This window comes from Hydrogenophaga sp. H7 (assembly GCF_002025745.1).
Lineage (GTDB): Bacteria > Pseudomonadota > Gammaproteobacteria > Burkholderiales > Burkholderiaceae_C > Hydrogenophaga > Hydrogenophaga pseudoflava.
In genome coordinates this window covers 277,064-505,620 of record NZ_MCIC01000001.1, presented here as the reverse complement: position 1 = coordinate 505,620, position 228,557 = coordinate 277,064, and the positions used below count along the sequence as shown (strand labels likewise).

Annotated in this window: 204 protein-coding genes, 2 tRNA genes and 1 other RNA gene (2 of these 207 running past the window's edge); 83 read left to right on the top strand and 124 right to left on the bottom strand. The window is 68.4% G+C overall.

Annotated elements, in window-relative coordinates; all coding sequences use genetic code 11:
* From BC358_RS02410 to BC358_RS02395, 4 genes are all read left to right on the top strand, one after another.
* Positions 1-969, top strand: the 3' portion of a protein-coding gene (locus tag BC358_RS02410; RefSeq protein WP_079364512.1) for a VWA domain-containing protein. The gene continues 219 nt to the left of window position 1, outside the view; the window shows 969 of its 1,188 coding nt (coding positions 220-1,188); the start codon falls outside the window, past its left edge; the stop codon is at positions 967-969.
* A 6-nt stretch (positions 970-975) separates the two neighbouring features.
* Entirely contained in the window at positions 976-2,904 is a 1,929-nt protein-coding gene (locus tag BC358_RS02405) for an autotransporter assembly complex family protein (protein ID WP_079364511.1), read from the top strand.
* Positions 2,904-6,797, top strand: coding sequence for a translocation/assembly module TamB domain-containing protein (locus BC358_RS02400; protein WP_079364510.1), 3,894 nt, complete (start codon positions 2,904-2,906; stop codon positions 6,795-6,797). Before BC358_RS02405 ends, BC358_RS02400 begins: the two co-directional genes overlap by 1 nt.
* Before the next feature lie 41 nt (positions 6,798-6,838).
* Positions 6,839-6,913 (top strand) — tRNA-Arg (locus tag BC358_RS02395).
* 1 nt (position 6,914) lies between these two features.
* Here the strand turns inward: BC358_RS02395 and BC358_RS02390 are convergent.
* Positions 6,915-8,525, bottom strand: coding sequence for an iron ABC transporter permease (locus tag BC358_RS02390; RefSeq protein WP_066158660.1), 1,611 nt, complete (start codon positions 8,523-8,525; stop codon positions 6,915-6,917).
* 34 nt (positions 8,526-8,559) lie between these two features.
* Here BC358_RS02390 and BC358_RS02385 point away from each other — a divergent pair, with 34 nt between their 5' ends.
* Complete coding sequence (locus BC358_RS02385) at positions 8,560-9,666, top strand: ABC transporter ATP-binding protein (protein WP_066158666.1); 1,107 nt, start codon at positions 8,560-8,562, stop codon at positions 9,664-9,666.
* A gap of 7 nt (positions 9,667-9,673) precedes the next feature.
* On the top strand, positions 9,674-10,342 hold the full coding sequence (gene pcp, locus BC358_RS02380; protein ID WP_079364508.1) for a pyroglutamyl-peptidase I: 669 nt from the start codon (positions 9,674-9,676) through the stop codon (positions 10,340-10,342).
* 12 nt (positions 10,343-10,354) lie between these two features.
* Here the strand turns inward: pcp and BC358_RS02375 are convergent, their stop codons facing one another.
* From BC358_RS02375 to BC358_RS02350, 6 genes are all read right to left on the bottom strand, one after another.
* The gene (locus tag BC358_RS02375) at positions 10,355-11,740 is read right to left on the bottom strand and encodes a PepSY domain-containing protein (RefSeq protein WP_079364507.1); all 1,386 of its coding nucleotides are present in this window, start codon (positions 11,738-11,740) and stop codon (positions 10,355-10,357) included.
* Positions 11,741-11,756: 16 nt separating this feature from the next.
* Entirely contained in the window at positions 11,757-12,392 is a 636-nt protein-coding gene (locus BC358_RS02370; RefSeq protein ID WP_079364506.1) for a cyclic nucleotide-binding domain-containing protein, read from the bottom strand.
* 81 nt (positions 12,393-12,473) lie between these two features.
* Entirely contained in the window at positions 12,474-12,881 is a 408-nt protein-coding gene (locus BC358_RS02365; RefSeq protein WP_079364505.1) for a DUF2946 family protein, read from the bottom strand.
* 20 nt (positions 12,882-12,901) lie between these two features.
* Positions 12,902-13,381 carry a copper chaperone PCu(A)C gene (locus BC358_RS02360; RefSeq protein ID WP_079364504.1) on the bottom strand — a complete coding sequence of 160 codons (480 nt, stop codon included), beginning with the start codon at positions 13,379-13,381 and terminating at the stop codon, positions 12,902-12,904.
* Positions 13,382-13,424: 43 nt separating this feature from the next.
* Positions 13,425-14,081: an SCO family protein gene (locus BC358_RS02355; protein WP_079364503.1), complete on the bottom strand. Its 657-nt coding sequence runs from the start codon at positions 14,079-14,081 to the stop codon at positions 13,425-13,427.
* A 63-nt stretch (positions 14,082-14,144) separates the two neighbouring features.
* Positions 14,145-14,540 (bottom strand): DUF2946 domain-containing protein, encoded by a 396-nt coding sequence (locus BC358_RS02350; protein WP_079364502.1) that lies wholly within the window; start codon positions 14,538-14,540, stop codon positions 14,145-14,147.
* 97 nt (positions 14,541-14,637) lie between these two features.
* On the opposite strand from BC358_RS02350, the gene BC358_RS02345 reads away from it, so the two are divergent.
* Positions 14,638-15,285 (top strand): glutathione S-transferase family protein, encoded by a 648-nt coding sequence (locus tag BC358_RS02345; RefSeq protein WP_079364501.1) that lies wholly within the window; start codon positions 14,638-14,640, stop codon positions 15,283-15,285.
* Positions 15,286-15,291: 6 nt separating this feature from the next.
* Here BC358_RS02345 and BC358_RS02340 read toward each other — a convergent pair whose 3' ends face one another.
* Genes BC358_RS02340 through BC358_RS02310 form a run of 7 tightly spaced genes read right to left on the bottom strand, consistent with a single transcriptional unit; the run spans position 15,292 to position 20,965 of the window.
* Positions 15,292-16,044, bottom strand: coding sequence for a 1-acyl-sn-glycerol-3-phosphate acyltransferase (locus BC358_RS02340; RefSeq protein WP_079364500.1), 753 nt, complete (start codon positions 16,042-16,044; stop codon positions 15,292-15,294).
* On the bottom strand, positions 16,041-17,378 hold the full coding sequence (locus BC358_RS02335; protein ID WP_079364499.1) for a dihydroorotase: 1,338 nt from the start codon (positions 17,376-17,378) through the stop codon (positions 16,041-16,043). The genes BC358_RS02340 and BC358_RS02335 overlap by 4 nt, the downstream gene beginning before the upstream one ends.
* Positions 17,375-18,505: a histidinol-phosphate transaminase gene (hisC, locus tag BC358_RS02330; protein ID WP_079364498.1), complete on the bottom strand. Its 1,131-nt coding sequence runs from the start codon at positions 18,503-18,505 to the stop codon at positions 17,375-17,377. Before hisC ends, BC358_RS02335 begins: the two co-directional genes overlap by 4 nt.
* Entirely contained in the window at positions 18,502-19,458 is a 957-nt protein-coding gene (locus BC358_RS02325) for an aspartate carbamoyltransferase catalytic subunit (RefSeq protein ID WP_079364497.1), read from the bottom strand. The genes hisC and BC358_RS02325 overlap by 4 nt, the downstream gene beginning before the upstream one ends.
* A gap of 1 nt (position 19,459) precedes the next feature.
* Entirely contained in the window at positions 19,460-19,972 is a 513-nt protein-coding gene (pyrR, locus tag BC358_RS02320) for a bifunctional pyr operon transcriptional regulator/uracil phosphoribosyltransferase PyrR (RefSeq protein WP_079364754.1), read from the bottom strand.
* A complete protein-coding gene (ruvX, locus tag BC358_RS02315) occupies positions 19,972-20,391 on the bottom strand; it encodes a Holliday junction resolvase RuvX (RefSeq protein ID WP_066158714.1) in 420 nt (139 codons plus the stop codon). The genes pyrR and ruvX overlap by 1 nt, the downstream gene beginning before the upstream one ends.
* Positions 20,375-20,965, bottom strand: a complete 591-nt coding sequence (locus BC358_RS02310; protein WP_066158717.1) for a YqgE/AlgH family protein — start codon at positions 20,963-20,965, stop codon at positions 20,375-20,377. The genes ruvX and BC358_RS02310 overlap by 17 nt, the downstream gene beginning before the upstream one ends.
* A 55-nt stretch (positions 20,966-21,020) precedes the next feature.
* Here BC358_RS02310 and BC358_RS02305 point away from each other — a divergent pair, with 55 nt between their 5' ends.
* Positions 21,021-22,490 carry a deoxyribodipyrimidine photo-lyase gene (locus BC358_RS02305; protein WP_079364496.1) on the top strand — a complete coding sequence of 490 codons (1,470 nt, stop codon included), beginning with the start codon at positions 21,021-21,023 and terminating at the stop codon, positions 22,488-22,490.
* A 32-nt stretch (positions 22,491-22,522) separates the two neighbouring features.
* On the opposite strand, the gene BC358_RS02300 is transcribed toward BC358_RS02305, so the two are convergent.
* The 6 genes from BC358_RS02300 to BC358_RS02275 form a co-directional block, all read right to left on the bottom strand.
* Complete coding sequence (locus BC358_RS02300; RefSeq protein WP_079364495.1) at positions 22,523-28,642, bottom strand: Hpt domain-containing protein; 6,120 nt, start codon at positions 28,640-28,642, stop codon at positions 22,523-22,525.
* A 23-nt stretch (positions 28,643-28,665) separates the two neighbouring features.
* The gene (locus tag BC358_RS02295) at positions 28,666-30,921 is read right to left on the bottom strand and encodes a methyl-accepting chemotaxis protein (RefSeq protein WP_066158725.1); all 2,256 of its coding nucleotides are present in this window, start codon (positions 30,919-30,921) and stop codon (positions 28,666-28,668) included.
* Positions 30,922-31,017: 96 nt separating this feature from the next.
* Positions 31,018-31,557, bottom strand: coding sequence for a chemotaxis protein CheW (locus tag BC358_RS02290; protein ID WP_066158728.1), 540 nt, complete (start codon positions 31,555-31,557; stop codon positions 31,018-31,020).
* 28 nt (positions 31,558-31,585) lie between these two features.
* Entirely contained in the window at positions 31,586-31,951 is a 366-nt protein-coding gene (locus tag BC358_RS02285) for a PleD family two-component system response regulator (RefSeq protein ID WP_066158730.1), read from the bottom strand.
* Positions 31,951-32,403 (bottom strand): PleD family two-component system response regulator, encoded by a 453-nt coding sequence (locus BC358_RS02280; protein ID WP_373270126.1) that lies wholly within the window; start codon positions 32,401-32,403, stop codon positions 31,951-31,953. Before BC358_RS02280 ends, BC358_RS02285 begins: the two co-directional genes overlap by 1 nt.
* Positions 32,404-32,422: 19 nt before the next feature.
* Entirely contained in the window at positions 32,423-32,596 is a 174-nt protein-coding gene (locus tag BC358_RS02275) for a rubredoxin (protein WP_066158881.1), read from the bottom strand.
* Between the two features lie 127 nt (positions 32,597-32,723).
* Here BC358_RS02275 and BC358_RS02270 point away from each other — a divergent pair, with 127 nt between their 5' ends.
* Both BC358_RS02270 and hemL read left to right on the top strand, forming a co-directional pair.
* Positions 32,724-33,674 carry a bifunctional hydroxymethylpyrimidine kinase/phosphomethylpyrimidine kinase gene (locus BC358_RS02270; protein WP_079364494.1) on the top strand — a complete coding sequence of 317 codons (951 nt, stop codon included), beginning with the start codon at positions 32,724-32,726 and terminating at the stop codon, positions 33,672-33,674.
* Positions 33,675-33,681: 7 nt separating this feature from the next.
* Positions 33,682-34,980, top strand: coding sequence for a glutamate-1-semialdehyde 2,1-aminomutase (gene hemL, locus BC358_RS02265; protein WP_066158738.1), 1,299 nt, complete (start codon positions 33,682-33,684; stop codon positions 34,978-34,980).
* Positions 34,981-35,008: 28 nt separating this feature from the next.
* Here the strand turns inward: hemL and BC358_RS02260 are convergent, their stop codons facing one another.
* From BC358_RS02260 to dusB, 7 genes are all read right to left on the bottom strand, one after another.
* Positions 35,009-36,028: a GDSL-type esterase/lipase family protein gene (locus tag BC358_RS02260; RefSeq protein ID WP_079364493.1), complete on the bottom strand. Its 1,020-nt coding sequence runs from the start codon at positions 36,026-36,028 to the stop codon at positions 35,009-35,011.
* A complete protein-coding gene (locus tag BC358_RS02255; protein WP_079364492.1) occupies positions 36,009-37,844 on the bottom strand; it encodes a carbamoyltransferase in 1,836 nt (611 codons plus the stop codon). The genes BC358_RS02260 and BC358_RS02255 overlap by 20 nt, the downstream gene beginning before the upstream one ends.
* Positions 37,845-37,847: 3 nt before the next feature.
* Positions 37,848-38,000 (bottom strand): DUF5989 family protein, encoded by a 153-nt coding sequence (locus BC358_RS22055; protein ID WP_165961648.1) that lies wholly within the window; start codon positions 37,998-38,000, stop codon positions 37,848-37,850.
* Between the two features lie 8 nt (positions 38,001-38,008).
* Positions 38,009-38,425 (bottom strand): SxtJ family membrane protein, encoded by a 417-nt coding sequence (locus tag BC358_RS02250; RefSeq protein WP_133155864.1) that lies wholly within the window; start codon positions 38,423-38,425, stop codon positions 38,009-38,011.
* Positions 38,426-38,576: 151 nt separating this feature from the next.
* The gene (gene purH / locus BC358_RS02245) at positions 38,577-40,175 is read right to left on the bottom strand and encodes a bifunctional phosphoribosylaminoimidazolecarboxamide formyltransferase/IMP cyclohydrolase (protein WP_079364491.1); all 1,599 of its coding nucleotides are present in this window, start codon (positions 40,173-40,175) and stop codon (positions 38,577-38,579) included.
* A gap of 36 nt (positions 40,176-40,211) precedes the next feature.
* The gene (locus tag BC358_RS02240) at positions 40,212-40,448 is read right to left on the bottom strand and encodes a helix-turn-helix domain-containing protein (RefSeq protein ID WP_066158749.1); all 237 of its coding nucleotides are present in this window, start codon (positions 40,446-40,448) and stop codon (positions 40,212-40,214) included.
* Complete coding sequence (gene dusB / locus BC358_RS02235) at positions 40,445-41,485, bottom strand: tRNA dihydrouridine synthase DusB (RefSeq protein ID WP_079364490.1); 1,041 nt, start codon at positions 41,483-41,485, stop codon at positions 40,445-40,447. The genes BC358_RS02240 and dusB overlap by 4 nt, the downstream gene beginning before the upstream one ends.
* 143 nt (positions 41,486-41,628) lie before the next feature.
* On the opposite strand from dusB, the gene BC358_RS02230 reads away from it, so the two are divergent.
* Positions 41,629-42,111, top strand: coding sequence for a YqaA family protein (locus BC358_RS02230; protein ID WP_066158753.1), 483 nt, complete (start codon positions 41,629-41,631; stop codon positions 42,109-42,111).
* Between the two features lie 33 nt (positions 42,112-42,144).
* Positions 42,145-43,329, top strand: a complete 1,185-nt coding sequence (locus tag BC358_RS02225; RefSeq protein ID WP_079364489.1) for an MFS transporter — start codon at positions 42,145-42,147, stop codon at positions 43,327-43,329.
* Here the strand turns inward: BC358_RS02225 and BC358_RS02220 are convergent.
* A complete protein-coding gene (locus tag BC358_RS02220; RefSeq protein WP_079364488.1) occupies positions 43,302-44,075 on the bottom strand; it encodes an RNA pseudouridine synthase in 774 nt (257 codons plus the stop codon). The two genes, BC358_RS02225 and BC358_RS02220, sit on opposite strands and share 28 nt — an antisense overlap.
* An 8-nt stretch (positions 44,076-44,083) precedes the next feature.
* The gene (ychF, locus tag BC358_RS02215; RefSeq protein WP_066158763.1) at positions 44,084-45,175 is read right to left on the bottom strand and encodes a redox-regulated ATPase YchF; all 1,092 of its coding nucleotides are present in this window, start codon (positions 45,173-45,175) and stop codon (positions 44,084-44,086) included.
* Between the two features lie 66 nt (positions 45,176-45,241).
* Here ychF and BC358_RS02210 point away from each other — a divergent pair, with 66 nt between their 5' ends.
* From BC358_RS02210 to BC358_RS21695, 4 genes are all read left to right on the top strand, one after another.
* Positions 45,242-45,955 (top strand): NTP transferase domain-containing protein, encoded by a 714-nt coding sequence (locus BC358_RS02210; protein ID WP_066158766.1) that lies wholly within the window; start codon positions 45,242-45,244, stop codon positions 45,953-45,955.
* 135 nt (positions 45,956-46,090) lie between these two features.
* Positions 46,091-46,561: a (2Fe-2S)-binding protein gene (locus BC358_RS02205; RefSeq protein ID WP_079364487.1), complete on the top strand. Its 471-nt coding sequence runs from the start codon at positions 46,091-46,093 to the stop codon at positions 46,559-46,561.
* Positions 46,558-48,621 (top strand): xanthine dehydrogenase family protein molybdopterin-binding subunit, encoded by a 2,064-nt coding sequence (locus tag BC358_RS02200; protein ID WP_079364486.1) that lies wholly within the window; start codon positions 46,558-46,560, stop codon positions 48,619-48,621. Before BC358_RS02205 ends, BC358_RS02200 begins: the two co-directional genes overlap by 4 nt.
* A complete protein-coding gene (locus BC358_RS21695; RefSeq protein ID WP_143434139.1) occupies positions 48,618-49,541 on the top strand; it encodes an AraC family transcriptional regulator in 924 nt (307 codons plus the stop codon). Before BC358_RS02200 ends, BC358_RS21695 begins: the two co-directional genes overlap by 4 nt.
* A gap of 17 nt (positions 49,542-49,558) precedes the next feature.
* Here BC358_RS21695 and BC358_RS02190 read toward each other — a convergent pair whose 3' ends face one another.
* Positions 49,559-50,464 (bottom strand): MOSC domain-containing protein, encoded by a 906-nt coding sequence (locus tag BC358_RS02190; RefSeq protein WP_079364484.1) that lies wholly within the window; start codon positions 50,462-50,464, stop codon positions 49,559-49,561.
* A 33-nt stretch (positions 50,465-50,497) separates the two neighbouring features.
* Between BC358_RS02190 and BC358_RS02185 the strand changes: the two genes are divergently transcribed.
* From BC358_RS02185 to BC358_RS02170, 4 genes are read left to right on the top strand one after another with little or no spacing between them, the layout of a single operon-like run.
* Positions 50,498-51,658: an FAD-dependent monooxygenase gene (locus BC358_RS02185; RefSeq protein ID WP_079364483.1), complete on the top strand. Its 1,161-nt coding sequence runs from the start codon at positions 50,498-50,500 to the stop codon at positions 51,656-51,658.
* A gap of 44 nt (positions 51,659-51,702) precedes the next feature.
* On the top strand, positions 51,703-52,416 hold the full coding sequence (locus BC358_RS02180) for a DsbC family protein (protein WP_079364482.1): 714 nt from the start codon (positions 51,703-51,705) through the stop codon (positions 52,414-52,416).
* Positions 52,417-52,445: 29 nt separating this feature from the next.
* Positions 52,446-52,919, top strand: a complete 474-nt coding sequence (locus BC358_RS02175) for a DUF3429 domain-containing protein (RefSeq protein WP_066158786.1) — start codon at positions 52,446-52,448, stop codon at positions 52,917-52,919.
* Positions 52,916-54,727 carry a M61 family metallopeptidase gene (locus BC358_RS02170; RefSeq protein WP_079364481.1) on the top strand — a complete coding sequence of 604 codons (1,812 nt, stop codon included), beginning with the start codon at positions 52,916-52,918 and terminating at the stop codon, positions 54,725-54,727. The genes BC358_RS02175 and BC358_RS02170 overlap by 4 nt, the downstream gene beginning before the upstream one ends.
* Before the next feature lie 16 nt (positions 54,728-54,743).
* Here the strand turns inward: BC358_RS02170 and BC358_RS02165 are convergent, their stop codons facing one another.
* The 4 genes from BC358_RS02165 to BC358_RS02150 all read right to left on the bottom strand — a co-directional run bounded on the left by BC358_RS02165 (position 54,744) and on the right by BC358_RS02150 (position 57,982).
* Positions 54,744-55,316, bottom strand: coding sequence for a hypothetical protein (locus BC358_RS02165; RefSeq protein ID WP_079364480.1), 573 nt, complete (start codon positions 55,314-55,316; stop codon positions 54,744-54,746).
* A 124-nt stretch (positions 55,317-55,440) separates the two neighbouring features.
* On the bottom strand, positions 55,441-56,736 hold the full coding sequence (gene paaK, locus BC358_RS02160; protein WP_079364479.1) for a phenylacetate--CoA ligase PaaK: 1,296 nt from the start codon (positions 56,734-56,736) through the stop codon (positions 55,441-55,443).
* Positions 56,733-57,173 (bottom strand): hydroxyphenylacetyl-CoA thioesterase PaaI, encoded by a 441-nt coding sequence (paaI, locus tag BC358_RS02155; protein ID WP_079364478.1) that lies wholly within the window; start codon positions 57,171-57,173, stop codon positions 56,733-56,735. The genes paaK and paaI overlap by 4 nt, the downstream gene beginning before the upstream one ends.
* A 2-nt stretch (positions 57,174-57,175) precedes the next feature.
* Positions 57,176-57,982: an enoyl-CoA hydratase-related protein gene (locus tag BC358_RS02150; RefSeq protein WP_079364477.1), complete on the bottom strand. Its 807-nt coding sequence runs from the start codon at positions 57,980-57,982 to the stop codon at positions 57,176-57,178.
* Between the two features lie 152 nt (positions 57,983-58,134).
* Here BC358_RS02150 and BC358_RS02145 point away from each other — a divergent pair, with 152 nt between their 5' ends.
* From BC358_RS02145 to mdoH, 11 genes are all read left to right on the top strand, one after another.
* Complete coding sequence (locus tag BC358_RS02145) at positions 58,135-58,923, top strand: enoyl-CoA hydratase (protein WP_066158806.1); 789 nt, start codon at positions 58,135-58,137, stop codon at positions 58,921-58,923.
* Between the two features lie 76 nt (positions 58,924-58,999).
* Positions 59,000-60,418: a VWA domain-containing protein gene (locus BC358_RS02140; protein ID WP_079364476.1), complete on the top strand. Its 1,419-nt coding sequence runs from the start codon at positions 59,000-59,002 to the stop codon at positions 60,416-60,418.
* Positions 60,419-60,454: 36 nt separating this feature from the next.
* Positions 60,455-60,531: transfer RNA gene (locus tag BC358_RS02135), tRNA-Met, on the top strand.
* Positions 60,532-60,606: 75 nt separating this feature from the next.
* Entirely contained in the window at positions 60,607-61,167 is a 561-nt protein-coding gene (locus BC358_RS02130) for a YaeQ family protein (RefSeq protein ID WP_079364475.1), read from the top strand.
* Positions 61,168-61,261: 94 nt separating this feature from the next.
* A complete protein-coding gene (locus BC358_RS02125) occupies positions 61,262-61,609 on the top strand; it encodes a hypothetical protein (protein ID WP_079364474.1) in 348 nt (115 codons plus the stop codon).
* 119 nt (positions 61,610-61,728) lie between these two features.
* Positions 61,729-63,072: a tRNA (N6-isopentenyl adenosine(37)-C2)-methylthiotransferase MiaB gene (miaB, locus tag BC358_RS02120; RefSeq protein ID WP_079364473.1), complete on the top strand. Its 1,344-nt coding sequence runs from the start codon at positions 61,729-61,731 to the stop codon at positions 63,070-63,072.
* Positions 63,073-63,076: 4 nt separating this feature from the next.
* Positions 63,077-64,495 (top strand): ATP-binding protein, encoded by a 1,419-nt coding sequence (locus BC358_RS02115; protein WP_079364472.1) that lies wholly within the window; start codon positions 63,077-63,079, stop codon positions 64,493-64,495.
* Complete coding sequence (locus BC358_RS02110) at positions 64,485-65,174, top strand: hypothetical protein (protein ID WP_079364471.1); 690 nt, start codon at positions 64,485-64,487, stop codon at positions 65,172-65,174. The genes BC358_RS02115 and BC358_RS02110 overlap by 11 nt, the downstream gene beginning before the upstream one ends.
* Entirely contained in the window at positions 65,171-66,568 is a 1,398-nt protein-coding gene (locus tag BC358_RS02105) for a sigma 54-interacting transcriptional regulator (RefSeq protein ID WP_079364470.1), read from the top strand. Before BC358_RS02110 ends, BC358_RS02105 begins: the two co-directional genes overlap by 4 nt.
* Positions 66,569-66,757: 189 nt before the next feature.
* On the top strand, positions 66,758-68,326 hold the full coding sequence (locus tag BC358_RS02100; protein WP_079364469.1) for a glucan biosynthesis protein G: 1,569 nt from the start codon (positions 66,758-66,760) through the stop codon (positions 68,324-68,326).
* Entirely contained in the window at positions 68,299-70,281 is a 1,983-nt protein-coding gene (mdoH, locus tag BC358_RS02095) for a glucans biosynthesis glucosyltransferase MdoH (RefSeq protein WP_079364468.1), read from the top strand. The genes BC358_RS02100 and mdoH overlap by 28 nt, the downstream gene beginning before the upstream one ends.
* A 49-nt stretch (positions 70,282-70,330) precedes the next feature.
* Here mdoH and BC358_RS02090 read toward each other — a convergent pair whose 3' ends face one another.
* Together BC358_RS02090 and ffh are read right to left on the bottom strand one after the other, a co-directional pair.
* Positions 70,331-70,957, bottom strand: coding sequence for a hypothetical protein (locus BC358_RS02090; protein WP_079364467.1), 627 nt, complete (start codon positions 70,955-70,957; stop codon positions 70,331-70,333).
* 46 nt (positions 70,958-71,003) lie between these two features.
* On the bottom strand, positions 71,004-72,374 hold the full coding sequence (gene ffh, locus BC358_RS02085) for a signal recognition particle protein (protein ID WP_066158836.1): 1,371 nt from the start codon (positions 72,372-72,374) through the stop codon (positions 71,004-71,006).
* A gap of 148 nt (positions 72,375-72,522) precedes the next feature.
* Between ffh and BC358_RS02080 the strand changes: the two genes are divergently transcribed.
* From BC358_RS02080 to BC358_RS02045, 8 genes are all read left to right on the top strand, one after another.
* The gene (locus BC358_RS02080) at positions 72,523-73,326 is read left to right on the top strand and encodes an inner membrane protein YpjD (RefSeq protein WP_079364466.1); all 804 of its coding nucleotides are present in this window, start codon (positions 72,523-72,525) and stop codon (positions 73,324-73,326) included.
* Between the two features lie 4 nt (positions 73,327-73,330).
* Positions 73,331-73,567, top strand: coding sequence for a PP0621 family protein (locus tag BC358_RS02075; protein ID WP_079364465.1), 237 nt, complete (start codon positions 73,331-73,333; stop codon positions 73,565-73,567).
* 27 nt (positions 73,568-73,594) lie between these two features.
* Positions 73,595-75,388, top strand: coding sequence for a PAS domain-containing sensor histidine kinase (locus tag BC358_RS02070; RefSeq protein WP_079364464.1), 1,794 nt, complete (start codon positions 73,595-73,597; stop codon positions 75,386-75,388).
* 6 nt (positions 75,389-75,394) lie between these two features.
* Entirely contained in the window at positions 75,395-76,876 is a 1,482-nt protein-coding gene (locus tag BC358_RS02065; RefSeq protein WP_079364463.1) for a sigma-54 dependent transcriptional regulator, read from the top strand.
* The gene (ampD, locus tag BC358_RS02060) at positions 76,857-77,477 is read left to right on the top strand and encodes a 1,6-anhydro-N-acetylmuramyl-L-alanine amidase AmpD (protein ID WP_079364462.1); all 621 of its coding nucleotides are present in this window, start codon (positions 76,857-76,859) and stop codon (positions 77,475-77,477) included. The genes BC358_RS02065 and ampD overlap by 20 nt, the downstream gene beginning before the upstream one ends.
* Before the next feature lie 326 nt (positions 77,478-77,803).
* On the top strand, positions 77,804-80,650 hold the full coding sequence (locus BC358_RS02055; RefSeq protein WP_256861400.1) for a ribonucleoside-diphosphate reductase subunit alpha: 2,847 nt from the start codon (positions 77,804-77,806) through the stop codon (positions 80,648-80,650).
* A gap of 141 nt (positions 80,651-80,791) precedes the next feature.
* Positions 80,792-81,940 (top strand): ribonucleotide-diphosphate reductase subunit beta, encoded by a 1,149-nt coding sequence (locus BC358_RS02050; protein WP_079364460.1) that lies wholly within the window; start codon positions 80,792-80,794, stop codon positions 81,938-81,940.
* A 103-nt stretch (positions 81,941-82,043) separates the two neighbouring features.
* Complete coding sequence (locus tag BC358_RS02045; RefSeq protein WP_373270125.1) at positions 82,044-82,688, top strand: histone H1; 645 nt, start codon at positions 82,044-82,046, stop codon at positions 82,686-82,688.
* A 66-nt stretch (positions 82,689-82,754) separates the two neighbouring features.
* Here BC358_RS02045 and BC358_RS02040 read toward each other — a convergent pair whose 3' ends face one another.
* The 7 genes from BC358_RS02040 to BC358_RS02010 all read right to left on the bottom strand — a co-directional run bounded on the left by BC358_RS02040 (position 82,755) and on the right by BC358_RS02010 (position 88,867).
* Entirely contained in the window at positions 82,755-83,636 is an 882-nt protein-coding gene (locus tag BC358_RS02040) for a carbohydrate kinase family protein (protein WP_066153445.1), read from the bottom strand.
* 18 nt (positions 83,637-83,654) lie between these two features.
* On the bottom strand, positions 83,655-84,692 hold the full coding sequence (locus BC358_RS22050; protein ID WP_079364458.1) for a zinc-ribbon and DUF3426 domain-containing protein: 1,038 nt from the start codon (positions 84,690-84,692) through the stop codon (positions 83,655-83,657).
* A 48-nt stretch (positions 84,693-84,740) separates the two neighbouring features.
* A complete protein-coding gene (gene prmA / locus BC358_RS02030) occupies positions 84,741-85,625 on the bottom strand; it encodes a 50S ribosomal protein L11 methyltransferase (RefSeq protein WP_079364753.1) in 885 nt (294 codons plus the stop codon).
* Between the two features lie 16 nt (positions 85,626-85,641).
* Positions 85,642-86,991, bottom strand: coding sequence for an acetyl-CoA carboxylase biotin carboxylase subunit (accC, locus tag BC358_RS02025; protein ID WP_066153451.1), 1,350 nt, complete (start codon positions 86,989-86,991; stop codon positions 85,642-85,644).
* 15 nt (positions 86,992-87,006) lie between these two features.
* On the bottom strand, positions 87,007-87,471 hold the full coding sequence (gene accB / locus BC358_RS02020; RefSeq protein WP_079364457.1) for an acetyl-CoA carboxylase biotin carboxyl carrier protein: 465 nt from the start codon (positions 87,469-87,471) through the stop codon (positions 87,007-87,009).
* Positions 87,472-87,719: 248 nt separating this feature from the next.
* Positions 87,720-88,241, bottom strand: a complete 522-nt coding sequence (locus BC358_RS02015) for a TlpA disulfide reductase family protein (RefSeq protein ID WP_079364456.1) — start codon at positions 88,239-88,241, stop codon at positions 87,720-87,722.
* Positions 88,238-88,867 (bottom strand): hypothetical protein, encoded by a 630-nt coding sequence (locus BC358_RS02010; RefSeq protein ID WP_079364455.1) that lies wholly within the window; start codon positions 88,865-88,867, stop codon positions 88,238-88,240. The genes BC358_RS02015 and BC358_RS02010 overlap by 4 nt, the downstream gene beginning before the upstream one ends.
* 39 nt (positions 88,868-88,906) lie before the next feature.
* Between BC358_RS02010 and mpl the strand changes: the two genes are divergently transcribed.
* Positions 88,907-90,301 carry a UDP-N-acetylmuramate:L-alanyl-gamma-D-glutamyl-meso-diaminopimelate ligase gene (mpl, locus tag BC358_RS02005; RefSeq protein ID WP_079364454.1) on the top strand — a complete coding sequence of 465 codons (1,395 nt, stop codon included), beginning with the start codon at positions 88,907-88,909 and terminating at the stop codon, positions 90,299-90,301.
* Here mpl and BC358_RS02000 read toward each other — a convergent pair.
* The 6 genes from BC358_RS02000 to rodA all read right to left on the bottom strand — a co-directional run bounded on the left by BC358_RS02000 (position 90,295) and on the right by rodA (position 96,760).
* Positions 90,295-90,615 (bottom strand): hypothetical protein, encoded by a 321-nt coding sequence (locus BC358_RS02000; RefSeq protein WP_079364453.1) that lies wholly within the window; start codon positions 90,613-90,615, stop codon positions 90,295-90,297. The two genes, mpl and BC358_RS02000, sit on opposite strands and share 7 nt — an antisense overlap.
* A 65-nt stretch (positions 90,616-90,680) precedes the next feature.
* Complete coding sequence (locus BC358_RS01995; RefSeq protein WP_143434138.1) at positions 90,681-91,712, bottom strand: hypothetical protein; 1,032 nt, start codon at positions 91,710-91,712, stop codon at positions 90,681-90,683.
* A gap of 119 nt (positions 91,713-91,831) precedes the next feature.
* On the bottom strand, positions 91,832-92,959 hold the full coding sequence (locus tag BC358_RS01990) for a 3-deoxy-7-phosphoheptulonate synthase (protein WP_066153470.1): 1,128 nt from the start codon (positions 92,957-92,959) through the stop codon (positions 91,832-91,834).
* Positions 92,960-93,182: 223 nt separating this feature from the next.
* Entirely contained in the window at positions 93,183-94,643 is a 1,461-nt protein-coding gene (gene tldD, locus BC358_RS01985) for a metalloprotease TldD (protein WP_066153473.1), read from the bottom strand.
* A gap of 60 nt (positions 94,644-94,703) precedes the next feature.
* Complete coding sequence (locus BC358_RS01980) at positions 94,704-95,606, bottom strand: NAD(P)-dependent oxidoreductase (RefSeq protein WP_079364451.1); 903 nt, start codon at positions 95,604-95,606, stop codon at positions 94,704-94,706.
* Positions 95,606-96,760 carry a rod shape-determining protein RodA gene (gene rodA, locus BC358_RS01975; RefSeq protein ID WP_079364450.1) on the bottom strand — a complete coding sequence of 385 codons (1,155 nt, stop codon included), beginning with the start codon at positions 96,758-96,760 and terminating at the stop codon, positions 95,606-95,608. Before rodA ends, BC358_RS01980 begins: the two co-directional genes overlap by 1 nt.
* A 23-nt stretch (positions 96,761-96,783) precedes the next feature.
* Between rodA and BC358_RS01970 the strand changes: the two genes are divergently transcribed.
* From BC358_RS01970 to ruvC, 7 genes are read left to right on the top strand one after another with little or no spacing between them, the layout of a single operon-like run.
* Positions 96,784-97,410 (top strand): YqiA/YcfP family alpha/beta fold hydrolase, encoded by a 627-nt coding sequence (locus BC358_RS01970; protein WP_079364449.1) that lies wholly within the window; start codon positions 96,784-96,786, stop codon positions 97,408-97,410.
* Between the two features lie 39 nt (positions 97,411-97,449).
* Complete coding sequence (locus BC358_RS01965) at positions 97,450-99,495, top strand: ribonuclease catalytic domain-containing protein (RefSeq protein WP_079364448.1); 2,046 nt, start codon at positions 97,450-97,452, stop codon at positions 99,493-99,495.
* Between the two features lie 22 nt (positions 99,496-99,517).
* A complete protein-coding gene (locus BC358_RS01960; RefSeq protein WP_256861399.1) occupies positions 99,518-100,384 on the top strand; it encodes an energy transducer TonB in 867 nt (288 codons plus the stop codon).
* Between the two features lie 13 nt (positions 100,385-100,397).
* Positions 100,398-101,186: a transglycosylase domain-containing protein gene (locus tag BC358_RS01955; protein WP_079364447.1), complete on the top strand. Its 789-nt coding sequence runs from the start codon at positions 100,398-100,400 to the stop codon at positions 101,184-101,186.
* Complete coding sequence (locus BC358_RS01950) at positions 101,183-101,800, top strand: lysophospholipid acyltransferase family protein (protein WP_079364446.1); 618 nt, start codon at positions 101,183-101,185, stop codon at positions 101,798-101,800. Before BC358_RS01955 ends, BC358_RS01950 begins: the two co-directional genes overlap by 4 nt.
* A 7-nt stretch (positions 101,801-101,807) precedes the next feature.
* A complete protein-coding gene (locus BC358_RS01945) occupies positions 101,808-102,794 on the top strand; it encodes a phosphatidate cytidylyltransferase (protein ID WP_079364445.1) in 987 nt (328 codons plus the stop codon).
* Positions 102,795-102,804: 10 nt separating this feature from the next.
* On the top strand, positions 102,805-103,353 hold the full coding sequence (ruvC, locus tag BC358_RS01940) for a crossover junction endodeoxyribonuclease RuvC (protein WP_066153495.1): 549 nt from the start codon (positions 102,805-102,807) through the stop codon (positions 103,351-103,353).
* A 9-nt stretch (positions 103,354-103,362) separates the two neighbouring features.
* On the opposite strand, the gene BC358_RS22045 is transcribed toward ruvC, so the two are convergent.
* From BC358_RS22045 to mraZ, 17 genes are all read right to left on the bottom strand, one after another.
* Entirely contained in the window at positions 103,363-103,539 is a 177-nt protein-coding gene (locus tag BC358_RS22045) for a hypothetical protein (protein WP_179129992.1), read from the bottom strand.
* 22 nt (positions 103,540-103,561) lie between these two features.
* Complete coding sequence (gene lpxC / locus BC358_RS01935) at positions 103,562-104,485, bottom strand: UDP-3-O-acyl-N-acetylglucosamine deacetylase (RefSeq protein ID WP_066153498.1); 924 nt, start codon at positions 104,483-104,485, stop codon at positions 103,562-103,564.
* Between the two features lie 164 nt (positions 104,486-104,649).
* On the bottom strand, positions 104,650-105,858 hold the full coding sequence (ftsZ, locus tag BC358_RS01930; RefSeq protein ID WP_066153500.1) for a cell division protein FtsZ: 1,209 nt from the start codon (positions 105,856-105,858) through the stop codon (positions 104,650-104,652).
* 159 nt (positions 105,859-106,017) lie between these two features.
* Entirely contained in the window at positions 106,018-107,247 is a 1,230-nt protein-coding gene (gene ftsA, locus BC358_RS01925; protein ID WP_066153502.1) for a cell division protein FtsA, read from the bottom strand.
* 13 nt (positions 107,248-107,260) lie between these two features.
* A complete protein-coding gene (locus BC358_RS01920) occupies positions 107,261-108,052 on the bottom strand; it encodes a cell division protein FtsQ/DivIB (RefSeq protein ID WP_066153507.1) in 792 nt (263 codons plus the stop codon).
* A 10-nt stretch (positions 108,053-108,062) separates the two neighbouring features.
* Positions 108,063-109,016 (bottom strand): D-alanine--D-alanine ligase, encoded by a 954-nt coding sequence (locus tag BC358_RS01915; protein ID WP_241559697.1) that lies wholly within the window; start codon positions 109,014-109,016, stop codon positions 108,063-108,065.
* A gap of 14 nt (positions 109,017-109,030) precedes the next feature.
* Positions 109,031-110,434 (bottom strand): UDP-N-acetylmuramate--L-alanine ligase, encoded by a 1,404-nt coding sequence (murC, locus tag BC358_RS01910; protein WP_079364444.1) that lies wholly within the window; start codon positions 110,432-110,434, stop codon positions 109,031-109,033.
* A complete protein-coding gene (murG, locus tag BC358_RS01905) occupies positions 110,431-111,522 on the bottom strand; it encodes an undecaprenyldiphospho-muramoylpentapeptide beta-N-acetylglucosaminyltransferase (protein ID WP_079364443.1) in 1,092 nt (363 codons plus the stop codon). Before murG ends, murC begins: the two co-directional genes overlap by 4 nt.
* On the bottom strand, positions 111,519-112,754 hold the full coding sequence (ftsW, locus tag BC358_RS01900; protein ID WP_079364751.1) for a putative lipid II flippase FtsW: 1,236 nt from the start codon (positions 112,752-112,754) through the stop codon (positions 111,519-111,521). The genes murG and ftsW overlap by 4 nt, the downstream gene beginning before the upstream one ends.
* A gap of 53 nt (positions 112,755-112,807) precedes the next feature.
* Positions 112,808-114,586 (bottom strand): UDP-N-acetylmuramoyl-L-alanine--D-glutamate ligase, encoded by a 1,779-nt coding sequence (gene murD / locus BC358_RS01895; RefSeq protein ID WP_079364442.1) that lies wholly within the window; start codon positions 114,584-114,586, stop codon positions 112,808-112,810.
* 7 nt (positions 114,587-114,593) lie between these two features.
* Entirely contained in the window at positions 114,594-115,772 is a 1,179-nt protein-coding gene (gene mraY, locus BC358_RS01890) for a phospho-N-acetylmuramoyl-pentapeptide-transferase (RefSeq protein ID WP_066153521.1), read from the bottom strand.
* Complete coding sequence (murF, locus tag BC358_RS01885) at positions 115,762-117,201, bottom strand: UDP-N-acetylmuramoyl-tripeptide--D-alanyl-D-alanine ligase (protein ID WP_079364441.1); 1,440 nt, start codon at positions 117,199-117,201, stop codon at positions 115,762-115,764. Before murF ends, mraY begins: the two co-directional genes overlap by 11 nt.
* Complete coding sequence (locus BC358_RS01880) at positions 117,198-118,727, bottom strand: UDP-N-acetylmuramoyl-L-alanyl-D-glutamate--2,6-diaminopimelate ligase (RefSeq protein WP_079364440.1); 1,530 nt, start codon at positions 118,725-118,727, stop codon at positions 117,198-117,200. The genes murF and BC358_RS01880 overlap by 4 nt, the downstream gene beginning before the upstream one ends.
* Positions 118,727-120,472 carry a penicillin-binding protein 2 gene (locus tag BC358_RS01875; RefSeq protein WP_079364439.1) on the bottom strand — a complete coding sequence of 582 codons (1,746 nt, stop codon included), beginning with the start codon at positions 120,470-120,472 and terminating at the stop codon, positions 118,727-118,729. The genes BC358_RS01880 and BC358_RS01875 overlap by 1 nt, the downstream gene beginning before the upstream one ends.
* Positions 120,469-120,771, bottom strand: a complete 303-nt coding sequence (ftsL, locus tag BC358_RS01870; RefSeq protein ID WP_066153528.1) for a cell division protein FtsL — start codon at positions 120,769-120,771, stop codon at positions 120,469-120,471. Before ftsL ends, BC358_RS01875 begins: the two co-directional genes overlap by 4 nt.
* Positions 120,768-121,691: a 16S rRNA (cytosine(1402)-N(4))-methyltransferase RsmH gene (gene rsmH / locus BC358_RS01865; RefSeq protein WP_066153532.1), complete on the bottom strand. Its 924-nt coding sequence runs from the start codon at positions 121,689-121,691 to the stop codon at positions 120,768-120,770. Before rsmH ends, ftsL begins: the two co-directional genes overlap by 4 nt.
* 8 nt (positions 121,692-121,699) lie before the next feature.
* Entirely contained in the window at positions 121,700-122,125 is a 426-nt protein-coding gene (gene mraZ, locus BC358_RS01860) for a division/cell wall cluster transcriptional repressor MraZ (protein WP_066153535.1), read from the bottom strand.
* Between mraZ and BC358_RS22040 the strand changes: the two genes are divergently transcribed.
* The gene (locus BC358_RS22040) at positions 122,073-122,327 is read left to right on the top strand and encodes a hypothetical protein (protein ID WP_164868307.1); all 255 of its coding nucleotides are present in this window, start codon (positions 122,073-122,075) and stop codon (positions 122,325-122,327) included. The genes mraZ and BC358_RS22040 overlap by 53 nt on opposite strands.
* A 121-nt stretch (positions 122,328-122,448) precedes the next feature.
* Here the strand turns inward: BC358_RS22040 and hslU are convergent, their stop codons facing one another.
* The 10 genes from hslU to dapF form a co-directional block, all read right to left on the bottom strand.
* Entirely contained in the window at positions 122,449-123,777 is a 1,329-nt protein-coding gene (gene hslU, locus BC358_RS01855) for an ATP-dependent protease ATPase subunit HslU (RefSeq protein WP_079364438.1), read from the bottom strand.
* Positions 123,778-123,779: 2 nt separating this feature from the next.
* Positions 123,780-124,325 carry an ATP-dependent protease subunit HslV gene (gene hslV / locus BC358_RS01850; protein WP_066153541.1) on the bottom strand — a complete coding sequence of 182 codons (546 nt, stop codon included), beginning with the start codon at positions 124,323-124,325 and terminating at the stop codon, positions 123,780-123,782.
* A 147-nt stretch (positions 124,326-124,472) separates the two neighbouring features.
* A complete protein-coding gene (locus BC358_RS01845; RefSeq protein WP_079364437.1) occupies positions 124,473-126,356 on the bottom strand; it encodes a FimV family protein in 1,884 nt (627 codons plus the stop codon).
* Positions 126,357-126,395: 39 nt separating this feature from the next.
* Positions 126,396-127,400: an RNA polymerase-binding protein DksA gene (gene dksA / locus BC358_RS01840; RefSeq protein ID WP_256861398.1), complete on the bottom strand. Its 1,005-nt coding sequence runs from the start codon at positions 127,398-127,400 to the stop codon at positions 126,396-126,398.
* A gap of 324 nt (positions 127,401-127,724) precedes the next feature.
* Positions 127,725-128,792: a GTP-binding protein gene (locus BC358_RS01835; RefSeq protein WP_079364436.1), complete on the bottom strand. Its 1,068-nt coding sequence runs from the start codon at positions 128,790-128,792 to the stop codon at positions 127,725-127,727.
* Positions 128,793-128,852: 60 nt separating this feature from the next.
* Positions 128,853-130,037: a class I SAM-dependent rRNA methyltransferase gene (locus tag BC358_RS01830; protein ID WP_079364435.1), complete on the bottom strand. Its 1,185-nt coding sequence runs from the start codon at positions 130,035-130,037 to the stop codon at positions 128,853-128,855.
* A gap of 217 nt (positions 130,038-130,254) precedes the next feature.
* Positions 130,255-130,692 (bottom strand): DsrE family protein, encoded by a 438-nt coding sequence (locus BC358_RS01825; RefSeq protein ID WP_079364434.1) that lies wholly within the window; start codon positions 130,690-130,692, stop codon positions 130,255-130,257.
* 132 nt (positions 130,693-130,824) lie between these two features.
* Positions 130,825-131,766 (bottom strand): tyrosine recombinase XerC, encoded by a 942-nt coding sequence (locus BC358_RS01820; protein WP_079364433.1) that lies wholly within the window; start codon positions 131,764-131,766, stop codon positions 130,825-130,827.
* A gap of 34 nt (positions 131,767-131,800) precedes the next feature.
* Positions 131,801-132,481, bottom strand: a complete 681-nt coding sequence (locus BC358_RS01815; RefSeq protein ID WP_066153560.1) for a DUF484 family protein — start codon at positions 132,479-132,481, stop codon at positions 131,801-131,803.
* Between the two features lie 22 nt (positions 132,482-132,503).
* Entirely contained in the window at positions 132,504-133,379 is an 876-nt protein-coding gene (gene dapF, locus BC358_RS01810) for a diaminopimelate epimerase (RefSeq protein WP_079364432.1), read from the bottom strand.
* A gap of 170 nt (positions 133,380-133,549) precedes the next feature.
* On the opposite strand from dapF, the gene BC358_RS01805 reads away from it, so the two are divergent.
* The 7 genes from BC358_RS01805 to BC358_RS01775 are packed head-to-tail and all read left to right on the top strand — an operon-like array spanning position 133,550 to position 140,892.
* Positions 133,550-134,557, top strand: a complete 1,008-nt coding sequence (locus BC358_RS01805) for an ABC transporter ATP-binding protein (RefSeq protein WP_079364431.1) — start codon at positions 133,550-133,552, stop codon at positions 134,555-134,557.
* Between the two features lie 52 nt (positions 134,558-134,609).
* Positions 134,610-135,887: a PotD/PotF family extracellular solute-binding protein gene (locus BC358_RS01800; protein WP_079364430.1), complete on the top strand. Its 1,278-nt coding sequence runs from the start codon at positions 134,610-134,612 to the stop codon at positions 135,885-135,887.
* 21 nt (positions 135,888-135,908) lie between these two features.
* Entirely contained in the window at positions 135,909-136,829 is a 921-nt protein-coding gene (locus BC358_RS01795) for an ABC transporter permease (RefSeq protein ID WP_079364429.1), read from the top strand.
* Between the two features lie 2 nt (positions 136,830-136,831).
* Complete coding sequence (locus BC358_RS01790; protein ID WP_079364428.1) at positions 136,832-137,707, top strand: ABC transporter permease; 876 nt, start codon at positions 136,832-136,834, stop codon at positions 137,705-137,707.
* Positions 137,704-138,405: a GntR family transcriptional regulator gene (locus BC358_RS01785; RefSeq protein WP_079364427.1), complete on the top strand. Its 702-nt coding sequence runs from the start codon at positions 137,704-137,706 to the stop codon at positions 138,403-138,405. The genes BC358_RS01790 and BC358_RS01785 overlap by 4 nt, the downstream gene beginning before the upstream one ends.
* On the top strand, positions 138,402-139,139 hold the full coding sequence (locus BC358_RS01780) for an aspartate/glutamate racemase family protein (RefSeq protein ID WP_066153580.1): 738 nt from the start codon (positions 138,402-138,404) through the stop codon (positions 139,137-139,139). The genes BC358_RS01785 and BC358_RS01780 overlap by 4 nt, the downstream gene beginning before the upstream one ends.
* A gap of 52 nt (positions 139,140-139,191) precedes the next feature.
* Positions 139,192-140,892: an MBL fold metallo-hydrolase gene (locus BC358_RS01775; protein ID WP_079364426.1), complete on the top strand. Its 1,701-nt coding sequence runs from the start codon at positions 139,192-139,194 to the stop codon at positions 140,890-140,892.
* Positions 140,893-140,897: 5 nt separating this feature from the next.
* Here the strand turns inward: BC358_RS01775 and rnpB are convergent.
* Together rnpB and BC358_RS01765 are read right to left on the bottom strand one after the other, a co-directional pair.
* An RNA gene (rnpB, locus tag BC358_RS01770) (RNase P RNA component class A) lies at positions 140,898-141,253 on the bottom strand.
* 32 nt (positions 141,254-141,285) lie between these two features.
* The gene (locus tag BC358_RS01765) at positions 141,286-142,662 is read right to left on the bottom strand and encodes an MATE family efflux transporter (RefSeq protein WP_079364425.1); all 1,377 of its coding nucleotides are present in this window, start codon (positions 142,660-142,662) and stop codon (positions 141,286-141,288) included.
* A 119-nt stretch (positions 142,663-142,781) separates the two neighbouring features.
* On the opposite strand from BC358_RS01765, the gene BC358_RS01760 reads away from it, so the two are divergent.
* Together BC358_RS01760 and BC358_RS01755 are read left to right on the top strand one after the other, a co-directional pair.
* On the top strand, positions 142,782-144,605 hold the full coding sequence (locus BC358_RS01760; protein ID WP_079364424.1) for an NAD(P)/FAD-dependent oxidoreductase: 1,824 nt from the start codon (positions 142,782-142,784) through the stop codon (positions 144,603-144,605).
* A gap of 101 nt (positions 144,606-144,706) precedes the next feature.
* Positions 144,707-145,342 (top strand): glycine zipper 2TM domain-containing protein, encoded by a 636-nt coding sequence (locus BC358_RS01755; RefSeq protein ID WP_079364423.1) that lies wholly within the window; start codon positions 144,707-144,709, stop codon positions 145,340-145,342.
* A gap of 17 nt (positions 145,343-145,359) precedes the next feature.
* Here the strand turns inward: BC358_RS01755 and BC358_RS01750 are convergent, their stop codons facing one another.
* The 10 genes from BC358_RS01750 to BC358_RS01705 form a co-directional block, all read right to left on the bottom strand.
* A complete protein-coding gene (locus BC358_RS01750; RefSeq protein ID WP_079364422.1) occupies positions 145,360-147,456 on the bottom strand; it encodes a site-2 protease family protein in 2,097 nt (698 codons plus the stop codon).
* Positions 147,456-148,799: an efflux RND transporter periplasmic adaptor subunit gene (locus tag BC358_RS01745; protein ID WP_079364421.1), complete on the bottom strand. Its 1,344-nt coding sequence runs from the start codon at positions 148,797-148,799 to the stop codon at positions 147,456-147,458. The genes BC358_RS01750 and BC358_RS01745 overlap by 1 nt, the downstream gene beginning before the upstream one ends.
* A gap of 94 nt (positions 148,800-148,893) precedes the next feature.
* Positions 148,894-149,715, bottom strand: coding sequence for an efflux RND transporter periplasmic adaptor subunit (locus tag BC358_RS01740; RefSeq protein WP_241559703.1), 822 nt, complete (start codon positions 149,713-149,715; stop codon positions 148,894-148,896).
* A gap of 21 nt (positions 149,716-149,736) precedes the next feature.
* Positions 149,737-151,284: a TolC family protein gene (locus BC358_RS01735; protein WP_079364420.1), complete on the bottom strand. Its 1,548-nt coding sequence runs from the start codon at positions 151,282-151,284 to the stop codon at positions 149,737-149,739.
* A gap of 26 nt (positions 151,285-151,310) precedes the next feature.
* Complete coding sequence (locus tag BC358_RS01730; protein WP_179129991.1) at positions 151,311-160,772, bottom strand: DUF4347 domain-containing protein; 9,462 nt, start codon at positions 160,770-160,772, stop codon at positions 151,311-151,313.
* 471 nt (positions 160,773-161,243) lie between these two features.
* Positions 161,244-162,113 carry a protease HtpX gene (gene htpX / locus BC358_RS01725; protein WP_079364418.1) on the bottom strand — a complete coding sequence of 290 codons (870 nt, stop codon included), beginning with the start codon at positions 162,111-162,113 and terminating at the stop codon, positions 161,244-161,246.
* A gap of 65 nt (positions 162,114-162,178) precedes the next feature.
* Positions 162,179-163,564, bottom strand: a complete 1,386-nt coding sequence (locus BC358_RS01720; RefSeq protein WP_218669460.1) for a glutamine synthetase family protein — start codon at positions 163,562-163,564, stop codon at positions 162,179-162,181.
* Complete coding sequence (locus BC358_RS01715) at positions 163,561-164,349, bottom strand: DUF3025 domain-containing protein (RefSeq protein ID WP_079364417.1); 789 nt, start codon at positions 164,347-164,349, stop codon at positions 163,561-163,563. Before BC358_RS01715 ends, BC358_RS01720 begins: the two co-directional genes overlap by 4 nt.
* Positions 164,350-164,355: 6 nt before the next feature.
* Entirely contained in the window at positions 164,356-165,399 is a 1,044-nt protein-coding gene (gene pyrC / locus BC358_RS01710; protein WP_079364416.1) for a dihydroorotase, read from the bottom strand.
* Positions 165,400-165,425: 26 nt separating this feature from the next.
* Positions 165,426-166,349: a LysR substrate-binding domain-containing protein gene (locus tag BC358_RS01705; protein ID WP_066253063.1), complete on the bottom strand. Its 924-nt coding sequence runs from the start codon at positions 166,347-166,349 to the stop codon at positions 165,426-165,428.
* Positions 166,350-166,468: 119 nt separating this feature from the next.
* Between BC358_RS01705 and BC358_RS01700 the strand changes: the two genes are divergently transcribed.
* A complete protein-coding gene (locus tag BC358_RS01700; RefSeq protein WP_079364415.1) occupies positions 166,469-168,016 on the top strand; it encodes an acetyl-CoA hydrolase/transferase family protein in 1,548 nt (515 codons plus the stop codon).
* Here the strand turns inward: BC358_RS01700 and BC358_RS01695 are convergent.
* Positions 168,013-169,866, bottom strand: coding sequence for an ABC transporter ATP-binding protein/permease (locus tag BC358_RS01695; RefSeq protein WP_079364414.1), 1,854 nt, complete (start codon positions 169,864-169,866; stop codon positions 168,013-168,015). The two genes, BC358_RS01700 and BC358_RS01695, sit on opposite strands and share 4 nt — an antisense overlap.
* Positions 169,867-169,903: 37 nt before the next feature.
* Between BC358_RS01695 and BC358_RS01690 the strand changes: the two genes are divergently transcribed.
* The gene (locus BC358_RS01690) at positions 169,904-170,338 is read left to right on the top strand and encodes an acyl-CoA thioesterase (RefSeq protein ID WP_066153612.1); all 435 of its coding nucleotides are present in this window, start codon (positions 169,904-169,906) and stop codon (positions 170,336-170,338) included.
* Positions 170,339-170,351: 13 nt separating this feature from the next.
* Here BC358_RS01690 and BC358_RS01685 read toward each other — a convergent pair whose 3' ends face one another.
* Genes BC358_RS01685 through BC358_RS01670 form a run of 4 tightly spaced genes read right to left on the bottom strand, consistent with a single transcriptional unit; the run spans position 170,352 to position 173,713 of the window.
* Positions 170,352-171,089 carry a type 1 glutamine amidotransferase gene (locus BC358_RS01685; RefSeq protein WP_079364747.1) on the bottom strand — a complete coding sequence of 246 codons (738 nt, stop codon included), beginning with the start codon at positions 171,087-171,089 and terminating at the stop codon, positions 170,352-170,354.
* A gap of 52 nt (positions 171,090-171,141) precedes the next feature.
* On the bottom strand, positions 171,142-171,936 hold the full coding sequence (locus tag BC358_RS01680) for a crotonase/enoyl-CoA hydratase family protein (protein ID WP_079364413.1): 795 nt from the start codon (positions 171,934-171,936) through the stop codon (positions 171,142-171,144).
* Positions 171,933-172,316: a hypothetical protein gene (locus BC358_RS01675; protein ID WP_079364412.1), complete on the bottom strand. Its 384-nt coding sequence runs from the start codon at positions 172,314-172,316 to the stop codon at positions 171,933-171,935. Before BC358_RS01675 ends, BC358_RS01680 begins: the two co-directional genes overlap by 4 nt.
* Positions 172,313-173,713 (bottom strand): acyclic terpene utilization AtuA family protein, encoded by a 1,401-nt coding sequence (locus BC358_RS01670; RefSeq protein ID WP_079364411.1) that lies wholly within the window; start codon positions 173,711-173,713, stop codon positions 172,313-172,315. The genes BC358_RS01675 and BC358_RS01670 overlap by 4 nt, the downstream gene beginning before the upstream one ends.
* Before the next feature lie 207 nt (positions 173,714-173,920).
* Between BC358_RS01670 and BC358_RS01665 the strand changes: the two genes are divergently transcribed.
* The 17 genes from BC358_RS01665 to BC358_RS01585 all read left to right on the top strand — a co-directional run bounded on the left by BC358_RS01665 (position 173,921) and on the right by BC358_RS01585 (position 189,589).
* Complete coding sequence (locus tag BC358_RS01665) at positions 173,921-174,796, top strand: branched-chain amino acid ABC transporter permease (RefSeq protein ID WP_066153624.1); 876 nt, start codon at positions 173,921-173,923, stop codon at positions 174,794-174,796.
* A gap of 4 nt (positions 174,797-174,800) precedes the next feature.
* On the top strand, positions 174,801-175,877 hold the full coding sequence (locus tag BC358_RS01660) for a branched-chain amino acid ABC transporter permease (protein ID WP_079364410.1): 1,077 nt from the start codon (positions 174,801-174,803) through the stop codon (positions 175,875-175,877).
* Between the two features lie 5 nt (positions 175,878-175,882).
* Entirely contained in the window at positions 175,883-176,713 is an 831-nt protein-coding gene (locus BC358_RS01655) for an ABC transporter ATP-binding protein (RefSeq protein ID WP_079364409.1), read from the top strand.
* Entirely contained in the window at positions 176,710-177,498 is a 789-nt protein-coding gene (locus BC358_RS01650; RefSeq protein WP_079364408.1) for an ABC transporter ATP-binding protein, read from the top strand. The genes BC358_RS01655 and BC358_RS01650 overlap by 4 nt, the downstream gene beginning before the upstream one ends.
* Positions 177,499-177,502: 4 nt before the next feature.
* Complete coding sequence (locus BC358_RS01645; protein WP_079364407.1) at positions 177,503-179,359, top strand: long-chain fatty acid--CoA ligase; 1,857 nt, start codon at positions 177,503-177,505, stop codon at positions 179,357-179,359.
* 41 nt (positions 179,360-179,400) lie between these two features.
* Positions 179,401-180,564, top strand: a complete 1,164-nt coding sequence (locus BC358_RS01640; protein ID WP_079364406.1) for an ABC transporter substrate-binding protein — start codon at positions 179,401-179,403, stop codon at positions 180,562-180,564.
* A 196-nt stretch (positions 180,565-180,760) separates the two neighbouring features.
* On the top strand, positions 180,761-180,979 hold the full coding sequence (locus tag BC358_RS01635; RefSeq protein WP_066153642.1) for a hypothetical protein: 219 nt from the start codon (positions 180,761-180,763) through the stop codon (positions 180,977-180,979).
* 116 nt (positions 180,980-181,095) lie between these two features.
* Positions 181,096-184,017, top strand: coding sequence for a monovalent cation/H+ antiporter subunit A (locus tag BC358_RS01630; protein WP_079364405.1), 2,922 nt, complete (start codon positions 181,096-181,098; stop codon positions 184,015-184,017).
* Positions 184,005-184,349, top strand: a complete 345-nt coding sequence (locus tag BC358_RS01625; protein WP_066153648.1) for a Na+/H+ antiporter subunit C — start codon at positions 184,005-184,007, stop codon at positions 184,347-184,349. Before BC358_RS01630 ends, BC358_RS01625 begins: the two co-directional genes overlap by 13 nt.
* Before the next feature lie 62 nt (positions 184,350-184,411).
* Entirely contained in the window at positions 184,412-185,989 is a 1,578-nt protein-coding gene (locus BC358_RS01620) for a monovalent cation/H+ antiporter subunit D (protein ID WP_256861410.1), read from the top strand.
* Positions 185,986-186,474 carry a Na+/H+ antiporter subunit E gene (locus BC358_RS01615; RefSeq protein WP_066153650.1) on the top strand — a complete coding sequence of 163 codons (489 nt, stop codon included), beginning with the start codon at positions 185,986-185,988 and terminating at the stop codon, positions 186,472-186,474. Before BC358_RS01620 ends, BC358_RS01615 begins: the two co-directional genes overlap by 4 nt.
* Entirely contained in the window at positions 186,471-186,746 is a 276-nt protein-coding gene (locus tag BC358_RS01610) for a K+/H+ antiporter subunit F (protein WP_066153653.1), read from the top strand. Before BC358_RS01615 ends, BC358_RS01610 begins: the two co-directional genes overlap by 4 nt.
* Positions 186,747-186,748: 2 nt before the next feature.
* Positions 186,749-187,084 (top strand): monovalent cation/H(+) antiporter subunit G, encoded by a 336-nt coding sequence (gene mnhG, locus BC358_RS01605; protein ID WP_066153657.1) that lies wholly within the window; start codon positions 186,749-186,751, stop codon positions 187,082-187,084.
* Positions 187,085-187,128: 44 nt separating this feature from the next.
* A complete protein-coding gene (locus BC358_RS01600; RefSeq protein ID WP_079364403.1) occupies positions 187,129-187,749 on the top strand; it encodes a YdeI family protein in 621 nt (206 codons plus the stop codon).
* Between the two features lie 41 nt (positions 187,750-187,790).
* A complete protein-coding gene (locus BC358_RS01595; protein ID WP_079364402.1) occupies positions 187,791-188,186 on the top strand; it encodes a DUF2784 domain-containing protein in 396 nt (131 codons plus the stop codon).
* Positions 188,187-188,440: 254 nt separating this feature from the next.
* Entirely contained in the window at positions 188,441-188,761 is a 321-nt protein-coding gene (locus tag BC358_RS01590) for a hypothetical protein (protein WP_255284182.1), read from the top strand.
* Between the two features lie 180 nt (positions 188,762-188,941).
* Positions 188,942-189,589: a nitroreductase family protein gene (locus BC358_RS01585; RefSeq protein WP_079364401.1), complete on the top strand. Its 648-nt coding sequence runs from the start codon at positions 188,942-188,944 to the stop codon at positions 189,587-189,589.
* Between the two features lie 89 nt (positions 189,590-189,678).
* On the opposite strand, the gene BC358_RS01580 is transcribed toward BC358_RS01585, so the two are convergent.
* From BC358_RS01580 to BC358_RS01540, 9 genes are read right to left on the bottom strand one after another with little or no spacing between them, the layout of a single operon-like run.
* Entirely contained in the window at positions 189,679-190,089 is a 411-nt protein-coding gene (locus tag BC358_RS01580) for a hypothetical protein (RefSeq protein ID WP_079364400.1), read from the bottom strand.
* Between the two features lie 4 nt (positions 190,090-190,093).
* A complete protein-coding gene (locus tag BC358_RS01575) occupies positions 190,094-190,579 on the bottom strand; it encodes a thioesterase family protein (RefSeq protein ID WP_079364399.1) in 486 nt (161 codons plus the stop codon).
* Positions 190,576-191,742 carry an acyl-CoA dehydrogenase family protein gene (locus tag BC358_RS01570; protein WP_079364398.1) on the bottom strand — a complete coding sequence of 389 codons (1,167 nt, stop codon included), beginning with the start codon at positions 191,740-191,742 and terminating at the stop codon, positions 190,576-190,578. Before BC358_RS01570 ends, BC358_RS01575 begins: the two co-directional genes overlap by 4 nt.
* Positions 191,739-193,661 (bottom strand): biotin carboxylase N-terminal domain-containing protein, encoded by a 1,923-nt coding sequence (locus BC358_RS01565; RefSeq protein WP_079364397.1) that lies wholly within the window; start codon positions 193,659-193,661, stop codon positions 191,739-191,741. Before BC358_RS01565 ends, BC358_RS01570 begins: the two co-directional genes overlap by 4 nt.
* Entirely contained in the window at positions 193,658-194,455 is a 798-nt protein-coding gene (locus BC358_RS01560; protein WP_079364396.1) for an enoyl-CoA hydratase/isomerase family protein, read from the bottom strand. The genes BC358_RS01565 and BC358_RS01560 overlap by 4 nt, the downstream gene beginning before the upstream one ends.
* A gap of 11 nt (positions 194,456-194,466) precedes the next feature.
* Positions 194,467-195,639, bottom strand: coding sequence for an acyl-CoA dehydrogenase family protein (locus tag BC358_RS01555; RefSeq protein WP_079364395.1), 1,173 nt, complete (start codon positions 195,637-195,639; stop codon positions 194,467-194,469).
* A gap of 34 nt (positions 195,640-195,673) precedes the next feature.
* Positions 195,674-197,293 carry an acyl-CoA carboxylase subunit beta gene (locus BC358_RS01550; protein WP_079364394.1) on the bottom strand — a complete coding sequence of 540 codons (1,620 nt, stop codon included), beginning with the start codon at positions 197,291-197,293 and terminating at the stop codon, positions 195,674-195,676.
* Positions 197,290-198,180, bottom strand: a complete 891-nt coding sequence (locus tag BC358_RS01545) for an SDR family oxidoreductase (protein WP_079364393.1) — start codon at positions 198,178-198,180, stop codon at positions 197,290-197,292. Before BC358_RS01545 ends, BC358_RS01550 begins: the two co-directional genes overlap by 4 nt.
* A complete protein-coding gene (locus BC358_RS01540; protein ID WP_079364392.1) occupies positions 198,177-198,848 on the bottom strand; it encodes a TetR/AcrR family transcriptional regulator in 672 nt (223 codons plus the stop codon). The genes BC358_RS01545 and BC358_RS01540 overlap by 4 nt, the downstream gene beginning before the upstream one ends.
* Before the next feature lie 187 nt (positions 198,849-199,035).
* On the opposite strand from BC358_RS01540, the gene BC358_RS01535 reads away from it, so the two are divergent.
* Positions 199,036-200,622, top strand: coding sequence for a Na/Pi cotransporter family protein (locus BC358_RS01535; RefSeq protein ID WP_079364391.1), 1,587 nt, complete (start codon positions 199,036-199,038; stop codon positions 200,620-200,622).
* Between the two features lie 115 nt (positions 200,623-200,737).
* The gene (locus BC358_RS01530; protein ID WP_079364390.1) at positions 200,738-201,628 is read left to right on the top strand and encodes a Tim44 domain-containing protein; all 891 of its coding nucleotides are present in this window, start codon (positions 200,738-200,740) and stop codon (positions 201,626-201,628) included.
* A 64-nt stretch (positions 201,629-201,692) separates the two neighbouring features.
* Here BC358_RS01530 and BC358_RS01525 read toward each other — a convergent pair whose 3' ends face one another.
* The gene (locus tag BC358_RS01525) at positions 201,693-203,234 is read right to left on the bottom strand and encodes a sigma 54-interacting transcriptional regulator (RefSeq protein ID WP_079364389.1); all 1,542 of its coding nucleotides are present in this window, start codon (positions 203,232-203,234) and stop codon (positions 201,693-201,695) included.
* A gap of 211 nt (positions 203,235-203,445) precedes the next feature.
* Here BC358_RS01525 and BC358_RS01520 point away from each other — a divergent pair, with 211 nt between their 5' ends.
* Positions 203,446-204,699 carry a D-amino acid dehydrogenase gene (locus BC358_RS01520; RefSeq protein WP_079364388.1) on the top strand — a complete coding sequence of 418 codons (1,254 nt, stop codon included), beginning with the start codon at positions 203,446-203,448 and terminating at the stop codon, positions 204,697-204,699.
* A 9-nt stretch (positions 204,700-204,708) separates the two neighbouring features.
* Here the strand turns inward: BC358_RS01520 and BC358_RS01515 are convergent, their stop codons facing one another.
* From BC358_RS01515 to BC358_RS01505, 3 genes are all read right to left on the bottom strand, one after another.
* Positions 204,709-205,302 (bottom strand): HD domain-containing protein, encoded by a 594-nt coding sequence (locus BC358_RS01515; protein ID WP_079364387.1) that lies wholly within the window; start codon positions 205,300-205,302, stop codon positions 204,709-204,711.
* Between the two features lie 138 nt (positions 205,303-205,440).
* A complete protein-coding gene (locus BC358_RS01510) occupies positions 205,441-206,718 on the bottom strand; it encodes a glycerophosphodiester phosphodiesterase family protein (protein ID WP_079364746.1) in 1,278 nt (425 codons plus the stop codon).
* A gap of 141 nt (positions 206,719-206,859) precedes the next feature.
* Positions 206,860-207,789 (bottom strand): S9 family peptidase, encoded by a 930-nt coding sequence (locus tag BC358_RS01505; RefSeq protein ID WP_143434137.1) that lies wholly within the window; start codon positions 207,787-207,789, stop codon positions 206,860-206,862.
* A 177-nt stretch (positions 207,790-207,966) separates the two neighbouring features.
* On the opposite strand from BC358_RS01505, the gene BC358_RS01500 reads away from it, so the two are divergent.
* Both BC358_RS01500 and BC358_RS01495 read left to right on the top strand, forming a co-directional pair.
* Positions 207,967-208,359, top strand: a complete 393-nt coding sequence (locus tag BC358_RS01500; RefSeq protein ID WP_066153716.1) for a DUF6152 family protein — start codon at positions 207,967-207,969, stop codon at positions 208,357-208,359.
* Positions 208,359-208,841: a hypothetical protein gene (locus BC358_RS01495; RefSeq protein WP_241559710.1), complete on the top strand. Its 483-nt coding sequence runs from the start codon at positions 208,359-208,361 to the stop codon at positions 208,839-208,841. Before BC358_RS01500 ends, BC358_RS01495 begins: the two co-directional genes overlap by 1 nt.
* Here the strand turns inward: BC358_RS01495 and BC358_RS01490 are convergent.
* From BC358_RS01490 to BC358_RS01465, 6 genes are all read right to left on the bottom strand, one after another.
* On the bottom strand, positions 208,810-210,111 hold the full coding sequence (locus BC358_RS01490; protein WP_079364386.1) for an RNA polymerase sigma factor: 1,302 nt from the start codon (positions 210,109-210,111) through the stop codon (positions 208,810-208,812). The genes BC358_RS01495 and BC358_RS01490 overlap by 32 nt on opposite strands.
* Positions 210,112-210,134: 23 nt before the next feature.
* Positions 210,135-210,545 carry a VOC family protein gene (locus BC358_RS01485; protein ID WP_066153723.1) on the bottom strand — a complete coding sequence of 137 codons (411 nt, stop codon included), beginning with the start codon at positions 210,543-210,545 and terminating at the stop codon, positions 210,135-210,137.
* 12 nt (positions 210,546-210,557) lie between these two features.
* On the bottom strand, positions 210,558-210,986 hold the full coding sequence (locus BC358_RS01480) for a YciI family protein (RefSeq protein ID WP_079364385.1): 429 nt from the start codon (positions 210,984-210,986) through the stop codon (positions 210,558-210,560).
* 106 nt (positions 210,987-211,092) lie between these two features.
* The gene (locus BC358_RS01475; protein ID WP_206610778.1) at positions 211,093-211,533 is read right to left on the bottom strand and encodes a VOC family protein; all 441 of its coding nucleotides are present in this window, start codon (positions 211,531-211,533) and stop codon (positions 211,093-211,095) included.
* Between the two features lie 10 nt (positions 211,534-211,543).
* Entirely contained in the window at positions 211,544-211,987 is a 444-nt protein-coding gene (locus BC358_RS01470; RefSeq protein ID WP_079364384.1) for an SRPBCC domain-containing protein, read from the bottom strand.
* An 82-nt stretch (positions 211,988-212,069) separates the two neighbouring features.
* On the bottom strand, positions 212,070-212,435 hold the full coding sequence (locus BC358_RS01465; protein ID WP_079364383.1) for a YciI family protein: 366 nt from the start codon (positions 212,433-212,435) through the stop codon (positions 212,070-212,072).
* 131 nt (positions 212,436-212,566) lie between these two features.
* Here BC358_RS01465 and BC358_RS01460 point away from each other — a divergent pair, with 131 nt between their 5' ends.
* Complete coding sequence (locus BC358_RS01460; protein ID WP_079364382.1) at positions 212,567-212,842, top strand: cupin domain-containing protein; 276 nt, start codon at positions 212,567-212,569, stop codon at positions 212,840-212,842.
* Between the two features lie 85 nt (positions 212,843-212,927).
* On the opposite strand, the gene BC358_RS01455 is transcribed toward BC358_RS01460, so the two are convergent.
* A complete protein-coding gene (locus BC358_RS01455; protein ID WP_079364381.1) occupies positions 212,928-213,692 on the bottom strand; it encodes an enoyl-CoA hydratase in 765 nt (254 codons plus the stop codon).
* A gap of 145 nt (positions 213,693-213,837) precedes the next feature.
* On the opposite strand from BC358_RS01455, the gene BC358_RS01450 reads away from it, so the two are divergent.
* Positions 213,838-216,132, top strand: a complete 2,295-nt coding sequence (locus tag BC358_RS01450; protein WP_079364380.1) for a patatin-like phospholipase family protein — start codon at positions 213,838-213,840, stop codon at positions 216,130-216,132.
* 25 nt (positions 216,133-216,157) lie between these two features.
* Here the strand turns inward: BC358_RS01450 and BC358_RS01445 are convergent, their stop codons facing one another.
* From BC358_RS01445 to BC358_RS01395, 11 genes are all read right to left on the bottom strand, one after another.
* Positions 216,158-216,979, bottom strand: a complete 822-nt coding sequence (locus BC358_RS01445; protein ID WP_079364379.1) for an acyl-CoA thioesterase II — start codon at positions 216,977-216,979, stop codon at positions 216,158-216,160.
* A 102-nt stretch (positions 216,980-217,081) separates the two neighbouring features.
* Entirely contained in the window at positions 217,082-218,287 is a 1,206-nt protein-coding gene (locus BC358_RS01440; protein ID WP_079364378.1) for an acetyl-CoA C-acyltransferase, read from the bottom strand.
* 9 nt (positions 218,288-218,296) lie between these two features.
* Positions 218,297-220,696 (bottom strand): 3-hydroxyacyl-CoA dehydrogenase/enoyl-CoA hydratase family protein, encoded by a 2,400-nt coding sequence (locus BC358_RS01435; RefSeq protein WP_079364377.1) that lies wholly within the window; start codon positions 220,694-220,696, stop codon positions 218,297-218,299.
* 29 nt (positions 220,697-220,725) lie between these two features.
* Positions 220,726-221,163, bottom strand: a complete 438-nt coding sequence (locus tag BC358_RS01430) for a DUF2147 domain-containing protein (protein ID WP_079364376.1) — start codon at positions 221,161-221,163, stop codon at positions 220,726-220,728.
* A 31-nt stretch (positions 221,164-221,194) separates the two neighbouring features.
* Positions 221,195-222,991, bottom strand: a complete 1,797-nt coding sequence (locus BC358_RS01425) for an acyl-CoA dehydrogenase C-terminal domain-containing protein (RefSeq protein WP_079364375.1) — start codon at positions 222,989-222,991, stop codon at positions 221,195-221,197.
* Between the two features lie 39 nt (positions 222,992-223,030).
* Positions 223,031-223,732 (bottom strand): TetR/AcrR family transcriptional regulator, encoded by a 702-nt coding sequence (locus BC358_RS01420; RefSeq protein ID WP_079364743.1) that lies wholly within the window; start codon positions 223,730-223,732, stop codon positions 223,031-223,033.
* Positions 223,733-223,912: 180 nt separating this feature from the next.
* Entirely contained in the window at positions 223,913-224,590 is a 678-nt protein-coding gene (slmA, locus tag BC358_RS01415; protein ID WP_066153750.1) for a nucleoid occlusion factor SlmA, read from the bottom strand.
* Between the two features lie 61 nt (positions 224,591-224,651).
* Positions 224,652-226,145, bottom strand: a complete 1,494-nt coding sequence (locus BC358_RS01410) for an ATP-binding protein (RefSeq protein ID WP_079364374.1) — start codon at positions 226,143-226,145, stop codon at positions 224,652-224,654.
* Entirely contained in the window at positions 226,129-226,821 is a 693-nt protein-coding gene (locus BC358_RS01405; protein WP_066153755.1) for a response regulator transcription factor, read from the bottom strand. Before BC358_RS01405 ends, BC358_RS01410 begins: the two co-directional genes overlap by 17 nt.
* A gap of 2 nt (positions 226,822-226,823) precedes the next feature.
* On the bottom strand, positions 226,824-227,735 hold the full coding sequence (gene argB, locus BC358_RS01400; protein ID WP_079364373.1) for an acetylglutamate kinase: 912 nt from the start codon (positions 227,733-227,735) through the stop codon (positions 226,824-226,826).
* A gap of 64 nt (positions 227,736-227,799) precedes the next feature.
* Positions 227,800-228,557 carry the 3' end of an SDR family oxidoreductase gene (locus BC358_RS01395; protein ID WP_079364372.1) on the bottom strand. It continues 1,228 nt past the right edge of the window, so 758 of the gene's 1,986 nt are visible here — the last part of the coding sequence; its start codon lies off the right edge, out of view — the gene reads right to left on this strand; it ends in the stop codon at positions 227,800-227,802.

The window sequence follows — 228,557 nt, the reverse complement described above, 5'->3', positions numbered from 1 at the left end:
GGCGTGGAGATGATCGCGGACTTCAGCAAGCCGATTCCCGCCGACTGGCTGCGCCAGGAGATGGAACGCCTCCTCTCCGACGAGCAGATCGCCAACGCGCCCAAAATGGACTGGGACGAGCTGATGGAGACGCTGAAGAAGCGCCTCGAAGAGCAGAAGGAGCGGCACGAGGGCGGCAACAAGTGGATTGGCACGGGCGGCACCTCGCCGTTCGGCCACGGCGGCAAGAACCCGCAGGGCATCCGCATCGGTGGCAAGGGCGGCAACAAGTCGGCGGTGAAGGTGTGGGACCAGCGCGCCTACCGCGACTACGACGACACGCAGGAACTGGGCACGCGCAACATCAAGGTCGCCCTGCGCCGCCTGCGCAAGTTCGCGCGCGAAGGCCACGAGCTCGAACTGGACCTGCCCGACACCATCCGCGCCACCGCCGCCAACGCCGGCTGGCTGGACATCAAGATGATTCCGGAGCGGCACAACAACGTGAAGGTTCTGCTGCTGATGGACGTGGGCGGCACCATGGACGAGCACATCCAGCGCGTCGAGGAGCTGTTTTCCGCCGTCAAGGCCGAGTTCAAGCACCTGGAGTTCTATTACTTCCACAACTGCGTCTACGACTTCATGTGGAAGAACAACAAGCGCCGCTACGCCGAGAAGTTCGCGACCTGGGACATCATCCGCAAGTACAACAAGGACTACAAACTGATCTTCGTGGGCGACGCCACCATGAGCCCCTACGAGATCCTGCAGCCCGGCGGCAGCGTGGAATACAACAACGAGGAAGCGGGTGCGGAGTGGTTACAACGGCTCACACACGCGTTCCCGAAATTTGCCTGGATCAACCCGGAACCTCAGGGCGTGTGGCAGTATCGACAGAGCATCAGCATCGTCCAGCAACTTGTGGGGCAGCGCATGTTCCCGCTGACCCTCAAGGGGCTGGAGGACACGATGAGAATGCTCTCGAAATAAGCCTGCATGACCCTCACCTCCCGGCGCCGTGTGGCTTCCACACGGCTTTTTTGTCTGTTGTCGCTGCTGTTCCTGGGCATGCCGCTGCAGGCGGCGGAGCCCGGACCGGGCAGCGTCCCCGAAGCCAGCGACACAAGCGCCGCGCCCGAGCGTTTTGCGATCACGCTGCAGGCGCCTGGCGATCTGCAGGCCTTCCTCCTGCGCCACATCGAGCTGCAGCGCTACCGCCACCTGCCGGACCTGGACAGCGGTGAACTCGACCGGCTGCTGATCGCTGCGCCTGACAACCTGCGGCAGCTGCTGGGCACGCAGGGCTTCTTTTCGCCAGAGGTGACCGTCACCCGCCAACCGGGCGGCCCGGCGCTGGGCGAGGTGCTGATCCGCATCGAGCCCGGCCCGGCCACCCAGGTGGCGTCCTCGGCGGTCTATTTCAGCGGCGACATCGCCCGCCACGCCGCGGCCGAGGAACAGCGCGAGGCCGTGCGCCGGCGCAGCCAGCAGGCGGTGGGCCAGCCCTTCTCGCAGGCGGCCTGGGACCGCACCAAATCCGACACCCTGCGCCTGCTCACTGCCGAGCGCTACCCGCGCGCGCGCATTGCCAACAGCCTGAGCGACATCGACGCCACCGGCCACGCCGCGCACTGGCACATCGAGCTCGACTCGGGCGCGCCGGTGCGGATCGGCGAGGTGCGGGTGGACGGCGCCGAGCGCTACGACCCGCGCACGGTCGAGCGCCTGGTGCGGCTGGCCGGTCTGCGGCCGGGCGCCGACTACAGCCTGTCGCGGCTGCAGGACGCGCAGCAGCACATCGCCGACACCGGCTACTACAGCTCGGTGTTCGCCTACGTGGACCTGGACGCTGCCGGTGAGGCCGACGCCCCGGCGCCGGTGGTGGTGCAGGTGCGCGAAGCGCCGCTCAAGAAGGTGGTGCTGGGCATCGGCGGCAGCACCAACAACGGCCCGCGCCTCTCGGCCGAACACCAGCACCTGCGCATGCCCTTCCTGGGCTGGCAGGCGCGCAGCAAGCTGCAGCTGGAGCGCCACGACCAGCTGCTGTCCACCGACTGGAGCGCGCCGGTGGAGGACGATGGCTGGCACTGGCTGACGGGCGGACGCCTGGCGCGGCAGACCGATGGCGACAACACCGTCTCCAGCCTGCGGCTGAGCCTGGGCAAGGCGCAAAACAGCCCGCGCATGGACCGGCGCTACTTCGTGCAATACGACCGCGCGCGAACCGTGAACACCGCGCTCGCCAGCCTCTCGTCCGACGGCAACGAGGCCGCCGTCTCGGTCAATTACGGCTGGACCTGGCGCCGCTTCGACCAGCTGCCCTTTCCCCAGAGCGGCTACGGCCTGGGCCTGACGCTGGGCGCCGGCACCACGCTTGGCAGTGAGCGCAAACCGTTCCTGAGCACGCAGGCGCGCTGGCTGGGCTACTGGCCGCTGGACCGCGGGCTCGGAGCCTGGACCGCCACCGCTGAAACGCGCGAGCCCACCACCGCCCCGCCGCCCAGCCGCCTCGGTCGGCTGGCCCTTCGGCTGCAGGGTGGCGCACTGCTGGCCGACAGCACCGCCCGCATTCCCGACACGCAGCTGTTCCTCACCGGGGGCGACAACACGGTGCGCGGCTACGGCCTGCGCGACATCGGTGTGCCCCAGGCCGATGGCAGCGTCGCGCCGGGGCGCTACATGGCGGTGGCCAGCTTCGAATGGCAGCGCCCGATCTGGCGCGGCGGCGTGCGCACCGACTGGGAAAGCGTGCTGTTTGCCGACGCCGGCATCGTGACCAACCAGCCCTCGCACACCAGCCCCAAGGTGGGCGTGGGCGCCGGGCTGCGATACAACAGCCCGGTGGGCCCGCTGCAGCTGGACCTGGCCTATGGCCTGGGGCCCAAGCGCCTGCGCGTCCACCTCAACGTGGGGTTCAGTTTCTGATGCGCGCGCTTCGGACCGGGCTGTGGCTGGCGGGCGGCGCGCTGGGTCTGCTGCTCGCGGCGGTGGTCGCGCTCTGGCTATGGGCCGGCACGCCCGGTTCGCTCGCGCAGGCCCTGGCCTGGGCCGGACGCTGGACCCAGGAGGCGGACGCTTCGCCGGGCCGCCTGCAGACCGACAACGTCGAAGGCAGCCTGCGCGGCGGCGGACGCATCGGCAGCCTGCGCTGGTCGCAGGAAGGCCTCACGGTGCAGGCCGAGGACGTGGCGCTGCAATGGGGCGACGCGCTCTGGACCGACGCGCTGCAAGGCCGGGGCCTGCACATCCCGTCGCTGACCATCCGCAGCCTGCGGGTGGACGACCAGCGCCTTCCCACACCGAGCGAGCCGCTGGCGGACCTGAGCCTGCCCCTGCCGCTGAGCCTGGGCTTTTCGCTGGAACGTTTCGAGCTCACGGGCCGGCAGACGCTCAGCGCCGCGGACATCGCCGGCCACTACCGCTACGCCGCACTGTCCACGCCCACGGACGAACCCGCCCTGCCCGACACGCCGGGCGTGAGCGCCGCGCACCGCCTGCGCCTCGATTCGCTGCAGTGGGCCGACGGGCGCTACCGCGGGCAGCTCAACCTGGGCGCACAGGCGCCGCTGCCCCTGGCGCTGGCGCTTCAGGGCGAGGTGCGCGGCCGCGTGCCCGACGGCCCTTCCCTGCAACTGCAGGCCCAGGCCCGGGTGAACGGCACGCTGGCTGGTGCCGGCGCCGCGCTCGACATCAGTGCCCAGGCCCACCCCGCGGACGGCGCCACCGGCCCGGACGCCACCACCCTGTCGCTCACCGCCCGCGTGCTGCCCTGGGCCGACCAGCCCCTGCGCAGCGCCGACGTGAACGCGCGCGCCCTCAACCTCGCCATGCTCTGGCCGACCGCGCCGGTGACCGCGCTGAGCGGGCAGTTGCAGGCGCAGCCCGAAGGCGACGGCTGGCGCGCCCGGGTGCAGCTGACCAACGCCCGCGAGCAGCCCGCCGACCAGCAAGGCCTGCCGCTGCAGCAACTGCAGGCCGAGGTGCAACAGCGCGGCGAGCGCTGGACCGTGCGCGGACTGCAGGCGCGGCTGGGCGGTGGCACGTTGCAAGGGCAGACCTCGTTTGCACTGGGCACCGGCGGCCCGGGCGCACCGGCCGTCACCGACTGGCAGGGCGAACTCCAGGTCCAGGGCGTGCAGTCCACGCGGCTCTGGAGCACGCTGCCGCCCGGCGTGCTTGATGGCAAGGCCAGCGCGCGCGCCGCGCCTTCACCCGCACCGGCCGGCGCCATCGACCTGCAGGCGCAGCTGGGCGCGGTGGGCGCGCGGCTGCAGGGCCTGGGCCGGCTGGAGCCGGCGCAGCGCAGCCTGCAGGGCCGCTGGGGCCTGGACTTGCCCGGGGCGCGGCTGGACTGGGACGGCCAGGCCGCCCACGCCAGCGGACAAGGCGACCTGCGCGCGCGGCTGGACAACACGCCCCGCCTGCTCGACTGGGTGCGTGGCCTGCGCAGCCTGCCGGTGTGGAGCGCATCGGCGCGCGACGCACTGGCCTCGCTCGACCGGCTGCGCGCCGACAACGGCGGCAGCGCCCGGGTGCAGTGGTCGGGCGGGCTGGCCGCGCTGGGCTGGCCAGCGCCGGCAGCGGCGCCCGGTTCCCCATCAGCACCTGCGAACCCGGTGGCACCGCCCCGGCTGCAGGCCACGCTGAACCTGCCCGGCCTCGGCTGGCAGGGCGGTGACGGCGCCGCGCCGCTGCGCATCGACGACGTGGCGCTCAGCGCCGCCGGCCCGCTGGACGCCCTCGCACTCACCGCGTCCGGCAGCGCCACCACCGCCGGCTGGCGGCTGGGCCTGGACGCGAGGGGGCAACTGGGCGTGGCCACCACGGGCGGCCGGCTCGACCTGGCCCGCCTGCAGCTGCGGCTGAGCCCCGAGACGGCGTCGGCCCGCACGCCCGGCTGGCGGCTGGACAGCACCACGCCGCTGCGGCTGGGGTGGACCATCGACCCGGCCAACGGCCTGGCGCTGGACGCGGGCACCGGCGCGCTGGCGCTCAGTCCCCTGCCCGGCACCGCGGCCGCCCCCCAGACCCCGCTCACCCTGGACTGGCAGCGCCTGGTCTGGCAGGCCCAGACGCTGGACACCCGGGGCCGGCTGCAGGGCCTGTCGCTGCCCTGGCTGGAGTCGTTCGCGGCCCTGGGGCCCGCGCCGTCCCCGCTGGCCTCGAACGGCCTGGCCGGCGACCTCGTTCTCGATGGCGACTGGGACCTGCGCCTGCCCACGAACCCGTCCGCCCCGTTCACCCTGGCGGCCAGCCTGCAGCGGCGCAGCGGCGACCTGCGCTGGAACGGCGGCAACGGCGGTCCCGAGACCCCCCTGTCGGCCGGTGTGCGGGACGCGCGCCTGAGCCTGACAGTGCAGGACCGGCGGCTGCAGGCGCTGCTGCGCTGGGACACCGAGCGCCTGGGCCAGGCCAGCGCCGATCTGGCCAGCACGCTCGGCAGCGGCACTGGCGACGGCACCGACCCGCTCGAACGCTGGTGGCCCGCCAGCGCGCCGCTCAGCGGCTCGGCCCAGGTGCGGCTGCCGCAGGTCGGTGTGTGGTCGCTGCTGGCGCCACCCGGCTGGCGCATGCAGGGCACGCTCAGCGCGGACGCCCGCCTGAGCGGCACGCGCGGATCGCCGGCGTGGAACGGCAGCCTGCAGGCCGACGAGCTGGCCCTGCGCTCCGTCGTCGATGGCATCGCCTTCACCAACGGGCAGCTGCGCGCCACCCTCGCAGGCGAGCGCATCCGTGTCGACCGCTTCAGCCTGCAGGGCCCGGGCGGCGCAGCCAGCGGCGGTACGCTGGAAGCCAGCGGCCAGGCCGAGTGGCGCAGCGTGCCGGGCAGCCTGCTGCGCCAGCCCTTCATCGAACTGAAGGCCCAGGCGCAGCGCCTGCGCATCTCCAGCCGACCCGACCGCCGCCTCACGCTGTCGGGCGACGCCAATGCCACGCTGGACGGCCGCCTGCTGCAGCTGCGCGGCCAGCTCAAGGCCGACTCGGCGCTGTTCATCCTGCCCGACGAAAGCACACCCAGCCTGGGCGACGACGTGGTGGTGCGCAGCACGCGCGACCTGCCCGTGCCCGAAGGCACCGGCCAGCGCGTGTTGCCGGACGTCTCGGTCGCGCTGGACCTGGGGCCGCAGTTCGAGGTGCGTGGCCAGGGTCTGGACGCGCGTCTGGAGGGGCAGCTCAGCCTGCGCGCCACGCCCGCCCTGCCGACGCCGCGCGTGCTGGGCGAGGTGCGCACCGTCAACGGCACCTTCCGCGCCTACGACCAGAATCTGCGCATCGAGTCGGGCGTGCTGCGCTTCACCGGCCCCTACGACGACCCGGCGCTGGACATCCGCGCCGTGCGCGTGCTGCCCGAAAACACCAACCAGCGCGTAGGGGTGCAACTCAGCGGCAACGCCCAGGCCCCGCGCGTGGCCCTGTTCGCCGACCCGGACCTGCCCGACGGCGACAAGCTGGCTTGGCTGGTGCTCGGCCGTCCGGCCTCGGCCGCGGGTGCCCAGGCCTTCGTGCTGCAGCAGGCGGCGCGGCGCCTGCTCTCCAGCGGTGGCGAGCCGCTGGACGGTGCGCTGGCGCGCACGCTGGGCATCGACGAGATCGGCTTCTCCGGCTCGGGCACCAGCGCCGACGGCACCACCACCGGGGCGGCGCTCACGCTGGGCAAGCGCCTCTCCAGCGACCTCTACCTGAGCTACGAACAGAGCCTGGCCGGCGCCATGAGCACGGTCTCGATCCTGTACGACCTCTCGCGCCGCCTGACCCTGCGCGCACGCGCCGGCACCGAGAACGCGATCGACCTGATCTTCACCCACCGCTACGACTGAAAACCCCCCGGGCGCCGCACATACAATGCGGGCTCTCTCAAGCCGCCATAGTTCAATGGATAGAACGAGCGCCTCCTAAGCGCTAGATACAGGTTCGATTCCTGTTGGTGGTACCACTCAGCGCTGGCGCAGCGTGCGCGAAAGCATGATCACCGGCACCAGGCCCACCAGCACCAGCGTGAGGGCCGGCAAGGCCGCTTCCCCCAGGCGCTCGTCGCGCGCCAGCTGGTAGGCCACCACCGCCAGGGTGTCGCTGTTGAAGGGCCGCAGCACCAGGGTGGCCGGCAGTTCCTTCATCACGTCCACAAACACCAGCAGCGCCGCCGCCGCCGTCGTGCGCCGCAGCAGCGGCCAGTGCACGCGGGCGGCCAGCGCGGCACCGGTGGTGCCGAGCATGCGGGCCGAGTCGTCCAGGCTGGCCGGGATGCGCGCATAGCCGCTCTGCGCCGATTGCAGGGCCACCGCCGTGAAGCGAACCAGGTAGGCCCAGACGATGCCCATCACGGTGGCGGTCACCCAGTAGCCGATGCTGCCATCGGGAAAGGCCTTCTGCGCCCAGCCCACCGGCAGCAGCAGGCCGACCACGATCACCGCGCCCGGCACCGCATAGCCCAGCCCCGCCAGTTGCACCACACCCCGTGTCAGCGGACCGGGCCGGGTGCGCACGGCAAACGCCAGCACCAGGGCCAGCACCGTGGCCGCCGCCGCGCTGATGGCGGCCAGGCGCACGCTGTTGCCGGCCCACTGCACGAACGAGGTCCAGGGCAGTTCTTCCCAGCCGCCGATCAGCGGGCGCAGCATGAACAGCACCGGCAGCACGAAACCAAACAGAATGGGCAGCGCGCAGGCCAGCCAGGCCAGCGCGGACCGCCCGCCCGACAGCGGCACCGGCTGCGCGTCGGCGCTGCCGGCGCGCTGGCCGCGCAGCGAGGCAAAGCGCATGCGCTGCTGCGCGCGCCGCTCCAGCCACAGCAGCAGCGCCACCAGCGCCAGCAGCATGGTGGCCAGCTGCGCCGCCGCCAGCGGCATGTCCATGGACAGCCAGGCCTTGTAGATGCCGGCGGTGAAGGTCTGGATGCCGAAGTAGCTGGCCACGCCGAAGTCGGCCAGCGTCTCCATCAGTGCCAGCGCCACACCGGCCGCCACCGCCGGCCGCGCCAGCGGCAGCGCCACCTCGCGGATGCGGCGCGACAGCGGCGCACCCAGCAGGCGGGCAGCCTCCATCAGCTGCGCCGCGCGCTCGGTCAGTGCCGTGCGCGCCAGCAGGTAGACATAGGGATAGAGCGAGAAGGTGAAGACCCAGACCGCGCCGGGCGTGTTGCGGATCTCGGGGAACACCCGCCCGCGCAGGCCGAAGCTCTCGCGCATCCAGACCTGGAGCGGACCGCTGAACTGCAGGAAGTCGGTGTAGGCGTAGGCCACCACATAGGCCGGCATGGCCAGCGGCAGCAGCAGCGCCCACTCGAACACGCGCCGCCCGGGGAAGTCGAACAGGGTGACGGCGCTGGCGGTGGCCATGCCCACCACCGCGACACCCAGCGCCACGCTCAGGCACAGCACCACCGACGTGACGGTGTAGTCCGGCAGCACGGTGCGCGACATTTCCGCGAGCACCTCGCGCGCCGCGGCGTCGAACTGGGACCAGGACGCCAGCAGCGCCAGCACCGGCAGGGTCAGCGCCAGGGCCAGCAGCAGCAGACCAACGGTGGAGGAAATGCGGGACAACACAAATGAGAATTGTAGTTATCTACAATGGACCACCATGTTCCTCCAGGTCAGCCAGCTCAGCGTCAAGTACTCCGGCTCGTCCCACCCCGCAGTGGACGGCGTGTCGCTCGGCCTTCGTGCGGGCGACATCGGCGTGCTGATCGGGCCCTCGGGCTGCGGCAAGACCACGCTGCTGCGCGCGGTCGCCGGACTGGAACGTGCGCACGCCGGCAGCATCACGCTGGAGCGCGAAACCGTCAGCGACGGCTCGCTGCACGTGCCCGCCGAGCGGAGGCGCATCGGCATGGTGTTCCAGGACTACGCGCTGTTCCCACACCTCGACGTCGGCCGCAACGTGGCCTTCGGCATCGCCAAACTGCCGCGCGCCGAACGCGAGCAGCGCGTGGCCGAGGTGCTGGCGCTGGTCGGGCTGGACGGCATGCAGGCGCGCTACCCGCACGAGCTCTCCGGCGGCCAGCAGCAGCGCGTGGCCCTGGCCCGCGCCCTGGCACCGCACCCCCGGCTGCTGCTGCTGGATGAACCATTCTCCAACCTCGACGTCGACCTGCGCGAGCGGCTGGCGCACGAGGTGCGCGGCATCCTCAAGGCCGCCGGCGCCACCGCCCTCTTCGTCACCCACGACCAGCTGGAAGCCTTCGCCATCGGCGACCTGATCGGCGTCATGCACCAGGGTCACCTGCACCAGTGGGACGACGCCTACGCGCTCTACCACCGGCCCGCCACGCGCTTCGTGGCCGAGTTCATCGGCCACGGCGTGTTCGCGCCGGCACAGATCCAGCAGGTGGCCGGCGAGGTGATCGTGCAGACGCCCATGGGCGCGCTGCTGGATGTCGAGGAATGTCCGCTGCCCTCGGCCTACGAGGCCGGGCTGTGCGACGTGCTGCTGCGCGCCGACGACATCGTGCACGACGACGAGGCGCCGGTGAAGGCGCAGATCGTGCGCAAGGCCTTCCGCGGCTCTGAGTTCCTCTACACACTGCGCCTGTCCAGCGGTGAGACGCTGATGACGCACGTGCCCTCGCACCACAACCACGCGGTGGGCGAGTGGATCGGCATCCGGGCCGAGGTCGACCACGTGGTCACCTTCGAGCGCGGCGCCACGGCGACCACGCCGCCCGCGCCGGGCGTGCACCTGCGCTGAGGCCCCGGTGGCGGGTGCCCGGACCACGCCGTCCATCCTGCTCACCGGCTTCGAGCCGTTCGGTGGCGAACGCCTCAACCCCAGCGCGCTCGTCGCGCAGGCCCTGCACGGCCAGCACATCGGCGGCCGGCCGGTGACCTCTCTGGTGCTGCCCTGTGTGTTCGGTGACGCCATCGCCGCACTGGAGCAGGAGCTGGCGGCTCAGCGACCCGCCCTGGTGCTCTGCCTCGGACAGGCCGGCGGACGCGAAGGCGTGACGGTGGAGCGCATCGCCGTCAACCGGGACGACGCGCGCATCCCGGACAACGCGGGCGCGCAGCCGCTGGACCGTGCGGTGCTGCCAGGCGCACCGGCGGCCTACTTCAGCCGCCTGCCGGTCAAGGCCCTGGTGGCGGCGCTGCAGGCCAAGGACGTGCCGGCGGCCGAGTCACTGAGCGCCGGCAGCTTCGTCTGCAACCACCTGTTCTATGGCCTGATGCACGCCCTGCGGCGCCGCCGCAGCGTGCAGGCCGGCTTCGTGCACCTGCCCTGGCTGCCCGAGCAGGTCGCGGAGCGCCCCAGGGCCTTCGCGCTCCCGCTGGACACCCAGGTGCGCGCCGTGCAGCACCTGCTGGCCACAGCGCTGCAGCGGCGAGGCCGGGGCGATCTGCAGCGCGTGGGCGGCGCGCTGGACTGATCCCGCTCCGCTTCAGTTCAGGCGCTGCTTGAGCGCCGGGATGCGCGAAATCAGCAAGCCGTCCAGCAGCAGCACCGCCACCAGCACCGCGCCCGAGAGCGGGAACGCCAGCGCCACCGCCAGCATCACCACCGCACCGGTTTTCCAGAGCGCGGCGTCGGCGGGTGCGCGCGGCGCCACCAGACGACCGGCGTTCGCGGGCCGGCGCTTCCACCACATCACGATGCCGCTGACGCACAGGAAGAGCACCGCCAGGCAGAACAGCACGTTGGCCCAGGCGCTCCACAGGCCCATGTCGCCCTGGTGCAGCGCGATGCCCACGGCCATGAGCTTGGCCATGGGCGAGTAGTCGGCGAATGCAGCTTCGGCCAGCACGCGGCCGGTGTACTGGTCCAGGTGCACGAAGCGGTCGCCGGTCGGGTCGCTCAGGTCGCCGCTAATGCTGTCTGCGCTGATGCTGAAGACGCCGGTGTCGTCCTGAGGAACGGCGATGTGGAACTGGCCGCCAAAGCCGATGGAGCGCGCGTAGGCGTCAACCGTGTCGAGGTTGACCGGCTGGCCGTCTGGGATGCCCGGCCGGCCAGCGCTGGAGCCGGAGGCCGGCATCGGCGTCTGCTCCAGCCCCCAGGGCACTTCCTTCAGGCCCGGGGTGGCGAGCGCCGCGTGCGTCGCGTCGGACCTCGGCACGTCGTCCCACTTGGCGGCGGGGAAGCTGCCCCAGGGCTGCACGAAATGGCCACCCCAGATGCCCGCCCAGGCCAGCCCCGTCAGAAGGAACAAGGCCAGCACCAGGCCGCCCCAGAAGGCCACGCTCACGTGCAGCGATTTCCAGGCGCTGCGCCCCCTGGCCGAGAGGTCGGGCATCAGCACCCGGGCCCAGCCCTGCCCGCCGCGCGGCCAGGCCATGTAGGCGCCGGTGACGATGAGCACGATGCCCAGGCCGGCGGCGATCTCGATCAGCCGGTCGCCCAGTTCACCGAGCAGCAGCGTGCCGTGGATCTTCTCGGCCCAGGCGAACACGGTGCGCTCCTTGTCCACGGTGCGCAGCAGCTCGCCGGTGTAGGGGTTGGCGGCCACGGCCTCGTCGCGCCCGTCCGCTGTCACCACGAACCAGGCCGGCCGCGTGTCGGACTTCGGCGCCACGTACTCCTTGAGCTGTGCGCCGGGCCGCTGGGCCAGCACCGCCTGCGCCATGGCGCCGACCGGGACGGAGGTCGCCTGCGGCTGCACGTCGATGTTCAGGCCCAGGCGGTGCTGGAAGCCGGTGAAGAACACCATCACCAGGCCGGTGACGGCCAGCATGGTGAGGAAGGGCACGACGTAGAGGCCGGCGTAGAAGTGCCAGCGCCAGGCCAGCATGTGGAACTTGCCCAGCGTCGGGGGGGTGGTGGGTGGCATGGGGGTTTCTGAAGGTTCATGACAGGGCGCCGATGGCCATGGACGGCGACACCCAAGGCGCGAGCCCTGTCGGCGCGACCGGGGGCAGCGGGTGGACACGGGCCGGTCCGCTCTTGCGGCGGCGCGGAGGCAGCAGCTGGGCCAGGCCGCGGCAGACGGTTTCGGCCTTGGCGTCCACCATCTGGGCCAGCTCGCGCAGGGCAGGCAGGGCCGAGCGCAGCGCGTCCGCACGCGCCTCGTCGGCCGCCTGTGCGCCCTGCCAGGGCAGGCCGAGCAGCTGGAGCAGGCAGGCCAGCCGCGACAGCACGTTGCCGGTGCGCAGCGTGGCCATGTCCTGGGTGCGCATCTGCTGCTGGAACAGGGCCTCGCGCAGCAGGGCCTCGCGCTCGGTCTCGGTGGTCACCGGCACCAGGGCCAGCCGGCAGTCGGTGAAGGCAATGGCGGTGAACTGGTAGGGCTGGTCACACAGCGACTCGATGCCCACCAGATCGCCCGGCAGGGCGATCAGCACCGGCAGACGGGACGGGCCGCTCTCGCGGTCCAGGCGCACCGTGCCGTCGAGCACGCGCCACAGGCCACCGGTGGCACCGGCCTTGAAAAGGGGGTCTTGACCGGCGCACAGGCGCACCGGTTCTTTCACAGGGTTCGACATGGCAACTCCAGAAACGGACTTCACGAGGCCGAGTGCATCGGTGCACCGCGGCCGACGAGGCGGGACAGGCCCGCCGGTGAATCAGCCCTGGAGCGGCGGGCCGCGCGCGGCGGCGCGGGGCGCCTCGGCGGACCGGAGGTCGGTGGAGAAGAAGAACGGGGTGGGCCAGCTCGCCACCACCGCGGGCAGCGCGGGCCAGTTCGGAAGCAGGGGCGCAAACCGCTCGGCTGCGAGCGTGCAGTGGCCGCACAGGTCCAGCGCGCCCGTACGCTCACCGTCGGGGCCTGCGGCCGAGTCGCCGCTTAGCTCGCTCGCCAGCACCCACTGCATGCCCTGCGCGGTGCAGAGCTCGACCCAGTCCTGCCCGTCCTGCGGCGGCCCGGCCGCGAGCGCGCGCGAGACCGCGGGCGCCAGCGTGGCCAGCAGCAGGGCGGCGAGCAGCCCGCCCGACAGGCGTCGGGACAGGCGGTGCCAGGACAGCAGGGTCATCGGGCGCGCGGCTCAGGGCCTCAGTGCTTGTGCTCGGCGGCCGGTACGGGCTTGTTGGCCATGGCGGGCATGGTAGCCAGCGGCTTGGCCGGGGCCTTGACCTCGACGGTTTCGCGCTTGCCATCCTTGCCTTCGAACACCAGCGTCACCGGCACCACGTCGCCCTCCTTCACCTGGGCTTTCAAGTCCAGCAGCATCACGTGGTAGCCGCCAGGCTTGAGCTCGACCGCCTTGCCGGCCGGCAGCGCCAGGCCGGGGATCTGGCGCATCTTCATCACGTTGTTGTCCATCGCCATCTCGTGGATCTCGACCACGCCGGCCACCGGCGACTGGACCTCGACCAGCTTGCTGTCGGCCTTGGCGGTGAGCTGCATGAAGGCGCCGGTGGCCTTCTGCTGGGCCACGGTCGCGCGGACCCAGGGGTCCTTGATCTCGACCGAGGACTGTGCAAAGGCGCTGGCCGACGCGGCGATGAGGGCAATGCTGATGAGGTGTTTCATGGGGACTCCTTGGGGTTGAAAAAACGGGGTTGGGGAAAAGGGATCAGGGCACTGGCGCATCCAGCAGCGCCAGGACGTCGGCGATGTAGTCGTCGGCGGTCTGTTCGTGCCGCAGCGCCACGCGGATGCGGCCCTGGCGGTCGAACAGGTAGCTCAGCGCCGTGTGGTCCATGGTGTAGCTGCTGCCGGTGGGCACCTTCTTGTAGAAAGCGCGGAAGTCCTTCGCGGTCTGCGCGATCTGCTCGGCATTGCCGGTCAGGGCCAGGAAGCTGGGGTGGAAGGCGGCCATGTACTCGCGCAGCAGCTCAGGCGTGTCGCGCTCCGGGTCCACGGTCACGAAGACCACCTGCAGATCGCCGGCCCGGGGGCCCAGCCGCTCCATCACCGCCGCGGCGCGCGTGAGCGCCGTCGGACAGACATCGGGGCACTGCACGAAGCCGAAGTACAGCATCACGACCCGGCCCTGGAAGTCGGCCAGGGTGCGGGTCTGCCCGTTGAAGTCGGTCAGCGAAAAACCGCGGGCGTAGTCGGCCCCGGTGATGTCGATGCCCTTGAACGAGGGCGTCGCCGGTTGGCCACCAGGGGACAGCCGGTCACAGCCCGACAGCAGCCCGGCGGCACCGGCCGCCAGCCACAGCAGGCACTGCCGACGCCCTGTGGCGCGATGAGACAGCGAAGAGGAAACGGGGACGAGAGGCATGGCACCTCCGAAAAACGGACAACACAGGCGCACTCCCGCAGGAGCGCGCCACGGCGCGGGTTTTCAGAGGCTCAGCGGAGGCGCCCGGGAACGGGCGGTCGCCCAGACCGTATCGGTCAGGGGGGCGCGGTAGAACGCCGGAGGCTGCTCGGCCAGCGGAGCCGGCAGCGCGGCCACGGCCTCCACCGGGGGCAGGCCGCTGGCGCCACCGTGCAGGGTGCACCAGGGGCAGTGCGGGCTGGCATCGGAGCCAGCGGGCTGGCCATCGATCTTCTGCGCCAGTTCGCCGGTGTCGGCCTGGACCCAGACCATGCCGGTGGTGGTGCAGATTTCCAGCCAGTCGGCGCGGTCGCTGCCGCCCATCCGGGCCTGCGCGATGGTCGGCGCGAGCGCGCCCAGCAGCATGGCCACAAGGGCCAGCCAGGCGGCAAAACGGCGACGCAGGCGCAGGAAAGACATCGCGCGATGTTAACAGCGCGGTCCTGTGGGCGACGCATCCCGGAACCCGCGGCCCCTACGATGCCGCTGTTCGCCCAACCTCCAGGAGACACACCCCATGCTCACCCTCTGCGGCTTCTCGGCCAGCAACTACTACAACAAGGTCAAGCTCGCCCTGCTCGAAAAAGACGTCCCTTTCCAGGAAGAACTGGTCTGGGTCGGCCAGGCCGACCGGGCGGCCAGCCCGCTGGGCAAGGTGCCCTACCTGAAGACCGACGAAGGCCCGCTGTGCGAGTCGACCGTGATCCTCGAATACCTGGAGGCGAAGTACCCGCAGCACCCGCTGCTGCCGGCCGACCCTTTTGCGGCGGCCAAGGCGCGCGAGCTGCTGCGCTTCATCGAGCTGCACCTGGAACTGGTGGCGCGCAACCTCTATCCCGAGGCCTTCTTCGGCGGCAAGATCAGCGACGCGGCCAAGGAGAAGACGGCCCAGCAGCTGGAGAAGAACGTGGCCGCGTTCGCCACCCTGGCGAGCTTCCCGTCCTTCATCGGCAGCGCCGAATTCACGCTGGCCGACGTGGGCGCCGCGGTGCACCTGCCCCTGGTCAGCAGCGCCAGCAAGATCATCTATGGCAAGGACGTGCTGGCGGACCTGCCGGTGCGCGACTACCTCAGGCGCATCGGCGAGCGCCCCGCGGTGCAGAAGGTCAACGCCGACCGCAAGGCCAACACCGAACTGATGCTGACGCGCGCGAAGGCGCAGTAAGAAAAATCAGCCCTCGCGCAGTGCGGTCACCGCATCGCGCAGGTTCTGCGCCCAGCTGCGTCGGTCGCGGCCCTGGGAGCGCTGCGGCTCGCCGTAGTGCACCACCGCCACCACGTCGGTGGCGCGCAGCGTGTTCCACAGCGACTGCAGCAGCGTGGTGTCGCCGATGAACAGCGGCGCGTCGTGGCGCTGCCCATGCACCGGGTCGATGTAGCTCAGTCCCACCGGCAGCACCGGCGCTTCGGCCGCGATCGCGGCCTGGATCAGGTTGGCGTGGAAGGGCAGCAGGGTCTGGCCATCGCCGGTGGTGCCCTCGGGAAACACCGCCAGGATGTCGCCCCCGCGCAGGTGTTCGGCCATTTTGTGCACCACGCGCATCGCGTCGCGCCGGTTCTCGCGCTCGATGTAGAGCGTGCCCGCACCGGTCACCAGCGCACCGATCACCGGCCAGGCCTTGACGTCGGCCTTGGACACGAAGTGCGACGGCCGCGCCGCGTTCATGACCAGGATGTCGAGCCAGGAGATGTGGTTGGCCACCACCAGCAGCGGGCCGTGCGCCGGCGGTGTGCCGCGCACCTGCAGCGTGACGCCGAGGATGCCCAGCATCTGGCGGGTCCACTCGCGCACCAGCAGGTCGGTCGCCTCGGGCGTGAGCTGGCCGAACTCGCTGCGGATGATCCACAGGCCGCGCAGCACATGGCCCAGGGCGCGCAGGATGCGCCACCCCGCGGCCAGGGCCGAACGCCGCCGGCCGCTCACGCCGCGGCCCGGGCCGCCTCGTAGGCCACCTGGCCGGCCACCAGCGTGGCGCGCACGCGCACCGGCATCTCGTGGCCTTCGAACGGGGTGTGCTTGCCCTGGCTGCGCAAGGCGGCCGGGTCCACCGCCCAGCTGGCGTTGGGGTCGAACAGGCAGAGGTCGGCCGCGCCGCCCACGCTGATCTGGCCCACGCTGTGCTGCAGCGTGCCCAGCGCACTGCCCAGCACGGCCTGCGGGCCACCGGTGAGCACAGCCAGCGCCTGCATCAGGCCCAGGCCGTCCTGCTGCGCCCACTTGGCGGCCAGCCCCAGCAGCAGCTCCACCGCGGTGGCGCCGGGCTCGGCTTCGGCAAAGGGCAGCACCTTGGCGTCGGCATCCACCGGGTTGTGGTCGGACACCAGGGCGTCGATGGTGCCGTCGGCCAGCCCTGCGCGCAAAGCCTCGCGGTCGCGCTGCTGGCGCAGCGGCGGCTGCAGGCGCATGCGGCTGTCGTAGAAGCCGATGTCCACATCGGTCAGGTGCAGGTTGTGCACGCTGACATCGCAACTCACCGGCAGGCCCTCGGCCTTGGCCTGGCGCACCAGGGCCAGGCCAGCGGCGCTGCTGATGCGGCACAGGTGCACGTGCACGCCCTTCTCGCCCGCCGACTGGCTGCTCTTGTGCACGCCGCGCAGCAGCTCGAACAAGGTGTGCAGCGCGATGGTTTCGGCCGCGGCCGGCACGCCGGCCAGGCCCATGCGCGTGGCCAGCGGGCCGCTGGCGGCCACGCCCTTGCCGAGCCAGAAGTCCTGCGGGCGCAGCCACACGGTGTAGCCGAAGGTGGCGGCGTACTGCAGCGCGCGCTGCAGCACCTGCGCGTTGACGATGGGCACCTCGGCCTGGCCGAAGCCGATGCAGCCGGACTCGGTCAGCTCGGCCATCTCGGTCAGCACCTCGCCCTTGAGGCCGCGCGTGAGCGCACCCAGCGGGAACACGCGCGACTGGTGCAGCTTCTCGGCGCGGAACTTGAGCATGTCCACCAGGCCCGGTTCGTCCAGCACCGGGTCGGTGTCGGGCGGGCAGACCAGCGACGTGACGCCGCCGGCGACGGCCGCGGCCATCTCGCTCTCCAGCATGGCGGCATGTTCCTGGCCGGGCTCGCGCAGGCGCACGGCCAGATCGACCAGGCCGGGCGCGACCACCAGGCCCGAGGCGTCGATGCTGCGGTTGGGGTGGAAGTCGGGCGCCACCTTGCCGATGGCGATGATGCGGCCGGCCGCAATCGCGATGTCGGCCAGCTCGTCGCGGCCGCTGGCCGGGTCCATGACGCGGCCGTTCTGGATCAGGATCTTCATGGTGTGCCTATCGGTGCGGAGATCGATGCCCCGGCGGAAGAGGACGTGGACAGGATGTGCCGCAGCGCATCGACCAGGGCCTCGCACTCGGCCTGGGTGCCGATGGTGATGCGCAGGTGGTTGTCGATGCGGGGCTGCTTGAAGTGGCGCACGAGGATGCGGCGCTCGCGCAGGGCGCTGAACAGGTCGGCCGCGCGCGCGCTGGTGTGGCGCACGAACAGGAAGTTGGCGCTCGACGGCAGGCAGTCGAAACCCAGGCCGTCGAGCTGCTGTTCCAGCCACTGGCGGCTGGCGGTGATGCGCGCCGACAGCGCCTGCAGGTGCCCGTCGTCCTCGATGGCCGCCTGCGCGCCGGCCAGCGCCAGCCGGTCCAGCGGGTAGGAGTTGAAGCTGTCCTTGACCACGTGCAGCGCCTCGATCAGCGAGGTGTGGCCCATGGCAAAACCGACGCGCAGCCCGGCCAGAGCGGCCGACTTCGACAGCGTGCGCACCACCAGCAGCTGCGGGAAACGATTGATCAGCGCCACGGCGCTCTCCGCGCCGAAGTCCACATAGGCTTCGTCGATGACCACCACCGAGCCCGGGTTGCTTTCGAGCAGCTGGGTCAGTTCGGACAGAGAGAGAGCGATGCCCGTCGGGGCGTTCGGGTTGGGCAGCACGATGCCGCCGTTGCCGCGCCGGTAGTCGGCCACGCGCACGCGGAAGGCATCGTCCAGAGGGATCGGCTGCGGCTCGATGCCGTAGAGCGCGCAGTACACCGGGTAGAACGAGTAGCTGACGTCCGGGAACAGCACAGGCCGGCCGTGGCGCAGCAGGGCGCAGAACGCGTGGGCCAGCACCTCGTCGGAGCCGTTGCCGACGAACACCTGCTCGGGCGTCAGCCCGAAGCGCTTCGCAATGGTCTGGCGCAGCGCCAGCGCGGTGGGGTCGGGGTAGAGGCGCAGGCGTTCGTCGGCCGCGCCCTGCACCGCTTCGAGCACGCGCGGCGATGGCGGGTACGGGCACTCGTTGGTGTTGAGTTTGATCCAGCCCGTGCCCTGCGGTTGTTCGCCGGGCACGTAGGCGTGCAGCCCGCGCACCGCGGGGCTCCAGAGAGCGCGCGCAGCAGCCTCTTTCCTTGAGCTCATGCCTCGTTCCCGGCCACAATGCCCAGCACGGCCATGCGCACGGCGATGCCGAACGTGACCTGCGGCAGGATCACGCTCTGCGGTCCATCGACCACGGCGGACTCGATCTCGACGCCGCGGTTGATCGGCCCCGGGTGCATGACGATGGCGTCCGGCTTGGCCCAGCGCAGGCGCTCGGTGGTCAGACCGAAGCTCTTGAAGTACTCCTGGCTCGATGGCAGCAGGGCGCCGCTCATGCGCTCGTTCTGCAACCGCAGGGTGATCACCACGTCGCAGTCCTTGATGCCTTCTTCCAGCGTGTGGCAAACCCGCACACCCAGATGCGAGAGGTCGCTGGGCACCAGGGTGCGCGGGCCGACCACGCGCACGTCGGGGCAGCCCAGCGTGGTGAGCGCGTGGATGTCTGAGCGCGCCACGCGCGAGTGCAGCACGTCGCCGACGATGGCCACCGAGAGCTTGGTGAAGTCCTTCTTGTAGTGCCGGATGGTGTACATGTCCAGCAGGCCCTGCGTGGGGTGCGCGTGGCGGCCGTCGCCGGCATTGACCACGTGCACGTGCGGGGCCACATGCTGGGCGATGAGATAGGGCGCTCCCGATTCGCTGTGGCGCACCACGAAGATGTCGGCCGCCATGGCCGACAGGTTGGCGATGGTGTCCAGCAGCGACTCGCCCTTGGCGGTGGAGCTGCGCGCGATGTCCAGCGTGTAGACGTCGGCCGACAGGCGCGTGGCCGCGATGTCGAAGGTGGTGCGGGTGCGGGTGCTGTTCTCGAAGAACAGGTTGAACACGCTCTTGCCGCGCAGCAGCGGCACCTTCTTGACCTCGCGGTCGCTCACGCTCACGAAGCTCGACGCGGTGTCGAGGATATGGGTGAGGATGTCGCGCGAGAGGCCTTCGGTGGAGAGCAGGTGGATCAGCTCGCCGTTCTTGTTCAGCTGGGGGTTGCGTGGCACGTCAGTTTTCCTTGGTTTCCAGCACGAATCGGAAGCGCCCCTCGCTGTCGCGCGCCAGCTCCAGCAACTGGTTGGCGGGCAGGGTCAGGGTGGCGGCGCAGATATTGGCCTGGATGGGCAGCTCGCGACCGCCGCGGTCGACCAGCACCGCCAGTTGCACGCTCGCGGGACGGCCGTAGTCGAACAGCTCGTTGATCACGGCGCGCAGGGTGCGGCCGGTGTAGAGCACGTCGTCGATCAGCACCACGTTCGCACCGTCCACTTCATAGGGCAGCACGGTCTGGGCCGAGATCGACAGGCCGCGCTGCGCGAAGTCGTCGCGGTGCATGGACGAGGAGATCACACCGGCGTCGCCGGGCAGGCCCAGGTCGCGCTGCAGGCGCTCGGCCAGCCAGGCACCGCCCGAGGTGATGCCGGCCAGCACCACCGGTTGCGGGGTGGCGGCAATCAGCGCCTGGACGCCTTCGCGAAGTTCGGCATAGAGCAGCTCGGCGTCGAGCTGGATGTTTTGGATCACGGCAGGCTCCTCAGAAACTGTTCCAGGATGATGCAGGCGCTGGCCGCATCGGCGTCCTTGGCCCCCAGTGCGTGGGCCTCGGTGGTCGAGTAGCGTTCGTCGACCTCGTACACCGGCAGGCCGTGGCGGCCGCGCAGCCGGCGTGCGAACTTCTGTGCGCGCAAGGTGTTCTCGTGGGGGGCGCCGTCGGGGTGGAACGGCACGCCGACGACGAGGGCGTCGGGCTGCCACTCCTTGATGCGCTCGGCGAGCTTCGCGAAGCGCGCGTCGCCTTCGGCGGCGATGGTGGCCTGCGGCGTGGCTGTGCGGGTCAGGCGGTTGCCGCTGGCCACACCGGTGCGCTTGAGTCCGAAGTCAAAGGCCAGAAAGGTCTGGCAGGCGGCCGGCACGTCCATGGCGTCAGGCGTGTCCGGCATCGGGGGACAGCATCCAGGGCGCCAGACCCAGCAGGCCCATCGCCTTCTCATAGCGTTGCGACACCGGCGTGTCGAAAATCAGCGCTGGGTCGGCGGCCACCGTGAGCCAGCTGTTTTCGGTGATCTCGGATTCGAGCTGTCCCTCTCCCCAGGACGCGTAGCCCAGCGAGACAAACACCTTGCGTGGACCCGCGCCCGAGGCGATGGCTTCGAGCACATCGCGCGAGGTCGTCATCTCCAGCCCGCCGGGAATGGACAGCGTGGAGGCGTAGACCGACTCGCCTTCACCCGCGTCGATGGCTTCGTGAAGCACGAAACCGCGCTCGGTCTGCACGGGACCGCCCTGGAACACGGGCTGATCGCGCAGATCGTCGCGCCCCAGCACCAGGTCGACCTTGGCGAACAGTCCGGGCAGCAGGATGTCGGAAGGCTTGTTGATCACGAGTCCGAGCGCGCCGCGCTCGCTGTGTTCGCACATGAACACCACGCTGCGGCCGAACAGCTCGTCGTTCAGCCCGGGCATTGCAATCAGGAAGTGATTGGTGAGATTGATCGGGGCAGAATCCGCAGTCATGGCGCAATTTTAAGCGGCGGCCCGTGCCCGCCCCGCCCTCACCTGGCAGCACCCGATGACACGCTACGACAGAGGACTGATGTGGTTCCGGCGCGACCTGCGGGTGCAGGACAATGCCGCGCTTCACCATGCGCTCAAGCACTGCCGCCAGGTCTGGTGCGTGTTTGTGTTCGACACCGAGATCCTCGACCCGCTGCCGCGGTCCGACCGGCGGGTGGAGTTCATCCACGCCAGCGTGCTCGAACTCGATGCCGAGCTGCGCGCCCTGGGCGCCCGCCACGGCCGCGAGCGCACCGGCCTCATCGTGCGGCACGCCGCGGCGCGCGAAGACATTCCCCGGCTGGCCCGGCAGCTGCACGTGCAGGCGGTGTTCACCAACCACGACGACGAGCCCTCGGCGCTGGCCCGCGATGCCCAGGTGCTGGGTGCGCTGGCGCACGCCGGCGTCATGCTGCACAGCCACAAGGACCATGTGATCTTCGAGCGTCGCGAGGTGCTGACCCAGGCCGGCCAACCCTTCGGCGTGTTCACCCCTTACAAGAACGCCTGGCTGCGCAAGATCGAGCCGTTTTTCCTCAAGGCCTACCCGACCGACAAGTACGCAACAGCCCTCGCGCCGCTGCCCGAGGCGATGGACGGGCCTCTGCCCCGACTTTCCGATCTGGACTTCGAAACCACCAACCTGTCGAAGCTGCCCATGCCCACCGGCGCCAGCGGTGCCCAGACCCTGCTGGCGGACTTCATGGAGCGCATCGAGCGCTACGACACCGCGCGCGACTTTCCGGCGGTCAAGGGCCCCAGCTACCTGAGCGTGCACCTGCGCTTCGGCACGGCGTCGGTCCGCCAGCTGGCCTCGCTGGCCTGGCAGATGCACCTGCAGGGCATGAAGGGGGCCAGCACCTGGCTGTCGGAGCTGATCTGGCGCGATTTCTACCACCAGATCCTGGCCAACTTTCCGCACGTGGTGAGCAAGGCATTCCGCCCCGAGTACGACAAGGTGCGCTTCGAACATGGCAAACACGCGCAGGCGCTGTTCGCGGCCTGGTGCGAGGGCCGCACCGGCTACCCGCTGGTGGACGCGGCCATGGCCCAGATCAACCAGACCGGCTACATGCACAACCGGCTGCGCATGGTGGTGGCCAGCTTCCTGGTGAAGGACCTGGGCATCGACTGGCGCTGGGGCGAGCGCTACTTCGCCGAGAAGCTGATCGACTTCGACCTGGCCGCCAACAACGGCGGCTGGCAGTGGGCGGCCTCGACCGGCTGCGACGCCCAGCCCTGGTTCCGCATCTTCAACCCGGTGACGCAGAGCGAGAAGTTCGACCCCCAGGGCAAGTTCATCCGCCGCTACCTGCCACAGCTGGCAGGGTTGTCCGACGCGGCGATCCACGCTCCCTGGAAGGCGCCCGAACTGGAACTGGTGGCGGCGGATGTGCGCCTGGGCCAGACCTACCCGAACCCGATCGTCGACCACGCCATCGCCCGCGAGCGCACGCTGGAACGCTACGCGGTGGTCAAGCGCTGACCCTGATCAGCCGGCCGCCAGGCGACCAGTGGTCAGGCGTTGGCTGCGGCCTGCGCGTAGTTCGCCACCAGGGCCAGCAGCTCGTCTTCCGAGTAAGGCTTGCCCAGGTAGTGGTCCACGCCCAGCTCGCGGGCGTGCTCGCGGTGCTTCTCCGCGATGCGCGACGTGATCATGATCACCGGCAGGTCGGACAGGCGCGGATCGTTGCGGATGTTGCGCACCAGGTCGAAACCGTCCATGCGCGGCATCTCGATGTCCGACAGCACCACGGTCGGGCGCTCCTGCTGCAGACGCTCCAGCGCCTGCAGGCCATCGGCCGCCAGCGTCACGCGGTAGCCTTCACGCTGCAGCAGGCGCTGCGTCACGCGGCGCACCGTGATCGAGTCGTCGACCACCAGCACCAGCGGTACGGCACTGACCGCCGCCTCGACCGGCAGCTCGGGAGCGCCCTCGGACGACGCCGCGTCGCGGTGCAGCCGGCCCTCGATCCAGGGTTGCACCTGGTCGCCGTACACCGTGGCCAGCGCCACCGGGTTGTAGATCAGCGCCACCGCGCCAGAGGCCAGGACCGACATGCCGGCCAGACCGGGCAGACGCGAGAGCTGCGGACCGAGGTTCTTCACCACGACTTCCTGGTTGCCCAGCACCTCGTCCACGTGCATCGCCACGCGCTGCGCCGCACTTCGGAAGATCACCACCGGCAGCGTGCGGGTCTGTGTTTCCTGCGATTGCGGTGTCGACTGGAGCAGAGCCCCTGCCCAGTAGAACGGCACCTCCTCGCCGCCGACCATGAGCGTCTTTCTGGCGTACGCCTGCGCCAGCTCGTCGGCGCTGACACGGCGAACCAGTTCGACCTGCGTCGACGGCACACCGACCGTCAGTTCACCCGCACGCAGCATCACCACCTGCGTGACGGCGGTGGTCAGCGGCAGCACCAGCTTGAAGCTGCTGCCCTGCCCCGCGTGGGTGTGGGTCTCGATGCGGCCACCGAGCGCCACCACGTCGTTGCGGACCACGTCCATGCCAACACCGCGCCCCGCCAGCGAGGACACCTCGGCAGCCGTGCTCAGGCCAGGGGTGTAGATCAGCTGCGCAGCTTCGTCGTCGGACAACACCGCGTCGGCGGGCACCAGCCCCTGGGCCAGGGCTTTTTCGCGCAGACGCGCCAGATCGATGCCCGCGCCGTCGTCCTCGAACGTCACCGAGACGTCGTTGAGCTCCTGCGCCAGCCGGATCTCGATGTGACCCTCGGCGGGCTTGCCCTTTTTAAGCCGGCGCTCGGGCGATTCGATGCCATGCACGACGCTGTTGCGCAGCAGGTGTTCGAACGCCGCCGTCATCCGGTCCAGCACGCCGCGGTCCATTTCAATGTGACCGGCCGTGATGTCCAGCCGCACCTGCTTGCCCGTCTCCTTCGAGGCCTGGCGCACCACGCGGTACAGGCGCTCGGAAATGCCTTCGAACTCCACCATGCGGGTGCGCAGCAGGTCGCGTTGCAACTCGCGGGTCTGGCGCCCCTGCGCGACCAGCCCGTCCTCGGTCGCTTCGACCGCACGCTGCAGATTGCGCTGCACCGTGGCCACGTCGTTGACCGACTCGGCCATCATGCGGGTCAGTTCCTGTACGCGCGTGAAACGGTCGAATTCCAGCGGGTCGAACGCGAGTTCGGCATCGCGCGCCTGCGCCAGGCGCGACTGCATCTGCGTTTCGGCCTGCAGTTCGATGTCGCGCAGCTGATGGCGCAAACGGTCGAGGTTGCCCGTCAGGTCCTTGAGCGAGCCGCGCAGGGTCACCAGCTGGGACTCCATGCGCGAGCGGGTGATCATGACCTCACCGGTCTGGTTCATCAGGCGGTCCAGCAACTCCGGACGGACCCGGACGGCGGCTCCTGCACGTTGTGGCACCGGCACCGGCGCCTGCTGAAGAGACAGGCCACTCAGTCCGGCACCCTGAGGCACCGCCACCGAAGCAGCGGCTTCCGACGAGACCACAGCCTCCCCGGAACCCACCACAACCTCGTCCTCGACCGTGATCGACAGTGGTGGCTCGGCGGCTTGCTCCGGCGCGGTCTGCACCACGCCATGAGAGGCGGGATCGGTGCTGCGGAGCAGGTCGAAGCGGGCGCACAGGGCGTCGTAGGCGGACTGCAGGGGCTCCAGCTCCCCGGTCTGCGGGGTGTCGGTGCCCAGGCGTTCAACCGAGGTTTCCATCCGGTGCGCCATTTCGCCCAGACGCAACGCGCCTGCGAGCCGGGCGCTGCCTTTGAGCGTGTGCAGGTTGCGAAGCACCTCGGCGCGTGCACTGCCGTTGTCCGGTCGCGCGATCCACTGGCGCAGGGCACCACCCAGCAGAGGCAGCAACTCCTGTGCTTCGTCGGAGAAGATCGGGAACAGGTCCACATCGATCGTGTCCATCGCATCGATGTCGTCGTCGATGTCCTGGACAGGCCCCCTGGGTTCGTCCATTTCTGATAAGGGCGACAGCGTCGTGTCGTCGTCCGCCAGTACAAGCGACTCGGCGTCGAGGACCTCGGGTGCCACGTGCAGCGGCTCTTCGTCCACCACCATGACAGGCTCCACGCTGTCGACCGGCGTCCCGGTGTCGATGGACGACGCATCCCATTGCGTGTTCAGTTCGTTGTCCAGCGATGGCTCATCGGTCGTAGACTCACTGACTGCGTCCGACTCGGTTGGCGTGGGCAGGTGCAGCAACGCCTCCAGACCCGCCAGCAGTTCGGGATTGGGCTCCTTGTAGAAACCCGCCGCAAACTGGTGCAGCAGGCGGCGGATGTCCTCGGCGGCGGCCACGAAAAGCTGTGCCTGCGCATCGGTCGCCGGCTGGCCCGCGCGCTGGTGCGAACCGACCAGCGCCAATGCGTGCTCCAACGCCCGTGCAATATCCGACAGGGGCTGGAAGCCCACCGTCGCCGAGCTTCCTGCCAGCGAATGTGCCAGCGCCTCGGCCTGCTCGGGCAGGCGTTCGTGCTGCTCCAGCGACCACTCGGACAGCGCCACACCCAGCCGACGCGACCATTCATCCGCCTCGTTGAGATAGACGTTGTAGAGACGGATGCCGATGCGCAGCGGCCCGATGGCGCGGGTCTGCTCGTCGAGCATCTCGTCCGCCACGGCATCGGAAGGCACGGCGATGTCTGCGGCTTCCTCACCCACGTCGACGTCCGGTGCCTCATCGTCCTCAGCAGGTCCCGAGGCGCTCATGGGCTCTTCCACCAGCACCGGCTCTGGCGTCGGCATCGCCACTGCGTCGAGCTCAATCACCTGCACGCTGTCGGGCTCGGCCGGATTGAACAGCGCAGCAGGCATGGAATCCTGCAAGTCCTGCGCCTGTGGAAGCTCCGCCTCCAGATCGAGAGAGATCTCGTCGAAGATGGATGGATTCTCGTCTGCGGGGTCCACCTGCGCGGGAGATTCCGCATCCTCACCACCCGCTCCGGACTCGACCGGATCAACGAGCGATGCATGCTCCGACGGCACAGGCTCGGGAAGATCAAGCTCCATCACCAGGGCGTCGCCAGACTCCTGTGCGCCCACGCCCAGGTCCACCGCAGACGCGTCATCCGTTTCGACCTCGATCGACACCACCGGTTCTTCGGCCGCCGGCTCGGTCAGTTCAACAACCTCGACAGCTTCCACCGCCGACTCTGGCAGGGTACCCTCCAGCGGCAGGTGTTCCCGCCGATCGCGCCAAGCCTGGGCGCTGTTGCGGAAGGGCTGGGCCTTCCAGTGCGCGTCCTGGTTCTGGTCGATGTCCTCCACCCAGCGGCCCAGCTCGGTCATGGCTTCCTGCGCCAGCGACAGCAGCGCCGGCTCGGCGGGCCGCTGCTCGGCCAACACCGAGTTGAGAACCTGTTCCATCGCCCAGGCGGCTTCACCAAACTCACCCAGCCCCACCATCCGGGAGCTGCCCTTGAGGGTGTGGAACGCACGGCGCAGAATCGTGAGCTGCTCCAGCTGACCGGGTTCGTGGCGCAGCGCCTTGAGCGCGGCCAGTCCGTTGCCCACCACTTCACGACCTTCCTCCAGGAAGATGTCGCGCAGATCGTCTTCGCCATCGTCATCGGGCGGCGTGCTGACCGGGGCCACCTGCGCCACAGGCACCGCCGGAACGCCCGACTGGGCCAATCCCACCAGTGCCTGGGCACCGGCCACGGCGTCGCTGCCGACCACGGCCTGGGCCGCCTCGCGCGCGGCGCGTGCCACCCCCTCCTGTTCGGCCAGCGATGCCTGGTCGGCCAGGGAGTCAAGCTGTTCGCTCAGTTCGGCCAGGTCCACATTGTTCTGGGCGCCTTCGACCACGCGCTGGACGTCCTGGCTCAGCGTTGCAGCTGCGTGCTGCGAAGGAAGGGACACCGGCACTTCCGGAGCCATCCGCCCCATGAGCGGCCGGAGCTCGCCCGCCTGGTCGTCGAACACGAACAGCTTCTTCGCCAGCGCTGGCTGGTAGTTGAGCATGTCCACGAGGAAACTCAGGGCGCTGAGGTTGTTGCCCAGCTGCTGGAAGGTTCCGGCCTCTCGGGCCATGTCCTCGTCGATTTCGGTGTCCAGGATTTGCTCGACCGTCGCGCGCATGCGGGAGACGGTCTGCACCGCCTGTTCAAGGCCCAGCACAGAGAGCACGCCGCGCATCTGCACCAGCTGGGACACTGCCACGTGCAGCCCCGCCTTTTCCTTCGGCGCCCGGAAGAACTGGTCCAGCGACTTCTCCGCCTCGCCCAGCGCCACCTTCAGTTCGCCGACCACGCTGCCCAGCGTCTGGCGATCGCTGACGCGGCGGTAGAGCTGCTCCATCCACGGTTCGAGGGGCTGGGCAGACTCGCCCGCCAGCACCCTCTCCAGACGCTCGGCCAGCAACTGGGTGCGGTCGGTCAGTGTTGCATCGTTGGGATCAAAATCGTCGAACGCCGCTTCCAGGTACAGGGTGGTGGTCGCGACCTCCATTGACAACTCGGGCTTGACGTTCCCGGGTGAGCGCGCCACGTGCTCGGCCGCCTTGACGAGCGAGCGGGCCAGTCCGGTGCTGGCCGGATGCAGCTTGAGCAGCGACTCGCCGATCAGGGTGTACTGGTCGAGCACCGACCGCGCACGACTTAGGTCGCCACCCGCCAGCAGCGACCACGACTCCTTGCCCGCATTGATCCGCTTGCGGGCCTGCACCAACAACGCGGGGTCGAAACGCCCCAACGTGGCCTGGCTGTAGTCCACCGGCGCGGCATCGCTGAGACCGAACGCCGCGCGCACCGCTTCGAGATGAGGCGCCGGTGTGCCCGGCATAGGACGCGCCTGGGCACAGAAGAACAGGAGGTCGTGCAACAGCGTCTCGGACACATCGGCGCGCGCACCACCTTGCACCAGACCGGCCAGCTGCAGCAGGATGCGGGAGGCCGCCCTCTTTGCATAGACATCTGGCACGAGAAGGTTCTGCGACAAACCCTCGAAATAGGCCGCGGCTGTTCGCCAGAACGTGACCGCACGGGGTTGCTGCGCACCAGCGGCCAGGCTGGCACACATGCGCGAGAGTTGCGTCGAGGCAGCACGGCTGTTGGTCTTGACCACCAGCAGCACGAGCCGATCGAACAGCGAGCGCACCTGTGGATCCACCTTCATCGGCGGCACCCCGGCAGGCGCTGGCGCCTCCACCCCCCGCCGGTCAAACGACCACAGGTCGGCCGGATGGACGCGCTCGGCACCCGCCAGCTCCTGCACCTCGCGGTACTGGCTGAACAGCGCCACCGGCGGCACCGGCTTGCCGTTCAGCACCGCCTCGAGGTACTCGATCAGGGCGAAGCTCGCGCGCTCGACCTTGCCCGCCGCCTCATCGGTGCAACTGAGCGGGCGCTGCACGAACCGCTGGACTGCCGCCTCCATGCCCCGCAGCACCTGCGCCGGGGCCGCGAGACCGACCACCTCGAGCGCACCCACCGCCTGGTGAAGCTGCTGCCGGGCCACACGCAAGGCCCCGGGGTCGACCGCTTCCAGGTCGCTGTGGCGCGCCTGCTCGGACTCCCGGATGAACCGCCGGATGGCCTTGTTGGCACCCTCCAGCGACTTGCGCAACTCCTCAAACACCCAGGCCAGCGGCCCCAGGTCGTTGAGAGGCGTATCGGTCGGGGCGTGGTCTTGGGTATCGAGCATGTTGGGTCAGGCCTGACGGCCGATCAGGCGATCTTGAATCGGGCCACCGACTGCCTCAGTTCCTCGGCCATGGAGGACAGCTCACGCACCTGCGCGGCGGTCGAACGCGTACCTTCACCGGTCTGCTCGGTCACCGCGAAAATGTGCTGGATGTTGCCGGCCACTTCGTTGGCAGACTCGGCTTCGCGTAGCGTGGCGCTGGAGATCTGCTCGATCAGCTCGGCCAGACGGCGCGACACGCGGTCGATCTCGGACAGGGCGGTACCGGCGTTGTCGGACAGCTTGGCCCCTTCCACCACACCCTGCGTGGAGCGCTCCATGGCGGCCACCGCGTCCTGCGTGTCGGTCTGAATCGCCTTCACCAGCGCAGCAATCTGGCGTGTGGCATCTGCGGAGCGTTCGGCCAGGCGCTGCACTTCTTCCGCCACCACCGAGAAGCCGCGACCGGCTTCACCGGCGGACGCGGCCTGGATGGCGGCGTTCAGGGCCAGCACGTTGGTCTGTTCGGTAATGTCGGAAATCAGCTCGGTGATTTCACCAATCTCCTGCGACGACTCGCCCAGCCGCTTGATGCGCTTGGAGGTTTCCTGGATCTGGTCGCGGATGGCGTTCATACCACCGATGGCGTCCTGCACAGCCTGCAGACCGGACTCTGCGGCTTGCAGAGACGAGCGGGCCACACGAGCCGATTCCTGCGCTTGTCCGGAGACGTCGTTGATGCGCTGCGCCATGTCCAGCACCGACTGGCCGGTTTCGCGGATTTCGCGCAGCTGTTCCGTGGACGCGGCCAGCAGTTCGGTCGAGGTGCTCTCCACCGCCGACGTCGTCTGGGCCACCCGTGTTGCCGTGGCTTGCACGTTGCCCACCAGCGATCGCAGTTCTTCCACCGTGTAGTTCACCGAGTCGGCAATGGCACCGGTGATGTCTTCCGTCACCGTGGCTTCCTGCGTTAGATCGCCTTCGGCCACCGTCTGCAGTTCGTTCATCAGCCGCAGAATGGCGGCCTGGTTGGCATCATTGACGCGCTTGGCGTCCTGCTGTTGCGCTTCGGCCGCCACACGCTGGCTTTCTGCGATCAGCTGACGCTGGCGGCTTTCGAGCAACTGGACATACGCCAGCGCCGCGCCACAGGCCAGCGCAAACAGCGCCGACGCCACCATGGCGAACAGCTCACCCCCGCCCAGACCGGAGGCGGCAGACAGCTGGCTCTGAAGGCTCTCGAGACCCGTCCGCAACGGCTCGCTGTCGCCGATCACGCCGGCCTGCGCCTCGCGGGCCGCCACCAGACCTTGCAGGTTGCCCAGAATGGCACCAGCGTCGGTGCGGGTTTGCTCGTACAGCTTCAGCAGGGCTTCCAGCCGCTCGCGGATCTGAGGATCGGTGGTGGACTTCAGGCGCAGCTCGGCGCTGCCGTTGAGCAGGCCTTCAGCGATTTCCTTGAAGGTGTTCAGGTCCTTGCCCAGCAGGAACACGGCCTCGGGGCTCACGCCTTCCATGGTCAGGAACTCGTTCGCCGATTTGCCGATGCGCTGCGTCAGCATCACCAACTGGCCTGCCGCCGAGATCTCGGTCGGGGGAGCGCCAAGTTGCAGCTTCAGAGAAGAGACTGTTTCAGCGATTTCCAGGAGGTCGGACGACTGGCGGTTGATGGAGCGAAGCGCGTCACCCACCTGGGTCAGGATCTTTTGCTGAGACAGCACCACGCCGGCATTGCGCTCGGCGGAATCCACCTTGGGCAGCAACTCGCCCAGCAACCCCTCAAACTCGGGGCCCAGAGGGCTCAGTCCCAGTGCATCATCACCCTGCTTGAAGCCACGCACGTTGCGAGACAGCACGTCGGCACTGTCCTTCACTTCAGCGAAGGCAGCCGGGTTGCCAATCAGGGCCTGGGACACACTCTTGGCCAGCCGCTGCGACTGCATCAGTGCCTGACCGCTGGCAGCCACTTGCTGACCCACTTTCTCGGTCTTGTTCAGCACGAAGAACACCACCGCCGTCAACAGCACCACCGCAAACAACAGCAAGGTGCCCAGGGTACGACGATGCTGCTCCGCGCTCCGCCGACCAAGCACCGGCAGGCTGAGCACCCCAAGCTCCAGGTCGGCTGGCTCCGGACCATCGGAGCTCAGGCGACTCTCCGCAAAATCTGCATCGTTGCGCGACTCATCTAGCCGCTCGGCAGCGATGCGGGCCACGTCCTGTTCGGCGAGGTCGCTCAGATCGGGATCGTCGGCCCCGTTCTTGCGGAACATCCCCTGGATTCGATCAAGCATGGCCATGAAACAACCTTCCAACAGAAAAGACGGGATCCATCGGGATCCGCTCACACGTTATTGATGACGACCTGCCACCCGTGCACCGCATGGCGATGCACATCAGGCCGCGATGGCGAGAAACTCCGGGTCATGGGACAGCGCCTGAAGGTTCAGCTCCTGCCACTCCTGACCATCCTTGTCGGTGAAACGGCGGGCGTACCAAGCGGGCGCCTGTGCATCCCGTTCCATCACAGACGCAAACATGGAGGGGTTGCGCAGCCCCAGCAGGCGGTCGATCCACAGAACGGCGTTCACACCCAGCGCGGAGTGCAGACTCACCAGTCGCGACTCTGATGTCACACGGTCAGACACCCTGGCGGCGGAAGCCGCTGCGAGCCGCCCGGACAGCAGAGCCAGATCGACCACGCCGTGCAGACCACCCCGGAGACTGGCCACCCCGGCGTACCACCGCTTGGTGTACGGCACTGTCTGCAGGCTGGTCCACGGAAAGATTTCGCCCGACTGAACCAGCGGTACCAGGAAACGCCCGCCGCCGGCCTCCAAAGCAAGCCAGGATGCCGAGGCCCCCTCGGTTCTGGCTGCGGTCAGGCGCTCCGCGAGGCGCACCTGAAGGTCTTTGAGGGATTGACGGTTGGCCATGCGTTCAGTCGTTCGCCCGGTTGCCGCGTCAACCGAGAGCCCGGATCTTGGAGATCAGTTCTTCTGCGTTGACTGGCTTGGTCACGTAGTCGCGTGCACCCTGGCGCATTCCCCAGACGCGGTCCGTCTCTTGGTTCTTGCTGGTGCACATGATGATGGGAATATCAGAGTATTGGGGGTCGCGGGTGATGGCCCGCGTCAGCTGAAATCCATTCTGACCGGGCATCACCACGTCCATCAGAATCAGTTCCGGCTTTTCCTCCCCGAGCCGACGAAAGGCCTCTTCCGCATTCTCAGCGGTTCGCACCTTGTAGCCATTTTTCACCAACAGATCGGACAGAACCATGAGCTCGGTCTTGGAATCGTCCACAACGAGAATCTTCTGAATCGGCATCATGCGGCTCCGGTGAGGTGGGCGCCAAACTGCTGCACGGCCTGCAGCAGCTGGTCTTTGGTAAACGGTTTGGTGAGGTATTCCTGCGAGCCGACCATGCGGCCCCGCGCCTTGTCGAACACGCCATCTTTGGACGACAGCATCACGACCGGAATGTTGGCGAATCGGGCGTTGCGCTTGATGATCGCGCAGGTCTGGTACCCGTCCAGCCGCGGCATCAGGATGTCGCAGAACACGATGTCGGGCAGGTAGTCGTTGATTTTGGCCAGCGCATCAAAACCATCCTCTGCCAGCAGCACCTCGTGCCCGCCCTGCTTGAGAAAGATTTCTGCACTGCGACGGATGGTGTTGCTGTCGTCGACCACCAGAACTTTGAATGTGGGCGTCGGATTCACTGCTGGTCGCTCCTGTATGGTGTGGAGGGAGGGTGACGGGATGCCAGCCTGCAGCATACGCCGAGGCGCAGGCTCGTCAGATCTGGACCATCTCGAAGTCTTCCTTGCGGGCGCCACACTCGGGGCATGTCCAGTTCATCGGAACATCCGCCCACGCGGTTCCCGGTGCGATACCGTGCTCGGGTGAGCCTGCGGCCTCGTCGTAAATCCACCCGCATATCAGGCACATCCAAGTCTTGGTTTCGGTCATGTCAGCGAAGGCATTGTCATAGAATCCGGTCATTGTATCGAGCCACGGAGGGCCGCCGCTGAGCTCGCGCTGGTGGAAATCCCCAAGGCGCCAGATACCGATTTACGCGTAACACGCTGCGTTCACAATGCCCCAAAACTCCGCCCCTCCCCTGCCCGCCAACGCAGTGGAGCCTGGTGAAACTTCGCTGCCATGCGTCATGGTTTTCAACGCCAACGACCCCAGCGGAGCCGGTGGACTGGCGGCGGACCTCACAGCCATGTCCAGCGCCTCTGCCCATGTGCTGGCGGTGGTGACGGGCTCCTACATCCGGGACACCTCCGAAATCCACGACCACATCGCTTTTGACGAAGAAGCCGTCGCCGACCAGGCCCGCTGTGCGCTCGAAGACATGCCGGTCAAGGCCTTCAAGGTCGGTTTCGTCGGCAACCCGGAAAATCTCAGCGCGATCGCCGGCATCACCACCGACTACGCCGATGTCCCGGTGGTCACCTACATGCCCGACCTCTCGTGGTGGGACGAACTCGCCATCGAGACCTATCTCGACGCCTGTGTCGAGCTGCTGCTGCCACAGACCACCGTGCTGGTCGGCAACCACAGCACCCTTTGCCGCTGGCTTCTGCCCGAGTGGGAGGGCGACCGTCCTCCCAACGCCCGCGAGGTGGCCCGGGCGGCGGCGGTGCATGGCGTGCCCTACACCCTGGTGACAGGCTTCAACGCCGCCGACCAGTACCTTGAGAGCCACCTGGCCAGCCCGGAGGCCGTGCTGGCCACCGCTCGCTACGAGCGCTTTGAGGCGACCTTCGGCGGCGCGGGCGACACGCTGTCCGCCGCGCTGTGCGCCCTGATCGCCGCCGGCGCCGACCTGCAATCGGCCTGCGCAGAGGCACTGACCTATCTGGACCAGTGTCTGGACGCCGGGTTCCAGCCCGGCATGGGTCATGCCGTTCCCGACCGGCTGTTCTGGGCGCACGAAGACGAGGGCGACGAGGCCCCCGAAGGCGCCGCCGGCGAAACGCCTTCGCCGGACAGCCAGCTGGACGCCGACGACTTTCCCCTGGACACCACCAAGCACTGAACCATCCATGAGCGACCGCAACCTTGATCTCTTCGAACGCGCCAAGCAGCTGATCCCCGGCGGCGTGAACTCCCCGGTGCGCGCCTTCCGCGCGGTCGGCGGCACGCCGCGCTTCGTGCAGCGCGCACAGGGCGCCTATTTCTGGGACGCCAACGGCCAGCGGTACATCGACTACATCGGCTCCTGGGGCCCGATGATCCTGGGCCATGGCCACCCTGCCGTGCTCGAAGCGGTGCAGAAGGCGGCCACAGAAGGTTTCTCCTTCGGCGCACCCACCGAGCGCGAAGTCGAACTGGCCGAAGAGATCGTCAAGCTGGTGCCCAGCCTTGAGATGGTGCGCCTGGTGAGCTCCGGCACCGAGGCCGGCATGAGCACCATCCGGCTGGCCCGCGGCGCCACCGGGCGCAAGACCATCATCAAGTTCGAAGGCTGCTACCACGGCCACGCCGACGCCCTGCTGGTCAAGGCCGGCTCGGGCCTGGCCACTTTCGGCAACCCCACCAGCGCCGGCGTGCCGCCCGAGGTGGTGCAGCACACCCTGGTGCTCGAATACAACAACGTGGCACAGATCGAGGCCGCGTTTGCCGAGCATGGCGCCGACATCGCCTGCGTGATCATCGAGCCGATCGCGGGCAACATGAACTTCGTGCGCGCCAGTGTGCCGTTCGTCAAGCGCATTCGCGAGCTGTGCACCCAGCACAGCGCACTGTTCGTGTTCGATGAGGTGATGACGGGCTTCCGCGTCGGTCTGGGCAGCGCGCAAGGCCACTACGCGTCGCTGATTCCCGGCTTTGAACCCGACATGACAGTGATGGGCAAGGTGATCGGTGGCGGCATGCCGCTGGCGGCCTTCGGTGGCAAACGCGCGGTAATGGAACACCTCGCTCCGCTGGGTGGTGTCTACCAGGCAGGCACGCTGTCGGGCAACCCCGTGGCCACGGCCTGCGGTCTGGCCACGCTGAAAGAAATCCAGAAGCCCGGTTTCTTCGAAGCCCTGTCGGCCACCACCCGCTCGCTGGTGGATGGTCTGAAGGCCGCGGCTGATGCCGAAGGTGTTCCGTTCAGCGTGGACTGCCAGGGCGGCATGTTCGGCTTCTTCCTGATGCCCGAATTGCCGCAGAACTACGCCACCGTGATGAAGACCGAGGGCGCGAAGTTCAACGCCCTGTTCCACGGTCTGCTGGACCGGGGCGTGTACATCGCGCCCGCCCTGTACGAAGCAGGCTTTGTGAGCGCGGCGCACACCGCGGACGACATCGCGGCCACAGTCGCGGCGGCGCGCGAAGTGTTCGCCTCACTCCGGTAAATGGTCTCGCTGTTCCCCCGCGGTTGCGTCAGGGCGCGGGGGACTTGAGGCCGTCGGTGATCAGGGGCGAGAGGATCTGCGCCAGGTGCTCGTGCCCCTGGGGGTTGAGGTGGTCGTCGATGCGGTAGTAGTCCGAGCGCTTCAGCAGGGCCTGGCTGTCCAGCACCACCACGTCCAGACCGGGCGCATGCTGTGACAGGGCCGCTTCGAATGTGCTCTTGAAGCCGGGGTGGTTGAAGCCGTAGCCACTGGACTCGAACACGATGAGCTTCTTGCCTTCGAGCACCGGGCGGTAGCGCGCGACGATCTTGGCGAAGTTGTCCGCCTCCCAGGGCATGTTGCGCGCCAGGCTGCGCGCCTCGAACCGGGCCCGGCTCTTGTAGTCACCCTTGTAGATCGCATGCGCCAAGTCCAGCACCGGAGCGATGGGGCCGCGCGCTTTGTTGTCGTGGTAGCGGGCCTGCATGTGCAGCCAGCGCGAGTGGACCTGCCGCAGGAACTCCTCCCGCGTGCTCTCCACCGCCCGCTTGTTCTCGTCGGCGTCGTTGTTGCAGTACTGGAGGACCACCACCTTCGCTCCACCCGAATAGGCCTTGAGCGACTCCAGCTCGCGCAGGGTGGCGTAAGAGGAAATGCCGAGATTCCTGGTCCGGAGGTGGTAGCGGCTTCGGAGGACCTCCGGGAACGACTCGGCGTCCTTGACGCCGAAGCCCTGGGTGTGCGAGTCCCCGATCAGCACCACATCGGAAGGCGCCCGGGTGTCGGCGTTGCGAAAGCCTTCTTCGTCGAACGTCATCACCGTCTGGTATTCCAGATTGTTCAGAACGCAGGGCCCGGGCTTGGCCTTGTAGCCGTACCCTTCGTCGGTCCACCGCATGCAGGGCGTTTCCAGGTTGCGCCACGAGGCCAGGTACACCTCCCGGACCAGGGACGTGCCCAGCAAGAGGTACAGACCACCGCCCACGAGGGCCAGCAAAGGGCTCAGCAGCACCAGGTAGAACACCAGGCGCTTGCCGGCAGACAGGGATTCAGTCGAGTTCGTAGGCATTGCGGTAGTCCCTCAGCAGCGCGGGGTTCTGGTCTTCCTTGCGCATCACGCAGTTGCCCACAGCCAGAAACTCGATGCCGGTGCCCATGAGGCAATGGAAGGCGTCTTCGGGCGTGCAGACGATCGGCTCGCCGCGGACGTTGAACGAGGTGTTGACCAGCACCGGGCAGCCTGTCAAATCCTTGAACCGAGAGATCAGCCGGTGGTAGCGCGGATTCGTGTCGGCGTGGACCGTCTGGATGCGCGCCGAATAGTCCACGTGCGTGATCGCGGGAATCGACGAGCGCGGAACATTGAGCTTGTCGATGCCGAAGAGCTTCTGCTGTTCTTCGGTCATTGGCGACTGCCGGGCCTTGGCCACGTCGGCCACCATCAGCATGTAGGGGCTGTCCACGTCGATGTCGAACCAGTCCTGCACGTCCTCGCGCAGCACGCTGGGCGCAAACGGCCGGAAGGACTCGCGGTACTTGACCTTCAGATTCAGCTGCTTCTGGACCGAGGGTGAGCGGGGATCGGCCAGGATGGATCGGCCGCCCAGCGCGCGCGGGCCGAACTCCATGCGGCCCTGGTGCCAGCCCACGGCGCAGCCGCGGGCCAGCGCGTCGGCGGTGGCGTCGATCAGGGCGTCGTCGTCCAGTGTGGTGAAGACCGCTCCGGCCCGGCGCAGGCGGGCCTCGATGTCGTCCTGCGCGAAGGCCGGGCCCAGGTACGAGCCGCTCATGGTGTCGCCAGGTCCCACGGACCTGGGCTGGCCCAGCAGGATGTGGTGGGCGCCCAGCGCCGCGCCGATCGCGCCACCCGCATCGCCCGATGCGGGCTGCACCCAGATGTGGTCGAAGACCCGCTCGCGGAGCAGCTTGCCGTTGGCCACGCAGTTGAGCGCCACGCCGCCGGCCAGGCACAGGTTGCGCTGCCCGGTGCTCTTGCGAATGCCCTTCGCCAGCTTGATCACCACCTCTTCGGTGACAGCCTGGACCGAGGCCGCTAGGTCCATCTCGCGCTGAGTGAGCTGGGCCTCGGCCTTGCGTGCCGGCCCGCCGAACAGCTCGTCGAACCGGCTGTTGGTCATGGTCAGGCCGGTGCAGTAGTCGAAATAGGCCATGTTCAGCCGGAACGAGCCGTCTTCGCGCAGGTCGATCAGGTGTTCCTTGATCTTGTCGGCGAAGCGCGGCTCGCCATAGGGCGCCAGGCCCATGACCTTGTATTCGCCGGAGTTGACCTTGAAGCCCGTGTAGTGGGTGAAGGCCGAGTACAGCAGACCCAGGGAATGAGGAAAGTGGATCTCCCGGTGGATGTCCAGGCTGTTGCCCCGACCGATCGCCAGCGAGGTAGTGGTCCACTCACCCACGCCGTCCATCGTCAGCACCGCGGCCTCTTCAAACGGCGAAGGGAAAAACGCCGACGCCGCGTGGCTGTGGTGGTGTTCTGAAAACAGCAGCCTCGACGACCAGTCGACCCCCTGGTCCAACTGCTCCTGAAGCTCGCGCACCAGGACACTCTTCTGGAACAGCTTGTCCTTGATCCACACCGGCAGCGAGGTGGCAAAGCTCTGAAACCCGCGGGGCGCAAACGCCAGGTAGGTTTCCAGCAGGCGCTCGAACTTCAGGAAGGGCTTGTCGTAGAACACCACGTGATCGATGTCCGCCGCCCCGAGCGAGGCTTCGGCCAGGCAGTACCGGATCGCCTGCAAAGGAAAGCCGGCGTCGTGCTTTTTGCGGGTGAACCGCTCTTCCTGGGCCGCTGCCACGATGCGTCCGTCCTGCACCAGACAGGCCGCCGAGTCGTGGTAGTAGGCGGAGATACCGATGATGTTCATCGTTCAGAACAGCGTGTAGATCAGGGGCGCGATGACCGAGGTCTCTGCGGCGATCAGCAGCAGGCCCAGCAGCACCACGATGACGATGATGGGCGCGAGCCACACCTTTTTGCGCGTGCGCAGGAACGCCCACAACTCCTTGACGATCTCCAGCATGTCCGACCTCAGAACTGATGTTTGAACGACTCGGGGCGGGGACCCGGCGGTTGCCGGTCCACCCAGTACGAGCGCGCGGAGGCGTCCAGACGCAGCTTCAGTGCGTCCCGCCCCCGCAGGCGCATCACCCATGCAACAGGGGTGATGAGAACGAAGAACATGAGGCCGAACACGAGCGGATTCACCACCCGGCCCATCAGTCTGCCCAGTCCCATCCAGGCCTTGCTGAGTGGAGTCAGCTTGCGCGGTGCCCACAGGGCCAGAGCCCCCATGCACAAGGCGCCGACCACCGCGGCCACGCTCCAGCCGATGACCGCGTGACGGGTCTGCGCAATCACGGCACCAGCCACACACACCGCCATGACCAGGAGGCCGAACGAGCGGTTAAACGAATCGGAAGGGGCGAAGGACGAAGCAGAGCGCATGGCAGGACTTGTGGATCACGGGGCCGGGCCGGTCTGGCGCTCAACACCCCGTCACGACGGGTGCTGCGTTTGTATCTGCTGCGACTTATCTTGCTCTTAACAACGCAAAAGGGCTCCGAAGAGCCCTTTTGCGTTCAGTCGGGACCGCGCCTCAGTGGCGGAAGTGGCGCACCCCCGTGAACACCATCGCCACACCGCGCTCATTCGCCGCATCAATGACCTCCTGATCGCGCATCGAACCGCCCGGCTGAGCCACGCAGGTCGCGCCCGCGTCCACCACCACGTCCAGACCGTCGCGGAACGGGAAGAAGGCGTCGCTCGCGACGACCGTGCCTTGCAGGCTCAGCTTCGCAGCCTCTGCCTTGATGCTGGCGATGCGGGCGGAATCGAGGCGGCTCATCTGGCCCGCGCCCACGCCCATGGTCATGCCGTTCTTGCAGAACACGATGGCATTGGACTTCACGTACTTCGCCACCTTCCAGGCGAACAGCAGGTCCTGCAGCTCTTCGGACGTGGGCTGCTTGACTGTGACCACCTTGAGGTCGCCCAGCGCCAGCTCGTGGTTGTCCGCGGTCTGCAGCAGCAGGCCCGAACCCACGCGCTTGGCGTCCATGGCGTTGCGGCCCTGGTCCCAGGCGCTGGCGCCGCCCTTGGGCATGGCGATCTTCATCAGGCGCACATTGACCTTGGGCTTGAAGATCTCCAGCGCTTCGGCCGTGAAGTCGGGTGCCATCAGCACCTCGACGAACTGCTTGACCACAGCCTCGGCCGCGGCCTTGTCCACCGTGCGGTTGAAGGCGATGATGCCGCCGAAGGCGCTGGTCGGGTCGGTCTGGAAGGCCTTGGCGTAGGCCTCGTGCGCATCCTTGCCGACGGCCACGCCGCAGGGGTTGGCGTGCTTGACGATCACGCAGGCCGGTGCCTCGAAGCTCTTGACGCACTCCCAGGCGGCGTCGGCATCGGCGATGTTGTTGTAGGACAGTTCCTTGCCCTGCAATTGAACGCCGGTGACCAGCGAGCCGGGGGCCGGGTACAGGTCGCGGTACAGCGCGGCCTGCTGGTGGCTGTTCTCGCCGTAGCGCAGGTCCTGCAGCTTGATGAACTGGCCGTTGGACTGGCCGGGGAACAGGTTGCGCGCCGGCACATAGCTTTCGGCCAGCTTCTCTTCTTCAAACGTCACCGACGACAGGTAGTCGCTGATGGCGCCGTCGTACTGCGCAATGCGGTTGAAAGCCGCGACCGACAGCGCGAAGCGCAGCTTGTCGGAGAGCTTGCCAGCCGCCTTGAGTTCGGCGATCACGGCCTCGTACTGGCCGGCGTCGGTGACCACGCCCACGTCCTTCCAGTTCTTGGCGGCGCTGCGCACCATGGCCGGGCCGCCGATGTCGATGTTCTCGATCGCGTCGGCCAGGGTGCAGCCGGCCTTGGCTACCGTGGCCTCGAACGGGTAGAGGTTGACCACCAGCAGATCGATGGTCTCGATGCCGTGCTCCTTCAGTGCGGCCATGTGCTCGGGCAGCTCACGCCGGGCCAGCAGGCCGCCGTGCACCTTGGGGTGCAGGGTCTTGACGCGGCCGTCGAGCATCTCGGGGAAGTTCGTGACCTCGGCCACCTCGGTGACGGGCAGGCCCTTGTCGGCCAGCAGCTTGGCGGTGCCGCCGGTGGAGAGAAGGGTCACGCCGAGGCCGTGCAGGGCCTGGGCGAATTCGACGATGCCGGTCTTGTCGGAGACGGAGAGAAGTGCGCGCATGGGATAGGTCGGGAGGTTTGAAAAACGGGGGATCGTTCAGTCGATCAGCTTGTGTTCGAGCAGCTTCTTGCGCAGCGTGTTGCGATTGAGCCCCAGCCATTGCGCGGCGCGCGACTGGTTGTTCTGCGACTGCTGCATCACGACTTCGAGCAAGGGCTTCTCGACCGCCTTGACCAGCATGTCGTGCAGGCCGGCCGGGTCGGTGCCGTCGAGGTCGCGGAAATAGCTTTCGATGCTGGCACGCACACAGTCGTGCAGGTTGTGGTTGCTCATGCTGCCAGTTTCCAGTCTTCTCGGGTGTGGTTGTCTTCTTGCTGGCCGGCCGCGGCCCAGGCGTCCAGGCTGTCGCGCACGCAATCCAGTTGCGCCTGGGCGGTCGTGAGCGCGTTGACGCGCTGGCGGAACGTCGCGGCTTCGCCCGCGGGCAGGGGCAGCGCCTGGGCGTACCAGCCCAGGTGCTTGCGCGCGCTGCGCACGCCGGTGTACTCGCCGTACAGGCTGTAGTGATCTTCCAGGTGATCGAGCAGCCAGGCCTTGACTTCCATCAGGTCGGGCGCCGGCAGATCCTGGCCGGTCGCCAGGAAGTGCGCGATCTCGCGGAAGATCCAGGGCCGGCCCTGGGCCGCGCGGCCGATCATGATCGCGTCGGCGCCGGTGTGGCGCAGCACCTCGGCCGCCTTGTGCGGGCTGTCGATGTCGCCGTTGGCGACCACGGGAATGCGCACCGTGCGCTTGATCGCGGCCACGGTGTCGTGTTCGGCCAGGCCACGATAGCCCTGCTCGCGTGTGCGGCCGTGCACCGTCAGCATCTGCACGCCCGCGGCTTCGGCGGCCTTCGCGATCACCGGCGCGTTCTTCACGTCGGCGCACCAGCCGGTGCGCATCTTGAGCGTGACCGGCACGCCGTGCGGCGCGGCCGCGTCGACCACCGCCTCGACGATCTGCAGCGCCAGCGCCTCGTCCTGCATCAGGGCCGAACCGGCCCACTTGTTGCAGACCTTCTTGGCCGGGCAGCCCATGTTGATGTCGATGATCTGCGCGCCGCGGTCGATGTTGTAGCGCGCGGCGTCGGCCATCATCTGCGCGTCGGTGCCGGCGATCTGCACCGCGATGGGGCCGGGCTCGCCGCTGTGGTCGGCGCGGCGCGAGGTCTTGAGACTGTCCTGCAGATCGGGCCGGCTGGTGACCATCTCGCTGACTGCATACCCTGCACCCAGCCGCTTGCACAGTTTGCGGAACGGCCGGTCCGTCACCCCCGCCATGGGCGCAACGAACAGGGCATTCGGCAGGGTGTACGGACCCAGTTGCATGGCGATGGGAGAATGGTCTGGAGGGTGGGTGTCGCGGCGAAGGCGGCGTCGCCCGCGCGAAGGGGATGCGCATTGTATCTGCCTGTTTTTTCAGCAGACGATATCCCGACCACCGGTTGCACCTTGATACCCACACCCCGCACATGTCCGACTGGCTGAGTTCCCTGTTGCACTGGCTGGCCATGCCCGAGGCCGGCCTGGGCGCCCTGCTGGTGGTGTCCTTCGTGTCGGCCACGCTGCTGCCGGTCGGTTCGGAAGCCGCCTTGTTCGGCCTGCTCAAGCTCAACCCGGAGCTGTTCTGGCCGGCCATCGCGGTGGCCACCGTGGGCAACACCGCGGGCGGCGCGCTCAACTGGTTCATCGGCGCCGGCGCCCACCGGGTGGTCGACCGGGCGCGCCACAAGTCCACCGAACTGCACGCGCTGGACTGGCTGCAGCGCTTCGGCCCCAAGGCCTGCGTGATGGCCTGGCTGCCAGTGATCGGCGACCCGCTGTGCGCGGTGGCGGGCTGGCTGCGCTTTCCGTTCTGGCCTTGTGTCGCGTGGATGGCCGTGGGCAAGCTGCTGCGCTACATCGTGCTCACGGCCTTGCTGCTGTGGGTGTTCCCGGGGGGACTGTCGTTCTGACCGACAGCCCCACCCGCCCGCGATACTGCACCGATGTCCACCCCGTCTCACCATGCGCGCCCGCCGTCCGCCCTCTGGGCGCTGATGACCGGCAACTTCGTGATCGGCACCGGCGTGATGGCGGTGCCGGGCACCCTGACCGACATCAGCCAGTCGCTGAACGTGTCGATCCCTCAGGCCGGCCAGCTGATCACCGCGGCGGCCATCATGATGGGCCTGGGCGCACCGCTGTTCGCCACCCTGGTCGCCGGCTGGGACCGGCGCCGCCTGCTCACCCTGACCCTGCTCTGGTACGCGCTGCTGATGGGACTGAGCGCCCTCGCTCCCAGCTACCTCTCGCTGCTGCCGCTGCGCGTGCTGGCGGTGGTGGCGCCAGCCGTCTTCACCCCGCAGGCGGCCGCCTGCATCGGCCTGCTGGTGCCCGAGGCGCAGCGCGGGCGCGCCATTTCCTTCGTGTTCCTGGGATGGTCGGTGGCCTCGGTGCTGGGCATGCCGCTGTCGGCCTGGATCGGCGGCGTGCTGGGCTGGCGCTGGGCATTCGCGCTGGTCGCGGTGCTGGCCGTCGGCAGCGCCGCCTGGGTCTGGCGCGCCATGCCCGACGGCGTGCGGCCGGCGGCCCTGTCACGGGCCGCCTGGGGCCAGACGCTGGGGTCGGCGCCGCTGGTGCTGGCGCTGGGTGTCACCCTGCTGTCCGCGTTCGGACAGTTCATCCTGTTCGCGTACTTCGCGCCCTATCTGCAGCAGACGCTGTCGGCCAGCGCTGCGGTGCTCTCGATGCTGTTCCTGTGGTTCGGTGCCTTCGGCCTGTTCGGCAACATCGCGCTCACCCGCTGGGTCGACCGGCTGGGCGCTCCGCGTGCCGTCCAGATTTCCCTGCTGCTGATGGCCACCAGCCTCATGTTCTGGCCCCTCGGTCATGCGGGGCTGGTGGCGCAGGCCCTGGTGATGGTGCCCTGGGCGCTGGGCTGCTTCGCCAGCAACTCGGCCCAGCAGGCGCGCCTGGTGCACTTGTCTCCAGTGCTGGCGCCGGCGTCCGTGGCGCTCAACACCTCGGCGATATACGCCGGCCAGGGACTGGGCGCCGCGCTGGGCGGCGCGCTGATTGCGCAAGGCCACATGTTGCGGCTGCACTGGGTCGGGCTGGCGCTGATGCTGCTGGCCATGGGCCTGAGCGCTCGCGCCTCGAAGGCTCAGAAGCGTTCGTATGGCATCAGGTAGCGCCACTGCCCCACCGGCAGCCCGGCCAGGGCGATGCGGCCCAGCCGCAGACGCCGCAAGCCGGTGAGCTGCAGCCCGGCGCGTTCGCACAGATGTGGGACCTGGCCAGGCCGGTTGCCCTTGATCGCCAGCCGCAGCCGAAACTCGCTCTGCCAGCTGGCGCGCGCCGTCGGCACCGCCCAGCCATCGAAGAACGCGGGCTTGCCCAGTGACCTGAGCACCTCATCGCGCCGCGCATCGTCTTCCAGCGCCGGATCGGCCGCCACCTCGGCCAGCCATTCGTGCTCCAGCTGGGTGGCGTCGTCGGTCATCTTGCGCGCCACGCCCGGGTTCTGGGTGAACACCATCAGGCCGCTGGCCAGCTCGCCCAGTGGCGCCACCGCCAGCAGCTTGTAGCGGTGCGCCTTGAGCGGGCGCACGCCCGAACGGTCGCCGGCAAAGCGCAGCTCCGGGGTGAACCAGCGCGCAGCGATGTCGTCGGGGAGAAGCGGTGCCTCGGGCAGGACATGCCCCGCCGGCTTGTGCCAGATCAGCGTCACAGAGGCCAGCGATTCGAGCTTGGCTTTCGGATCGAGGCTCACCACCTGATCGTCGTGCACCCGTTCCATGGGTTCCTCGACGACCTTGCCATCCACCCGCACCCAGCCGCCGGCGATGTACCGCTCGGCGTCGCCGCGCGAGCAGGGCAGCTGCGCGGCCAGGCGTTTGGCCAGGCGTTGCGGTTCGGGCCGGCCAGTGTCGGACATGTCAGCGCTTAGGACGAGAACAGGAAGTTCATCACGTCGCCGTCCTTGACGACGTAGTCCTTGCCCTCGGCGCGCATCTTGCCGGCATCCTTCGCGCCCTGCTCGCCCTTGTAGGCGATGAAGTCATCGAAGGCAATGGTCTGGGCGCGGATGTAGCCCTTCTCGAAGTCGGTGTGGATCACCCCGGCCGCCTGCGGGCCGGTGTCGCCGACGTGGATGGTCCAGGCGCGCACTTCCTTCACGCCGGCGGTGAAGTAGGTCTGCAGGCCCAGCAGCTTGTAGGCGGCGCGGATCAGGCGGTTCAGGCCCGGCTCGTCCTGACCCAGTTCCTTGAGGAATTCCAGCCGGTCGGCGTCGTCCATCTCGGAGAGTTCGGCCTCGATCTTGGCGCAGATGGCGACCACGGGCGCGTTCTGCTTCTCGGCGAAGGCCTTGAGGCGGTCAAGGAAGGGGTTGTTCTCGAAACCGTCCTCCGACACGTTGGCCACGAACATGGCCGGCTTGGCGGTGATCAGGAAGAACTGCTTGAGCTGGGCGCGCTCTTCCTTGCTGAAGTCGATGGTGCGCACCGGCTGGGTGTCGTTCAGCGCGGTCTGGCACTTCTCAAGGATGGCCAGCTGCTTGATGGCCTCCTTGTCGCCCGCGCGCGCCACCTTGCTGATGCGGTGGATGGCTTTCTCCACCGAAGCCAGGTCGGCCAGGCAGAGCTCGGTCTGGATGACTTCGATGTCGGCGATCGGGTCGACCTTGTTGGCGACGTGGATCACGTTCGGGTCTTCGAAGCAGCGCACCACGTTGACGATGGCGTCGGTCTCGCGGATGTGGGCCAGGAATTTGTTGCCCAGGCCTTCGCCGGTGCTGGCACCGGCCACCAGGCCGGCGATGTCCACGAACTCCACGATGGCCGGCACCACGCGCTCGGGCTGGACGATCTCCGCCAGCTGGGCCAGGCGCGGATCGGGCACTTCCACCACGCCGGTGTTGGGCTCGATGGTGCAGAAGGGGTAGTTTTCAGCGGCGATGCCGGCCTTGGTCAGGGCGTTGAAAAGGGTGGACTTGCCGACGTTGGGCAGGCCGACGATGCCGCATTGGAGACTCATGGAATACCTCGAAAAATCAACCCGAAAGTGTAAGCGACGGGCCTGAAACGGTTAATCTGGACGCCCATGGCCATCCCCGCAACGTCCCCCTTGCCACACCACCCGCCACCCCCGCGCATCGGCGCGGTGCTGCTGGCGGCTGGGTCGGCCTCGCGCATGGGCCACCAACCCAAGTGCCTGCTGGAACTGGACGGGGTGCCGCTGATCCGGCGCCTGCTGACCGCGCTTTCGGGCGCGGGTGCGGACGAGCTGGTGGTGGTGCTGGGCCACTACGCCGACCGCATCGAACCGGTGGTACGCGACTTCCCGGTCACGCTGGCGCACAACCCCGACCCGGACGCAGGCCAGATCTCGTCGCTGCGGCTGGGCCTGCAGGCGCTGCCCGGCCAGATCGACGCCGTGCTGGTGGCCCTGGCCGACCAGCCCCTGATCCATTCGCAGGACATCCGCGACCTGATCGGCGCCTACCGGATGCGGCCCGCCGACACCGAGGTCGTGCAGCCCACGGTGGACGGCCTGCCCGGCAACCCGGTGGTGTTCAGCCAGACAGTGCGCGAACAGATCCTGGCCAGCGAGGCGCGCGTGGGCTGCAGGCAATGGCAGCAGGCCCACCCGCAGGCCGTGCACCGCTGGGCCACCACCAACACGCGCTACCGGACCGACGTGGACAGCCCGGACGACATCGAGTCGCTGGCCGCGCGCACCGGCCAGCGACTGCGCTGGCCAGCCGGTCCGCTGGTCGAAGCACCGTTGCCAACCCGGCACCCCACCGCCTCATAGGCAGCCTCGGCATCCATGTGATCCGCTCCGCCCTGGAGCGGCCTTCTGCGTCGGCGCGGGCGTGGCGCGATTGTTCAAGACCGCACCGGCCTGTGTGCGGCACATTGCACGCGTGTTCACCACGCGGAGGCCCTCATGCAGATCCAGGTCAACCACAGCGTCCGGGAGGTCCCTCCCGATTGGCGGGACGAAAGTTTGCTGGTGGTGCTGCGCGAGGCGCTGGGCCTCACCGGCACCCGATTCGGCTGCGGCGCGGGCCAGTGCGGCGCCTGCACGGTGCTGATCGACGGCCAGCCGCGACGCGCCTGCCTCACGCCGGTGGTGGCGGTGGGTGCCTCCCGCGTGGAGACCATCGAAGGCCTGGCAGCCCCGGACGGTGACCTGCACCCGGTGCAGCAGGCCTGGCTGGACCAGGCCACGCCGCAGTGCGGCTACTGCCAGTCGGGGCAGATCATGGCCACGGTGGCGCTGCTGCGGCAGCGCCCTTCGCCGAACGCGGCGGACATCGACGCGGCCCTGTCCGGCAACCTCTGCCGCTGCGGCACCCAGCAGCGCATCCGGGCCTCGGTGCTGCGCGCCGCGCAGGCCACCGGGAGCGGGCAATGAAGCGGCGGCACTTCCTGCAGGCGGGCGGTGTGCTGGCCGTGGGCTTTGTCGCCGGCTGCGCCATCCCGGTGATCCCCAAGCGCCCGGCGGCGGCCTACGAGGATGCCCTGGGCTGGGTCCGCCACGCCAACGGCCGCTACGAGCTGCTGCTGCCGCGAGCCGAGATGGGCCAGAACATCGCCACCGCGCTCAAGCAGGTGGCCTGCGACGAACTCGGTGTGGACTGGGACCGCGTCACCCTGCGGCTGCCGCACACCCAGGACATACCCCGCGTGCGCGCCACCGTGGGCAGCGAATCGGTCAAGGACTTCGCGCTGCCGCTCGCGCAGGCCTGCGCCACGCTGCGCGACGCACTCGCGGCCGGCCACACCACGGGCGTGCGCAGCGCCGAGCCCCGACCGATGAACGAGCTGCGCGCGTTCCGGTCCGGCGCCCGCCTCGTGGGCCGGCGCGTGCCGCTGGAACAGGGGCGCGCCATCGTCACCGGCGCCCCGCTGTACGCGGCCGACGTGCGCCTGCCCGGCATGGTGTTCGGCCGGGTGCTGCGCGCCCCGGTTTCCGCCGACCGGCCGTCGCGGCTGGCGGGCTGGAACGAGGCCGCGGCGCGCGCCGTGCCGGGGTTCGTGGCCCTCGTGCAGGACGAGCGTCTGATGCAGCGGCTCAGTCCGGGGCTGGGCATCGTGGCGCGCACCCCCGGGACGCTGGACCGGATCGAGGCCGCGCTGGCACCCCGCTGGCAGCACGACGACGCCTTCGAGCAGGCCGACATCGACCGGCTGATCGACATCGACCGGCACCTGGCCGGCGGCAGGCTGGGGAACCAGATCCACGACGACGCCATCGACCGCAGCGCTGCCTGGGACCTGGACCTGCGCATCGACACGCCGCTGGCGGCGCACAACGCCATCGAGCCGCGCGCCGCGGTGGCCGCGGAGGGCGCGGACGGCGTGCTGGAGGTCTGGGCCGGCACACAGGACGCGTTCTATGTGCGCGATGTGATCGCGCACAGCCTCGGGCTGGACGACGCGGCCTTGCGCGTGCAGGCATGCCGGGTGGGCGGCGCGTTCGGCGGGCGCACCCTGTGCACGGTGGAGCTGGAGGCCGCCGTGCTGGCCCACGCCATCGGCGCGCCCGTCAAGGTCCAGTGGACGCGCGCCCAGGAGTACCGGCAGGGCTTCCACCGCCCGCCGTCGAGCCACCGCATCCGCGCCCGTGTGCGCAACGGAGAGCTGGTCGACTGGTGGCACGCGTTCTCCAGCAGCCACATCCTGTTCACCAACGCCGGCATGCCGGTCTGGATGCAGCGGCTGGCCGACCTGGTGGGCGACCGCGGCGTGGCGCGCGGCGCCGACCTGCCCTACCGCGCCCTGCGGCGCCGCACCGAGTTCGCGGTGACGCGGCTGCCGGTGTTCACCGGCCCCTGGCGCGGCCTGGGCGCCGGCCCCAACGCGCTGGCCATCGAGTCGGCCATCGACGAGTGCGCCCGCCTGGCCGGCGCCGACCCGGTGGCGTTCCGGCTGCGCCACATCGGCGAGCCGCGCTTGGCCCGGGTGCTGCGCACCGTGGTCGACGGCGTGCCGGCGCCGACACCCGCCGCCGGGAGCGACCGCGTCGGACGCGGCGTGGCCTGCGGCACCTACAAGGCCAGCAGCCACGCCGCCGTGCTCGCGGAGGTGCGCGTGGCGCCCGACGGCACGGTGGTGGTGACCCGGCTGCGCTGCGCCCACGACTGCGGCACCGTGATCAACCCCGACCAGGTGCGTGCGCAGTGCGAAGGCAACCTGGTCTGGGGCCTGGGCATGGTGCTGCATGACGGTCTGACGGCGGCCGGCTCGCGCATCGCCGCCGGCAGCCTGGGCGAGGCGCCGGTGCCGAGCCTGCGCGACACTCCGCCCATGGACATCGTGCTGATCGACGACGACGGCCCGCCCGCCGGGGCCGGTGAAACCGCCATCGTGGCCGCGGCCGGCGCCATCGCCAACGCCATCCGCGGTGCGACCGGCGTGCGCCTCACCCGCTTTCCCCTGCAACCCTCGCTGCTGGCCAGGCGCGGCCCATGAACGACTTCGCCTCGGCCGCAATGCTCCGGCTGGTGGCCCACGGCCTGCGGCGCCAGGGCCTACGCCCGCCGCCGCCCGTGGCGGCGCAGCAGGGGCGTGTGGCGCTGGACGACAAGCGCGCCCTGCTGGCCGGGCTGTGGCCGTCGATCGGACCGGCGGGCCTGGCGCGCATCGGCGACGCGATCCGGGAGCTGCCCGAAGAACCCACGCTGCGGGCGCTGGTGCTTGCGACGGACCCCTGGGACCTGCTGGCGCGGTGGCAGCGGCTGGAGCGCTTCGTCCATTCCCGACACCGCACCCGCGTGGAGGCCGAAGGCCCCGGTCGCGTGCGGCTGCAGCACGTCTCACAGTCGCCCGGCCAGCAACCCACGGCGGCCGAGGACGTGCTGGTATTCGGCCTGCTGGTCGCCCTGTGTGAGCGGGTGGCGGGGCGGCCGGTGCAGGCCCGCCCGGCGGGCGGCCGGCACTGGCTGCGGCGGGACAGCCAATGGCGCGACGGCCCCTGGCCCGAATCCCTGCACACCTGGGAGCTGCGCTGGGACGCCGCGCATGTGGCTGGGGACCCGCACCCACCCGTGGCCCACCCGGCGTCCGGCGACCGCTGGCTGGAGGCCTTGCACGCCGCCCTGCGTGCCGACCCCGGACGTCCATGGCGGGTGGACGACCTGGCCCGCAGCTGTGCGCTGTCGGCCCGCAGCCTGCAGCGCCACCTGGCCCGGCGGCAGCTGAGCTTCTCCGGCCTGCTGACCGCCACCCGGGTGCAGTGTGCGGCGGACTTGCTCACCAGCAGCGGGCTGTCGGTGGCCGAGGTGGGCTACCACTGCGGCTTCGCCGACCAGCCGCACTTTTCGCGACAGTTCCGGCAATCCACCGCCATGACACCGGCCCGCTACCGGGCGCAGTTCGCCCGCGCCGGCTGAGCGGCGCCGGGCCGCCGTCAGTCGAACTGCCAGTCGGCGCCCACGGCCTGCCCGACCTTCAGCACCAGCCCGTCGCCCTCCAGCACGATGGCGTTCATGCCGAAGGTGATGGAACCGTTCAGGCGCGGGTCCTGCCGGTAGGCCTGCAGGGCGTCGCTGACCGCCGGGGTCGAGGTGGCGGTGGCCGGGTCGATGTTCGGGATTGGGCAGCGCGCGCAGGGCTTGACGTTTTCCAGCGCGGCCACGCCGCCCTCGGTCTGCACGCGCCAGCCGGCGATGCGGTCCTCATCGTGCGGTTCCACGTCCGACAGCACGATGTTCGGCCGGAAGCGCCGCAGGTCCACCGGCGCCTCGCCCGCGGTCGCCAGCCGCGCATTCAGTTCGTCCAGCGAGGCGGTGCTGGCCACCAGCACGCCGAAACCGTCGGCGAACTGCGTCACCGACTCGCGGCCGCCGGTCCATTTCAGGCTGCAGAGGCGCTTCACCTCGGGGTCGAAGCGCACCAGGCGCAGCTTCCTGAGGTCCTCGGGCGCGTCGGGCCCGAGGAAATCAGAGAACCACTGCGCCGCCAGATCGCCCATGTCCCAGGCGTCGACCTCGTCGTCCCAGACCCGCACACGGCGCGGCGACTCGACGCCGTCCAGCGACAGGTGCAGCGCCAGCATGCCCGGCGCGCGCAGCACCAGCTGGTCGAGCTTGAACGCGGGCTGGATCAGCGCCATGCGCGGCAGCTCGCGCTGGGTCACGAATTCGCCCTGCTGGTCCACCACCATCCAGGCCCGGTCCCATTCGAGGCCGGTCAGCGTGAGCACCGCCTGCTCCAGCGGAACGCCAGCGCAGGACTTGACGGGGTAGACCCAGAGCTGGGCGATGCGGGCCTGGAGGTCTGCGGCGGCCACAGGGGACTCGGTGAGGGTGTTCATGCCCGGATTGTGGCCTGCTCCTAAAATCCCCGGATGGCTCTCCCCTCCCCGTCTCCGGCCGCACCGCGGCGTTTTGATGTGTGCATCCGTGGCGCCGGCGTGGTCGGGCAGACCCTGGCCCTGCTGCTGGCGCGCGAGCGCCTGAAGGTGGCGCTGGTGGCGTCTCCCCGCCCCCCTGCCGCCGCCCCCGACGTCCGGGCCTATGCCCTCAACACCAGCGCCCGCGCCCTGCTGCAGTCGCTGCGGGCCTGGCCCGAGGACGGCAACGCCGGGCCCGCGGCGGTGACGCCGGTCAGCCGCATGGAGGTGCACGGCGACGACGGCGGCGACCTGCACTTCTCGGCCGCCGACCAGGGCGTGGAGGCGCTGACCTGGATCGTGGACGTGCCGGCGCTGGAAAAGCGCCTGGCCGACGCCATCGGCTTCCAGGGTGGCATCGAGCGTGTGAACGAACCCGTGCCGGCGGCGCTGACCGTGGTCTGCGAAGGCAAGCGCAGCGTCACCCGCGAGGAACTGGGCCTGGAATTCGACGTCCGGCCCTACCCCCACAAGGCGGTGGCGGCCCGCCTGACCACCGAGCAGCCCCATGGCGGCGTCGCGCGCCAGTGGTTTGCGCGTGGAGAAATCCTCGCCCTGCTGCCGCTGGACGGTGCGCAGGGGAACTCCGTGGCGCTGGTCTGGTCTGTCCCTGCTCAGCAATCCGAAGAATGGCTGGCCGCCGATCCCCAGGCGCTGGCGCAGGCGGTGCAGGAACGCTGCGGTTCGGCGCTGGGCGGCATGCAGCTGCAGGGTCCGGCCCAGGCCTGGCCACTGGAGCTGTCCCGCGCCCGGCGCTGGATCGCGCAGACGGCCCAGGGCAGCGTGGCGCTGGCCGGTGACGCGGCCCACGCCATGCACCCGCTGGCCGGGCAGGGCCTGAACGTCGGCCTGGCCGACGCCGCGGAACTGGCGCGCGTGGTCCACGAGCGCGAGTTCTGGCGCGAACTGGGCGACCTCAAGCTGCTGCGCCGCTACGAGCGCGCGCGGCAGGCCGAGGTGGGCGCCATGGGCTGGCTGACCGATGGCCTGTTCGGGCTGTTCGGCCAGACCGACAGCCGCGTGCAGGCGCTGCGCAACTGGGGCATGAGCGGCGTCGACCGTCTCGGACCGCTGAAACACTGGCTGGCCCGCAAGGCCATGGGCCAGACGGCCTGAACCGCTGTCGGCCCCCGATCAACCTTCACGCCACAGGCGAACCCATGAAATTCCTCACCACTTCCGCCATTGCGCTCGCCCTGGCCCTCGCCAGCCTGGGTGCCTTCGCGCAGGAAGCCACCATCCGCAAGAACCTGACCGAGCGCCTGCCCAAGCTGCCGCCCATCGACGAGATCAGCAAGACCCCGATGGAAGGCCTGTACGAGGTGCGCGTCAACCAGAGCGAGATCTTCTACACCGACGCGCAGGGCAACTTCCTGATCCAGGGCAACCTGATCGACGTGCGTGCCCAGGAAGACCTGACCGAGAAGCGCCAGGCCAAGCTGACCGAGATCGACTTCAAGGACCTGCCGATCAAGGACGCCTTCACCATCGTGCGCGGCAACGGCAAGCGCAAGGTGGCCGTGTTCGAAGACCCGAACTGCGGCTACTGCAAGCGCTTCGAGCGCGACCTGACCAAGATCGACAACGTCACCGTGCACGTCTTCCTCTACCCGATCCTGAGCCAGGATTCGGTCGACAAGTCGCGCAACATCTGGTGCGCCAAGGACAAGGGCAAGGCCTTCCTCGACTGGATGGTCAAGGACGTGACGCCGGCGGCCGCCAACTGCGACACCGCCGCCCTGGCCCGCAACCTGGAGTTCGGCAAGAAGAACCGCATCACCGGCACGCCGACCCTGATCTTCGCCAACGGCACCCGCGTGCCGGGCGCCATCGGCGCCGACCGTGTCGAGAAGCTGCTGGCCGAAGCCAAGTAAAACGCCCTCAAGAAAACGCCGCCTCGCCGATGACCCTGCCTTTGCACGACCCCGACGACGCGGCGCTGGCCCGCACCCTGGGCCAGGCCGGTCTGATCCCCTTCGTCATGCTGGCGGCGCTGCTGTGGCTGGTGGACGTGGCCCTGCAGCCCTGGGTGGCGATCGCGCTGACCGGCTACGCGGCGCTGATCATCTCGTTCCTCGGCGGCATTCACTGGGGCATCGGCTGGCTCGGTGGCCGCCATGAACGTGGGCTGCCGCACGCCCCGCACCACCAGCGCAACCACTTCCTCTGGGGCATCGTGCCCTCGCTGCTGGCCTGGCCCGGGCTGCTGATGCCCGCCTTCGCGGGTCTGGCCTGGCTGGGCTTCGTGCTGATCATCTGCTACCTGGCCGACCGCACGCTTTACCGCCGCGCCGGCCTGGAGGCCTGGCTCACGCTGCGCTTCCGACTTTCCTCCATCGCAGCGCTGAGCTGCTTCATCGGCGCGGGAGCCCTGTGAGCCGCAACAAAACCACGACCCCTGGCCTGCGCTACCGCGTCGAGCCGCTGAGCCACCGCGCCCACCTGTTCGCCGTCACGCTGGACATCGACCGCCCGGCCAGGTCTCAGAAGCTCACGCTGCCGGTCTGGATTCCGGGCAGCTACCTGGTGCGCGAGTTTTCGCAGCACCTGCAGCACCTGAGCGCGACGCAGGGCGGCGAGGCGCTGGCGGTGAAACAGCTCGACAAGCACCGCTGGCAGGTGGACAACGACGGCCAGCGCACGCTCAGCCTGCGCTGGGAGGTCTACGCCTTCGACGCCTCGGTGCGCACCGCCTTCCTGGACGCCACGCGCGGCTTCTTCAACGCCACCAGCCTGTGCCTGATGGTGGCCGGCCGCGAGGACGAGCCGCACGCCATCGAGATCCAGCCGGGTGATGCGCCCGCCGGCTGGCAGGTCGCCACCGGCCTGAGCCCGGTGAAGGCCAACGAGCAGGGCTTCGGCACCTACCTGGCCCAGAACTACGACGAACTCGCCGACTGCCCGGTGGAGATGGGCACGTTCTGGAGCGGCGAGTTCAGCGCCTGCGGCGTGCCGCACCGCTTTGTGGTCAGCGGCGCGGGCGGCTGGTTCGACGGCCAGCGCCTGCTGGACGACACGCGCCGCATCTGCGAGGCGCAGATCCGCTTCTGGCACGGCGACGGCCAACCGCCCTACGAGCGCTACGTCTTCATGCTGCACGCCAGCGGCGAGGGCTACGGCGGGCTGGAACACCGCAACTCGACCGCGCTCATCGCGCAGCGCACCGACCTGCCCAAGATCAGCGCCAAGGACGCCAAGCCCGCCGCCCTCAAGGCCACCGACGGCTACACCACGTTGCTGGGCCTGATCAGCCACGAGTACTTCCACACCTGGAACGTCAAGCGCCTGCGGCCGGCCGAGTTCAAGCGCTACGACTACACGCGCGAGAACCACACCGAGCTGCTGTGGTTCTTCGAAGGTTTCACCAGCTACTACGACGACCTGTTCCTGCGCCGCGCCGGCCTGATCGACGACGCCACCTACCTGCAGCTGGTGACCAAGACCATCAACCAGGTGCAGCAGAGCCCGGGCCAGCGCGTGCAGAGCGTGGCCCAGGCCAGCTTCGACGCCTGGACCCGCTACTACCGCGTGGGCGAGAACACGCCCAACGCCACCATCAGCTACTACACCAAAGGTGCGCTGGTGGCGATGTGTCTGGACCTGACGCTGCGTGCCGAAGGCCGCGGTTCACTGGACGAGGTGATGCGCGCACTCTGGCACCGCACGCAGGGTGGGCCGATGCGCGAGTCCGACCTGTCCACGGTGCTGCGCCAGCTCGGCAAGCGCAGTTTCGCCGCCGAACTGGCCCAGTGGGTGCACGGCACGGCCGACCTGCCGGTGCTGGACCTGCTGGCGGCGGCCGGCGCCAAGGTGCACCGCGACAAGGCGCCGCTGGCGCAATCGCTGGGCCTGCGCGTTGCAGCCGACAGCAGTGGCCTGACGGTCAAGAACGTGCTGCGCGGCGGCGCGGGCGAGGCGGCCGGCCTGGCGGCGGGCGACGAGTGGCTGGGCGTGGAATTCGCCCCCGCGCGGCGCGGCCTGCCGGCCGAGGCCTGGCGCGTGCGCAAGCTCGACGAAGTGGCGGCCCTGCGCGGCACCCGCAGCGCGCTCACGGCCCTGGTTTCGCGCGACGGGCGGTTGCTGCGCTGCCCGCTGACCTGGCCCGCCGACGACACCGCCGTGCGGCTGACGGTCGAGGACGCTGCCCGCCTGGGCGACTGGCTGACCCGCAGCTCCACCGGCTGAGCAGCGCCCGGCCGCCTCAGTGGCGCGGCAGTTGCGGCACGATCTCCTGGTCGAAGCGCTGCACCGTGGCCGCGCCACGGTAGTTCTGCAGTGCTTCGCGCACGCGGGGCAGCTGGGCCTGCAACTCGGGCGCCGTCTTGCAGGACTCGACCTTGATCGCCGTCAGCTCGCCCATGGGTCCGGCGGCGTCGTTGATGAAACGGACCACCAGACGCCGGGCGTCCACAAAGGGCAGCACCGACCCCGCAAGCGGCTGGGAAGCGACAGGCGCTGGTTGCAGGGCGGGAATGCCGGCCTCGGCAGCAGCTGGCACTGGTGCCACGGGGAGCTGGCCATTGACCAGCGGTGCCGCGTACTGGACCGAGGGTCCATGGGAATCATGAGGCGCGATCCAGTCGTGGGCCAGCAGCTGCTCCAGCAACGCGGCTGCGCCCCCCAGTCCCGCCCCGAGCTTGTCGAGTTCGGCAGCGTTGCGCTTGCCGTCCACCAGAATCAGCATGGACCGCAGGCGGGGACCGAGCTCGGGCACCCGGCGCGCCATTGCGTCCCGGCCCTTCTCGGTCTTGACGAACAAAGTGTTCTTGTCCATGAAACCTCAACAGATGGCAATCAATTTAGCCACCGTGCTCCCAATCGGATAGCGGGGTTTAACCCGCAGTCCAAAGAACTACACAAAGCAGCCTGGCCACACATCCGCAAGTGCCCGGCAGAACTCACTTCGGCCGTCGGTCGACCACCCGTTTGGCCTTGCCCTGGCTGCGCTCCACACCGCCTTCGGGCTGGAGCGACACCTCGACGCTGGAGCCGACGTAGACCTTGATCTCGTGCCGCAGCAGCTCGGCCGCCGCGCGCGCCTCGATGCTGTCCGGTGACAGCCCCGGCCGCGTCTCCACCGCCACCGTCAGGCAGTCCATGTGGTTCTCGCGCGTGAGCACGCACTGGTAATGCGCGGTCAGCTCGGGGCGCTTGAGGATCAGCTCCTCGATCTGGGTCGGGAACACGTTGACGCCGCGCACGATCATCATGTCGTCGCTGCGGCCGGTGATTTTTTCCATGCGGCGCATGGTGCGCGCGGTGCCGGGCAGCAGCCGTGTGAGGTCGCGCGTGCGGTAGCGGATGATGGGCAGCGCCTCCTTGGTCAGGCTGGTGAACACCAGCTCGCCCATCTCGCCGTCGGCCACCGGCTCGCCGGTCTCGGGGTTGATGATCTCGGGGTAGAAGTGGTCCTCCCAGATGGTCGGACCGTCCTTGGTCTCGACGCACTCGTTGGCCACGCCCGGCCCCATCACCTCCGACAGGCCGTAGATGTCCACGGCGTCGATGCGCATGCGGTGTTCGATCGCCAGCCGCATGTCGTTGGTCCACGGCTCGGCGCCGAAGATGCCGATGCGCAGGCTGCTCTCGCGCGGGTCGATGCCCTGGCGCTGGAACTCGTCGGCAATCGCCAGCATGTAGCTGGGCGTGACCATGATGATGTCGGGCCGGAAGTCCTGGATCAGCTGCACCTGGCGCTCGGTCTGGCCGCCGCCGAAGGGCACCACGGTCAGGCCCAGCTTCTCGGCGCCGTAGTGCGCGCCCAGGCCGCCGGTGAACAGGCCGTAGCCGTAGCTCACGTGCACCAGGTCGCCGGGCCGTGCGCCGCTGGCGCGGATGCTGCGCGCCACCACCGTCGCCCAGGTGTCGATGTCCTTGAGCGTGTAGCCGACCACGGTCGGCTTGCCGGTGGTGCCGCTGCTGGCGTGGATGCGCGCGCACTTCTCGCGCGGCACCGCGAACATGCCGAAGGGGTAGCTGTCGCGCAGGTCCTTCTTGGTGGTGAACGGAAACTTCGCGAGGTCGCTCAGGCTTTTGCAGTCGTCCGGGTGAACGCCGGCCTCGTCGAACTTGCGGCGGTAGACCGGCGAGTTCTGGTAGGCGTGGCGCAGCGTGGCCTGCAGGCGCTTGAGCTGCAGCGCGCGCAGCTCATCGACACTGGCCTTCTCGATCGGTTCGAGCGGAAAGTGGTTCATGCGCCTGCCTCCTCCGGAAACACCTGGCCGGGAATCACCGCGCTCTTGCCGCGGAACATGGCCACGACTTCGCCCTTCTGGTTGGTGACCTTCATGTCGTAGATGCCGTGCCGGCCCTGCAGGGTCTGCTCGACGCCTTCGCAGGTCAGCACATCGCCGGCGTGCGCCGGTTTGAGGAACTCGATGCTGCAGCCGGCGGCCACCGCGTTCTTGTTGTGGCTGTTGCAGGCGAAGGCGAAGGTCGAGTCGGCCAGGGTGAAGATGAAGCCGCCGTGGCAGATCTGGTGGCCGTTGAGGTGCAGCGGCTGCACGGCCATGCGGATCACCGCCCGGCCAGGCTCGACCGTCAGCAGCTCCATGCCCATGGTGTCCTTGCTCGCGACATCCACCGCAAACATGGTTTCGCCCACCTTGGTCGCTCGTTCTTGCGGCGTCATCCTCATTCCCCCTTGAACTGAGGCGCGCGCTTCTGACGGAACGCCATCACGCCTTCGATGTAATCGTGCGTCCTGCCCAAGGCCGACTGCGTGTCGCGCTCGGCGTCCAACTGCTCATCGAGCGTGCGGGTGGACGCGTCGCGCAGCAGCGCGCGGGTGGCGACCAGGGCCTTGGTGGGCATGGCCGCCAGCTTGCCGGCCAGCGCCAGCGCGGCTTCCAGCGGGTCGTCCTGCACGTCCCAGATCATTCCCCACTCCTTGGCCTGCGCGGCGGGGAGTTTGTCGCCCGTCATCGCCAGCGCCATGGCGCGCGCCAGGCCCAGCCGCTCCACCAGGAACCAGCTGCCGCCAGCGTCGGGGATCAGGCCGATCTTGCTGAAGGCCTGGATGAAGCTCGCGCCGGGCGCCGCGATGGCGATGTCGCAGGTCATGGCCAGTGAGGCGCCCGCGCCCGCCGCCACACCGTTGACCGCCGCGATCACCGGCATGCGCAGCGACTGGATTCGCCGCGCGGTCGGGTTGAAGGCCTGGTCGATCACCGGGCCGGGATCGGCGCGCTGCACCAGGTCCGGCCCGGGCTCGAAGTCGAACTCCGACAGGTCGGCGCCGGCGCAGAAGCCGCGCCCGGCCCCTGTGATGACCAGCGCCCGCACCGCCGGGTTGGCCTCGGCGCGGTCCAGCGCGGCCCACAGGTCGCGGTGCATCTGGCGCGTGAAGCTGTTGAGGGCGTCGGGCCGGTTGAGCGTGACCTGCGCCACGGCACCGTGTTCCATATAGAGAACGCTGCTGTCTTCTGGGGCGGCACTCATGAAAAGCTGTCTCCTGTCGTTCTTGAACGGGCCATTCTGTCATTAACCGACCCATCGGTCGGTTAATGTTTTCCCTTGGGTGCTGCACCCGAAAACGGGGCGGCTATAGTTGACGTTCACGTCAATCATCCCCCACCACCCGAGGACACACCATGAGCGAAAACGCCACCCCCGAACTGATCACCGTGCGCACCGAGGGCCGTGTCGGCATCGTGACGCTCAACCGCCCCAAGCAGCTCAACGCGCTGAACGACCAGCTGATGAACGAGCTGGGCGCCGCGCTCAAGGCCTTCGACAACGACGAGGGCATCGGCTGCATGATCGTCACCGGCAGCGAGAAGGCGTTTGCGGCCGGCGCCGACATCGGCGCGATGGCGAAATACAGTTTCGCCGACGTTTACAAGGGCGACTACATCACCCGCAACTGGGAAACCATCCGCAGCGTGCGCAAGCCGGTCATCGCGGCCGTCAGCGGCTTCGCCCTGGGCGGTGGCTGCGAGCTGGCCATGATGTGCGACTTCATCATCGCCGCCGACAACGCGAAGTTCGGCCAGCCCGAGATCAAGCTGGGCATCATCCCCGGCGCCGGCGGCACGCAGCGTCTGCCGCGCGCGGTCGGCAAGTCCAAGGCCATGGACATGGCCCTAACGGGCCGCATGATGGACGCCACCGAAGCCGAGCGCGCCGGTCTGGTCAGCCGCGTGGTGCCGCTGGACAAGCTGATGGACGAAGCCCTGGGCGCCGCGCTGCAGATCTGCGAGTTCTCGCTGCCCAGCGTGATGGCGGCCAAGGAATGCGTCAACCGCGCCTTCGAGGGCGGTCTGGCCGACGGCGTGATGTTCGAGCGCCGCATGTTCCACGCCCTGTTCGCCACCGAGGACCAGAAGGAAGGCATGGACGCGTTCGTGAACAAGCGCAAGGCGGTGTTCAAGCACGGCTGATTTTTTTCGCGGGGTTTAACCCCGTCCGGCCTGCCGGTTCGTTTCAGTGGCATCACCCACCTCCACGGAGTTCACGATGCCTCTCCAGAATCCCCGGCTGTCCCGCCTGCTGACCGCCCTGCTCGGCGGCCAGCTGCTGCTCTCCGGTATGCCCGTCACCGCACAGCCCACAGCGGCGGCGGCCCCGGCCGCTGCGGTATCCGCCCAGCCCGATTTCGCGCCGCCCGGCGCCACCCACTGCAAGCGCCCGATGCGCACCCACGAGGTGGCCGGCCGGCCCGAGATCGCCGAACCCTCCGTGCGCTACAGCAAAGCCCTGCCCCGCTCCCGCTCGGAGGTCGCCTCGCGCGATGCGGTGGCCAAGGCCGCGTCACCCGCCGCCATGGCGATGGAAACCGCGCCCGAAGCGATGGCGGTCGCGCCGGCCCCATCTCCCGGCGGCGCGCGCCCCGACCGTGCTGCTGTCGTGACCGCCGGCATGGTCGACGACAACGCCGACTTCGCCGAGTACCTGGCTTTCCGTGAACGCACCCCGGTGCCCCACCAGGCGCGCGACATCAGCGAGCGCCACCTGCTCACCGTGCGGGACCGCACCGGCCGCGGCGTGCCCGACGCCCAGGTACAGGTGCGTTCGCCCAACGGTGCGCAATTGCGCGCGCGCACCGACAGCGCCGGCCGCGTCTGGCTCCACCCCCGGTCTTTCGACGCCGGCCAGTCGACGCTGTACGAGGTGACCGCCACCCGCGGCGGTCAGACCGCCCAGGGCCTGCTGCGCCGGGGCCAGAAGGACGCGCTGGAGCTGCAGCTGGACGGCGCCGTCGCGCCCCAGCGTGCGCGCCTGGATCTGGTGTTCCTGATCGACGCCACCGGCTCGATGGCCGACGAGATCCAGAAGCTCAAGAGCAGCCTGCGCAGCATCGCCGACGACGCCGCGCGCCTGCCCAGCCGGCCAGACCTGTGCTTCGGCCTGGTCGCCTACCGCGACACCACCGACCCCTTCGTGCTGCGCAGCCACGACTTCACCGACGACCTCGGCGCCTTCCAGAAGGTGCTCAACCAGCTGCAGGCCGACGGCGGCGGCGACACCCCCGAGGCCATGAGCGAGGCGCTGCACGAAACGGTGCACCGCCTGAGCTGGCGCGGCGAGGGCGCCACCCGCATGGTGGTGCTGCTGGCCGACGCGCCGCCCCAGCTCGGTCCCGAGCGGCCGCGCTACGACGCCGCGATGCAGGTGGCGCTGGGCAAGGGCATCAAGGTCTTCAGCGTCGGCGCCAGCGGCCTGGACCCGCAGGGCGAGTTCGTCCAGCGCCAGATCGCCCAGTACACCGGCGGCCGCTTCGTGTTCCTGACCTACGACCGCGCCGACGACCCGGCCAGCGGACCGGGCCGCGAGACGGTGCACGATGTGAAGAACTACTCGGTGGCCACTCTGGACCGGCTGATCGGCCGGCTGATCCGCGAAGAACTGGCCCCGCTGTCGCGCAAGGGGGCTTGAGCGCTTCGAAAAAATGGGCTTATAATGCTTGGCTTCGGCGATATAGCTCAGTTGGTTAGAGCGCAGCATTCATAATGCTGATGTCGGTGGTTCAAGTCCACCTATCGCCACCAGACAAGAAACCCCTGAAGACGCCGTTTTCAGGGGTTTTTTCTTGCCCGGCTTTCTCTTGCGACACCGGAGCGACCATGGCCATCAAGTCCACCATCTTCAAGGCGAATCTGCAGATCGCCGACATCGACCACGGCTACTACGCCGACCACGCGCTCACCCTGGCCCGCCACCCCAGCGAGACCGACGAGCGCATGATGGTCCGCCTGGTGGCCATGGCGCTGCAGGCGCACGAGCTGCAGGACACCTGCGGCGGCGACGGCACCCTGGCCTTCGGCGCCGGCCTGTCGGACCCGGACGACCCGGACGCCTCGCTCACCGACTTCACCGGCCGCAAACGAGTCTGGATCGAGGTCGGCCAGCCGGAAGACAAGCCGCTGTCCAAGGCCTGCAGCCAGGCCGACGCGGTCATCGTCTACGCCTTCAGCTCGGCGGCCGATGTGTGGTGGAAGGGCATCGAGAACAAGCTGACCCGCCTGGACAAGCTGCAGGTCTGGCGCCTGCCGACCGAGGTGGCGCCCGCGCTGGCGGCCCTGGCCGAGCGCAGCATGCAGCTGCAGGCCACGCTGCAGGACGGCGCGCTCACACTGTCAAGCAACCTGGGCAGCGTGCACATCGAGCCGGTGCGCTGGAAGTGACCGGCCGCGGCGCCGCGTGAGACAATCGCGGCCCCGCGACGGCGCCCGCCGCCACGCTCCCCTCAGCCTCTGGATCTACACCATGAACCGCTGCATGTCCCCCACCACACGACGCACCGCCCTGGCCCTGGCCGGCGCCGGCCTGTGTGCGCTGACCTCCCTGGCGCAGGCACAGAACGCCCCGCGCAATTTCCCCGCCAGCGCCCTGCGCGGAACCCTGGTCGTGACCCAGCCGCCGGTCATCAGCATGGACGGCAAGGCCGCCCAGCTCTCGCCGGGCGCCCGCATCAAGGGCCCCGACAACCTGCTCGTCCTCTCCAGCGCCATCGTCGGCAAAGAGCTGCTGGTGAACTACACCGTCGAGCCCCACGGCATGGTCCACGACGTCTGGATCCTGACCGAAGCCGAAGCGGCCGAGAAGCGCAAGCGCGCCGGCCAGTAACCCCTCCAACCCCACAGGCCCCCAAAGCCCAGGCGCACCGCGGAACCGGCTCAGCCGGGCCGCCAGTGCGGTCCCCCTTCCAGGGGGAAGCCGCGTCAGCGGCGCAGGGGGTGAATCCCATGTCTAAAAAAGTCTTTATCAAAACCTTCGGCTGCCAGATGAACGAGTACGACTCGGACAAGATGGCCGACGTGCTCGGCGCCGCCGATGGCTTCGAGAAAACCCAGGACCCCGAAGAGGCGGACCTGATCCTGTTCAACACCTGCTCGGTGCGCGAGAAGGCACAGGAGAAGGTCTTCTCCGACCTCGGCCGCGTCAAGCACCTCAAGAAGAAGGGTGTGCTGATCGGCGTGGGCGGCTGCGTGGCCAGCCAGGAAGGCGCCGAGATCATCAAGCGCGCGCCCTTTGTGGACGTGGTGTTCGGCCCGCAGACCCTGCACCGCCTGCCCGAGATGCTCAAGGCACGCGACCGGCTGAACCAGCCGCAGGTGGACATCAGCTTCCCCGAGATCGAGAAGTTCGACCACCTGCCGCCCGCGCGCGTCGAGGGTGCCTCGGCCTTCGTTTCCATCATGGAAGGCTGCAGCAAGTACTGCAGCTACTGCGTGGTGCCCTACACCCGCGGTGAAGAGGTCAGCCGCCCGTTCGAGGACGTGCTGGTCGAGGTGGCCGGCCTGGCCGATCAGGGCGTCAAGGAAGTGACGCTGCTGGGCCAGAACGTGAACGCCTACCGCGGCCGGATGGGCGACACGGACGAGATCGCCGACTTCGCGATGCTGATCGAGTACGTGGCCGACATCCCGGGCATCGAGCGCATCCGCTACACCACCAGCCACCCCAACGAGTTCACCCAGCGCCTGATCGACACCTACGCCAAGGTGCCCAAGCTGGTGAGCCACCTGCACCTGCCGGTGCAGCATGGCAGCGACCGCATCCTCATGGCCATGAAGCGTGGCTACACCGCCATGGAATACAAGAGCACGATCCGCAAGCTGCGCGCGATCCGGCCCGACCTGTCCATGAGCAGCGACTTCATCGTCGGCTTCCCGGGTGAGACGGAAGAAGACTTCCAGAAGATGATGAAGCTGATCACCGACGTCGGCTACGACAGCAGCTTTTCCTTCATCTTCAGCCCGCGCCCGGGCACGCCGGCCGCCAACCTGCCCGACGACACGCCGCACGAGGTCAAGCTGCAGCGCCTGCAGCACCTGCAGGCCACCATCGAGGAGAATGTGCGCCGCATCAGCGCCAGCCGCGAAGGCACGGTGCAGCGCATCCTGGTCGAAGGCCCGTCGCGCAAGAACGCTGCGGAGCTGATGGGCCGCACCGAGTGCAACCGCATCGTCAACTTCGACGGCGGCCCGAACAGCGCCCGCCTGATCGGCCAGATGATCGACGTGAAGATCACGCAGGCGCTGCCGCACTCCCTGCGCGGTGAAGTCCTGCTGCGCGAGCCTGCCTGAGCTCATGAAGTGGCTGCGCTTCTCGTTCCCGCAGCTGCTGCTGCTGGCGTTCCTGCTCATCGGCGCCCTGCTGGGGACCAGCGCCCTGCGTGCGCTGTTCACGCTGGAGAGCCTGATGGCGCAGAGCCGCGACGGTGCGACGCAGGCCATCGAACTGAGCACCGCGGCGCAGTCGCTGTCCGAACGCAGCGTGGCCATGGAGCGTTCGGCGCGCCAGTCGCTGGTGCTGCGCGACGCGCAGCTGCGCCAGCGCTTCGAGGAGGCCGCCGGCCAGGCGCGCGACATCCTGGTGCGGCTGCAGGACAACGAGGTCTCGCCCGACCTGGTGCGCAGCTGGCGCCAGCAGCTCGCTGACGTCACCACCCTGCTGGACGGCGAGCCCGAAACCGCGCTGGACCGCGAGCGCGAGGTGGCCCGCGCCTTCCGCGAACTGGACGGCCACAGCGCCGCCATCGCTCAGCAGGTGCAGGCCATCATCGGCGGCCGCAACGCCGCGCTGCAGACGCGCTTCGAACGCAACCGCCAGCAGTTGGCGGTGCAGGTGGGCGGTTCCATCGCGCTGGCGGTGGCGATGGCCTTCGGTTTCGGCATCTGGCTGGCGCGCCCGCTGCGCCGGCTGGAAAAGGCCATCGTCGGCCTGGGCGAGAACCGGCTGGACGTGCCGATCGAGGTGCCGGGCCCGCCCGACATCCGCAGCGTGGGCCAGCAGCTGGAGTGGCTGCGGCTGCGCCTGACCGAGCTGGACGCCGACAAGGCGCGCTTCCTGCGCCACATCTCGCACGAACTCAAGACGCCACTGGCTTCGCTGCACGAGGGCGTGGCCGTGCTCGGCGACGGCGTGGCCGGCTCGCTCAACCCCGACCAGGCCGAGGTGGTGCGCATCCTGCAGGGCAACACCCAGGCGCTGCAGCAGCAGATCGAGGCGCTGCTGCGCTTCAACGCCGCCGCCTTCGAGGCGCGCCAGCTGCGCCGCGAGCCCACCGACATGCGCGCGCTGGTGGAGAGCCAGGTCGAGGCCCAGCGCCTGCGCTGGCAGTCGCACCAGCTCGATGTGCAGGTCGAAGGCCCCGCCGTGGTGCTGCCGGTCGACCGCGACAAGATGGCCTCGGCCATCGGCAACCTGCTGTCCAACGCGATCCGCTTCTCGCCCTTCGGCGGCCAGATCCGCGTGGCGCTGGCCACAACGGCCGGTCGTGTGCAGATCGACGTGCAGGACCAGGGCCCGGGGGTGGCGCCCGATGACCGGGGCCGCATCTTCGAGCCTTTCTACCGCGGCGAGCGGCAGCCCGCCGACGCGGTCAAGGGCACGGGCATCGGCCTGTCCATCGTGCACGAGTACATTCTGGCCCACGGCGGCCGCATCGAACTCCTGCCCGACGGCCCCGGCGCCCACTTCCGCATCGAACTTCCCCATGCATCCTGACCTCCGGCGACCGCGCCTGCGCCGCACCGCCACATTCCTCCGGACCCTGCCGGTGCTCGGCCTGGCGCTGGTGCTCGCCGCCTGCGCCACCCCGCCCGGGGCACCGGCCGACCTGCTCCCGCCACCGCCGCTGCCCGGCACCCCGGGGCCCGACCAGAGTCTGCAAGCGCTCATCCCGCCACCGCCGCCGCCCGAGCCGCCGACCGCCTCCCGCAGCACCGCGCCGGGCACGCCCGCCAAGCCGCCGGTCGCCACCTCGCCACTCGCCGCAGCCCTGCTCTACGCCGACCGCCTGCGCACCATGGGCCCCGGCGAACTCGCGGCCGAACAGGCCCTGATCGGAGAGCCCGGCACCTCGGCCGAACGGCAGATGCAGCTGGCCCTGGTGCTGTCGCAGACCCACGTGCCCGTCGACACCGCGCGCGCGCTCGGCCTGCTGCAGCGCGTGGCGGCCAGCAATGCGCCCGAAGCCATCGAGCTGCGCCCGCTGGCGCGGTTGCTGGCCGGGCGGCTGCACGAGGCGCGGCGGCTGGAAGACCAGGCCGACCGGCTGGCGCAGCAGCTGCGCGAATCGCAGCGTCGCATCGACGTGCTCAACGACCGGCTCGAAGCCATGCGCGCCATCGAGCGCAGCCTCACCCCGCGCGCGCCCGCGCCCGGTGCACGCCCTTTGCCATGACCACCAGCCCGGCCCGCGCCCGCCTGCTGGTCGTCGACGACGATGCCGACATGCTGCGGCTGCTGTCCATGCGGCTGGGCGCGGCGGGCTACCAGGTCACCGCCGTTGGCTCGGCCGAGGCGGCACTCAGCCAGCTCGACATCGACCGCCCCCAGCTCGTGCTGTCCGACGTGCGCCTGCCGGGCAAGGACGGGCTGGCGCTGTTCGACGAGATCCGCAACCGCCACCCTTCGCTGCCGGTGATCCTGCTGACCGCCCACGGCACCATCCCCGACGCGGTGGAGGCCACGCGGCGCGGCGTGTTCACCTATCTGACCAAGCCCTACGAGGCCAAGGAGCTGCTGGAGCGCATCGCCCAGGCCCTGGCCCTGAGCGCGCCCACGCTGCCGGCCAGTCCGGCCGACGAGACCTGGCGCGCCGAGATCGTCAGCCGCTCCAGCCGCATGGCCGACCTGCTGGCCGAAGCGCGCCTGGTGGCGCAGGGCGATGCCAGCGTGCTGCTGCGCGGCGACAGCGGCACCGGCAAGGAGCTGATGGCGCGCGCCATCCACCGCGCCAGCCGGCGCGCGCGCAAGCCCTTCGTGGCGGTGAACTGCGGCGCGATTCCCGAGGCCCTGCTCGAATCCGAGCTGTTCGGCCACATGAAGGGCGCCTTCACCGACGCCCACGCCAACCACAAGGGCCTGTTCCAGGCCGCCGACGGCGGCACCCTGCTGCTCGACGAGATCGGTGACATGCCCCCGGCGCTGCAGGTCAAGCTGCTGCGCGTGCTGCAGGAGAAGGCGGTGCGCCCGCTCGGCTCCAGCCAGTCGATCCCGGTCGACGTGCGCATCATCTCGGCCACCCACCGCGACCTCGAAACCGCGATGGCCCAGGGCCAGTTCCGCGAAGACCTGTACTACCGGCTCAACGTGGTGACGCTGCACCTGCCCACCCTGGCCGAGCGGCGCGAGGACATCCCGCTGCTGGCCAACCACTTCCTGGCGCAGCTGGCCGCGAAGTACGGCAAGCGCAGCTCGGGCTTTGCGCCAGAAGCCCTCAAGGCGCTGACCATGGCCAGCTGGCCGGGCAATGTGCGCCAGCTCTACAACGTGGTCGAACAGGTCTGCGCGCTCTCCACCACGCCGCTGGTCTCGCTGGCCCTGGTGCAGCGGGCGCTGCGCACGCCTTCGGTCGAGGTGCTGAGCTTCGCCGAGGCGCGCCAGCGCTTCGAGCGCGAGTACCTCGTCGGCCTGCTGAAGATGACCGACGGCAACGTGGCCGATGCGGCCCGGCTGGCGCAGCGCAACCGCACCGAGTTCTACCGCCTGCTGCAGAAACACGCCCTGACCCCCGGGCTGTTCAAGAGCGACGCGGACGGCGGCGACGGCACAGACCCTGTCGCTGCTTTGTGACAAGCCAAAACCGTTGATTCACAACGGTTTTTTTTCTCCCCTGGCTGGCACTGTCGCCGAACAGCGACAAAAAAGGCCTGTGCGCGCCCCTTTTCCCGGCCAAAACCGGTGGTTTTTCCTGCCCTTCATCACAAGCCGTTGATTCGATTGGAAATTTTCGACCTGGCATAGGGTTTGCCCTTAAAGGGCATGCCTTGGTCCACCACTTCCCGTCATTCTTCTTCGCGCGCGCTCCAGCGAGGCCTGGGCGCGCTGCTGTTTGCATGCCTGGCCGCGGGCTGGAGCGCGGTTCAGGCGATGGACTGGAACGCCCTGGGCGAACTCGCCCGCCAGCGCGCCCAGACGCCGTTTCAACCGGTTGGCGACAAGCTGCCCGAGGACCTGGCCGCGCTCGACTACGACCAGATGCGGGACATCCGCTTCCGCACCGAGCGCTCGCTCTGGCGCGACCAGTCGCTGCCGTTCGAGGCCCAGTTCTTCCACCTCGGCCTCTACCAGAAGCGGGCGGTGCGCCTGCACGAGCTCGCGCCCGAGGGCGTGACCGACCTGCCCTACCGCAGCGCGGACTACAACATGGGCCGCAACACCGTCGACCCGACGGCCTGGGGCGACCTCGGGCACGCGGGCTTCCGCCTGCACTACCCACTGAACAACCCGGCCTACAAGGACGAACTGGTGGTGTTCCTGGGCGCCAGCTACTTCCGCGCGCTCGGCGCCGGCCAGCAGTACGGCCTGTCGGCGCGCGGCCTGGCCATCGACACCGTGGGCGGCCAGGGCGAGGAATTCCCGCGCTTCACCGACTTCTGGCTGCAGCGCCCGGCGCCCGGCGCCACCGAGGTCACCGTGCTGGCCCTGCTCGACTCGCCGCGCGCCAGCGGTGCCTACCGCTTCGTGATCCGCCCCGGCGCCAGCACCACCATGACCGTCACGTCCCGGCTGTTCCTGCGCGCCGGCGCCGGCCCGGTGAACACCCTGGGCCTGGCGCCGCTGACCAGCATGTTTTTGCACGGCGAGAACCAGCCCAACGACAACGATTTCCGCCCCGAGGTGCACGACTCCGACGGCCTGATGATGCACACCGGCGATGGCGAGTGGCTGTGGCGCCCGCTGCAGAACCCCGCCCAGATCTCGGTCAGCAGCTTCACCATGCGCCAGCCGCGCGGCTTCGGCCTGATGCAGCGCGACCGGCGCTTCGCCAGCTACGAGGACATCGAGGCCCGCTATGAGCGCCGGCCCAGCGCCTGGGTGCGCCCGCTGGGCGACTGGGGCGCCGGCCGGGTCGAGCTGGTGCAGCTGCGCACACCCGACGAGACCCACGACAACATCGTCGCCTACTGGGTGCCGGCCACGCTGCCGGCGCCCGGCCAGCCGCTGGATTTCGCCTACGAGCTGTCCTGGCAGGGCGAGGCCCAGCAGACGCCGCCCGGTGCATGGGTGGTGCAGTCGCGCCGCGGCTACGGCTACACCAAGCTGAGCGCCAGCGAGCAGCAGCGCCAGCCCCAGTTCGTGCTCGACTTCGCCGGCCCGGCGCTGGAAGCCCTGCCGGCCGATGCCGCCGTGCGCGCCGTCGCCAGCGCCGACGCCAACGGCCGCATCGTCGAAGCCCTGGCCTACCCCAACCCGACCCAGCGCGGCTGGCGCGTCACCCTGCGCGTCGAGCGGCTCGACCCGGCCCGTCCGGTCGAGCTGCGCGTCTTCCTCCAACACCAGAACAACACCCTGAGCGAAACATGGACACACGCCGTCTTGCCCGAGTGAGCGCGCCCCTGCACGCCCGCAGCCTGTTGCGCGAAGAGCGCCACCCCAACGCGGTGACCGCGCCACCGCTCAACCGCGGCTCCATGGCGCCGCGCCCCTGGCGCGGTTTCTGGAACGGCCTGGGTTCCGGCGTGCTGGCCACGGCCAGCCGCCTGCTGCCGCCCCGCGAGCCCCGCAGCGTCGTGCCCATGGCCGCATGGCAACGCGCGGCCGAGCGCCGCCGCCTGGCCTTCCTGCTGCTCACCGTGGTGAGCACGGTGCTGGCCGCGGTGCTGTTCAGCGCCGCACACCCCTCCGGCAGCTCGCCCTGGCTGCAGAGCCTGTACACCGTGCTGTTCGTCGTGCTCTCCGTCTGGGTGGTGACCGGTTTCGTCACCGCGCTGATGGGCGCCTGGGTGATGCTGTTCGGCGACCGGCACTCGATCTCGGCGGCCTCGGTGCGCGACCACGCCATGAACCCCGAGGCGCGCACCGCCATCATCATGCCGATCTGCAACGAGGACGTGGCCACCGTGTTCGCCGGCTTGCGCGCCACCTGCGAGTCGCTGGCGTCCACCGGCCATGCGCGCCAGTTCGACGTCTTCGTGCTCTCCGACAGCAACGACGCCACGACCATCGCCGCAGAGCGCGAGGCCTGGGAGCAGCTGCGCGCCGCCCTGGTGTCGCAGCCCGGCCAGCCGGCCGTGGAGGTCTACTACCGTCTGCGCAAACGCCGCACCCACCGCAAGGCGGGCAACGTGGCCGACTTCTGCCGCCGCTGGGGCAAGGACTACCGCTACATGGTGGTGCTGGACGCCGACAGCGTGATGAGCGGCAGCTGCCTGGCCTCGCTGGTCAAGCTGATGGAAGCCCATCCCGACGCCGGCATCATCCAGACCGCCACCCAGGCCATCGGCCACCAGACCCTGCACGCCCGCGCCCAGCAGTTCGCCAGCCGCGTGACCGGCCGCCTGTTCACCCTGGGCATGCAGTTCTGGCAGCTCGGCGAGTCGCACTACTGGGGCCACAACGCCATCATCCGCATCGAGCCCTTCATGGAGCACTGCGCGCTGGCGCCCATCAAGGGCACGGGCGGCATGTCCGGCGGCATCATGAGCCACGACTTCGTCGAGGCCGCCCTGATGCGCCGCGCCGGCTACCACGTCTGGCTGGTCTCCGACCTCACCGGCAGCTACGAGCAGCAGCCGCCCGACCTGCTGTCCGAACTGCAGCGCGACCGCCGCTGGTGCCAGGGCAACCTGCAGAACGCGCGCCTGATCGCCGAGCCCGGCCTGCACCGCGTGCACCGCGCCATGTTCGCCATCGGCACCATGTCCTACCTCTCGGCCCCGATGTGGCTGGCCTTCCTGCTGCTGGGCATGGCCATGCTGGTCTCCGGCCCCAGCCTGCCCGACGCCTGGCAGGCCCTCCCCGGCAAGGCCGGCGGCCTCTGGGCCTGGACGCTATGCCTGCTGTTCCTGCCGCGCGTGCTGGGTGTGCTGGCGGTGCTGCTCAAGGGCGAACAGCGCAGCTATGGCGGCACCGGCCTTCTGCTCGGCAGCGCCGTGCTGGAGAGCGTGATGGCCGTTCTGCTGGCCCCCATCCGCATGGTGGGCCACTCCATCTTTGTGGTGGTCGCCATCACCGGCATCAAGCTGGAGTGGAAATCGCCGCCGCGGGAAGCCGTGGGCGTGGCCTGGGGCGATGCGCTGGCGCGTCTGGCACCGGTGTCGCTGGTCGTGGCCTCCCTGCTGGCGCTGGCCAGCCTGATCAACCCCGACGCCCTGCCCTGGCTGCTGCCGGTGGCCCTGCCGCTGCTGCTGTCGGTGCCCGTGACAGTGCTGACCGGCCACGTGGGACTGGGCACCTGGGTGCGCAACCGCGGCGCGCTGCTGATCCCCGAAGAGTCGTGGTCGCCCGCCGTGCTGCGCCGCGCCTGGCGCCACGCCAGCCGTCTGGCGCTGAAGGCCGCGTAAATCACACGCCTGCAAGCACCGCGAAGCCGCCCCACCCGGGCGGCTTTTTTCATGGCTTGGGCGGCTGGAGGTAGCGCTGGTCCGACCAGGTCGCCAGCCACTGCGGCACGAAGGCCACGAAGATGGCGCCGAACATGCCGGTCAGGAAGGCGTCGCCCCAGGCCATCAGCCAGCGCGCGACCAGGGACAGGTCACGGGCGGGCTCGCCGGCCAGCCACTGGAGGCCCTCCAACAGCAGGCCGGAGAGAAACACCGCGGCGGCTGTGCCCAGAAACGCACGGCCCAGGGTGTACACAAACAGGTTGGGGGGCAGCCAGCGCCGTATGACTGCGCCGATGCCCAGTGCCAGCGTGGCCGGCACCAGCCCGATCCACACCCACTGATGCAGCGCCGCCTCCGGCGCGGCCTGGCCCACGCCCCAGACCACCGCCGCGATGCCCGCCAGCACCAGCACCGCCAGCGGCCAACCGAGCATCAGCACCAGCAGGCAGGCGCCCGAGAGCTGCACCTGCAGGCCCTGCGGCATCTTCTGCGGCAACAGCCACAACCAGGGCAGCAGCACCAGGGACGCGAGCGCCGGCGTGAACAGCGGACCGCGCAGCATGCGCCAGGGCCGCAGCCACAGGGCCACCGCCACACAAAGCACCGCCATCGACAGGTTCAGGGCCGTCCACATGGGAGGCGAGTATGGGCTGGGGAGCGCGTGACCCGCTTGACTTCGGTCAACCCATGCCGGGCAGCTTGGGCATGCCCTTCATGCCGCCCATGCGCTTCATCATCTTCATCAGACCGCCGCCCTTCATCTTTTTCATCATGCCCTGCATCTGCTCGAACTCCTTGAGCAGGCGGTTGACTTCCTGGACGTGCACGCCGGCACCGGCGGCGATGCGGCGCTTGCGCGTGGCCTTGATGAGGTCCGGCTTGCTGCGCTCCTTAGGCGTCATGCTGCAGATGATGCCTTCCTTGCGCTTGATGTCCTTCTCGGCGCGGCTCAGGTCGGCCTCGCTGGCCTTGGCGGCCAGGTTGCCGGGCAGCTTGTCCATCAGGCTGGACAGGCCACCCATCTGCTTCATCTGCCGCAACTGGTCGAGAAAGTCGTTGAGGTCGAAGTCGCCACCGCTCTTGACCTTGGCCGCCAGCTTCTGCGCTGCCGCCATGTCCACGCCGGCGGTGACCTGCTCGACCAGGGCCACGATGTCGCCCATGCCCAGGATGCGGCCGGCGTGGCGCTCGGCGTCGAACACCTCCAGGCCGTCGATCTTCTCGCTCACACCGGCGAACTTGATCGGCGCACCCGTGACCTGACGCACCGACAGCGCCGCGCCACCGCGCGAGTCGCCGTCCATCTTGGTCAGGATGATGCCGGTCAGCGGCAGCGCGTCCTTGAAGGCCTTGGCCGTGTTGACCGCGTCCTGGCCCTGCATGGCGTCGACCACGAACAGGGTTTCGACGGGGTTGAGCGCGCCGTGCAGTTCCTGGATCTCGCGCATCAGCGCTTCGTCGATGGCCAGGCGGCCGGCCGTGTCGACCAGCAGCACGTCGACATAGTGCTTCTTCGCGTAGTCGAGCGCGGCGCGGGCGATGTCCAGCGGCTTCTGGTCGGGTGAACTCGGGAACCACTCGGCCCCGGCCTGCGCCGTCACCGTCTTCAGCTGTTCAATGGCGGCCGGGCGGTAGACGTCGCCCGAGACCGTCAGCACCTTCTTCTTGCGCTTCTCGATCAGGTGCTTGGCCAGCTTGGCGGTGGTGGTCGTCTTGCCCGCGCCCTGCAGACCGGCCATGAGGATCACCGCGGGCGGTTGGGCCGCCAGGTTGATGTCCGACACGCCGTCGCCCATGGTGGCCGCCAGCTCGCGGTTGACCACGCTGACCAGCACCTGGCCGGGTGTGAGCGAACCCACCACGTCCTGGCCCAGCGCCTTTTCCTTCACGCGGGCGATGAAGTCGCGCACCACCGGCAGCGCCACGTCGGCCTCGAGCAGGGCCATGCGCACCTCGCGCAGCATGTCGGTGACGTTGCTCTCGGTGATGCGGGCCTGGCCCCGCATTTCCTTGACGATGCGTGACAGGCGGTCGGAAAGGGCTGAGGCCATGGTGCGGTGAGGAAGTGGGGGTGGTGGCGGCGGGGCGCCAGGGCCCGGTCGCGTGGCGGAACCGGCGGTTCGCACGGCCAAGACGCTTTAAACTCCAGTGGCGATTTTAGCCGCCCGCCCACTGGCCACCGGCCTCCATTCCCCCGCCATGACCTTCCTGCCAGCCCTCACCTCCAACCCGCCTGCGGCGCTGCTGTCGGCGGTGGCGGCACTGGCGTATGCCTTTCTGGCCTGGGCGCATCCCCGGCTGAGCGAGCGGCAGACCCGCAACGTGCTCGCCACCGCGTGGGTTCTGCACCTGTTCGTGCTCGGCACGGCGCTGCTGGAAACGCCGGCGCGGTTCGGGTTCGCCCCTGCGCTGTCGGTGACGGCCTGGCTGGTGCTCACGGTCTACCTGATCGAGAGCCGCATGTACCCCCAGCTCAAGGCCCGCTGGACGCTGGCCGTGCTGGGCACCCTGGCCGTGCTGCTGGCACTGTTTTTCCCCGGCTCTCAATACCACGCCCTGCCCTCGAGCTGGATGCCGCTGCACTGGGCGCTGGGCATCGCGTCCTATGGCCTCATCGCCGCCGCGGTGGTGCACGCCTGGCTGATGCAGCGGGCCGACAAGGCGATGCGCATGGGCGACACGGGCGACACCGCCATGCCGCTGCTGACGCTGGAACGGCTGACCTTCCGTTTCGTGGCCGCGGGCTTCGTGCTGCTCACCGCGACCCTGCTGGTGGGTGCCTGGTTCTCCGAGCTGCTCAACCAGCGCTGGGTGTGGAACCACAAAACAGCCTTCTCGGCGCTGGCCTGGCTGACCATGGGCGTGCTGCTGCTCGGGCGCTGGCGGCTGGGCTGGCGCGGCCGGGTGGCCATCCGCATGCTCTACCTGGGGGCCGGATTCCTGCTGCTGGGTTATGCCGGCTCGCGTTTCGTGCTCGAAGTGGTGCTGCAGCGCGCCGGGTGACCCGATGAAATACCTGCTTGTCCTGCTGGTGCTGCTGTTCGCCTTCTGGATCTGGCGCAACAACCGCCAGACCGATGAACGCGACGACACGCCCAAGCCCAGGGCACCGCGCGGCCCGGTGGCCATGATCGCCTGCACCCAGTGCGGCACCCATGTGCCCGAAGCAGAGGTCGTGCAGGGCACCCGGGGCCGGTACTGCTGCGCAGAACACCGCCGCCAGCACGAGGCCTCGGTGCGGTAATGCGCGACACGCGGCCACCGCCCTGACATGCCCAAGGAACCGTCCTCCCAGTTCGCCCCTTCCTGGTTTTCCACGCTGGAAGCCGGCAACAGCGCGCAGGACCGCCACCACCAGGTGCGGGCCTATGTGCGCCTGTGGCGCGCTTTCATGCGGGCCCGGGTGCTCATCGCCTTCGTGCTGCTGGCGCTGCAGGTGTTTCTGCTGAGCAGCCCGGGCGCCGGGCCATCGTGGCTGGTGGCGGTGTGCGCGCTGCACCTGAGTGCGGCGCTGGCCGTGCTGTTCTCTACCCGCCCTCCGGCCCCGGGACAGGCCTTGGGTGTTCAATGGCTGCTGACCATCGGGGTCGACCTGGCCGCCTTCGGCGTGCTGCAGTACTTCGAGCAGGCCGGCATCAACTACACGCCGCTGTTCGCCTTGCCCGTGCTGATGGCGGCCATCCTGGGCTCCATGACCCTGGCACTGGCCACCGCCGCCGTGGTGACGCTGTACCTGCTGGGCGAAGCGGCGATCAGCGCCCCGCTGCTCAGCGAGGTGTCGACTTCGCGCTTCCTGCAGTCTGGATTGACGGGCACCGGCTTTTTCCTGGTCGCCATCCTGGCCAGCCAGCTGGCGCAGCGGCTGGCGCGCGAGGAGGCCCGCGCCCGCAGCAGCCAGGCCGCGGCCCGCGCACAGGCCCAGGTCAACGAACTGATCATCGAGAGCCTGAGCGAAGGGGTGCTGGTGGTCGACCGCCATGGCGTGGTGCGCAATGCCAATCCCGCGGCGCAGGGCATGCTCATGGGCGAGGCCTACCCCCATGCCGCCAAGCTGCTGCTGTCGGCGCGCGCCGGCTGGGAAGAGCTGGCGCGGCTGGTGGACCAGACCTTCCTGCGGGGCCAGGAGCTCGAATCCGAGGTCCGGGTGGACCTGGACGAACTCACCACCCACCGCCTGTTCGCGCGCACGCGGCTGACCAGCGCCCAGAGCGCGCGCCCCATCGAGCTCTGCGTGCTGTTCCTGGAAGACCTGCGCGAGGTCGAGGCGCGCGTGCGCACCGAGAAGCTGGCCTCCATGGGTCGCATGTCGGCCGCGGTGGCGCACGAGATCCGCAACCCGCTGTCGGCGATCACGCAGGCCAATGCGCTGCTGGACGAAGAAGTCACCGAAGCGGGGCAGAAGCGGCTGACGCGCATGATCGACCAGAACGCGCAGCGCCTGGCCAAGATCGTGGACGACATCCTCAATGTGGCCCGTGCGCAGCCCAGCCAGGGCGAGACGGCGCCGGCCCTGCCCCTGGACCAGACGGTGCGCTACATCACCCATGAATGGAACCGCGGGGCGCAGGCGCAGGGCGTTCTGGGTGTGCACCCGCACGCGCCAGGCGCGCACATCGCGTTCGACCCCGAACACCTGAGGCGCCTGCTGATCAACCTGCTGGACAACGCCCTGCGCCACGCCAGCCGGCGCCCCTCATCGGTGCGGGTGATCACGCAGCCCAGCGGGTCGGACCGGGTGCGCATCTCGGTGTGGAGCGACAGCGCGCCGCTGGAGCCTGGCGTGCTCAAGCACCTGTTCGAACCCTTCTTTTCTTCCGAGAGCCGGTCCAGCGGACTGGGCCTGTACATCTGCCGGGAGCTGTGCGAGCGCTACGGCGCGCAGATCGCCTACCAGCGCAGCCGGCTCGACCAGAAGGAGGGCAACGAGTTCTACATCCTGGTCCCCACCCTGCAGGGCGGCGTGCGGGCCCCGGTCCAGCAGAGCCTGACCTATCCTCCGGGGGACTCGGTGCCCCCACCCTCGCGCCCGTCCACCAACGGACCACCGTCCCTGTCCACGCTCTGAGTGCCCATGTCCGCCTCCTCCACCGCCTGTGTGCTGGTCGTCGACGACGAACCGGACCTGCGCACCCTGTACGAACTCACCCTGTTGCGCGAAGGCCATGAGGTCGTGTCGGCGCCCGACCTCGCCCAGGCCCGGGAGTGGCTGGGCCAGCGGCGCTTCGATGTGCTGATCTCCGACATGCGCCTGCCCGACGGCCTGGGCCTGGAGCTGCTGCGCGAACTGGGCGAGCAGCAGCGCACCGAAAAGACCATCGTGATCACGGCCTACGGGTCGGCCGAAAACGCGGTCGAGGCGCTCAAGAGCGGGGCTTTCGACTACCTGACCAAGCCGGTGGACCTCAAGCAGCTGCGCGCCGCGGTGCAGGCCGCCCTGCACAGCCAGCGCCATCCGGCGGCCGGCGCGCCGCGCCGCGGCACGGTGAACGACCCCCCGCGCAGCGCTCCCCCGCCGCCGGCCGGCGTGCAGGCGCTGCGGCGCATCGTCGGCGCATCGGCGACCATGCAGCAGATCCGTCAGCGCATCGAAAAAGTGGCGACCAGCATGGCCCCGGTGCTGATCTTGGGCGAATCGGGCACCGGCAAGGAACTGGTGGCGCGGGCTGTGCACGAGTGCAGCCACCGCTCCGACGGACCGTTCGTGGCCGTCAACTGCGGGGCGATCCCGGACAACCTCATCGAGGCCGAGTTCTTCGGCGCGCGCAAAGGCGCCTACACCGGTGCCAGCCACGACCGGGAAGGCTACTTCCAGGCGGCCCGCGGCGGTACCCTGTTCCTCGACGAAATCGGCGACCTGCCGCTGGGCATGCAGGCCAAGCTGCTGCGTGTGATCCAGGAGCGGCGCGTGCGTCCGCTGGGCGGTGTGCAGGAGGAAGCGGTCGACGTGCGGCTGGTCAGCGCCACCCACAAGGACCTCGCGGCCCTGGTCCGGGACGGTGAATTCCGGCAGGACCTGTTCTACCGGCTCAACGTGATCGGCCTGCGCACACCACCGCTGCGGGAACGGCGGGAAGACCTGCCTGGGCTGGTCGATGCCCTGCTGCAGCGCATCTGCAGCGAATCCGGCCAGCCTATCCCCACCCTCACTGCCGATGCCCTCGCCTGGCTGCAGGCGCGCGAGCTGCCGGGCAACGTCCGCGAGCTGGAGAACCTGCTGCAGCGCGCGCTCGCGCTGAGCTCCGGCAGCCATCTGCAAGCGCAGGACTTCGCGGACCCGGGCGATGTGGACGCCGGCTTCACGGCCACCCGGCCGCCCAGCGAGCCGGTGGAGTCCACCGAGCCGCCCACCACCCAGCCCGACACCATCCCCGACGATCTGCAGAGTTACCTGGACGAGCAGGAGCGACAGGTCCTGCTCATGGCGCTCAAGGAATGCGACTACAACCGCACGGCCGCGGCCAACCGCCTGGGGCTCAACCTGCGGCAGATCCGCTACCGCATCCAGCGCCTGGGCATCACCATGCCGTCCGACGATGACGACAGCACCACCTGACACCGGCGACTGGTCGGGGGGCTGGCTGCGCACCGCGCGGCAGGTGCTCTCGCCCAACGCCAACGACCGCCCCGCGGGCGCCGTCGTCGACCTCATCGTGCTGCATTCGATCAGCCTGCCACCCGGGCAGTACGGCGGGCCGGAAGTCGAATGGCTGTTCACCAACCGGCTTGACTGGTCGGCCCACCCCTATTTCGAGCAGATCCGTGGGCTGGAGGTTTCGGCCCATTTTTTTGTACGCCGCGACGGGCAGGTGGTGCAGTTCGTGGACGCGGACCGGCGCGCCTGGCACGCGGGGGTGTCGTGCTGGCGCGGCCGCGAGCGCTGCAACGACGACTCGATCGGCATCGAGCTGGAGGGACTCGAAGGCCAGACCTTCGAGGACGCGCAATACCGCGCGCTGGCCGACCTGTGCCGGCAGCTGGCCGACCGCTACCCGATCACCCACATCGCCGGCCACGAGCACATCGCCCCCGGTCGCAAACTCGACCCGGGGTCCGGCTTCGACTGGGCACGGCTGCAGCGCGGACTGGCCTGGGATCATCGGTGCTTTCCCGAATGTGTGATCGCCACATTCGATCCGGACGCCTCCACAGCCTGACCGGCGCCCCTCCGCGCATCGCCAGCAAACACGCGGATTTCCGCGCGGAATCCGCACGAAATGCGCGTCGGCGCTCGGTTCCTGAGTCCAAGCCACGCACCGGCGCCGCACCACACCAGGCCTGAACGCACTGCCTTTCCGATGGCTTTTTGCCAGACGAAAACCAGCATGCACTTTTTATTAAAACACTACCGGTAGTGGCTTGAACCACCACCAGACACCAGATATAGTGTGCGCCGCACCAGCCGAACCTTCGGCGCCACAACACAAACGAAAGAGGAACCATGCTGACCGCCACGCCCACAGCCTCCCCGAACACCCCCCACATGCCCACCGGCAGCACCGGCTCCACCACCGAGCCCGCTGGCGCCTCCGTGCTGACCCAGTACCAGATCATCCGTCGCAACGGCGCGGTCGTGCCGTTCGAGCCGAGCAAGATCGCGGTGGCCATGATGAAGGCCTTCCTGGCAGTGCACGGCACCCAGGGCGCGGCGTCGGCCAGCGTGCGCGAGACCGTGGACGCGCTGACCCAGACGGTGGTGCGCGCACTGATGCGCTCGCGCCCCGGCGGCGGCACCTTCCACATCGAGGACGTGCAGGACCATGTCGAACTGGGCCTGATGCGCGGTGGCCACCACGAGGTCGCCCGCGCCTACGTTCTGTACCGCGAGCGCCGGGCACAGGAACGCGCCCATCAGGCCGAAGCGGCCAAGCCCGCCGAAGCCACGCTGCATGTGATGGATGGCGGCCAGCGTGTGCCGCTGGACATTGCGCGCCTGCAGGGCCTGATTGAGGCCGCCTGCGCCAACCTGGGCCAGGACGTCAAGGCCGATCCCATCGTCGCGGAGACCAAACGCAACCTGTACGACGGCGTGCCGATCGAGGAGGTCTACAAGGCCGCCATCCTGGCCGCGCGCACCCTGATCGAAAAGGACCCGGACTACACCTACGCCACCGCGCGCCTGCTGCTGCACACCGTGGTCAAGGAAGTGCTGGGCGAAGAGGTGCCCGCCGCACAGATGGGTGAGCGCTACGCCGACTACTTCCCGCAGGCGATCAAGAAGGGCGTGCAGAACGAGCTGCTGGACGAGAAGCTGCTGCAGTTCGACCTGGCACGCCTGGGCGCCGCGCTCAAGCCCGAGCGCGACCTGCAGTTCGACTACCTCGGCCTGCAGACCCTGTACGACCGCTACTTCCTGCACGTGCGCAAGAGCCGCATCGAGCTGCCGCAGACCTTCTTCATGCGCGTGGCCATGGGCCTGGCGCTCAACGAGATCGACCGCGAAGCCCGCGCCATCGAGTTCTACGAGGTGCTGTCCTCGTTCGACTTCATGTCGTCCACACCCACGCTGTTCAATGCCGGCACGCTGCGCTCGCAGCTCTCCAGCTGCTACCTGACGACCGTGCCCGACGATCTCGACGGCATCTACGAATCGATCAAGGAGAACGCCCTCCTGTCCAAATTCGCCGGCGGCCTGGGCAACGACTGGACCCGTGTGCGCGCCCTGGGTGCCCACATCAAGGGCACCAACGGCGAATCGCAAGGCGTGGTGCCGTTCCTGAAGGTGGTCAACGACACCGCCGTCGCGGTGAACCAGGGCGGCAAGCGCAAGGGCGCGGTCTGCACCTACCTGGAAACCTGGCACCTGGACATCGAAGAATTCCTGGAGCTGCGCAAGAACACCGGCGACGACCGCCGCCGCACCCACGACATGAACACGGCGAACTGGATTCCCGACCTGTTCATGAAGCGCGTGATGGAAAAGGGCGAGTGGAGCCTGTTCTCGCCCAACAACGTGCCCGACCTGCACGACCTGTTCGGCGCCGACTTCGAGAAGGCCTACCTGGCCTACGAGGAGAAGGCTGCCCGCGGCGAGATCAAGCCCTACAAGAAGGTCTCGGCCACCGACCTGTGGCGCAAGATGCTCTCGATGCTGTTCGAGACCGGCCATCCCTGGATCACCTACAAGGACGCCTGCAACGTGCGCAGCCCGCAGCAGCACGCCGGCGTGGTGCACAGCTCCAACCTCTGCACCGAGATCACGCTCAACACCAGCGACACCGAGACCGCCGTCTGCAACCTCGGCTCGGTCAACCTGCACCGCCACCTCAGCAACGGCCAGCTCGACCACGCCAAGCTGCAGAAGACGATCAACACGGCGATGCGCATGCTCGACAACGTGATCGACATCAACTACTACGCGGTCAAGAAGGCGCGCGACTCCAACCTGCGCCACCGCCCGGTCGGCCTGGGCCTGATGGGCTTCCAGGACGCACTGTACGAACTGCGCATTCCCTACGCCTCCAACGAGGCGGTCGACTTCGCCGACCGTTCGATGGAAGCGATCTGCTACTACGCCTACTGGGCCTCGACCGAGCTGGCACGCGAGCGCGGCCGCTACAGCAGCTACCGCGGCTCGCTGTGGGACCAGGGCATCCTGCCGCCCGACACGCTGGACCTGCTGGCGCGCGAGCGCGGCGGCTATGTGGACGTGGACCGCTCGGCCAGCCTGGACTGGGACGCGCTGCGCAAGAAGATCGCGCAGGACGGCATGCGCAACTCCAACTGCGTGGCCATCGCGCCCACCGCCACCATCTCCAACATCATTGGCGTAGACGCGTCCATCGAGCCCTGCTTCGGCAACCTGTCGGTCAAGTCCAACCTGTCGGGCGAGTTCACCGTCATCAACAGCTACCTGGTCAAGGACCTCAAGCGCCTCGGTCTGTGGGACGACGTGATGGTCATGGACCTCAAGCACTTCGACGGTTCGCTGCGCCCCATCGACCGTGTGCCGCAGGACGTGAAGGCGCTCTACGCCACCGCGTTCGAGGTGGAGCCGACGTGGCTGGTGGAAGCCGCCGCACGCCGCCAGAAGTGGATCGACCAGGCGCAGAGCCTGAACATCTACATGGCCGGCGCCTCGGGCAAGAAGCTCGACGAGACCTACAAGCTCGCCTGGCTGCGCGGTCTCAAGACCACCTACTACCTGCGCACCACCTCGGCCACGCACGCTGAAAAATCCACCGGTCGCACCGGCCAGCTCAACGCGGTGTCGGCCCATGGTGGCGAGCCTGCGATGAGCGCGGCACCTGCGGCAGCAATGGCCTCCGAGCCCGCGACCGACATCAAGTTCTGCGCGATCGACGACCCGGGCTGCGAAGCCTGCCAGTGATGCCTGCGCTCATGCGCGTGATGAAGGTGTCGCACCGTGTGCTTTTTCGATGCGACACCGCAACACAAAACATTCATCGCGCGCATGAGTCCTTTGCATTTCATGCCGACACTTCGATAATCCGCTGAATTGGACACAACCATGCTGACCTGGGACGAACAAGTCACTCCCTCCTCGAAGCCCGCTCTTCAAACATTGCCACCCACCTCATCGGGTGCGCAAGCTGCAGTGTCCTCCCCCGCTTCTTCCTCCGCCGCACACAGCAGCGAGCAACGCCGCGTGAACGTGGCAGACAAACGCATCATCAACGGCCAGACCGACGTCAACCAGCTGGTGCCGTTCAAGTACAAGTGGGCCTGGGAAAAATACCTCGCCACCTGCGCCAACCATTGGATGCCGCAGGAAGTGAACATGAGCCGCGACATCGCGCTCTGGAAAGATCCCAACGGCCTGACCGAAGACGAGCGCCGCATCGTCAAGCGCAACCTCGGTTTCTTCGTCACCGCCGATTCGCTGGCCGCCAACAACATCACGCTGGGCACCTACCGTCACATCACCGCGCCCGAGTGCCGCCAGTTCCTGCTGCGCCAGGCATTCGAAGAAGCCATCCACACCCACGCCTACCAGTACATCGTGGAGAGCCTGGGCCTGGACGAAGGCGAGATCTTCAACGCGTATCACGAGGTGCCGTCGATCCGCAACAAGGACGAGTTCCTGATCCCGTTCATCGACGCGATCATGGACCCGAACTTCAAGACCGGCACGCCCGAGGCCGACCAGACCCTGCTCAAGAGCCTGATCGTGTTCGCCTGCCTGATGGAAGGCCTGTTCTTCTACGTCGGCTTCACCCAGATCCTGGCGCTGGGCCGGCAGAACAAGATGACCGGTGCCGCCGAGCAGTACCAGTACATCCTGCGCGACGAGTCCATGCACTGCAACTTCGGCATCGACCTGATCAACGCGATCAAGCTCGAGAACCCGATGCTGTGGACACCGCAGTTCAAGGCCGAGATCAAGGAGCTGTTCCTCAAGGCCGTGGACCTGGAATACCAGTACGCCGAAGACACCATGCCGCGCGGCGTGCTCGGGCTCAACGCCTCCATGTTCAAGGGCTACCTTCGCTACATCGCCAACCGCCGTGCCACGCAGATCGGCCTGGAGCCGCTGTTCCCGAACGAAGAGAACCCGTTCCCCTGGATGAGCGAGATGATCGATCTCAAGAAGGAACGCAATTTCTTCGAGACCCGCGTCATCGAATACCAGTCCGGCGGAGCGCTGTCCTGGGACTGATGCCTCATCCCATGCTCACCGAACCACAAAGCCCTGCCCCAGACGTTCCAGCGTCCGGGGCAGGGCTTTGTCACAAGATTCAAGGCCTTGGCGCCTTTCGTGGATGCATCCACGGCGCCAGGTCCCTGAATCACTTCCGCGGAGATTTGCCGCGCGAAGTGCTCTTTGCAACTTGATCAAGGAGAAAACAATGGCAACTGCGAAAAAAGCCCCGGCCAAAAAGGCCGCTGTGAAGAAGGCCGCTGCTCCGGCCAAGAAGGCCGCTGCACCGAAGAAGGCCGCTCCGGCCAAGAAGGCTGCTGCACCGAAGAAGGCCGCCGCTCCGGCCAAGAAGGCTGCTGCACCGAAGAAGGCCGCTCCGGCCAAGAAGGCTGCTGCACCGAAGAAGGCCGCCGCTCCGGCCAAGAAGGCTGCTGCACCGAAGAAGGCCGCTCCGGCCAAGAAGGCTGCTGCACCGAAGAAGGCCGCTCCGGCCAAGAAGGCTGCTGCGCCGAAGAAGGCCGCTCCGGCCAAGAAGGCTGCTGCGCCTAAGAAGGCCGCCGCTCCGGCCAAGAAGGCTGCTGCGCCGAAGAAGGCCGCTGCTCCGGCCAAGAAAGCCGCTGCCCCCAAGAAGGCCGCTGTCAAAAAGGCAGCCCCCGCAAAAAAAGCTGAGCCGGCCAAGAAGCCGGCAGCCCCTGCGGCCCCTGCAGCGCAAACCAAGCTGAACCCTCAGGCTGCCTGGCCGTTCCCCACGTCCAGCAAGCCCTGATTCATCCTCCGGGATGATTGACAAGCCCGGCGTGAAAACGCCGGGCTTTTTCATTGCCGCGCCCAGTCAGAGCGTGTAGTTCTGGCCACCCCTGCTGGCGATCTTGGTGGCCCCCAGGCGGTTGCCCAGTTCCGCACAACGCTCCAGCGACCAACCTTGCGACAGCCCGTGCAGCAGCGCGGCACGGAACGCATCACCGCAACCGGTCGGGTCCACCACCGCACTCGCAGACACACCAGCCACCCGGGTCTGGCGCCCCTCTGCATACACATCACAGCCGTGCTCGGCCAGCGTCACGACCAGCCCCTGAACCTGGCCAGCGATCTCCGAGAGGCTCAGGCCCGTGCGATCGCTGAGCATCTTGCCTTCGTAGTCGTTGACCGCCACCCAGCTGGCCATCGATACGAAGTGGCGCAGTTCGTCGCCGTTGAACATCGGGAGGCCCTGACCGGGGTCGAACACAAAGGGAATGCCCGCGTCGTGCAGCTGTTGCGCATGCTCCAGCATGGCGTCCCTGCCATCCGGTGCCACGATCGCCAGGCGGATGCCGGCGTCAACGGGCACACGGTTTTCATGGGCCTGCGACATGGCGCCGGGGTGGAACGCCGTGATCTGGTTGTTGTCGCGGTCGGTCATGATCATCGCCTGCGCGGTGTAGTTGTCCGCCGTCGTGCCGATGAAGCGCGTGTCCACACCCAGGCCCTGCAGCCGCGACAGGTAGTCCTGCGCATCGTTGCCGACCATGGCCAGCGGCACCGCATCAGACCCCAGTTGCCGCAGCCCATACGCAATGTTGCCGGCACAGCCGCCGAACTCCCGGCGCATGCCGGGCACCAGGAAGGACACATTGAGGATGTGCAGCTGGCTGGGCAGGATCTGCTCGGCGAAACGCCCCTCGAAGGTCATGATGGTGTCGAACGCCAGGGAGCCGCAGATGAGGATGGACATGATGAAAAGAAAAAGGAATCAGGGATAGAACACCAGGGCACGGTAGCCCGTCATGGAAGACACACCGCTGTCAGCGATGGACAGCCGCAGGCTCATGGAGACCACACCTTGCGCCGGCAACACCTCTGGTGCTCCCGGCAGCTCGGCCGGAAGAAACACCCGCCGGACGATCACGTTGTCCCGGGTATCGGTCAGGCTCAGTTCGAGCGCGGGCACCGCCAGCGGCAGCGCGGCACTGTTCTTGAGCACCAGGTCGAATGAATAGAAGTTGCCCAGGCGACGCACCAGGTTGGAGCTGTCGATGAGCACCGCCTCGATCTCGCGGGCCGGACCGATGCTGCAGTCCAGAGGCCGGCACAGCATCGCCAGCAGGGGCGCGCTGAACGGATACCGGGCCGCCAGCCGGTCCCGGTCGTGCACGGCCCACTGAGCCACCAGCCCGGCCAGCAGCACGAAGCACACCGCCACCAGGGACACGCGCACCCCCGAGGACTGCCAGAAAGCCTTCCGCCGGGCCTGCCGAACGAAGCTGGGTTCCGTCAGCACGGGCACATCGTCATCCCGCACCGGTTCCGCCGCCACCGGCGGTGGCTGTGTTGCCGCCACCGGAGGGCGCGCAGGAGGCGGACTCACGTCCGTCGCAGCCGCCTCTTCGGTAGACGTTGGCTCAGGAGCCGGGGGTGCGACGGAGACTTCCGAAGCCTGGACATCGTCTTTGGCCTGCGCTGCGAACCGGCGCAACTCGTCGGAAAACCCGTCGTCGGCATTTGCCGGGCCCGGCCCTGACGGCAGCTCGTCGGTCGATGGCTTCGAGTGCAGCAGCCATTCCTCATCCGCGTCATCGTGCGCCACAGGGACTGGAGGCGGCGAGGCGGCGACGACGGAAGGGGCTTGCACCGGTGCGGATACAGCCACCGGGTCTCCCTCCAGGAACAGCGTGGCATCGAACACATCGGAACAATGCCCGCAACGCACCCAGCCGTCGGATATCTTGAGCTGGTCGGGAACGATCCGGAAGGTCGTTCCGCAAGCCGGACAGCGGGTGGTGAAACTCATGCGGCAATTATTGCAGGCACCCGCATCACGCCCGGCGGCAGGAACGCTTCACGCCTTGCGGGCGGTCATGAGAATCCAGCCGTCTTCCTCGTCGCTCACGCGCAGCTGCACCCAGGGCGCATAGGCCTCCCGCAACTCGTCCTCCTGCCGGGCCAGAATGCCGGCCAGCACCAGATGACCACCCGCCTTCACGCGTTCGCACAGCAGGGGTGCAAGCACCTTGAGCGGTGTGGCCAGGATGTTGGCCAGCACGACATCGAAGTGCCCGTCGACCGCATCGGGCAAGCCGGTGCGCAGAACCACGCCGTTGGCATCGGCGTTGAGCCGTGTGGACTCGACGGCGGCCGGATCGATGTCGACCGCCACGATGGGTTCGGCGCCGAACTTGGCCGCGCCGATGGCCAGGATGCCTGAGCCGCAACCGTAGTCGAGCACGCGCTGACCCCGCGGCGCATGGGCAGCGATCCAGCGCAGGCACATGCGGGTGGTCGGGTGGGTGCCCGTGCCGAAGGCCAGGCCAGGGTCGAGCCGGATCACTTCCTGTGCCGCTGCAGGCGGTTCGTGCCAGGTCGGCACGATCCAGAAGGTCGGGGTGATCTCGACCGGATCGAACTGCGATTGGGTCAGGCGCACCCAGTCCTGGTCCACCACGGCGCGCACGCCCATCACCTGCGAGCCCTCGAAGAAGTCTTGCGGCAGCAGCAACTCCGCCGCCTCGCGCGCCGCCGCCTCGTCCGGAAACAGCGCCACCACGCGCGAGCGGTTCCAGCCTTCTTTGGGTGGCGGCATGCCGGGTTCACCGAACAGCGCCTGCTCGGCCGGGGTCAGCGCATCGGCGTCCTCGACCGAGACGCTCAGCGCGTCCAGCGCCACCAAGGCATCACCGACCGGCTCGACACCGGCCTCGGGCACCAGCAGCACCAGTTCGTACAGCGAGCCACCGGACACGTCAGCGCTCACGCTGCGACAGCCACTCTTCGAGGTAGTGGATGTTGGTGCCGCCGGCCACGAAGCTGGCGTCGACCATCAGCTCGCGGTGCAGCGGGATGTTGGTCTTGATGCCTTCGACCACACACTCGGACAAGGCGGTGCGCATGCGCGCCAGCGCCTGTTCGCGCGTATCGCCGTGCACGATGATCTTGCCGATCATCGAGTCGTAGTTGGGCGGCACGAAGTAGTTGGTGTACGCATGCGAGTCCACGCGCACACCCGGCCCGCCAGGCATGTGCCAGGTGGTGATGCGCCCGGGCGACGGGGTGAACTTGTAGGGGTCTTCCGCGTTGACGCGGCACTCGATGGCGTGGCCTTTGAGCTGGATCTGGCGCTGCGTGAACGGCAGCTTCTCGCCGGCTGCGACCGCGATCTGGGTGCGCACGATGTCCACACCCGAAATCCACTCGGTCACCGGGTGCTCCACCTGCACACGGGTGTTCATCTCAATGAAATAAAACTCTCCGTTTTCGTACAGGAACTCGAAGGTGCCCGCACCGCGGTAGCCGATCTTCTTGCAGGCCGCCGCGCAGCGGTCGCCGATCTTTTCGATCAGGCGGCGTGGAATACCCGGCGCCGGCGCTTCCTCAATCACTTTCTGGTGGCGGCGCTGCATAGAGCAGTCGCGCTCGCCCAGATAGACCGCGTTGCGGTGCGTGTCGGCCAGCACCTGGATCTCGATATGCCGGGGGTTCTGGAGGAACTTCTCCATGTACACCTCGGGGTTGCCGAAGGCCGCCGCGGCTTCCGCCTTGGTGGTCTGCACTGCGTGCAGCAGCGCCGCCTCGGTGTGCACCACGCGCATGCCGCGACCACCACCGCCGCCCGCGGCCTTGATGATCACCGGGTAGCCCACCGCCTTGGCGGTCTTCTTGATCACGGCCGGGTCGTCAGGCAGCGCGCCTTCGGACCCCGGCACGCAGGGTACGCCAGCGCGGATCATGGCCTGCTTGGCCGAGACCTTGTCGCCCATGATGCGGATGGACTCGGGGGTCGGGCCGATGAAGGTGAAGCCGCTGCGCTCAACGCGCTCGGCGAAATCGGCGTTCTCCGACAGGAAGCCGTAGCCGGGGTGGATCGCTTCTGCGTCCGTGACCTCGGCGGCCGAGATGATGGCCGGCATGCTGAGGTAGCTCTGACCCGATGGCGCCGGGCCGATGCAGACCGCCTCGTCGGCCAGCCGGACGTACTTGGCGTCTCGATCGGCCTCGGAATACACCATCACGGCCTTGATGCCCATCTCGCGGCAGGCACGCTGCACACGCAGGGCGATTTCGCCGCGGTTGGCGATGAGGATTTTCTTGAACATGGGGCGAGGATCCCCTTACTCGATGATGAACAGCGGCTGGCCGTATTCCACCGCCTGGCCGTTCTCGACCAGGATCTGCGTGATGGTGCCGCTCTTGTCGGCCTCGATCTCGTTGAGGATCTTCATGGCCTCGACGATGCAGATGGTCTCGCCTTCCTTGATGGCCTGCCCGATCTCGGCAAACGGCTTGGCACCCGGGCTGGACGCTCGGTAGAAGGTGCCCACCATGGGCGATTTGACCGTGTGCCCGACCACTGCCGGTGCGGCGGCAGGAGTTGCTGCAGACGCGGCATCGGCCACTGCCTGCACCACGGGAGCCGCGACCGCTGCCACAGGCGCTGCGGCGACAACCTGGGCCACTGCGGCCGCTGGAGCACTCTTGACGATCCTCACCTTGCCTTCGGCTTCGGTGATTTCCAGCTCGGACACGTTCGACTCGGACACCAGGTCGATCAGTGTCTTCAATTTCCTAAGATCCATGATTTCTCCAACGAATTGCAGTCAAGTTGGTCAAACTTCGCTTATTTTCGATCAAACGAAGCACTGCCGCCTTGCCGGGGTGCGCAGTGTACACGAGGCGGAACACACCGGAGCTGCCGCTCGTCACACCCGAAGAAGCGGGTGGCGGGCCGCGACAGGCCCGCAAACTGGTCAAAGTTGGCGGGACTTTAACCGCTTTTTAATTCTGTTCGCAACGTGTGACGGGCACCGCCCGTCCGGTAGCGGACTCAGACCAGAAGAGCCCACTGTGCCAACTCTTCGGCACTGACTTTGCCCAGCTTGCGATGCAGCACAGCCCCGTCCACGCCAAACACCACGCTGAAAGGCAAGGCCCCGCTGGGGTTGCCCAGGCTTCGGGCCATGTCGGAACCGGCGAAGCCAGCCAGCGCCACGGGAAAGTCCAGCGGCAACCGCGCCAGAAACCGCGACACCGGAGCGGCCTGATCCACAGCCAGCCCCAGCACCTGCCAGCCGCGGCCCGAGTGCTCCCGGTAGAAGGTGTTGATGAGCGGCAGTTCCTCCACACAGGGCGGACACCAGGTGGCCCAGAAATTCACGAGCAAGGGGCGCCCCCTGAAGCCCGCCATGGACACCGGAGCGCCCAACACATCAGGAAACGCGCTCGCCCAGAACTGGTTTTCGGCCTCACCGAGCACCGGCCCCGGGCGCAGCCGCCACCAGGCCACGCCCGCACCGGCCGCCGCAGCCGCCGCGCCCAGCCCCCCCATCAACAAGGTCCGCCGGTTCATGCTGCTGCCCTCTGGGAACCGGAGTCTGCGGCCAGCAAGGCGCGCACCTCCTGTGCATCGCCCCTGGGGCGCCGCCCCTGCGCGTCCGGCCTGAGCGCGCCGCGCAAGGCGTCGTGGTCCAGCACCAGCAGGTGCAAGAGCACCCACTGTCCCAGTGCCTCGCAGCGCAACCTCAGCGTGAGGGCCTCGACCGGATCACCTTGCGCATCGCTGGCCGCCGTCCCCGGGTGGTACTCGACCCGCTGGTCCAGCAGCGCCCACTCGGCAGATTTCGGATCGTCGCAGTACAGCTGCACATAGATGTCGCTGTGGCGGGTGGCGGTCCCGTGCCAGACCGCACCGCACAGATGCGGCCTGAACGCGGCCAGCCGCTCCATCCACACCAGTGCCAGCTCCCGCAGCGCCCGCAGCTCGACCGGCTGGGTGTCGGCGCAGAAGATCGCGATGTGTTCGCGCACCGCTTCCTCCACGGCTTGGTTGTCGGGCCAAGGGGTGCGCGAGGGGGAAAGGCCGAGCTGCCTGGCCGCACGCCGCTTGGCTGTCGCGTATTCCAGGCCCTCGTCGACCACCAGGCGCGCTGCCACCGAGGCGATCTCGGCGGACGTGTCGGTGCGGAAGCTGTCCATGGACGGGGATTGTGCATGGGTGCCCCCTAGAATGGCTGGATGCACATTCATATCCTGGGCATTTGCGGCACATTCATGGGCGGCCTGGCCGCACTCGCACGCGAAGCCGGACACCGCGTCACCGGCTGCGACGCCGGGGTCTATCCTCCGATGAGCGACCAGCTGCGCGCGCTGGGCATCGACCTGATCGAGGGGTTCTCTGCCGACCAGATGGACCTGGCCCCGGACATGTACGTGGTCGGCAACGTGGTCAGCCGCGCCCGACTGGCCGACGGCAGCCCGAAATTCCCACTGATGGAAGCCATCTTGGAAGCGGGAGCCCCCTACACCAGCGGCCCCCAGTGGCTGGCAGAGCACGTGCTGCAAGGGCGCCATGTGCTGGCGGTCGCCGGCACCCACGGCAAGACCACCACCACCTCGATGCTGGCCTGGGTGCTGGAAGCCAGCGGCCTGCAACCCGGTTTCCTGGTGGGAGGCGTGCCTATGAACTTTGGCGTGTCCGCACGCCTGGGCGCAGGCAAGACCTTCGTGATTGAGGCAGACGAATACGACACCGCCTTCTTCGACAAACGCAGCAAATTCGTCCACTACCGCCCGCGCACGGCTGTCCTGAACAACCTCGAGTTTGACCACGCCGACATCTTCGACAACCTGGCCGCGATCGAGCGGCAGTTCCACCACCTGGTACGCACGGTGCCCGGCAGCGGTCGGCTGGTGGTCAACGGCCTTGAAGAAAGCCTGGACCGGGTGCTCCACATGGGGCACTGGAGCGAGGTGCGCAGCTTCGGCGCCGCCGTCAGCGACTTCAGTGCGGTAGGCGAACCCCACGCGTTCGACGTGCTTGAACGTGGCCAGACAGTGGCTCGCGTAGAGTGGGCACTCACTGGCGAGCACAACCAGATGAACGCGCTCGCAGCCATTGCCGCGGCCCAGCACGTGGGGGTGTCGCCCGCCGATGCGGCGAAGGCATTGGGCCACTTCCAGAACGTGCGCCGGCGCATGGAGGTCCGCGGCACGGTGGCCCGTGAAGGCGGCGCCATCACCATCTACGATGACTTCGCCCACCACCCCACCGCCATCCGCACCACGCTGGACGGACTGCGCCGGCGTCTGGGCCCGTCGGGCGGGCGCATCCTGGCGGTGTTCGAGCCGCGCAGCAACACCATGAAGCTGGGCACGATGAAGTCGCAACTGCCCTGGAGCCTGGAGTCAGCGGACCTGGCGTTCTGCCACTCGGGCGGGCTGGACTGGGATGCGCGCGAGGCACTGGTGCCGATGGGCGCACGCGCCTCGGTCGCTGCGACCATCGACGAACTGGTGCGGCAAGTGGTCTCGGCCGCCAGGGTCGGCGACCACATCGTCTGCATGAGCAACGGCGGCTTTGGCGGTGTTCACACCCGCCTGCTCACCGCCCTGGGTCCGACGACTCAGTAACCGACCGACATGGTGGCCAGGTCGACCGTCACGGTCGGCTTGGCCAGGGCAGCGCTGCTGGCGCGCGCAAACTCCATCGCCCAGTCCCGGTGCGCCGCATCGCGGAAGCGGTCCTGGCCAGCCGCCAGCGCCACGCCGAGCACCTTGTCGGCTGTCAGCACCTTGCCGGTCAGGCGGATGGGCTCGCAGTCGAACGCCGTGAACTGCTGGTCCAGCCAGGCGCGCGCCTGGTCGTGCGGCATGGGTTGCACCTCTTCAAGGTCGAAGCGGTAGGTGGCGGGTTCGCCCCAGGTCACGGTGACTTGGCTGCGCATGGGAATACTCCTGACGGCTAGGGATGAACACGGCGGTCCGCAAACCGGACCCCCCTCTTACATTGTTATTGTGCGCCCGTCGACACACGCAGTGGCGAATGAACCGCCTGTCGCAAGAGGCTGGACGGCACCACCGACTCTGGATTGTGCTGACGCGAGGAAAGGTCAGCGTCGAGATGGTCAAACCGCAGTGCCACCATTGAGCGCCGGTTGTCTCTTTCGGCCCGGCGGGCGCTGTCCACATCGGTCGTCAGCGCACCGCCGTGGTACAGCGCTGCCAGATGGCGCGCCAGGTCCGGATCCGACGACGAGGTTCGCTCGCGCAGCTGGGCGAACGTGGCCGGCCGGTCCATCAGTTCGCGCATCAGCACCAGGTGAAACTCGCCGAACCAGTGCGCCGGCAGGCGCGGCACCCGGCGCAGGTACAGACTCTGCTCGCGGTACCGGTGGGGCAACACATCGCGCCGGGTTCGCACCGCGTAGTTCCACATCACGCGGTGCAGCGGAAGGCGGATGAACGATGGTGGCACCTCCAGCGACAGCTTGGCGCCGAAGGTCCATTCGGCCATCGCCAGATCGATCGGCCGGGCCGGAATCAGCAGGGACGCCTGCCAGCGTTGAATGTCGATGACCGCCAGCAGCCGGTCACCCGCCGAGAGGTGGACCACACCACCGGAACGCATCTGGTCCATGTGGTCGTATATGCGTGCGCCTAGGGCGAACTGCGTGCGCAGGGGACGCAGCCAGGCCTCGAAACGCTGCAGGCGCTGGCGCACGCTGCCTTCACTGTCGGCCTCGAAGAACTCTGCCGACGCAAAACCCTCGGGCAAGGGAATGGCGAACGCCAGCGGTCGGTCGACTTCGGCACGGTTGAGGGTCAGGCGCTCACCGCTGCCGTGGGGATGACGGATCACCAGTTCATCGCGACCAAGCACATTGACGGCATCGCCAGCGATCATCCAGGCGTCGGCCAGATGCGGATCGCAGGTGCGCCATTCGGGCCAGCCGGCAGGCGTCTGGGCCGCCCAAGCCTGCAGGCGCAGTCCCGCTGCGTCGGAAAAACCCAACAATCCCAGACCCAGAACCGGCTGCTCCAAACACACCCCCTGCGGCACCCACGATGCGCATCACCAACTGCTCGCATTAGACCATTGTCCCCAGGGGTGGGCGCACCCGTTCGCGACAAGGATCTGCGAGCTACGCGACGAACGGCCGGTCAGCGCACGGTCCGCCGGCGGACCACCGCCTGGGAGAGGATTTCCAGTGCCTGCACCGAGTCGCCCCAGCCGAGGCAGGCGTCGGTGATGCTCTGGCCGTAGGCCAGTTTGTTCACGTCGTCCTTGCCCGGTGTGAACTTCTGGGCACCGGCCTCGATGTGGCTTTCGATCATGACGCCGAACACGCTCTTGCTGCCAGCGGCCATCTGCTGACCGATGTCGCGCGCCACCTCCAGTTGCTTCTCGTGCTGCTTGCTGCTGTTGGCATGGCTGCAGTCGACCATCAGGCGCGGCGTCAGCTTGGCGGCCTCCAGCTCCTTGACCGCTGCAGCGACACTGGCGGCGTCGTAGTTCGGCGTCTTGCCTCCGCGCAGAATGACGTGGCAGTCCTTGTTGCCGTTGGTCTGCACGATGGCGACCTGGCCGTTCTTGTGCACCGAAAGGAAGTGGTGGCCGCGCGCCGCGGCCTGGATGGCATCTGTCGCGATCTTGATGTTGCCGTCGGTGCCGTTCTTGAAGCCGATCGGTGCCGACAGGCCCGAGGCCAGCTCGCGGTGCACCTGGCTTTCGGTGGTGCGCGCACCGATGGCACCCCAGGCGATCAGGTCACCGATGTACTGCGGGCTGATCACGTCCAGGAACTCGCTGCCGGCCGGTAGGCCCTGGCGGTTGATCTCGATGAGCAGTTGGCGCGCGATGCGCAGGCCTTCGTCGATGCGGTAGCTCTCGTCGAGGTAGGGATCGTTGATCAGCCCCTTCCAGCCCACCGTCGTGCGCGGCTTCTCGAAGTAGACGCGCATCACTATTTCCAGCGTGTCGGCGTACTTCTCGCGCAGCGGCTTGAGGCGGCGGGCGTAGTCGAGCGCGGCGGCCGGGTCGTGGATCGAGCAGGGACCGATGATGACCAGCAGGCGGTCGTCCTTGCCGTGCAGGATGTCGTGGATGCGGCTGCGGGTCTGCTTGATGAGGGTTTCAACCGGCGTGCCGGCGATGGGGAAGAAGCGGATGAGGTGTTCGGGCGGCGGGAGCACGGTGATGTCCTTGATGCGCTGGTCGTCGGTCTGGCTGGTCTTGTCGGCAGGCCGCGCATACCAGGCATCGCTGGTGGTCGTGTTCTTGGCGTTCATCGAAAGCTCCTCGCAGGGTTGGAAAGTGAACAGGTGAAAAAAAACCGCCGGGCTGGAGGCCCGGCGGTTTCGGAGGTTCTGGGTTTCTTGGCGCGCTTACACCCTTGCCTCTCGTCCGCCGGGGACAGAGAACCAAAAGTAAAAGCCAAAAAAGATGGCGGCGCGGGTTTGCATGGCTGACGACTGTATCACAGCGGTTTTGACAAGCGTCTTACAAACCGGGTCAGGCGGTCCCGCCGACGGTCAGACCATCGATGCGCAGCGTGGGTTGGCCAACCCCCACCGGCACGCTCTGGCCTTCCTTGCCGCAGGTGCCGACGCCACTGTCCAGACGCATGTCGTTGCCAATCATGCTGATCTTCTTGAGCGACTCGGGGCCACTGCCGACCAGGGTCGCCCCCTTGACCGGGTACTGGATCTTTCCGTTCTCGACCCAGTACGCCTGGCTGGCGGAAAAGACGAACTTGCCGCTGGTGATGTCCACCTGGCCGCCCCCGAAGTTGGTGGCGTACAGGCCCTTCTTGATCGACGCCACGATCTCGTCCGGGCTCTTGTCGCCACCCAGCATGTAGGTGTTGGTCATGCGCGGCATGGGCACATGGGCGTAGCTTTCGCGGCGGCCGTTGCCGGTGGGCTTGACGCCCATCAGGCGCGCGTTCATCGCATCCTGGATGTAACCCTTGAGGATGCCGTCCTCAATCAGCACGTTCTTCTGTGTGGTGTGGCCCTCATCGTCGACGTTGAGCGAGCCGCGGCGGTCGGCAATGGTGCCGTCGTCCAGCACCGTCACGCCCTTGGCTGCCACGCGCTGGCCGATGCGGCCGCTGAACGCGCTGGAGCCCTTGCGGTTGAAGTCGCCCTCCAACCCGTGACCCACGGCCTCGTGCAGCAGCACACCGGGCCAGCCCGGGCCGAGCACCACCGTCATCTCGCCGGCCGGCGCCGGGCGGGCATCCAGGTTGGTCAGCGCCGACTGCACCGCCTCGTCCACGTAGCCGCTCACCACAGCGTCGTCGAAGTAGGCCAGACCGAAGCGGCCACCGCCGCCCGAGCTGCCCATCTCGCGGCGCCCCTTCTGTTCCGCGATCACCGTCACCGACAGCCGCACCAGCGGACGCACATCGGCCGCCACCGTGCCGTCGGCGCGCGCGATCAGCACCACGTCGTGCTCGGCGGCCAGCCCGGCCATCACCTGCACCACGCGCGGGTCACGCGCCTTGGCCAGCTTCTCCACCTTTTCCAGCAGGGCGATCTTGGCCGCGCTGTCGAGCGTGCCGATCGGGTCGAGCCCTGGATAAAGCGAACGCGACTTCGAAGTCTTGGCGGCTGGCACACGGACCTTGCGGCTCTGACCCTGGCCGGAAATCGAGCGGACCGTGTGCGCCGCGTCCAGCAGCGAGTCCCAGGACAGGTCGTCGGAATAGGCGAAAGCGGTCTTCTCGCCGCTGACGGCGCGCACGCCGACACCTTGGTCGATGCTGAAGCTGCCGGTCTTGACGATGCCCTCCTCCAGGCTCCAGCCCTCGCTGCGCGTGGTCTGGAAGTAGAGGTCGGCGTCGTCGACGCCGTGCGAGGTCATCTCGCCCAGCGCACGCTGCAGGTGGGACATGCTCAGGCCGTAGGGGGTGAGCAACAGGCTTTCGGCGGTGGCCAGTCGGGCCAGGGTGGGTTCGCGGGCAATCATGGGTCGATTGTAGGAAGCCGGGCGCCAGAGCGCCTGCCGCCGGTCGTGACCCCGGGCGGATCAGTGGGATTGCCCGGCCTGCCCGCGCAGCAGCGGCAGCAGGGTGCCGTCGTCGCGGTCGGCCAGTCCGGCGGCGCGGGCCTGGGCGAACACGGCCGCCGCCCGCGCGCCGAGCGGGCCGTCGAAGCCGGCCTGCCGGGCGGCCTCGACCGCCAGCCGCGTGTCCTTTTCCAGCAGGGTCACGTGCGCGCGGGGTTCGAAATCGCCGGCGATCGCACGGCGCATGCGGTCCGAGCCGATCCAGCTCTGGCCGCTGGACTGCTCGATCACGTCCAGCGTGGTGCCCAGGTCCAGCCCCATGCGGTCGGCCAGCGCCAGTACCTCGGCCGCGCCGACGAGGTTGATACCCGCCAGCAGGTTGTTGACCAGCTTGGTGCGGGCACCATCGCCCACGCGCCCGCTGATGACGAAGCGGCGCGAGGACAACCGGGCCAGAAGCGCTTCGTGGCGCTGCAGCAAGGGTTCCGGTGCGGCCAACATCAGACTCATGCTGCCGTCGCGCGCCCGCGCCGGGCCGCCCGACATAGGAGCATCGATGCAGCCGATGCCATGCTCCGCCAGGCGGGCGGCCAGGGCCTCGGTGTCCTGCGGCGCGATGGTGGGGCAGAGCATCACTGTCTGGCCGGCGCGCATGCGATAGGCCGCACCGTCGGTACCAAACAGCACATCGTGCGACTGCTGCGCATCCACGACGCAAACGATCAGGACGCCGCTGTCTTCCAGCGCAGAAGCCGCCAGCGACGGCGTGTCGGCCAGTTCGGCGCCGGCCACCAGGGCCTGCTGCTGCCGCGCGGGATCGATATCGCAGACCACCACGGCCGTACCGGCCTCGCACATGCGCTCCACCATGGCGCCGCCCATGTTGCCGGCGCCAACGACCACGACGGGAAAGGATGGGGTCATCACGATTGCATGAGTCGTTTGGACTTGGCAATCGACATCAGGATGCCCAGCCCCACACCCATGGTCACCATGGCCGTGCCGCCGTAGCTGATAAAGGGCAGCGGCACCCCCACCACCGGCAGGATGCCGCTGACCATGCCCATGTTGACGAAGGCGTAGACGAAGATGTTGAGCGTCATGGCGCCGGCCAGCAGGCGCGCGAACAGGGTCGGCGCCTCCATTGCGACGGTCAGGCCACGCACGATCAGGAAGATGAACCCCGCCATCAGGCCCAGGGTGCCCACGAGGCCGAACTCCTCGGAAAACGCGGCGTAGATGAAGTCGGTGGTGCGCTCGGGAATGAACTCCAGGTGGGTCTGCGTGCCCTGCATGAAGCCCTTGCCCCAGACGCCGCCGGAGCCGATGGCGATCATGCCCTGGATGATGTGGAAGCCCTTGCCCAGTGGGTCCTTGAACGGGTCCAGCAGGGTGCAGACGCGCTGGCGCTGGTACTCGTGCAGCACCTTCCAGTCGACGTCCGGTGCGCACCACTGGGGCTCCATGATGATCAGCGTGACGATGCCGACCGCCGCCAGCAGCACGGGCGGGATGATCAGCTTCCAGCTCAGGCCGGCAAAGAAGATCACCGCAAGGCCCGAGGCCAGCACCAGCAGCGTGGTGCCCAGGTCGGGCTGCTTGAGGATCAGGAAGGCCGGCACCGCCAGCAGCAGCCCCGCCATGACGAAGTCCAGCGGTTTGAGCATGCCCTCGCGGCGCTGGAACCACCAGGCCAGCATCAGCGGCATGGCCACCTTCATCAGCTCGCTGGGCTGGATCACGATGCCCACATTGATCCAGCGCGTGGCGCCTTTCTTGGTGATGCCGAACAGCTCCACCCCCAGCAGCAGCATCACGCCGACCACGTACATCGGCACCGCCAGCGCCATCAGCCGCTGCGGCGGCACCTGGGAGACGGTGAACAGCACCACAGCGGCCAGCAGCATGTTGCGGCCATGGCTGGTGAAGCGCGTGCCGTGGTCGAAGCCGACCGAGTACATGGTCATCAGGCCCGCGCCGGCCAGCAGCAGGATGGCCAGCGCCAGCGGTCCGTCAAAGCCCTGGAAGATGGGTCGGATGCGTTGCCAGAGCGAAGGTTTGTCGAGTACGGCGGCCATGAGGCAGCCATTATCCTTCCGGCATGCACACCCCTCCCCGCCCTCCGGTCAGCCACCTGCTCTATCTGCACGGTTTCCGCTCGTCGCCGCAATCGGCCAAGGCCCTGCAGGTGGCCGAGCGGGTGCGCTCGCAGCACCCGGGCGTGGTCTGGTGCTGCCCGCAGCTGCCGCCGTCCCCGCGCGAAGCCGCGGACCTGATGCGGCGGCTCACAGACGGCTGGCCGGCCGACCGCATGGCCGTCATCGGCTCTTCGCTGGGCGGCTTCTACGCCCGCTGGCTGTCGCTGCAACGGGGCTGCGTGGCGGCCTTGCTCAACCCGGCGCCATTTCCGCAACGCGATCTGGCGAAGTACATCGGCGAGCACCCGGTCTGGCAGAACCCGGACGAACACATCTTCTTCCGGGCCGAGTTCGTGGACGAGCTGGCGGCGCTGGCCGGTGACATCGCCCGGCTGGCGCCCGACCGGCCGGTCACCCCCGAGCGCCTGTTCGCCCTCGTTTCCGAGCAGGACGAGGTGCTGGACTGGCGCGAAATGATGGCCTTCTGCGCAGGCGGCAGCATCCACCGCCTGCCAGAAGGCGACCACGCCATTTCCGACTTCGACCGGCACATCGACCGGCTGTTCCAGTTTCTTGGGCTGGCAGCCTGAGACGAGGAACGCCCTGCCCTGCGTGGGACAATCGCGCCCATGCACATCCTGTTCGACGAAGCCGGCAAGCTGATGACCGGCCGCCTCATGTCCGAAGCCGAGAGCTCCCTGCAGGTGGAGCTCGATTCGGGCAAGCGCGTGAAGGTCAAGCTGGCCAACACCCTGCTGCGTTTCGAGAAGCCCGCCCCCGCCCAGCTCATGCCTGCCGCCACCGCCCTGGCCGCCACCATGGAACTGGAGCTGGCCTACGAGTTCGCGCCCGAGGACGAGTTCGGCTTCGCCGACCTGGCCGCCGACTACTTCAGCGACCCGGCCACCACCGAGCAGCAGGTGGCGGCGCTGATCTGCCTGCAGGGCGCGCCGCACTACTTCCGCCGCGCCGGCAAGGGCCGTTACAAGAAGGCGCCGGCCGAGGTCGTGGCCCAGGCGCTCGCCGCCATCGAAAAGAAGAAGCAGATCCAGGCGCAGATCGACGCCTGGGCGGCCGAGCTGGTCGCCGGCACCTGCCCCGAGCCGGTGCGCGCGCAGCTCTACAAGATCCTGTTCAAGCCGGACAAGAATGCGCCCGAATACAAGGCCGTGGTCGAGGCCGCGCGCAGCAGCCACCTCAACCCGCTGGCCCTGCTGGAAAAGGCCGGCGCCATCACCAGCGCCTACCAGTTCCACTGGCAGCGCTTCCTGTTCGACCAGTTCCCCAAGGGCACGGGCTTCCCGGCCCTGCAGGCACCGGCCATCACCGACGAGCTGCCGGTGGCCGCGGTGCAGGCCTTCTCCATCGACGACTCGCACACCACCGAGATCGACGATGCGCTCTCGCTGCAGGGGCTGGGCAGCGGCACGGTCACGCTGGGCATCCACATTGCGGCGCCGGGGCTGGCGATCAAGCCGGACGACGCCATCGACCACGTCGCGCGCCAGCGCCTGTCCACGGTCTACATGCCGGGCCACAAGATCACCATGCTGCCCGACGATGTGGTGCAGCGCTACACGCTGGAGGCCGGGCGCGACTGTCCGGCGGTGTCGCTGTACGTGAGCTTCGACGAAGCGACCCTGGAGATCAGGGACAGCCGCACCGCGCTGGAGCGCGTGCCCATTGCGCACAACCTGCGCCACGACCAGCTCGACAGCGTGATCACCGAATCCTGGCTGAACGGCGAGTCGCCGGTCGACGCGGCGGGTGGCGAGATCGCCGCGCTGCAGCCGCAGCTGGCCTTCATCTTCCGCCTCGCCGGGCACCTGAAGGCCCAGCGCGAGGTGGTGCGGGGCAAGCCCGAGACGTTCACCCGGCCCGACTACACCTTCAAGCTGCAGGGCATGGCGGGCGACGAGCCCGACGGCAGCGAGACCGTGGTGATCGGCACCCGCTCGCGCGGCGCCCCTCTGGACCTGATGGTGGCCGAAGCCATGATCCTGGCCAACAGCCACTGGGGCCAGTGGCTGGCCGCCTGCGGCGTGCCCGGCATCTACCGCAGCCAGGCCAGCCTGGCGCCCGGCGTCAAGGTGCGCATGGGCACCAAGGTCGCGCCGCACGCCGGCCTCGGCGTCAAGGCCTACGCCTGGAGTACCTCGCCCCTGCGCCGCTACGTGGACTTGGTCAACCAGTGGCAGATCATTGCCTGCGCCCGCCATGGCACCACGGCCGCGCTGGCCGCACCGTTCAAGCCCAAGGACGCCAATCTGTTCGCCATCATCAGCGGCTTCGACGCGGCCTACACCGCCTACAACGGTTTCCAGAACGGCATGGAACGCTTCTGGACGCTCAAGCACCTGCAGCAGGTGGGCATCACCGAGCTGACGGCCACGCTGATCAAGGACAACCTGGTGCGCGCCGACACCCTGCCGCTGGTGTTGCCCGTGCTGGGCGGCGAGGGACTGCCTCGCGGCGCGCATGTGCGCGTGCGCCTGGGCGCCATCGATGAGATCGCGCTGGATGTGTCGGGCACCGTGGTCGAGCGGCTGGACGGGCCGGTCGAAGCGCTGGACGAATCGGCCGAGGCAGAGGACGAAGAGCTGGCCGCGCCGCTGGCCCTGGCCATCGACGTCAACGAAGCCGAGGCCGGTGCCGCCGACCCCGCGGCCTCCTGACGCTGCACGGATAATCGCGCCCGTGAATCCGGTTCTGAACTTCCTGCGGCGGCTGAGCACGCTCCAGATCGCCCTGGGCATCTCGGTGGCGGTGCATGCCGCCCTGCTCACGGTGCGCTTCGTCGACCCCGAAGGCTTCAACCGCGTGTTCCAGGACACGCCGCTGGAAGTGATCCTGGTCAACGCGAAGAGCAACGACCGGCCGGACAAGGCGCAGGCCATCGCACAGGCCTCCCTGGCCGGTGGTGGGGATGTGGAAAAAGGCCGCGCCACCTCGCCCCTGCCGTCCATGCAGCAAGCCCGGATCGGCGACACCCCCGAGAAGGACGAGCAGATGATCGAGGCGCTCAAGGAGCGCCAGAGCCAGATCCTGGCCCAGGTCCGGCAACAGCTGGCGAGCATGCCGCCGCCCGATCTGCAGGCCGTCAACCCCAGCCCGGAATCGGTCGAACGCGAACAGCGCCGGCAGCTGCTGACCAAGCTGCTGGCCGAGATCGAAAAGCGCATCAACGAAGAGAACGCTCGCCCGCGCAAGCGCTACATCAGCCCTGCCACGCGGGAAGAGGTCTACGCGATCTACTACGACGAACTGCGGCGCCGGATCGAGGACCGCGGCACGACCAACTTCCCCGAGGTGGCCGGGCGCAAGCTCTATGGCGAGCTGACCATGGTCATCACGGTCAACCACACCGGCGCGGTGCTGGACACCGAGGTGGTCCAGACCTCGGGCACGCTGACACTGGACCGGCGGGCCGAGTCGATCGTGCGCAGCCTGAAGTTCGGCAAGTTCAGCGAGGCCATGCGCCGGCGCGCCGACCAGATCGTGGTCGTGTCGCGCTTCCGGTTCACCCGGGATGCGGGCCTGCAGACCCAGATGAGTTCGCAGTAGGTCGGGAGCGGTGATGCGTTCGTTCGGGCGTTGGTTGTTGTGGATGCTGCTGGCGGGCGTGGCGCTGCAGCTGTTCTTCGTGCTGCGGATCGCGCTGATGCTGGTGGTCGATCCGCAAAGCACCGCCTTCATGCGCTCGGAAGCGTGGCGCGTGGCGACCGAGAGCCTGACCACCGCCGACAAGCAATGGCGCTGGTCCTCGCAGTGGGTCGACTACGACAACATCAGTCCGAACCTCAAGCGCGCGGTCATGGCCTCCGAAGACGCGGGCTTTGCCGAGCACGGCGGCGTGGACTGGGAGGCCATCGAGGCCGCCTGGGCCAAGAACGAACGCCGGCAGGAGCTGATCGAGAAGCGCCAAGAGCAAATCGAGAAGAAGCTGGCGAAGAAACCCGAGGCCGCGGAGGCCGCGCTCAAGGCCATCAAGCCGGCCAAGATCCTCGGCGGATCGACCATCACACAGCAACTGGCCAAGAACCTGCTGCTCTCGGGCGAGCGCAACCTGCTGCGCAAGGGCCAGGAGCTGGTGCTGACCCTGACGCTGGAAGCCTTGCTGTCCAAGCGCCGCATTCTGGAGATCTACCTCAACAGCGTCGAATGGGGTGAAGGGGTGTTCGGGGCCGAGGCGGCCGCCCAGCGGTACTTCAAGAAACCGGCCAGCAAGCTCAGTGCCTATGAGGCCGCCCGGCTGGCGGTGATGCTGCCCAGCCCCAAGTTCTTTGAAACCCGCCCGGGCTCGGCCTACCTGTCCCGGCGCACGGCCACCATCGTCGCGCGCATGGGTGATGTGAGTCCACCATGAACTGGCGCGCCCAGGCCATGGGCATGTTCCTGCTCGGGCTGGTGCGCGCGCTCACCGGCGCCCAGGCGCGCTGGCACGGCTGCCCCCCCAAGGCCGAACAGCGCATCTACTTTGCCAACCACCAGAGCCACGCCGACCTGGTGCTGATCTGGGCCGCCCTGCCGACCGAGCTGCGCAGCATCACCCGGCCCATCGCGGCCCGGGACTACTGGACCGCCTCCACCTTCAAGCGCTGGATCACCACCGCGGTGTTCAACGCCGTCTATGTCGAGCGCGAGCGCAAGGGCGACGAGGACCCGCTGCAGCCGCTGATCGACGCACTGGACAGCGGCGACTCGCTGATCATCTTCCCCGAGGGCACGCGCGGCCACGGCGAAGAACCGCAGCCCTTCAAGTCCGGGCTGTACAACCTGGCCAGACGCTTTCCGGACGTGGTGCTGGTGCCGGCCTGGATCCACAACGTGCAGCGCGTGATTCCCAAAGGCGAGGTGATCCCGGTGCCGGTGCTGTGCTCGGTCACCTTCGGCGAGCCCCTGAAGCTCGGCGCCGACGAGGACCGCGCCGACTTCCTGCGGCGCGCCCGGGACGCCGTCGTCACCCTGCGAGACGTGTAGGCCCCGCATGACCTCCTTCCTCCGCAGCCTCAGCGCCGAACAACAGGTCAGCCTGCTGTTCGTGGTCCTGTTCGGGCTGCTCACGCTGGCCAGCGGCGCGGCGGTGCTGCTGTCGCTGCGCGAGCGGCGGCAGTCCGAGGTGGACGAGCGGCAGCACCACCGGCTGCAGGACTACACCACCCTGCTGCGCAACTCCTGGCTGATGACCCTGGTGTTCTGGCTCGCCTGGGCGGCGGGCGAGCACGTGGCCATCGTGCTGTTCGGCATCGTCTCGTTCTTCACGCTGCGCGAGTTCATCAGCCTCTCGCCCACCCGACGCGGCGACCACCGCAGCCTGGTGCTGGCCTTCTTCATCGTGCTGCCGCTGCAGTACGCACTGGTCTGGCACCGCGAGTTCAACCTGTTCACCGTGTTCATCCCGGTCTACGTGTTCCTCGCCATCCCGGTGGTGAGCGCCCTGGGGAACGACCCGCAGCGCTTCCTGGAGCGCAACGCCAAGCTGCAGTGGGGCATCATGGTCTGCGTCTACGGCATGAGTCACGTGCCCGCCCTGTTGCTGCTGCAGTTCCGCGGCTTCGAGGGCCGGATGGCCTTTCTGCTGGTCTTCCTGGTGCTGGTGGTGCAGACCTGCATGCTGGTGCAGCACCTGGTGGCGCGCCGGCTGGACCGGCCGGTGGCCCCGGCCATCAGCGAGAGCTTCCAGTGGCGCAGTTGGGCCGCCGGTCTGGTGGCCGGAGGTCTGCTGGGCGCCGCGCTCGCCGGCCTGACGCCATTCAAACCCGGGCGGGCGCTGGCCATGGCGCTGATCGCGTGTGCAGCCGGCTCGCTGGGCCACCTGGTCATGAAGGCCATCAAGCGCGACCGCGGCGTGACCCACTGGGGCGCCGCGGGCCGTTCGGTCACCGGCGCCAGTGGTGTGCTCGACCGGGTCGATGCCCTGTGCTTCGCCGCGCCAGTGTTCTTTCACTCGGTCCGCTGGACATTCGACCTCTGAACCGCCCGCCATGCGCATCCTCGGCATCGACCCCGGCCTGCAATGCACCGGCTTCGGCGTGGTTGACGCAGAGGGTTCTGCGCTGCACTACGTCGCCAGCGGCACCATCCAGACCAGTCCCAAAGACGGCGCCCTGCTGCCCGAGCGGCTGAAGATCCTGTTCGATGGCATAGGCGAGGTGGTGCAGCGCTACCAGCCCGGCGTGGCGGCCTGCGAGATCGTGTTCGTCAACGTCAACCCCCAGGCCACGCTGCTGCTGGGCCAGGCGCGAGGCTGCTGCCTCACGGCGCTGGTGGCCAACGGCCTGCCGGTGGCCGAATACACCGCGCTGCAGCTGAAGAAGGCCGTGGTCGGCTACGGGCGGGCGGACAAGGCGCAGATGCAGGAGATGGTCAAGCGCCTGCTGCAGCTGCCGGGCCTGCCCGGCAAGGACGCGGCCGACGCGCTCGGGCTGTGCATCACCCACGCACAGGTGGCGCGCAGCGTGGCGGCGATCAACAAGGTGGCCCCGACCCGGGCGCGCACCCACGCGGCCTACAAGGGTGGACGCAGCTATTGAGCTGCGGATTCAGAGCACACGTTCGAGGAACAGGATGCCGAAGAAGCCGAGCGCCGCGGCCAGCGCCACTCTGAGCACCATCCAGCCCCAGCGCAGGTAACGGGGATTGCTGGTGAAGGCGTAGGCGGCGAAACACACGCCGGACCCGATCAGCAGCAGGACCAGGACGAAGCGCAGCAACAGCATGGCCGGTCGCTGGGGGGGCCGGTCACCAGGCCGGTGCGAGCTGGGCGAAGCCCAGCGGCGCTTCGCGCTCGTGCTCGAAGCTCACGATCTCGTAGGCGTCGGGCTGGGCCAGCAGCGCTCGCAGCAGCTGGTTGTTCATTGCATGACCGCTGCGGAAAGCGCTGTAGGCCGCCAGCAGCGGCTTGCCCACGATGTACAGGTCGCCAATGGCGTCGAGGATCTTGTGCTTGACGAACTCGTCCGAGTAACGCAGCCCGTCGGCGTTGAGCACCTTCACATCGTCCATCACGATGGCGTTGTCCAGACCACCGCCCAGACCCAGGCCGCGCGATCGCATCATCTCCACGTCTCGCGTGAAGCCGAAGGTGCGGGCGCGGGCAATCTCGCGCGCATAGCGGCCACTGCCCATGTCGAACTCGACGCGCTGGCCGGTGGCGTTCACCGCCGGATGGTCGAACTCGATCTCGAACGCGAGCTTGTAGCCGTGGAACGGGTCCAGCCGCGCCCACTTCAGGTTGCGCCCCTCACCTTCGCGCACCTCGACCGGCTTCTTCACACGGATGAAGCGCTTGGCCTTGTTCTGCAACGCGATGCCAGCGCTCTGCAGCAGGTAGACAAATGACGCCGACGATCCGTCGAGGATGGGCACCTCTTCAGCGGTGATGTCGATGTAGAGGTTGTCCAGCCCGAGCCCGGCGCAGGCGCTCATCAGGTGCTCGATGGTGTTGACCTTGACGCTACCGTTGGAGATGGTCGAGGCCAGCCGGGTGTCGGTCACCGATTCGGCGGTGACCGGGATGTCCACCGGTTCGGGCAGGTCGACACGGCGGAACACGATGCCGGTGTCCGGCGCCGCCGGCCGAAGCGTCAGCTCCACCCGCTGCCCGCCGTGCAGGCCGACGCCGACCGCCTTGGTCAGGGATTTGAGGGTGCGTTGAGCGAGCATCCGTCGATTTTAGGTTGGCAAACGTTTTCGCATCGAGCAGAAAAACTATCCCCGCGATATGCGAGAGCGCCCTTCCCCTCAAGCAAACACCGCTGAACCGGCTTCGCCGGGCCGCAGGTGTTGCACCCTTGGGGGGTGACGCCGCAGGCGGCGCGGGGGGATCCTCAATCGGCTTGCTTGCGAAGGAACGCGGGGATCTCGAAGTCGTCCATGCCGCCCGAGGCCAGCGCATCGACCTTGGCCGCCGCCTGGGTGCGGTTGGTGCGCCACACGCTCGGCACGGCCATGGTCTCGTAGTTGGGCTGCGCAGCCCCGGTGCCGGCCACCGCGGCATTGACCGTGGGCACTGTGAACGGGGTGTTGTCGGTGCCCGTGCGCAGCACCTGCAGGGGCGGCGCGGTGCGGCGGGCGCCGACGCGGCTCAGGCCCGTGGCCACCACGGTCACGCGCATCTCGTCGCCCAGGCTTTCGTCGTAGGCGGCGCCGTAGATCACGTGCGCATCCGGTGCGGCGTAGGCCTTGATGGCGTTCATCGCTTCCTTCGACTCCTTGAGCTTCAGGCTGTCCTTCGATGCCGTCACCAGCACCAGCACGCCCTTGGCGCCGGACAGATCCACACCATCCAGCAGCGGGCAGGCCACGGCCTGCTCGGCAGCGATGCGGGCGCGGTCCGGGCCGCTGGCGGTGGCCGTGCCCATCATGGCCTTGCCGGGCTCACCCATCACGGTGCGCACGTCTTCGAAGTCGACGTTCACGTTGCCGTACTCGTTGATGATCTCGGCGATGCCGCCGACCGCATTCTTGAGCACGTCGTTCGCATGCGCGAAGGCCTCGTTCTGCGTGACTTCGTCGCCCAGCACCTCCAGCAGCTTGTCGTTGAGCACCACGATCAGCGAGTCCACATTGGCTTCCAGCTCGGCCAGGCCGGCGTCGGCGTTCTGCATGCGCTTGCCGCCTTCGAAGTCGAAGGGCTTGGTCACCACACCCACGGTCAGGATGCCCATCTCCTTGGCCACGCGGGCGATGACCGGCGCGGCGCCGGTGCCGGTGCCGCCGCCCATGCCGGCGGTGATGAACAGCATGTGTGCGCCATTGATGGCGGTGCGGATCTCGTCGACCGCCATCTCGGCCGCCTCGCGCCCCTTTTCGGGCTTGCTGCCGGCGCCCAGGCCGGTGCCACCGAGCTGGATGGTGCGGTTGGCCAGACTGCGCGTGAGCGCCTGTGCATCGGTGTTGGCGCAGATGAACTCCACGCCCTGGACGTTGCGGTCGATCATGTGGTCCACCGCGTTGCCGCCACCGCCTCCGACGCCGATGACCTTGATCTGGGTACCCATGTTGAACTCTTCCACTTCGATCATTTCGATGCTCATGTCACTCTCCTGTGAGGCCCTTTTCCGCTGGGGTCCGGGCATGGTTTCGATTGTATTGACGGGGGGGTTTGAAAGCTGTCGAGGAGAACCCTCAGCCAGGCGGCCCGGTGCATTCGCGGCAGCGGTCGAGACGGCGGGCTCCGGTGTTGATCGTGTTCATCAGAAGGTCCCCACAAACCAGTTCTTCACGCGGTCCAGCGCGCTCTGCATGGAGCCCGCCTTCTGCGCCACCTTGTGACCTCGCACACGGGCCAGCCGCGCCTCTTCAAGCAGACCCATGACGGTGGCGGCCCGTGGCTGCGCCACCATGTCCGACAGGGCGCTGGTGTACTGCGGCACGCCGCGGCGCACCGGCTTGAGGAAGATGTCCTCACCGAGTTCGACCATGCCCTGCATCACCGCGCTGCCGCCGGTGAGCACGATGCCCGAGGACAGCACCTCCTCGAAGCCCGAGTCGCGCACCACCTGCTGCACCAGCGCGAAGATCTCTTCCACCCGCGGCTCGATCACACCCGCCAGCGCCTGGCGGCTGAGCATGCGCGGGCCGCGGTCGCCCAGACCGGGCACCTCGACCTGGGTGTCCGGGTCGGCCAGCAGCTGCTTGGCACAGCCGCTCTCGACCTTGATGTCCTCGGCGTCCTTGGTCGGCGTGCGCAGCGCCATGGCGATGTCGCTGGTGATCAGGTCGCCCGCGATCGGAATCACCGCCGTGTGGCGGATCGCGCCGCCGGCGAAGATCGCCACATCCGTCGTGCCGGCGCCGATGTCCACCAGGGCCACGCCCAGGTCCTTCTCGTCCTCGGTCAGCACCGCCTGGCTCGACGCCAGCGGGTTGAGCATGAGCTGGTCGACCTCCAGGCCACAGCGGCGCACGCACTTGATGATGTTCTCGGCCGCGCTCTGTGCGCCGGTCACGATGTGCACCTTGGCTTCCAGGCGGATTCCGCTCATGCCGATCGGCTCCTTCACTTCCTGGCCGTCGATCACGAACTCCTGCGGCTCCACCAGCAGCAGGCGCTGGTCGGTCGAGATGTTGATCGCCTTGGCGGTCTCGATCACGCGCGCCACGTCGGCCGTGGTCACCTCGCGGTCCTTGATGGCCACCATGCCGCTGCTGTTGATGCCGCGGATGTGGCTGCCGGTGATACCGGTGTAGACGCGGGCAATGCGGCAGTCGGCCATCAGCTCGGCCTCTTTCAGCGCCTGCTGGATGCTCTGCACGGTGGCGTCGATGTTGACCACCACGCCGCGCTTGAGGCCGTGGCTGGCGGACACCCCCAGCCCGGCCAGCTTGAGCTCGCCGTTGGCCTGGACTTCGGCCACCACCACCATGATCTTGGCGGTGCCAATGTCCAGTCCCACCACCAAATCCTTGTATTCCTTGGCCATGATCGTTGTCTGTTCAGCGGTTTCGTGTTGGGGTCGCAGGGGTGTCTTCGGTCACGGTCGTCACGCCCTGCACGCGCAGGGCGTAGCCATTGGGGTAACGCAGGTCCACCGACTGCAGGGCTCCGGGATAGCGCTGCGCCAGCTGTCCCACCGTGGTGGTGAAGCGGCGCGTGCGCGCGAGCAGCTCGTCGCTGCTGCCCCGCCCCAGTTCCAGGCGGGTGCCGTTGTCCAGCTCGGCGCGCCAGCTGCCGCGCTCGTTGAGTTCCAGGCGGACCAGGGTCCGGTCCAGCCGGGCGACTTCTTCGGACAGGCTCTGGTACAGGGTCCACACCAGCGGCGCCTGCTCCGGCGGCCCGGCCAGTTCGGGCAGACCGTCGCCCTCGTCGGGGCTGGCCTCGAACACCTCACCCAGGCGGCTGACCAGCTGCCCCGAGCCGGACTGGCCCCACCAGGCCACAGCCTCGTGCTCTTCCAGCGTGACCCGCAAGCGGTTGGGAAACTCGCGCTGCACCCGGGCATGTCGCACCCAGGGCACGGCCTCGAACATCCGACGCACCTGCTGCAGGTCCAAGGTCAGGAAGCTGCCTTCCAGCTTGCGCAGCGGGGTCGCGAGCTGCGCCCGCAGACCCACGGCGTTCTGGTGGCCCAGGTCGCCCTGCACGCTGATGCCCTTGAGGGTCCAGGCCGGGTGGCGCGCGATCCAGGTGCCGACCGCGCCCAGGCAGAGCAGGACAAAGACCACGACCAGGCCACGCGTGACCACGGTCATGAGCCGGATGTCCAGGGGCAGGTCGGTGTGCTGCATGGTGTGCGCTTCAGGCCTTGGCGTTGTCCAGCGACGCGGTCGCCAGCACGGTCAGGCAGAGGTCCTCGTAGGACAAGCCGGTCGCACGGGCCGACATCGGCACCAGCGAGTGACCGGTCATGCCGGGCGAGGTGTTGATTTCCAGCAGCCAGGGCTTGCGCGTGGCGGCGTCGATCATCACATCGGCACGCGCCCAGCCGCGGCAGTCCAGCGCGCGGAAGGCTTTGAGCACCAGCGCCTGGATCGCAGCTTCCTCGCCCTCGGGCAGGCCGCAGGGCACGAGGTACTGCGTGTCGTCGGTGAAGTACTTGTGCTGGTAGTCGTAGTTGCCGTCGGGCGCCACGATGCGGATCACCGGCAGCGCGCGGGCCGACGCCCCCGTGCCGAGCACCGGAATCGTGACTTCGTCTCCAGCGATGAACTGCTCGCACATCACCATCGGGTCCTGGCCAGAGGCCAGCGCATAGGCCGCGTCGCACTGCTCCAGGGTCGTCACCTTGGTCAGGCCGATGGTCGAGCCCTCGCGCACCGGCTTGACGATCATCGGCGAGCCCAGCGCCTCGAAGGCGGCGCGGGTCTCGGCCGCGCTGTGCACCTGGCGCCAGGCCGGCGTCGACAGGCCTTCGGCGATCCAGATGCGCTTGGTCATGAGCTTGTCCATGGCCACGCTGGAGGCCATCACGCCCGAGCCGGTGTAGGGAATGCCCAGCAGCTCCAGCGCGCCCTGCACCGTGCCGTCCTCGCCGAAGCGGCCGTGCAGCGCGATGAAGACGCGGTCAAACCCGTCGCGCTTGAGCTCGGACAGGTCGCGTTCGGCCGGATCGAAGGCGTGCGCGTCCACCCCCTTGGACTTCAGCGCGGCCAGCACACCGGTGCCGGACATCAGCGAGACCTCGCGTTCGGCGGAGCGCCCGCCCAGCAACACGGCCACCTTGCCGAGTGCCTTCACATCGATGGGTTTCACAACAGCTCCCACGTTCACACCTTGTCCTTGCCGGCCAGGTCGACCACCTGCCCGGCCACCGCGCCGATCGAACCGGCGCCCATGCACAGCACCACGTCGCCGTCGCGCGCGTTGTCCAGCACCGCCTGCGGCATGGCCGCGATGTCGTCCACGAACACCGGCTCCACCTTGCCGGCCACGCGCAGCGCGCGGGCCAGCGAACGACCGTCGGCCGCCACGATGGGCGCCTCGCCTGCGGCGTAGACCTCGGCCAGCAGCACCGCATCGGCCTGGCCGATCACCTTCACGAAATCCTCGAAGCAGTCGCGGGTGCGGCTGTAGCGGTGCGGCTGGAAGGCCAGCACCAGGCGGCGGCCCGGGAAGGCGCCGCGCGCGGCCGCCAGCGTGGCCGCCATCTCCACCGGGTGGTGACCATAGTCGTCCACCAGGGTGGCGGTGCCGCCCGCGGGCAGCGCGGCCTCGCCATAGCGCTGGAAGCGCCTGCCCACACCCTTGAACTCGGCCAGCGCCTGCTGAACCGCGGCGTCCGGCACCCCCAGCTCCTCGGCAATGCCGATGGCGGCGAGCGCATTGAGCACGTTGTGCATGCCCGGCAGGTTCAGTACCACCGGCAGCGGCGGCTGGCCGTCCTCGCGCAGCACGCTGAAGTGCATCTGCCCACCGACCGCCTGCACGTCGACCGCGCGCAGCTGGGCATCTTCCGAGAAGCCGTAGCGGGTGATCGGCCGCGCGATGCGCGGCAGGATGTCGCGGATCGCCGGGTCGTCCACGCAGACCACGGCGGCGCCGTAGAACGGCATCTTGTGCAGGAAGTCCACGAAGGCCGACTTGAGCTTGCCGAAGTCGTGCCCGTAGGTGTCCATGTGATCGGCGTCGATGTTGGTGACGACCGACAGCACCGGCAGCAGGTTCAGGAACGAGGCGTCCGACTCGTCGGCCTCGACCACGATGTACTCACCCGAGCCCAGCTGCGCGTTGGCGCCGGCGCTGTTCAGGCGCCCGCCGATCACGAAGGTCGGGTCCATGCCGGCGGCGGCCAGCACGCTGGCCACCAGGCTGGTGGTGGTGGTCTTGCCGTGCGTGCCGGCAATGGCCACGCCCTTCTTCATGCGCATCAACTCGGCCAGCATCACCGCGCGCGGCACCACTGGAATGAGCTTTGCGTGCGCCGCGACCACCTCGGGGTTGTCGTCCCTGACCGCGGTGGAGGTGACGATGGCATCGGCGCCTTCAATGAACTTCGCGTCGTGGCCCTTGTGCACCGTTGCGCCCAGCGAGACCAGGCGCCGCGTGGCCGCGTTCTCGCCCAGGTCGGTGCCCGAGACCACGTAGCCCTGGTTGAGCAGCACCTCGGCGATGCCGCTCATGCCCGAGCCGCCGATGCCAACGAAATGGATGTGCCGGATCGCGTGCTTCATGACGCCTTCACTTTCGCGAGTTGCTCGCAGGCCGCCACGACGGCGGCCACGGCCTGTGTCTTTTCCATCTGTTTGGCCTTGGTGGCCATCTCCATCAGTTGTGCACGGTTCACCGAGCGCAGGCGCTCGGCCAGCGACTGCGCCGTGAGCTCGGTCTGCGGCACCAGCCAGGCGCCACCCGCCTCGACGAGGAAACGGGCGTTGGTGGTCTGGTGGTCGTCGACCGCATGCGGGAAAGGCACGAACAGTGCGGCGGCACCCACCGCGGCGATCTCGGTCACCGTGGAAGCGCCGGCCCGGCAGACGATCAGGTCGGCATGAGCAAAGGCTGCGGCGGTGTCGTCGATGAAAGGCGTGAGCTCGGCCTGCACGCCGGCCGCCGCGTAGTTGGCCTTCAGCGCCTCGATCTGCTTCTCGCCGCTCTGGTGAACCACCACCGGGCGCTCGTCCTCGGGCAGCAGCGCCAGCGCCTGCGGCACGGTGTCGTTGAGCGCCTTCGCGCCCAGGCTGCCCCCCACCACCAGCAGCCGCAGCGGACCGCTGCGGCCCGCGAAACGCTCGGCGGGAGTCGCCTGCCGCAGGAACTCGGCGCGCAGCGGGTTGCCCACCCACTCGGCCTTCCTGAACACGTTCGGGAAGGCGGTGAACACGCGGTCGGCGATGCCCGAGAGCACTTTGTTGGCCATGCCAGCCACCGAGTTCTGCTCGTGCAGCACCAGCGGCTTGCCGCGCAGCACGCCCATCATGCCGCCCGGGAAGGTGATGTAGCCGCCCAGGCCGACCAGCACGTCGGGCTTCACGCGCCCGACCATGGCGAAAGCCTGCGCGAACGCCTTGAGCAGGCGCAACGGCAGCAGCACCAGGGTGGACAGGCCCTTGCCACGCACGCCGCCGAAGTCGATCAGCTCCAGCGGGATGCCGCGCGGTGGCACCAGGCGGCTTTCCATGCTGCCCGGCGAACCCAGCCAGTGCACGCGCCAGCCTTTTTCGCGCAGGGCTTCGGCCACGGCGAGGCCCGGGAAGATGTGGCCACCGGTGCCGCCGGCCATGATGAGGGCGCAGGGCTGACCCTGGTGGACGCTGCTCATGAGCGTCCTCCCTTCATCAGCAGGCGGTTCTCGTGGTCCACCCGCAGCACGATGGCCAGCGCCACCAGCTCCAGCAGGATGGCCGAGCCGCCGTAGCTCATCAGCGGCAGGGTCAGGCCCTTGGTGGGCAGGGCGCCGAGGTTCACGCCGATGTTGATGAAGGCCTGGAAGCCGATCCACAGCCCCACGCCCTGGGCCACCAGCCCGGCGAACACCTGGTCCAGCGCAATCGCCTGGCGCCCGATCAGCACGATGCGCCGCACCAGCCAGAGGAAGGCGGCGATGATGATGGTCACGCCCACCAGACCGAATTCCTCGCCCACCACCGCGAGCAGGAAGTCGGTGTGCGCCTCGGGCAGCCAGTGCAGCTTCTCCACGCTGCCGCCGAGGCCGACACCGAAGATCTCGCCGCGGCCGAAGGCGATCAGCGAATGCGACAGCTGGTAGCCCTTGCCCAGCGCGTACTGCTCGGACCAGGGGTCGAGGTAGGCGAAGATGCGCTCGCGCCGCCACTCGCTCATCATCACCATCAGAGCGAACGCGGTCACCACCACCAGCACGATCAGGAAGAACATGCGGGCGTTGACGCCGCCCAGGAACAGGATGCCCATGGCGATCACCACGATCACCATGAACGCGCCCATGTCGGGCTCGGCCAGCAGCAGCATGCCCACCACGGCCAATGCCACGGCCATCGGCGCCACGGCGCGGAAGAAGCGCTCCTTCACGTCCATCTTGCGCACCATGTAGTCGGCGGCGTACAGCAGGATGGTGAGCTTGGCCAGCTCGGAGGGCTGGAAGTTGATGACCCCCAGCGGAATCCAGCGGCGGGCGCCGTTCACGCCCTTGCCGATGAAGGGAATCAGCACCACCACCAGCAGCAGCAGCGCCAGCGCGAACAGCCAGGGCGCATACCGCTCCCAGGTCTGCATGGGCACCTGGAAGGCGATCAGCGCGGCCACCAGACCGATCACGATGAACAGGCCGTGCCGCAGCGCGAAGTGGGTCTGGGCGTAGTTGGCGAAGCGGGGGTTGTCGGGCAGCGCGATGGAGGCCGAATAGACCATCACCAGGCCCCAGGCCAGCAAGGCCACCACCACCCACAGCAGGGGCTGGTCGAAGCCCAGCTCGCGCACGGGCCGCTGGCGCATGCCGGCGTAAGTCCGGCTGGACAGGCGCACCGGCAGGCCATCGGTGCCGAGCGCGTTGCCCAGGCCCACGAGCGCGGGCATCTTGCCGCCCAGGGTGGTGCGCAGGCGCTGCAGGAAGCTGGCGAGGGCGGCCTTCACGACTCCCCTCCCAGCATCACACCGCGCTCATCGGCCAGCGCACGCACCGCCTCAATGAACACGTCGGCGCGGTGCTTGTAGTCGCGGAACATGTCCAGGCTCGCGCAGGCAGGCGACATCAGCACCGCATCCCCGGCCTGGGCCAGCTGCGCAGACTGGGTCACTGCGCCGGGCATCGTCTCGGCCTCGACCATCGGCACGCCAGCCTGTTGCAGGGCCTCGGCGATCTGCTCGCGGATCCTGGGGCCGTCGCGCCCGATCAGCACCACCGCGCGCGCATGGCGGGCCAGTGGCTCGGCCAGCGGACCGAAGTCCTGGCCCTTGCCGTCGCCGCCGAGGATGACCACCAGGCGCCGGTCGACGCCCAGGCCGCGGATGGCGGCCAGCGTGGCGCCGACATTGGTGCCCTTGCTGTCGTCGAAGTATTCGACGTCGTCCAGGATGCCGATGGGCTCGACGCGGTGCGGCTCGCCGCGGTACTCGCGCAGGCCGTGCAGCATCGGGGCCAGCGGCGCACCGGTGGAAGTGGCGAGCGCCAGCGCCGCCAGCGCGTTGGCAGCGTTGTGGCGACCGCGGATGCGCAGCGCATCCACCGGCATCAGGCGCTGGAAGTAGATCTCTTCGCCGGCGTCCTGGCCACGCCCGCGCTGGCGGGTTTCGTCCAGGGCCAGCGCCCGCACCAGCCAGTCCATGCCATTGACCGACTCGATGCCCCAGTCGCCCGCGCGCACCGGGGTGTCCAGACCGAAGCTGGTCCAGGGGCGGGCCGGCTGCTGGCGGTTGCGGCCACCGATCTTGACCGTGACCATGCCCGGCGCCATGGCGGCCACCAGCGGGTCTTCGCGGTTGAGCAGCATGAGCGCCCGCGTGCCGAACACGGCGGCCTTGGCCTGGGCGTAGGCCGCCATCGAACCGTGCCAGTCGATGTGGTCTTCGGTGATGTTGAGCACGGTGGCGGCTGTGGGCACCTGGTCCCAGGCGCCACCGGCGGTGCCGTCGAGCTGGAAGCTGGAGAGTTCGAGCACCCAGGCCTGCGGCAGGTGGGGCGGCTCAGGCTCCGGCGGGGGTGGCGGCACCAGCAGGGTCGGGCCTTCGTCGTCGGCCGCGGCAGCAGCTTCCTGCAGCGCATCGCCCTCTTCCGCTCCTTCGTCGACATCGGCGCTGGCCGGCACCTCCGGGGTGTCCTGCACGACCTCGGCCGGGGCCTGTGCCGCTTCCTCCGCCGCACGGGCGGCGTCCTGCGCGGCGGCCTCGCGCTCCGCGTCCAGCGACGCCGACAGCACGTCCAGCAGCGCCGGCCCGATGTTGCCGGCCACGGCCACCCGCAGCCCGGCGCGCTGCAGCAGCAGGCCGGTCAGCGAGGTCACGGTGGTCTTGCCGTTGGTGCCGGTGATGGCCAGCACCTTCGGGCGGTAGGGCAGCTCCTCGCGCTGCGACAGGTCGCACAGCGCCTGCGCGAACAGGTCCAGCTCGCCGACGAAAGCCGCCCCGTGCGACTGCGCCCAGGCGCGGGCGGGCGCCAGTTGCTCCGGCGGCAGGCCGGGGCTGCGCGCGATCACGTTCCAGGCCGCGCGCGCCAGCAGGGTTTCGTCGAAAGCGCCCTGCACGAAGTCGACCGACGGGCACTCGGCGCGCAGCGCCGCCAGCGACGGCGGGTTCTCGCGCGTGTCGGCCACGGTGACCTGCGCCCCGTGGCGCACGCACCAGCGCGCCATCGACAGCCCGGAGATGCCGAGGCCGAGGATCAGGACGTGTTGGTCTTGAAGGGCGTTCATCGTGGTGTCAACGCAGCTTCAGGGTGGACAGGCCGACCAGGCACAGCAGCATGGTGATGATCCAGAAGCGGACCACCACCTGCGTCTCCTTCCAGCCCTTCTTCTCGAAGTGGTGGTGCAGCGGCGCCATCTGGAACAGGCGCCGGCCTTCGCCGTATTTCTTCTTCGTGTACTTGAACCAGCTCACCTGCAGCATCACCGACAGGGCCTCGACCACGAAGATGCCGCCCATGATGGCCAGCACGATTTCCTGCCGCACGATCACGGCGATGGTGCCCAGCGCGCCGCCCAGGGCCAGCGCGCCGACGTCGCCCATGAACACCTGGGCCGGGTGGGTGTTGAACCAGAGGAAGGCCAGGCCGGCGCCGGCCATGGCGGCGCAGAAGATCAGCAGTTCGCCCGCACCGGGGATGTAGGGCAGCAGCAGGTACTTGGAAAACACCGAGCTGCCGGTGACGTAGGCGAACACCCCCAGCGCCGACCCCACCATCACCACCGGCATGATGGCCAGGCCGTCCAGGCCGTCGGTGAGGTTGACCGCGTTGCTGGCGCCGACGATGACCAGGTAGGTCATCACCACGAAGCCGAACACGCCCAGCGGGTAGCTGATTTCCTTGAAGAACGGCACCATGAGTCCGGCCTGCGGCGGCAGCTCGACCGTGAAGCCCGAGAGCACCCACTGGAAGAACAGCTCGATCACCCGCAGGTTGGTGGTGCCCGAGACGCTGAACACCAGGTAGAACGCGGCCAGCAGACCGATCAGCGACTGCCAGAAGTACTTCTCGCGCGAGCGCATGCCCTCGGGGTTCTTGTGCACCACCTTGCGCCAGTCGTCGGCCCAGCCGATGGCGCCAAAACCCAGGGTCACCACCAGCACGATCCAGACGAAGCGGTTGGTCAGGTCGAACCAGAGGATGGTGGACAGCGCGATGGAAAACAGGATCAGCACGCCCCCCATGGTCGGCGTGCCGCTCTTGCTCAGGTGGGTCTGCATGGCGTAACCGCGGATCGGCTGGCCGATCTTGAGCGCGGTCAGCCGGCGGATGAAGTACGGGCCGGCCACCAGGCCGACGATGAGCGCCGTCAGTGCGGCCATCACCGCGCGGAACGTGAGGTACTGAAAGACCCGCAGGAACCCGAATTCGGGTCCCAGGCTTTGCAGCCAGAGGGCCAGGCTAAGCAGCATGGGAGGTGTCCTTGTGGTTGTTCTGTCCGTCCGGTGTGGTCAGGGCCTGCAGCCCCTGCACGACCCGCTCCATGCGCATGAACCTCGACCCCTTGACCAGCACGCTCAGCACCGGCGAGGGCTGTGGCGCCGACACCGCGTGGCAGACGTGCGCGACCAGGGCCAACACGTCGGTCCAGTGGCGTGGCGCGGCTTCGCCGGCGGCCTGCATGGCCTGCACGGCCTGCGCCATCCAGTCGCCGGTGCAGTGCACGGCCTCGATGCCCGAGGCCATGGCGTGGCGCAGCACCTCCAGGTGGAAGGCCAGCCCCTGCTCGCCGACCTCGCCCATGTCGCCCAGCACCAGCAGGCGCGGCGCCGGCAGTTCGGCCAGCACGCGGATGGCGGCGACGACGGAGTCGGGGTTGGCGTTGTAGGTGTCGTCCACCAGGGTCAGCGTGCGGCCTCCCAGCGGGAGGACCAGTGCGCGCGAGCGCCCGCCCACCGGCTCGAAGGTTTCCAGGCCGCGTTCGATGTCGCGCAGCGCCACGCCCGCGGCCAGGGCGCAGGCGGCCGCGGCCAGCGCGTTGCGCACGTTGTGGCGACCGGCGATGTGCAGGCGGCAAGCCCCCGCGCCGGAGGGCGTCGTGAAGTCCAACACCCAGGCGCCGTCGCGCCACTCGGCGCGCAGGGCCCGCACATCGGCCTGCGGGTCGGTGTCGCTGAAGGTGAGCACGCGGCGCCCGTCGGCCAGTGCGCGCCAGAGGCCCGAATGCTCATCGTCGGAAGGAAACACGGCCACACCCGTGGCCTGCAGGGCAGCGATGACCGCGCCGTTTTCGCGCGCCACCGCCTCCACCGTGCCCATGAACTCCTGGTGCTCGCGCTGCGCGTTGTTGACCAGGGCCACCGTCGGCTGGGCCAGGGCGGCCAGGTAGGGAATCTCGCCGGGGTGGTTCATGCCCAGCTCGATCACCGCCAGCCGGTGCTCGGGCCGCAGCCGGAGCAGGGTCAGCGGCACCCCGATGTCGTTGTTCAGGTTGCCCTGCGTGGCGTGGGCCGCATCGCCCGCCGCCGCCCGCAGGATGGACGCGATCATCTGCGTCACCGTGGTCTTGCCGTTGCTGCCGGTCACGGCGATCAGCGGCAGCGAAAACTGTTCGCGCCACAGCCGCGACAGCTCGCCCAGGGCCAGGCGCGTGTCCGGCACCTCGGCGCCCGGCAGGCCGGCCGCCGCCAGGCCCCCGTGGGCGATGGCCGCCACGGCGCCAGCGGCCTGGGCCTGCGGCAGAAAGTCGTGGGCGTCGAAGCGCTCGCCCTTGAGCGCCACGAACAGGTCGCCGGGCTGCAGGCTGCGGGTGTCGGTGTGCACGCGGCGGATCGACGGCGGCAACTCGCCCACCGTGCGCGCGCCGGTCAGGCGGGGCAGCAGTTGCTGCAGGGCCTTCATGCCGCACCTCCTGCCGCCATGCGCTTCGCCAAGGCCAACTGCGCCTGCTCCAGATCGGAGAACGGGCGCTTGACGCCCATGACCTCCTGGTAATCCTCGTGCCCCTTGCCCGCGATCAGCAGCACGTCGCGCGCACCGGCCGCCATCACCGCCTGCGCGATCGCCTGGCCGCGGTCGGCCTCGATCTGCGCCGATGCCGGATGCGCCAGCCCCGCTGCCATCTGCCGCAGGATCTCGGCCGGGTCTTCGGTGCGCGGGTTGTCGCTGGTCAGCACCACCCGTTGGGCCTCGCGCTCCGCCACCGCGGCCATGAGCGGGCGCTTGCCCGGGTCGCGATCACCGCCACACCCGGCGATGGCCCATAGGGCGCCCCCGCGCTGGCGGGCCATGGGTTGCAAGGCTCTCAGAGCCTTCTCCAGCGCGTCCGGCGTGTGGGCGTAGTCCACCAGCACCAGCGGCTGGCCGGCCACGGCCGGCACCTGCTCCATGCGCCCGGGCACCGGGCTGAGCGCGGCGCAGGCGCGCAGGGCCTCGGCCAGCGACACCCCCAGGGCGCGCGCGGCCCCGACCACACCCAGCAGGTTCGACACGTTGTAGTGCCCGATCAGGTCCAGCGCGAGATCACCCCGGTCCACCTCGGCCCCGTGGGCGTCGCGTTCGACCACCACGAAGCGCATGCCGTGGTCGGTGTAACGGACGTCGCGCGCCATCAACCGCGCCGCGCGCTCGATGCCGACGCTCCAGCGGCTCAGCGACGGGCAACCGGCCAGGGCCTGGTCCAGCACCATGCCCTGGTCATCGTCGACATTCACCACGGCGTGCGCCAGGCCGGGCCAGTGGAACAGCCGGGACTTGGCCTCCCAGTAGTCGGCCATGCTGCGATGGAAGTCCAGGTGGTCCTGCGTGAAATTGGTAAACACCGCGACGCGGATCTGGCAGGCGTTGAGACGGCCCTCGACCAGGCCGATGGACGAGGCCTCGATGGCACAGGCCGACAGCCCTTCGTCGACCATGCCACGCAACCGCGCCTGCAGCAGCACCGGATCGGGCGTGGTCAGGCCGGTTGGGACCAGGGTGTGGCTGCGCTCTCCGGTCGCCGGCGGGCGGCCGATGCCCAGGGTGCCGACCACCGCGCACCCGCGCCCCACGGCGTTGAGCAGCTGCGCCATCCACCAGGCCGACGAGGTCTTGCCGTTGGTGCCCGTGAAGGCCACGAGGTCCAGCGACGCACTGGGATCGCCGTGGTAAGCGCTCGCGATCGGACCCGCCAGCGCCTTGAGCCCGGGCACCGCCCGCACCCGTTCGTCGCTGAAGCCCAAGGCCTCCACGCCTTCGGCCTCGACCAGCACCGCCGTGGCCCCGGCCTGCAGGGCAGCGGGCACAAACCGGCGGCCATCGGTCGCAAAACCCGGCCAGGCCACAAAGGCATCGCCCGGGCGCACCCGGCGGCTGTCGCACTGCAGCTCGCCGGTCACGCGCTCACGCAACCAGCGGGCAATGTGGCGGGGATCGCTGTGCTGAGACATCAGAACGACTCCTCGACCACTTCGGTCACGATCTGAGGCTTGACGTTCATGTCCGGCTGCACGCCAAGGATGCGCAGGGTCTGCTGCACCGTCTCGCTGAACACCGGCGCCGCGACCAGTCCGCCGAAGTAGACCCCGTTGGACGGCTCGTCGATCATCACCGCCACCACGATGCGTGGCTGCTCAATGGGCGCGATGCCCACGAACCAGCTGCGGTACTTGTTGGCGGCGTAGCCCTTGCCCTCCTGCTTGTGGGCCGTGCCGGTTTTGCCGCCCACCGAATAGCCCATGGTCTGTGCCTTGGGCGCAGTGCCGCCGGGGCCGGTGGCCAGCTCCAGCATCTTGCGCACCGCCACCGCGTTCTTCTCGCTGAACACCCGCACGCCTGTGGCGGGGCCCTCGGTCTTGAGCATGCTCACCGGGATCAGCTCGCCGTTGCGGGCGAAGATCGTGTAGGCCTGCGCCAGCTGGAACAGCGACGCCGACAGGCCGTAGCCGTAACTCATGGTGGCCTGTTCGATGGGGCGCCAGGTCTTGTACGGCCGCAGACGGCCCGACACGGCGCCGGGGAACGGCACCTGCGGCTTCTGGCCGAAACCGGCCTGGGCGTAGGTCTCCCACATCTCGCGCGGATGCATCTGCATCGCCATCTTGACGGTGCCGACGTTGCTCGACTTCTGGATGATCTCGTTGACCGTCAGCACCTCGTGCGGGTGGGCGTCGCTGATGGTCGAGCCGCCGATGGTGACGCGTCCGGGCGCAGTCTGAATCTGCGTGGTGGGCCGGACCAAACCCTTCTCCAGCGCCAGCGCCGCGATGAAGGGCTTCATCGTGGAGCCGGGCTCGAAGCTGTCCGTCAGCACGCGGTTGCGCAGTTGCTCGCCGCTGAGGTTGACGCGCTTGTTGGGGTTGTAGCTGGGGAAATTGGCCAGCGCCAGCACCTCGCCGGTCTGGGCATCCAGCACGATCACGCTGCCGGCCTTGGCCTTGTTCTCCTTGACCGCCTCACGCAGCTTCTCATAGGCGAAAAACTGGACCTTGCTGTCGATGGACAGCTGCAGGTCCGGCCCGTCGACCGGCGGGATCACGTCGCGCACGTCCTCGATCACACGCCCCAGGCGGTCCTTGATCACCCGGCGCGAACCGGCCTTGCCGGCCAGCTGGGAGTTGAAGGCCAGCTCGACACCCTCCTGGCCACGGTCTTCCACGTTGGTGAAGCCCACCACATGCGCTGCCGCTTCCCCTTCGGGGTACTGGCGCTTGTACTCACGGCGCTGGTAGATGCCCTTGATCCCCAGGGCAGCGATCTCCTTGGCGATCGGCTCGTCGACCTGGCGCTTGACCCAGACAAAGGTCTTGTCTTCATTGGCCAGCTTCTTCCTCAGGGCGCTCAGCGGCATCTCCAGCAGCTTCGCCAGATCCTTGAGCTTGGGCTCGGACTTGTCCACGTCCTCTGGAATGGCCCAGATGCTTTGCGCCACCACACTGGAGGCGAGGATCAGGCCATTGCGGTCCAGCACCCGGCCGCGATTGGCGGGCAGTTCCAGCGTGCGGGCAAAACGCACCTCGCCCTGGCGCTGGAAGAACTCGTTGCCGAACACCTGCACGTAGGCCGCCCGGCCAGCCAGACCGGCAAACGCCAGCGCCAGCAGGGCCACGACGAACTTGCTGCGCCAGACCGGCGTCTTGCTGGCTAGCAAAGGGCTGGCGCTGTAGTTGATGGCGCGGTGTCGGGATTTGCTCATCGCGCGCCCTCCACTGCACCGGCCGCAGGCGCCGGCTCGTTGACCGTGACGTATTCGGTGATGCCCGGCGTGACCGGGCGCATCTTGAGCTGGCGCACGGCCAGCTGCTGCACCCGGGCCGGCGTCGCCTGTTCGCGCTTCTGCACCTGCAACTGCTCGTGATCGGCCGCCAGACGGTGCGCCTGGGCATTGGCCTTGTCGATGGCCGTGTAGAGGCGGCGCGATTCGTACTGGGTGTGCACCAGGTAGAAGGCACTGGCCATCACGGCCGCGAGCAGCATGAGGTTGAGCCGGATCATGCCGCCACCTCCGTGCGCGTGGCCACACGCATCACGGCGCTGCGAGCGCGCGGATTGCCCTCGACCTCGGCCTGCGAAGGCATCACCCGGTGCACCTCGGCCAGGCGCGTGGGCGCCGGCTCGGCGAAGGGCACGCGCCGGTCTACCACGGCGCGCGAGTGGCGCGCCATGAACTGTTTGACCATGCGGTCTTCCAGCGAATGGAAGCTGATCACGACCAGCCGACCTCCGGGACGCAAGACATGAAGGCTGTCCTCTAGCGCTTGTTGCAGCTCTTCAAGCTCGGCGTTGATGAAAATCCGAAAAGCCTGAAATGTGCGCGTTGCAGGGTCCTTGCCCGGCTCGCGGGTTTTGACCGCGCCAGCCACGACTTCGGCCAGCTCGCGGGTGGTTCGAAGAGGGCCCCGTTCCTGTCGGCGACGATCAATCGCCTTTGCAACCTGTTGAGCAAACCGTTCTTCGCCGTATTCACGGATGACCTCCGACAGGGTGGACACATCGGCCGTTTCCAGCCATTGGGCGACGCTCTGTCCGCGCGTGGTGTCCATGCGCATGTCCAGAGGACCGTCGTGACGAAAAGAAAAACCCCTTTCGGGGTCGTCGATCTGGGGAGAACTCACACCCAGGTCCATCAACACCCCGTCCGCACTCTGCGGCCCAAGCTCGCCCAGTTGCCGGAAGCCCTGGTGACGGATGACAAACCGCGGATCGGCAGCCGCCAGTGCCTCGCCCACAGCGATCGCCTGCGGGTCCTTGTCGAACGCCGTCAGCCGCCCCGACGCGGCCAGCCGCCCCAGGATGGCGCGCGAATGTCCGCCACGGCCGAAGGTGGCGTCCACATACTGTCCGTCGGGCCGAACGGAGAGTGCTTCCACAGCCTCGTTCAGCAGTACGGTTTGGTGTACCCATGGGTCGTTCACCGCCGTCCTCAGAAACTGAAGTCCTTGAGCACATCGGGCATGGGTTTCTGCATTTCCTCGGCCTCCTTGGCGGCGTAGGACTGCGCATCCCAGAGTTCCAGGTAGGAACCCATGCCCAGCAACACGGCGTCGCGGCTGATGCCGGCTGCGGCGCGCAGCTCGGGCGATACAAGGATCCGGCCCGAGGCGTCCATATCCACATCCATCGCATTACCCAGAAAAATGCGACGCCACCACTGCGCATCCATCGGCAGCGAGGCAATGCGGGCCCGGAACTTCTCCCACTCGTCGCGGGGGAATACCATCAGACAGCCATGAGGGTGCTTGGTGATGGTCAGCTGACCGGACTGGGCGCTCAGGGCGTCGCGGTGCCGGGTCGGCATGGACAGCCGGCCTTTGGCATCGAGACTGAGAGAGGAAGCGCCTTGGAACACCCGGAATCACCCTGCTAAAAACACTTTTCACCACTTAATTGCACTTTTTTCCACTGTAGCAGGAAAAGCAGTGGCTGCAAGCTTCTGCGGGCAGTTTTTTTCCAATGAAATCAATCACTTAGAACACATTTTGAAGCAATTTCAACTTCAAAATACGCAGCAAAAGCAAGCACTTACAGCGCGCTGTGAATGTGATGCTTGAAAACCCTGTTACACACAGGGTGGGCGACAGACGGCCAGGGATGCGGGCATCGCCCGCCAGGGGTCAATGAAAAATCCCGGCGACCCTGAGGGCGGCCGGGACTGCATGCCAGGAACGGCCATCAGAGGATGTAGCGGGACAGATCCTCGTTGCGGCTGAGTTCGGCCAGCCTGCCGTTCACATACGCGGCGTCGATCACCACCGTGCTGTTCTGCAGGGAGGTGGCGCCGAAGCTGACCTCGTCCAGCAGGTGCTCCATCACCGTCGCCAGGCGGCGCGCGCCGATGTTCTCGGTGCGCTCGTTCACGTCGCAGGCAATCTGCGCGAGCTGGCGGATGCCATCGGGCTTGAACTCCAGCGCCACGCCCTCGGTGGCCAGCAGGGCCTGGTACTGCTTGACCAGGCTGGCATGGGTGCTGGTGAGGATGGCCTCGAAGTCGTCCACCGACAGCGACTGCAGCTCGACCCGGATCGGGAAGCGCCCCTGCAGCTCGGGAATCAGGTCGCTGGGCTTGGCCAGGTGGAAGGCCCCGCTGGCAATGAACAGGATGTGGTCGGTCTTGACCATGCCGTACTTGGTCGAGACGGTGGTGCCTTCCACCAGCGGCAGCAGGTCGCGCTGCACACCCTGGCGGGACACCTCGGCACCGCCCGACTCGCTGCGCGAGGCCACCTTGTCGATCTCGTCGATGAAGACGATGCCGTTCTGCTCGGTGTTGTGCAGCGCACGCGTCCGCACGTCTTCCTCATTGACCAGCTTGCCGGCCTCCTCGTCGATCAGCAGCTTCCTCGCCTCGGCGATCTTGAGCTTGCGTTTGCGCCGCCGCTCCTGTCCCATCTGGCTGAACATGCCGCGCAACTGCTCGGCCATTTCTTCCATGCCGGCCGGCCCCATGACCTGCATGGCGGGCGCCGACTCGGCGAGGTCGATTTCGATCTCGCGATCGTCCAGCTGCCCCTCGCGCAGCTTCTTGCGGAAGGTCTGGCGAGCCGTGCTGTCGGGGTTGGGCTGCGGTTCACCGGACAGGCCACGCGGCGGCGGCAGCAGCACGTCAAGAATGCGGTCTTCGGCCGCGTCCTCGGCGCGCATGCGCTGCTTGCGCATATCGGTTTCGCGCGTCTGCTTCACCGCGATCTCGACCAGGTCGCGCACGATGCTGTCGACATCCTTGCCCACATAGCCCACCTCGGTGAACTTGGTGGCCTCGACCTTGATGAAGGGCGCATCGGCCAGCTTCGCCAGGCGACGCGCGATCTCGGTCTTGCCCACGCCGGTGGGTCCGATCATCAGGATGTTCTTGGGAGTGATTTCGGGTCGCAGCTTTTCGTCGACCTGCTGGCGGCGCCAGCGGTTGCGCAACGCGATGGCGACGGCGCGCTTGGCACCGTTCTGGCCGATGATGAAACGGTCGAGTTCGGAAACGATCTCCTGCGGCGTCATGGAGGACATGTTCAAAGCACCTCGACCGTGTGGTTCATGTTGGTGTAGATGCAGATCTCGCCGGCGATGGCCAGCGACTGCCGCACCACGTCCTCGGCGCTGAGCGCCGTGTGCTGCACCAGCGCCCGCGCTGCGGCCTGCGCGTAGGCGCCGCCCGAGCCGATGGCAACCACCCCGTGTTCGGGCTCCAGCACGTCCCCGTTGCCGGTGATGATCAGCGCGGCACTGCGGTCACCGACTGCCAGCATGGCTTCGAGCCGGCGCAGCACCCGGTCGGTGCGCCAGTCGCGCGTGAGGTCAATGGCCGCGCGCACCAGGTGGCCCTGGTGCTTTTCCAGCTTGGCCTCGAAACGCTCGAACAGGGTGAAGGCATCGGCGGTGGCACCGGCAAAACCCGCCAGCACCTGGTCGCGGTAGAGCTTGCGCACCTTGCGAGCGGTGCCCTTGACGACGACATTGCCCAGGGTGACCTGGCCGTCGCCTCCGATGGCGACCTGAACACCGTCGGGCGTCTCGCGGCGCACGCAGACGATGGTGGTTCCGTGAAAAGTGTCCATAGCAAAAGAAAGTGGAGGCAACTGGGCCGAACTCAAGCACGTCGGCGCATTGAAGGGAGTCATTCCAAGGCACCGCGGAACCGGCTACGCCGGGGCCGCCCGTGCCATCCCCTTGAGGGGATCGCGCGCAGCGCGGCAGGGGCGGGCCTAATCGTTCCTCACGACGACCTTGGCGTATTCGGTGATGCCGATGACATTGAAGAATGCCGACACCAGTCGGTGCACATCCACGAACTGCACAAGTCGCCCGGAGGCATGGTGCCCGGCCACCCAGTTCAGCAGCGTGCCAGCCGCGGAGAAGTCCACACGGATCAGGTTGCGGCACGAAATGATCATGACATCGGCCCCCTGCAGCCGATGCTCCAGATCCTCCAGGGTGGCCTGCGGATCACCACGGATCTCGCCAGACAGTTCCACCAGCCCCAGATGATTGAACTCTGTCGACGGGCCTTCGGCCCCCGACTCCGTCGTGTAGCCGGAAGAAACGGTCTCCCGCACCACCTCGCCCAGCACAGAGGCGCCCTCATCGGGGTCCACGGCGCCGTTGGTCATGGCCTTGAAGTGGCAGCGCGGGCGCTCCCATCCCGGCGGCGACACCTCGTAGGTGACACAGAAGTCCAGCGCCGTCAGCTCAAACTCGTCGGGCCGGTTCATCACCCGCAAGACGGCCATGCGCAACTCCCACCAGAGCTGTTCGACGTCCCGGCGCCCCGAAGGCGTGAGTTGCTTGAGGACCTCGCGCAGGCGAGGTGCGTCAATGAAGGAGATCTCGACCTCCTGATCGCCCCAGAGCGTGAAGATGCCCAGCAATGCGCGCGCCGCCTTCACGTCGATGGACTCCAGCTCGGTCCATTCCAGCACCCAGGGCTGAGGCGCTCGAAGCAACACGTTCTGCAGCGTGCCCACAGCATGGGCATCCAGCTCAGGATCGCAGGCCCAGGACGCCCGGGTCGGCGTGACGGACGGCTTGAAGGCCTTGCCGGTCATGGACGACACCAGCTCGGGCATGTCGTACCACTGGGGTGGCGAGCGGCCGAAGCGATTCACAAAATCCACGGCACGGCTCTCAAACGGTGCCATCTGCCCGGTCGCCCGGTACAGGTCAAACAGGGCCAGCCAGTCGTCCAGCTGGTTCTCGCGCGGCCCGCCTTCTGCAATCGTGTCCTTGAGCCCCTGCTCGGCGCCTGCATCGTCTCCATTGGCGAAGCGGATGGCGGCTTCCTCGACCTCCGGGTCCTGGGCAATTTCGTGCACGTCCAGCGCATAGAAATGCGAGGCCGAGAAGCCCGACCCCGACCCGCCGCGAGCGGCGCCTGCGATCGCCGTACCCGAAGTGGGCGCCATCAGGCCGGTGCGCGCAGTCGACGGCGACGGGCCAGTATCTGGTCCCGACTTGGGCGGAGGAACCGCTTCGCGAAGCACCGGCACGTTGTCCGGGGTTGGTGCCGGCGCCTGCGTCTTCGCAGCAGGTACCGAAAGCGGCTGGGGTGGCGAGGAGGTGGATTCGCCGTCGCCCAGTGTCGCCGCTTCGGTTTCGTTGTACTGGGCTCTGAGGCGCCTCTGCTCTTCCGCCTCCCTGGGGGAAACCGGTTTTTCCGCCTTGCGCTCAAGGGGCGTACCTCCGGTAGAGTGCGCCCCGGAATTGGTCCCGCCGGTCACCAGCGAGTCAGGCCCCTTGGTCTTCCACCACTGCATCGACATCTGGGCTTCGATCTCGTCGATCTTCTTGAGCGTCATCGCCCGGTCATCGGGCTTGGAAGGAAGACTGCTCTGGAAGAAAGAAGGCCGGACGCCCTGGGCCCCGTCCACGGCGCCCTCACGGCTGCGAATCTTGCGCAGCATGTCGAACTCGCGCTTGCGCACGAAGTCGTTGCGCCGCTTGCGCTCGATCATCTCCTTGAGCGCCGCCTTGTTGTACTCGCTCTCCCGGTCGGCGTTGCGGGTGTCCAGATCCGCCCAGCTCGTGGTCGGATGACGCACGAACTTCACCACCTTGGACAGAAAGCCGCCGCTGGAATCGTCCTTGGACATGGATCAGGGTATGAGAGTGTTCCGCTGAAAAGGCTGCAATCAGTCGCCGAACATTTTCTGCTTGAGCTCGCGCCGCTGTTGTGCCTCCAGCGACAGGCTGGCCGTCGGACGCGCCATCAGGCGGCCAACACCAATCGGCTCACCCGTCTCTTCGCAGTACCCGTAGTCGCCCGAGTCGATGCGGGCAATGGCCTGCTCGATCTTCTTGAGAAGCTTGCGCTCCCGGTCGCGGGTGCGCAACTCCAGAGCATGCTCTTCCTCGATCGTCGCACGGTCCGCTGGGTCGGGAACCACGACGGTGTCTTCGCGCAGGTGCTCGGTGGTTTCGCCGGCGTTGGCCAGCATGTCGTCCTTCAGCTGCGTCAACTTTCGACGGAAGAAAGCGAGTTGCACGTCGTTCATGTACTCCGAATCGGGCATGGACTGGACGTCCTGGTCGGTCAGTTTCTCGACCGGCAGAGACTTCCAGTTGTTGGCACGTTTCGGGTCTTTCTGGATGGCGGTGGGCGCGGGAGCAGTCATCACACGTTCGTTCGATAAAGAGAAGGTCGCCTTGGCGGCGTTGGGAGCATGGGTCGGAACGACCGCAGCCTGTGTCATCTGTTCCATCATCACTTTCTTGGCGGCCCGCTTGCCCAGAGGACGCGGCGTCGGTTCGATGATGATGGGCGCCGGAGCGGCCACGGGGGGCGGCACGACGGTCGTCTTCTGTTTGGTCACCGCCTTGGCCGGTGGCGCCGGCACCTTGACCGGAGCCGGTTTGCTGGCTGGCTTCGCTGCAGGCTTGGGAGCTGCCGCAGGCTTGGCGGCAGCCAGCGCCTTGGGGCCAGCCGTCTTTTTGGCGGCAGGCAGAGCGGTTTTGGAGGCCAACTTGGCCGCAGGCTTGCCGACCGCCGTCCTGGCACTGGCCGGCTTCGCAGTGGTTTTCGCAGCGGCCCTGGCAGGCGCCTTGGAAGCCGGAGCCACAGCAGACGCGGATCGCCCCTTGCCGGCCGACGCGGCGGGTTTGCGATTCTTCGCGGTGGGGGTGGCCTGGGCTTTCACAAAGGATCTCCTCTCAGTGCCTGACGCTGCCTGGTGGCGGGGTGGCGCGCTGGACGGGGTGGAGCCCCCGACCGCATCGCTTTGCTCGGCCGAAGCCGGCTGGTTTGTGGTTATACCCCGTTTGCGAACGTCGGTCGCGCCTGCCTGCCTCTGCTGGCGGACAGAAGACTCGGGTAGGCGGCGGGCTGCCGACTTGGGCGGCGATTGTAACGATGCGGCCCTCAAAGACACTGACGTGGGATCCGAGGGAAAACCCAGGCTCTGGAGAAGCGAGACAAACAGCATCAGGGGCTCCATTCCCGCCTTGTTGGCACAAGCGTCCGCTCAAACCAGCGCCTGGTCGAGACCCTGGACCAGGATATCCCTGGGCAGGTCGATGCCGATGAACACCATCTTGCTGGTGCGGGCCTCACCCTCGGCCCACAGCGGCCCCAGGTCACTGCCCATGAGCTGGTGCACGCCCTGGAAGATCACCTTGCGGTCGGTGCCCTGCATGTTCAGCACGCCCTTGTAGCGCAGCATCTTGGGGCCGTAGACCTGCACGATGGCGCCCAGGAAATCCTCCAGCTTGGCGGGGTCGAACGGCTTGTCGGCACGGTAGACGAAACTTTTCACATCGTCGTCGTGGTGATGGTGGTGGCCATGGGCGTGCCCGTGCTGGTGTGAGGGGTGGTTGCAGTGCTCGCCGTGTTCGTGGTCATGGTCGTGGTGCTCATGGCCATGATCGTGGTCGTCCACGCTCAGGAAGTCCGGGTCGATGTCCAGCTTGGCGTTCAGGTTGAAGCCGCGCAGGTCGAACACCTCCTTGAGCGCCACCTCGCCGAAATGCACCGGGCGCATGGGCGCGCGCGGGTTCATGTGTTTGAGGCGGTGGATCAGCGCGTCCACCTCGTCCTGGGACACCAGGTCGGCCTTGCTGATGAAGATCTGGTCGGCAAAGCCCACCTGGCGGCGCGCTTCCTGGCGGTCGTTGAGCTGGTCGGCGGCGTGTTTGGCGTCCACCAGGGTCAGGATGGAATCGAGCAGGTACTGCTCGGCCACCTCGTCGTCCATGAAGAAGGTCTGCGCCACGGGCCCCGGGTCGGCCAGGCCGGTGGTCTCGATCACCACGCGCTCGAAATCCAGCTCACCCTTGCGTTTTTTCTGTGCCAGGTCGGCCAGTGTGGCGCGCAGGTCGTCGCGGATGGTGCAACAGATGCAGCCGTTGCTCATCTGGATGATGTTTTCCTGCGTGTCGGCCACCAGGATCTCGTTGTCGATGTTTTCTTCACCGAACTCGTTTTCGACCACCGCGATCTTCTGACCATGCGCCTCGTTCAGCACGCGCTTGAGCAGCGTGGTCTTGCCCGAGCCGAGGAAGCCGGTGAGGATGGTGGCAGGGATGAGCGACATGGCAGGTTCCGTATGCAAAAAGCAGGCCGGGAGTGTAGTGCAGCGATGTGACCGTGCTGCTCAGAGTTTTTTCATGACGACCAATCCCTTCAGGTATTCGCCCTCGGGGAACGCGGTGGTCATCGGATGGTCGCAGGCGCCGCCCAGGCGCTGCAGGATGGCGCCGTCGACGCCCGCATCGCAGGCCGCCGAGGCCACGATCTTGTGGAACAGCTCGACACCAATGCCGCCCGAGCATGAGAAGGTGAACAGCACACCACCGGGTGGCAGCAGCTTGAAGGCCAGGCGGTTGATGTCCTTGTAGGCGCGGGCGGCACGTTCGGCGTGCGCCGCCGTCGGCGCCAGCTTGGGCGGATCGAGCACGATGGCGTCGAACAACCGGCCCTCGGCCACAAACTGGCGCAGCGAGGCGTTGACATCGGCGTCGAGGAAAGTCGCCTGGGTCGGGTCCAGCCCGTTGAGCACCAGGTTGGCGCGCGCCCGCTCCAGCGCCGGACCCGACGAGTCGATGCTGGTCACATGCCCGGCCCCGCCGGCCAGCGCCGCGACCGAAAAGCCGCCGGTGTAGCTGAAGCAGTTGAGCACCTGGGCGAACTTCAGGCGCTTCGTGTACCCGTGCAACGCCAGCCGGCTGTCGCGCTGATCCAGGTAGTAGCCGGTCTTGTGGCCCAGGGCGATGTCCAGGCCCAGGCGCCAGCCGTGTTCCTGCAGTTCAAAGGCGGTGGGGCCGTCGCCGCGCAGCCAGCCGGTCACCTCGGGCAGGCCTTCGAGAGCGCGCGAACTGGCGTCGGAGCGTTCGTACAGGCGCGGGCAGCCGGTCAGTTCGACCAGCGCGTCGGCGATCACGTCTTTCCAGCGCTCCACCCCGGCCGCACCGAACTGGGCCACCAGGGTGTCGCCATAGCGGTCCACCACCAGGCCCGGCAGGCCGTCGGACTCGCCGTGCACCAGGCGCAGCCCATTGCTGGCAATACCCATGCGCTCGCGCAGTGCGATGGCGCGGCGCAGCGTGTCACGGAAGAAAGCGGCGTCGATGCGCTGGGCCTGGTCGAAGCTCCAGGCGCGCACACGGATCCTGGAACTGGGCGAGTACGCGCCCCAGGCCAGGAACTGGCCGTCAGCGCTGTCCACACGCACGGTTTCTCCGGCATCGGCGCCGCCCTTGGCAATCGCGCCGTCGAACACCCAGGGATGGCGGCGCTGCAGCGAGCGCTCCTTGCCGGGCTTGAGTCTGATGATCTTCATGAGAGGTATTGTCCCCCTCGCGCCGCCTGCGGCGTCACCCCCCAGGGGGCGGCACTGGCGGCCTGGCAAAGCCAGTTCCGCGGTGCCCTGGAACAGCTACCCCTCCGGCGAACGTGCCTTCTTCCAAGGATGCGGCGGAACCGGCTCTGCCGGGCCGCTCGCATCGCCCCCTTGAGGGGGTGACGCGCCGCGAGGCGCGGCGCAGGGGTGGGCCAGTTCAGGGTCTCAGGTAGACGAAGCCTTCGCGGGCCTGCAGCCGGGCCACCTCGGCCACGCCGGAAGGCACGATCTTGGCTTCCATCGCCACTTTGGAAGCGTCGATCTTGCGCGAGACCAGGGTGTTGTTGCAGACCCGGAACTCCACGCCCTTGGCCGCCAGTTCGCCGATGGCGCCGGCAAACGGCTGCTCCATCTGGTTGGTCGCGCCATCGAGCAGGAAGTCGATGCCCAGGCCATGGGCGACCACCACGATCTTGGCCTTGGGGTCGGCCGCCAGGTGGTTGCGAATGTTGTTGATGGCGCGCGAGGCCTGGGGAATGCCTTCGCTCATGTGGTAGACCGTCTTGATCACGTCGTCGGCCGCGTGCGACGGCGCCGACATCGCAAGGAAAAGGGCGAGCAATGCGGCCTTGAAGGCCAGGAACAGTCGGGGCATGGGGAAGTCTCCTAAGGTGTCGCGCCAGACAGCGCATTTAAAAGAAGCAAGCAATGATATTTGCAAGAAGAATTTTTGATCGACCCGCCCTGTTTCGTCAGCGGGTATTCCCGGTCGGTCGAAGGACCGCCATCAGGACTTGGCCGGCCCGCGCCCCTTGGCGCGCGGGTGGGCCGCGTCGTAGGCACGGGCCAGATGCTGGAAGTCCAGCCGGGTGTACACCTGCGTGGTGCCGATGCTGGCGTGCCCCAGCAGCTCCTGCACCGCGCGCAGGTCACCGCTGCTCTGCAGCACGTGGCTTGCAAAGGAATGCCGCAGCATGTGCGGGTGGACCGGGGTCGAGAGCCCGGCCAGCAGCGACCGGCGCTTGAGCCGCACCCGGATGTGCTGGGGGGTCAGGCGGGTGCCGTGGCGGCCGACGAACAGCGCCGGGTCTTCGGCGGCCAGGGCCGGGCGCGCTGCAAGCCAGCGCTGCAGCGCCTCCAGCGCCGCACGGCCCACCGGCACGCTGCGCCGCTTGGAGCCCTTGCCCAGCACATGGGCCTCGCCCGCCTGCAGGTCGATCCAGCCGCGCGCCGTGCCGCTGGCGGCGACATCCAGCCCCACCAGTTCGCCGATGCGCAGGCCGCAGCCGTAGAGCAGCTCGGTGATGCAGGCGTCGCGCGCCTCCAGCGCCGGGTCGTCGCCCTCTTCCACGTGCGCGGCCAGCTGCACCGACTCGTCCACGCCCAGCGCCTTGGGCAGGGGCTTGCCGGCCTTGGGCGCGCGCACGTCCTGCACCGGGTTCTGGGTCACCAGGCCCTGGCGCCCCAGCCACACGTAGAAGCCGCGCCAGCCTGAAAGGATCAGTGCAATGCCGCGGGCGCTGCGGCCGGCGCTGTGCATCTGCGCCACCCAGCGCCGCACATGGGCGCTCTGCACCTGGCGCAGACCGACGCCTGCGGACTGGGCGTTCTGCGCCAGCCGGGCCAGGTCACCGATGTAGAGATCGACGGTGCGCGCCGCCAGCCGCTTGTCGATGCGCACATGGGCGAGGTAGGCCTCGACCAGCGCCGCGTCGTCGACGTTATTCATCGGCGCGGCACCGCTCTCCACGGTTCTGCCAGGTTCAGGGGCGCAGGCGCGAGAGGGCCGCGCTGGTCAGGTCGCCCATGCGCTCCAGGAATTCGGTGCCCATGTCGGCGGCAAAGCGCTGCGGATCGGGCGAGCCCAGCACCAGCAGGCCGAATGCGTCCTGGCCCTCGCCGGCGCGCAGCGGGATCAGGGCCAGCGAGGCCACCGCACCGGGATCGACCAGCCAGCCGGCCGCTTCCAGACCGGGGTTGGCGCCACAGTAGGGCCGCGGCAGCGACGAGGCAAAGGCCTGCACGTCGTCGCTGGCGCCCTGGGCGTAGGACTGACCGGAGAAGTCGTCCGCCACGCCCCACAGCTTGATCGCCACCTGCGGCACATTGAACTGGGCCGCCATCTCGCGCGCCGCCACCAGGGGCAGATCCTGCGTGTCGCGGGTCATCAGCAGCTCGCGGGTCCAGCGGTGCAGACGGTCGGCGATGGCGGAGTTTTCCTGGCCGTGGCGGATCATCTCGGCCGAGCGCAGCTCCAGGCCCTTGATCTTCTCGCGCAGCATCTCGGCCTGGCGCTCCTGCAGGCTCACCGCGCGCTGGCCGTGCGGGCTGCTCAACTGCACCGTCGCCAGCACGCCGGCGTGGCGCTCGAAGAAGTCGGGCGTGTTGGCCAGGTAGTTGGCAATGTCGTCTTCGGTGATCGGGGGAATGGTCGGGTCGGTCATGGAAGTGTGTCGATCCTGATGTTCAGGCCAGCTCGGGCACGTCGATCTCGCCCTCGAACACCGAGGTGGCCGGTCCGGTCATGAAGACCGGTGCGTCATGGGCCGCATTGTCGCCCCATGCGATGGTGAGCCGGCCGCCGCGCGTCTCGACGTCGACGCTGTCGTCCAGCAGGCCCAGGCGGATGCCGGCCACCACCGCCGCGCAGGCGCCGGTGCCGCAGGCCAGGGTCTCGCCCACGCCGCGTTCGTACACGCGCAGGCGCACATGGGCGCGGTCCAGCACCTGCAGGAAACCCGCGTTCACGCGCGCAGGGAATTGCGCATGGCGCTCGATCTGCGGTCCCCAGGTGGGCACGGGCGCCGTGTCCACGTTGTCCACCAGCAGCACGGCGTGCGGGTTGCCCATGGAGAGCACGGCCACCGGCGCCACATCGCCAGCGGCCAGCGGCAGGGACCAGCGCTCGAAGTTGCCCATCGGTGTGGGCGTCTGGCCCGCCGAGTCGAAAGGCACGCGCGCCAGGTCGAAGATGGGCGCGCCCATGTCCACGGTGACGCGGCCATCGTCGTTCAGGGCCAGGCTGATCTCGCCGTGTTTCACCTTCACGCGCACCGGGTTCAGATCCGTGAGCCCCTTGTCGCGCACGTAGCGCACAAAGCAGCGCGCACCGTTGCCACAGTGTTCGACCTCACCGCCGTCGGCGTTGTGGATCACGTATTCGAAGTCCACACCGTCCGACGGCGCGGGGCGCACCGACAGGATCTGGTCGGCGCCGACGCCGAAGTGGCGGTCGGCCAGGAAACGGTACTGGGCCGCGCTCAGACCGAGGCGGCCACGGGTCTCGTCGAGCACGACGAAGTCGTTGCCCGCGCCCTGCATTTTGGTGAAGTGCACTCGCATGGTTCGATTATCCGCCCACCCCGGTGCGCGCCGTGCCGGTGCATGCGCACCGCCGCGGACTGCGGCGCACCCCACCGAGCACATTGCGCACAAAGCCGGTGCTGTTTTGTATGCAATCTTGTGCGGATTGCATACAAAAAAACTGGCACGGCTCGTGCAACAGGGTCGGCATGGACGCTGTCACCCCCGCCCCCGCCGCCGTCGAACTGATCGCCCTGACCAAGCAGTACGGTCCGGGTACCGTGGCCGTCGACGCCATCAACCTGCGCATCGCCGCCAACAGCTACTGCTGCCTGCTCGGGCCCTCGGGCTGCGGCAAGAGCACGACCTTGCGCATGATCGCCGGGCACGAAAGCACCACCAGCGGCGACATCCTGCTGGAGAACCGCAACATCACCAACCTGCCCGCCGCCGCGCGCGGCACGGCCATGATGTTCCAGAGCTTCGCGCTGTTCCCGCACCTCTCGGCGCTGGACAACGTGGCCTTCAGCCTGAAGATGAAGGGCATCGGCAAGGCCGAGCGCCACGCCCGCGCGCAAGACCTCCTGCAGCGCGTGGCCATGGGGCACCTGGCGCACCGCAAGCCGGGCGAACTCTCGGGTGGCCAGCAGCAGCGCGTGGCGCTGGCGCGCGCCCTCATCACCCAGCCGCGCGTGCTGCTGCTAGACGAGCCGCTGTCGGCGCTCGACCCCTTCCTGCGCATCCAGATGCGCGCCGAGCTGCGCCACTGGCAGCGCGAACTGGGCCTGACCTTCGTCCACGTCACGCACAGCCAGGAAGAGGCCATGGCGCTGGCCGACACCATGGTGGTGATGAACCAGGGCCGCATCGAACAGGCCGGCCCGCCCCACGCCGTCTACAACCGGCCGGCCAGCGAGTTCGTGGCGCGCTTCATGGGCGGCCACAACGTGCTGCAGACCGTCAACGGCAAGGTGGCCGTGCGCAACGACCACATCCGCCTGGCCGAGGCCGGCAGCACCGGCTGGACCGCCACCGTGAGCGACGTGGAGTACCAGGGCACCTACGTGCTGCTGGGCCTGCAGCTCGACGGCGACAGCGCCGACCGCGGCGTGTCGGTGATGTTGTCCGAAGCCACCTTCGTCGACCGCCCCTGGACCACCGGCGAACGCGCCGACCTGAGCTGGAACCCGGCGCAGGCCCACGCCCTGGCCGCCTGATTCCGCCTGCTTTCCCTCCCCTGTCCTTCCCCCTGCAACCAAGGAGTTCTCCATGCCCGATTCCACCGACATCCAGCACGACGGCCTGTCGCGCCGCAGCCTGCTGCAAGGCACCGCCGGCCTGGCCGGCATCCTGGCCAGCGGCCTCTCGCCGGCCATCGCCCAGGAAAAGATCACCCTGCGCTACCTGGGCACCGCGGTGAACCAGGACAAGGCCATCGCCGAGAAGTTCGAGAAAGACACCGGCATCAAGATCCAGTACGTGGCCGTGACCACCGACGACGTGACCAAGCGCGCCGTCACCGCGCCCAACAGCTTCGACCTGATCGACACCGAGTACTTCTCGCTCAAGAAGATCGTGCCCACCGGCAACCTCAAGGGCATTGACACCAAGAAGATCAAGAACGCGGACAAGATCACCAGCCTGTTCACCACCGGCACCGTGGCCGGCAAGGCCGTGGGCGACCAGGGCACCGCGCCCAAGAAGGTGATCTTCCTGGAAGGCGAGAAGAGCAAGGTCTTCGCCAAGAGCCCGACCCAGTTCATGAGCCTGATCCCCACCACCTACAACGCCGACACACTGGGCATCCGCCCCGACCTGATCAAGCGACCCATCAACTCCTGGGCCGAGATGCTCAACCCCGAGTTCAAGGGCAAGACCGCGATCCTGAACATCCCGTCCATCGGCATCATGGACGCGGCCATGGTGGTGGAAGCCATGGGCATCCACAAGTACGCCGACAAGGGAAACATGACCAAGGCCGAGATCGACCTGACGATCAAGACCCTGATCGAAGCCAAGAAGGCCGGCCAGTTCCGCGCGCTGTGGAAGGACTTCAACGAGTCGGTGAACCTGATGGCCTCCGGCGAAGTCGTGATCCAGTCCATGTGGAGCCCGGCCGTGACCGCCGTGCGCACCAAGGGCATCGACTGCGTGTTCCAGCCGCTGAAAGAGGGCTATCGCGCCTGGGCCGCCGGCTTCGGCCTGCCGACCACGCTCTCGGGCCGCAAGCTCGACGGCGCCTACGAGTTCATCAACTGGTTCCTCGACGGCTGGGCCGGCGCCTACCTCAACCGCCAGGGCTACTACAGCGCCGTGCTGGAAACCGCCAAGGCCAAGATGGAGCCGTACGAGTGGGCCTACTGGATGGAAGGCAAGGAAGCCACCCAGGACATCAAGAGCCCCAACGGCGACCTGCTGGCCAAGAAGGGCGCCAAGCGCGACGGCGGCAGCTACGAGCAGCGCATGGGTGGCATCGCCTGCTGGAACGCCGTGATGGACGAGAACGAGTACATGGTCCGCAAGTGGAACGAGTTCGTCGCCGCCTGACCACCCAGACCCTCTGAGCCCATGAGCACGAACACCGCCGTGACGGCCCCCGTCACCGACAGCCCCAACCGCACCGTGCCCGCCGGGTGGCAGGCCGCGCCGTACACGCTGGTGTTCGTGCTGTTCTTCCTGATCCCGCTGGGCCTGGTGCTGATGGTCAGCTTCTGGGACTTCAACGAGTACGAGCTGATCCCGGCCTTCACGGTCCGCAACTACCTGGCCATCTTCGAGGGCTGCTCCGCACTCACCGACCACGGTGACTTCTGCGTCACGCTCTCGACCTACCTCTCGACGCTCAAGTTCAGCTTCCTGGTCTGGCTGATCACGCTGGTGCTGGGCTTTGCTGTCGCCTATTTCCTGGCCTTCCACGTGCGGTCTTCGGGCATGCAGACGGCGCTGTTCGTGCTCTGCACCGTGCCCTTCTGGACGTCCAACGTCATCCGCATGATCTCGTGGGTCCCGCTGCTGGGCCGCAACGGCCTGGTCAACCAGGGCCTGCAGGGCATCGGCCTGATCGACCAGCCCATCGAGTGGCTGCTGTTCTCCGACTTCTCGGTGGTGCTGGCCTTCGTGCACCTCTACACCATGTTCATGATCGTGCCCATCTTCAACAGCATGATGCGCATCGACCGCAGCCTCCTCGAAGCCGCCAGCGACGCCGGGGCGAGTGCCTGGCAGACGCTGTGGAACGTGATCGTGCCGCTGTGCAAGACCGGCATCCTCATCGGCTCGATCTTCGTCATCACCATCGTCATGGGCGACTTCGTGACCATCGGCGTCATGGGCGGCCAGCAGATCGCCTCGGTCGGCAAGATCATCCAGGTGCAGACCTCCTACCTGCAGTTCCCGCTGGCCGCGGCCAACGCCGTGATCCTGCTGGCCGTGGTTCTGATGATCATCTGGGGGCTGACCCGGTTGGTCGACATCAGGAAGGAGCTGTGAGCATGCAAGCCCGAGTCTCCGACGCCCGCGCGCCCGGCTTCTGGCCGCTGGCTGCCGTCTTCGCGCTCTTTGTGCTGTTCATGTACGGCCCGATGGCCGTCATCTTCGTGCTCTCGTTCCAGGGGCCAGAGGGTGGGCTCACCTTCCCGATGCGGGGCTGGTCACTGCACTGGTTCCGCCAGCTGGCCGAAGGCCTGGGCACGGTGGACATCGGGGCGGCGTTCACCCGTTCGCTGATGCTGGGCGCGGTGGTCATGGCCTCCACCGTCGTGCTGTCGGTGCTGGCGGGCCTGGCCTTCCGCAAGAAACTGGGCGGCGGCAACGCACTGTTCTACGTGACGGTGGCCAGCCTGATCATGCCGTCCATCATCGTGTCGCTGGGCATCGGCCTGCAGTTCCGCCTGCTCGACGGCGGCCTCAAGTGGCTGCTGGAAGCGGTGGGCGCGACCACCACGCTGGAGGAGTACGGCACCGCGCTGGGCCTGTTCACCTCGGCGCTGGGCGCTCACCTGACCTGGACCCTGCCCTTCGGCCTGCTGATCATGTTCGCGGTCTTCAACCGATTCAACCCGGCCTACGAGGAAGCGGCGCGCGACCTCGGCGCCACACCCTGGCAGACCTTCCGCCACGTGGTGCTGCCCCTCATCGGTCCTTCGGTAGTCGGCATCGGCATGTTCGGCTTCACGCTCAGCTGGGACGAGATCGCCCGCACCTCGCAGGCCATCGGCGACGTCAATACCCTGCCGCTGGAGCTGCAGGGCCTGACCTCGACCGTCACCACGCCAGCCATCTACGCGCTGGGCACCGTCACCACAGTGGTGTCGTTCGCGGTCATGGGTCTCACCGTCGGTCTCGCGATGTGGCTGAAGAAAAAATGAAAGCAGCCGCGCAGCCGCTGTCCGACCAGGCGATCTACGAGCGCATGGTCTCGGCCATCCTCGACCACCAGCTGCCGCCCGGCACCAAGCTGGTGGAGGACCGTCTGGCGGCGGCCTTCGGTGTCTCGCGCACGCGCATCCGCCCGGTGCTGGTGCGGCTGGCCAACGAGAAGGTGGTCACGCTCACACCCAACCGCGGCGCGGCGATTGCCGAACCCAGCGAACAGGAGGCGCACGAGGTGTTCGAGGTGCGGCGCATGATCGAACCGCTGCTGGTCGAGCGCTTCATCGGCCGGGCCACCCCGTCTCACATCCAGGCGCTCAAGGCCTGCATCTGCGACGAGGAGGCGGCGCGCAAGGCCGGCGACATGCGGCGTGCGATCCGCCTCTCGGGCGACTTCCACCTGCAGATCGCCGAACACGCCGGCCACCAGACCCTGGGCGGCATCCTGCGCGAGCTGGTCTCGCGCACCTCGCTCATCCTCATGGCCTACAGCGCGCCGCACGCCCAGGCGCGCGAGGACGCCACCGCCTGCGGCTGCCAGGAACACCGCGGCCTGATTGCCGCCATCCAGCTGCGCGATGCGAAGGAAGCCGCACGGCTGATGCGCGAGCATCTGGAACGGCTGGAATCACAACTCAGCTTCACGTCCGCTCCTGAAGCAGCACCGGACCTCCTGGAACTGTTCGGCTCATGAAACGGCTGCTGGTCATCAATCCCAACACCTCGGAGCGCGTCAGCGCGCTGCTGCAGACCCACGTGCAGGCCGCCGCCGGTTCACACGTGGTGGTGCAGACGGTCACCGCCCGCTTCGGTGCGCCCTACATCGCCGATGAGGCCAGCTACGCCGTGGCCGCGCACGCGGCGCTCGACGCCTGGGCGGCGGCACTCGACCGCGAGCCGACCCAACCCGACGCGGTGCTGATCGGCTGCTTCGGCGACCCGGGCCTGATGGCGTTGCGCGAGTCCAGCCCGGCCCCGGTGACCGGCCTGGCCGAAGCGGCCTTCATCGAGGCCGCGCGCCACGGGCGCTACGCCATCGTCACCGGCGGCGAACGCTGGGCGCCGATGCTGCAACGGCTCGCGCAGGCATTGGGCCAGGCCCAGCAACTGGCCGGCATCCACACCGTGGCGCCCACCGGCGCTCAGCTCGCCGCCGACCCGGCCGGCGCCCACCGCCTGCTGGCCCAGGCCTGCCGGGACGCCGCTCACCAGCTGGGCGTCCAGGCCGTCATCCTGGGCGGCGCGGGCCTGGCCGGCATGGCCGCCGCGGTGCAGGCCCAGGTGCCCGTGCCGGTGATCGACAGCGTCATCGCCGGCACCCACTGGGCGCTGCGCACGCCGCCGCTGCCCCCCCTGCGTGCGACGCCCGGTTTCGACAACGCCTGGCAGGGACTTTCACCGGAGATGCACGCCCTGGGGCTGGCGTAAACCCCAAGCCCGCGCGACAGCGCCGGGCGGGCGGTCCACGCACAATGGATGCATGGTCCGCCCCACCCAACTGCTCCACCCCCAGCGCGCACCCGCCCCGGTGCGCCCCGCCGCCACCGTCCTGCTGTTGCGCGATGCGCCTCAGGGCATCGAAGTGCTGATGACACGCCGCTCGATGACCGCGAGCTTCGCGCCCGGCGCCTACGTCTTCCCCGGCGGCGGCATCGACGCCGCCGATGCCCAGGCACACGGCCATTCCACGCGCCGCGCCACGCAAAGCGACTGGCACCTGACGCAGGCCATCGCCGCCATCCGCGAGAGCTTCGAAGAGCTGGGCATCCTGCTCGCGCGACACGCCGATGGCTCGCACCTGGACACGGCACAGATCGCCGCGCTGGACCGAAAGGCCCCGTTCGCCGCACAGTGCGCCGCGCAGGGCCTGACGCTTTCGGGAGGCGAGGTCTTCGTGCTGGCGCACTGGGTCACCGACCGCGACCTGCCGCGCCGCTTCGATGTGCCCTTCCTCGTGGCGCGCATGCCCGAGGGGCAGGAACCGGTGGCCGACGAGTCCGAGCAGTTCGAACCGCTCTGGGTGCGCCCGGCCGACGCGCTGGCGCGCCATGCCGCGGGCCAGTTCTTCATCATCTTCCCGACCATCCGCACGCTGGAGCGCCTGCAGACCTATGCCTCGGTGGACGATGTGCTCAAGGCCTGCGCGGTCAACGACGAGCCGCTGTTCACCAGCTGCCCGCGCGCGGGGCTGATGAACGGCCACGAATCGCGGCACATGGAGCACGAGATGCCCTATGGCGAGCTGGCGCTGGTGTGCCCGGACGGGCAGATCGTGCACGAGCTGGCTTGGCAGACCGAGCGTCCGGTGCCGCTGCTCAGGAACGTGCAGCGGCTCACCGCGCCCAACCCGGGTTTCATGACCGGGCCGGGCACCAACAGCTACATCGTCGGCGACCCGACCACCGGCCACATCGTGATCGACCCGGGCCCGGACGAACCGGCGCACATCGAACGGCTGTGGCGCGCGGCGGGCGGCGACATCCGGGCCATCGTCTGCACCCACTCGCACCCCGACCACTCGCCTGGCGCGCCCCGGCTGCAGGCGCTGTGCGCCAACGCCGGTCGGGCCAGGCCGCCCATCCTCGGCCTGCCCAGCGCGCCCACGTCGCGCGAAAACAGCCGCTTCACCCCCGAGCGCACCCTGGCCGACGGCGAGCGCCTGGTGCTGAGCGCCCCCGACGGCACAGCACACACCCTGCAGGTGGTGCACACCCCCGGCCATGCGGCCAACCACCTGTGCCTGCTGCTGGAGGAAGACGGCCTGCTGTTCAGCGGCGACCACATCCTCAACGGCAGCACCACCGTCATCGATCCGCCCGACGGCAACATGGGCACCTACCTCGATTCGCTGGACAAACTCGACCAGCTGTGCGAGCAGCACGGTGTCCACTTCATCCTGCCGGCGCACGGGTATGTGCTGGGCGACCACCCGCGCAGCGGTGACAACCCCGGCGCGCCCGAACGCGGCGGCGCGCGCGCCGCCATCGCCCATCTGAAGGCGCACCGGCTGGCGCGCGAAGCCAAGGTGGCCCGCGCCATGCAGGCCATTCCCGACGGCAGCATCGACGACTGGGTGAAGATCGCCTACGACGACGTGCCCGAACGGCTGTGGCCGGTGGCCAAGCGCTCCATGCTGGCGCACGTCGAACACATCCAGAGCATGGGTGGGTTCAACGTCTGAATTAAGTGTGAAGCGCGCCGATAAGCCGGATTCTGTGCATCCGGGTTGCCCCGGATGTGACCGCCATTCCTCTGGGCCGGGGGTCGCCCACCCGGCTCGGTGCTACCTACCCGCCAGCTCCGCGGAACCACATCAACGCTGGCCTATTTGGTATTGCTGCGCGTAGAGATTGCCCGTTTCACCCCGGCTGGTCTGCCTTGCGGCACTCCCACCGGACTCGTCTCTGTTGCTCTGATCCTCACCTTAGGGTCTTGCGACTTGTCGGTGGAGAGGTGTTACCTCCTACGCTGTCCTGTGCAGTCCGGACGTTCCTCCAGCACACCCTTTCGGGTCTCGTGCCAGCGGCGGTCTGGCGCGCTCCACGGGCGGCATTATCCCGTAGTCCCCGCCCGGTCAGACCAGCTTGCGGATCTTGCGGTGCCGCCACACGCCCTGGTAGTACGCGCTCTGCAGCACCAGCATGGTCACATAGGCCACGGGGAACGCGATCCAGATGCCTTCCAGACCGAGGCGCGCGTCCAGCAGATAGGCCACCGGCAGCTGCACGCCCAGGATGCAGAACACCGAGATCGCCATCGGCACCAGCACGTCGCCGCTGGCGCGCATCACGCCACCGATCACCGCCTGGAAGCCGAACACCAGGATGCTCCAGAGCATCAGGTGCAGCAGGTGCTGGGCCTGCGCATGCACGCTGTCCTGCGTGAGGAACAGGCCCAGCGCCCAGCCGGAGACGGCATAGCCCAGCAGCACCAGCCCGCCGGTGAGCGCGGCGTTCAGGCCCAGCCCGGTCTTGAGGATCGGCGTCAGGCGCTCGATGCGCCCCGCGCCGATGGTCTGCGCCGCCAGGATGGACGCGGTGATGGCGATGGAGAGCGCCGGGAACTGCACGTAGTTCACGATCTGCGTCACCGCGCCGTAGGCCGCCGTGGCCTGCGAGCCGTGGCCGTTGACCAGCGCCAGGATCACCAGCTCCGACAGCGAGATCACCACCATCTGCAGGCCCGTGGGCAGGCCGATGCGCATGACCTTGCCCAGGATGGCCCGGTCCAGCTTCAGCGCGTGCAGCAGCTCGCGGTCGGGCGCCAGCACGTGGCCCAGGCGATGCAGCCGCAACCCCAGGAAGGCCAGCGCGGCCGCGGTCGAGACAAAGCCGGCCAGCGCCGCGCTGCGGATGCCCAGCGGCGGCAGGCCGATCCAGCCCTTGATCAGCAGCGGCGTGAGCGCCAGCCCGATGGTGGTGGACATCAGCAGCGCCAGCAGCGGCGAAACGGTGTCGCTGACACCGCGCAGCAGCTGGGTGAGCAGGATGAACACCAGCAGCAGCGGCATGAACAGCATCATCATGCGGGCGTAGGACACCGCGTCGTCCAGCACGTCGGCCGGTGTGCCCAGCGCCACCATGGCCTCGCGCGCGAACACCGTGCCCGCCACCGCGGCCATCAGGCCGATCACCGCGCCCAGGGTGATCGCGGTACCGGCGATGGCCTTTACCTTGTGCGGCTCACGCGCGCCCCAGGCCTGGCCGATCAGCACCGACGCACCGGCGCCCAGGCCGATGATCAGCGAGATGAAGAAGAACACGATCGGGAACATGCCCGAGACGGCCGCCAGCGCGTGGGTGCCCAGCATCTGGCCGATGTATATGCCGTTGAGCGTGCCGGAGAGGCCCTGCAGGATGTTCGACAGCACCATGGGCACGAGGAACAGCAGGTAGATGCGCCACAGGGGTTTGGTGCGCGGCGGATGGGAGGGGTCGAAAGTCTGGGACATGGTTTATTTTATCCGGGTAAATTATTTTATCCGGGTAAATTTGGTGACAGCGTTTCTGGTTGGGCGCCCAGCGACAATAACGGCCTTCGCTGCTTGATGAACACAAGCCCCACGAGATCATGATCCGCATCGCCGAACTCAAACTGCCTCTGGCCGAGGTGCCCGCCGAGCACCGCCGCGCCGCCGACGCCCCCACCGAAACCGACGAAGACCGCGTGCCGCCGCCGCATCCGGTGGCCGCCCTCACCCGCCTGGCCGCCCAGGCGCTGCAGGTGGCGCCCGAGGCCATCGCCACGCTGTCGGTGTTCAAGCGCAGCTTCGACGCGCGCAAGGCCGACCTGCTGGCGGTCTACATCGTGGACGTGGCGCTGGCCGACCCGTCGCTGGAACCGCAGCTGCTGGCCCGGCACGAGAAGAACCCGCACATCCTGCCCACGCCTGACATGGCCTGGCACCCGCCCGGCCATGCACCGGCCGGCTGGCCCGCCGACGAGGCCGACCGGCCGGTGGTGATCGGCCTGGGCCCCTGCGGCCTGTTCACCGCGCTGGCACTGGCGCAGATGGGTTTCAAACCCATCGTGCTGGAGCGCGGCAAGCCGGTGCGCGAGCGCACCAAGGACACCTGGGGCCTGTGGCGCAAGAAGGTGCTGAACCCGCAGAGCAACGTGCAGTACGGCGAGGGCGGCGCGGGCCTGTTCTCCGACGGCAAGCTCTACAGCCAGATCAAGGACCCGCGCTTCCTGGGTCGCAAGGTGATGCAGGAGTTCGTCGACGCCGGCGCGCCGACCGAGATTCTCTACCAGGCGCACCCGCACATCGGCACCTTCAAGCTGGTCAAGGTGGTCGAGGCCATGCGCGAGAAGATCGTGGCGCTGGGCGGCGAAATCCGCTTCCAGCACCAGGTCACGGGCGTGGTGCTGGCGCCGGCCGGCGATGGCCAGCAGCGGCTCACCGCCCTGCGCGTGCTGCGGCTCGACACGGGCGACGCCATGGAGCTGCCCACACGCCACGCCGTGTTCGCGCCGGGGCACAGTTCGCGCGACACCTTCGCGATGCTGCACGACGCGGGCGTCTACCTCGAAGCCAAGCCATTCTCGGTGGGCTTCCGCATCGAGCACCCGCAGAGCGTGATCGACCGCGCGCGCTGGGGCCGCCACGCCGGCCATCCGCTGCTGGGCGCGGCCGACTACAAGCTGGTGCACCACGCGAAGAACGGCCGCGCGGTCTACAGCTTCTGCATGTGCCCGGGCGGCACCGTGGTGGCGGCCACCAGCGAGCCCGGCCGCGTCGTCACCAACGGCATGAGCCAGTACTCGCGCAACGAGCGCAACGCCAACGCCGGCATGGTGGTGGGCATCGACCTGGCCGACTACCCGACCCGCTTCCCGCAGGACGCGCCGCTGTGGACCGCCGCTTTCGGCGAGGCCGACGGCCCGCGCTATGCGAAAGAAGCCGAGGCGCTGGCCGCCAAAGGCCAGACCCACCCGCTGGCCGGCATCGTGCTGCAGCGCCAGCTGGAGGCCCGGGCCTTCGAGCTGGGCGGGCAGAGCTACGAGGCGCCGGGCCAGAAGGTCGGCGACTTCCTGGCCGGCACACCGTCGACCGCTTTTGGCGAGGTGCTGCCGTCGTACAAGCCGGGCGTGAAGCTGGGCGACCTGGCGCCCGCCCTGCCCGGCTTTGCGATTGAGGCCATGCGCGAGGCGCTGCCGGTGTTCGGTCGCAAGATCAAGGGCTACGACATGCCCGACGCCATGCTCACCGGCGTCGAGACCCGCACCAGCTCGCCGCTGCGCATCACCCGCGGCGAGGACCTCCAGAGCCTGAACACACGCGGCCTCTACCCGGCCGGCGAGGGCGCGGGTTACGCGGGCGGCATCCTGTCGGCCGGGGTGGACGGTATCAAGGTAGCCGAGGCGGTGAGCAAGGCCGTTCTCGGCCTCTGAACACCGCTGGTTACAACTGGCTCGCCAGCTTTACACCGGGTGCGGGGCGGCTTGACACAGGCCCCGCACAGTGGAGGCTCCTTCAACACACGGAGACCTCCATGAACTCCTCCCCCCGTTCCCTCCTGATCCCCGTCCTGACCGGCGTGATGGCCCTCGCCGGCGCCAGCGCCGCACAGGCGCAGGACGAACGAGGCCGCGTGCTCAGCAGCACCCCGGTGATCCAGCAGGTCGCCGTGCCGCAGCAGGTCTGCCAGAACGTGACCGTGCGCGAACCGGCCCGCACCTCCGGTGCCGGCGCCATCATGGGTGCCATCGCTGGCGGTGCCATGGGCAACGCCATCGGTGACGGCAACGGCCGCGCCGCCGCCACCGCCATCGGCCTGTTCGGTGGTGCCATCCTGGGCAACAAGATCGAAGGCAAGGGGCAGTCGCACACCCGCACGGTGCAGGAGTGCAGCACGCAGAACGTGATGGAAAACCAGGTCGTGGCCTACAACGTGGTCTACGAGTACGCGGGCCGCCGCTACACCACCCAGATGCCGCAGGACCCGGGCCGCTGGGTGCCGGTCAGCGTGATGCCGGTGGGCGCCGCACCGGCCTACGGCCCCAGCTACCGCCCGCAGGCCTCGAGCGCGCCGGAGGTGGTGCGCATCGGCGGTCAGCGCCCCTACCGCCACGACAACCGCCACTGGCGCGACCGCGACGACGAGCAGTGGGACCGCTACTATCGCTGAGCCCCCGGCAGCCCGCTTCAGAATCCGCTCTCGCGGACCAGCACGGCCAGCGCGCTCCTGAGGCCATCCCAGACCAGACTGCGCGCTCCGCCCTCGATACGGGCCTGCCCGCGCAGTTCTTTGCCCTGTGGGGGCGCCTCGTGCAGCCGCAGGCGGACACGGTACAGCGCTTCGCTGGGGGCGGTGCCCTGCTGGTCGTCCGCCAGGGTGGAGAATCCGCCGCCGTGGCGGCTGTCCAGCATGGGATGGGCCAGTCGCCGCACGCGGGTCGAATCTACCGCAATCACCTCGGCATTCAGCGCCCGCAAGCCGCCTTCGGGCAGAAAGCTCGCCTGCGCGCCGGACGCGATCCGGTGCACCTCGCGCTCCCCGACATAGGCGTCCACCAGCCAGCCATCGGTGTCGGTCAGCACCCCCAGCGGGACCTTGACGCCCACCCACGTGCCGGGACGCCGCAGCCAGTCCACATCTCGCCACTGGCCGCCGAACTCCGCGGTGATGCGCAGTCGCCCGGCCTCTTCACGCACGGCCCGCAGCTCGGCCAGCTGTTCCTGCAGGCGCTGTTCGGTGGCCAGTGCCTTCTCCCGCCCGCCACTGATCTCTAGAAGACCGGCCAGGCGCCGCTCCAGCGCGTCGACCGAGGCCTGCGCGAGCTGTTCGCGGGCTGCCAGGTCCGGCGACTCGAAGCGCGCCAGCACGGCTCCCGCCTCCACCCGTCCGGCCGGATGCAGCTCGGCCAGCTGGGTCGGCAACGGCGCGAACACGAACTGCTGACGCTGCGCGTGCGCCACACCACCGGCGGTCACGTCGAAACGCCAGGGAAACAGCAGCAGGCCGCCTGCCAGCAGGAGCAGCGCCAGCAGACCCGACCGGCGCGGCCGCCGGACCTCGCGCCACCGCTCGCGCCAGACCTTCAGCTCGGACCACACCGGCTTGGCGAGGAACCAGGTCAGCTCCACCAGCATGAGAAAGATGCCCAGCGCCTTGAAGAAGAACGCGTACACCGCCCAGGCGATGCCCAGGAACACCACCGCGCGATAGCACCAGGTCACGAGCGCGAACACCACCAGGGCGCGCCGGGCCCGCGGCGGCAGGTGCTCGGGATACGCGTCGCCCACCCCCAGCACCTGGCGCCGCAGCCAGGTCTTGGCGTGCGCCCCCGCACGCTCGTGCAGGTTGGGAAAGTCCAGCAGGTCCGACAGGATGAAGTAGCCGTCGAAGCGCATGAACGGGCTGACGTTGAGCGCCACCGACAGCACCCAGCCGGTGGTCGCCAGGTAGAGCGCGGCTTGCCGAAGCGAGCCGTCGTCGAGCAGCGCCCAGGCCAGCGTGGCCAGGCCCGCCAACCCCATTTCCACGCCGACGCCGGCCACCGAGATCGCCAACCGCTGCCTGTTTGAACGCAGCCGCCAGGACTCGCCCGTATCCGTGTAGAGCATGGGCCACATCACGAGCAAGGCCACGCCCATGTGCGCCACGCGCACGCCGAGACGGGTCGCTACCAGCGCATGTCCCAGTTCATGCAATGTCTTGGAGACGACCAGCGCGATCAGGAAGCCGGTGATGCCGCTGGGCGTCAGGATGTCCATCACGCTGTGCGCGAAGCTGTCCCACTGGCGAGCCACCAGCACCATGCCCAGCAGGCTGGCCAGCAGCAGCGCCAGCAACGCCGGCATCGAGAACAGCGGATCGAGCGCACGCGCCAGCCGCACGAGGAAACGCTCCGGGCGCACCAGCGGTACCCGGATGAACAAATAGTGATGCAGCCACCAGCGCCAGTCCCGCCAACCGGGTTCGCGGGCCTTCTGCACCATGCGCTGAAGTGCGGCGCCCGACGCCATGAGCAACTGGTGCTGCTCCAGGAAACGTGCGAATTCCTCCACCTGGGCCACATCCACCGCCAGCGGTGTGGTCGAAGCGATGTCGGCGGCGATCTGGGCAGGGTCACCGGGCCAGCGCAGCAGGCACTCATACTCCAGCCAGCCGATGCGGTAGAAGCGGTTGAGCACCGGGTCCTGGATGGCCCAGAACGGCGCGCCATCCCTGGCCGGGGCGGTCTCGTACAGGCGCAGATCCTGCCGCAGGGCCTGCGTCGCGGCGGAAGCGGGCTGCATCACCAGCCGCTCCACTCACGCAAAGTGGCCAGCGGGCGACGGAACAGGTAATAGCCCAGCACCACCCAGTCGCCATGGAGCTTGGCCGTGCCCCGGAGGCCGAGCCGGGCCTGCCCGACGTCGTCGCCGGCAATGTCGGCACGCAGCCGGTAGCTCGCCACCCCATCGGGCGACAGCACGGCCTGGTAGCTGGTCTCGGTGATCTGTCCCGACAGGGGTGACAGGGGCTTGACGGTCAGGAACAGCTTGACCGGGGCACCCTCGTCCAGCGCGATGGCGTCCGAGACCGGCAGATGGATCAGCATGCCCGGTTTTTCCGGATTGGCCAGCAGCATGATGCGCTCGCCCGTGGCCACCGGGCGACCACGCCACTGGTCAGGGTCGGCGAACACGGCGATGCCGTCGTACGGCGCGGTGGCCTCCATCCGGGCCAGTTGGGCCTGCACCGCCGCCAACTCGGCGCGCCGCTCCTGGGCACGGCCGGTCAGGATGGTCAGCTCGGCCTTGCTGGCGCTGTCGTGGAAGGCCATCTGGCTGGCGGATGCCAGCTCTGCGTCGGCCACCGCCACCGACTGGCGCGCCACCTCCAGCCGGTTGCGCAGCGTGGTGTCGTCCAGCGAGAACAGGCGATCGCCGGCCTTCACCGCCTGGTTGGGGCTCACATGGATGGTGCTCACCACGCCGTCGATGGCAGCGGTGATCTCCATGGCATCCACCGGCACCACCTCGGCCGGTGCCAGCGCAGTCTGGCGCACCGGCAGCAGCAGCAACAGGCACAGCGCCCCGACCAGCAGGCGCCGCCGGGTCTTGTCCAGACGCGCCCAGCGCTCGCGCAGGCTTGGGCGGGCCTTGCCGGCCATCATCTCCCAGGCATAGGCCCAGGTCCTGGCCACCCGGGCCAGCAGCTGTGCCACTTCCGGAGCCGGAGGCTGGTCCAGCAGGAAACAGGCCGCGCCCAGCGGCTCGCCGCCGCGGCGTGCCAGGGGCAGCACATAGGCCCCGGCGGGCCACCATGCGCTCCAGCCATCGGCCAGTGCGGGCGGTGCATCTGCCAATTCTTCGGCAGTGGGCGAGATCCACGCGGCCTCGCCGGCGACGCGCAGGCGCAGCCAGGGCCAGGCCTGGCGCAACCAGATCAGGTACGGGCTGTCCTCGGTGGGCCGAGCCAGCCCGGACACCGTCAGCAGGCGGTCGTTCGCATCGAACACCAGGGCCTGGCGGTAGGGCAGCGCGGAGAAGCTGTCGTTCGCCATACTGATGCCCAGCTCGGCCACGCTTTCGGCCGCGCGTGCGCGGGCCTCCAGGCCTTCGGCCAGGGCCGTCAACTCGAGGCTCAATGCCATAGGCGCCTCCACCCAGTGTCATTGCCGTTCTTCCTCCAGGAGCCGAAGGCGGGCCAGAGCGGGACGAGACCACTCGGCGTTGCAGAGAGGCGTTTCACTTCAGATCGAACCGGGCCACGCCGCTCATGCCTGCCAGCAGCTCTGGGTGGGCCTTGTCCATGCGCGCTTCCAGCTCGATGGTCTGTGCCACCGAATCGACCCGTGCGTTGATCGCCGTGACCTTGGCCATATAGGCTTTTCCGGTCTCGTTGATGGCCACCTCGAACGGCGTGCCCTGCTTGAGCAGGCGCAGCCAGCGCGACGGCACGTTCAGGCGGATCTTCAGCGGCCCGTCGCTCACCATCTCGAGCAGCGGCGCGCCCACGTTCACGCCCTGAAACGGCTTGACGTGCACCCGGACGATGCGGCCTGTGAACGGTGCCGCCACCGAGCAATGCGCCAGCTGGGCGCGGGACACCTCGACCGCGGCCTGGGTCTTCTCGACCTCCGAAGCCGCCAGCGAGACCTCCATGTCCCCCGCCGCATTGAGCTTGCGCAGGTCCTGCTTGACGGTCAGGGTCTCGCGCGCCGAACCGTTCTCGGCCTGCGCCATGCGCAGGCGGGCCTGCGCCTCACGGCAGTCGAAGCGGACAATGGTCGCGCCCTTGGTAACCCGGGCGCCCAGCTGCGCCTGCAGCTGCGAGATCTGGCCCACCGTCTGGGACACCAGGGTGGTCTCGACATCCGGGCTCAGCAGCACCCGGATGGCGTTCGGGTCCTCGGCCACCGAGACCGGCGCGGGCGCAGCCGGTGCCGGCTGCGCCACCCGGGACGCGCCGCCCGCCGGTGGCACCGGCGACTGCGCCAGCACCACGGCCGGCGCCATCAGGGAACACAGGATCAGCGCTGGCCAGCGAACCGGCGACTCAAGGCTCATGCACATCACGGCGCCCACCTCTTACCGGGCCGCGGCCGTCTTGAACACCTGCCCCTGCCACTGGGACATGGTTTTTTCCAGCGCGGTGGCCAGGGTCTTCACGTCGTGGCTGTCAATGGCCTCGGGCAGCACGTCCAGCCCGACCGAGTTGTACACCCGCCCCCAGGCCGCCTGTGCATTGGAATAGGCCACATAGCGCTGGTACTCGGCCAGCAGCGCACGCGCTTCCGAACGGATCACCTCCAGCTCCGACTCGAACTTGCTCTGAGACGCCGCCTTGGCGTAGTCGTACAGGCTCTGGTCCACGCGCAGGCTTTCTTCGGCGAACTTCAGTTCGGCCAGCGACAGGCCGTAGCGCTGCACGCCCACGCGCACCTGGGTCAGCACCGCCATCGACAGCGCCATGCGGCGCATGTCGTCCGCTTTGTTCTGGTGCTCGTGTGCACGCTTGAGCGCGGGAAGCTGCGCCAGTCGCAGGATGTTCCAAGACACGCGAACACCCGCATCCACCCACGAGCTGTTGTAGTTGAAGCGGTTGGAGTCGTACTGCGGACCGAGGTCGATGCTGATGTTGGGCCACAGCATGGCCTTGGCGGCTTTGATGTCGTTCTCGGTCACGCGCTTGCGGTACCACTCCTCCATGATCTCGGGGCGCTTCTCCATCGCCATTGTTTCCAGCGCCTCGATGTTGCCCGGCACCGCGGGCAGCGCGAACTCTTTTTCGTCGACCAGGGTGATGGCAGTACCCGGCGCCACCGACATCAGGGCGTTGAGCTCGGCGCGGGCCAGTTCAAGATCCTGGCGGCGCAGGGTCAGCAGGCTGACCGCGTCGAGCAGCGCGCGCTGGTACGACAGCACCTGGGCGCGGGGCATCAGGCCCTTGGCCTCGACTTCCTTGGCATTGGCCAGAGCCGTGTTCACGCGCGCCAGCAGGTCGTCCACACGGCCGATGAGCTTTTGCGCGCCCAGGGCGCGCCAGTAGCTGTTGCGCACGTCCTGCAGCACGTTCTGCACCACCTTGCGGCGGCGCTCCTCGGCCATCAGCACCTGATCGGCCTTCTGCTGCGCGCGGTAGTACGAGACGCCGAAGTCCAGCGCGTTCCACGAGAAGTTCAGGTTAGCCAGCGTGCGCTCGCGCTCCTGCGAGGTGGACGGACGCAGCGACTCCTCGCGGTCAATGATGCCGATGGAACTACCACCCGAGTCGTTGTTGCGGGACACATAACCGGCACCGGCCACCAGGCGCGGCAGCATCTCGTGTGAGGACACGTCGTGCAGGCTGCGCGAGAGCGCGCTTTCCATCAGCTTGAGGCGGTAGTCCAGGTTGTACTTGAGCGCGCGCGCGGCGGCCTCGTGGAAGCTCAGCGGCGCCGCGATCGGCTCTTGGTCGGCGTACATCTGCACCCGGTCCTGCTCGGCGCGGTCACGGATCTCGTTCGCCTCGTAGGGCACCGGCGCCAGCGAGCCGCAGCCGGCCAGAAACAGGGCCGCCGAGAGCGCAAGCATGCGCGGGCGGGCCAGGAAATGAGCGGCGAAACGAAGCGATGGGTTGGTGTTCGGGGTGGTCATTTCAATGATTCTTTTCAGACTGGTTCTCAAACTCGTGCGGTGGACATGGGCAGGCGCCCCGTCCCATTCCTCAACTGATCGGTGAAAGATGGCGCCATGCGCATAGCCTGGGCAGGCATCGCGGCAGCGGCTGCTTCCTCGACCTCGGCATCGACCTCCGAGGTCTTCTGCGGCTCGGGCGTCGGCCTGGCCGCATCGCCCTTCTCCTGTGACGCCGGTTGAGGGACCAAACGGTCGGCATCGGGCTGGTACAGCTCGGGCGTCGCCAGATCGTGGTCGGCGCCGAGCGACACCCGGCTCAGGCGGCCTTGCACCAGGCTGTTCATGAAGTCGGCCAGACGCTGCGAGTCGCGCACCGCCTGTTGCACGAACAACGCCGGGTCCATGCCCAAGTCCATGCCCGGCACGCGCACACCGCTGTCGTACGGCTGCGCCAGGTCGATGCGGCTGGTGGCGCGGGCATCACCGCCCAGCGCGCGCTCGTTTTGCGACGCCACCACGGCGTCGCGCACATAGGTGACCGACTCGAAGGAAAGGCCGACCTGCGGCAGGCCAGGCCCCCACGGATCGGGGAAGTACGGCCCCGGCCGCAGGCCAGGCCCCGTCGATCCCTCCGAGCGGTCGGGCGGCAGCCCGTCCTGCGTGCCCGGCAGCACCTGCACCGTCACGGTGGTGGTCTCGGTCACACCGCCGCTGGTCACCGTGTAGGTGAAGGTGTCGGTACCGACAAAGCCCGGGTTCGGCATATAGGTGATGCTGCCGTCGGGGTTGATCGTCACCGTGCCATTGGCCGGCGGCGTCGTGCCCGTGACCCTGGGGTTCCTGCCCTCGAAGTCGTCGTTGTCCAGCACCGGAATCCGCACCGGCGTGTCGCGCTCGGTGGTGGACGTGTCAGGCACGATGTCGGGCACCGGCGTGACGGTGATGCGCAGCACCGCCGTGGCGGTGCCGCCCTCGCCGTCGCTGATGGTGTAGGTCACCGGCGGCACGCGGCCGTTCCAGTCGGGCCTGGGCGTGAAGGTGTAGTTGCCGTCCTCCCTGAACACCAGCCGGCCCTCGTTCAAGGTGATGGTGTGCGACGGCGTGCCCGGCCCGAAGGTGTAGGTGCGGCCGTTGACGACGATCTCCGTCACCGTGAGGTCGTCGCCATCGGGGTCGCTGTCGGCCACGTCGCCACGGCCACCGTTGCCGATCACGTTGCCGCTGACCGGCGTGTCCTCGCGTGTGGTGCGGGTGTCGTCGCGCGCCACCGGGGCCGGGTTGGTCACCGTGTAGGTGAAGGTCTGCGACGCGGTCTGGCCGTGCGGGTCGGTGACCATCACCGTCACCTCGTACACGCCAGGCGTACCCGTGTTGCCGCCCTGCGAGGCGCTGTTGTCCAGCGTGCCGGTGATTACGCCCGAGTTCGGGTCAATCGTCAGGCCCGGCGGCAGGTCAGTGGCCGTGTAGGTGAGCGGATCGCCGTCGATGTCGACAAATCCACCGGACGTGGGGATGTTGATGCCACCGTCGGCATCAACACCCACCTGTGGCGGCAGAGAGGCCACCGGGTCCGGGATGTTGTTGAGGTCGATGGTCAGCGTGGCCGTAGTTTCGTCACCGTCGGCATCGCGCGCGGTGTAGGTGAACACGTCCACCGGGTTGGACACCGTGATGCCGGCATTGGCCACGTAGGTGTAGCTGCCGTCGGGGTTGAGCGTCAGGGTGCCGTAGGTTCCGGTGATGGCCGTACCCGTGCCGCCCGCTGTCGGCGCGCCGCCGTTGTCGCCGGCCACCACGCCGACCACTCCGTTCCCGCTGCCCGTCCAGCCATCGGCACCGGAATCGTCGTTGCCAAGCACGTCGCCTGTCACCGTATTGCCTTCGGTCACGCTGTTGGTGTCGTCGGTGGCGGCGGGCAGGTCGTTGATGATGGCAATGGTCAGTGTGCCGCTGGCCGTCTGCGGCGTGGGCTTGTTGTCTGTGACCTGAAGGGCGATGTCATCGGTATACGGGCCCGAGTGCGCCACCGGGTCCTTGAGCGTGTATTCGTACTCGATCACCAACTGGGTGGGCGCACCGGTCGGACCCTGCACACCGCGGATACCCGTGATGACCAGCGTGCCTTCGCCCGTGTCGATGCTCACTGGCGTCAGAACACCATCGCTGATGTCTTGCAGTTCGGCGTAAGTGAAGGCGGTTCCTCCGACCGTCACCGACCGGATGCCGTCGGGCGCAGCCACCACGATGTCGCCAGTGGTGGATTCACGGTCGTCGCCAGCATCACCCAGGCCAGCTTCGTACACCGAGTTCTGCCCCTGCGTCGATGGGTCGGCGGGGTCGTCGGTCCCGTTCTCGTCCTCGGGGCCGATGGTGGGTGGCGTGGCGCCGCCACCGTCCGTGCGTCCATTGATGGTGATGGTCAGCGCGGCCGAGTCGGTCAGGCCATCCGCATCGGCGAGGGTGTAGTCGAATACATCGGTCAGCGTGTTGCCAGTGCCCAGGCTGTTGACGTCCGGGTGACTTTCATTGAGCACGTAGGTGTAGCTGCCATCGGGATGGATGGTGAGCGCACCGTACTGGCCGTTCACGGTGACGCCGCCAGCCGGGATGGGTTCCGTCGTCCCTCCGACAGGCCCGATCTCGGTGATGACCAGATCGGCCAGCGCGGTCTCAGGGTCGCTGTCCACGCCGTTGCCGCCGTCGTTGTCGTTGCGCAAGTTGCCCGAGACGCTGGCGCCAGGGGTGGGCTGGCCGTCGGACTCGGTCACGCTGTTGGCGTTGTTCGTGGCATCCGGCGGATCGTTCTGCGCCGTGATGTTGACGACGATGGTGGCATCCCCCGTGAGCGCCCCGCCGCTGCCCTGCTTGCTGTTGTCGTTTGCATCATCGAAGCGGAAGCGCAGCGTGACATTGGCCGGAGGCGTATCGGAGCGGTTGGCGTAGGAGATGGCGCTGGCCACGGTGTTGATCGCGGCGGCGTCGGCACTGGCGTTGAAGGTGATCACCAGTTGCCCACCCACGTTGGTGAAGCTGCCAACCGTGCTGCCGCCCACCACGAGGTTGCTGCCGGACACCAGGGCCGGATCGTTGAAGCCCAGCACATCCTCGCTGGCGGCGTTGAACCCATCATTGGTGGCGTTGCTGCGGCCGATGGTCAGCGTGGTGCCACTGAAGTTGTCCAACTGGCCTGGGTCGCGGTGCAGTTCGGGGTCCGTGATGGTCACCGGGCCCAGGTTCACCGGTGCACCCAGCACGTCGCGGTCTTCCCCGAGCGGATCGCTGCCGGTGCGGTCCACGCCCTCGACGAAAGTGACCGAGCCGTTGGTGATGGTGACCACCGGCGCGTCGTTGACCTGCAGATAGCCCACGTTGCGGTTGACCGAGGTGGTGCCTTCTCCCAATGTCACGCTGATGGTGCCCAGCGTGCCAGCGTCGGCATCCCACCGAGGCGACAAGGCATCCGTGTCGTCGGCAATCGCACCGCCCGGAATGGTCAGCGTGACAGTGGCCGGCGCGGTGATGCGGTAATTGCCCGACACCAGCCCTGTTCCAGGCAAGGCGCCGAAGCTGTACTCGCCGCTCGCGTTCGTGGTGGTGGTCATCACTCGGTCGTCGGCGTTGCCGAAGATGCCGTCCGCTCCGGCCCAGCGCAGCTCCACGGTCTGGTTGGCCAGACGGATTTCACCCGCATCGATGGCGCCGTCGCGGTCGTTGGTGTCGTCCCACAAGACTCCGCTGATGGTGCCGTAGCCGGCCGGATCGCTGCGGGTATAGGTGTTGGGTGCCGTGCCGCTGCCGTCGCGCTCGCCGCTGGCCGAGGCATCCGTACCTACCGTCGAGCCCGCGAAGCCCGTGCTCGAGATGGTGCCAGCACCGTCCGGCAGGCTGCTCCAGGTCACCGTGGCATTGGTCGGCGCCGTGGCCGACTGTTCCGCGTTGGTGGGAACCTCCACCGTATAGCGCAACTCGACGCTTGTCCCTGGGGCCAGCCGGTCGAAGTTGACACTGACGCCCGTGGCGCCCACTGTCCATGTGATGCCTGCAGCAGCGGCCGCAGCCGTGTCGGCCGATGTGTAGGCCGTGCCGCCCACCACCAGGCGCTCAAACACGTAGGAGCCGCTCTCGCCGCTCGGAAAGTCGTCCGTCAGCACCACGTCGTAAGCCGGCGCCGCATCCGTGCTGCCCGTGTTGAACGCATTGCGCACCGTGATGGTGGAGGTGGCGCCCTGCGCACCCGCCGCGGTATCGACCACATCCTTGGTGATAGCGCTGATCTGCGGCTCGACCACGTTGTCTGTGGTTTCGTTGGTTTCGCCCAACTCGGTGGTGCCGCTGCGAACGGTGACGGTGGTCACGAGGTCCGTCCCGGCCGTGTTGCCTGCCACGTTGCGCACCACCGCGTTGAATTCGAGGATCAGGTACTCACCGTCGGCATCGCGGTCAAGGTTCTCGATGTTGCCCAGCACAAACACACCGCCCGTGTGGCTGATGGATGTACCGGGGCGACCGGCAGCACCCGGTGTGTTGCCGCTGTTGAGAGAGTTCTCGATGTAGCCTGCGGAGTTGCCATTGACAACGTTGCTGGCGCCAGAGCCATTCACGTTGAATCCGGCGTCATTGCCCACCAGCGCCCAGGTGGCACCGGTGTCCAGGAGTTCGTAGCCCGCAGGCAGGTTGGGTGTGATGTTCAGATTGTTGACGTTGCCCTCGGGCACGCGCATCACCAGACGGAAACGCACGATCTCGCCCACCGCCACGTCCTGCGCATCCACTGCCGTGTCCACCGCCGGCGCTGCCGTGTCCGCCAGCCCGCCCACGCGGCTGAGTTCGTAGACGCTGTTCACGTTCACCTGCGCGCGATCGTGGCTCACATAGTTGTTCAGCAGACTGGAGGCGCTTTCCCCGTCACTGCCGTCGCGCTCATTCGCGTCACGCACGCCAGCTGCGTTGCTGGTGCTGTCGATGCTGCTCCAGTACACATAGGCATCGCCCTCGTCGAAGGAGGAGACGCCCGCCACCCCGGGCGCGGTCACACCGGTCACCGCAATGACGATGCTTTCACCAGCGGCCAGATCCAGGTTCGCGCCGTCGCTGATCCTCAGCTCATAGCCATTCCACTCGAACCTGTCAGACACGTCACCCAGTGTCGAGTGCATCACGGTCAGGCTGCTGTGATCCAGATTCACATAGCCCGTATAGGGATCGGTGAACTTCAGGTCAAAGGCGTTCACGCCGCCAACGGGGTTGGAAATGGTCGTGCGATACCTCACCTCGTCACCCGCATCGATCCCGGGCTCCGCGTCGTCGTAGTCGCCGTCGAGGTCGGTGTCCACCGCCTTAACAACGGTCAGCTGCGGCTCGACCACCGTGATGGTTGGCGTCCCGGTGCCTACGACCGTGGAATTGGTATTGAGACCCGCTTCGTCGTAACTCAGGCGGGTGCCCATGGTGCGCGTGGTGCCGCTCTGGTTGTCGTTGGCACCATCGTTGGTGTTGGCCACGATCACACGCACGCGGATGACGAAACTGTTGTCACCCGTGGCGTTGTTGCCCGTTGTGGTGACGTCGCCGAAGGAGAAACGCGGGTCGGCGCCGACCACACCACCGCCGAGAGAGGCCGTCGTCAGCCCCACGGTACCGGCGAAGTTGTTCGCCAGCGCACCGCTGCCGCCCGCGCCCGCGCCCGCGCCCGCCACCGTGATGATCTCGTAGCCCACGGCGTTGTAGCTGGTGTCCAGCATCATGCCCGGCGGCACCAGCGCATTGACGTTCAGGTCGTGCGTCGTGCCTTCGGGCAGCGTCACCACGATGTCGTAGACCATCGATTCGCCGATGACCATGTTGGCACCCGTGGTGTGCCCGGCGCTGGAGTCGTCGTTCGTAGCAGCGCCGCCGTCCTTGAACACGATGCTGACGGTGGGCGTCTTCGTGGCGGCGGTGGCGTCGTCGGAGATCACGTTGGCGCCAGGAAGGAAGTCGTCGCCTGCACCCACACCGCCGTCGCGGTTCGAATAGTCCGCCACGGAGACCGTCGATGTGGTGTCCAGACCAGCAGCTATACCGGCCACGGCCACCGCGTCGTACGTGATGACCAGCACATTGGAGCCGTTGGCGGTCGGCGTATCTCCCGCGCGACCGGGGGCGAGCGCCGGGTTACCGGCCACGTCGATCAGGGTGATGACTCCGCCCGCGACGGTGTAGTGCGTGCCGGCCACCAGCAGCGTGCCGTCGCCCAGCCGCACCTGGAGGTTGGCGTCGGCAAGGTTCGCCACCTCGACGCCAGCGGCATTGGTGAAAGCAAAGCCTGATGGCGCGGTGATGGCACTGGTGCTGATGTCGAACGCGCCATGGCCACCGGTGTTGATGACACCCACGCCGAAACGCACGCGGTCGCCCGCATCAATGCCAGTGATGTTGCCGTCGATGCCGCTGATGTCCGAAATCGTGCCCGCAAAAGATGCGCCGGTGGTGCCCGGACTGGACCAGCTTCCGGTCGTGCCAGTCAGGGTGTTGTCCCCTTCGGAATCGATGTGGGAGACGACACCGTGGCGGATCTCCAGGTGCGGCTCATTGAGCTGGAGCTGGATGCTGTCCTGGTGCGTGGCCGACTCACCCGGGGTGTTGTTCTCCGAAGCCTCGGCCTGTGTCGTGAGATAGAGGCCGTCGGCGAACGGTGAGTCGTTCACCCGGACGGTGAACCGGATCACCACCTGGGTGGGCAGGTTGTTGCTGTCCTCGCGGCTGCCCAGGTCGAAGCTCAGACCATTCGAACCCGCCGCAACCGACAGGCTGGCTGTTCCGTTGATGTCGATGACGTTGCCTGCCCCATCGATCAGCACCCATTCCCCCGGCCCCGGATAGGTGGCGGATGTCCCTACAGACCCATGGGCCCACCCGCTGGAAGTGCCATCGGCGCCCGGATCGCCCACATTGAACACCGGCTTGGGCAGAAAGGCGTCGAGTTTGAGGTGTTCGAAGTCGCCCGTGCTTAGGTTGTAGGTCAACTCGTAGGTGACGGTGTCGCCCGGCCGGATGCCGGCGCTGCCACCGCTCGCGGCACCATTGATGCCCACGATCTCCAGCGTCAGGCCTCCGCTGGCGATCTCGACATCGGTGGCTGTGCTGTCCTGAACGTCACTGCCCTGATCGCCATTCGCCTGGACCACCGTCCCGGTGATCACCGCCGAGGTGGCCAGGCGGTCGCCGTGATTGATCTGCGCATCGCCGCCTCCGACGGGAGACTCGAAGGTGTTGTCGATGGTGGCCGTGTAGGTGATGACCCCGAACGTCCCGCCCAGATCGGTCCCATTGAATTTCCCGCCTGTCAGGATGCCTTGGGCCAGGTCACCAGACAGCCCTGCGTTTCTCAGCGCTTCGGAAATGTCGAAGGTCCGGGTGATGTTGTGGGTAGACGGATCGGTGACATCGGTGAAGTAGCCGGCCAGGGAGACGACCACCGGCGTGCCTTGGTGCGTCAGGGTCAAGGTCGGCGTGCCCGTGGGTGTATGCCCATCGTCGATGACATCCGTGATGACGACATCGTCGAAGCGGAAGTAGTCGGACACCTGGAAGTTGATGGTGTACTCCAGCGTCTGGCCAGGGCTGTTCTGGCCTCCGGGCGTGATGTTCTCGACCTCCTTTTGCACCGCGAGCGAGCGAATCGTGTGCTGGAGCTCGACACCCGCCGGGTCGTAGTCAACAGTTTCCTCTGTGTCGCGTGCATCCAGCGGATCCCAGTCGCCGGTCCCCGACACCTGAAACTGCACCGTGCCCGCAGAGCCGGAAACCGGATCCAGCACGTTGGCGGAAGCGGCGTCCACATCGGGCACGTAGTACTGGATGGTGACAGCCTGGGTGCCGCTGATGTCCCCGACGGGATGGGACAACGTGCCTCCCGTGACGGGAGCGCCCAGCGTCACGCCGTTGATGCCGGTCACGACAATGTTGCCCGGCACATCAATCACAAGGCTGTAGTCGGTCAATGTCTGACCCGCCGCCACCGTGATGGTGGTGGTCATTTCGCGCGGGAAGTTCGGGCCCGTGGCGGTCTCGCCTTCCGGGCCGTTGAACGTGTGCGTGTACTCCACCAGCACCGGTGTGATGCTGGCCGTGACCAGGGCGCCATCCACGCTGGGGTCGGTCGCGTAGTCGGCTGTGGGCGTGTGGCCGTAGCGGAAGCCGGCCCGGGCGGCGATCTCCAGGCCGGTGCCCCGGTCGGCCAGATTGGACAGCGAGGCCTGGACCACCAGTTCGGCCTCAGGCTGACCGTTGGTGTAGCTGCCGAAAGGCAGTTCGATCACGACCACCGTCTGTCCGGGTTGGCCATTGATCACGCCCGGCTGGTTGGTGTTGTCGCGGAAATACGGATGTTCTGCCGTGCCACCGGCACCGATGGTGACCAGCTGGTAATTGACCGGCGTGCCCAGGTAGGTGATGGCGCCGCTGGGGGCGATGGTGACGCCGTCGTCGCCATCGGCACCCAGCGGCAGGAACAGGTCGATGTAGGGGCCGTAGCCGTCAGGGTTCGGTGCCGTGCCCGGGTTCGTGAATGCCAGCGTGAAGGTGAAGTCCTCGCCGATGAGCACTTCGCCAGCGGTCGGCAGCCCTGTGATCGTCACCGTGGGGGCCGCCGTCAGCAGGCTGTTGAAACCCGCCACCGAGAGCGCCGTCGCCTCGATGGCGCCGGTGGACAGCTCCAGGTCCCAGTCGCCGCCCTTGTCGGCCGCGCCGGTGGCGTCGGTCGAGGCGGCGATGTCGGCACCGGTCAGGTGCGCCAGCTCGGTGATAAAGGCCTCGCCTTCGCTGTCGGCGGCCACGTCGCAGCCGTAAAGCAGGATGTCGGCCTCGTCGGTGAGGTACGGCGCCCAGCCCCGCAGCATCTCGCGTTGCGCCTCGCTCAGGCTGCCGCCGCCGATGACCTCGTTGCCCAGCATCAGGCTGCCGGGCGTGCCGTGGCTGATGATGTGAATGGTGTCGTACTGCCGGCCGGCGTCGTTGGCGAGTTCGCGGCTGATGGCGTCGAGACCGGATTCGTCGCGCTCGACCACGCGCACCATGACATTGGCGGGCAAGTCGAGGGTGAAGCCCTCTTGCTCGGCCACACGTGCGTCCACCACCACAAGGGTGGCGAATCTTTCTTCAGGAGCGTCCAGAGCCGGCGGGTCGGTGTCGTCGTCGGATTCGGCGTCGGCCTGACTGCTCGCGTTGTCGACGGCGTCGCTGCCTTGCGCGCTTTCGCCCTCACCTTCGATGCCGCCTTCGTCGTCTGCCGCAGCCGCGGTGGAAGACGGCGTGGGGACTTCGTTTTCGTCTGTGTCCCCGGAGGCGTTGGCGGGTTGCGGCTCGTCAACGCCGGGGACGGGTGCCTGGCCCTGCACCTCTGGCGCTGCGGCGTCGGGCGCGCTTGGCTGCGGAGGGCTGGGTTCGGGCGCGGCCCGATCGGGGAGCACATCGGCCACAGCCACGGCACCTGCGCCGTCAAACAGCAACCGCGGCTCCAGCGCCATGGCCTGGCTTGCAGGCCGAAAACGAAGTTTGTTTTCTTCTTTCTTTTCTGTTCGCATGGTGACCCTAGCTATCGCCCGAGAGATGTACCCAAATCCTACCGATACGCAGGAAAACGCCACACTCTAGACGAAAGGCCTACTCGTTTGCCGCGCTGAATCGCTGCAAAGTTCACAGGCTCAGGTCGCGCGTTCGGCTATCACCCAGCCAACACGCCCGTCAAGATTAACGAGCAAAAAACCCAACGCCACAAGACGAACGGTCTGATTTTCAGAACGAACGGCTCTGAGAACGAGGAATTTCCTTCAGGGAACGCAACAACAGCCTCAAAGACGCATATTCAGTCGTTGCAAATCGACCACAAAAAGCTTCGCAACAAAACCGGATAAGCGTGCGGATGTCACAGCCAGGGGACCAGGGAAGGCCCCTGCGAGAGCGGTGCGTCGCCAGGGCCCTGGAGAAAAAGCTCTGCGTCAGAGCTTCTGCAGCGCGGCGATGCGCTCTTCCATCGGCGGATGGGTCGAGAACAGCTTGCCCAGGTTGCCGGTGATGCCCATGGCCTGCATGGTCTTGGGCAGTTCGCCGGGGGTCAGGCCGCCCAGGCGGGCCAGCGCGTTGATCATCGGCTGCTTGCGGCCCATCAGCTGGGCGGCGCCGGCGTCGGCGCGGAACTCGCGCTGGCGCGAGAACCAGGCCACGATGATGGCGGCGACGAAGCCCAGCACGATGTCCAGCACGATGGTGGTGACCATGTAGCCGATGCCCGGGCCGCTGTCGCGGTCGTCGCTGCGGCGCAGGAAGCTGTCGACCGCGTAGCCGATCACGCGGCTGAGGAACACGACGAAGGTGTTCATCACGCCCTGGATCAGGGTCATGGTGACCATGTCGCCATTGGCGACGTGGGCCACCTCGTGGCCGATCACGGCCTCGACCTCTTCACGCGTCATGCTCTGCAGCAGGCCGGTGGACACCGCCACCAGGGCCGAGTTCTTGAAGGCGCCGGTGGCGAAGGCGTTGGGGGCACCGTCGTAGATGGCGACCTCGGGCATGCCGATGCCCGCCTTCTCGGCGAATTTCTGCACGGTCTGCACGATCCAGGCCTCGTCCGCCGTCTGCGGCTGGTTGATCACGCGCGCACCGGTGCTCATCTTGGCCATGGTCTTGCTCATGAGCAGCGAGATGGTCGCGCCGCCGAAACCCATGATCAGCGAGAAGCCCGCCAGTGCGGTCATGTTCAGGCCGTTGGCCGTGAGGTAGCGGTCCACGCCCAGGATGCGCGAGGTGACCATCAGCACCGCCATCACGGCGAAGTTGGTCAGAACGAACAGGAAGATGCGTTTCATGAAGGCTCCGTGGCAAAGAGGGACGGATGATAGTGGGGGTGGGTCGACCCCGTTTCAAGATGTGTTCAGACCTGGGGCAGCAGGTAGCGCCGTTCCCAGGCGCTGATCTCTCGCAGGTAGTGGTCGTGCTCCAGCGTCTTGACCGCCAGGTAGCCGCGCACGAAACGCTCGCCCATCAGCCGGCTGGCGGTCTGGCTCCGCGACATCTGATCCAGCGCGCCGTCAAAGGTTCGCGGCAGGCTGCGCGCCTGGTCGTAGCCGTTGCCGCTCACCGGTTCGGCCGGTGCGATCCGCCCTTCGATTCCGGCCAGACCGGCCGCCAGCGTCGCCGCAATCGCCAGATACGGGTTGGCGTCGGCGCCGGCCAGGCGGTTCTCCACCCGGCGCGCGGCCGGGCCGCTGACCGGCACGCGCAGGCCGGCGGTGCGGTTGTCGTGGCCCCACTGCACATTGGTCGGCGCCTGGCTGCCGGCCACGTAGCGGCGGTAGCTGTTGACGGTGGGCGCGTAGACCAGCATCAGGTCGGGCGTGTGGGCCTGCAGGCCGCCGATGTAGTGGAAGAAGGCTTCGCTGGCCGAGCCGTCGGCCTGGCTGAACACATTGCGGCCCTGCGCGTCCACCACGCTCTGGTGCAGGTGCATGGAACTGCCGGCCTGGCCGGCGATGGGCTTGGCCATGAACACCGCGTTCAGTCCGTGCTGCAGCGCGATCTCGCGCGCCGCGGTCTTGAACAGGAAGGCCTGGTCGGCCACCGCCACCGGGTCGCCGTGCAGCAGGTTGATCTCGTACTGGTTCTCGCCCACCTCGTGCAGCCAGGTGTCGGCGCGGATGCCCAGGCCGTCGATGGCGGCGTGGAAGGCGTCCCAGAACGGCGCCAGCTCGTTGAGCGCGTTCAGGCTGAAGGCCGACTGACCGACCTCGGGCCGGCCGCCCTTCCCGGTGGGCGAGGCCAGCGGCTGGGCCGGGTCGGTCATGGCCGCGGTCAGGTAGAACTCGATCTCGGGCGCCACCACCGGGGTCAGGTCGGCGGCGGCGTAGCGGGCCACCACGTTCTTCAGCACCGAGCGCGGCGCGAACTCGCACAGCGAGCCATCCAGCTCCAGGCAATCGTGCACCGCCAGGTAGCGCGGCACGCTGGCCCAGGGCGAACGCTTGAGCGTGGCCAGGTCCGGCACCAGGCGCACGTCCGGGTCGCTGTCGGGGAACACGGGGTCGTAGCTGTACTCGCCCGTGACGCACTGCATCGGGATGGCCTGGCAGATGCGCAGCTCGGTCCCACCCGCGAAGCTGGCGGCCGGCATCAGCTTGCCGCGCGGGTAACCGGTGACGTCGGCGAACAGGCACTCGACGTCGCGCACGCCGGTCTCGCGGAAGTGGGCGACCAGGGTGGCGCGGTCGGCGTCCAGCGAGAGGTTCAGGTGGGACCAGGAGGGCGAGGCGGAAGAAGTCATGTCGTCGGTGCGAAAGCGGTTCGGGGCGGCCGGAACACGGTGGCGTCGTCGTAGAACGCCGGGTCCTGGTTCGCCGGCCACCAGCCCGGCACCCCCAGCACGGGCAGCGGGGTGAAGGGTTTGGTCGCCAGCTCGGCCGCGGTCAGGCGCGCCGCCAGCCAGCGGTCCCAGGCGGCCACATCGTCCCCCAGTTCGGGGGGCACGGGCGCCCGGTAGACATGCCCGGTGATGGACTTGTAGGGGGAGACCAGCTTCTCGGTCAGCGCGTGGCCGAACAGTACCAGCCGGGTCTGCCCCCACAGGGACCGCAGGTCCACAAAGAGCCGGGTCCACTCGCGCGCGATCAGGGCGTCCCAGATCGCGTCGGGCGCCTGCAGCAGCACGGCGTTTTCGTCGAACAGGGTGATCGCGTCGCGCACCGGCCCACGCACCTGGCCCACGCCGGCCTGGGCGATCTGTGCCGCCTGCAGGCGGTTGAGCAGGCGCTTGGTGGCGGGGAAGCGTTGCCAGACCAGGCCATTGAAGAAGTCGTGCAGGCCCTCGCGCGTCGGCACGGCGCCGGTCTCGAAGATGAACTGCTCGTAGGCCACGCCCTCGGGCAGCTCTGCTTGCGGCACAAAGCGCGGGCCGGCGGTACCGATGTGGTGGTTCAGCGCCTGCGGCAGCGGAACGCCCCGCTCACAGGCTGCACGCACCGCCGCCCCGTCGGCCGCGAAGGGCGCGTTCCAGGGCTGTGACCAGTCGGGCGCAGGCCAGCCGGCGACGGCGTTGCCGACGGCGCACATGCCCGGTCAGCCCACCAGCTGCCAGGGCAGCGCCTCGCCCGAGCGCAGCGGCTTGAGCTCGGCCTCGCCGAAGGCGAAGCTCTCGGGCGGGGTCCAGCTCTGCTTGCGCAGGGTGATGGTGCCGCTGTTGCGCGGCAGGCCGTAGAAGGCCGGGCCGTTGAAGCTGGCGAAGGCTTCGAGCTTGTCCAGAGCACCCGCAGCTTCAAACGCCTCGGCGTACATCTCGATGGCGGCGTGGGCGGTGTAGCAGCCGGCGCAGCCGGTGGCGTGTTCCTTCAGGTGGGCCGGGTGCGGCGCGCTGTCGGTGCCCAGGAAGAACTTGGCACTGCCGCCCGTGGCCGCGGCCACCAGGGCCTGGCGGTGCGTCTCGCGCTTGAGCACCGGCAGGCAGTAATAGTGCGGGCGGATGCCGCCGGTGAAGATGGCGTTGCGGTTGTAGAGCAGGTGGTGGGCGGTGATGGTCGCGCCGAGGTGGGCGTCGGCCTCGGCCACGTACTGCGCGGCTTCTTTGGTGGTGATGTGTTCCATCACGATCTTCAGGCCCGGGAAGTCCTTGCGCAGCGGTTCGAGCTGCTGCTCGATGAACACCGCCTCGCGGTCGAACAGGTCGATGTCGGGGCTGGTCACTTCGCCATGCACCAGCAGCAGAACGCCGGCCTTCTGCATGGCTTCCAGCGTTTTGTAGGTCTTGCGGATGTCGGTCACGCCCGCGTCGCTGTTGGTGGTGGCGCCGGCCGGGTAGAGCTTGCAGGCGACCACGCCGGCGTCTTTGGCACGGGCGATCTCGTCGGCCGGCAGGTTGTCGGTGAGGTACAGCGTCATCAGCGGCTCGAAGGCCACGCCCGCCGGCACGGCGGCGCGGATGCGCTCGGCGTAGGCCAGGGCCTGGGCCGCGGTGGTCACCGGCGGCTTGAGGTTGGGCATGATGATCGCGCGGCCGAACTGGGCGGCGGTGTGCGGCACGACGGTGTTCAGAGCGGCGCCGTCGCGCACGTGCAGGTGCCAGTCGTCGGGGCGGGTGATCGTGAGGGAGGTGGTGGGGGCGTTCATGCCCCGATTTTCCCACCCCGCGCGGCTCACTTGCTGTGGGTCGCCAGGTGCCGCTCGAGATCGTTCCAGAACGCGTCCACCGAGCCCTTGGCCTTGCGGGTGCCGGGGCGTTCACGATAGATGCGGATGTCCAGCGTGGTGTCCAGCCCCTCGCCCGCGCTCACCAGCCGCTTGGCGCGCAGTTCGCGCCGCACCGCGCTGGCCGGCAGGAAGGCGATGCCATGGCCTTCGAGCGCCATGGCCTTGAGGCCTTCGGACATGTCGGTTTCGTAGATGCGGTCCAGGTGCACCGGCGTGGGGCTGCTCTTGAGCACCTGCTCCACCGCGCGGCCCATGTAGGCCCCCGGCGCATAGGCCAGGTAGGGCAAGGGGTGCGCCGTGGTGCCCGGCAGGCGGAACATCGGCTCGCCGTGCTCGTTGGGCTTGACGTAGGGCGAGAGCGTCTCGCGGCCCAGCGGCAGCATCTCGTAACGCGCGGCGTCCAGCTGGATCGGCTGCGACGTGTGGTGGTAGGCGATCAGCAGGTCGCAGCTGCTCTCCACCAGGCGCATCACCGCGTCGTGCACATTCATCGCAATCAGCCGGCTCTTGATCGGCCCGCAGCTCTCGCGCAGGCCCGAGAGCCAGGACGGGAAAAACGTGAAGGCCAGCGTGTGCGGCACGGCGAACTCGATCACGTCCTGCGCCGCCGCGGTGTGGGCTCGCAGCATGGCGCGCGTGCTCTGCAGGGCCTGCAGCATCTCCAGCGACTGGTCGTACAGGGTCTGACCGGCGGGGGTCAGGCGCGTCGGGTAGGACGAGCGGTCCACCAGATCGGTGCCGGCCCAGGCTTCGAGGGACTGGATGCGGCGCGAGAACGCAGGTTGCGTGACGTGGCGCAGCTGCGCGGAGCGGCTGAAGCTGCGCGTCTCGGCCAGGCTCACAAAATCTTCCAGCCACTTGGTTTCCATGGCGGCGGATTATGCGCGCCGTGCATGGGCGCACATCCCCCTGTTTTTCCGGGTTTTGGAGCCTGCCCGGTTCCGTTACGATATCCACAACCTAGGGTTAACCCTAATATTGCATACCCATGACCCAGAACCCGCCCGCCATCCTCCCGTCCCGCATCGCCCACGCCGGGTTGCGCCAGAAAATCATGTCGGCCGACGCGGCCGCCGCCCTCATCCACCACGGCGACCACGTCGGCATGAGCGGCTTCACCGGCGCGGGCTATCCCAAACTGGTGCCGCAGGCCCTGGCGCGCCACATCCAGCAGCAGCACGACGCCGGGCACGAATTCCGCATCGGCCTGTGGACCGGCGCATCCACCGCGCCCGAGCTCGACGGCGCGCTGGCCAAGGTGGGCGGCATGGACATGCGCCTGCCCTACCAGTCCGACCCGACCTGCCGCGCCCGCATCAACGCTGGCGACATGGCCTACACCGACATCCACCTCTCGCACGTGGCGCAGTACGTGTGGTTCGGCTTCCTCGGCAAACTGAACGTGGCGGTGATCGAGGTCGCCGGAATCCTGGAAGACGGCCGCCTGATCCCGGCCACCTCGGTGGGCAACAACAAGACCTGGCTGGACCAGGCCGACAAGGTGATCCTGGAAGTCAACCATGGCCACCCGCTGGCGCTGGAGGGCATGCACGACATCTACTACGGCACCGAGCGCCCGCCGCACCGCAAGCCGATCCCGATGACGCACGCGGGCGACCGCATCGGCACGCCCTACCTGCACTGCGACCCGGCCAAGGTGATCGCGGTGGTCGAAACGAACCTGCCCGACCGCGACACCCGCTTCGCCGCCCCCGACGAGGCCTCGCGCCGCATCGCCGGCCACCTGATGGACTTCTTCCAGAACGAGGTGAAGCACGGCCGCCTGCCCGAAGACCTGCTGCCGCTGCAGTCGGGCGTGGGCAACATCGCCAACGCGGTGCTGGAAAGCCTGAACGACGGCCCCTTCACCGGTCTGCAGGGCTACACCGAGGTGCTGCAGGACGGCATGCTCGCCCTGCTCAAGAGCGGCAAGATGCGCATGGCCTCGTCCACCGCCATTTCACTCTCGGCCGGGGTGATGAAGGAGTTCACCGAGAACCTGGACTTCTACCGCGAGCGCATCGTGCTGCGGCCGCAGGAGATCAGCAACCACCCCGAGGTGATCCGCCGCCTGGGCCTGATCGCCATGAACGGCATGATCGAGGCCGACCTCTACGGCAACGTGAACTCCACCCACGTGATGGGCACGCGCATCATGAACGGCATCGGCGGCTCGGGCGACTTCGCGCGCAACGCCTACCTCTCGATCTTCATGACGCCGTCCACCGCCAAGGGCGGCAGCATCAGCTGCATCGTGCCCATGGTCAGCCACGTGGACCACACCGAACACGACGTGCAGATCGTCGTCACCGAACAGGGTCTGGCCGACCTGCGCGGCCTGTCACCGCGCCAGCGCTCGCGCCTGATCATCGAGCGCTGCGCCCACCCGGACTTCCGGCCTGCGCTGCTGGACTACGTGGGCCGCAGCGAGGCCAACGCGAAGGCCGGCCATGCGGGCATGCACACGCCGCACCTGCTGGAAGAAGCGCTGAGCTGGCACGCCCGGTACGAGCGCACCGGCAGCATGAAGCCTTAGTCGGAGCCGGACTGCTGCAAGGCCCACATGCCGGCGTAGGTACCAGCCTTGGCCACGAGTTCGGCGTGGGTGCCGCGCTCGACGATCTCGCCGTTCACCAGCACCAGGATCTCGTGCGCGTCGACCACCGTCGACAGCCGGTGCGCGATCACCAGCGAGGTCTTGTTGCGCGCCGCGCTCTTGAGCTCGGCCTGGATGGCCCGCTCGTTGGCCGAGTCCAGCGCGGAGGTGGCCTCGTCGAAGATCACGATGGGCGGGTTCTTGAGCAGGGTGCGTGCGATCGCCACGCGCTGCTTCTCGCCACCCGAGAGCTTGAGCCCACGCTCGCCGACGGTGGTGGCGTAGCCCTTGGGCAGCTTCTCGATGAAGGCGTGGATGTGCGCGGCCTTGGCCGCTTCCACCGCCGCCTCGTGGCCCGCGTCCGGCCGGCCGTAGAGGATGTTGTATTCGATGCTGTCGTTGAACAGCACCGTGTCCTGCGGCACGATGCCGATGGCCTGGCGCACGCTGGACTGGGTGACCTCGCGGATGTCCTGGCCGTTGATGGTGATGCGGCCACCGCCGTGGGGACCGCCGGGCTCGTGGTTCGTGACGTCGTAGAAGCGGTAGAGCAGCCGCGCCAGCGTGCTCTTGCCTGAACCCGAGGGCCCGACCACCGCCACCGTCCTGCCGGCCGGAATCTCGAAGCTGATGCCGTGCAGGATCTCGCGCGCCGGCTCGTAGGAAAAGCGCACGTTCTCGAACTTCACCGCCGGTGGCCCGTCCAGCACCAGCGGCTGAGCGCCCGGCGCATCGGCAATCTCGCGCTCCTTCTCCAGCAGCACGAACATCTTGTCCAGGTCGGTCAGGCTCTGCTTGATCTCGCGGTAGAGCACGCCCAGAAAGCCCAGCGGGATGTAGAGCTGGATCATGAAGGCGTTGACCATCACCAGGTCGCCCAGCGTCATGTGACCGTCGGCCACGCCCTGGGTGGCGCGCCAGAGCATCAGCACCAGGGCCACCGCGATGATCAGCTGCTGGCCGGTGTTCAGCAGCGACAGCGTGGTCTGGCTCTTGATGCGCGCCTTGCGCAGCTTCTCCAGCGACTCGTCGTAGCGCCGCGCCTCGAAGGCCTCGTTGTTGAAGTACTTGACCGTCTCGTAGTTGAGCAGCGAGTCGATGGCCTTGGTCTGGCTGGTGGACTCCAGCTCGTTCATCTCGCGGCGGAACTTGGTGCGCCACTCGGTCACCGTGACGGTGAAGACCACGTACAGCACCAGCGCCACCAGCGTGATCCAGACATAGCCCATGTCGAACTTCGTGCCCAGCAGGGTGAGCACGAAGACCACCTCGATCAAGGTGGGGAAGATGCTGTAGAGCGAGTAGGAGATCAGCGACTGCACCCCGCGCGTGCCGCGTTCGATGTCGCGCGTCATGCCCCCGGTCTGGCGCTCCAGGTGGAAGCGCAGGCTCAGCGCGTGCAGGTGGCCGAAGACCTGCAGCGCGATGGAACGCGTGGCACCTTCGGTGGCCTTGGCGAACACCAGTTCGCGCAGCTCGGTGAACACGCTGGTGGACAGGCGCAGCAGGCCGTAGGCCACGATCAGCCCCAGCGGCACCACCAGCAGCGCCATGGCACTGCCGGGTTTGATGGTCATCGCGTCCACCAGCTCCTTGAGCAGCAGGGGCACCCCGACGTTGGCGCCCTTGGCGGCCACCATGAAGGCCAGCGCGGCGATCACGCGCCACTTGTACTGCCAGAGGTAGGGGAACAGGCGGCGCAGCGTCGCCCAGTCGGAACGGGCGGGCGCGGGACCGCTGTCGGCGGTGGGCACAGGATAGGCGGCCCGGGAGACGGACGAAGGGCGCATGCGGGACAATCGTGGGAGTTTTCAAGAGATTGTGCCCATGTCCACCGAATCAAGCCCCCGCCCCCACACCGATCTCCCCGAAGGCCGCGAGCTGGTGCTCAAGGTCATCCCCATGCCGGCCGACACCAACGGCAACGGCGACATCTTCGGTGGCTGGGTCATGGCCCAGGTCGACCTAGCCGGCGCGGTGCTGCCGGCGCGCTACGTCAAGGGTCGCATGGCGACCGTGGCGGTCAACCAGTTCATCTTCAAGCAGCCGGTGCGGGTGGGCGACATCCTGAGCTTCTATTCGCACGTCACCCGCGTAGGCAACACCTCGATCACGGTGCAGGTGGAGGTGTTCGCCGAACGCTTTTCCGCCCAGGGCCAGTACGTCAAGGTGACCGAGGCCAGCCTGACCTACGTCGCCATCGACCACGAGGGCCGTCCGCGCCCGATCCCGCGCGAGGGCCTGCCGGCCGGCATGGCCTGAGCCCGCCCGCCGTTCAGCGCGGCCAGCGCGCGCGCCAGCGGCCGTAGATGCGATCCGCCAGCGCCTGGCTGGTGGTCAGGTGGTCACGGGTGCCTGCGCGCATGGCTGCGGGTGTCTGCACCGTGGCGGGATGCGCCGCGCAGGCCGGAGCGTAGCCGGCGCCCGGCACCGCGATCCAGTCTTCCACCTTGCGTTCCGTGATCTCGATGTGAAACTGCATCGCCAGGTGCTGGCGCAGCACGAAGGCCTGGTGCGGACAGGCCGCCGAGCCGGCGACGAGCTGTGCGCCCGGCGGCAGTTCGGTGAAGCTGTCGTAGTGCCACTGGTAGACCGTCGCGTCCGGCGCGTCGCCCAGCCAGTCGCGCGCCGCCGCGCTGCCGTCGTGGCGGATGGGCAGCCAGCCGATTTCTGGCGTGTCGAGCGTCTGCACCTGGCCGCCGAAGGCGCGCGCAATGAGCTGCCCGCCCAGACAGTGGCCGATGACCGGGATGCCCAGCGCGTCGGCCTCGCGGATCAGCGCCTCGGCCTGGCGCAGGCTGGGTCGGTCGTCGTTGGCGCTCCAGGCGCCGCCGAGCACGGCCAGTCCTTTCAGCCCCCGCACCGTCGCTGGATAAACCTCACCCGCCTCGGTGCACAGCACGCGCCAGCGCACACACTGCGCGTTGAGCCAGTCACCCAGGTGGCCCGGGCCGTCTTCGTGCAGGTGCTGGAGCACCAGCACCTCGGTGTCGTGGGAAGTCGGATCGTTCATGGCCGGGATGATCGCCAGCCGGCCGGCCCGGCGGAGGGCCAATCCGGGCCACTCAGAAGGTGCCGTGGCGGCCTTCGCCGGCCGCGAAGCGCGCCGCGCCCTCCAGCGCATCGGGGATGCGCGCCCGGCCGCGCTGCCACTCCTGCTGCAGCGCCTCGCCCAGCGGCAGGTCCCACTGCGCATACGCGCTCTCACGGTCGGCGCGCATCGTGGCCTGCGGGAAGGCGGCGAGCTGCCGCGCCAGCGCGATGGCGGCTTCGCGCGCATGCCCCGTGGGCACCACGCGGTTGGCCAGTCCCATCTTCAGCGCCTCGGCTGCATCGACCTTGCGACCGGTGAGGATCAGGTCCATCGCATGCCCCATGCCGATCAGGCGCGGCAGGCGCACCGTGCCGCCGTCGATCAGCGGCACGCCGAAGCGCCGGCAGTAGACGCCGAAGTAGGCGTCCTCTTCCATGACGCGCAGGTCGCACCACAGCGCCAGTTCCACGCCGCCCGCCACCGCCGCGCCGCTGACCGCCGCGATCACAGGCTTGGACAGGCGCAGACGCGATGGCCCCATGGGGCCGATGACGCGGGCGTCGTCGCTGTGGAAGTCCAGCGCGTCCATGCCCCCAGCGCCACCCGAGGCCGCCAGGCGGGCGCCGTGCTGCAGGTCCCAGCCGGCGCAGAAGTGGCCGTGCGCACCGTGGAACACCGCGACCTTGGCGGCCGGGTCGTCCTCGAAAGCGAGGAAGGCGGCGTGCAGCGCCTGTGCGGTGTCGCCATCGACCGCGTTGCGCACCTCGGGGCGGTTCAAGGTGACGACGTGGATGTCGCCCAGGATCTCGATGGTGACGGCGGTCATGTTTCACCTCCCCACCATCCGACGCGCTGTTCGTTCAGCGTGGCGTCGAGCTCGTCCGCCGACACCTCGATCTCCATCCGCAACAGCGCCCCCGCCATGGACTTTCCCAGGTTGTCCAGCCGCAGGTTGCGGGCGCCGCCACCCTGCAGCGCGCCCTTGAGCACCAGCTTGAGCGCGAGGATGTTGGGCAGCGGCCAGCGGTCCACCTCGCCCGGCAGCCAGGGCGCGAAGTGCTGCCGCACGCGCTCGGCCGTGACCTCGCGTTCGAGGATGCGGTAGCCCGCCTCGTTCCAGGCGAACAGCCCGAAGTCGACCCAGTCGGCCTTGTCGCCGCTGCGCGCATGGGCGATGCGGACCAGGGGTATGCGAACTCCGTTCATGCGGCACCTCCCAGCATCTCGACCCGCACATTGGGCTCCACCTCCGCCCGAGGGATCAGCGTCGGCCAGATGCCCAGCAGCTCGCTGGTGTTGTGCAGCCCGGTGAAGCCGCAGGTGTAGGCCGGGCCGCTGAGGCCGATCCAGGGGAACAGGCGGCCAAAGCCGTCGGCGGCGGCTTTCACGTTCGTGCGCAGCACCAGCCGCGTCCAGACCTCGTTCATCTGGTTGAGCTGTTCCGGCGGCGGCAGCGGTGCCAGCGGGCCGTGCGCCGAGTTCAGGCCCGGGTATTCGATGTACAGCTCCTCGTGCGGCACGCGCCGCTCGGCCAGCTGGGTGCGGATGGTGGCGATGGCCGCCTGCGCCTTGTCCCAGGCGTCGGGCCAGGAAAAGCCCCAGGTCACCTCGGCCCTGAAGCCGTCGCCGAAGCCGGCGACCACCTTGAGCTGGTCGCCCGGTGCTGTGCCGCGCGCCCCGGTCAGCCGCACGCGGTCGTGGCCCTCGTCGTGCAGGTGGATGCCGCCCATGTCCAGCACCACGTCGGGCGAGCGGTAGGCGTGCGGGTCGTGTACCTCGTACAGCAGCTGCTGGCGCACGGTGTCGAAGTTGACCCGCCCGCCGGTGCCCGGCGCCTTGGTGATGAGGGCCGTGCCGTCGTCCCAGACCTCGGCAATCGGAAAGCCGATGTGCGCCAGATCGGGAATGGCCTGCCACGCGCCCTGGCTGCCGAAGTTGCCGCCGCTGCCCTGGCCCGAACATTCGAGCAGGTGGCCCACGGTGAGGCCCTGCGCCAGCCGGTCCAGCCCCGCCGCGTCGGTGGCCTTCAGGTCCCAGCCCAGGTGGTGGGCGATGGGGCCGAGGAACAGCGCTGCGTCGGCCACGCGGCCGGTGATCACGATGTCCGCGCCCCGGTCCAGCGCCTGCACGATGGGCGCCGCGCCCAGGTAGGCGTTGCCGAACACCAGCCGCTCGCGCACCGCCGACACCGGCTCGCCGCTGAACAGGTGGGCCAGCGCGGCGTCGGGCACCGACGTGTCGAGCAGCCTCGGCAGCACATCGTCGCCCGTCACCACCGCGATGCGCGGCGCCATGCCCTTGGCCGCCAGCGCGGCCTGCACCGCCTGCGCGGCCCCCAGGGGGTTGAGGCCACCCGCGTTGCAGACGAAGCGCACGCCGCGCGCCCGCATCAGCGGCCACAGCCGCAGCAGCATGGGCACCACGTCGCGCGCGTAGCCCAGGGCCGGGTCGCGCTGCCGGTCTTTCTGCAGGATGGCCAGCGTGAGTTCGGCCAGGTGGTCGCTGGCGATGAACTGCACATTGCCACGTTCGATGCTGGCGACCACGGGCTCCCAGTGGTCGCCATAAAAGCCGAGACCGGCGCCGATGCGGATGGACTTCATGCGGCCAGCATACGGGCATTCCCTATTTTTGCAAAGCGATTGCTTGCTGAAAATAAGGCGCAGAAAAACTGCCGCCTGCGCGACTCGGGCTCGGGTCTACCCTGACGCCGGTTTCAGACAAGGCCGATATAAAACCCGCACCACAGCTGGACCCTGCGCCACAGCATTTGCAGCGCCCTGTGTCCACAACAACAAAGGAGACAGTGCGTGCAACTGCTGCAACTGCTGATCGGCGGTGTGGCCCAGGGATGCATCTACGGACTCATTGCCCTGGGTTTCGTGCTGATCTACAAGGCCACCGAGACGGTGAGCTTCGCGCAGGGGGACCTGATGATGGTGGGGGCCTTCGGTGGCCTGCTCACCATGACCCTGCTGGGGTTTCCCTTCTGGGTCTCGGTGCTGGCGGCGGTCATCGGCATGGGCCTGTTCGGCGTGCTGCTCGAACGCATGGTGATCCGCCCCATCCTGGGCCAGCCGGCGTTCTCCATCGTGATGCTCACCATCGGCGTGGGCTACGTGCTGCGCGGCGTGATCACCATGATCCCCAACATCGGCACCGACACCCATTCTCTGGCCGTGCCCTACGCGGGCGAGGTGCTGAACATGGGCGGCCTGGTGCTGGCGGCCGAGCAGTTGGTGATCATCGGTGTGACCGCGGTGCTCTGCGGCGGCCTGTTCGCCATGTTCAAGTACAGCAAGCTGGGCATCGCCATGCAGGCCTCGTCGCAGAACCAGCTGGCGGCCTACTACATGGGCATCCCGGTCAAACGGCTCAACGGCCTGGTCTGGGGCCTGGCGGCCGGTGTCGCCGCCATCGCCGGCCTGCTGCTGGCGCCCATCACCTTCGTGCACGCCAACATGGGCTTCATCGGCCTCAAGGCCTTTCCGGCGGCGGTGGTGGGCGGCTTCGGCAGCCTGCCCGGCGCGATCGTCGGCGGGCTGGTGATCGGCATCGTGGAGGCACTCTCTGGCTTCTACCTGCCCGAAGGTTTCAAGGACATCGCGCCCTACATCGTGGTGCTGCTGATGCTGGTGCTCAAGCCGAACGGCCTGTTCGGCGAGAAGCTGCGCAAAAAGGTCTGAACCGATGCGTTTCATTTTCAAGACCGACTACGACCAGGACATCCGGCTGGCCAAACACGGTGGTCATGTGTTCTGGTACAGCCTGCTGGGCCTGTTCCTCGCGGTGGCGCCCTGGACCCTGCCCGAGTACTGGCTGGCGCAGCTGACCTTTGTGCTGATCTACGCCATCGTCGGTCTGGGGCTGATGCTGCTGGCCGGCTTCACCGGCCTGTTCTCGCTCGGCCACGCGGCCTTCCTCGGCGTGGGCGCCTACACCGAGGCGGTGCTCACCAACGCGGGCTGGCCTTTCCCTGTCTCCATCGCCTGCGCCGGCCTGCTCTCCGCCGCGGTGGGCATGGTGGTGGGCCTGCCGGCGCTGCGCGTCAAGGGCATCTACCTGGGCATGGCCACGCTGGCGTTTGGCTTCATCGTCGAGGAAGGCCTGGCGCGCTGGGAGCATGTGACCGGCGGCAACGCCGGCCTGGTGGTCAACCCGCCGGCCATCGGCGGCTGGACCATCGACTCCACTGAAGGCTTCTACTTCCTCTGCCTGGTGCTGACCGTTGGCGCCACGCTGGCCATCGTCAACCTGCTGCGCGCGCCGACCGGCCGCGCCTTCGTGGCCATCCGCGACTCCGAGATCTCGGCGCAGAGCATGGGCATCCACCTGGCGCGCTACAAGACCCTGTCGTTCGCGCTCTCGGCCGCGCTGGCCGGCATCGGCGGCGCCCTGTACGCGCACAAGATCCAGTTCCTCTCGCCCGACCAGTTCTCGATCATCCAGTCCATCGACCTGCTGCTGATGGTGGTGATCGGCGGGCTGGGCTCGGTCCACGGCGCGTTCCTGGGCGCCATCTTCCTGATCGTGATGCCGCAGCTGATCGCGCTGGCCAAGGACTTCCTGCCCGAGGCCATCGGCCAGTCCACCGGCCTGCAGGGCACGGTCTACGGCGCGGTGCTGATCGCCTTCGTGCTGTTCGAGCCCATGGGCCTGTACGGCCGCTGGCTCAAGGTGCGCACCTGGTTCCAGCTGTTTCCGTTCTACCGCAAGGGCATGTTCAAGCGGCAGAAGTCGTTCCAGAAATCGGACCGTCTGAAATGAGCGCCATGAACGACGACATCCTCCTCTCGGCCCGGGACCTCAGCGTGCGCTTCGGCGGCGTGCTGGCGGTCAACAAGGTGAGCTTCGACGTCAGGAAGGGCGAGGTGTTCACCCTCATCGGCCCCAACGGCGCGGGCAAGACCACGGTGTTCAACCTGATCAGCCGCATCTACACGCCCACCAGCGGCGAGATCCACTTCGCCAGCCACCAGGGGCCGCTGAAGCTGACCGACCTGCCGCCGCACAAGGTGGCCGGCCTGGGCATCGCACGCACCTTCCAGAACATCGAGTTGTTCGAGCACGCCACGGTGCTGCAGAACCTGCTGATCGGGCGTCACACGCACCGGCAGACCGGGCTGTGGAGCGAGCTGCTCTTCACCGGCAAGACCCGCGCCGCCGAGATCGCCGCGCGCGAGAAGGTGGAACAGGTGATCGACTTCCTCGACCTGCAGCACCACCGCGAGTCGATGGTGGCCGGCCTGCCGTATGGCGTGCGCAAGGTGGTGGAACTGGCGCGCGCGCTGTGCACCGAGCCGCGCCTGCTGCTGCTGGATGAACCGTCTTCCGGGCTGAACGTGGAGGAAACCGAAGACATGGCGTTCTGGATCAGCGACATCAAGAACGAGCTGGGCGTGACGGTGCTGATGGTGGAACACGACATGACCCTGGTTTCCAAGGTGTCCGACCGCGTGCTGGCCATGAGCATGGGCGCCGAGCTGGCCACCGGCACGCCGGCCGAGGTGCAGAGCCACCCGGGCGTGATCGAGGCCTACCTCGGCACGGTGGACGACGTGTCCAGCCTGCGCCGCGAGAGCCATGTGGGGGCCGGGGCATGAGCACACCCGTATCGGACCAGGCCGTGCTCAAGCTGCTCAACGTCGAGAGCGCCTACGGCCCCATCAAGGCCATCCGCGGCGTCAGCCTGCAGGTGCGGCGCGGCGAGATCGCCACCGTGCTGGGCAGCAACGGCGCCGGCAAGACCACCATCCTCAAGACCATCAGCGGCATCATCGACCCGCGCAAGGGCAGCATCGAGTTCAAGGGCAACGACATCACCGCGCAGGACCCGGCGCTGATCGTGCAGCAGGGGCTGATGCACGTGCCCGAAGGCCGCGAGGTGTTTCCGCTGCTATCGGTGCGCGACAACCTGCTGATGGGCGCCTACACCCGCAGCGACCGCGACGGCGTGGCGCGGGACATGGAGCTGGTCTTCAACTACTTCCCGATCCTGCGCGAGCGCGCCGCGCAGGACGCCGGACTGCTCTCGGGCGGTCAGCAGCAGATGCTGGCGATCAGTCGCGCGCTGATGGCCAACCCCGACCTGATCCTGCTGGACGAACCCAGCCTCGGTCTCTCGCCCAAGCTGACCAAGGAGATCTTCGAGATCGTGGTGCGCATCAACCGCGAGCGCGGCACCACCATCCTGCTGGTGGAGCAGAACGCCAACATGGCGCTCAACGCGTCCGATTACGGCTATGTGCTGGAGAACGGACGCATCGTGATGGAAGACACCTGCGCCCGCCTGCGCGAGAAGGACGACATCAAGGAGTTCTACCTCGGCATGAAGGAAGCCGGCGTGCGCGCCGACCGGCGCTGGAAAAAGAAGAAGAACTGGAGGTGAGCGCATGAGTTACTTGTGGGATCTCTCCGCCATCCGCCCGCAGACCGAGGTGGTCATGCCCGGCGACACCATTCCCGCGATCTTCTGGAACGCGGTGCAACAACGCGGCCCCGACATCTGGTTGCGGCAGAAAGAATTCGGCATCTGGCGCAGCTGGACCTGGACCCAGGTGGGCCAGGCCGTGCGCGAGATCGGCCACGGCCTGCTGGCCATCGGCTTCGATGCGCGCGAAACTGCGTCCATCCTCTCCAACACCAATGTGGAGTGGGTGCTGTGCGACATCGCAGTGCTCAGCGCCAACGGCGTGTCGAATGGCATCTACCCGACCGACGCGGCCGAACAGGTGCAGTTCCTCAGCGAAGACTCGGGCACCACCGTGCTGTTCGTGGAAGACGATGAGCAGCTGGACAAGGCGCTGGAGGTGCGCGAACACCTGCCGCGCCTGAAGAAGATCGTGGTGTTCGACATGGACGGCCTGCGCGACTTCCACGACCCCATGGTCATCAGCCTGGACGCACTGCGCGAGCTTGGCCGCCAGCACCTGGCCCAGCACCCGAAGGCGCTGGAGCAGCGCGTGGCCGCCGTGAAGCCCGACGACCTGGCCATCTTGGTCTACACCTCGGGCACCACCGGCAAGCCCAAGGGCGCCATGCACGCGCACCAGGGGCTGGTCTACACCGTGCGCGGCTACAACACGCTGATCGCGCGCGACCAGCACGACGAGTGCATGTGCTTCCTGCCGCTGTGCCACATCGCAGAGCGCATGGGCGGCGAGTACTTCTCTCTCTACACCGGCGCCAGGCTCAACTTCGTCGAGAACCCCGAGACCGTGCCCGAGAACGTGCGCGAGATCGCGCCCACCGTGTTCACCGCCGTGCCGCGCGTGTGGGAGAAGTTCTATTCGGGCGTGATGATCGCGCTCAAGGAAGCCAGCAAGCTGCAGCAGGCGGCCTACGCCTGGGCCATCGGCGTGGGCCAGCGCGTGGCCGACCACGTGCTCAAGGGTGAGGCCGTGCCCGGCAGCCTGCAGTGGCAGTTCCGCGCCGCACGCCTGCTGGTGCTGGACAACGTGCGCAAGCTGATCGGCATCCACCGCGCGCGCTTCCTGGTCACCGGCGCGGCGCCGATCTCGCCCGAGCTGGTGCGCTGGTACCTCGCCCTGGGCGTGCCCATGCTGGAGGTCTGGGGCATGACCGAGACCTGCGGCGCCTCCACCGGCATCCCGGCCGAGCGCATCAAGCCCGGCAGCATCGGCCCGGCCGCGCAGTACAACGAGGTGAAGCTCGACCCGCAGACCGGCGAGATCCTGGTGCGCGGGCCCAACGTGTTCATGGGCTACCTGAACCTGCCCGAGAAGACGGCCGAGACCATCGACAAGGACGGCTGGCTGCACACGGGCGACGTGGGCGTGGTGGATGAGGAAGGGTTTTTCCGCATCACCGACCGCATGAAGGACATCATCATCACCGCAGGGGGCAAGAACATCACCCCCAGCGAGCTGGAGAACGAACTCAAGTTCTCGCCCTACATCACCGACGCGGTGGTGATCGGCGACAAGCGGGCCTACCTCACCGTGATCATCATGATCGACCAGGAGAACGTGGAGAAGTTTGCACAGGACAACGACGTGCCCTTCTCCAACTACGCCAGCCTGACACGCTCCCCCGAGGTGCAGCAGCTGATCCAGGACGTGATCGACGCCACCAACAAGAAGTTCGCCCGCGTCGAGCAGATCAAGAAGTTCTGGCTGCTCGACACCCAGCTGACCGCCGAGGACGAAGAACTCACGCCCACCATGAAGCTCAAACGCAAGCTGGTGCAGCAGAAATACGCCGAACAGATCGAGGCCATGTACCGCTGATCCGGCCGCCCCGTTTTTTTCCACCCAGGAGACATGCCCCCATGAAAGCCCGACTCACTCTGACCGCCGCCGCGCTGGCACTCACGGCCGGCGCCACCCTCGCACAGTCGCAGGGCGTGAGCAAGAACGAAATCGTCCTCGGCTCCATTCAGGACCTCTCCGGCCCGCTCGCCGGCTTCGGCAAGCAGGCCCGCCTGGGCATGATGCTGCGCGTGGACGAAATCAACGAGCAGGGTGGCGTCAACGGCCGCAAGCTCAAGCTGCTGGTGGAAGACAGCAAGTACGACCCCAAGACCGCCGTGCTGGCGGCGCAGAAGCTGGTCAACCAGGACAAGATCTTCATGATGGTCGGTCACATCGGCACGGCGCAGAACATGGCCGCGATGCCGGTGCAGTTCCAGAAGAACGTGATCAACTTCTTCCCCATCACCGCCGCGCGCGAAATGTACGAGCCCTTCCACAAGCTCAAGTACTCCTTCGCGGCCACCTACTTCGACCAGATGAAGAACTCACTGCCGCTGGTGGTGAAGGAAAAAGGTGCCAAGAAGGTCTGCACCGTCTACCAGGACGACGAGTTCGGTCTGGAAGTGGTGCGCGGCGCCAAGGAAGGCCTGAAGTCCATCGGCATGGAAATGGCCGAAGAAGCCAGCTTCAAGCGCGGTGCCACCGAATTCGGTTCGCAGATGCAGAAGCTGGCCGCCGCGCAGTGCGACTTCGTCGTGCTCGGCACCATCATCCGCGAGACCGTGGGCACCGTCGCCACCGCGCGCAAGCTCGGCTTCAACCCCACCTTCATGGGCTCCAGCGCGCTCTACACCGACCTGATCCACAAGCTCGGCGGCCCGGCCATGAACGGCATCTACGCCACCATGACGGTGCAGAACCCCTATCTGGACGACGCCTCGCAACCCGTGCGCTTCTGGGCCAACAAGTACAAGACCAAGTTCAACGAAGACCCCACCGTGTTCTCGGTCTACGGCTACAACATCATCGACACTTTCGCCAAGGTCGCGGGCAAGGCCGGTGCCAACCTGAGCACCGACAGCTTCATCAAGGTGATGGACACGATGACGATCCCCACCGACATCTTCGGCAGCGCGCCCGCCAGCTTCGGTCCGCAGAAGCGCCTGGGCAGCAACGCCTCGCGCCTGTCGCAGATCGTCGACGGCAAGTGGAAGGTGATCTCGGACTACCCGAAGAACTGATCCCCGCTCAGAGCTGCGCGCCGCCTGTCTGAACAGGCCATGCGCGCAAGCCGCCTCGCCCCGTGCGATGGCGGCTTTTTTTGTGCCTGCGGCCCTGGCCTACGAGGAGCATAGGACCTATCCTACGGACACGGAATGCCGGCCCGGGTCCAATGGTGCCACCGGGCCGACCGTCCTCATTTCAGGAGCCAGCACCATGGGAATCGCACGCATCGCCGCATTGATCGTCATCGTCGCCGGGATCGCCGCCCTGGTGTACGGCGGCTTCTCGTACACGACGGAAAGCACCGCCGCCAAACTGGGACCGCTGGAACTCAAGGTCAGGGAAGAAAACCGGGTCAACATCCCCGTGTGGGCCGGCGTGGCCGCCATCGTGGCGGGCGGCCTGGTGCTGCTGGTCAGCGCGCGCAAGTGACGCCGCCCGCACCGATGCGGGACGGCTGGTGACCGGTCCCGCGGTGCCCGGTTTTCTCGCAGGGCCACCGCTGGCCGGGGTGAGCCGGAGGATGAGCCGCAAGTAGACTCGCAGTCATGTCGTTGCTCTTGCTGCTGTCTCTGCCTTTCATCGGAAGCCTGGTCGCTGCGCTGCTGCCCACCAGCGCGCGCAACATCGTGTCGCTCTGGGCGGCGGCCGTCGCTCTGGTGATTGCCGCGAACGTGGCCTGGCTGTACCCGGCGGTGAGCGCGGGCGCCGTGGTGACCGAGCGCCTGGCCTGGCTGCCCAGCCTGGGTATCGATGTCGTCATCCGCCTGGACGGTTTCGCGTGGATGTTCGCGATGCTGGTCAGCGGCATGGGCCTGCTGGTCATCGTCTACGCGCGCTACTACCTGTCGAGCGACGACCCGGCCGCACGTTTCTATTCGCTGCTGCTGGGCTTCATGGGCGCCATGCTCGGCGTCGTGGTTTCGGGCAATCTGGTGCAGCTGGTCGTGTTCTGGGAACTCACCAGCGTGTTCTCGTTCCTGCTGATCGGCTACTGGACCCACCGCAAGGACGCCCGCCGCGGCGCGCGCATGGCCTTCACCGTCACCGCCACGGGTGGTCTGGCCTTGCTGGCCGGCGTGCTGGTACTGGGGCACATCGTGGGCAGCCACGAGCTTGAAGCGGTGCTGCGCTCGGGCGATCTGGTGCGCGCCCACCCGCTCTATCCGCTGGCGCTGTGTCTGGTGCTGCTGGGCGCGCTGACCAAGAGCGCGCAGTTCCCGTTCCATTTTTGGCTGCCGCATGCGATGGCCGCGCCCACGCCGGTCTCGGCCTACCTGCACTCGGCCACCATGGTCAAGGCCGGCGTGTTCCTGCTGGCGCGCCTGTGGCCCGTGCTCTCCGGCACCGACGAGTGGTTCTGGATCGTGGGCGGTGCGGGCCTGGTCACGCTGCTGCTGGGCAGCTACGTGGCCATGTTCCAGAACGACCTGAAGGGCCTGCTCGCCTACTCGACGATCAGCCACCTGGGGCTGATCACGCTGCTGCTGGGCCTGAACAGCCCGCTGGCCGCGGTGGCCGCGGTTTTCCACATGATGAACCACGCCACCTTCAAGGCCTCGCTGTTCATGTCGGTGGGCATCATCGACCACGAAAGCGGCACGCGCGACATGCGCCGCCTCCAGGGCCTGTCGCGCAGCCTGCCTGTCACCGGCACCCTGGCCATCGTGGCCTGCGCGGCCATGGCCGGTGTGCCGCTGCTCAACGGCTTCCTGTCCAAGGAAATGTTCTTTGCAGAAACCGTGTTCGTGAGCGCCAGCCCGGTCATCGAGAACGGCCTGCCGGCGCTGGCCACACTGGCCGGCGTGTTCGCGGTGGTGTATTCGCTGCGCTTTGCCCACGGCGTGTTCTTCGGCCCCCCGCCACGGGGCCTGCCGCGCAATCCGCACGAGCCGGCGCACTGGATGCGCGTGCCGGTGGAGCTGCTCGTGCTGGCCTGCGTCGTCGTCGGCACACTGCCGGCCTGGTCCATCGGGCCGGTGCTCGCGCTGGCGGCGCAACCGGTGGTCGGCGGCACCCTGCCCGAGTACAGCCTTGCGGTCTGGCATGGATTCAACACCCCGCTGGTGATGAGCCTGGTGGCCACCGTGGGTGGTCTGCTGGTGTACCTGCGGTTTGCCAGCCGCCTCAGGCAGCGCCGCCAGCGCGGCGCACCGCTGCTGCAGCGGCTGGACGGCAAGCGCCTGTTCGAGAACGGGCTGGCCCGCGCCTCGGGCGCGGCCAGGCACCTGACCCGCTGGCTCGGCACCCGCCGACTCCAGCCGCAGCTGTTCGCGATGCTGCTGATCGCAGGCCTGGCCGGCCTGGGCTCGGCGCTGATCGTGCCCCTGACCTGGGGCGACCGCGCGCGCGTGCCGGCCACGCCCGAATTCGTGCTGCTCTGGCTGATCGCTGGCGCCTGCGCCATCGGGGCGGCCAACCAGGCCAAGTTCCACCGGCTGGCCGCGCTGACCATGCTCAGCGTCGTCGGCCTGGCGATGTGCATCACGTTTGCGTGGTTCTCCGCGCCCGACCTCGCGCTGACGCAGCTCTCCGTCGAGGTCGTCACGCTGGTCCTGTTCCTGCTGGGCCTGCGCTGGCTGCCCAAGCGGCGGGAGCTGGACGACCCGCGCACGGTCCTGCACACCCGGTGGCGCCGGCGCCGCGACATGCTGCTCGCGGTGCTGATCGGTGTCGGCCTGTCGGCGCTGTCGTATGCGCTGCTGACGCGCCAGGCGCCGCAGTCGATTTCACCGTTCTTCATCGAGAAGGCGCTGCCCGAAGGCGGGGGAACGAACGTGGTCAACGTGATGCTGGTCGACTTCCGAGCCTTCGACACGCTGGGCGAAATCACCGTGCTCGGCATCGTCGGCCTGACGGTCTATGCGCTGCTGCGCCGCTTCCGGCCGGCGCGCGAAACGGTGGACCCGACCGAGCAGCAACAGGTGCACGTCGATGCCGCCGGCGCCGACCTGATCGATCGCGACGGCGATGGCGACGACCACCTGCCGCCCTACCTGGAGGTGCCGGCGGTGCTGGTGCGGCTGCTGCTGCCGGTGGCCGGGCTGCTCGCCTTCCACCTGTTCATGCGCGGGCACAACGAACCCGGCGGCGGGTTCGTCGCCGGACTGGTGGTGGCGATTGCCTTCATCGCGCAGTACATGGTCAGCGGCACGCGCTGGGTCGAGGCGCGGATGCACCTGCTGCCCACGCGCTGGATCGCCACCGGCCTGCTGGTCGCACTGGTCACCGGGCTGGGTTCCCTGGCACTGGAACACCCCTTCCTGACCACCCACACCGCGCACGTGACCTGGCCTCTGGTCGGCGAGGTGCACCTGCCCACGGCGGCCCTGTTCGACCTCGGTGTGTTCGCGGTCGTCGTGGGCTCGACCCTGCTGCTGCTGACCGCCATCGCCCACCAGTCGCTGCGCGCGCGCCGCCGGCAAGGTGTGGCCGTCGACGATAGAAAGGACACCGGATGGAAACCGTGATCTCGATCGCCATCGGCGTGATGGCCAGTGCGGGCGTGTGGCTGATCCTTCGGCCCCGGACCTTCCAGGTGCTGATCGGCCTGACGCTGCTGTCCTATGCGGTCAACCTGTTCATCTTCAGTGTCGGCAGCCTGGCCATCGACCGCGAGCCCATCGTCAAGCCGGGCGTGGTGGCCGACCTGGTCAACTACAGCGACCCGCTGCCGCAGTCGCTGGTGCTGACGGCCATCGTCATCGGCTTTGCGACGACGGCGCTGTTCCTCGTCGTGCTGCTGGCGCTGCGCGGCCTGTCCGGCGGCGACCATGTGGATGGCCAGGAGGAGCGCCTGTGACGGAAGGTTTGAACCACCTGCTGGTCGCGCCCATCCTGCTGCCGCTGGCCACCGCCGCGCTGATGCTGCTGCTGGGCGAGGGCCGGCGCGGGCTGAAGGCCGTGACCAACGTGTTGTCCACCGCCCTGGGGTTGGTGATCGCCGTCGCCCTGCTGCTGGATGTCGCCGGACGCGATGCGCCGGCGGCCTTCGGCATCTACCTGCCCGGCAACTGGTCTGTGCCCTTCGGCATCGTGCTGGTCGCGGACCGGCTGTCGGCCCTGATGGTGGTGCTGACGGGTGGCGTAGGCCTGGCCTCGCTGCTGTACGCGCTGGCGCGCTGGCAACACGCCGGGGTGTACTTCCATGTGCTGTTCCAGCTGCAGCTGATGGGGCTGTACGGCGCCTTCCTCACGGCCGACCTGTTCAACCTCTTCGTCTTCTTCGAGGTGCTGCTGGCCGCCAGCTATGGCCTGCTGCTGCACGGCGGCGGGGGCGAACGCGTGCGCGCCGGCCTGCACTACATCACCATCAACCTGGTCGCCTCGCTGCTGTTCCTGATCGGCGTGGCGGTGCTCTACGGCGTCACCGGCACGCTGAACATGGCCGACATCGCGCAGAAGCTGCCGGCGGTACCGGCGAGCGACCGCGGCCTGCTGCACGCCGGGGCCGCCATCCTGGCGATCGCCTTCCTGGCCAAGGCCGGTCTGTGGCCGCTGAACTTCTGGCTGCCACCGGCCTATGCCGCGGCCAGCGCACCGGCCGCGGCGGTGTTCGCCATCCTGACCAAGGTCGGCGTGTACGCCGTGCTGCGTCTGTGGACGCTGTGTTTTCCGGCAGACGCCGGCGCTTCGGCCGGCTTCGGCGGCGGGGTGCTGGTCTGGGGCGGAATCGCCACGCTGGTGTTCGGGGCCGTGGGCATGCTGGCCTCGCAGCAGCTGGCGCGGCTGGCGGGCTACTCGGTCATCGCCTCTTCGGGCACGCTGGTGGCCACCATCGGTTTCGATGAGCCGGCGCTCAGCGGCGGCGCGCTGTTCTACCTGGCCAGCTCCACGCTGGCGGGTTGCGCGCTGTTCCTGCTGGTGGAACTGCTGGATCGTGCGCGCGAGGTCGAAGCAGGCCCGCAGCAGGTCGACGACGGCAACTACGCCCTGCCCGCCTTTTTCGACGCCGAGCCACCGCTGGGCACCAACCTCGACGACGATGAAGAGGCTCTCATCGGCCGCGCCATCCCGGCGGCACTGGCTTTTCTGGGCCTCACCTTCACGGTCTGGGCGATGGTGACGGCCGGGCTGCCGCCGCTGTCCGGATTCGTGGCCAAGCTGACCATGCTCACCGCGCTGCTCGACCTGCGCACGCCTGCGGCCTGGACGCTGTTCGTGCTGCTGATCCTCTCGGGGCTGTTCGCCGCCATGTCGCTGATGCGGGTGGGCATGCGCCACTTCTGGACCACGCAGGACCGACCGCCGCCGCGCCTGCGCGTGATCGAGACCCTGCCGATTGCGGGCCTGCTGGCCGCCTCGCTGGCCATGGTGCTGCAGGCCGAAACCGCGCTCACCTACACCCGGGCCGCGGCCGAGGGGCTGCACGCCCCCGACCTCTACATCAACGCGGTGATGGGTGCCCAGCCGGTCCCCCGCGCGACGGGAAGTGCGCCATGAAGCACCTGCTCCCATCGCCCTGGCTCTCGCTGGGCCTGTTCGGCGGCTGGCTGCTGCTGACCCGCAGCTTCAGCCTGGGCCAGGTGCTGCTGGGCCTCGTGGTCGCCGTGGTGATGCCGCTGCTGATGGCGCCCCTGCGCCCTCGCCCCGGGCCCCTGCGGCGCTGGGGCGTGCTGCTGCGCCTGATCCTGCGCGTCGGCCGCGACGTGCTGCGTTCGGCGGTGCAGGTGGCGTTCGGTGTGTGGCGGGGGCAGCGCCGCCCGCCGCGCGGCGCGTTTGTGGCCGTGCCGCTGGACCTGCACGACGTGCACGGCCTCGCGGCCCTGGCCATGATCACCGCCGTCATCCCGGGCACCGTGTGGTCGGAACTCGCGCCCGACCGCAGCGCGCTGCTGATCCATGTGTTCGATCTTGACGACGAGGCGACCTTCATTGCGCACTTCAAGTCCGACTACGAACAGCCGCTGAAGGAGATCTTCGAATGAGTCCACTGCTGTCGATCGCAATCACCACCACCCTGGTTCTCTACGCCGCCGCCATGGCCGTCGGCGTGATGCGGCTGTTCCGCGGGCCCCACGCGCAGGACCGCGTGCTCGCAATGGACTTCGTCTACGTGGTGGGCATGCTGGTCCTGCTGGTGCTGGCCATCCGCTACGACAGCGAGATGTACTTCGAAGGCGCCCTGGTGATGGTGCTGTTCGGCTTCGTCGGGTCTGTCGCCATGGCCAAGTTCCTGCTGCGTGGTGAGGTGATCTGACCATGCCCCCCCTGGCCGACATCCTGGTGGCAGTCCTGCTGGTGTCCAGCGGCGTGCTGGTCCTTGTGGCCGCGCTCGGCCTGTGGAGACTGCCCGACTTTTTCCTGCGCATGCACGCACCGGCGCTGGCGTCCACGCTCGGCGCCTGGATCGTCACCCTGGCCTCCATCGTGCACTTCAGCACCCGCGGGGCGGGGCTGAGCCTGCACGTCTGGCTGATCATCATCGTGCTGTCGATCTCAGCGCCGGTCACGACCATCGTGCTGGCACGCGCCGCACTGTTCCGCCGGCGCCAGGCCGGCGACCCGCTGCCAGCGCCGCTCCAGCGGCGCCGTTGACCACGCGACCACACACCGCCCGGCAGGCCACGAAAGACGCACCCATGATCACGGACATCGAGGACTTCTTTGCCAAGGGCTGCGGCCGCTGCGAGCGTTTCGCCACCCCCGCCTGCTCCGCCAACCAGTGGCACGACGGCCTGGTTGCGCTGCGCGCCCTTTGCCGCTCGGCCGGCTTGGTGGAAACCGTGAAATGGGGCCACCCCTGCTACATGCACGCCGGGCGCAACATCGCGCTGATCGGTGCGCTGCAGGGCAACTTCCGGCTCAACTTCTTCAACGCCGCGCTGATGAAAGACCCCGAGGGTCTGCTGGAGCGGCAAGGCCCCAACACGCAGCACCCCGACTCGATCCGGTTCACCACCACCGAGCAGGTCGATGAACGGGCCGCCGCGATCCGCGCCTACCTGTTGGAAGCCATGGCCTATGCCGACGCCGGCATCCGCCCACCGAAAGTGGTGCAGGCGCTGGAACTGCCCGACGAGCTGGTCGACGCGATGGACGCCGACCCCGAACTGGCAGAGGCCTTCCACCGCCTCACCCCGGGCCGCCAGCGCAGCTACGCGATACTTCTGAGCTCGGCAAAAACGGCGGCCACGCGCGTGTCGCGGATCGAGAAGGCGCGCCCACACATCCTGGCGGGCAAGGGCGCGAACGAGCGCTGACAGCCGCTTCTCATCCTGCTTCGGGCGCAGCACCGACGGCCATGCCCCCCGCCACCGCAGCCCATCTCGCCGACGCCCTGATGGCGCTGCATGCGGGCGTGGTGCTGTTCGTCGTCGGGCTGCTTCCACTGGTGCTCATCGGCGGCGCGCGGGGCTGGCGCTGGGTGCACCACCGAGGCCTGCGTGTCACGCATCTGGGGCTGATCCTGTTCATCGCTGCCCAGACCTGGCTCGGCCAGCTCTGCCCGCTGACCGTGTGGGAGCAGGACCTGCGGCACCTGGCCGGGCAAGGCGGCTACCCGGAAGGATTCATCGAACACTGGCTCGCGCGCCTGCTGTATTGGGACGCACCCTGGTGGGTGTTCGAGGCGGCGTACACGGCGTATGGCCTGCTGGTGGCGGTGGCCTGGTGGTGGGTGCGGCCACGCTCAGGCTGACGCACGGCCTGCGCCCGCAAAGCCCGAACAGACCGATGACCCGAAAGCGCTGCCCGTGGCTGGCGGCGCTCCCGACCGGCACCGCGGGTGGATGAAACACCAGCTTTGACAATGGCGCCGACTCAGGCATGCTCGACATCGTTTGACGCGGTTCAAGAAACGCCGGCGCCGCCGGGTGGATGCACGCAGCATGCAGACCGCCATCACGAGGTCCGACGGATTGGGAACGACAGTCGAGAAGGAAGGTGCAAGGCATGAAGCGCAAGACCCCCCTGACGGAACGCGAGACCGCCGCGATGAAGGCCGTGCCGGAAACCGCGGATGCGGTGGAGGAACAGATCGTCAAGCGGCCCGACGGTTATTACAGGACCGCCCCGGATGGCAAGCAGGAGATTGGCCCCTTCAGCAGCTACGAGGACGCGTTGGCCGACCTGCAGGCTGCCGACCTCGAAGCGCCCGAGCCTGGCGAGAGCCTGCGCGAGGCTGAGAGTGAACTTGGCATTTCGGACTGGATCGACCCCGAGACCGGTGAACCGGCCGAAGGCCTCTCGCCCCCGCACCTGGACGGCGACTGAACGTCGTGCGCGCGAGCAGCGTGAGGGAGGGCAGGGGTGGACAAAAGCACACGATGAAACCTCCTGGGTGGTACCCGCGCCGGTCTTCTCTGGCACCTGGATGTTTGCCATCCGCATGGTCGTGGGCAAGGGCGGGCAGGCGCCTGTGCCTGGATGCCTGATTTCTGCAGAGAGGAAACCATGAACACCTTGACAAAACTCGCCCTGGGTGTGCTGGGGCAACTGCACGGCCAGCCCGCCAGCGGCGCGGTGCTTGGAGAAATGGCGCTGCCCCCGGCACGGACCACGGGCGGCCTGCCCTTGATGCAGGCCCTGCAACAGCGCCAGTCCCAACGCGACTTCCGCCCTGACGCGCTGGAGCCGCCAACCCTGTCGGACCTGCTGTGGGCCGCCGCCGGCATCAACCGTGCCGAGCACGGCGGCCGCACCTCGCCCTCGGCCATGAACGCACAGGAGGTGGACCTGTACGTGGCACTGCCGCAAGGCCTGTACCGCTACGAGCCGCAACGCCACGTGCTGCTGCTCATCAAGGCCGAAGACGTGCGCCGTGTGACGGGTTACCAGGACTTCGTCGACAACGCGCCGCTGGACCTGGTCTACGTGGCGGACCACGGCCGCATGAAGATGGTGCCCGCCGCGCAGCGTGAGGCCTACGCCTCGGTGGCGGCGGGTGCCATGGCGCAGAACGTGTACCTGTTTTGTGCCTCGCATGGGCTGGGCACGGTGGTGCGGGCCTGGTTTGACCGCCATGCGCTGACGAAAGCGATGGGGTTGACGAACGATCAGCAGATTCTGCTGACGCAGACGGTGGGCTACGCGAAGCGCTGATCTTCATTGGCGTGGCACCCGGATGACCGCCGCGGAGCAGAAACCGGGACGTGACGGCACGGCCGCGACTTCACACCGCCCAACGGGGTTCATCCCCCACCCAACCGCCGCGCCTCCACCTCAAACGGGTTGTCCCAGTAGGCATCCCGCCCGCGCAACCACTGCCACGCCCCGGCCAGCAGATACGCCGGCAGAAACAGCGGCCCCCAGCGTTCGCACTGACGCACATGCACCCGCTCGTGCGCGCGCAGGCGCTGCAGTTCCTGCGCATGGGTGCCGAGCACGACGTGGCCGAAGGTGATGGCGGCGAACGGCCAGCGGCGGCGGGGTGGCGCGCGGCGCGCGGCGATCTCGATCACGCCGTCCACGATGCGCAGGCGCGCGCCAAACGGCACCAGCAGCAGGCCTAGCGCGAGACCGAGCAGCGTGTTGGGCGAGGCCCAGAGCCGCCGCGCCCAGCGCCCGAGGCGACCGGCCGGCCGGGGCCTGCGGCGTGACATGGCGTCAGGACACGATGTACGCGCCCGAGCCGCAGGACAGCAGCTTGCCGTCCGCGCCACGGAACTCCATGCGCGTGGACGCCACGCGCGAACCCAGGCGCAGCACCTCGGCGCTGAGTTCGAAGTGCTCGCCGATGCCGGGGCGCAGGTAGTCGATGCGCAGGTCGATGGTGCCGAGCTTGCCGAAGCGGTGCAGGCGCTGATCGGGCGTTTCGTCCATGTGGCGCGCGCCGATGGCGGCCATGCAGGCCAGGCCGCCCATGGCGTCGAGCCCGGCGCTGATGACGCCGCCGTGCACGCGGTTGTGGCTGTAGTGCCCGATCAGTTCGTGGCGCATGTCGATGCGCGCGGTCACGCGCTCGGGCAGCAGGCTGGTGATCTTCAGCCCCAGCACCTGGTTGAACACGATCTTCTCTTCGAAGATGGCCTTGAGCCCGGCGATGAACTCGGGCTCGAACTCGGTGGGCAGCGGTGGTGGGGTTTTGCTCATAGTCCGGATTGTCGCGCGGCGAGTTCTTTCATGATTTCTTCGGCGCCGCCGCCGATCATCATGACCTTGACCTCGCGGTAGATGCGTTCGCTGGCGGTGCCGCGCATGTAGCCCATGCCGCCGAGGATCTGCACCGCGGCGTCGGCGCAGAACTGCATGGCCTGCGTGGCGTGGTTCTTGAGCAGGCAGACATGCGCCACCCAGTCCGGGCCTGTGTCGCCCGCGTCGGCGCGCGCGGTGACGGCGTCCACCCAGGCCTGGGTGGATTCGATGCGCATGCGCATGTCCATGAGCTTGTGGCGGATGACCTGGCGTTCGATGAGCGCGGCGCCGAAGGTCTGGCGCTGGCGCGCCCAGTCCAGCGCCTCGTCGTAGCAGGCCTGGGCAAAGCCGAGCGCCATGGCGCTCATGGCCAGGCGCTCGCCGTTGAAGTTGCCCATGATCATGCGGAAGCCCGCGCCCTCTTCGCCCAGGCGGTAGCGCACCGGCACGCGCACACCATCGAAGCGCAGGTGCGCGGTGTCAGAGCAGTGCCAGCCCATCTTCTGCAGCGCGCTGCGCGAGACGCCGGACCGGTCCATGGGCACCACCACCATGCTGATGCCGCTGGCGCCCTTGTTGCCAGCATCGGTGCGGACGGCGAGCGTGAGCCAGTCGCAGCGCATGCCGGAGGTGATGAAGACCTTTTCGCCGTCGATCACGTACTCGTCGCCCTCGCGCCGCGCGGTGGTGCGCAGCACGGCCACGTCGGACCCTCCGCCGGGTTCGGTGATACCCAGTGCGGCGATCTGCTCGCCGCGCAGCACGGACGGCACCACCTCGGCCTGCAGCTCGGGCGTGCCGTGCGCCAGCACCGGCGGCAGGCCGATGTTGAGCGAGAACAGGCTGGCCATGAGACCGCCGCTGCTGCCGTGGCGCGCCAGGGTTTGCGACAGCGCGTTGCGCGCGCGCCAGGGCGCGGGCGTGCCGCCCAGGTGCTCGGGGTAGCCCAGGCCGAGCAGACCGAGGTCGGCGGCTTCGCGGTACAGCGCGCGCGGGACTTCTCCTGCGGCCTCCCAGGCGTCGAGATTCGGGCGCACGCGTTCCAGCGCGAAGCGGCGCACGGTGTCGACCAGCGCCTGCAGGTCGGCGGTGTCGAAGTGGTTGGCGGCAGCGGTGCTCACGGGTTCTCCTCACCGAACACGAGCAGCACCTGGCCGGGCACCAGCTGCTGCCCCGCGACCACGGTCACACCGGACACGGTGGCGTCGCGCGGCGCGCCGATCTGGTGTTCGATCTTCATGCTCTCGATGGTCAGCAGCACCTGCCCCTTGGCCACACGCAGGCCGGGCTGCACCATGAGCGACACCAGCTTGCCGTTGAAAGGAGCACGCAGTTCGCGCGCCGCGGGGCCCTGGCCACCGCTCCGCGCGGCGGACAGGCTCAGGTCCTGCAGGGGCAGGTCGTGTGCGCCCCAGCGCACATGGCAATGGCCGTCGGCGTGGCGCACCACCGCGGTGGGCTGCGCGACGCCATCGAGCGCCACGGTGTCCTTGCCGATGTGTGCGCTGTACCCGCGCTCGCCAGCATGCACCTGCAACGCCCCGCGGCCGAGTTCGCGCGCACCCAGGTCCAGCGTGGTCTCTCCGAGCTTCACGCGCAGCGGCCGCACAAAGGGGCTGGGCAGAGCGGTGCCCGTGCGGCCCAGCCAGGTCGCCGCCAGCGCAGCGGCCACACAGGCCCCGTGCGGCGGCTGGATCGCCTCGCGCAGCCTGTCGCCCTGCTCCGCGAGGAAGGGGATGGTGGCCTCGCCCGCACCAAACACCGGATGGCGCAGGCAGGCCGCCAGGAAGGCGCGGTTGCTGGGCAGGCCGAGCAGCACCGTGTCGTCGAGCGCCTGCGCGAGTTGGGCGATGGCCTCGCCGCGGGTCGGCGCGTGGGCGATCAGCTTGCCCAGCATGGCGTCGTAGTGCGGCGTGACCACGCCGCCGTCTTCGAGCGCGTGGTCGAAGCGCAGGCCGTCGCTCAGCGGTGGTTCGGCGAAACGCTGCACCGTTCCGGCATGCGGGGTGAAGTGTTCGTCTTCGGCGCAGAGACGGACCTCGATGGCGTGACCTTGGAGCTGCACCTTGTCCTGTGTCAACGGCAGCGGCTCGCCGCGCGCCACACGGAGTTGCCATTCGACCAGGTCCAACCCGGTGAGCATTTCGGTGACGGGGTGCTCGACCTGCAGCCGGGTGTTCATCTCCATGAGGAAAAACGCTTGGCCCTCCAGCAGAAACTCCACTGTGCCCGCGCCCACATAACCCGCGCCCTGCGCCAGCGCCACCGCGCAGCGGCCCAGCTCGGCGCGCAGCTCGGGCGAGACCGCCGGGCTCGGCGACTCCTCGATGATCTTCTGGTGGCGGCGCTGCACCGAACAGTCGCGCTCGCCCAGGTGGATGCAGTGGCCGTGGGCGTCGGCGAACACCTGCACCTCGACGTGGCGCGGGTTGAGCAAAGCACGTTCGATCAGCAGGTCGCCATTGCCGAAACCGGCCAGCGCCTCGGACCGCGCACTCTGCAGCGCGGCGGGCAGCCGGTCGGCGCTGTGCACGAGGCGCATGCCGCGCCCGCCACCGCCGGCCACGGCCTTGACCATGACCGGGTAGCCGATGCGCTGCGCCTCGGCTGCGAAGGTCCCGTCGCGCTGGTCGTCGCCGAAATAGCCCGGCAGCACCGGTACGCCCTGCCGCAGCGCCACCGCCTTGGCAGCCGATTTGCTGCCCAGCGCGCGGATAGCCGCAGGCGGCGGGCCGACCCAGGTGAGGCCGGCGTCGATCACGGCCTGCGCGAAGTCGGCGTTCTCACTGAGGAAGCCGTAGCCGGGGTGCACCGCGTCGGCGCCGCTGGCGCGCGCGGCGCCGATGAGTTTGTCGATGTGCAAATAGCTGTCGGCCGAGGCGGTGCCGCCCAGCGCCACGGCCGTGTCGGCTTCGCGCACATGCAAGGCGCCGCGATCGGCGTCGGAAAACACCGCCACGGTCGCGACGCCCATGCGGCGCGCGGTGCGGAGGATGCGGCGCGCGATCTCGCCGCGGTTGGCGATCAGCAGGCGCCTCATGAGCGGCCCCCGGTCCAGGGCGCCGGCTGCTTGCACGCGAAGGCCTTGAGGCCAGCGGCCGCCTCTGGCCCGCGCAGGGCCGACGCAAAGGCGATGGCGGCTTCGTCGCGCAGGTCGGGCAGCGGGCTGTGCAGGCGGCGCAGCAGCTGCTTGGTCGCGGCCAGGGCACCGGGTGCGGCCACGCGGTGGCGCGCCAGCGTGTCGGTCAGCGCCGCTTCCATCTCGCCGTCGGCCACCACGTCGTTGACCAGCCCCAGGTCGCGGGCCTCGCTCGCACCGAAGTGGCGCCCGGACAGCAGGCAGTTGCGCGCCGCGCGGTCGCCCAGGCGCCGCCAGACGAAGGGCGCGATCTGCGCCGGCGGCAGGCCCAGCGTGACCTCCGGCGTGGCGAACACCGAGCGCTGCGTGGCGAGCACCACGTCGCCGCAGCAGGCCAGGCCGAAGCCGCCGCCCATGGCCGGCCCGTCCACCGCCACCACCAGCAGCTGCGGCAGTTCGGTCAGCGCGTGCAGCACGTCGCCGAACGCGCGGTTGGCGGCGATCAGCGGGTCGTGCGCGCCCTCGGCCAGCGGCTGGCCAATGGCGCTGGCGAAGTGGCCCAGGCTGCCGCCCGCGCAGAAGGCGCCACCCGCGCCGGTCAGCACCACCGTGCGCAGGCTGGCGTCGGCCTTGGCCCGCAGGCAGGCCTCGAACAGGGCGACCACCATGCCGTCGGACAGCGCGTTGCGCGTGGCCTGGTCATCGAGCGTCCAGCGCTCGGTGTCGCCCTGCCGCACCACCAGAAAGTTGCTCATGTCACGCCCTTTCAGTGCGCCGGGCGTTTGGCGATGCCCATCATCTTGGTGAGGATGCCCAGCATCACCTCGTCGGCCCCGCCGCCGATGGAGGCCAGGCGCCCGTCGCGGTACATGCGCGAGACCTTGTTGTCCCAGGTGAAGCCCATGCCGCCCCAGAACTGCAGGCAGGTGTCGGGCACCAGGCGGTTCAGGCGCCCGGCCTTGAGCTTGGCCATGGTGGCCCACTCGGTCACGTCTTCGCCGGCCACGTAGTGCTCGCAGGCCTGGTAGGTCAGCGCGCGCAGGCTCTCGACCTCGGTCTTGAGCTCCGCCAGCTTGAACTGCACCCATTGCTGGTCGGCCAGCGAGGCGCCGAACAGCTTGCGCTCCTGCGCGTACTCCACCGTCCACTGGATGCAGTTGGTGAGGCTCTGGATGCAGCTGGCCGCGGCCCACAGGCGCTCTTCCTGGAACTGCTGCATCTGGTAGATGAAGCCCGAGCCCTCGGCGCCGATGCGGTAGCGCTGCGGTACACGCACCTCGTCGAAGAACAGCAGGCCGGTGTCGCTGCTGTTCATGCCGATTTTTTTGATTTTCTGGCCGACCTCGAAGCCCTTCACGGTCTTGCCGTTCTCGCGCAGCGGCACCATGACCAGGCTCTTGTTCTTGTGCGCCGGGCCCTCGCTGGTGTTGACCAGCATGCACATCCAGTCGGCCTGCAGGCTGTTGGTGATCCACATCTTCTGGCCGCTGATGACGTAGTCGTCGCCGTCCTTGCGCGCCACGGTCTTGATGGCCGACACATCGCTGCCCGCACCGGGTTCGCTCACGCCGATGCAGCCCACGGCGTCGCCCGCAATCGCCGGCGCCAGGAACTGCGCCTTGAGTTCCTCGCTGCCGAAGCGCGCCAGTGCGGGCGTGCACATGTCTGTCTGCACGCCGATGGCCATAGGCACGCCGCCGCAGTGGATGTGGCCCAGCGTCTCGGCCATGGCCACGCTGTACGAGTAGTCCAGCCCCATGCCGCCGTAGGCCTCGGGCTTGGTCAGGCCCAGCAGGCCGAGCCGGCCCATCTGCTTGAAGACCTCGTGCGCCGGGAACATCTCGGCCGCTTCCCATTCGTCCACGTGCGGGTTGATCTGCTCGTCGATGAAGCGCTTGAGGGTCTTCTGGATCTCGCGGTGTTCGTGGGTGAACTGCATGTCGTGTCTCCTGTCGTTGTCTGGAATGCGGTGGTCACATGCGCGCGACACCGAACGGCATGGGCCTCGGCTGGCGCAACGCCGCCTCGGCCACGGTGTCCAGGCAGAAGCGGAGCACGGCGCGGGTGTCGCGCGGGTCGATCACGCCGTCGTCCAGCACCAGACCGCTCGTATAAAAAGCATCCGCCTGCGACTCGAACTTCTGCACGATGGCGTCGTACTGCGCCTTCATCTGCGCCTGCACCTCGGGCGTGTCGGTGGGAATGCCTTTGCGCGCCATGCCGGCCTCGGCCACGATCTGCATGGTCTTTGCGGCCTGCTCGCCGCCCATGACCGCGGTGCGCGCGTTGGGCCAGCTGAACAGGAAGCGCGGCGCGTAACCGCGGCCGCACATGCCGTAGTTGCCCGCACCGAAACTGGCGCCGCACTGGATGGTGATCTGCGGCACCGTCGCATTCGTCACCGCCTGGATCATCTTGCTGCCGTGCTTGATCATCCCGGCCTGCTCACTGTCCTTGCCGACCATGTAGCCGGTGGTGTTCTGCAGGTAGACGATGGGGTGGCCGAGCTGGCACATCCACTGGATGAAGTGCGTGGCCTTGTTCGCGCCGGCCACGTCGATGGGACCGTTGTTGCTGATGATGCCGACCGCGTGGCCGCCGATGTGCGCCTGGGCGCAGACCGTGGCGGCGCCGTAGAGCGCCTTGAACTCAAGGATGTCGGAGCCATCGGTGATGCGGGCCATGACCTCGCGCATGTCCACCGGTTCGCGGTGGTGCGCGGGCATCAGGGACAGCAGGTCCTCGGCGTCGAACCGGGGTTCGGGCGCCGTCGGTCGCTGAGGCATCTGCCAGCCGGTGCGCGCCACGATGTCGCGCGCCAGGCCCAGGGCCTCGCGGTCGTCTTCGGCCAGGTGCTCGCCCAGACCGGAGACCGATGTGTGAATCTCGGCCCCGCCCAGCTCCTCTTCGGTGGCGATCTCGCCGGTGGCGGCCTTGAGCAGCGGCGGGCCGGCGAGGAAGGCGCGCGAGCGGCCGCGCACCATGACCACGATGTCCGAGAGGCCCGGCATGTAGGCGCCACCCGCCGTGCCCGAGCCGTGCTGCACGGTGATGACCGGCAGGCCCGCGGCCGAGAGGCGCGCGAGGTTGCGGAACAGGCCGCCGCCGAGCACGAAGCCTTCCACCTGGTACTTCATCAGGTTCGCGCCCGCGCTCTCGACCAGGTGCACGAAAGGCAGCCGGTTCTCCAGCGCCATCTCCTGCACCCGCAGGATCTTCTCCAGCCCGCGCGCCTGGATCGCACCGGCCTCGATGCCCGAGTCGCTGGCCACCACCATGCAGCGCACGCCGCCGATGAAGCCGATGCCGGCCAGCATGCCGCCGCCCGGCACGGATTTCTCCGGGTCTTTCGTGTCCTGCAGGAAGCCGGCCAGCGAACACAGCGGCAGGTAGGGCGCGCCCGGGTCCAACAGCAGGCCCACGCGCTCGCGCGGCAGCAGCTGCCCGCGCTTGTGGAACACCGGCGCCGACTGGGCCGAGGCGGCGGCGGCGCGCTCTTCCAGCACCCGCAGCTGGGCGATGCGCGCGAGCATGGCGTCGCGGCGTTGCGCGGCCTGTTCGCTGTGCGGGTTGAAGCTGGAAACATAACTCATGACTGGAACACCTTGGGCGTGACCGCGCGGTGGAAACCGTCAAAGGGTTTCACCGCGTCTCGCAGCTGCACGTCGTCGGACGCCGCGACCTGGCCCCAGCCCATGCGCACCTGGGGCCGTGCGCCGTCCACACGCAACACCGTGCCGCTGATGAAGCTGGCCGCGGGCGAGAGCAGAAAGACGATGGCGGCCGAGGTCTCGGCCTCGTTGCCGAAGCGGCCCAGCGGCACGGTGGTGCGCATCTCGCGCAGCATCGGCCCGGCCTCTGGCGGGTAATGGTCCATGCCGCTGGAGGCGATGTATCCCGGTGCGACCGCATTGACGCGCACACCGCTCCTGGCCCACTCCATCGCCGCCGTTTCGGTGAAGCTCACCATGCCCATGCGCGCCGCGCCGCTGTGCCCCATGCCGGGCATGGAGCCCCACATGTCCGCGACGATGTTCACGATGGCGCCGCCCTGCGCCGCCATGCTCTGCAGGTAGCACTCGCGCGCCACCAGGAAGCCGCCGGTCAGGTTGGTGTCGATCACCGCCTGCCAGCCCTTGGCGCTGATCTTCTCCAGCGGCGTGATGTACTGGCCGCCCGCGTTGTTGACCAGGGCGTCGATGCGGCCATGCGCCTGCACCGCGTCGGCCACCATGGCCTGCACGCCCGCCTCGTTGCGGATGTCGCAGACGTGGAAGCTGGCGCGCCCGCCGTCGTCGGCGATCTCGATGGCCGTGGCCTGCAGCTTCTCGGGGTTGCGGCCCACCAGCACCACCATGGCACCCAGCCGGGCCAGCTCGTGCGCGGTGCAGCGGCCGATGCCCGAGCCGCCACCCGTGACCATCACCACGCGACCGGCGAACAGGCCGTCGCGGAACACCGACCGGTAGGGACCGCTCATATGGCTTCCTTCAAGAACAGTTGCAGCGCCGCCTCGGTCAGGTCGTCGAGCGAAGACCGGCGGCCCGGCTCGAACCACTGCACCGCCCAGTTGAGCGCGCCGAAGATCATCAGCCGCGCCAGGCTCGGGTCGCCCTGCAGCTCGCCGCTGTCGTGCAGCGCCTGCAGCACCGGCACCCAGACGGCCTCGTACCCGCGCCGCAGCTCGTTGACCGCCTGGCGCTGCACCTCGGACAAGGAGCGCCACTCGTAGAGCATCACCGGGATGAAGTCGCTCTCTGCACCCAGCAGCACCTCCAGGTGGTTGCGCACCAGCACACGCAGGCACTCGCGCGCGCTCAGCGTCTGGCCCGCGGCGGCGGCCGCGGCGTGCATGGCACCGGCCTGGCGCCCGGTGGCGCGCTGCATGCCTTCAAGCATCACGGCGGCCAGCAGCGCCTCCTTGTTTTCAAAGTGGTAGAAGGGCGAGCCCGAGCGCATGCCTGCGGCGGCCGCGATGTCGCGCGTGCTCGTGGCGGCAAAGCCCTGCTGGCGGAACAGGCGGGCCGCGGCGCGCAGCAGGTCCTGGCGGCGGTTGCCGTCGTCGCGCTCGTCGGCGGTCTTGCGGGGTCGCCCGCGGGCGCGCCGGGGCGCCGGGTCTGTGCTGTGGTCGGGGGTGTCCGGGATCATGGGGAGGCACCTTAGCAGCGGCTCTTATTTTTAGCAAGCATTTGCTTTGTATAAATAGACTTCGCTGTCACCGGCCCGACATCTGCCCCCGCCAGCGCCCACAATCCCCGGAACCTCACCACCCGATGCGCCGTTCATTCATGAGCCCACCCCACGCCACCCGACGCTCCCACCGTTTGCTCGCACCATGAACCTCTGGTCTTCCCTCGGTCCGCTGGTCGGAGGTCTGGGCCTGTTTCTGCTGGGCATGGGCATGATGACCGATGGCCTCAAGCTGGTCGCCGGACCGGCCCTGCACAACATCCTGAGCCAGTCCACGCGCACCCGCTGGCATGCGCTGGGCACCGGCGTGCTGGTGACGGCCCTGGTGCAATCTTCCACCGCGGTGGGCGTGGCCGCCATCGGCTTTGTCAACGCGGGTCTGCTGGGGCTGGCGCCCGCGGTGTGGGTGGTGTTCGGTGCCAACGTGGGCTCCACCATGACCGGCTGGATCGTGGCCCTGGTGGGTCTGAAGTTCGGGATGGAGGCGCTCGCGCTGCCGCTGGTGGGCCTGGGCGCGTTGATGCGCCTGAGCGGCGAGCACCAGCGCCGCGGCGCCCTGGGCACGGCGCTGGCCGGCTTCGGGCTGCTGTTCCTGGGCATCGGCCTGCTGCAGCAGGCGTTCGTGGGCCTGGCCGGGCAGATCAGCCTGCCGCAGGGCACGGACGCGCTCTCGGTGCTGGCCCAGCTGGGCATCGGCCTGATGATGACGGTGCTGATGCAGTCGTCCAGCGCAGCCATGACCATCACCCTGACCGCGGCCCAGAGCGGACTGATCGGACCCCAGGGCGCGGCCGCGGTGGTGATCGGCGCCAACATTGGCAGCGCGGTGACCACCGCCCTGGCCGGCATCGGCGCCACCCCCAACGCGCGCCGCACGGCCGCCGCCCACGTGCTGTTCAACCTGCTCACCGGCGCGGTGGCACTGCTGCTCCTGCCCTGGCTCGTCGACGCGCTGTCGGCGGCACGCGAAGCGCTGTCGCTGCCACCCGACCCGGCCACCAAGCTGGCGCTGTTCCACACCACATTCAATCTGCTGGGCGTGCTGCTCATGTGGCCGCTGGCCGACCGCCTCACGCACTGGCTGCTGCAGCGCTTTCGCGCCCGGGAGGAGGACGAGGCGCAGCCCCGCTTCCTGGACGACAACGTGCTGGCCGTGCCCACGCTGGCACTGGACGCGCTGGAGCAGGAGATCGCGCGCCTGGGCAAGCTGTGCGTGCACCAGGCGGGCGCCGTGCTGAAGGTGGCCACGCCCGAGGCGCTGGCCAGCGGCCAGACGGTGCTTTCGCAGCTCGACGCCGCCGTGGAGCGCTTTGTGGAGCGCATGGGCCGCAGCGCACTCACACCAGCCTCCACCGAACGCCTGGCGGAGCTGCTGCGCATCCTGCGCTACTACGAAACCTGCGCCGAACAGTTGCGGGTCTCCGCACCGCTGGTGCCACCCGGCGCCGCGGACCCCCGGCTGCCCGATGCGCACCAGCGCTTCGTGTCCACGGCCATCTCCCTGCTGGCCGAACACGGCCGGGTGGTCCCGGGCCCCCGCCCTGCACTCGACCTCCTGCCCATGGAGGCCGCCTACCAGCACCTCAAGGCCACGGTGCTGGCCGCAGCGGCGGCGGGGCATGTGCCGCTGGCGGACATGGAGGCGTCGCTGGAACGGTACAGCGCGATGCGCCGCGCGCTGCAACAGGCGGTCAAGGCCCACACACGGCAGCAGGCCCTCCACCAGACCTGAGCCATCGCATACATTCCTTCTTTTTAAGAAGATATCTATCTGTTTATATGCTTTTTCGGGATTGAATCGTCGCTACCCTAGTCGTTCTTCAATTTCCTTCAGCAGGAGACCTCTCATGAAAAAACTGCTTTCCCTGCTCGCCGTCGTGCTGACGCTGGGCCTGGGCACCGCCCACATGGATGCCGAGGCCAAGCGCATCGGCGGCGGCAAGTCGCTGGGCATGCAGCGCCAGGCCACCCCGCCTGCCAAGGCGCCCGATGCCACGCCGAACGCCGCGCCTGCCGCAGGTGCCGCGGCCGGTGCCGCCGCCGCGCCCAAGCGCAGCTGGATGGGCCCGGTGGCCGGTCTGGCCGCCGGCCTGGGCCTGGCCGCGCTGGCCTCGCACCTGGGCTTCGGTGAAGAGCTGGCCAACATGCTGATGATCGGCCTGATGGTGATGGCCGCGCTGGCCGTGATCGGCTTCATCATGCGCAAGCGTGCCGCGGCTTCGCAAGGCGGCATGGCATACGCCGGCGCCGCAGCCGGTGCAGGTTCGTCGAACAACACCTTCCGCATGCCCGCCAGCCCGGTGCAGACCGGTGGCGCAGCGGCCGGCGGTTCGATGATCGGCGCCAACCTCCAAGGCGCGCAGCCGCGCATTCCGGCCGACTTCGACGTGGCCGCCTTCGAGCGCAACGCCAAAGTCAACTACATCCGCCTGCAGGCGGCCAACGACACCGGCAACCTGGACGACATCCGCCAGTTCACCTCGCCGGAAATGTTCGCCGAGCTGCAAATGGACATCCGCGACCGCAACGGCGCCACCCAGCACACCGACGTGCTCAGCCTCAACGCCCAAGTGCTCGAAGTGGCCGAAGAAGGTGCTCTCTACGTGGTGAGCGTGCGCTTCACCGGCGAGTTGCGCGAAGACGGCGTGACCAGCCCGGTCGACGAGATCTGGCACCTGACCAAGCCGCGCCAGGGCAACGGCGGCTGGATCCTCTCGGGCATCCAGCAAGGCGTCTGACCGATTGTTGTTCCACGAGAACTCCTCGCTTGCCCCGGCCCATCGCCGGGGCTTTTTTTGCCGTTCAGGTGGCCTTGAGCCCGTAGCGCCGCAGCCGCGCGGCGATAGCCGAGTGCGAGGTGCCCAACCGCTCGGCCAGCTTGCGGGTGCTCGGGTAGTCGGGCAACAGGCGCTGCAGCAGATCGCGCTCGAAGCCGGAGACCGCCGCGTCCAGCGTGGTGACCTCTTCCTGCGCAACCGACATCGACACGTCGTTCACGTCGGCCCCGGCCAGTTCCAGCGCCGGCACATCGATCACCGCCGCGTCGCTCAGCGTGACGGCGCGGAACACCACGTTTTGCAACTGGCGCACGTTGCCGTGCCAGGGATTGGCCAGCAGGGCCTCGCCCGCGGCTCGACTGAGTCTCGCCTTGGGCCGGCCGATCTGCGCGCAGGCGCGTTCGAGGAACACCTGGGCCAGCGGCAGGATGTCTTCGGTGCGCTCGCGCAGCGGCGGCAGGTTCAGCTGCAGCACGTCCAGCCGGAACAGCAGGTCCTGACGAAAGGCGCCGCTGGCCACCATGTCCTCCAGCGCCCGGTGGGTCGCGCTGATGATGCGCACATTGACCTTCAGGTCGCGCTCGCCCCCCACGCGGCGGAAGCTGCCGTCGTTGAGGAAGCGCAGCAGCTTGGCCTGCAGGTAGGGCGACATCTCGCCCACCTCGTCGAGGAACAGCGTGCCACCGTCGGTCAGCTCCAGGAGGCCCGGCCGCCCGCCGCGCAGCGCACCGGTGAAGGCGCCGCTGGCGTAGCCGAACAGCTCGCTCTCGGCCAGGCTCTCGGGCAGGGCCGCGCAGTTGAGCGCGAAGAAGGGCTGGTCGCGCCGCGGGCTGCCCGCATGGCAGGCCTGTGCCACCAGCTCCTTGCCGGTGCCGGTCTCGCCGCGGATCAGCAACGGCGCGTCCACCTGCGCCATGCGCATGGCGCGCTGCTTGAGCGCACGGATCGCGGGCGACTGACCCAGGATGGCCTCAAAGCCACCGGCGCCGTGGTTCTGCAGCGCGCTGATGCGCTCGCCCAGGCGCTGCGGCGCGTGCAGCGTGAGCACCGCGCCGGCCACGCTGCCGCCCGCGTCGTGCAACGCGACGGTCTCCATCAGGAAGCGCTGCCCGCCCACCTGCACCTCGCTCACCGGCAAGCGCGCGCCCTGCGCCACCAGCGCGTCCACCAGCGCGGCATCGCCCGTGAGTTCGCGCAGTGAGCGGCCGGCCAGCTCGGCCTCGGGCATGCCGCACACCGCCACCGCCGCCGCGTTCGCCAGCACCACCACACCCCGCCCGTCGACCGCGAGCACCGGGTCGGTGAGCGAGGCCATGAGCGCGTCCAGGTAGAGCCGCCGCCGCGCGCCCGGCAGCATCTCCAGCTCGGCCACCGAGAGCACACCCGCCACCCGCAGCAGCGGCTCGCGCAGCGCGGCCAGGTCGTCGGCGCCGAGCGTGGGCGCTTCTATATAGATGTGCGGCGGCTCGACCTCGACCGCCGAGACGTTGAGCGCGCGGCTGGCGAGCGCGGCGAGGATTTCCTGGGCAATGCCGACCCGGTCGGTGAAGTGGACGTCGATGCGCATGGTGTGTATCGGTTTCGATCCATTGTATTTATTTCAATCCACCCGCACCCCTCTTCCGTAACGATTTCAATCCAACTCGATAAGACTCCAGTTACTTTTCTTTTCAGATCAAGCACTTGCGATCACGCGCCCGGTGGCACGGCGCTTGCAAAACGCATTGCATCGGGCCACCAGCGGCGCCATCGCGCCGCGGGCCTCATCGGAGAACAACATGCGGGTACTGGTTCTGGGCAGCGGTGTCATCGGCACCACCATCGCGTACTACCTGGCGCGCGACGGCCACGAGGTCGAGGTGATCGAGCGCCAGCCCGGCCCGGCGCTGGAAACCAGCTACGCCAACGCCGGCGAGGTCTCGCCCGGCTACTCGGCGCCCTGGGCCGGCCCGGGCGTGCCGGTCAAGGCGATCAAATGGCTGCTGATGCACCACAGCCCGCTGGTCATCAAGCCCATGCTCGACCCGGCCATGTGGCGCTGGGGTCTGTCGATGCTGCGCAACTGCACCGAGGCGCGCTACCAGGTCAACAAGGGCCGCATGGTGCGGCTGGCCGAATACAGCCGCGACTGCCTGAAGGAACTGCGCGCCGACATCGGCATTCAGTACGACCACCGCGAGCAGGGCACGCTGCAGCTGTTCCGCACCCAGAAGCAGCTCGACGGCACGGCCAAGGACATCGAGATCCTCAAGGAATACGGCGTGCCCTACCAGGTGCTCGACCGCGCCGGCTACCTGCAGTACGAGCCGGCGCTGGCCGACGTGCAGGAGAAGTTCGTGGGCGCGCTGCGCCTGCCCGGCGACGAGACCGGCGACTGCTTCAAGTTCACCAACGCGCTGGCCGAGAAGGCCAAGGCCCTGGGCGTGCAGTTCCGTTTCGGCGTGAGCATCGACGTGCTGGAGCGCAACGGCAACCAGATCACCGGCGTGCGCACCAGCGAAGGCCTCAAGACCGCGGACTGCTATGTGCTCGCGCTGGGCAGCTACTCCACCGCCATGCTGGCACCGCTGGGCATTCACATCCCGGTCTACCCGGTCAAGGGCTTCTCGATCACCGTGCCCATCACCAACGCCCACAAGGCACCCGAGTCGACCATCATGGACGAGACCCACAAGGTCGCCGTCACACGGCTGGGCGACCGCATCCGGGTGGGCGGCACGGCCCAGCTCTCCGGCTTCGACCTCGAACTCAACGAGAGCCGGCGCAAGACGCTGGAGTTCGTGGTCACCGACCTGTTCCCCAAGGGCGGCGACGTGGCCAAGGCCGAGTTCTGGACCGGCCTGCGCCCCATGACGCCGGACGGCACGCCCATCGTCGGCGCATGCAGGTACGACAACCTGCTGCTGTCCACCGGCCACGGCACGCTGGGCTGGACCATGGCCACCGGCACCGGCCGCGTCATGGCCGACCTGATCGCCGGCCGCACGCCGGAGATCAGCATGGAAGGCCTGACCGTCGCGCGCTACGCCTGACCGCCGGCCTCAGGCGGTGGTCTTCCCGCCCGGCAGGGCGGCCTTGTAGACCGAGCTCTTCGGCACCGCCATCAGCCGGCGCAGCATGGGCTCGAAGTGGCTCAGCGGCAGCGCCTCCATCGCCGGGTCGAAGGCCGGGTTGTCGTAGCGCTCGACGAACTCGGCCGCGCGCTGGTAGTGCGGATGGTCCTTGAACATGTCGCGCATGTTGCGGTCCAGCCCGATGTGGTGGAAGAAGTTGTAGCCTTGGAAGATGCCGTGGTGCTGCACCATCCACAGGTTCTCCTCGCTCACGAAAGGCTTGAGGATCGCAGCGGCGATGTCGGGGTGGTTGAACGAGCCCAGCGTGTCGCCGATGTCGTGCAGCAGCGCACACACCACATATTCCTCGTCGCGCCCGTCCCGCTGCGCCAGCGTCGCGGTCTGCAGGCTGTGTGTCAGCCGGTCGACCGGGAAGCCGCCATGGTCGCCATCGAGCAGCCGCAGGTGGTCGAGCACCCGGTCGGGCAGCGTCCTGGCCATCGCCATGGCCTCGGGAAGGATGCAGGCCCAGTCTTCGCGGGTGCTTTCTTCCATGCGTTTGAAGGTGGCGCGGTTCGGCATGTGGGTCTCCTGGCGTTGCGGTCGACAGATCGGGCAGCGGCCATGCTGTCCGATCGCTGCCCGGCTGACAAGGGTGGGCCCGTCGCCTGGCCGACACCCCGGCGGTGACCACCGCCCTCCGTGTCGCCCGGCGCGCGCTCAGCGCAGGTTCATGCAGTTGGCATAGAAGGTGGTGGTGGCCGGCCAGTCGGAGAACACGCCGACCACCCCCACCTCCTTGGCCAGCACGTGCAGCGCCTGCAGCATGTCGCCCTCGGTCTTCACCGCGCTGTCGAAGGTCTGGTGGTACCAGCCGTTGTTGCCGTCGGCCAGGATGCCCGAGCGCTCCAGCGTCCAGGTGATCAGGCCCAGACCCGCGGCCCTGGCATCCTTCGCGGCCTGTGAGGGGACGATCTTGCCGCCCTCGGCGGCCAGCAGCGCGAAGGTGGGTGGCGCCCAGAAGTGGATGCCCTGTGACTTGTAGCCCGCCAGGGTCTTGAGGTCGGGCAGGTCCGCGACCGAATTGGCGTCGTCCAGGTACACCGCCTGTTTGCCAAACGAGGCCTCGTTGTTCACCCAGTACAGCACGTCGCCGATGTCGAAGGACTGCGGGAACACGTCGCGCGGCGGCACCTTGGCGGCCTTGTACTCGTCGATCATCTTCTGCGCATAGGCCTGCTGCGTGAAGCCGTCGAACGGCATCGCCACGCTCGGGCTCTTGAGCTCGGGCGTCATCTTCACGCCCAGTTGCTTGAACAGCTCGATCGACTCGGCGTGGGTCATCAGCGTGCCGCTGCTCGGCCCCGAGTAGAGGTCGGTGCGCCAGTTGGCCGTGCCGCCCAGGTACTGCTCGGGTGTGCGCGCCGCCGGGTTGAAGGCGTCCATCTTGCCGCGCAGGGTCTTGAACTCGGCGAGCGTGATGTCGCTGGTGCGGCACTCGGCCTTGGCCGGTGTCACCACCTTGCCGTCGGCGTCGAGCACGGCGGGCACGAAGGGCTGGGTGCACTTGGCGGCCAGCGGCGTGACCAGGATGTTGGTGGTCGTGTGCAGGTCGTTCTGCGCATGGCGGCAGACCAGCGCCTTGTCCTTGGTGAAGGTGACGTCGCATTCCACGATGCCGGCGCCCATGCGCGCGGCGGCCGTGTACGACTCCCGCGTGTGCTCGGGGAACTGCATGGCGGCGCCGCGGTGGCCAATGGAAAAGTCGCGCGGCGTGAAGTCGCCGCGCTTGGCGCAGCGCTGCAGATCGCGCTTGAGCGGACCGTCGGCCATGTCGTCGACCAGGAAGAACGGGCGCGGGCCGAGCTGCACATGCGAAGGCCGCTCGGCGCTGCCATGAGAGGCGTGGCGATGGGCCGCGGCGGGCGACTGGGCCAGCGCCATCGAGGCGGTCAGGCCCAGCAGGGCCAGACCCAGGAGACGGGACAGGAACGACATGGGGATTCCCTCCGGTGAGATGAACGGATGATCGGTGGTGCTGCGGTGCGCCATCAACAGGCGCCCGACCGGCGGATCATCGGGAGGGGGTGTGACGGGGGTGTGACGGGCCACCCCTCTTTCCAGGCGAGGATCGCGCGGCTACCGAAGTCCCATGTCCTTCAGAAATCTGTCGACAGCGGCGGACCACAGGTCACGGCCGACGAAGATGAGCTCATGTCCGTCCGCATTGGGCACAGGCGGCGTCGCAACGAAGACCGCGCCCGGGCTTCCTTCTGCAAACGCCGCGTGCCATTGCTTTGGAACGTCGGCGCCCCAGAACCTGTCGTTTTCCGCATAGAGCCACAAGCCTGGAACGCGCGTTGTCTTGCCATACCGCGAGAACGCGTCACGCACCAACTCCGGGGCGCAGCTTTTACCGGGCGACTGGTCAGGATTGCCCGCAACCCCGCCCGCAAAGTTGATGTAGGCCACGACGCCTTCCGGATCTGTCGCAGCGAGCGCCGCGGTCGCGAGGCCTCCGACCGAGTTACCCGCCAGTACGATCTTTGACCGCACCGCCCACGGCTGCTCCCTCGCCCAGGTGACAGCCGCCTGAGTGGCCGCTGCAGCGACCGTTGCGACACGCGCAGGGTCTGGCGCACCGAGGCATGCCCCGCCAGGCCCCCATCGGTGCCCCGGCACCTCGCGGTCACTGCCGCCCGTCTTGCCGTAGCCCGGTCGCGCAGGCGCCACCACCGCGAAGCCCTGCTCTGTCCAGTAGTTCAGGAACTGGCGCGGAACGACCTCGGTCATGGCGCTCCGCTCTTGCTGAGTTCCGGATCTGCCGTGGGCATACACAAGCACCGGGAACGGCCCGTCCCCCGCCGGCTTGAAAACCTCGGTGTGCAGCTCCAGGGTGGAGCCGAAGGTTCCGGCGCCCTTCATCGGCACCTTTGCAATCTGGGCTTCTGGTGGCGCTGCGGTTCCCGCCTGGGCCCAAGCTGGCGCCACACCGCCGACAAGGGCAAGGACGATGGAAGCGGCATCCGCACGAAGCCGTCGTGGAAGCAAGCGTCGCAATACAGGCATGGGGATCTCCGTTGATGTCCTGACACCGATGCATATCGGCCGAACGCCGGAAAACCAAAGCCACGCCCATGAGACAACAGCCCAACCCGACCAGGGTCAAACATTGCGCCCTCTCACAGACGGTCGCACACTGCCGACTTCCGATGGTGCCCTTTCCCCTTCCCTGCGAGGCCCTTCATGACCCCGACTCCCGCACCGTTCTTCTCACGTGCCTTGCTGCAGCTGGCCGCTGCAGCCTTGGGGCTGTTGCTGGCCCTGCCCGCCGCCGCCCACCACGGCTGGGTCTGGGCCGAGGACGTGAATTCCGAACTCACCGGCACCATCGTCGCGGCCAGGCTCGGCAACCCGCACGGCGAGCTGACGCTGGCCGTGGATGGCGCCAACTGGATCGTCGAGGTCGGCCAGCCCTGGCGCAACGAGCGCGCCGGCTTGAAAGACGCGATGCTGGTCAAGGGCGTGAAGCTGACCGTCTCGGGCCACAAGCACAGCGACCCGAAAAAGAAGGTCTTCAAGGCCGAGCGCCTGGTGATCGACGGCAAGACCTACGACCTTTACCCCGACCGCAACTGATGCTGGAGCCCCTGGCCGCCGCACTGCAGGCCACTGGCCTGTCGGAGGTGCTGCGCGCTTCGGTCTGGCTCTACCCGCTGGTCAACACCGGTCATGTGGTCGGCATCGCGCTGCTGTTCGGCGCCATCGTGCCGCTGGATCTGCGGCTGATCGGAGCGTTCCGGTCTGTACCGCTGGAGCCGCTGGCGACCACCCTGGTGCCCGTGGCCATCACCGGGTTGCTGCTGGCGCTGGCCACCGGCGCGCTGCTCTTCGCCACGCGCCCGCTCGACTATGTGGTCGAGCCACTGTTCGGCATCAAACTGGCGCTGCTGGCCGCGGCGGTGCTCAACGCGCTGTGGCTGCGGCTCGATCCGCACTGGCGGCGGCTGGGCGCCGCGGTCGGCGTGCCGCCGCGCCCGGGCTGGCGCTGGCACGGTGTGCTGTCGGTCCTGCTCTGGCTGGGGGTGATCACCGCCGGGCGGTTGATCGGTTACCGGTAGGCGCCGGCCCATCGGCACGCGCGCGCAGCAAGGCCTGCTCACGCTCATTGCCGGCGGATGCCGCCGCTTGCAGGAACGCCGCCCTGGCCTCGTCGTGCCGTCCGAGTTTCTCCAGCAGGTCACCTTGCACCGCGGGCAGCCAGTGGTAGCGCGCCAGCGCCTTGTCCTGCAGCAGGGTCTCGACGATGGCCAGGCCCGCGGCCGGCCCCTCGGCCATGCCCACCGCCACCGCGCGGTTGAGCTCCACCACCGGAGAGGGCGCGACGCGCATCAGTTCGGCGTAGAGCGCGGCGATCTGCTTCCAGTCGGTGTCAACGGCGCGCGGCGCACGCGCGTGGCAGGCCGCGATCTGCGCCTGCAGGCGGTAGCGGCCGACCGGCTGACCGAGCGCCTGCGCACGGTCCAGCGCGGTCAGGCCGCGGCGGATCAGCAGCCGGTCCCAGCGCCGGCGGTCCTGGTCGGCCAGCAGGATGGGCTGGCCCTCGCGGTCGGTGCGCGCCGCGGTGCGGGAGGCCTGGATCTCCATCAGCGCGAGCAGGCCCAGCACCTCGGCCTCCTGCGACGCGAGTTCGGCCAGCATGCGCCCCAGGCGCAGGGCCTCGTCACACAGCGCGGGGCGCATCCAGTCGGCGCCGCTGGTGGCGGTGTAGCCCTCGTTGAAGACCAGGTAGACCACCTCCAGCACCGAGGCCAGGCGCTCGCCCAGCTGCTCGGGCGGCGGCAGTTCGAACGGCACCCTCGCATCGGCCAGGGTTCGCTTGGCGCGCACCAGGCGCTGCGCGAGCGTGGCCTCGGGCACCAGGTAGGCACGGGCGATTTCGGCGGTGGAGAGGCCGCCCAGCAGCTTGAGCGTGAGCGCCACGCGCGATTCGGGCGGCAGCACCGGGTGGCAGGCGGTGAAGATCAGCCGCAGCAGGTCGTCGCCCAGCACGGCGTCTTCGCGCCGGCGGTCGAGGCTGTCGCTGAAGTCTGGAACCACGTGGGCCTCCATCGCTTCGAGGTCGCTGGCGATGTCACCGTGCCGGGCGTCGGCCATCTGGCGGTGGCGCAGGTGGTCGAGCGCGCGGTTCAGGGCGGTGGTCATGAGCCAGGCGGCGGGCCTGTCGGGCAGACCATCGAGCGGCCAGCGCTCCAGGGCCGCGACCAGGGCGTCCTGCGCCAGTTCTTCGGCCACGCCCACGTCGCGCACGCGCCGCGCCACCGCCGCCACGATGCGGGCGGATTCGAGGCGCCAGACGGTGGCGATGGTGTCGTGGATCGCGGAATGCACGCGCCGTTTCTACACCCCTGCCGTCACATCTGCGCGGGCGCGGCCGCCTCGTCCATCCAGAACACCTCCCACTGGTGGCCGTCGAGGTCGGCGAAACCGTCCTGGAACATGAAGCCGTAGTCTTTGGGCTCCGGAATGCGGGTCGCCCCGGCGGCCACGGCCTTGCGCACCACCTCCTCCACCTCGGCGCGGCTGTCCACCGACAGGGCCAGGATGACCTCGGTGCTCTGGTGGGCGTCGCTGATCGGCTTCTGGACAAAGCCCTGGAAAAAGGGCTTGACCAGCAGCATGGCGTAGAAGTTCTCGCCGATCTCCAGGCAGGCGCCCTGCTCGTTGGTGAAGCGCGGATTGAACGTGAGGCCCAGGGCCTTGAAGAAGGCCTGGGAGCGGGCCATGTCCTGGATGGGCAGGTTGACAAAGATCTGGCGAAACATGGGGGTTCTCCTTCAGGGTTGTGGGGCGATGCCGTCGATGGCTTTCATCTGGTCGAGCGCGGCGCTGGGCGGGAACTCGTCGAGCTCGATCAGCTGGCGCAGCTCGATCACGGCGGGCCTGCCCTTGCCGGCGGGGTTCGGAAAGCGCCGGCTCCACTCCATCGCCTCTTCGCGCGAGCGCACCTGGATCAGGGTGTAGCCGGCGATCAGCTCCTTGGCTTCGGCAAACGGGCCGTCGACGACTTTGCGGCCGCCGGCCTCGTCGTAGTGGATGCGCCAGCCGGTGCGGCTGGGGTGCAGGCCGCTGCCGTCGAGCAGCACGCCCGCGCGCGCCAACTCCTCGTGGTAGGCGGCCATCTCGGCCATGAGTTCCTCGGGCGCCTCGGGCATGAGCTCGGCCTCGAACTCGGGGCAGCTTTTGACAATGATCATGAATCGCATGAGAACGGTCCTCTGGTTTTCAGTTTCGAGAACACCGCGGAACTGGCTTTGCCAGGCCGCAGGTGTTGCCCCCTTGAGGGGGTCGTGCGCAGCACGGCGGGGGTGATCATGTTTTGCAGGCGGGGGGTTGCATGTCCGGTTCCATCATGCTGTTGTGGTTGCCCTCGGTGTCGCGGAACACCACGTACTGGCCCACGCCGGGAATGGCCATTGGCTCGCCGATCACCTCGCCGCCCGCGTCGCGCACCCGCTGCATCGCAGCGCGGATGTCGGGCACGCCGATCACCACCGACGGGTGCTGCATCGGCCAGTCGGCGTTGAACGGGAACAGGCCGCCGTTGATCGAGCCCAGTGCGGCCTCGGGCGGCACAGGCGGGCGGGCGCCGGCCGGCGCGGTGTTGACCAGCATGTAGTCGCCCATCTCCGGACCGAGGAACTGGTGGGTCCAGCCGAAGGCGGCGGCGTAGAAGCGCGCGGCGCGCTCGCGGTCCTTGTAGGGCATTTCAAAGTGCACGACGGCGCACATGGGCACGGTGGTGGTGGTCATGGGACTCTCCTCAGGTGGGGGTTTCACAGATGTTCTTGAGCGCCTGCAGCGCCTTGGGCCAGGTCTGGTTCATCCAGTCCTCGTAGCTGCCGAACACGTCGCAGTCGACGCGCAGGCGCGTGCCGCCGGCCTCGTCGGTGAAGCTGTAGTTCTCGAAGCACGGCGCCCAGGCGCGCACCGCCTCGCTGGTGGTGTCTTCCACGCCGTTGCTGATCGTGCCGAGGTGGCGGATCGAGACGAACTCGGCCGGCCGGTGTTCGGCGATCTCCGCCACCATGCCGTCTCCGTTGGGGCCCAGGAAGCGGATGGGCGTTCCGGCCTCCCAGCTGCCGTCGTAGCGCGAGCCTTCACAGAAGGTGGCGGTCCAGCGCTCGTAGGTGGGCGTGTAGAGCATGGTGCGCCAGACGCGTTCGCGCGGCGCGGCGATGTGGATGTCGAAATGCAGGGTGGGCATGGCAGGACTCCTTGGTGGCGACAACACCACGACGAAGCAGCCTGCGCGATTTCGACAGGCCCGATCTACGGGAAAACCCGGATCAGGCGTGGCTTTCGTCGAAACAGGGCGCCAGCGCCCGCACCTCCACCGTGCACCACTGCGCGGCCGGGCACTCGTGGGCGAGCGCGATGGCCTGCTCGCGGTTCACGTTCTGCAGCAGGAAGAAGCCTCCGATCATTTCCTTGGCCTCGGCGAAGGGCCCGTCCAGGGTCTGGGCCTGCCCGCTGGCGTGGCTCACGCGCACCGCGCCGTCCAGACCCGCCAGCGACTCCACCGCCTTGAGCCGCCCCTCGGCCGCCAGCCGCTCGCCGAACGCGACCATGGCGGCGTAGGCGGTGCGGCCCTCGGCTTCGGTGCGGGTGGCGCGCTGGCCAACGGGTTCGTGGATCAGGAGCATGTAGGACATGGCGGGCCTTTCGGGTGTCGGGACGCAGGACCGACGATGCTACACAGACCCGGTGGGCGGCAAACCCCTACCCCCGCAAGGCCCACACGGCCGTGCTGCAATGGTGAGCAGCGCGCAGACAGGAGAACGCCATGCCCAAGACCTTTGAAACATTCAAGAGCGTCGCCCTGGCCGAAGGCTTCGACGAGGTGCTGGAGCGGGTGTGGGCACCGGACACGGTGCTGGAAGAACACACGCACCCCTTCGCGGTGAAGGCCAAGGTGGTGCAGGGCGAGATGTGGTTGACCGTGGGTGGCGAGACCCAGCACCTGAAACCGGGCGACCTGTTCGAACTGGAGCACGGCGCGCCGCACTCGGAGCGCTACGGTCCCGAAGGCGCGACCTACTGGGTGGCGCGACTGAACTGAAGCCCCCACACTCCGCCGCTGCGCGGGTCGCTGCCCCTCGAGGGGGCTGATTCGCCTTGGGGCGGCCCGGCGGCGAATCGCCTGATCAGAGTTTCGAGAAGTCCGGCTTGCGGCGTTCCATGAAGGCGCCAAAGGCTTCCTTGGCGGCCGGCTCGCCGAGCATGCGGCCGAAGCTCGCGCCCTCTTCGGCCATGGTGGCCATCACCAGCGCGGCGTTGCCCTTCTTCATCAGGCGCTTGGTCTCGACCAGCGAGGCCAGCGGCTTGGCGGCCAGCTTGCGCGCCACCGACTGCGCGTAGCCGGTGACCTCGCTCGGCGGCAGCACGCGGTTGACCAGCCCCACTTCCAGCGCGGCCTCGGCCATGAAGGGCTCGCCCAGCAGCAGCGCCTCGGCGGCGCGGTGGTAGCCCAGCATCTGCGGCACCAGCAGGCTGGACGCGGCCTCGGGGCACAGGCCCAGGTTCACGAAGGGCATGGAGAACGCGGCGTTGTCGCCTGCGTAGACCAGGTCGCAGTGGAACAGCAGCGTGGTGCCGATGCCGACGGCCGGGCCACACACCGCGGCCAGCAGCGGCTTGGGAAATTGGGCGATGCCGCGCAGGAAACGGAACACCGGCGAGTCTTCGGTCGCGGGCGGGTTGTTGAGGAAGTCGCCGATGTCGTTGCCGGCGCTGAAGGTGGTTTCGTTGCCCTGGAACACCACCACGCGCACGGCCGGGTCGGCGGCTGCGGCGGCGATCGCGTCGGCCAGCGCGCCGTACATGGCGGCGGTGATGGAGTTCTTCTTGTCGGGGCGGTTGAAGGTCAGCGTGGTGATGCCGGCTTCGGTGTGGACGAGGATGTCGGACATGGTGTGGAGCTCGCTCTGGGGTGGCAAAAAGTCGGCGCAAGGTAACACGAAAGCGCCGCACGGCGTGGGGTGGCCTGCCCAATCCGCGACACGCCGGCGCCGCGCTCCTACACTCGGTCGCATCCTGCCGTCCGTGAGCGTTCCGATGCACCAACCGACCCTGTCCCTCTGGCTGCGCGCCCTGCTGGCCGCGCTGTGGCTGCTGCTGTCGTCCAACGCCGTGAATGCACAGGCCCCGGCGCCGGCCGCGCCCCCGCCCGCCGTGCAGAAGCCCAAGGTCGCCCTGGTGCTCTCGGGCGGCGGCGCGCGTGGTCTGACGCACGTGGGCGTGCTCAAGGTGCTGGAAGAAATGAAGGTGCCGGTGGACATGATCGTCGGCACCTCGATGGGCGCGATCATCGGCGGCCTGTACGCCGCCGGCATGAGCGCCGACGACCTCGAACGCGAGCTGCTGAAGGTGGACTGGGGCGACGTGTTCGAGCGCCGCGTGCCGCGCCAGCTGCTCTCGCAGCGCCGCAAGGAAGAGGACTTCGAGCTCTCGCCGGTGCTGGAAATCGGCTTCCGCGACGGCGAGTTCCGCCTGCCCACGGGCGCGGTGTCGACGCGCTCGCTGGAGCTGCTGCTGCGCCGCTACACGCTGTCCACGCGCCTGCTGGCCACATTCGACGGGCTGCCCACCCCGTTCCGTGCCGTGGCCACCGACATGGAGACCGGCAAGGCCGTGGTGCTGGACCACGGCGACCTAGCCGCCGCGATGCGCGCGAGCATGTCGGTGCCGGGCGTGTTCGCGCCGCTGGATCTGGAGGGCCAGATCCTCGGCGACGGCGGCCTGGTGAACAACCTGCCGGTGGACGTGGCGCGCCGCATGGGTGCGGACGTGATCATCGCGGTCAACATCGGCACGCCGCTGGCCGGGCGCGAGACCCTGGGCAGCCTGCTGGGCATCACCACGCAGATGGTCAACATCCTGACCGAGCAGAACGTGCAAGCCAGCATCGCCACGCTCACGCCCGCCGACCTGCTGATCCAGCCCTCGCTGGGCAAGCTGACCTCGGCCGACTTCGAGAAGGCGCCCGAGCTGGTGAAGATCGGCCTGGACCACGCGCGCAGCGTGGCCGAGGCGCTCAGGCGCTTCTCAGCGGACCCGGCCGGCTACGCACAGTGGCAGGCCAGCCGCGGCATGAACGCGCAGGCCTACGCCGAACGCATGGGACAGATCAAGGCGGTGCGCTTCGAGGGCGTGCCCGAGAGCCGGGTCGAGCCGCTGGCGCTTGCGCTGGACACCGCACCCGGGCAGCGGGTCAACGTGCCCCAGATCGAGGCCGACCTGCAGAAGCTCTCGGCCACGGGCGACTACGACCGCGTCGACTACCGGCTGGAACGGGTGCGCGACAACACCGACGAGACGCTGGTGATCGGCCTGCGCGAGAACGACTGGGGCCCCAACTACCTGCGCCTGGGCCTGGACCTGCGCACCGACTTCGATGGCCGTGGCGACTTCAACCTGCTGATCGGCCACAACCGCCACTGGTTCAACGACAGCGGCGCCGAATGGCGCAACCGGCTGCAGATCGGCGCCTCGCTGGCCGCCTTCTCGGAACTCTACCAGCCGCTGGGCCGGGCCAACGACAGCTTCGTCGCGGGCTATGTCGACGCCAGCCTCAAGCGGCTGGAGGTCTACGGCGCCGACGGCCAGGCGCTGGGCACCGGCACGCGGCAGGGTCTGAAGCTGGGCGCCGACTACGGCTGGCCGATCGGCCTGCTGGGACGCTACGGCGACCTGCGCCTGGGCGTGCAGCTGGGTCTGCACAAGGCCACGCCCGAGCTGGTCTCGCGCGAGGTCGACGACAGCGAGGTCATCGCCACACAGAAATGGCGCGACGTCGGTGTGCGCGCCGCGCTGATCTCGGACCAGCTGGACTACGCCAACTTCCCGTCGTCCGGTTACCGCTTCCAGAGCGAGCTGGCGGCGGGCCGGCGGCGCCTGGTCTCGGGGGGCGACGACGTCTCGTTCAACCGGCTGGAAATGAACGGCAGCACGGTGCACTCCTGGGGCGCACACACGCTGAACGTCGGCGCCCGCTTCGCCCGCGCCACGCGGGTGCCGGTGGGCGCCATCGACGAGTTTTCGCTGGGGGGCTTCCAGCAGCTCTCGGGCTACCGGGTCGGCCAGGTCGCGGGCAACTACCTGCTGTTCGGCCGCCTGACCTACTACCAGCGCCTGCCCTGGAACGTGGGCGTGGCGCGCGCGCTGTTTGCGGGCGGTTCGCTGGAGGGCGGCAACGCCTGGGCCAGCCGGCGCGACATCAGCATCCACGGCCTGCGCTGGGGCACCAGCCTGTTCATCGGCGCGGACACGGGCATGGGGCCGCTGTACCTGAGCGTGGTGAGCGCTCCCAAGGGGTACACGGGGCTGTACCTGTTCCTGGGCCGCCCCTGAACAGAACGCACCCCACGCCCCGCCGCTACTCCTTGTAGTAGACGACCTGGTGGCTGGAGCACAGCAGGTGCCCGGCCTCGCTCCAGAGCAGCGCCGTCTGGTCGAAGAAGCCGTTGCGGAAGGCCTGCGCGCGCGCCTGGCCCAGCACCCAGCCGTGGCCGACCTCGGCCAGCTGCGCCGAACCAGCGTGAAAGTACACCGTCATCGACACCGTGCCGGCCGGCACATAGGTCGCACGGCGCAGCCAGATGCGCGGGAAAAACACATCGGCCAGCGCGGCCAGGCCGCACAGGTCCAACGCACGCGGCACAGCCTCGCGCATCCACAGACGCGAGCGGCTGTCGCTGCCGGTGCCGTCCCAGGTGCGCGGGATGGCGCCCTCGATGGGTCGCATCTCGTAGCGCCGGATCCATTCCACCGGCGAGGGCACGGTATAGGGCTTGACCTCGTCGGGCCTGCGCACCGCGGGCATGGGCTCGTCGTCCACGCTCCAGGTCTCGCGCCGGGCCGCGGTGACCACCGTCGCGGTGGCCACGGTCTCGGCCTCGCCCGAAGCACCGGCCTGGGTGACCAACACCACCCAGTGCTGGGTGGAGCGGTTGGTGCGCACCGGCTGAGCTGAGACCTCGAACGCCCCGTCGGCCAGCGCCGCGCAGTAGTTCACCGTCAGCGACAGCGGCTCGCCCAGCAGGGACGGGTGCAACATCACGGCGTTGAGCATCGTCGCGGCCGTGATGCCACCGAACGGCCCCACCATGTTGGCGTAGGCGGGTGAGGTGGCGCCGGTGTAGAGCCCGTTACCCGTGGAGGTCAGCGCAATCGCTTGATCAAATACGTGAGCGCTCATACAGACGTGTCTCCTTCAAGGGCACCGCGGAACCGGCTTTGCCGGGTCGCCAGTGCCGCCCCCCTCTGGGGGGTGACGCGAAGCGGCGCGGGGGGCGCGTGGTCACACGCGTTCAAATACTCCGGCGGCGCCCTGCCCCATGCCCACGCACATCGTCACCATGCCGTACTTCTTGTTGTGTCGCTTGAGCGCGTGCACCACGGTGGCGGAACGGATGGCACCGGTCGCGCCCAGCGGGTGGCCCAGCGCGATGGCGCCGCCCATGGGGTTGACCTTGGCCGGGTCCAGGCCCAGTGTGTTCATCACGGCCAGCGACTGCGCAGCGAAGGCTTCGTTGAGTTCGAACCAGTCGATGTCGTCCTGCTTCAGGCCGGCGTACTTCAGCGCAGCGGGGATCGCCTCGACCGGGCCGATGCCCATGATGTGCGGCGGCACACCGCGGCTGGCGTAGCTGACAAAGCGCGCCAGCGGCGTGAGGTTGTAGCGCTTGAGAGCGGCCTCACTCACCAGGATCAGCGCGCCCGCGCCATCGCTGGTCTGCGAGCTGTTGCCGGCGGTGACGGAGCCACGCGCGGCGAACACGGTGCGCAGCTTGGCCAGGCCTTCGAGCGAGGTATCGGGGCGCGCACCTTCATCCAGGCTCACCACACGTTCGGTGACCGACACCTCGGCCGACTCGAGGTCCACGCTGCGCTCCTGCACCGTCACCGGGGTGATCTCGTCCGTGAACTCGCCGTTCTTCATGGCGATCACGGCGCGCTGGTGCGACTGCACGGCGAAGGCATCCTGCGCGTCGCGGCTCACCTTCCACTGCTGCGCCACCTTCTCGGCCGTCAGGCCCATGCCGTAGGCGATGCCGTAGCTCTCGATGTCGTCGGTGTTGCGGAAGATGGTCGGCGAGAGGCTGGGGCTGTTGCCCATCATGGGCACCATGCTCATGCTCTCGGTGCCGGCGGCGATCATCACGTCGGCTTCACCGACGCGGATGCGGTCGGCCGCCATGGCCACGGCCGACAGGCCGGAGGCGCAGAAGCGGTTGACCGTGATGCCGCCCACCGAGTTGGGCAGGCCGGCCAGGATGGCGCCGATGCGCGCCACGTTCAGGCCCTGCTGGGCTTCGGGGATCGCGCAACCGGCGATCACGTCTTCCACCGCCTTCGGGTCCAGGCTGGGCACCTGGGCCATGGCGGCGCGCAGCGCGTGGGCCAGCAGGTCGTCCGGCCGCAGGTGCTTGAAGGAGCCCTTGTGTGAACGGCCGATGGGCGTACGGGTGGCGGCGACGATGTAGGCGTCTTGAACTTGTTTCATGTCGCTTCCTCAGTTGCGGACGGGCTTGCCGGTGTTGAGCATGCCCAGAATGCGCTCTTGCGTTTTTGGGTGGACGATCAGCGAGCAGAAGGCCTGGCGCTCCAGCGTCATCAGGTATTCCTCGCTCACCAGCGTGCCGGCTTCGACGTCGCCGCCGGTGACCACGTTCGCAATCAGCGAGGCGATGTGGAAGTCGTGCTGGCTGATGAAGCCGCCGTCGCGCATGTTGACCAGGCTGCCCAGGATGGTGGCCTTGCCGTCGCGGCCGGCGACCGGGAACAGGCGCTTGTGCGGCGCGCGATAGCCGCCCGCGAACAGGGCCTTGGCTTCGTTGATGGCGACAAACAGCAGCTCGTCCTTGTGGGGCACGATCAGGTCGGAGTGCAGCACGTAGCCGAGCTTGCGCGACTCGATGGCGCTGGTGCCGACCTTGGCCATGGCCGCGGCAGTGAAGCCTTCGGTCAGGAAGGGCAGCAGGTCTTTGCCCGTCGAGGTCTCGGCGTTCTCGGCCGCACGGCGCGCGATGTAGGTCAGGCCGCCGGCGCCCGGCACCAGGCCCACGCCCACTTCCACCAGACCGACGTAGCTTTCCATGTGCAGCACGCGGCGCGCGCTGTGCACCGCCAGCTCGCAGCCGCCACCCAGCGCCAGGCCACGCACCGCGGAGACCACCGGCACGTTGGCGTAGCGCAGGCGCAGCATCATCTGCTGCATGAAGCCCTCGGCGTCTTCGATCGCCGCCACGCCCACGGCCATGAAGGCCGGCAGCATGGCCTGCAGGTCGGCGCCGGCGCTGAAAGGCTCGTCACCCGACCAGACCACCAGGCCCTGGTACTCGGCCTCGGCCAGGTCGATGGCGGCCATCAGGCCTTCACACACCTCGGGGCTGATGGCGTGCATCTTGGTCTTGATGCTGGCGATCAGCACGTCGCCATCCAGCGTCCAGACACGGATCGAATCGTTCTCTTCGATGGTGGTGCCAGCCGTCTCAAACTTCGGCCCGGCTTCGCCCAGCAGCAGTTCGGGGAAGTGCTGGCGCTCATAGACCGGCAGGCTGCGGCGCGCTTCAAACACGCCCTTGGACGGGTTCCACGACCCCAAGGCGGTGTGCACGCCACCGGCCTCGGCCACGGGGCCTTTGAAGACCCAGTCGGGCAGCGGCGTCTTGCACAGTGCCTTGCCGGCGTCGATGTCTTCCTGGACCATCTTCGCCACCTCCAGCCAGCCGGCTTCCTGCCACAGCTCGAAGGGGCCCTGCTTCATGCCGAAGCCCCAGCGCATGGCCTGGTCCAAGTCGCGCGCGGTCTCGGCAATCGAGGCCAGGTGCACGGCGGCGTAGTGGAAGCCGTTGCGCAGGATGGCCCAGAGGAACTGGCCCTGCGGGCCTTCGGCGTTGCGCAAGAGCTTCAGGCGCTCGGCGGCCGGGCGCTTGAGCATGCGGCCATAGACCTCGTCCGCCTTCTCGCCCGCGGGCACGTACTCGCCGCTCTCCAGGTCGAAGCGTTGGATGTCGCGGCCGACCTTCTTGAAGAAACCGGCCTTGGCCTTCTGGCCCAGGTTCCCCATCTCGATCAGCTTGGCCAGCACGGGCGGCGTGCCGAAGCTGCCGTAGAACGGGTCGGTCTGCTCGTTCAGGTTGTCCTGCAGCGTCTTGATGACGTGGGCCATGGTGTCCAGCCCCACCACGTCGGCGGTGCGGAAGGTGCCGCTGGACGCGCGGCCCAGGCGCTTGCCGGTCAGGTCGTCCACCACGTCGTAGGTCAGGCCGAAGTTCTCAACCTCCTTCATCGTCGCCAGCATGCCGGCGATGCCGATGCGGTTGGCCACGAAGTTGGGCGTGTCCTTGGCGCGCACCACGCCCTTGCCCAGACCGCTGGTGACGAAGGCTTCCAGGTCGTCGAGGATCTGCGCTTCAGTGGTCGGGGTGTTGATCAGCTCCACCAGCGTCATGTAGCGCGGCGGGTTGAAGAAGTGGATGCCACAGAAGCGCGGCTTGATCGCCTCGGGCAGGCCTTCGCTGAGCTTCGTGATCGACAGGCCCGAGGTGTTGGACGCGACGATGGCGTGTTCGGCGACGAAGGGGGCGATCTTCTTGTAGAGATCGAGCTTCCAGTCCATGCGCTCGGCGATGGCCTCGATGATGAGGTCGCAGCCACGCAGCTGTTCCAGGTGCTCCTCGTAGTTGGCCTGGCCGATCAGGTCGGCGTCCGCGGCCACGCCCAGCGGCGAGGGCTTGAGCTTCTTGAGGTTCTCGATGGCGCGCGTGACGATGCCGTTCTTGGCGCCCTCCTTGGCCGGCAGGTCGAACAGGACGACCGGCACCTTGACGTTGACCAGGTGCGCCGCAATCTGCGCGCCCATCACGCCCGCGCCGAGTACGGCGACTTTTTTCACTTGGAATCGTTTCATGTTGGGTCCTGTTGGGAAGACAGATCGTTTCACTCGACGCGGTGCCACACCTGGGTCCGGTAGAACGGCCCGATGTAGCCGCGCATCTCCAGCTTCTTGCCACCATCCACCGGCTTGAGGCGGGCGCGGTAGACCTTGCCGTTGTTCGGGTCGGTGATGTCACCGCCGTCGTACACGGCCTTGTCATCGGCGTTCTGCTTGAGGTTGCGCAGGATGGTCATGCCCAGCACCGGCTTGTCTTTCCGTTCGTCGGTGCACTTTTCGCAGACGGTGTCGGGCTTGGTGTCGGGGTCGAGCAGCTTCTCGATGCGACCGGAGAAGAGGCCATTGCTTTCAGTGATGCGCACCAGCGACTTCTCCTTCTTCGAGTCGTCGTCGATGGTCTTCCACAGGCCGGCCGGCGACATCTGCGCAAAGGCGGACACGGCGGCGAGGCCCAGCAAGGAGGCAATGGCGGTCTTCTTCATGTCTGTCTCCGGTGTTGTTGAATGACGTGAATCAGGCCAATGCGGCGTCGGTGTCCATCAGCACCTTGCTGCCTGCGCGCGCGGTGCGCATCAGCGTCGCGGTCTCGGGGAACAGCTTGGCGAAGTAGAAGCGCGCGGTCTGCAGCTTGGCGGTGTAGAACGGGTCGGTGCTGCCCTCGGCGATCTTCTGCAGCGACACCTGGGCCATGCGGGCCCAGAAGTAGCCGAACACCAGGTGGCCGGCCACGCGCAGGTAGTCCACCGCGGCGGCGCCCACCTCGTCGGGGTTCTGCAGGCCCTTGAAGCCGATCTCCATGGTGAACTTGGTGATCTGCTCGCCCAGCACCGCCAGCGGGTTGATGAACTCGGCCATCTTCTCGTTGACGCCCTCTTCCATCACCAGCGCGGTCACCAGCTTGCCGAACTTCTTGAGCGTCGCGCCGTTGTTGCCCAGCACCTTGCGGCCCAGCAGGTCCAGCGACTGGATGGTGTTGGTGCCTTCGTAGATCATGTTGATGCGGGCGTCGCGCACGAACTGCTCCATGCCCCATTCCTTGATGTAGCCGTGGCCGCCGAAGACCTGCTGGCACATGGTGGCGGCCTGGTAGCCGTTGTCGGTCAGGAAGGCCTTCACGATGGGCGTGAGCAGCGACAGCATTTCGTCGCTGTCCTTGCGCACCTTCTCGTCGGGGTGGTGGTGCACCTTCTCCAGCAGCACCGAGCTGAACATCGCCAGCGCGCGGCCGCCTTCGGCATAGGCTTTGGCGGTCAGCAGCATCTTGCGCACGTCGGGGTGCACGATGATCGGGTCGGCCGGCTTGTCCTTGGCCTTGGCGCCGGAGAGGCTGCGCATCTGGATGCGGTCCTTGGCATAGGCCAGGGCGTTCTGGTAGGCCACCTCGGTCAGGCCCAGCGACTGGTTGCCCACGCCCAGGCGGGCGGCGTTCATCATCACGAACATGGCCTGCATGCCTTTGTGCGGCTGGCCCACCAGGGTGCCGATGGCGCCGTCGATGACGATCTGCGCCGTGGCGTTGCCGTGGATGCCCATCTTGTGCTCCAGGCCACCACAGTAGATGCCGTTGCGCGCGCCGAGCGTGCCGTCGGCGCTGGCCAGGAACTTGGGCACCACGAACAGGCTGATGCCCTTGATGCCGGGGGGCGCGTCGGGCAGGCGGGCCAGCACCAGGTGCACGATGTTGGCGGCCATGTCGTGTTCACCGGCGCTGATGAAGATCTTGTTGCCGGTGATCTTGTAGGTGCCGTCGGCCTGCGGTTCGGCCTTGGTGCGCATCAGGCCCAGGTCGGTGCCGCAGTGCGGCTCGGTCAGGCACATGGTGCCGGTCCACTCGCCGCTGACCAGCTTGGGCAGGTACAGGGCTTTCTGCTCGGGCGTGCCGTGCTCGTGCAGCGCGGCGTAGGCACCATGGCTCAGACCGGGGTACATGGTCCAGGCCTGGTTGGCCGAGTTCATCATTTCGTACAGGCACTGGTTCACCACCAGGGGCAGGCCCTGTCCGCCGTATTCGGGGTCGCACGACAGGGCCGACCAGCCGCCGTCGGTGTAGGTCTTGTAGGCTTCCTTGAAGCCGACGGGGGTCTTGACCTCGTGCGTGGTCTTGTCGAGCGTGCAGCCCTCGGTGTCACCGCTGATGTTCAGCGGGAAGATCACCTGCGAGGCGAACTTGCCGGCCTCTTCGAGCACGGCGTTGATGGTGTCGGCATCCATCTCGGCGTGCTGGGGCATGGACTGGAAGTCGGCGCTGACGTTCAGCACCTCGTGCATCACAAACTGCATGTCGCGCAGGGGCGGGTTGTAGACGGGCATGGGTGAACTCCTGTGGAGGGTTTGTGAAGAAAGGGAAGGTCAGGCGACGCGCGGTTTGCGGGCCGTCTTGCGAGCGGGTAAGGGGTCGGTGGCGTCGCCCGCGCTGTAGCGCAGCACGATGCCCTCGAAGGCGGTGACCGCGCGCTGCAGCGAATCGGGCGCGCGCAGGAAGCGGGCCTCGTAGTGCAGCGCAAGAATCAGGGAATGGATCTCGAAGCGCATCTGGTCGGCGTCGGTGTCGGCGCGCAGGTGGCCCTCTTCGATGGCGAGCTCGATGGCGCGCTTCATGGCCGCCAGCCAGGTGCTGACCGAGCTGGCCAGCGCGTCGCGCACCGGCCCTGGCCGGTCGTCGAACTCCACTGCGCCACTGATGTAGAGGCAGCCCGAGTCGATTTCCACCGAGGTGCGCTTCATCCAGTTGTCGAACAGCGCGCGCAGGCGTGGCAGGCCGCGCGGCACCGACATGGCCGGGTAGAAGACCTCTTCCTCGAAACGGTGGTGGTACTCGCGCACCACCGAAATCTGCAGCTCCTCGCGCGAACCGAAGTGCGCAAACACGCCCGACTTGCTCATCTGCATGACCTCGGCCAGCGCGCCAATGGACAGGCCTTCCAGGCCGATCTGCGTCGCCAGACCGAGCGCCGCATCGACGATGGCGGCCTTGGTCTGCTGGCCTTTTTGCAGCGACCGCGTGAGGGCGGCGTCGCTGCGCGGGCGTTTGGAGGAAGTGGTGGCGCTCATGCGGTGATAAAAAAAGAAGACCGCCCACAAATCGAACGGTCGTGCTATTTTTACCGCAAAAGAATGACCCCAGGCGCAACCTGCGGCGTGCAACGGGAATTTTGTCTAGGGGCTGCGCCCTAATGCGCGGCGCCCAGCGCCGGCATCTGCGGGTTTACCCGCACACCCGGACCCGGGAGGTCACAGGCGCCCGTCGGGCAGCAGCAGGCGCAGGCCGTGGTCAAGGTTCTCGCTGGGCGGGCGCTTGAAGCCGCTGCGGGCAAAACGCTGCAGCCGCCCCATGCAGAAGGCCGTGATGACCGAGGCATCGGCCTGGGCATCGACGGTGGGGGTGGTCGCCGACGAGAGCACGGCGATCTCGCGCAGGTTCTGGCGCAGCGCCGACTCGATCTTGTCGAAGAACAGGTTCATGCGCTGCTGCAGGCGCTCGTTCTCGTACACCAGGGCATCGCCCACCATGACGCGCGCCATGCCGGGGTTCTTCTCGCCAAACTGCAGCAGCAGCGTGACCAGCTTGCGCGAACGCAGCACCGGATCGGGCTCGCGCTCGCCCAGCTGGTTGACCAGACCGAACACGGACTGTTCGATGAACTCGATGAGGCCCTCGAACATCTGGGCCTTGCTGGCGAAATGGCGGTAGAGAGCAGCTTCACTGACATCCAGCCGGGCGGCCAGCGCGGCGGTCGTCACGCGCTCGGCGCCGGGCTGTTCCAGCATGGTCGCCAGCGCCTGCAGGATCTGCACCCGGCGCTCACCGGGCTTGGGCCGCTTGCGGCCACCGGACTCGGTGCTCTCGGCGCCTTCACTGGCGGCATCGGGAGAGGCGGCGGCCGTGGACGAGGAAGCGCTGGAGCTCATGGGTGGTCGGGTCCGTTGGTGTTCAGCAGTCGGGCTGGCCATGCGTCCGGCCCGTGGTGTGTCATCCCTCCGGTGATTCTCGCACAGGCCTCCCGCCGGCCCGGACCGCCTCGAACACCACGCGCACGCGCAATCCCCGCCCGTTTCCGCCGGTCAGCAGCTGCAGCTGGGTGTGGTGGGATCGGGCGATTTCGTCGGCAATGGCCAGCCCCAGTCCGTTGCCATCGGCCTGGGTGCCGGGCAGGCGGTAGAAGCGTTCCAGCACCCGCTGTCGCTCGTCTTCGGCAATGCCAGGACCATCGTCCTCGACCTCGATCCAGGCCTGTGGCGGCTCGGCCGCGAGGTCCTGGCCACAGCGCAGCGTGATGCGTCCGCCCGGCGGGGTGTACTTGACCGCGTTGTCCACGATGTTGATCAGCAGCTCGCGCAGCAACCAGGCGTGGCCACGGGTCTGGGCCGGCGCGGCCTCCAGTCCCAGGTCCATCTGCTTGTCGGCCGCGGCATCCAGATGGAGTGCCAGGATGTTCTCGCACAGCTCCTGCAGGTCGACCTGCTCCATCGGGTGGGTGCTGGCGCTCACGCTGTCGGCGCGCGAGAGCGCCAGCAGCTGGTTGGCCAGCTGCGAGGTCCGGCGCGTCGCGTCCCGCAGGCGGTGCACCTGCTCGACCCGGAGACTGAGCGCCTCTGTGCCACCCATCGAACGGGCCGCCTGCGACCAGGCCTCGACCTGCGCCTGCAGCCCGGCGAGCGGCGTGCGCAGCTGGTGCGCGGCGTCGGCCACGAAGCGGCGCTGCGCCTGCGTCTGGTCGTTCACCAGCGAGAACAGCCGATTGAGCGAAGACACCAGCGGCCGCACCTCGGCCGGGGCGCTCTCGGCATCAATGGGGCTGAGGTCGCGGGGCGAGCGGCGCTCGACCGCTTCCTTTAGGTCGATCAGCGGGCGCAGGGCCCGCGCCACCGCCCAGGTCACCGCCACCGCGGCCACCACCATGAGCAGCAGGTTGGGCAGCAACACCCGCAGCAGCACCGTGTCCAGCCACTGCTGGCGCCCATCGGAACCGTCGGCCAGCATGATGATGAGCTCGCCCGCCGCGGTCGGGCTGCGCTGCGCCACCACCCGGTAGGTGATGCCGCCGTCGACCACGCTGAGGAACTCGGCGTCTTCGGTGGAGGGCAACACGGTCGGCAGCCAGTGGTCCCCGAGCAGCAGACGGCCGTTGGCATCCATCACCCCGTAGCCGGCATAGCCCTCGCGCTCCTTGAGGAACACGTCCACCGGCGGCGCCAGCAGCAGGGCCAGCCCAGGGTCGGCGTCGATGTCGATCGGTCGGGGGGCGTCGCGGGGCAAGGTCACCACCACCGAGTCGGCCAGCATCGGCACCAGCCGCAGCAGTTGCTGGTCCTGCTGCAAGGCCGCGGTGCCTGCGCTCTGGTAGTGGAAATAGACACTCACCAGCCCGACCAGCCCCAATGGGAGAAACAGCAGCACCAGCAGGCGCCGCTGCAGCCCCCAGATCAGGCCTTCGGCCGACCGGTGTTCAGGGCTCGCGCGCATGGGCGGACGGTGGCAGCAGTTCGAGCCGGTAGCCGAAGCCGCGGATCGAGCGCAGCGCCACCCCGGCCGGCTCCAGCTTGGCGCGCAGGCGCGAGACGTAGACCTCGATGGCGTTGGGCGTGATTTCCTTGTCCCAGCCGGTCAGCGCCGCCAGCAGCTTGTCCTTGGCGGCCGGCTTCGGGGCCTGCAGCAGCAGGTACTCGAGCACGGTCCACTCGCGCGGCCCCAGCTCCATGGTCTGACCGGCCAGGTTGACGCGGCGCAGTGCGGTGTCCATCTCCAGCGGTCCCAGGCTGAGCACCGCGGTGGTCGCGGCCTGCGAGCGCCGCAGCAGCGCACGCAGGCGTGCCAGCAGCTCGGGCAGCTCGAAGGGCTTGAGCATGTAGTCGTCGGCGCCGAGGTCCAGCCCCTGCACCCGGTCGTGCAGCGCGTCGCGCGCGGTCAGGATCAGCACCGGCATGGCCCAGCCCCGCGCGCGCAGCCGCTGGGTCAGCTCCAGACCGTTGATGCCGGGCAGTCCGATGTCGACGATGGCCAGGTCGAAGCTGTCGTTCTCCACCGCCTGCTCGGCCCGCTCGGCGCTGCCGACCCAGTCCACCGTGTAGCCGGCGTTGCTCAGCCCCAGCTTGATGCCGCTGGCGACCATCACGTCGTCTTCAACCAGCAGCAGCCTCATGGTCAGTGGCTTTTGATCATCGTGCCGAACGGCTGGTCACCCAGAACCTCCAGCAGCAGCGCATGCGGCACGCGGCCATCGATGATGTGCACCGCGTTCACGCCGCTCTTGGCCGCGTCCAGCGCGCCGGCGATCTTGGGGATCATGCCGCCGCTGATGGTGCCGTCCTCGCACAGTTCGTCGATGCGGCGCGGCGTCAGCTCGGTCATCAGGTTGCCGGCCTTGTCCAGCACGCCGCGGATGTTGGTGAGCATCAGCAGCTTCTCGGCCTGCAGCACGGTGGCGAGCTTGGCGGCCACCACGTCGGCGTTGATGTTGTAGCTCTCGTTCTTCTCGCCGAAGCCGATCGGGCTGACCACGGGAATGAACTGGTCATCCTGCAGTGCCTTCACCACCGAGGGATCAATGGACACGATGTCGCCGACCTGGCCCACGTCGTGTTCGCGGCTCGGGTCCTGCTGGTCGGCCAGGCGCAGCTTCTGCGCGCGGATCATGGCGCCGTCGCGGCCCGTCAGGCCCACGGCCTTGCCGCCAGCGGCGTTGATCAGGCCCACGATGTCCTGCTGCACCTCGCCGCCCAGCACCCACTCGACCACCTCCATGGTCTCGGCGTCGGTCACGCGCATGCCCTGGATGAACTCGCCCTTCTTGCCCAGGCGCTGCAGCAGGGTCTCGATCTGCGGACCGCCGCCGTGCACCACCACCGGGTTGATGCCGACCAGCTTGAGCAACACCACGTCTTCGGCAAAGTCCTGCTGCAGGGCCGGGTCGGTCATGGCGTTGCCGCCGTACTTGATGACCATGGTCTTGCCATGGTACTTGCGGATGTACGGCAGGGCCTGCGCGAGCAGCTCGGCCTTCTCGCGCGGCTGGATGTGGGACAGATCGACGGGGGTGTGGTTGGGGCTGGTCATGGCGGGTGGGTGGAGAGAACGGGAACCCCGAAATTCTAGGTCCCCACCCGCCCGATCCCCAAGGTCAGAAATGAATGCCGCGCATCATCTGCTGCATCGCGATGGCTTCCGGCGACAGCTGGGGCTTCGCCCCCTTCTCTCCCTTGGCGGCCGAGGAGTCGGGGAACATGCGGAAGCTGGTGTTCATCACGATCTGCGCGATGCGCGGCACGAAGGCGTGCAGCACCTGACCGGTCACCCCCAGGCGCGTGGCGATGCGCACCGGCTTGAAGATGCAGGCCTGCGCGATCATGTCGGCCGCCTCTTCGGGCGAGAGCGTGGGCACGTTCTTGTAGATCTGCGTCGGTGCGATCATGGGCGTGCGCACCAGCGGCATGTTGATGGTCGTGAACGAGATGCCCTGGTCGGCGAACTCGGACGATGCGCAGCGGGTCCACGCATCCAGCGCCGCCTTGCTGGCCACATAGGCCGAGAAGCGCGGCGCGTTGGTCAGCACGCCGATGGAGCTGATGTTCACGATGTGACCCTTGCGCTTGGCCACCATGCCCGGCAGCAGGCCCATGGTCACGCGCAGGCAACCGAAGTAATTGAGCTGCATCGTGCGCTCGAAATCGTGGAAGCGGTCGTAGCTGCTTTCGATGGCGCGGCGGATCGAACGGCCGGCGTTGTTGATCAGGAAGTCCACGCCGCCATGGTTCTGGATCAGCAGCTGAACGAAGCGGTCGCAGTCGGCCATGTCGGCGATGTCGGCCGGGTAGGCGATGAACTGGTAGCCCTTGGCCGTGGCTTCGGCGCAGGCCTCGTCGAGCTTGTCCTGGTCGC

Coding starts and splice junctions, on each gene's coding strand:
- BC358_RS02405 (WP_079364511.1), top strand. CDS start 976: ATGACCCTCACCTCCCGGCGCCGTGTGGCTTCCACACGGCTTTTTTGT.
- BC358_RS02400 (WP_079364510.1), top strand. CDS start 2,904: ATGCGCGCGCTTCGGACCGGGCTGTGGCTGGCGGGCGGCGCGCTGGGT.
- BC358_RS02385 (WP_066158666.1), top strand. CDS start 8,560: ATGTTCCTCCAGGTCAGCCAGCTCAGCGTCAAGTACTCCGGCTCGTCC.
- BC358_RS02375 (WP_079364507.1), bottom strand. CDS start 11,740: ATGCCACCCACCACCCCCCCGACGCTGGGCAAGTTCCACATGCTGGCC.
- BC358_RS02370 (WP_079364506.1), bottom strand. CDS start 12,392: ATGTCGAACCCTGTGAAAGAACCGGTGCGCCTGTGCGCCGGTCAAGAC.
- BC358_RS02365 (WP_079364505.1), bottom strand. CDS start 12,881: ATGACCCTGCTGTCCTGGCACCGCCTGTCCCGACGCCTGTCGGGCGGG.
- BC358_RS02360 (WP_079364504.1), bottom strand. CDS start 13,381: ATGAAACACCTCATCAGCATTGCCCTCATCGCCGCGTCGGCCAGCGCC.
- BC358_RS02355 (WP_079364503.1), bottom strand. CDS start 14,081: ATGCCTCTCGTCCCCGTTTCCTCTTCGCTGTCTCATCGCGCCACAGGG.
- BC358_RS02350 (WP_079364502.1), bottom strand. CDS start 14,540: ATGTCTTTCCTGCGCCTGCGTCGCCGTTTTGCCGCCTGGCTGGCCCTT.
- BC358_RS02345 (WP_079364501.1), top strand. CDS start 14,638: ATGCTCACCCTCTGCGGCTTCTCGGCCAGCAACTACTACAACAAGGTC.
- BC358_RS02335 (WP_079364499.1), bottom strand. CDS start 17,378: ATGAAGATCCTGATCCAGAACGGCCGCGTCATGGACCCGGCCAGCGGC.
- hisC (WP_079364498.1), bottom strand. CDS start 18,505: ATGAGCTCAAGGAAAGAGGCTGCTGCGCGCGCTCTCTGGAGCCCCGCG.
- ruvX (WP_066158714.1), bottom strand. CDS start 20,391: ATGCCGGACACGCCTGACGCCATGGACGTGCCGGCCGCCTGCCAGACC.
- BC358_RS02310 (WP_066158717.1), bottom strand. CDS start 20,965: ATGACTGCGGATTCTGCCCCGATCAATCTCACCAATCACTTCCTGATT.
- BC358_RS02305 (WP_079364496.1), top strand. CDS start 21,021: ATGACACGCTACGACAGAGGACTGATGTGGTTCCGGCGCGACCTGCGG.
- BC358_RS02300 (WP_079364495.1), bottom strand. CDS start 28,642: ATGCTCGATACCCAAGACCACGCCCCGACCGATACGCCTCTCAACGAC.
- BC358_RS02295 (WP_066158725.1), bottom strand. CDS start 30,921: ATGGCCATGCTTGATCGAATCCAGGGGATGTTCCGCAAGAACGGGGCC.
- BC358_RS02290 (WP_066158728.1), bottom strand. CDS start 31,557: ATGGCCAACCGTCAATCCCTCAAAGACCTTCAGGTGCGCCTCGCGGAG.
- BC358_RS02285 (WP_066158730.1), bottom strand. CDS start 31,951: ATGCCGATTCAGAAGATTCTCGTTGTGGACGATTCCAAGACCGAGCTC.
- BC358_RS02280 (WP_373270126.1), bottom strand. CDS start 32,403: ATGCTGCAGGCTGGCATCCCGTCACCCTCCCTCCACACCATACAGGAG.
- BC358_RS02275 (WP_066158881.1), bottom strand. CDS start 32,596: ATGACCGAAACCAAGACTTGGATGTGCCTGATATGCGGGTGGATTTAC.
- BC358_RS02270 (WP_079364494.1), top strand. CDS start 32,724: ATGCCCCAAAACTCCGCCCCTCCCCTGCCCGCCAACGCAGTGGAGCCT.
- hemL (WP_066158738.1), top strand. CDS start 33,682: ATGAGCGACCGCAACCTTGATCTCTTCGAACGCGCCAAGCAGCTGATC.
- BC358_RS02260 (WP_079364493.1), bottom strand. CDS start 36,028: ATGCCTACGAACTCGACTGAATCCCTGTCTGCCGGCAAGCGCCTGGTG.
- BC358_RS02255 (WP_079364492.1), bottom strand. CDS start 37,844: ATGAACATCATCGGTATCTCCGCCTACTACCACGACTCGGCGGCCTGT.
- BC358_RS22055 (WP_165961648.1), bottom strand. CDS start 38,000: ATGCTGGAGATCGTCAAGGAGTTGTGGGCGTTCCTGCGCACGCGCAAA.
- BC358_RS02250 (WP_133155864.1), bottom strand. CDS start 38,425: ATGCGCTCTGCTTCGTCCTTCGCCCCTTCCGATTCGTTTAACCGCTCG.
- purH (WP_079364491.1), bottom strand. CDS start 40,175: ATGCGCGCACTTCTCTCCGTCTCCGACAAGACCGGCATCGTCGAATTC.
- BC358_RS02240 (WP_066158749.1), bottom strand. CDS start 40,448: ATGAGCAACCACAACCTGCACGACTGTGTGCGTGCCAGCATCGAAAGC.
- dusB (WP_079364490.1), bottom strand. CDS start 41,485: ATGCAACTGGGTCCGTACACCCTGCCGAATGCCCTGTTCGTTGCGCCC.
- BC358_RS02230 (WP_066158753.1), top strand. CDS start 41,629: ATGTCCGACTGGCTGAGTTCCCTGTTGCACTGGCTGGCCATGCCCGAG.
- BC358_RS02225 (WP_079364489.1), top strand. CDS start 42,145: ATGTCCACCCCGTCTCACCATGCGCGCCCGCCGTCCGCCCTCTGGGCG.
- BC358_RS02220 (WP_079364488.1), bottom strand. CDS start 44,075: ATGTCCGACACTGGCCGGCCCGAACCGCAACGCCTGGCCAAACGCCTG.
- ychF (WP_066158763.1), bottom strand. CDS start 45,175: ATGAGTCTCCAATGCGGCATCGTCGGCCTGCCCAACGTCGGCAAGTCC.
- BC358_RS02210 (WP_066158766.1), top strand. CDS start 45,242: ATGGCCATCCCCGCAACGTCCCCCTTGCCACACCACCCGCCACCCCCG.
- BC358_RS02205 (WP_079364487.1), top strand. CDS start 46,091: ATGCAGATCCAGGTCAACCACAGCGTCCGGGAGGTCCCTCCCGATTGG.
- BC358_RS02200 (WP_079364486.1), top strand. CDS start 46,558: ATGAAGCGGCGGCACTTCCTGCAGGCGGGCGGTGTGCTGGCCGTGGGC.
- BC358_RS21695 (WP_143434139.1), top strand. CDS start 48,618: ATGAACGACTTCGCCTCGGCCGCAATGCTCCGGCTGGTGGCCCACGGC.
- BC358_RS02190 (WP_079364484.1), bottom strand. CDS start 50,464: ATGAACACCCTCACCGAGTCCCCTGTGGCCGCCGCAGACCTCCAGGCC.
- BC358_RS02185 (WP_079364483.1), top strand. CDS start 50,498: ATGGCTCTCCCCTCCCCGTCTCCGGCCGCACCGCGGCGTTTTGATGTG.
- BC358_RS02180 (WP_079364482.1), top strand. CDS start 51,703: ATGAAATTCCTCACCACTTCCGCCATTGCGCTCGCCCTGGCCCTCGCC.
- BC358_RS02175 (WP_066158786.1), top strand. CDS start 52,446: ATGACCCTGCCTTTGCACGACCCCGACGACGCGGCGCTGGCCCGCACC.
- BC358_RS02165 (WP_079364480.1), bottom strand. CDS start 55,316: ATGGACAAGAACACTTTGTTCGTCAAGACCGAGAAGGGCCGGGACGCA.
- paaK (WP_079364479.1), bottom strand. CDS start 56,736: ATGAACCACTTTCCGCTCGAACCGATCGAGAAGGCCAGTGTCGATGAG.
- paaI (WP_079364478.1), bottom strand. CDS start 57,173: ATGACGCCGCAAGAACGAGCGACCAAGGTGGGCGAAACCATGTTTGCG.
- BC358_RS02150 (WP_079364477.1), bottom strand. CDS start 57,982: ATGAGTGCCGCCCCAGAAGACAGCAGCGTTCTCTATATGGAACACGGT.
- BC358_RS02145 (WP_066158806.1), top strand. CDS start 58,135: ATGAGCGAAAACGCCACCCCCGAACTGATCACCGTGCGCACCGAGGGC.
- BC358_RS02140 (WP_079364476.1), top strand. CDS start 59,000: ATGCCTCTCCAGAATCCCCGGCTGTCCCGCCTGCTGACCGCCCTGCTC.
- BC358_RS02130 (WP_079364475.1), top strand. CDS start 60,607: ATGGCCATCAAGTCCACCATCTTCAAGGCGAATCTGCAGATCGCCGAC.
- BC358_RS02125 (WP_079364474.1), top strand. CDS start 61,262: ATGTCCCCCACCACACGACGCACCGCCCTGGCCCTGGCCGGCGCCGGC.
- miaB (WP_079364473.1), top strand. CDS start 61,729: ATGTCTAAAAAAGTCTTTATCAAAACCTTCGGCTGCCAGATGAACGAG.
- BC358_RS02115 (WP_079364472.1), top strand. CDS start 63,077: ATGAAGTGGCTGCGCTTCTCGTTCCCGCAGCTGCTGCTGCTGGCGTTC.
- BC358_RS02110 (WP_079364471.1), top strand. CDS start 64,485: ATGCATCCTGACCTCCGGCGACCGCGCCTGCGCCGCACCGCCACATTC.
- BC358_RS02105 (WP_079364470.1), top strand. CDS start 65,171: ATGACCACCAGCCCGGCCCGCGCCCGCCTGCTGGTCGTCGACGACGAT.
- BC358_RS02100 (WP_079364469.1), top strand. CDS start 66,758: ATGCCTTGGTCCACCACTTCCCGTCATTCTTCTTCGCGCGCGCTCCAG.
- mdoH (WP_079364468.1), top strand. CDS start 68,299: ATGGACACACGCCGTCTTGCCCGAGTGAGCGCGCCCCTGCACGCCCGC.
- BC358_RS02090 (WP_079364467.1), bottom strand. CDS start 70,957: ATGTGGACGGCCCTGAACCTGTCGATGGCGGTGCTTTGTGTGGCGGTG.
- ffh (WP_066158836.1), bottom strand. CDS start 72,374: ATGGCCTCAGCCCTTTCCGACCGCCTGTCACGCATCGTCAAGGAAATG.
- BC358_RS02080 (WP_079364466.1), top strand. CDS start 72,523: ATGACCTTCCTGCCAGCCCTCACCTCCAACCCGCCTGCGGCGCTGCTG.
- BC358_RS02075 (WP_079364465.1), top strand. CDS start 73,331: ATGAAATACCTGCTTGTCCTGCTGGTGCTGCTGTTCGCCTTCTGGATC.
- BC358_RS02070 (WP_079364464.1), top strand. CDS start 73,595: ATGCCCAAGGAACCGTCCTCCCAGTTCGCCCCTTCCTGGTTTTCCACG.
- BC358_RS02065 (WP_079364463.1), top strand. CDS start 75,395: ATGTCCGCCTCCTCCACCGCCTGTGTGCTGGTCGTCGACGACGAACCG.
- ampD (WP_079364462.1), top strand. CDS start 76,857: ATGACGACAGCACCACCTGACACCGGCGACTGGTCGGGGGGCTGGCTG.
- BC358_RS02055 (WP_256861400.1), top strand. CDS start 77,804: ATGCCCACCGGCAGCACCGGCTCCACCACCGAGCCCGCTGGCGCCTCC.
- BC358_RS02050 (WP_079364460.1), top strand. CDS start 80,792: ATGCTGACCTGGGACGAACAAGTCACTCCCTCCTCGAAGCCCGCTCTT.
- BC358_RS02045 (WP_373270125.1), top strand. CDS start 82,044: ATGCATCCACGGCGCCAGGTCCCTGAATCACTTCCGCGGAGATTTGCC.
- BC358_RS02040 (WP_066153445.1), bottom strand. CDS start 83,636: ATGTCCATCCTCATCTGCGGCTCCCTGGCGTTCGACACCATCATGACC.
- BC358_RS22050 (WP_079364458.1), bottom strand. CDS start 84,692: ATGAGTTTCACCACCCGCTGTCCGGCTTGCGGAACGACCTTCCGGATC.
- accC (WP_066153451.1), bottom strand. CDS start 86,991: ATGTTCAAGAAAATCCTCATCGCCAACCGCGGCGAAATCGCCCTGCGT.
- accB (WP_079364457.1), bottom strand. CDS start 87,471: ATGGATCTTAGGAAATTGAAGACACTGATCGACCTGGTGTCCGAGTCG.
- BC358_RS02015 (WP_079364456.1), bottom strand. CDS start 88,241: ATGAACCGGCGGACCTTGTTGATGGGGGGGCTGGGCGCGGCGGCTGCG.
- BC358_RS02010 (WP_079364455.1), bottom strand. CDS start 88,867: ATGGACAGCTTCCGCACCGACACGTCCGCCGAGATCGCCTCGGTGGCA.
- mpl (WP_079364454.1), top strand. CDS start 88,907: ATGCACATTCATATCCTGGGCATTTGCGGCACATTCATGGGCGGCCTG.
- BC358_RS02000 (WP_079364453.1), bottom strand. CDS start 90,615: ATGCGCAGCCAAGTCACCGTGACCTGGGGCGAACCCGCCACCTACCGC.
- BC358_RS01990 (WP_066153470.1), bottom strand. CDS start 92,959: ATGAACGCCAAGAACACGACCACCAGCGATGCCTGGTATGCGCGGCCT.
- tldD (WP_066153473.1), bottom strand. CDS start 94,643: ATGATTGCCCGCGAACCCACCCTGGCCCGACTGGCCACCGCCGAAAGC.
- BC358_RS01980 (WP_079364451.1), bottom strand. CDS start 95,606: ATGACCCCATCCTTTCCCGTCGTGGTCGTTGGCGCCGGCAACATGGGC.
- rodA (WP_079364450.1), bottom strand. CDS start 96,760: ATGGCCGCCGTACTCGACAAACCTTCGCTCTGGCAACGCATCCGACCC.
- BC358_RS01970 (WP_079364449.1), top strand. CDS start 96,784: ATGCACACCCCTCCCCGCCCTCCGGTCAGCCACCTGCTCTATCTGCAC.
- BC358_RS01965 (WP_079364448.1), top strand. CDS start 97,450: ATGCACATCCTGTTCGACGAAGCCGGCAAGCTGATGACCGGCCGCCTC.
- BC358_RS01955 (WP_079364447.1), top strand. CDS start 100,398: ATGCGTTCGTTCGGGCGTTGGTTGTTGTGGATGCTGCTGGCGGGCGTG.
- BC358_RS01950 (WP_079364446.1), top strand. CDS start 101,183: ATGAACTGGCGCGCCCAGGCCATGGGCATGTTCCTGCTCGGGCTGGTG.
- BC358_RS01945 (WP_079364445.1), top strand. CDS start 101,808: ATGACCTCCTTCCTCCGCAGCCTCAGCGCCGAACAACAGGTCAGCCTG.
- ruvC (WP_066153495.1), top strand. CDS start 102,805: ATGCGCATCCTCGGCATCGACCCCGGCCTGCAATGCACCGGCTTCGGC.
- BC358_RS22045 (WP_179129992.1), bottom strand. CDS start 103,539: ATGCTGTTGCTGCGCTTCGTCCTGGTCCTGCTGCTGATCGGGTCCGGC.
- lpxC (WP_066153498.1), bottom strand. CDS start 104,485: ATGCTCGCTCAACGCACCCTCAAATCCCTGACCAAGGCGGTCGGCGTC.
- ftsZ (WP_066153500.1), bottom strand. CDS start 105,858: ATGAGCATCGAAATGATCGAAGTGGAAGAGTTCAACATGGGTACCCAG.
- ftsA (WP_066153502.1), bottom strand. CDS start 107,247: ATGGCCAAGGAATACAAGGATTTGGTGGTGGGACTGGACATTGGCACC.
- BC358_RS01920 (WP_066153507.1), bottom strand. CDS start 108,052: ATGCAGCACACCGACCTGCCCCTGGACATCCGGCTCATGACCGTGGTC.
- murC (WP_079364444.1), bottom strand. CDS start 110,434: ATGAAGCACGCGATCCGGCACATCCATTTCGTTGGCATCGGCGGCTCG.
- murG (WP_079364443.1), bottom strand. CDS start 111,522: ATGAGCAGCGTCCACCAGGGTCAGCCCTGCGCCCTCATCATGGCCGGC.
- ftsW (WP_079364751.1), bottom strand. CDS start 112,754: ATGCCCGCGCTCGTGGGCCTGGGCAACGCGCTCGGCACCGATGGCCTG.
- murD (WP_079364442.1), bottom strand. CDS start 114,586: ATGAACGCCCTTCAAGACCAACACGTCCTGATCCTCGGCCTCGGCATC.
- mraY (WP_066153521.1), bottom strand. CDS start 115,772: ATGCTGCTTAGCCTGGCCCTCTGGCTGCAAAGCCTGGGACCCGAATTC.
- murF (WP_079364441.1), bottom strand. CDS start 117,201: ATGAAGGCCCTGCAGCAACTGCTGCCCCGCCTGACCGGCGCGCGCACG.
- BC358_RS01880 (WP_079364440.1), bottom strand. CDS start 118,727: ATGTCTCAGCACAGCGATCCCCGCCACATTGCCCGCTGGTTGCGTGAG.
- BC358_RS01875 (WP_079364439.1), bottom strand. CDS start 120,472: ATGAGCAAATCCCGACACCGCGCCATCAACTACAGCGCCAGCCCTTTG.
- ftsL (WP_066153528.1), bottom strand. CDS start 120,771: ATGATCCGGCTCAACCTCATGCTGCTCGCGGCCGTGATGGCCAGTGCC.
- BC358_RS22040 (WP_164868307.1), top strand. CDS start 122,073: ATGGACAGCCGGCCTTTGGCATCGAGACTGAGAGAGGAAGCGCCTTGG.
- hslU (WP_079364438.1), bottom strand. CDS start 123,777: ATGTCCTCCATGACGCCGCAGGAGATCGTTTCCGAACTCGACCGTTTC.
- hslV (WP_066153541.1), bottom strand. CDS start 124,325: ATGGACACTTTTCACGGAACCACCATCGTCTGCGTGCGCCGCGAGACG.
- BC358_RS01845 (WP_079364437.1), bottom strand. CDS start 126,356: ATGTCCAAGGACGATTCCAGCGGCGGCTTTCTGTCCAAGGTGGTGAAG.
- BC358_RS01835 (WP_079364436.1), bottom strand. CDS start 128,792: ATGTCGCTCATCCCTGCCACCATCCTCACCGGCTTCCTCGGCTCGGGC.
- BC358_RS01830 (WP_079364435.1), bottom strand. CDS start 130,037: ATGAAGATCATCAGACTCAAGCCCGGCAAGGAGCGCTCGCTGCAGCGC.
- BC358_RS01825 (WP_079364434.1), bottom strand. CDS start 130,692: ATGCCCCGACTGTTCCTGGCCTTCAAGGCCGCATTGCTCGCCCTTTTC.
- BC358_RS01820 (WP_079364433.1), bottom strand. CDS start 131,766: ATGAATAACGTCGACGACGCGGCGCTGGTCGAGGCCTACCTCGCCCAT.
- BC358_RS01815 (WP_066153560.1), bottom strand. CDS start 132,481: ATGACCGACCCGACCATTCCCCCGATCACCGAAGACGACATTGCCAAC.
- dapF (WP_079364432.1), bottom strand. CDS start 133,379: ATGCGAGTGCACTTCACCAAAATGCAGGGCGCGGGCAACGACTTCGTC.
- BC358_RS01805 (WP_079364431.1), top strand. CDS start 133,550: ATGGACGCTGTCACCCCCGCCCCCGCCGCCGTCGAACTGATCGCCCTG.
- BC358_RS01800 (WP_079364430.1), top strand. CDS start 134,610: ATGCCCGATTCCACCGACATCCAGCACGACGGCCTGTCGCGCCGCAGC.
- BC358_RS01795 (WP_079364429.1), top strand. CDS start 135,909: ATGAGCACGAACACCGCCGTGACGGCCCCCGTCACCGACAGCCCCAAC.
- BC358_RS01790 (WP_079364428.1), top strand. CDS start 136,832: ATGCAAGCCCGAGTCTCCGACGCCCGCGCGCCCGGCTTCTGGCCGCTG.
- BC358_RS01785 (WP_079364427.1), top strand. CDS start 137,704: ATGAAAGCAGCCGCGCAGCCGCTGTCCGACCAGGCGATCTACGAGCGC.
- BC358_RS01780 (WP_066153580.1), top strand. CDS start 138,402: ATGAAACGGCTGCTGGTCATCAATCCCAACACCTCGGAGCGCGTCAGC.
- BC358_RS01775 (WP_079364426.1), top strand. CDS start 139,192: ATGGTCCGCCCCACCCAACTGCTCCACCCCCAGCGCGCACCCGCCCCG.
- BC358_RS01765 (WP_079364425.1), bottom strand. CDS start 142,662: ATGTCCCAGACTTTCGACCCCTCCCATCCGCCGCGCACCAAACCCCTG.
- BC358_RS01760 (WP_079364424.1), top strand. CDS start 142,782: ATGATCCGCATCGCCGAACTCAAACTGCCTCTGGCCGAGGTGCCCGCC.
- BC358_RS01755 (WP_079364423.1), top strand. CDS start 144,707: ATGAACTCCTCCCCCCGTTCCCTCCTGATCCCCGTCCTGACCGGCGTG.
- BC358_RS01750 (WP_079364422.1), bottom strand. CDS start 147,456: ATGCAGCCCGCTTCCGCCGCGACGCAGGCCCTGCGGCAGGATCTGCGC.
- BC358_RS01745 (WP_079364421.1), bottom strand. CDS start 148,799: ATGGCATTGAGCCTCGAGTTGACGGCCCTGGCCGAAGGCCTGGAGGCC.
- BC358_RS01740 (WP_241559703.1), bottom strand. CDS start 149,715: ATGAGCCTTGAGTCGCCGGTTCGCTGGCCAGCGCTGATCCTGTGTTCC.
- BC358_RS01735 (WP_079364420.1), bottom strand. CDS start 151,284: ATGACCACCCCGAACACCAACCCATCGCTTCGTTTCGCCGCTCATTTC.
- BC358_RS01730 (WP_179129991.1), bottom strand. CDS start 160,772: ATGGCGCTGGAGCCGCGGTTGCTGTTTGACGGCGCAGGTGCCGTGGCT.
- htpX (WP_079364418.1), bottom strand. CDS start 162,113: ATGAAACGCATCTTCCTGTTCGTTCTGACCAACTTCGCCGTGATGGCG.
- BC358_RS01720 (WP_218669460.1), bottom strand. CDS start 163,564: ATGACTTCTTCCGCCTCGCCCTCCTGGTCCCACCTGAACCTCTCGCTG.
- BC358_RS01715 (WP_079364417.1), bottom strand. CDS start 164,349: ATGTGCGCCGTCGGCAACGCCGTCGCCGGCTGGCCTGCGCCCGACTGG.
- pyrC (WP_079364416.1), bottom strand. CDS start 165,399: ATGAACGCCCCCACCACCTCCCTCACGATCACCCGCCCCGACGACTGG.
- BC358_RS01705 (WP_066253063.1), bottom strand. CDS start 166,349: ATGGAAACCAAGTGGCTGGAAGATTTTGTGAGCCTGGCCGAGACGCGC.
- BC358_RS01700 (WP_079364415.1), top strand. CDS start 166,469: ATGACCCAGAACCCGCCCGCCATCCTCCCGTCCCGCATCGCCCACGCC.
- BC358_RS01695 (WP_079364414.1), bottom strand. CDS start 169,866: ATGCGCCCTTCGTCCGTCTCCCGGGCCGCCTATCCTGTGCCCACCGCC.
- BC358_RS01690 (WP_066153612.1), top strand. CDS start 169,904: ATGTCCACCGAATCAAGCCCCCGCCCCCACACCGATCTCCCCGAAGGC.
- BC358_RS01685 (WP_079364747.1), bottom strand. CDS start 171,089: ATGAACGATCCGACTTCCCACGACACCGAGGTGCTGGTGCTCCAGCAC.
- BC358_RS01680 (WP_079364413.1), bottom strand. CDS start 171,936: ATGACCGCCGTCACCATCGAGATCCTGGGCGACATCCACGTCGTCACC.
- BC358_RS01675 (WP_079364412.1), bottom strand. CDS start 172,316: ATGAACGGAGTTCGCATACCCCTGGTCCGCATCGCCCATGCGCGCAGC.
- BC358_RS01670 (WP_079364411.1), bottom strand. CDS start 173,713: ATGAAGTCCATCCGCATCGGCGCCGGTCTCGGCTTTTATGGCGACCAC.
- BC358_RS01660 (WP_079364410.1), top strand. CDS start 174,801: ATGCGTTTCATTTTCAAGACCGACTACGACCAGGACATCCGGCTGGCC.
- BC358_RS01655 (WP_079364409.1), top strand. CDS start 175,883: ATGAACGACGACATCCTCCTCTCGGCCCGGGACCTCAGCGTGCGCTTC.
- BC358_RS01650 (WP_079364408.1), top strand. CDS start 176,710: ATGAGCACACCCGTATCGGACCAGGCCGTGCTCAAGCTGCTCAACGTC.
- BC358_RS01645 (WP_079364407.1), top strand. CDS start 177,503: ATGAGTTACTTGTGGGATCTCTCCGCCATCCGCCCGCAGACCGAGGTG.
- BC358_RS01640 (WP_079364406.1), top strand. CDS start 179,401: ATGAAAGCCCGACTCACTCTGACCGCCGCCGCGCTGGCACTCACGGCC.
- BC358_RS01635 (WP_066153642.1), top strand. CDS start 180,761: ATGGGAATCGCACGCATCGCCGCATTGATCGTCATCGTCGCCGGGATC.
- BC358_RS01630 (WP_079364405.1), top strand. CDS start 181,096: ATGTCGTTGCTCTTGCTGCTGTCTCTGCCTTTCATCGGAAGCCTGGTC.
- BC358_RS01625 (WP_066153648.1), top strand. CDS start 184,005: ATGGAAACCGTGATCTCGATCGCCATCGGCGTGATGGCCAGTGCGGGC.
- BC358_RS01620 (WP_256861410.1), top strand. CDS start 184,412: ATGCTGCTGCTGGGCGAGGGCCGGCGCGGGCTGAAGGCCGTGACCAAC.
- BC358_RS01615 (WP_066153650.1), top strand. CDS start 185,986: ATGAAGCACCTGCTCCCATCGCCCTGGCTCTCGCTGGGCCTGTTCGGC.
- BC358_RS01610 (WP_066153653.1), top strand. CDS start 186,471: ATGAGTCCACTGCTGTCGATCGCAATCACCACCACCCTGGTTCTCTAC.
- mnhG (WP_066153657.1), top strand. CDS start 186,749: ATGCCCCCCCTGGCCGACATCCTGGTGGCAGTCCTGCTGGTGTCCAGC.
- BC358_RS01600 (WP_079364403.1), top strand. CDS start 187,129: ATGATCACGGACATCGAGGACTTCTTTGCCAAGGGCTGCGGCCGCTGC.
- BC358_RS01595 (WP_079364402.1), top strand. CDS start 187,791: ATGCCCCCCGCCACCGCAGCCCATCTCGCCGACGCCCTGATGGCGCTG.
- BC358_RS01590 (WP_255284182.1), top strand. CDS start 188,441: ATGAAGCGCAAGACCCCCCTGACGGAACGCGAGACCGCCGCGATGAAG.
- BC358_RS01585 (WP_079364401.1), top strand. CDS start 188,942: ATGAACACCTTGACAAAACTCGCCCTGGGTGTGCTGGGGCAACTGCAC.
- BC358_RS01580 (WP_079364400.1), bottom strand. CDS start 190,089: ATGTCACGCCGCAGGCCCCGGCCGGCCGGTCGCCTCGGGCGCTGGGCG.
- BC358_RS01575 (WP_079364399.1), bottom strand. CDS start 190,579: ATGAGCAAAACCCCACCACCGCTGCCCACCGAGTTCGAGCCCGAGTTC.
- BC358_RS01565 (WP_079364397.1), bottom strand. CDS start 193,661: ATGAGGCGCCTGCTGATCGCCAACCGCGGCGAGATCGCGCGCCGCATC.
- BC358_RS01560 (WP_079364396.1), bottom strand. CDS start 194,455: ATGAGCAACTTTCTGGTGGTGCGGCAGGGCGACACCGAGCGCTGGACG.
- BC358_RS01555 (WP_079364395.1), bottom strand. CDS start 195,639: ATGCAGTTCACCCACGAACACCGCGAGATCCAGAAGACCCTCAAGCGC.
- BC358_RS01550 (WP_079364394.1), bottom strand. CDS start 197,293: ATGAGTTATGTTTCCAGCTTCAACCCGCACAGCGAACAGGCCGCGCAA.
- BC358_RS01545 (WP_079364393.1), bottom strand. CDS start 198,180: ATGAGCGGTCCCTACCGGTCGGTGTTCCGCGACGGCCTGTTCGCCGGT.
- BC358_RS01540 (WP_079364392.1), bottom strand. CDS start 198,848: ATGATCCCGGACACCCCCGACCACAGCACAGACCCGGCGCCCCGGCGC.
- BC358_RS01535 (WP_079364391.1), top strand. CDS start 199,036: ATGAACCTCTGGTCTTCCCTCGGTCCGCTGGTCGGAGGTCTGGGCCTG.
- BC358_RS01530 (WP_079364390.1), top strand. CDS start 200,738: ATGAAAAAACTGCTTTCCCTGCTCGCCGTCGTGCTGACGCTGGGCCTG.
- BC358_RS01525 (WP_079364389.1), bottom strand. CDS start 203,234: ATGCGCATCGACGTCCACTTCACCGACCGGGTCGGCATTGCCCAGGAA.
- BC358_RS01520 (WP_079364388.1), top strand. CDS start 203,446: ATGCGGGTACTGGTTCTGGGCAGCGGTGTCATCGGCACCACCATCGCG.
- BC358_RS01515 (WP_079364387.1), bottom strand. CDS start 205,302: ATGCCGAACCGCGCCACCTTCAAACGCATGGAAGAAAGCACCCGCGAA.
- BC358_RS01510 (WP_079364746.1), bottom strand. CDS start 206,718: ATGTCGTTCCTGTCCCGTCTCCTGGGTCTGGCCCTGCTGGGCCTGACC.
- BC358_RS01505 (WP_143434137.1), bottom strand. CDS start 207,789: ATGCCTGTATTGCGACGCTTGCTTCCACGACGGCTTCGTGCGGATGCC.
- BC358_RS01500 (WP_066153716.1), top strand. CDS start 207,967: ATGACCCCGACTCCCGCACCGTTCTTCTCACGTGCCTTGCTGCAGCTG.
- BC358_RS01495 (WP_241559710.1), top strand. CDS start 208,359: ATGCTGGAGCCCCTGGCCGCCGCACTGCAGGCCACTGGCCTGTCGGAG.
- BC358_RS01485 (WP_066153723.1), bottom strand. CDS start 210,545: ATGTTTCGCCAGATCTTTGTCAACCTGCCCATCCAGGACATGGCCCGC.
- BC358_RS01480 (WP_079364385.1), bottom strand. CDS start 210,986: ATGCGATTCATGATCATTGTCAAAAGCTGCCCCGAGTTCGAGGCCGAG.
- BC358_RS01475 (WP_206610778.1), bottom strand. CDS start 211,533: ATGACCACCACCACCGTGCCCATGTGCGCCGTCGTGCACTTTGAAATG.
- BC358_RS01470 (WP_079364384.1), bottom strand. CDS start 211,987: ATGCCCACCCTGCATTTCGACATCCACATCGCCGCGCCGCGCGAACGC.
- BC358_RS01465 (WP_079364383.1), bottom strand. CDS start 212,435: ATGTCCTACATGCTCCTGATCCACGAACCCGTTGGCCAGCGCGCCACC.
- BC358_RS01460 (WP_079364382.1), top strand. CDS start 212,567: ATGCCCAAGACCTTTGAAACATTCAAGAGCGTCGCCCTGGCCGAAGGC.
- BC358_RS01455 (WP_079364381.1), bottom strand. CDS start 213,692: ATGTCCGACATCCTCGTCCACACCGAAGCCGGCATCACCACGCTGACC.
- BC358_RS01450 (WP_079364380.1), top strand. CDS start 213,838: ATGCACCAACCGACCCTGTCCCTCTGGCTGCGCGCCCTGCTGGCCGCG.
- BC358_RS01445 (WP_079364379.1), bottom strand. CDS start 216,979: ATGAGCGCTCACGTATTTGATCAAGCGATTGCGCTGACCTCCACGGGT.
- BC358_RS01440 (WP_079364378.1), bottom strand. CDS start 218,287: ATGAAACAAGTTCAAGACGCCTACATCGTCGCCGCCACCCGTACGCCC.
- BC358_RS01435 (WP_079364377.1), bottom strand. CDS start 220,696: ATGAAACGATTCCAAGTGAAAAAAGTCGCCGTACTCGGCGCGGGCGTG.
- BC358_RS01430 (WP_079364376.1), bottom strand. CDS start 221,163: ATGAAGAAGACCGCCATTGCCTCCTTGCTGGGCCTCGCCGCCGTGTCC.
- BC358_RS01425 (WP_079364375.1), bottom strand. CDS start 222,991: ATGCCCGTCTACAACCCGCCCCTGCGCGACATGCAGTTTGTGATGCAC.
- BC358_RS01420 (WP_079364743.1), bottom strand. CDS start 223,732: ATGAGCGCCACCACTTCCTCCAAACGCCCGCGCAGCGACGCCGCCCTC.
- slmA (WP_066153750.1), bottom strand. CDS start 224,590: ATGAGCTCCAGCGCTTCCTCGTCCACGGCCGCCGCCTCTCCCGATGCC.
- BC358_RS01410 (WP_079364374.1), bottom strand. CDS start 226,145: ATGCGCGCGAGCCCTGAACACCGGTCGGCCGAAGGCCTGATCTGGGGG.
- BC358_RS01405 (WP_066153755.1), bottom strand. CDS start 226,821: ATGAGGCTGCTGCTGGTTGAAGACGACGTGATGGTCGCCAGCGGCATC.
- argB (WP_079364373.1), bottom strand. CDS start 227,735: ATGACCAGCCCCAACCACACCCCCGTCGATCTGTCCCACATCCAGCCG.